This is a genomic window from Nostoc sp. DedQUE07, from assembly GCF_034530975.2.
Classification (GTDB): domain Bacteria; phylum Cyanobacteriota; class Cyanobacteriia; order Cyanobacteriales; family Nostocaceae; genus Nostoc.
In genome coordinates this window covers 57672-266889 of the sequence record NZ_JAVRCC020000005.1, presented here as the reverse complement: position 1 = coordinate 266889, position 209218 = coordinate 57672, and the positions used below count along the sequence as shown (strand labels likewise).

Annotated in this window: 161 protein-coding genes, 1 tRNA gene and 3 pseudogenes (1 of these 165 running past the window's edge); 92 read left to right on the top strand and 73 right to left on the bottom strand. The window is 41.8% G+C overall.

All coding sequences use genetic code 11. From position 1 onward, the window contains the following. Positions 1–74 precede the first annotated feature (74 nt). Both RMZ95_RS06520 and RMZ95_RS06515 read right to left on the bottom strand, forming a co-directional pair. Positions 75–992 carry an alpha/beta hydrolase gene (locus RMZ95_RS06520; RefSeq protein ID WP_322684895.1) on the bottom strand — a complete coding sequence of 306 codons (918 nt, stop codon included), beginning with the start codon at positions 990–992 and terminating at the stop codon, positions 75–77. Between the two features lie 114 nt (positions 993–1106). Continuing rightward, positions 1107–1826: a hypothetical protein gene (locus tag RMZ95_RS06515; RefSeq protein ID WP_012410214.1), complete on the bottom strand. Its 720-nt coding sequence runs from the start codon at positions 1824–1826 to the stop codon at positions 1107–1109. 473 nt (positions 1827–2299) lie between these two features. Here RMZ95_RS06515 and RMZ95_RS06510 point away from each other — a divergent pair, with 473 nt between their 5' ends. From RMZ95_RS06510 to RMZ95_RS06485, 6 genes are all read left to right on the top strand, one after another. Then, a complete protein-coding gene (locus RMZ95_RS06510; protein WP_322671979.1) occupies positions 2300–2851 on the top strand; it encodes a GNAT family N-acetyltransferase in 552 nt (183 codons plus the stop codon). 310 nt (positions 2852–3161) lie between these two features. Next, positions 3162–3235: transfer RNA gene (locus tag RMZ95_RS06505), tRNA-Pro, on the top strand. A 725-nt stretch (positions 3236–3960) separates the two neighbouring features. Further along, positions 3961–4779: a Tic22 family protein gene (locus tag RMZ95_RS06500; protein WP_322684896.1), complete on the top strand. Its 819-nt coding sequence runs from the start codon at positions 3961–3963 to the stop codon at positions 4777–4779. A 25-nt stretch (positions 4780–4804) separates the two neighbouring features. Further along, the gene (gene prmC, locus RMZ95_RS06495; RefSeq protein ID WP_322684897.1) at positions 4805–5695 is read left to right on the top strand and encodes a peptide chain release factor N(5)-glutamine methyltransferase; all 891 of its coding nucleotides are present in this window, start codon (positions 4805–4807) and stop codon (positions 5693–5695) included. 88 nt (positions 5696–5783) lie between these two features. Beyond that, positions 5784–6389 (top strand): L-threonylcarbamoyladenylate synthase, encoded by a 606-nt coding sequence (locus tag RMZ95_RS06490; RefSeq protein ID WP_322685001.1) that lies wholly within the window; start codon positions 5784–5786, stop codon positions 6387–6389. A 97-nt stretch (positions 6390–6486) separates the two neighbouring features. Next, on the top strand, positions 6487–7401 hold the full coding sequence (locus RMZ95_RS06485) for a HAMP domain-containing sensor histidine kinase (RefSeq protein ID WP_322684898.1): 915 nt from the start codon (positions 6487–6489) through the stop codon (positions 7399–7401). A gap of 81 nt (positions 7402–7482) precedes the next feature. Here RMZ95_RS06485 and RMZ95_RS06480 read toward each other — a convergent pair whose 3' ends face one another. From RMZ95_RS06480 to RMZ95_RS06460, 5 genes are all read right to left on the bottom strand, one after another. Next, positions 7483–7950: a GNAT family N-acetyltransferase gene (locus RMZ95_RS06480; RefSeq protein WP_322671983.1), complete on the bottom strand. Its 468-nt coding sequence runs from the start codon at positions 7948–7950 to the stop codon at positions 7483–7485. Between the two features lie 361 nt (positions 7951–8311). Next, complete coding sequence (locus tag RMZ95_RS06475) at positions 8312–8725, bottom strand: hypothetical protein (protein WP_322671984.1); 414 nt, start codon at positions 8723–8725, stop codon at positions 8312–8314. A gap of 73 nt (positions 8726–8798) precedes the next feature. Then, positions 8799–9788: a protein translocase subunit SecF gene (gene secF, locus RMZ95_RS06470; RefSeq protein WP_322671985.1), complete on the bottom strand. Its 990-nt coding sequence runs from the start codon at positions 9786–9788 to the stop codon at positions 8799–8801. Further along, a complete protein-coding gene (secD, locus tag RMZ95_RS06465) occupies positions 9785–11197 on the bottom strand; it encodes a protein translocase subunit SecD (protein WP_322685002.1) in 1413 nt (470 codons plus the stop codon). The genes secF and secD overlap by 4 nt, the downstream gene beginning before the upstream one ends. Before the next feature lie 161 nt (positions 11198–11358). Then, entirely contained in the window at positions 11359–12342 is a 984-nt protein-coding gene (locus RMZ95_RS06460; RefSeq protein ID WP_292776035.1) for an alpha-ketoacid dehydrogenase subunit beta, read from the bottom strand. 565 nt (positions 12343–12907) lie between these two features. Here RMZ95_RS06460 and RMZ95_RS06455 point away from each other — a divergent pair. Both RMZ95_RS06455 and RMZ95_RS06450 read left to right on the top strand, forming a co-directional pair. Next, entirely contained in the window at positions 12908–13057 is a 150-nt protein-coding gene (locus RMZ95_RS06455; protein WP_322684899.1) for a hypothetical protein, read from the top strand. 149 nt (positions 13058–13206) lie between these two features. Next, positions 13207–13398 (top strand): annotated as a pseudogene (locus RMZ95_RS06450) (putative toxin-antitoxin system toxin component, PIN family); the annotation flags it as partial. A 206-nt stretch (positions 13399–13604) separates the two neighbouring features. On the opposite strand, the gene hemB reads toward RMZ95_RS06450, so the two are convergent. Both hemB and RMZ95_RS06440 read right to left on the bottom strand, forming a co-directional pair. Beyond that, complete coding sequence (gene hemB, locus RMZ95_RS06445; protein ID WP_322684900.1) at positions 13605–14585, bottom strand: porphobilinogen synthase; 981 nt, start codon at positions 14583–14585, stop codon at positions 13605–13607. Positions 14586–14985: 400 nt separating this feature from the next. Next, positions 14986–15345 carry a DUF4870 domain-containing protein gene (locus RMZ95_RS06440; protein ID WP_322640530.1) on the bottom strand — a complete coding sequence of 120 codons (360 nt, stop codon included), beginning with the start codon at positions 15343–15345 and terminating at the stop codon, positions 14986–14988. Between the two features lie 124 nt (positions 15346–15469). Here RMZ95_RS06440 and prfC point away from each other — a divergent pair, with 124 nt between their 5' ends. The 5 genes from prfC (at position 15470) to RMZ95_RS06415 (ending at position 22715) form a co-directional block, all read left to right on the top strand. After that, on the top strand, positions 15470–17098 hold the full coding sequence (gene prfC / locus RMZ95_RS06435) for a peptide chain release factor 3 (protein ID WP_322684901.1): 1629 nt from the start codon (positions 15470–15472) through the stop codon (positions 17096–17098). Positions 17099–17366: 268 nt separating this feature from the next. Further along, positions 17367–19640: a M48 family metalloprotease gene (locus RMZ95_RS06430; protein WP_322684902.1), complete on the top strand. Its 2274-nt coding sequence runs from the start codon at positions 17367–17369 to the stop codon at positions 19638–19640. A gap of 681 nt (positions 19641–20321) precedes the next feature. Then, positions 20322–20828, top strand: a complete 507-nt coding sequence (locus RMZ95_RS06425; RefSeq protein WP_322671990.1) for an RNA-binding protein — start codon at positions 20322–20324, stop codon at positions 20826–20828. A gap of 457 nt (positions 20829–21285) precedes the next feature. Further along, positions 21286–21726: a SufE family protein gene (locus RMZ95_RS06420; RefSeq protein WP_322671991.1), complete on the top strand. Its 441-nt coding sequence runs from the start codon at positions 21286–21288 to the stop codon at positions 21724–21726. Between the two features lie 89 nt (positions 21727–21815). Beyond that, a complete protein-coding gene (locus RMZ95_RS06415) occupies positions 21816–22715 on the top strand; it encodes an alpha/beta hydrolase (protein WP_322684903.1) in 900 nt (299 codons plus the stop codon). A gap of 83 nt (positions 22716–22798) precedes the next feature. Here the strand turns inward: RMZ95_RS06415 and RMZ95_RS06410 are convergent, their stop codons facing one another. Further along, a complete protein-coding gene (locus RMZ95_RS06410) occupies positions 22799–24148 on the bottom strand; it encodes a HEAT repeat domain-containing protein (RefSeq protein ID WP_322684904.1) in 1350 nt (449 codons plus the stop codon). Positions 24149–24454: 306 nt separating this feature from the next. On the opposite strand from RMZ95_RS06410, the gene RMZ95_RS06405 reads away from it, so the two are divergent. From RMZ95_RS06405 to RMZ95_RS06390, 4 genes are all read left to right on the top strand, one after another. Beyond that, the gene (locus RMZ95_RS06405) at positions 24455–25426 is read left to right on the top strand and encodes a GTP-binding protein (RefSeq protein WP_322671994.1); all 972 of its coding nucleotides are present in this window, start codon (positions 24455–24457) and stop codon (positions 25424–25426) included. 86 nt (positions 25427–25512) lie between these two features. Beyond that, a complete protein-coding gene (locus RMZ95_RS06400; protein ID WP_322684905.1) occupies positions 25513–26574 on the top strand; it encodes a WD40 repeat domain-containing protein in 1062 nt (353 codons plus the stop codon). Positions 26575–26652: 78 nt separating this feature from the next. Continuing rightward, entirely contained in the window at positions 26653–26925 is a 273-nt protein-coding gene (locus RMZ95_RS06395; protein WP_322684906.1) for a hypothetical protein, read from the top strand. A 328-nt stretch (positions 26926–27253) separates the two neighbouring features. Continuing rightward, positions 27254–28858 carry an NAD(P)H-quinone oxidoreductase subunit N gene (locus RMZ95_RS06390; RefSeq protein WP_322684907.1) on the top strand — a complete coding sequence of 535 codons (1605 nt, stop codon included), beginning with the start codon at positions 27254–27256 and terminating at the stop codon, positions 28856–28858. A gap of 85 nt (positions 28859–28943) precedes the next feature. On the opposite strand, the gene RMZ95_RS06385 is transcribed toward RMZ95_RS06390, so the two are convergent. The 4 genes from RMZ95_RS06385 to RMZ95_RS06370 form a co-directional block, all read right to left on the bottom strand. Then, positions 28944–30335, bottom strand: a complete 1392-nt coding sequence (locus tag RMZ95_RS06385) for an ATP-binding protein (protein ID WP_322684908.1) — start codon at positions 30333–30335, stop codon at positions 28944–28946. An 86-nt stretch (positions 30336–30421) separates the two neighbouring features. Continuing rightward, positions 30422–30964: a methanogen output domain 1-containing protein gene (locus RMZ95_RS06380; protein ID WP_322684909.1), complete on the bottom strand. Its 543-nt coding sequence runs from the start codon at positions 30962–30964 to the stop codon at positions 30422–30424. Between the two features lie 250 nt (positions 30965–31214). Continuing rightward, positions 31215–31343 carry a hypothetical protein gene (locus tag RMZ95_RS06375; RefSeq protein ID WP_322684910.1) on the bottom strand — a complete coding sequence of 43 codons (129 nt, stop codon included), beginning with the start codon at positions 31341–31343 and terminating at the stop codon, positions 31215–31217. Positions 31344–31385: 42 nt separating this feature from the next. After that, positions 31386–32705, bottom strand: coding sequence for a response regulator (locus tag RMZ95_RS06370; protein ID WP_322684911.1), 1320 nt, complete (start codon positions 32703–32705; stop codon positions 31386–31388). Between the two features lie 626 nt (positions 32706–33331). On the opposite strand from RMZ95_RS06370, the gene RMZ95_RS06365 reads away from it, so the two are divergent. Both RMZ95_RS06365 and RMZ95_RS06360 read left to right on the top strand, forming a co-directional pair. Then, the gene (locus tag RMZ95_RS06365; RefSeq protein ID WP_322684912.1) at positions 33332–34366 is read left to right on the top strand and encodes a terpene synthase family protein; all 1035 of its coding nucleotides are present in this window, start codon (positions 33332–33334) and stop codon (positions 34364–34366) included. 157 nt (positions 34367–34523) lie between these two features. After that, positions 34524–35921: a cytochrome P450 gene (locus tag RMZ95_RS06360; RefSeq protein WP_322684913.1), complete on the top strand. Its 1398-nt coding sequence runs from the start codon at positions 34524–34526 to the stop codon at positions 35919–35921. Between the two features lie 98 nt (positions 35922–36019). Here RMZ95_RS06360 and RMZ95_RS06355 read toward each other — a convergent pair whose 3' ends face one another. Both RMZ95_RS06355 and RMZ95_RS06350 read right to left on the bottom strand, forming a co-directional pair. Beyond that, the gene (locus RMZ95_RS06355) at positions 36020–41698 is read right to left on the bottom strand and encodes an AAA family ATPase (protein ID WP_322684914.1); all 5679 of its coding nucleotides are present in this window, start codon (positions 41696–41698) and stop codon (positions 36020–36022) included. 386 nt (positions 41699–42084) lie between these two features. Next, the gene (locus RMZ95_RS06350; RefSeq protein ID WP_322684915.1) at positions 42085–42735 is read right to left on the bottom strand and encodes a response regulator; all 651 of its coding nucleotides are present in this window, start codon (positions 42733–42735) and stop codon (positions 42085–42087) included. A gap of 234 nt (positions 42736–42969) precedes the next feature. Between RMZ95_RS06350 and lipA the strand changes: the two genes are divergently transcribed. Together lipA and RMZ95_RS06340 are read left to right on the top strand one after the other, a co-directional pair. Next, complete coding sequence (gene lipA, locus RMZ95_RS06345; protein ID WP_322684916.1) at positions 42970–43890, top strand: lipoyl synthase; 921 nt, start codon at positions 42970–42972, stop codon at positions 43888–43890. 225 nt (positions 43891–44115) lie between these two features. Further along, entirely contained in the window at positions 44116–44265 is a 150-nt protein-coding gene (locus RMZ95_RS06340) for a photosystem I protein PsaX (protein WP_322669294.1), read from the top strand. 21 nt (positions 44266–44286) lie between these two features. On the opposite strand, the gene RMZ95_RS06335 is transcribed toward RMZ95_RS06340, so the two are convergent. After that, positions 44287–45153: a branched-chain amino acid ABC transporter permease gene (locus tag RMZ95_RS06335; protein ID WP_322672007.1), complete on the bottom strand. Its 867-nt coding sequence runs from the start codon at positions 45151–45153 to the stop codon at positions 44287–44289. 206 nt (positions 45154–45359) lie between these two features. Between RMZ95_RS06335 and hrmK the strand changes: the two genes are divergently transcribed. Both hrmK and larE read left to right on the top strand, forming a co-directional pair. Further along, a complete protein-coding gene (gene hrmK / locus RMZ95_RS06330) occupies positions 45360–47228 on the top strand; it encodes a hybrid histidine kinase/response regulator HrmK (RefSeq protein WP_322684917.1) in 1869 nt (622 codons plus the stop codon). A 125-nt stretch (positions 47229–47353) separates the two neighbouring features. Further along, positions 47354–48181 (top strand): ATP-dependent sacrificial sulfur transferase LarE, encoded by an 828-nt coding sequence (larE, locus tag RMZ95_RS06325; RefSeq protein WP_322672063.1) that lies wholly within the window; start codon positions 47354–47356, stop codon positions 48179–48181. A gap of 25 nt (positions 48182–48206) precedes the next feature. Here larE and RMZ95_RS06320 read toward each other — a convergent pair whose 3' ends face one another. Both RMZ95_RS06320 and RMZ95_RS06315 read right to left on the bottom strand, forming a co-directional pair. After that, positions 48207–48563, bottom strand: a complete 357-nt coding sequence (locus tag RMZ95_RS06320) for a DUF4864 domain-containing protein (RefSeq protein WP_322672064.1) — start codon at positions 48561–48563, stop codon at positions 48207–48209. 66 nt (positions 48564–48629) lie between these two features. Further along, a complete protein-coding gene (locus RMZ95_RS06315; RefSeq protein WP_322672009.1) occupies positions 48630–49685 on the bottom strand; it encodes an SGNH/GDSL hydrolase family protein in 1056 nt (351 codons plus the stop codon). An 875-nt stretch (positions 49686–50560) separates the two neighbouring features. On the opposite strand from RMZ95_RS06315, the gene RMZ95_RS06310 reads away from it, so the two are divergent. Further along, the gene (locus RMZ95_RS06310) at positions 50561–50755 is read left to right on the top strand and encodes a hypothetical protein (RefSeq protein ID WP_094342069.1); all 195 of its coding nucleotides are present in this window, start codon (positions 50561–50563) and stop codon (positions 50753–50755) included. Between the two features lie 97 nt (positions 50756–50852). On the opposite strand, the gene RMZ95_RS06305 is transcribed toward RMZ95_RS06310, so the two are convergent. Next, on the bottom strand, positions 50853–51740 hold the full coding sequence (locus RMZ95_RS06305; RefSeq protein WP_322684918.1) for a site-specific DNA-methyltransferase: 888 nt from the start codon (positions 51738–51740) through the stop codon (positions 50853–50855). A 285-nt stretch (positions 51741–52025) separates the two neighbouring features. Between RMZ95_RS06305 and RMZ95_RS06300 the strand changes: the two genes are divergently transcribed. Next, entirely contained in the window at positions 52026–52631 is a 606-nt protein-coding gene (locus tag RMZ95_RS06300) for a tetratricopeptide repeat protein (protein WP_322672065.1), read from the top strand. A 207-nt stretch (positions 52632–52838) separates the two neighbouring features. Here the strand turns inward: RMZ95_RS06300 and RMZ95_RS06295 are convergent, their stop codons facing one another. The 3 genes from RMZ95_RS06295 to psaA form a co-directional block, all read right to left on the bottom strand. Beyond that, on the bottom strand, positions 52839–53264 hold the full coding sequence (locus RMZ95_RS06295; protein WP_322684919.1) for an REP-associated tyrosine transposase: 426 nt from the start codon (positions 53262–53264) through the stop codon (positions 52839–52841). A 171-nt stretch (positions 53265–53435) separates the two neighbouring features. Beyond that, complete coding sequence (gene psaB / locus RMZ95_RS06290; protein WP_322672012.1) at positions 53436–55667, bottom strand: photosystem I core protein PsaB; 2232 nt, start codon at positions 55665–55667, stop codon at positions 53436–53438. A 120-nt stretch (positions 55668–55787) separates the two neighbouring features. After that, entirely contained in the window at positions 55788–58046 is a 2259-nt protein-coding gene (gene psaA, locus RMZ95_RS06285; RefSeq protein ID WP_322684920.1) for a photosystem I core protein PsaA, read from the bottom strand. Between the two features lie 533 nt (positions 58047–58579). On the opposite strand from psaA, the gene RMZ95_RS06280 reads away from it, so the two are divergent. Next, entirely contained in the window at positions 58580–60190 is a 1611-nt protein-coding gene (locus RMZ95_RS06280; protein WP_322685003.1) for a hypothetical protein, read from the top strand. Between the two features lie 423 nt (positions 60191–60613). Here RMZ95_RS06280 and glsA read toward each other — a convergent pair whose 3' ends face one another. After that, positions 60614–61528 (bottom strand): glutaminase A, encoded by a 915-nt coding sequence (gene glsA, locus RMZ95_RS06275; RefSeq protein ID WP_322684921.1) that lies wholly within the window; start codon positions 61526–61528, stop codon positions 60614–60616. A 206-nt stretch (positions 61529–61734) separates the two neighbouring features. Between glsA and RMZ95_RS06270 the strand changes: the two genes are divergently transcribed. The 5 genes and pseudogenes from RMZ95_RS06270 (at position 61735) to RMZ95_RS06250 (ending at position 66216) form a co-directional block, all read left to right on the top strand. After that, positions 61735–62352, top strand: coding sequence for a Uma2 family endonuclease (locus RMZ95_RS06270; RefSeq protein ID WP_322684922.1), 618 nt, complete (start codon positions 61735–61737; stop codon positions 62350–62352). 38 nt (positions 62353–62390) lie between these two features. Continuing rightward, a complete protein-coding gene (locus RMZ95_RS06265) occupies positions 62391–63905 on the top strand; it encodes a thioredoxin-like domain-containing protein (RefSeq protein WP_322684923.1) in 1515 nt (504 codons plus the stop codon). 94 nt (positions 63906–63999) lie between these two features. Then, positions 64000–64569, top strand: a pseudogene (locus tag RMZ95_RS06260) (HAD family hydrolase); the annotation flags it as partial. Positions 64570–64689: 120 nt separating this feature from the next. Next, positions 64690–65040 (top strand): DUF952 domain-containing protein, encoded by a 351-nt coding sequence (locus RMZ95_RS06255; protein WP_322685004.1) that lies wholly within the window; start codon positions 64690–64692, stop codon positions 65038–65040. 258 nt (positions 65041–65298) lie between these two features. Beyond that, entirely contained in the window at positions 65299–66216 is a 918-nt protein-coding gene (locus RMZ95_RS06250; protein ID WP_322685005.1) for an RluA family pseudouridine synthase, read from the top strand. 189 nt (positions 66217–66405) lie between these two features. Here RMZ95_RS06250 and RMZ95_RS06245 read toward each other — a convergent pair whose 3' ends face one another. The 3 genes from RMZ95_RS06245 to RMZ95_RS06235 all read right to left on the bottom strand — a co-directional run bounded on the left by RMZ95_RS06245 (position 66406) and on the right by RMZ95_RS06235 (position 68804). Further along, the gene (locus RMZ95_RS06245; RefSeq protein ID WP_322672019.1) at positions 66406–67173 is read right to left on the bottom strand and encodes a phycobilisome rod-core linker polypeptide; all 768 of its coding nucleotides are present in this window, start codon (positions 67171–67173) and stop codon (positions 66406–66408) included. A gap of 482 nt (positions 67174–67655) precedes the next feature. Next, positions 67656–68198 carry a hypothetical protein gene (locus tag RMZ95_RS06240; RefSeq protein ID WP_322684924.1) on the bottom strand — a complete coding sequence of 181 codons (543 nt, stop codon included), beginning with the start codon at positions 68196–68198 and terminating at the stop codon, positions 67656–67658. Further along, complete coding sequence (locus tag RMZ95_RS06235) at positions 68199–68804, bottom strand: phycobiliprotein lyase (RefSeq protein ID WP_409882169.1); 606 nt, start codon at positions 68802–68804, stop codon at positions 68199–68201. It abuts the gene before it with no gap. Between the two features lie 302 nt (positions 68805–69106). On the opposite strand from RMZ95_RS06235, the gene RMZ95_RS06230 reads away from it, so the two are divergent. The 4 genes from RMZ95_RS06230 (at position 69107) to RMZ95_RS06215 (ending at position 71483) form a co-directional block, all read left to right on the top strand. Then, positions 69107–69277, top strand: a complete 171-nt coding sequence (locus tag RMZ95_RS06230) for an NblA/ycf18 family protein (protein ID WP_242060871.1) — start codon at positions 69107–69109, stop codon at positions 69275–69277. A 278-nt stretch (positions 69278–69555) separates the two neighbouring features. Then, on the top strand, positions 69556–70113 hold the full coding sequence (locus RMZ95_RS06225; protein WP_322672021.1) for a bleomycin hydrolase: 558 nt from the start codon (positions 69556–69558) through the stop codon (positions 70111–70113). A gap of 78 nt (positions 70114–70191) precedes the next feature. Then, positions 70192–70686 (top strand): bleomycin hydrolase, encoded by a 495-nt coding sequence (locus tag RMZ95_RS06220; RefSeq protein ID WP_322672022.1) that lies wholly within the window; start codon positions 70192–70194, stop codon positions 70684–70686. Between the two features lie 194 nt (positions 70687–70880). After that, a complete protein-coding gene (locus RMZ95_RS06215) occupies positions 70881–71483 on the top strand; it encodes a HEAT repeat domain-containing protein (RefSeq protein ID WP_322672023.1) in 603 nt (200 codons plus the stop codon). A gap of 47 nt (positions 71484–71530) precedes the next feature. On the opposite strand, the gene RMZ95_RS06210 is transcribed toward RMZ95_RS06215, so the two are convergent. Together RMZ95_RS06210 and RMZ95_RS06205 are read right to left on the bottom strand one after the other, a co-directional pair. Then, entirely contained in the window at positions 71531–72439 is a 909-nt protein-coding gene (locus RMZ95_RS06210; protein ID WP_322684925.1) for a HEAT repeat domain-containing protein, read from the bottom strand. A gap of 32 nt (positions 72440–72471) precedes the next feature. After that, complete coding sequence (locus RMZ95_RS06205; RefSeq protein WP_322684926.1) at positions 72472–72711, bottom strand: hypothetical protein; 240 nt, start codon at positions 72709–72711, stop codon at positions 72472–72474. Positions 72712–72998: 287 nt separating this feature from the next. On the opposite strand from RMZ95_RS06205, the gene RMZ95_RS06200 reads away from it, so the two are divergent. After that, positions 72999–74270 (top strand): HEAT repeat domain-containing protein, encoded by a 1272-nt coding sequence (locus tag RMZ95_RS06200; RefSeq protein ID WP_322684927.1) that lies wholly within the window; start codon positions 72999–73001, stop codon positions 74268–74270. 32 nt (positions 74271–74302) lie between these two features. On the opposite strand, the gene RMZ95_RS06195 is transcribed toward RMZ95_RS06200, so the two are convergent. From RMZ95_RS06195 to RMZ95_RS06180, 4 genes are all read right to left on the bottom strand, one after another. After that, positions 74303–74863: a sugar O-acetyltransferase gene (locus RMZ95_RS06195; RefSeq protein WP_322684928.1), complete on the bottom strand. Its 561-nt coding sequence runs from the start codon at positions 74861–74863 to the stop codon at positions 74303–74305. 257 nt (positions 74864–75120) lie between these two features. After that, the gene (gene glgA / locus RMZ95_RS06190; protein ID WP_322684929.1) at positions 75121–76563 is read right to left on the bottom strand and encodes a glycogen synthase GlgA; all 1443 of its coding nucleotides are present in this window, start codon (positions 76561–76563) and stop codon (positions 75121–75123) included. A 134-nt stretch (positions 76564–76697) separates the two neighbouring features. After that, positions 76698–77669, bottom strand: coding sequence for a hydroxymethylbilane synthase (hemC, locus tag RMZ95_RS06185; RefSeq protein WP_322672029.1), 972 nt, complete (start codon positions 77667–77669; stop codon positions 76698–76700). Between the two features lie 375 nt (positions 77670–78044). Next, a complete protein-coding gene (locus tag RMZ95_RS06180) occupies positions 78045–78782 on the bottom strand; it encodes a phycobilisome rod-core linker polypeptide (protein ID WP_322684930.1) in 738 nt (245 codons plus the stop codon). Positions 78783–79586: 804 nt separating this feature from the next. Here RMZ95_RS06180 and RMZ95_RS06175 point away from each other — a divergent pair. Together RMZ95_RS06175 and RMZ95_RS06170 are read left to right on the top strand one after the other, a co-directional pair. Beyond that, positions 79587–80558, top strand: coding sequence for a YegS/Rv2252/BmrU family lipid kinase (locus tag RMZ95_RS06175; RefSeq protein ID WP_322684931.1), 972 nt, complete (start codon positions 79587–79589; stop codon positions 80556–80558). Positions 80559–80665: 107 nt separating this feature from the next. Continuing rightward, the gene (locus RMZ95_RS06170; RefSeq protein ID WP_322672031.1) at positions 80666–82231 is read left to right on the top strand and encodes a metallophosphoesterase; all 1566 of its coding nucleotides are present in this window, start codon (positions 80666–80668) and stop codon (positions 82229–82231) included. Between the two features lie 88 nt (positions 82232–82319). Here RMZ95_RS06170 and RMZ95_RS06165 read toward each other — a convergent pair whose 3' ends face one another. From RMZ95_RS06165 to RMZ95_RS06150, 4 genes are all read right to left on the bottom strand, one after another. Then, positions 82320–82727 carry a hypothetical protein gene (locus tag RMZ95_RS06165; RefSeq protein ID WP_322672032.1) on the bottom strand — a complete coding sequence of 136 codons (408 nt, stop codon included), beginning with the start codon at positions 82725–82727 and terminating at the stop codon, positions 82320–82322. A 344-nt stretch (positions 82728–83071) separates the two neighbouring features. Continuing rightward, positions 83072–83506 carry a CAAD domain-containing protein gene (locus RMZ95_RS06160; RefSeq protein WP_322672033.1) on the bottom strand — a complete coding sequence of 145 codons (435 nt, stop codon included), beginning with the start codon at positions 83504–83506 and terminating at the stop codon, positions 83072–83074. A 184-nt stretch (positions 83507–83690) separates the two neighbouring features. Further along, positions 83691–84152 (bottom strand): BON domain-containing protein, encoded by a 462-nt coding sequence (locus tag RMZ95_RS06155; RefSeq protein WP_292741746.1) that lies wholly within the window; start codon positions 84150–84152, stop codon positions 83691–83693. A gap of 142 nt (positions 84153–84294) precedes the next feature. Beyond that, positions 84295–85575: a general stress protein gene (locus tag RMZ95_RS06150; protein WP_322684932.1), complete on the bottom strand. Its 1281-nt coding sequence runs from the start codon at positions 85573–85575 to the stop codon at positions 84295–84297. 528 nt (positions 85576–86103) lie between these two features. Between RMZ95_RS06150 and RMZ95_RS06145 the strand changes: the two genes are divergently transcribed. The 7 genes from RMZ95_RS06145 (at position 86104) to RMZ95_RS06115 (ending at position 100235) form a co-directional block, all read left to right on the top strand. Then, a complete protein-coding gene (locus RMZ95_RS06145; RefSeq protein WP_409882172.1) occupies positions 86104–89226 on the top strand; it encodes an MFS transporter in 3123 nt (1040 codons plus the stop codon). A 475-nt stretch (positions 89227–89701) separates the two neighbouring features. After that, positions 89702–91183: a calcium-binding protein gene (locus RMZ95_RS06140; RefSeq protein ID WP_409882168.1), complete on the top strand. Its 1482-nt coding sequence runs from the start codon at positions 89702–89704 to the stop codon at positions 91181–91183. Positions 91184–92040: 857 nt separating this feature from the next. After that, positions 92041–92739 (top strand): calcium-binding protein, encoded by a 699-nt coding sequence (locus tag RMZ95_RS06135; RefSeq protein WP_322684934.1) that lies wholly within the window; start codon positions 92041–92043, stop codon positions 92737–92739. A 1285-nt stretch (positions 92740–94024) separates the two neighbouring features. Further along, on the top strand, positions 94025–94663 hold the full coding sequence (locus RMZ95_RS06130) for a calcium-binding protein (RefSeq protein ID WP_322684935.1): 639 nt from the start codon (positions 94025–94027) through the stop codon (positions 94661–94663). 462 nt (positions 94664–95125) lie between these two features. Further along, positions 95126–96811, top strand: a complete 1686-nt coding sequence (gene ilvD, locus RMZ95_RS06125) for a dihydroxy-acid dehydratase (RefSeq protein ID WP_322684936.1) — start codon at positions 95126–95128, stop codon at positions 96809–96811. Between the two features lie 405 nt (positions 96812–97216). Then, a complete protein-coding gene (locus tag RMZ95_RS06120) occupies positions 97217–97594 on the top strand; it encodes a hypothetical protein (RefSeq protein ID WP_322684937.1) in 378 nt (125 codons plus the stop codon). 34 nt (positions 97595–97628) lie between these two features. After that, the gene (locus tag RMZ95_RS06115) at positions 97629–100235 is read left to right on the top strand and encodes a caspase, EACC1-associated type (RefSeq protein WP_322684938.1); all 2607 of its coding nucleotides are present in this window, start codon (positions 97629–97631) and stop codon (positions 100233–100235) included. 264 nt (positions 100236–100499) lie between these two features. On the opposite strand, the gene RMZ95_RS06110 is transcribed toward RMZ95_RS06115, so the two are convergent. The 4 genes from RMZ95_RS06110 to RMZ95_RS06095 form a co-directional block, all read right to left on the bottom strand. Beyond that, positions 100500–101306: a Uma2 family endonuclease gene (locus tag RMZ95_RS06110; protein ID WP_322684939.1), complete on the bottom strand. Its 807-nt coding sequence runs from the start codon at positions 101304–101306 to the stop codon at positions 100500–100502. A gap of 36 nt (positions 101307–101342) precedes the next feature. Then, a complete protein-coding gene (locus RMZ95_RS06105) occupies positions 101343–101981 on the bottom strand; it encodes a Uma2 family endonuclease (RefSeq protein ID WP_322684940.1) in 639 nt (212 codons plus the stop codon). 157 nt (positions 101982–102138) lie between these two features. After that, complete coding sequence (locus RMZ95_RS06100) at positions 102139–104058, bottom strand: ATP-binding protein (protein WP_322684941.1); 1920 nt, start codon at positions 104056–104058, stop codon at positions 102139–102141. Positions 104059–104174: 116 nt separating this feature from the next. After that, complete coding sequence (locus tag RMZ95_RS06095; protein ID WP_322684942.1) at positions 104175–110105, bottom strand: AAA family ATPase; 5931 nt, start codon at positions 110103–110105, stop codon at positions 104175–104177. Positions 110106–110296: 191 nt separating this feature from the next. Between RMZ95_RS06095 and RMZ95_RS06090 the strand changes: the two genes are divergently transcribed. The 4 genes from RMZ95_RS06090 (at position 110297) to RMZ95_RS06075 (ending at position 113294) form a co-directional block, all read left to right on the top strand. Continuing rightward, a complete protein-coding gene (locus RMZ95_RS06090; protein WP_322672047.1) occupies positions 110297–111022 on the top strand; it encodes a pyridoxine 5'-phosphate synthase in 726 nt (241 codons plus the stop codon). Positions 111023–111247: 225 nt separating this feature from the next. Beyond that, positions 111248–111967 (top strand): SnoaL-like polyketide cyclase, encoded by a 720-nt coding sequence (locus tag RMZ95_RS06085; protein WP_322672048.1) that lies wholly within the window; start codon positions 111248–111250, stop codon positions 111965–111967. Between the two features lie 66 nt (positions 111968–112033). Continuing rightward, the gene (locus RMZ95_RS06080; RefSeq protein WP_322672049.1) at positions 112034–112363 is read left to right on the top strand and encodes an MgPME-cyclase complex family protein; all 330 of its coding nucleotides are present in this window, start codon (positions 112034–112036) and stop codon (positions 112361–112363) included. 277 nt (positions 112364–112640) lie between these two features. Then, on the top strand, positions 112641–113294 hold the full coding sequence (locus RMZ95_RS06075; RefSeq protein ID WP_322684943.1) for a hypothetical protein: 654 nt from the start codon (positions 112641–112643) through the stop codon (positions 113292–113294). Between the two features lie 277 nt (positions 113295–113571). On the opposite strand, the gene RMZ95_RS06070 is transcribed toward RMZ95_RS06075, so the two are convergent. From RMZ95_RS06070 to folD, 3 genes are all read right to left on the bottom strand, one after another. Continuing rightward, entirely contained in the window at positions 113572–114027 is a 456-nt protein-coding gene (locus tag RMZ95_RS06070; RefSeq protein ID WP_094350479.1) for a divergent PAP2 family protein, read from the bottom strand. 300 nt (positions 114028–114327) lie between these two features. Beyond that, positions 114328–115260 (bottom strand): geranylgeranyl diphosphate synthase CrtE, encoded by a 933-nt coding sequence (gene crtE / locus RMZ95_RS06065; protein ID WP_322684944.1) that lies wholly within the window; start codon positions 115258–115260, stop codon positions 114328–114330. A gap of 175 nt (positions 115261–115435) precedes the next feature. Beyond that, on the bottom strand, positions 115436–116323 hold the full coding sequence (gene folD, locus RMZ95_RS06060) for a bifunctional methylenetetrahydrofolate dehydrogenase/methenyltetrahydrofolate cyclohydrolase FolD (protein WP_322684945.1): 888 nt from the start codon (positions 116321–116323) through the stop codon (positions 115436–115438). A gap of 202 nt (positions 116324–116525) precedes the next feature. Here folD and RMZ95_RS06055 point away from each other — a divergent pair, with 202 nt between their 5' ends. The 3 genes from RMZ95_RS06055 to RMZ95_RS06045 all read left to right on the top strand — a co-directional run bounded on the left by RMZ95_RS06055 (position 116526) and on the right by RMZ95_RS06045 (position 118680). Beyond that, a complete protein-coding gene (locus tag RMZ95_RS06055) occupies positions 116526–116996 on the top strand; it encodes a hypothetical protein (RefSeq protein ID WP_322684946.1) in 471 nt (156 codons plus the stop codon). Between the two features lie 21 nt (positions 116997–117017). Beyond that, on the top strand, positions 117018–117452 hold the full coding sequence (locus RMZ95_RS06050) for an NUDIX hydrolase (RefSeq protein ID WP_322684947.1): 435 nt from the start codon (positions 117018–117020) through the stop codon (positions 117450–117452). Positions 117453–117576: 124 nt separating this feature from the next. Then, complete coding sequence (locus tag RMZ95_RS06045; RefSeq protein ID WP_322684948.1) at positions 117577–118680, top strand: AI-2E family transporter; 1104 nt, start codon at positions 117577–117579, stop codon at positions 118678–118680. Between the two features lie 216 nt (positions 118681–118896). Here the strand turns inward: RMZ95_RS06045 and RMZ95_RS06040 are convergent, their stop codons facing one another. From RMZ95_RS06040 to RMZ95_RS06015, 6 genes are all read right to left on the bottom strand, one after another. Continuing rightward, positions 118897–120027 carry a sensor domain-containing diguanylate cyclase gene (locus tag RMZ95_RS06040; protein WP_322684949.1) on the bottom strand — a complete coding sequence of 377 codons (1131 nt, stop codon included), beginning with the start codon at positions 120025–120027 and terminating at the stop codon, positions 118897–118899. A 478-nt stretch (positions 120028–120505) separates the two neighbouring features. Further along, positions 120506–121240, bottom strand: coding sequence for an HAD family hydrolase (locus RMZ95_RS06035; protein WP_322672057.1), 735 nt, complete (start codon positions 121238–121240; stop codon positions 120506–120508). Between the two features lie 131 nt (positions 121241–121371). Next, on the bottom strand, positions 121372–122466 hold the full coding sequence (locus tag RMZ95_RS06030) for a 30S ribosomal protein S1 (RefSeq protein ID WP_322684950.1): 1095 nt from the start codon (positions 122464–122466) through the stop codon (positions 121372–121374). 294 nt (positions 122467–122760) lie between these two features. Continuing rightward, on the bottom strand, positions 122761–122868 hold the full coding sequence (locus RMZ95_RS06025; protein ID WP_084227385.1) for a photosystem II reaction center protein T: 108 nt from the start codon (positions 122866–122868) through the stop codon (positions 122761–122763). Positions 122869–123003: 135 nt separating this feature from the next. Continuing rightward, complete coding sequence (psbB, locus tag RMZ95_RS06020; protein ID WP_322684951.1) at positions 123004–124533, bottom strand: photosystem II chlorophyll-binding protein CP47; 1530 nt, start codon at positions 124531–124533, stop codon at positions 123004–123006. Between the two features lie 506 nt (positions 124534–125039). Further along, positions 125040–125366, bottom strand: a complete 327-nt coding sequence (locus RMZ95_RS06015; protein WP_289795423.1) for a hypothetical protein — start codon at positions 125364–125366, stop codon at positions 125040–125042. A 533-nt stretch (positions 125367–125899) separates the two neighbouring features. On the opposite strand from RMZ95_RS06015, the gene RMZ95_RS06010 reads away from it, so the two are divergent. Together RMZ95_RS06010 and RMZ95_RS06005 are read left to right on the top strand one after the other, a co-directional pair. Then, the gene (locus RMZ95_RS06010) at positions 125900–127552 is read left to right on the top strand and encodes an ABC transporter substrate-binding protein (protein WP_322684952.1); all 1653 of its coding nucleotides are present in this window, start codon (positions 125900–125902) and stop codon (positions 127550–127552) included. Positions 127553–127740: 188 nt separating this feature from the next. Beyond that, complete coding sequence (locus RMZ95_RS06005; RefSeq protein ID WP_322672922.1) at positions 127741–128766, top strand: ABC transporter permease; 1026 nt, start codon at positions 127741–127743, stop codon at positions 128764–128766. Positions 128767–128849: 83 nt separating this feature from the next. Here the strand turns inward: RMZ95_RS06005 and RMZ95_RS06000 are convergent, their stop codons facing one another. Then, on the bottom strand, positions 128850–129395 hold the full coding sequence (locus RMZ95_RS06000) for a hypothetical protein (RefSeq protein WP_322684953.1): 546 nt from the start codon (positions 129393–129395) through the stop codon (positions 128850–128852). A 316-nt stretch (positions 129396–129711) separates the two neighbouring features. Between RMZ95_RS06000 and RMZ95_RS05995 the strand changes: the two genes are divergently transcribed. The 3 genes from RMZ95_RS05995 (at position 129712) to RMZ95_RS05985 (ending at position 133691) form a co-directional block, all read left to right on the top strand. Beyond that, positions 129712–130731: a LuxR C-terminal-related transcriptional regulator gene (locus tag RMZ95_RS05995; protein ID WP_322684954.1), complete on the top strand. Its 1020-nt coding sequence runs from the start codon at positions 129712–129714 to the stop codon at positions 130729–130731. Positions 130732–130819: 88 nt separating this feature from the next. Beyond that, positions 130820–133456: an ATP-binding protein gene (locus RMZ95_RS05990; RefSeq protein ID WP_322684955.1), complete on the top strand. Its 2637-nt coding sequence runs from the start codon at positions 130820–130822 to the stop codon at positions 133454–133456. A 10-nt stretch (positions 133457–133466) separates the two neighbouring features. Next, positions 133467–133691, top strand: coding sequence for a hypothetical protein (locus RMZ95_RS05985; RefSeq protein ID WP_409882165.1), 225 nt, complete (start codon positions 133467–133469; stop codon positions 133689–133691). Here RMZ95_RS05985 and RMZ95_RS05980 read toward each other — a convergent pair. Then, a complete protein-coding gene (locus RMZ95_RS05980) occupies positions 133680–134795 on the bottom strand; it encodes an ABC transporter permease (protein WP_322684956.1) in 1116 nt (371 codons plus the stop codon). The two genes, RMZ95_RS05985 and RMZ95_RS05980, sit on opposite strands and share 12 nt — an antisense overlap. Positions 134796–134926: 131 nt before the next feature. Then, positions 134927–135808 carry an Npun_R2479 family HD domain-containing metalloprotein gene (locus RMZ95_RS05975; RefSeq protein WP_322637286.1) on the bottom strand — a complete coding sequence of 294 codons (882 nt, stop codon included), beginning with the start codon at positions 135806–135808 and terminating at the stop codon, positions 134927–134929. A gap of 569 nt (positions 135809–136377) precedes the next feature. Here RMZ95_RS05975 and RMZ95_RS05970 point away from each other — a divergent pair. The 3 genes from RMZ95_RS05970 to RMZ95_RS05960 all read left to right on the top strand — a co-directional run bounded on the left by RMZ95_RS05970 (position 136378) and on the right by RMZ95_RS05960 (position 142926). Further along, positions 136378–137835: an efflux RND transporter periplasmic adaptor subunit gene (locus RMZ95_RS05970; RefSeq protein WP_322684957.1), complete on the top strand. Its 1458-nt coding sequence runs from the start codon at positions 136378–136380 to the stop codon at positions 137833–137835. Between the two features lie 105 nt (positions 137836–137940). After that, on the top strand, positions 137941–141084 hold the full coding sequence (locus RMZ95_RS05965; RefSeq protein ID WP_322684958.1) for an efflux RND transporter permease subunit: 3144 nt from the start codon (positions 137941–137943) through the stop codon (positions 141082–141084). A 468-nt stretch (positions 141085–141552) separates the two neighbouring features. Further along, positions 141553–142926, top strand: coding sequence for an alpha-amylase family glycosyl hydrolase (locus RMZ95_RS05960; protein WP_322684959.1), 1374 nt, complete (start codon positions 141553–141555; stop codon positions 142924–142926). Between the two features lie 68 nt (positions 142927–142994). On the opposite strand, the gene hisD is transcribed toward RMZ95_RS05960, so the two are convergent. Continuing rightward, positions 142995–144275: a histidinol dehydrogenase gene (gene hisD, locus RMZ95_RS05955; RefSeq protein ID WP_322684960.1), complete on the bottom strand. Its 1281-nt coding sequence runs from the start codon at positions 144273–144275 to the stop codon at positions 142995–142997. A 140-nt stretch (positions 144276–144415) separates the two neighbouring features. On the opposite strand from hisD, the gene RMZ95_RS05950 reads away from it, so the two are divergent. Then, on the top strand, positions 144416–145204 hold the full coding sequence (locus RMZ95_RS05950) for a tryptophan-rich sensory protein (RefSeq protein ID WP_322684961.1): 789 nt from the start codon (positions 144416–144418) through the stop codon (positions 145202–145204). 163 nt (positions 145205–145367) lie between these two features. After that, entirely contained in the window at positions 145368–146114 is a 747-nt protein-coding gene (locus RMZ95_RS05945; protein ID WP_322684962.1) for a pentapeptide repeat-containing protein, read from the top strand. Here RMZ95_RS05945 and RMZ95_RS05940 read toward each other — a convergent pair. After that, positions 146086–146604 carry a hypothetical protein gene (locus RMZ95_RS05940; protein ID WP_322684963.1) on the bottom strand — a complete coding sequence of 173 codons (519 nt, stop codon included), beginning with the start codon at positions 146602–146604 and terminating at the stop codon, positions 146086–146088. The two genes, RMZ95_RS05945 and RMZ95_RS05940, sit on opposite strands and share 29 nt — an antisense overlap. 494 nt (positions 146605–147098) lie before the next feature. Here RMZ95_RS05940 and RMZ95_RS05935 point away from each other — a divergent pair, with 494 nt between their 5' ends. Both RMZ95_RS05935 and RMZ95_RS05930 read left to right on the top strand, forming a co-directional pair. Continuing rightward, positions 147099–148742, top strand: coding sequence for a calcium-binding protein (locus RMZ95_RS05935; RefSeq protein WP_322684964.1), 1644 nt, complete (start codon positions 147099–147101; stop codon positions 148740–148742). 894 nt (positions 148743–149636) lie between these two features. Then, positions 149637–151304 (top strand): MBL fold metallo-hydrolase, encoded by a 1668-nt coding sequence (locus tag RMZ95_RS05930; RefSeq protein ID WP_322684965.1) that lies wholly within the window; start codon positions 149637–149639, stop codon positions 151302–151304. 92 nt (positions 151305–151396) lie between these two features. Here the strand turns inward: RMZ95_RS05930 and RMZ95_RS05925 are convergent, their stop codons facing one another. The 5 genes from RMZ95_RS05925 to RMZ95_RS05905 all read right to left on the bottom strand — a co-directional run bounded on the left by RMZ95_RS05925 (position 151397) and on the right by RMZ95_RS05905 (position 155068). Beyond that, positions 151397–151708 carry a DUF6679 family protein gene (locus RMZ95_RS05925; protein ID WP_012408115.1) on the bottom strand — a complete coding sequence of 104 codons (312 nt, stop codon included), beginning with the start codon at positions 151706–151708 and terminating at the stop codon, positions 151397–151399. A gap of 575 nt (positions 151709–152283) precedes the next feature. Beyond that, the gene (locus tag RMZ95_RS05920; protein WP_322672909.1) at positions 152284–152502 is read right to left on the bottom strand and encodes a hypothetical protein; all 219 of its coding nucleotides are present in this window, start codon (positions 152500–152502) and stop codon (positions 152284–152286) included. 271 nt (positions 152503–152773) lie between these two features. Next, complete coding sequence (locus RMZ95_RS05915; protein ID WP_322684966.1) at positions 152774–153562, bottom strand: Nif3-like dinuclear metal center hexameric protein; 789 nt, start codon at positions 153560–153562, stop codon at positions 152774–152776. A 32-nt stretch (positions 153563–153594) separates the two neighbouring features. Beyond that, complete coding sequence (locus RMZ95_RS05910; RefSeq protein ID WP_322684967.1) at positions 153595–154344, bottom strand: hypothetical protein; 750 nt, start codon at positions 154342–154344, stop codon at positions 153595–153597. A gap of 310 nt (positions 154345–154654) precedes the next feature. Then, positions 154655–155068, bottom strand: a complete 414-nt coding sequence (locus RMZ95_RS05905) for a secondary thiamine-phosphate synthase enzyme YjbQ (protein WP_322684968.1) — start codon at positions 155066–155068, stop codon at positions 154655–154657. A gap of 199 nt (positions 155069–155267) precedes the next feature. Here RMZ95_RS05905 and RMZ95_RS05900 point away from each other — a divergent pair, with 199 nt between their 5' ends. Then, positions 155268–156014, top strand: a complete 747-nt coding sequence (locus RMZ95_RS05900; protein WP_322684969.1) for a class I SAM-dependent methyltransferase — start codon at positions 155268–155270, stop codon at positions 156012–156014. Positions 156015–156382: 368 nt separating this feature from the next. On the opposite strand, the gene RMZ95_RS05895 is transcribed toward RMZ95_RS05900, so the two are convergent. After that, positions 156383–157468, bottom strand: coding sequence for a glycosyl transferase (locus tag RMZ95_RS05895; RefSeq protein WP_322684970.1), 1086 nt, complete (start codon positions 157466–157468; stop codon positions 156383–156385). 83 nt (positions 157469–157551) lie between these two features. Continuing rightward, on the bottom strand, positions 157552–158745 hold the full coding sequence (locus tag RMZ95_RS05890) for an aminotransferase class V-fold PLP-dependent enzyme (protein WP_322684971.1): 1194 nt from the start codon (positions 158743–158745) through the stop codon (positions 157552–157554). 23 nt (positions 158746–158768) lie between these two features. Here RMZ95_RS05890 and RMZ95_RS05885 point away from each other — a divergent pair, with 23 nt between their 5' ends. The 3 genes from RMZ95_RS05885 to RMZ95_RS05875 all read left to right on the top strand — a co-directional run bounded on the left by RMZ95_RS05885 (position 158769) and on the right by RMZ95_RS05875 (position 162177). Continuing rightward, positions 158769–158957 carry a hypothetical protein gene (locus RMZ95_RS05885; RefSeq protein ID WP_322672903.1) on the top strand — a complete coding sequence of 63 codons (189 nt, stop codon included), beginning with the start codon at positions 158769–158771 and terminating at the stop codon, positions 158955–158957. Positions 158958–159231: 274 nt separating this feature from the next. Further along, on the top strand, positions 159232–160596 hold the full coding sequence (locus tag RMZ95_RS05880; RefSeq protein WP_322684972.1) for a histidine phosphatase family protein: 1365 nt from the start codon (positions 159232–159234) through the stop codon (positions 160594–160596). Between the two features lie 279 nt (positions 160597–160875). Next, complete coding sequence (locus RMZ95_RS05875) at positions 160876–162177, top strand: dihydroorotase (protein ID WP_409882162.1); 1302 nt, start codon at positions 160876–160878, stop codon at positions 162175–162177. A 177-nt stretch (positions 162178–162354) separates the two neighbouring features. Here the strand turns inward: RMZ95_RS05875 and RMZ95_RS05870 are convergent, their stop codons facing one another. Then, positions 162355–163077, bottom strand: coding sequence for a HAMP domain-containing sensor histidine kinase (locus RMZ95_RS05870; protein WP_322684974.1), 723 nt, complete (start codon positions 163075–163077; stop codon positions 162355–162357). A 50-nt stretch (positions 163078–163127) separates the two neighbouring features. On the opposite strand from RMZ95_RS05870, the gene RMZ95_RS05865 reads away from it, so the two are divergent. The 3 genes from RMZ95_RS05865 to RMZ95_RS05855 are packed head-to-tail and all read left to right on the top strand — an operon-like array spanning position 163128 to position 169905. After that, positions 163128–167771 carry a PAS domain S-box protein gene (locus RMZ95_RS05865; RefSeq protein ID WP_322684975.1) on the top strand — a complete coding sequence of 1548 codons (4644 nt, stop codon included), beginning with the start codon at positions 163128–163130 and terminating at the stop codon, positions 167769–167771. Then, a complete protein-coding gene (locus RMZ95_RS05860) occupies positions 167728–168813 on the top strand; it encodes a response regulator (RefSeq protein WP_322684976.1) in 1086 nt (361 codons plus the stop codon). The genes RMZ95_RS05865 and RMZ95_RS05860 overlap by 44 nt, the downstream gene beginning before the upstream one ends. A gap of 12 nt (positions 168814–168825) precedes the next feature. Next, positions 168826–169905: a response regulator gene (locus tag RMZ95_RS05855; RefSeq protein WP_322684977.1), complete on the top strand. Its 1080-nt coding sequence runs from the start codon at positions 168826–168828 to the stop codon at positions 169903–169905. Between the two features lie 7 nt (positions 169906–169912). Here the strand turns inward: RMZ95_RS05855 and RMZ95_RS05850 are convergent, their stop codons facing one another. From RMZ95_RS05850 to RMZ95_RS05840, 3 genes and pseudogenes are all read right to left on the bottom strand, one after another. Continuing rightward, positions 169913–170071 carry a hypothetical protein gene (locus RMZ95_RS05850; RefSeq protein ID WP_322684978.1) on the bottom strand — a complete coding sequence of 53 codons (159 nt, stop codon included), beginning with the start codon at positions 170069–170071 and terminating at the stop codon, positions 169913–169915. 63 nt (positions 170072–170134) lie between these two features. Further along, a pseudogene (locus RMZ95_RS05845) lies at positions 170135–171184 on the bottom strand (DUF6745 domain-containing protein). Further along, positions 171171–171464 carry a hypothetical protein gene (locus RMZ95_RS05840; protein WP_322672895.1) on the bottom strand — a complete coding sequence of 98 codons (294 nt, stop codon included), beginning with the start codon at positions 171462–171464 and terminating at the stop codon, positions 171171–171173. Before RMZ95_RS05840 ends, RMZ95_RS05845 begins: the two are co-directional and overlap by 14 nt. Before the next feature lie 517 nt (positions 171465–171981). Here RMZ95_RS05840 and topA point away from each other — a divergent pair. From topA to RMZ95_RS05800, 8 genes are all read left to right on the top strand, one after another. After that, on the top strand, positions 171982–174633 hold the full coding sequence (gene topA / locus RMZ95_RS05835) for a type I DNA topoisomerase (RefSeq protein WP_322684980.1): 2652 nt from the start codon (positions 171982–171984) through the stop codon (positions 174631–174633). 413 nt (positions 174634–175046) lie between these two features. Beyond that, on the top strand, positions 175047–175187 hold the full coding sequence (locus RMZ95_RS05830) for a hypothetical protein (protein ID WP_012410890.1): 141 nt from the start codon (positions 175047–175049) through the stop codon (positions 175185–175187). A 22-nt stretch (positions 175188–175209) separates the two neighbouring features. Beyond that, positions 175210–175659, top strand: a complete 450-nt coding sequence (gene aroQ, locus RMZ95_RS05825) for a type II 3-dehydroquinate dehydratase (RefSeq protein ID WP_322685008.1) — start codon at positions 175210–175212, stop codon at positions 175657–175659. Positions 175660–175738: 79 nt separating this feature from the next. Then, entirely contained in the window at positions 175739–176680 is a 942-nt protein-coding gene (locus RMZ95_RS05820; protein ID WP_322684981.1) for an ADP-ribosylglycohydrolase family protein, read from the top strand. A gap of 226 nt (positions 176681–176906) precedes the next feature. After that, the gene (locus RMZ95_RS05815) at positions 176907–179600 is read left to right on the top strand and encodes an HD family phosphohydrolase (RefSeq protein WP_322684982.1); all 2694 of its coding nucleotides are present in this window, start codon (positions 176907–176909) and stop codon (positions 179598–179600) included. A 226-nt stretch (positions 179601–179826) separates the two neighbouring features. Further along, positions 179827–180294: a hypothetical protein gene (locus RMZ95_RS05810; protein WP_322684983.1), complete on the top strand. Its 468-nt coding sequence runs from the start codon at positions 179827–179829 to the stop codon at positions 180292–180294. Positions 180295–180364: 70 nt separating this feature from the next. Then, entirely contained in the window at positions 180365–181444 is a 1080-nt protein-coding gene (locus RMZ95_RS05805) for a cytochrome P450 (protein WP_322684984.1), read from the top strand. 168 nt (positions 181445–181612) lie between these two features. Further along, complete coding sequence (locus RMZ95_RS05800; protein WP_322684985.1) at positions 181613–182188, top strand: Uma2 family endonuclease; 576 nt, start codon at positions 181613–181615, stop codon at positions 182186–182188. Positions 182189–182262: 74 nt separating this feature from the next. Here the strand turns inward: RMZ95_RS05800 and RMZ95_RS05795 are convergent, their stop codons facing one another. The 3 genes from RMZ95_RS05795 to RMZ95_RS05785 form a co-directional block, all read right to left on the bottom strand. After that, positions 182263–183498 carry a DUF445 domain-containing protein gene (locus tag RMZ95_RS05795; protein WP_322672888.1) on the bottom strand — a complete coding sequence of 412 codons (1236 nt, stop codon included), beginning with the start codon at positions 183496–183498 and terminating at the stop codon, positions 182263–182265. 145 nt (positions 183499–183643) lie between these two features. Further along, on the bottom strand, positions 183644–184348 hold the full coding sequence (gene ubiE, locus RMZ95_RS05790; RefSeq protein ID WP_322672887.1) for a bifunctional demethylmenaquinone methyltransferase/2-methoxy-6-polyprenyl-1,4-benzoquinol methylase UbiE: 705 nt from the start codon (positions 184346–184348) through the stop codon (positions 183644–183646). A gap of 82 nt (positions 184349–184430) precedes the next feature. After that, positions 184431–185375 carry a response regulator gene (locus tag RMZ95_RS05785; protein WP_322672886.1) on the bottom strand — a complete coding sequence of 315 codons (945 nt, stop codon included), beginning with the start codon at positions 185373–185375 and terminating at the stop codon, positions 184431–184433. Between the two features lie 305 nt (positions 185376–185680). Here RMZ95_RS05785 and RMZ95_RS05780 point away from each other — a divergent pair, with 305 nt between their 5' ends. The 4 genes from RMZ95_RS05780 to RMZ95_RS05765 all read left to right on the top strand — a co-directional run bounded on the left by RMZ95_RS05780 (position 185681) and on the right by RMZ95_RS05765 (position 192176). Next, positions 185681–186769 (top strand): RuBisCO accumulation factor 1, encoded by a 1089-nt coding sequence (locus RMZ95_RS05780; protein ID WP_322684986.1) that lies wholly within the window; start codon positions 185681–185683, stop codon positions 186767–186769. Between the two features lie 1062 nt (positions 186770–187831). Continuing rightward, on the top strand, positions 187832–188584 hold the full coding sequence (gene aqpZ, locus RMZ95_RS05775; protein WP_322684987.1) for an aquaporin Z: 753 nt from the start codon (positions 187832–187834) through the stop codon (positions 188582–188584). A gap of 255 nt (positions 188585–188839) precedes the next feature. Next, positions 188840–191260 (top strand): ATP-dependent helicase, encoded by a 2421-nt coding sequence (locus RMZ95_RS05770; protein WP_322684988.1) that lies wholly within the window; start codon positions 188840–188842, stop codon positions 191258–191260. 193 nt (positions 191261–191453) lie between these two features. Beyond that, positions 191454–192176, top strand: coding sequence for a hypothetical protein (locus RMZ95_RS05765; protein WP_322684989.1), 723 nt, complete (start codon positions 191454–191456; stop codon positions 192174–192176). A gap of 4 nt (positions 192177–192180) precedes the next feature. On the opposite strand, the gene RMZ95_RS05760 is transcribed toward RMZ95_RS05765, so the two are convergent. Further along, positions 192181–192720 carry a GrpB family protein gene (locus RMZ95_RS05760; RefSeq protein ID WP_322684990.1) on the bottom strand — a complete coding sequence of 180 codons (540 nt, stop codon included), beginning with the start codon at positions 192718–192720 and terminating at the stop codon, positions 192181–192183. Positions 192721–192835: 115 nt separating this feature from the next. On the opposite strand from RMZ95_RS05760, the gene rpmI reads away from it, so the two are divergent. The 6 genes from rpmI (at position 192836) to RMZ95_RS05730 (ending at position 198173) form a co-directional block, all read left to right on the top strand. Continuing rightward, complete coding sequence (gene rpmI, locus RMZ95_RS05755) at positions 192836–193033, top strand: 50S ribosomal protein L35 (protein WP_109007939.1); 198 nt, start codon at positions 192836–192838, stop codon at positions 193031–193033. A gap of 19 nt (positions 193034–193052) precedes the next feature. Beyond that, positions 193053–193409, top strand: a complete 357-nt coding sequence (rplT, locus tag RMZ95_RS05750; RefSeq protein ID WP_322672880.1) for a 50S ribosomal protein L20 — start codon at positions 193053–193055, stop codon at positions 193407–193409. Positions 193410–193421: 12 nt separating this feature from the next. Continuing rightward, positions 193422–194237: a transporter substrate-binding domain-containing protein gene (locus RMZ95_RS05745; RefSeq protein WP_322684991.1), complete on the top strand. Its 816-nt coding sequence runs from the start codon at positions 193422–193424 to the stop codon at positions 194235–194237. Between the two features lie 111 nt (positions 194238–194348). After that, complete coding sequence (locus RMZ95_RS05740) at positions 194349–194873, top strand: tetratricopeptide repeat protein (RefSeq protein ID WP_322684992.1); 525 nt, start codon at positions 194349–194351, stop codon at positions 194871–194873. A 405-nt stretch (positions 194874–195278) separates the two neighbouring features. Continuing rightward, complete coding sequence (locus RMZ95_RS05735; protein WP_322684993.1) at positions 195279–197261, top strand: primary-amine oxidase; 1983 nt, start codon at positions 195279–195281, stop codon at positions 197259–197261. A 342-nt stretch (positions 197262–197603) separates the two neighbouring features. Next, entirely contained in the window at positions 197604–198173 is a 570-nt protein-coding gene (locus RMZ95_RS05730) for a peptidylprolyl isomerase (RefSeq protein ID WP_322672876.1), read from the top strand. Between the two features lie 72 nt (positions 198174–198245). Here the strand turns inward: RMZ95_RS05730 and mutS are convergent, their stop codons facing one another. Further along, entirely contained in the window at positions 198246–200909 is a 2664-nt protein-coding gene (mutS, locus tag RMZ95_RS05725; RefSeq protein ID WP_322685009.1) for a DNA mismatch repair protein MutS, read from the bottom strand. 251 nt (positions 200910–201160) lie between these two features. After that, positions 201161–201619, bottom strand: coding sequence for a tellurite resistance TerB family protein (locus RMZ95_RS05720; RefSeq protein WP_322684994.1), 459 nt, complete (start codon positions 201617–201619; stop codon positions 201161–201163). 697 nt (positions 201620–202316) lie between these two features. On the opposite strand from RMZ95_RS05720, the gene RMZ95_RS05715 reads away from it, so the two are divergent. Together RMZ95_RS05715 and RMZ95_RS05710 are read left to right on the top strand one after the other, a co-directional pair. Beyond that, on the top strand, positions 202317–203609 hold the full coding sequence (locus RMZ95_RS05715) for a hypothetical protein (RefSeq protein ID WP_322684995.1): 1293 nt from the start codon (positions 202317–202319) through the stop codon (positions 203607–203609). A gap of 1549 nt (positions 203610–205158) precedes the next feature. Continuing rightward, a complete protein-coding gene (locus RMZ95_RS05710; protein ID WP_322684996.1) occupies positions 205159–206328 on the top strand; it encodes a PAS domain S-box protein in 1170 nt (389 codons plus the stop codon). Positions 206329–206339: 11 nt separating this feature from the next. Here the strand turns inward: RMZ95_RS05710 and RMZ95_RS05705 are convergent, their stop codons facing one another. Beyond that, positions 206340–207029 carry a CPBP family intramembrane glutamic endopeptidase gene (locus RMZ95_RS05705; RefSeq protein WP_322684997.1) on the bottom strand — a complete coding sequence of 230 codons (690 nt, stop codon included), beginning with the start codon at positions 207027–207029 and terminating at the stop codon, positions 206340–206342. Positions 207030–207807: 778 nt separating this feature from the next. On the opposite strand from RMZ95_RS05705, the gene glpK reads away from it, so the two are divergent. Then, positions 207808–209218, top strand: partial view of a glycerol kinase GlpK gene (glpK, locus tag RMZ95_RS05700; RefSeq protein ID WP_322685010.1) — the 5' portion only. The gene runs 104 nt beyond the window's last position; 1411 of the gene's 1515 nt are visible here — the first part of the coding sequence; the start codon lies at positions 207808–207810; its stop codon lies off the right edge, out of view.

The following is a 209218-nucleotide window of genomic DNA, read 5'->3' as shown; positions in this document are numbered from 1 at the left end:
TTTGTCATTTGTCATTTGTCATTTGTCATTTGTCATTTGTCATTTGTAACTACCAATGCCCAATGCCCAATACCCTATACCCTATAACTATTGACTATCGCCCGAATGTGATCGGCCACTGCATCCGGCTGTTCTAACATAGCCAGGTGTCCGCAATTAGGAATTTCCAAAACATTGTCACCACAATATTGAAAAAGCCTGTGAAAGCTGGCTAAATGGCGTACATACTTGGGTTCCATAACCTTGTCTTCCGCACCAGCCAAAAAATAAACTGGCTGCTTCAGTTGGGATACTAGCTCAGGTAAACGATTGATTTCTTCTTCAGTTGTGGAGTCTAACAAAGTTCCCAGAGCCGCTTCTGGGTCAGCCACAACGAAATCTATTACTCGTTGACGTGCCCAATAGCGCTCTAAAGGACGAGCTACACTAGCTCTGGTAAACAGCAAATCAATCAAAGGTACTTGGGACAGCCAGCGCGGACGGACTTGCAAAAATTTCTGACCCGCCGAGCGAAACTGCTCAAAGGCTTCTTTGAGGTAAATACCACCGCCAGCGTTGATACAGATAACTCCCTTAACACGCTCAGGCATTTGATCTGCTCCCCAAAGAGCGATCGTCCCGCCTAATGAGTGACCAATTAGCCAAGCACTTCTAATATTCAACTGTTTCAGGAGAACTGCTAAATCTTGAGTATACGCAGCAGGAGTATAAAGAGAATCGAAAGATGAGTCAGCCATACTACTGGAGATGGGCGTCATACTCAAAGACGTTTGTGCTTGACTAAAATCGGTTTTTATCTGAGATTGGGATTCACCAAAACCCCGCAAATCATAGGACAAGCACTGCAAATCATCTGATAGGCGGGAAATCACAGGTTGCCAATATCCACGGCTATTGAGCCAACCGTGGATAAATACCAAAGCATGGGGGCAGGAAGTGGGAGCCGTTAGCTCGTATGCGTGTGGAACGCCCAAGATTTCGATAGTTGCCATACTTGTATCGTACCCTTAAGGATGGGTGCGACTAAATACTAAAGTAGAAAGAGTTAGAAGTTAGGAGTGAGGAATTTTTAACTCATAACTCATAACTCATAACTTCTCACTTTTTTATTTACCCAGCAACCTCTGTCGCACTCCTTCAGCAATTTTGTGACCCAGATATTCAGGAATGAGACTTTCATTCGGCCCTAACAAGTAGAGAATTAGCCGTGTACGTCCGCGCCAAACCAGTAAATTGGCATTAACTACCAAAAGGTCTTCCTGCCAGATAGCATACATCACTTTGTAGAATAATCCTGGTTGATTATCAGCTTCAATTACTAGAGCAGGGAGATGAAATACCGGATCGACATAAAACTCAGTTTGTACCTGCTCTAAGCCAGTGTCAAGATTAAATTCTACCGCCAGCATCTCTTCTACCTCAAACCGACCTCCTAAAGCCTCGCGAATGGCGCGACAGACATTTTCTGCGGTTTTCTCGGTCAAGGCTTTACTACCACGAGATACCAAAAGTTTGATAAAAACTAACATTGGCGGACGGATTTGACCATATAGACTTAAACCGTGGATAGTCAACCCATAAGCTGCTAGTACACCAAAAATATCGCTGAGGAGAAAAGACTGGTTGCGGTAAGCAAAATGCAGGGCACTTTTGCTTCCTTCCGGTTTTAGTTCAATAACAGCGCGTCTAGTTTTATAGAGACGGTAGGCTAACCGCAAATTTTGCAGTTGAATTTCACTACTGACGAATTGCTCATAAAACTGGGGAAACGCTCGGTTAAAGCGCTTTAGGAGTTCCAGTGTCGAAGATTTTAAACCAGAAGCCATTGTTAAGGGTAAAACTCGCTTGCTTTCGTCATCTGGGGGCTGGGTGTTGAGGGTTGGGTGTTAAGGACTAAGGACTGAGGATTGGGGACTGGGAGGACAAGGGGACAACAGAAGAGTGTTCTCGATACCCAATGCCCAATCCCGTGTATACAATTCACTCCTAAGCTAACGTGCATTTAAGCTCTATAGGAGCAATTGCCAGGATTAGGTTTTTCCATTATGAATTTTGAATTTTGAATTGTTTATATCCTTACGCTTTTGGTGAATTTCTCCTAGCCTTTACAACAAAATGCTAAAGTTGAAAATGATTGGTGTGAAACACGCTCTAACTAGCTGTTACCATTGCAAATCCCGAAAACAACCGAAAAAATTTGAGTGTAATAGGGTAATAAATGGGGGTAGCGATGTTAAAAGTGAATCAACACTCCTGAGAGTGGAAACCAATTCAGTTATACTACCCGAACCGCGTTGGCATGGGTTTTTGGAAAACTTGGTTTAGTACTCCTGAATCTGTAGGGACAACTAGGACAAATCTCTTTGAAGAGCATACAGCAGAAACTGCGGGCAACTCCAGCCCCAGTAGTATTAGCGAAGCTGCTTCAAAGGAGGCTCGGATCGTCTTCAGTACGGAACGAGATATTGACCTATATGAGCTAGAAGAACTCTGTGATGCAGTTGGTTGGTCGCGTCGTCCTCTAAGAAAAGTAAAAAAAGCTATTGAGCATAGTTTTCTCGTTGCTTCAATGTGGCAAGTGAGAGGAAACCAAAAGCGGCTCATTGGTTTTGCCCGTGCTACCTCAGATCACGCCTTTAATGCCACTATCTGGGATGTAGTGGTTCACCCAGACTTTCAAAGTCAAGGACTGGGGAAGGCGCTAATGAAATACGTTCTCAAAAAACTTAGGAGTGAAGAAATTAGTAATGTCACTCTCTTCGCTGACCCCCATGTTGTAGATTTCTACCGAACTATGGGGTTTATGGCCGATCCAGAAGGCATCAAAGGCATGTTCTGGTATCCTCACTAATGCTCAATCCAAATAAAACCCGATTCGCACAATAAAATCAGGTATAGTAGTACAAATCTATTATTGAAATTTGGTTTGACAAGGTTTAGCCGACGAACGCACAAGTAATATCTCTTGTAAAACTAAGTCGGCAGACAAACCTTTAACCTTTATCAGTCCAAATATCTAAATCTAGCTAATATTTGCAGAAGATATAAATATATTAGGCATCAGCAGTGTTATGTGATATGATTGCCTTAACGCTTTTGTGAAAGCGCGATCGCTTTGATGGGGAGATAAAAACTAAACCCAAAAAAGCGGATGAGTATAACGGGATGTAGCGCAGCTTGGTAGCGCGCCTGCTTTGGGAGCAGGATGCCGCAGGTTCAAATCCTGTCATCCCGATTTAATTAATATAGTTAACACTTAGGGTAATTAGCCAGGTTTTCTTTGCTAAATATGCAATTGAATTACATATTTTTACGGAGAAGACCAATTAGGCTGTTTTGTAGTTGAAGCCTAACAGACAAATTTCGTCATTAAATAGTAAGATATTCTGAACACTAAGCTTTGTATAGATTTGAGAAGATACAGCAGTTTGCAACTAAGTGAGGTACAAAACCAAAGGCTTACAAATTAAATTATTCTTCTGCCTTCTGCCTTCTGCCTTCTGCCTCCTGCCTCAAAACCAATGACTTTGTACTTCATACAAATGAAAACTGCTGTATTAAAGCAATCGCAGATGGAACGATTGATTAACTAATAGCGTCAACTAATTTTAGAAAAAGCCGATAAAATGGCATTTATCATCTCCAAGGTTGGAGAGATGGATAGGCTTTTTGCTGTTTGAGAAGACATATAATTAGCATCTACGGCATTTCGCGGTCAATAGCGAAGCAAACCTAGAAAAACACAACGTTAGCACAGCCAACTTGTGAAAACGATACTATAGCAACTCTAAATAGTTAGGGAACATTGGATTTTGACCGTTGACGCTTAACACTCAACCTCAACGCGCATAATGAATTTTTCAAAACTAAAATGAATTGCTATATAACTAAAGCTAGTTGGTGCTGTGCAAATCCAACCATTTGTTTAATTTAATTGGACTATTGATGCGAGGAGCAGTCATGAAATCATTTATTCGCTTAGGCGCAACATTGGGTATAGCTGGCAGTGTATTTTTAACAGGGCTTTCAGGAATAGGCAATATACCAGGAATGGGCAATCTAGAGGCGATCGCTCTGCCACAAGATCAGGTTGTGAAAAAGCTCCAAGAAGTACCAGTATTCACGCTCACCAATCCTAAAGGCGAATTCGTAGTTCTTTCGAGAAACAACGCATCCAAGCCAGTGTCACAAGTGGGATTTTTTATTAGCAAGCAAGATGCTCAAAAATTCCTTGACAATCGGCTCAAAAAAGAAAATCCCCAGTTAGCAGGCACTCTACAGGTTAGACCTTTGTCCTTGGCAGACTACTATAAAATAGTTCAAGAAAGCAAAAAGAAATCAGATTCTGTGATTTATACTTTAGTTCCGACGCAACAACAAGTAGCTTCGGCAACAAGTATGATCAATCAAAATGGTAAAAAGGTAGAGCAATTCAATGGTATTCCTCTATTTGTACCCAAATTTAAGAAAGATAATAGCTATCTGACTATTCCCCTTGCTAAAGGTAATGAGCGATACATCCCTTTCTTTTTTGAGAAAGAACAAGCAGTGGCTCTGTTAGAGGAATTCAAAAAAGCCGTGCCAAAGGAAGGAGCCAATACTGAAATTCAGGTGGTAGATTTGTACGGTGTTATGGAAGCTCTCAATAGCAGCAGCGATCCTAGTATCAATAAAATTGTTCTGTATCCATCACGGGAGTCGATCAATTTTATTCGCTCCCTGGCGCCAAATCAATCACCAGCTGCCAAGCCAGCTGCCGCCCCCGCTCCGAAAAAATAACGGATATGCGCTCCAAGGTTGAGGTATGGGGGAGAAACATCCGATAGTCTCTGGTTTACAACTTTGGCAGTGGCGGAATGCGGCTCTTGAAGCAGCGATCGCCACTGATGTCCCACCAATGGAAGTAGATTGGTTGCTCCTCGAAGTTGCTGGATTAGACCGCTTGGCACTGCGTTTAGAGTCTTTTAAAAACTGGCCGCAAATTCAACTGCAATTGCCGCTAGAAGAGTTAGACCAACTGTGGCAGAGGCGATTAAATGACCGCTTACCAGTGCAGTACATTGCCGGTGTGACACCTTGGCGTAACTTTCAAATTGCGGTGTCAAGCGCAGTTTTGATTCCCAGACCAGAAACAGAGTATTTAATTGATTTAGCTTTAGCAGCTGCTAACGGTGTCTCAGGACATTGGGCAGATTTGGGTACTGGGAGTGGTGCGATCGCCATCGGATTAGCAGATGTCTTGCCAAAAGCAACAATTCATGCAGTTGATTACAGTTTAGAGGCTTTGGCGATCGCTCGAACCAACGCTGATAATTTGGATTTTGCTGACCGGATTCAATTTTATCAAGGTTCCTGGTGGGAGCCACTGACATTCTTAAAAGGTCAGTTCAGTGGTATGGTGTCGAACCCCCCTTACATCCCCACCAGCACCTTACTGACTTTGCAACCAGAAGTCGTTAACCACGAACCACATCTAGCTTTGGATGGTGGCCTTGATGGCTTAGATTGTATTCGTCATTTGATCGAAGTCTCCCCCAGTTATTTGCAATCGGGTGGCGTGTGGCTGATTGAGATGATGGCTGGACAAGCGGATGCAGTGCGAGAACTTTTACAAAATCAAGGTAGCTATTGTAAGATTCAAATTCACGCTGATTTAGCTGGAATTGAACGTTTTGCCCTGGCCTATAAAAGTTAGGAGTGATGAGTTATGAGTTATGAGTTATGAAATTCCTTACTCCTGCACAGACGCGATTAATCGCGTCTCTACTCCTAACTTTGTAAATATGACCCAAGTTTCTTTAGAAAATCTAATAGTTGGCGCACGCGCTGGTCTTTTAGTGAGCTTTCCGACTGATACTGTTCCGGCACTTGCAGCGATACCAGAGAAAGCAGCATTAATTTTTGCGGCGAAACAACGCAGTCAAGACAAACCTTTGATTTTGATGGCGGCTAGTGCTGAAGATTTGTGGCCGTATGTCAAAGGTAGTGAGAATGAATATAAAGTTTGGCAAGAATTAGCAGATAAATATTGGCCAGGAGGGCTGACATTAGTTTTGCCAGCGAGTGAACGCTTACCAAAAGTTATGAATCCTATCGATCCAACAACAATTGGGATTCGAGTACCAAACAGTGCGATCGCTCAAACTATTTTGGCGCAAACAGGCCCTCTTGCCACCACTAGCGCCAATTTTTCTGGTCAGCCGCCTTTGCAAACAATCGCAGAAATTGAGACTCAGTTTCCCCAGGTTCTGATAGTAACGACAGAATACCAGGGTGAAATACCAGGGATGGGTATACCTTCCACCGTTGCTAAATGGACAGGGATAAATTGGCAGATTTTGCGACAAGGTGCGATCGAGTTAGATTTATCGAGTGATAACCAAGTATAGGTAGCTATAATGTTGTTTTCGTGGTGTTAACAACAGAGAAATCTGAAACTTTAGTTGGCGCTGTTGTACTTAATTAGCAAGTTAATAATTGCCAGATATGAATTGGAGCAACTGGATATATCTAGGAGTAGGAATAGCACTAGGTATGGTTTTCCGTCAGTTATTTGGACGAGCGCCTAATGTTTTATCTAGCTCATCCCCAGTAGCGCCATCAGCTCAACAGGATATGTCACTAATATCGCAACAGCTACAGCAAACCCAGCTGGCATATCTGATGGCAAAGGAAATGAGCCAGTTTAAAGCTGGTTTTTTGGCGCGGACTACCCATGAATTGCGATCGCCTTTTAATGGTTTGATTGGCTTACATCAATTAATTTTGTCAGATTTGTGTGAAAATCCAGCTGAAGAGCGAGAATTTATTGCCCAAGCTCACGAGCGAACGCTGAAGTTGCTGAAGCTAATGGATGAAATTCTCAATGTTGCAAGAGCTGAACACGGCACTAATAAATTAGATATTCAGCCCAGAGCCTTAGCCGAAATTTTAGAGGAGGTTCATGACTTAACTTATATGCTGGCGGCAAATCGCAATTTTCCCTTACAATTATTACCCGCAGACTCAGAAATTTATGTTTTGACAGATTACCTCTGGCTCCGCCAAGTATTGATAAGTTTAATAGACACTGCCATTACTCAAATGGAGGAAGGCAGCATTTGTATTTCCAGTAGCACCCTACCTACAAACAATTTTGTAAACATTTGGCTAGATTTACCAACCCATGCTGTACCTTGGAGCGAGCCGATTGATTTGCTCAAATTTGAAGATCCGTTGACCCCGATTGACCAAAAAAACGCTACTCTTTCCCCAGGAATGAGACTATTAATCAATCAAACTTTGGTGGAAGTTATGGGAGGAAAGTTAGAAATCTTGCCCTCGACCATTGTCAAGGAACCACATCAGCAGCTTACCAGACTACAAATCTCTATTCCTCTAGTGAGTAGTGCTGAGTCCTGAGTAGTAGAGAGGAAATCTTGCTTTTTAACTACCCTACTACTACAGTTAGTATACTTAATACTCAGCGCTCATTGCTCGGAACTATTTCGATGATTCTTGAAGCTGCACTTCTGTAGCAGCAAGGAAAGTACGGTTAGCTTGATTGTGTAGCACCATCGTAGTGGTAGTGTTGCTTTGAAAACCAATCTTTTCGTAGAAACCCTGTTGGTAAGTAGTCATCAGGTAAACTCGCTCAACCGACTTCATACGAGGATGTCTTAAAACGGTTTCTACTAAATTGCTTCCCAACCCACTATGTTGATACTCTGGATGAATCACAACATCCCAAATTGTGGCGCGATAGATGCCATCAGATGTTGCTCTTGCAAAGCCAATGAGCAGATCGCGATTCCAAACGGAAATCACTGGCTCACTATTGGCAATAGCTATACCTAAGTCTTCAATACTGCGTCCCTTTGCCCAGAAAGCGGAAACGTTTAACAGTTCTTGGAGTTGATAAAGGTCAATTTCAGACTTGCGATCGCTAAATTTAATCTGAAGATCGTTCATGTATGGCATCCACTTTTAGCAGTATCTTTGAACAGACATTTGATGAAATTAAATATGCATTATTCAGAAATCTTGTAGAGACTTAGCACTACTAAGTCTCTACATTCTTTTTGGGCAGATGTCTATTCAGGAGGCAGGAGGAACCCACCCTTAATAAAGGTGGATTGAAACAAGGACGTTTTATACCTCGCTGCAAGCAGTCTCGGTATAATTATTAGTTTAAACTGGGCTTTAAACCCTGCAAATGCAAGTTTTCATTGATACTCATTCCCTCCTGCCTCCTGCCTCCTAACTCCTGCCTTTCTTTGTAAGGTTAAGTCATATTTTGCTATAAATTGCTGTACGTGTAGAGAAAGAAAATTTAATGACAAACCCACTTCCATAGAGGATGAGTTGCTCCCTGTTGACGTATCCGATAAACTTGTTTTTCTAAACGTTGTTTTTCCTGCGGTGGCAGTCCGAGTAGAATATTCCGACTTTGCCAAACTAAAACAGCAGCAGTCATCCCCAGACAAAAGGCGAGACCGAAGGTAGACAGTGGATGGTAGAACAATCCAAATCTCACTGCCACCCAGGTAAAATATTGTTGCCACAGAGCAATTTCTGCACGTAGACCCCACAACGAGGCAGGCGCAATGGTCAGCCATAAACAGCCGACAAACAGCCACCTGCCATATACTGTTAGCTGATGTAGTCTTTGTACTTGTTGAGCAAATGATGGGTCAGATTTCTCAAAGTCTGGGACAGTATTTAATCGTTCTTGCGGTTGATCCATAGGGAAATAAGATTGCAAGGCGTGGGTGAGCAATTCAAAATACTTTCACCCAATTGGGAAATATACACTCTTTTTAACTATCCTGGGAACTGGGAGATGTATCAATCGAATCAGCGTTGTCTAACATTTGGGATTCTCCTTTTCGCTCTCGCCACCAAGTTAGAAGAGTACTGGCGATAAAAATACTCGAATAAGCCCCCATTGTGAAGCCAATAATCAAAGCCAGCGAAAAGTTTTTCAGTGTTTCTCCGCCAAATAAAAAGATTGCAGATAATGTCAGTAATACGGTTAAGGTAGTGTTGATCGATCTTGTCAATGTTTGGTTAACCGCATCATCTACAATTTGGGCAATCGGCTGTTCGGGATGGATTTTAAGGGTTTCCCGAATGCGATCGTAAATTACCACTGTGTCATTGACTGAGAAACCTGTGATCGTAAGTAAGGCGACGATAAAAAGGCTATCTACTTCGATGCCTGCCACCAAACCCAAAAATGAAAAAGCCCCAACTGTAATCAAGATATCGTGGAGTAGGGCAACGATCGCAAACACAGCATAATCTAACTGGAAGCGGAAACTCATGTAGATAGTAATACCGATGAAGGAAACTATCAGAGCTAACATCCCGGATGTAAACAGTTCTCTGCCTAATGTGGGACCAACGGAGTCAATCTGGTTCTTTTGTGGGTCAAAAACGCCGATTTCTTCGCTCAAAGCGTTTTGTAATTTGGTACGCTGATCGACACTCAAATCTTTTGACCGAATTAGTACACCATTTTCTACACCATTTTCTGAGACAAGTTGGATACTGCTATCACCTAGTCCCTGTGCTTTTGCTACTTCCCGGACAGCGTTGATATTAATTGGTTTATCGCAGTTACCGGGTTTGGTGCAATCTCGGACAAACTGCAACCGCGTACCACCGATAAAATCTAAACCGGGGCGTAAGGGGGAACGAATACTAGGTTGTTGCCAAGAAATCACCATTGAGATGATACCAGCGATGATGATAGCGGCAGAAATACTCCACCAAAGCGATCGCGATTTATTAATGCTTAGTTTCATTGAGTCACCTCTGCCTTATTCGATGCTGGCAGGTTTGGACAGAAAAGTTCTGTCTTCCGCAAGGAGTGAATTGAAATTGCCAAAAATAGCAATGTTCGACTACAGGTAATTGCAGTAAACATACTTACAGCTACCCCCAAAGCTAAGGTTAGAGCAAAACCTTTAACTAAACCAGACCCCAACCAAAACAGGGCAGCGCAAGCAATCCATGTAGTGACGTTGCTATCTAAAATACTAGAAAATGCCCGATAAAAACCAGATTCTACAGAACGATACAGAGATTTACCCGCCCGCAATTCTTCCCGCGTCCTTTCAAAAATTAGCACATTGGCATCAACTGCCATCCCAATACTGAGAATAAAACCAGCAATTCCAGGCAAAGTTAGGGTAACGCCCAACAAAGCAAAGGTTGACCAAGTTAAGAGAGAGTAGATCACTAGTGATATATCCGCAATCAATCCTGGTAGTCGATAGTAAACCACCATGAATATTAATACTAAAGTCAAACCACCGACTCCAGCATAAATACTACTTTGAATACTATCTTTACCCAAGGTTGCTCCGACTGTCCGCCTTTCTGCAACTTCTACTGGTACGGGTAATGCACCACCACGTAACTGCACGCCTAAGTCATTGGCTTGTTGGGCGGTAAAACGTCCTGTAATCACCGCAGAACCACCTGTAATCCCAGTAGCGGCAAATTCTATACCTACAGTAGGAGCGCTGATTAGTTCATTGTCTAGAAAAACACCAATGCTACGCCCAGTACCGGCGAGGTTTTTCGTCAAATTGGCAAACAGTTCACCACCCTTTTGGTCGAAGCGAATGGCAACATTCCAGTTGTTACCTTGAGTGGGTTCACCATAGGCATCCTTGAGGTATTTGCCAATTAGTGGTGGATTAGTGCTTTCAAACAATTCTGCGATCGCTTGATTATTTTTTTGTAAGTCTTCTTGATTCTTGACAATTGCCGCTTTGTCGGTACTCTTTCTTAATTCTTCTTGCTTGAATTTCAATTCAGCTCTTGATGCTTGAAAAGCCAGCAGTTGAGTTTCTGTATTCGCCTTTTGGGTACGAAATTCTAACTGTGCTGTACCGCCTAGCACCCGTTCAGCTTGTTCTGGATCGTTAACTCCTGGTAGTTGCACCAGTATTTTATCTGCGCCGACTGTTTGGATTACTGGCTCAGAAACACCTAAACCATTAATCCGGCCTTCGACAACTTTCTTCACACCTTCCAATTCGCGTTCGGTGATTTTGGGGATATCCGCTGATGGTTTCACCTGAATTGTGAGCTGTGAACCTCCGCGCAAGTCCAGCCCCAGAGGTATCGGAATTGTGGCAATCACCGTAATAGCGGCGATTATCAGGACTAAAATCAAAATTAATAGCGATCGCTGTCTTTGCATACCATAACTCGCATCTGACAAAGGCTATAATAGCGCTCTTTTGAGGAGTTATGAGTTGGGAGTTATGAGTTAGGAGTTGATAGTTAGAAGTTGGGAGTTAGGAGTTGTAAATTCAATATTAAATTTTTAACTCCTCACTCCTAACTTTTAACTCCTAACTTTTAGACTCGCAACGCCACCATTTTTTCCACAGCTTCTACTATTTGCTCTGGTTGGATGATTGTTAGTCGTTCCAGATTGCCGTTGTAAGGTGTGGGAATATCTTGGGAAGAAAGTCGTAGTACTGGCGCATCCAATTCATCGAATAAGCGATCGTTGATTGAGGCGATGACTTCTGCTCCAATACCGGCAGTGCGCATCGATTCTTCCACAACAATGACTTTATGGGTTTTACGGATTGATGCACCAATGGTATCAAAATCTAATGGTTTAAGGGATATTAAATCGATAACTTCTGGATCGTATCCTTGTTTTTCAAGAGTTTTGACGGCTTGCACTACATGATGGCGCATCCGCGAATAAGTAATAATTGTCACATCTTTCCCTGGACGCACAATTTCTGCTTTATCTAGGGGGAGGAGGTATTCTTCTTCTGGTAAATCTTCTTTCAAGTTGTAAAGTAAAACGTGTTCAAAGAACAACACTGGATTATCATCGCGGATAGCGGATTTCAGGAGTCCTTTGGCGTTTCTTGGTGTAGAACAGGCAACAATCTTTAATCCTGGCACAGCTTGGAAGTAGGTTTCTAGTCGCTGGGAATGTTCTGCGCCTAGCTGCCTTCCCACACCTCCAGGGCCGCGAATTACCATCGGAATTTTAAAGTTACCGCCAGAAGTATAGCGGAGCATCCCAGCGTTGTTGGATATTTGATTGAAGGCGAGCAGTAAAAAGCCCATGTTCATACCTTCAATGATCGGACGCAACCCAGTCATTGCGGCTCCCACAGCCATCCCAGTAAAGCTATTTTCAGCAATGGGGGTATCTAGAATACGGAGTTCGCCATATTTTTGGTACAGGTCTTTGGTAACTTTATAGGAACCGCCGTAATGTCCAACATCTTCACCGAGAACGAATACGCTGGAGTCACGCGCCATTTCTTCATCAATGGCTTCCCGTAAGGCGTTGAAGAATAGTGTTTCTGCCATTTAGACCTTTTAGTACGATTATGGTTTTAGAATTTTATCGTGCTGCTGTCACAAATACAGTGAGCGATCGCACTAGTTAGAGTTTAGGTTTTTTAAATAAACTGCCCCTAGCATAGAACGAGTGATTGCCATAACTATATCAAAGCTATTTAACTTCGATTTTAGATGTTTTATGAGCGATCGCTCCCCTTCTGGCAAATCTGCTGAACTGTTTTACGTAATAAAATCTAGAATTAATGTATAAAATATATTAAAGACTTCACGATTGAAAGATACATCGATTCACCTCTGAAGACGCTGTAATCTTCCCTGCGCCGCAGTCAATAGATGATTTAGAAAACTTCCCAGAGTTGCATCAACAGAACCTAGAAAGACTACGAAAGTAAGCTTAAGCGATCGCACGAAGGAGAAAAGGATAAAATCTATAAAAGTAGAAATTTAAACTATGAATACAAATATTGTTGCTAAAGTGACGGCTGAGGGAAAACTGGAAATCCCATCAGAGGTATTGGTTAAACTCCAACCTTTGACAGAATATGAAGTTTCGGTTACAGAAAATTAAATTGTGTTGAAAAAAATTACTAAGCCGAATGTAGATTTAGATGAATTTCTGCAAGGCTTAGAAGACTTAGAACCCGATCCTAATCAACTAACGCTGGAAGAAATTAGTGAAGTTGTCAAGGATGTCAGACATGAGTTATGGTCTAATCCATGAGAGTTATCCTTGATGTCAATGTTTGGATTTCAGCATTGTTGTGGGGAGGTGTTCCTGGTAGAACCTTGCTTTTAGCAAGAAATCAACAAATTAATATATTTGCTTCTGAATTTTTATTATTAGAATTATAAACAACTTTAAAACATGAAAAATTTCAACTACGACTACAACAAAGAGGTTATACGGTTGAGAATTTGATGTCTGTAGTTAAGAGTTTATCAAATGATTGTCCAACTATCTCCGTAGATGCTCCTCAATTGCGTGACCCAAAAGATAATTTGGTTTTGGCTGAGGCTATTGCAGAAAATTCTGAAGCAATTGTTACTGGTGATTTAGATTGATTGGTGTTGATAGAATTTAACGGAATTCCAATTTTGACACCACAAGATTTTCTAGGTCGCTGCGATCGGATTAATTAAATTTTGAATTTCGCACTAGTTCAAGCCAAAATACAATAATCTCACGCCCAGACACCAAAACGCAAAAAAAACTTTGCGCCTTTGCGTCTCTGCGTGAGATTTATTAATAAATTATTTAACTGTCTAGCCTACTTTAACCATCGCGCCGCATCTTTGGCATGATAAGTCAAAATCAAATCTGCACCAGCCCGTTTAAACCCAGTTAAAGTTTCCATAACCACCCGCTCTTCATCAATCCAACCATTGAGAGCCGCAGCTTTCACCATCGCATACTCACCAGAAACGTTGTAAGCCGCAACTGGTAAGTTACTCGCTTCCTTCACGCGCCAGATAATATCCATGTATGCCAAGGCTGGCTTAACCATGAGCATATCAGCACCTTCAGCGATATCTAATTCAATTTCTTTAATCGCTTCCCGACCATTACCTGGGTCCATTTGATAAGTTCTTCTGTCCCCAAATTGTGGTGTCGAGTCTGCTGCATCCCGAAATGGGCCATAGTAACCCGAAGCATACTTAGCAGCATAAGACAAAATCGGTGTATCTTGAAATCCGGCTTCATCCAAACCCTGACGAATTGCTTGCACAAACCCATCCATCATCCCCGAAGGCGCAATGATATCAGCACCGGCTTTTGCTTGAGAAACTGCTGTTTTCTTCAACAATTCCAGAGTTGGGTCATTTAAAACTCGCCCTGTTAAATCACCAGTTTGTAAATAACCACAATGACCGTGGCTGGTATATTCACATAAACAAGTATCAGCAATTACAATCAAATCTGGCACTGCTGCTTTTACCGCCGTTGCTGCTTTTTGGACGATACCGCAATCATGCCAAGCGCCAGTGGCATCCACATCTTTATCAGCCGGAATACCAAATAAAATAATCGAAGGAATTCCTAAGTCGTAAACTTCTTTTGCTTCTTCAATAATTTTATCTACCGAAAGTTGGTAGACTCCGGGCATGGATTTCACTTCATTAGCGATTCCCTCACCTGGTACAGCAAATAGTGGGTAAATTAAATCGCTTGTTGTTAAAACAGTTTCACGAACCATCCGGCGCAGTTGAGGATGAGTACGCAGACGACGGGGGCGATGTGTAGGAAACATAAAATTTTATCAAGAAAAACAACGCGAATAGACACAAAACAAAGCGTCACAAAAGCAGGCTAAAAATTTCCTGCCGTCAGACAGACTACAAACAGTGCTTAACTGTCCTTTGCCCTACTCTTAATCAAGTTGTAGGGCAATTTTGTATTCTACAGCTTGGTTGCACCTATCCGACGGACTGGAAAAAAAACAACATTATGAAGAAATTAAAAATTTAAAATGGTAAGACTGTCTGTTGGCAAAAATCCTGGCGAATTGAGGGTTGAGATTTAAACGCAAAGGGACGCGGAGGTAAACGCAGAGGCACGCAGAGAATTCGCTACGAATCAATTAAATTTTGTGTTTGGTAGTAAATAACTGACAATTACCAATGCTCTATGCCTAATCCCATAAATTTCTGTTAAAAAACTCGGAAAATATAGGGATAACGGAAGGGTATATCAGGATTGCTGAAAACTCCGATGAGTGCCCAAATTGTTAATCCCCAGTGTAATAGATATCCCAGACCGGCTAGTGGCCCCAACAATAATAGAGGTAACACTAACCAGCCGAATAGAAAAAACAATGCTCCCAGAATTGCACCGTAAAACCAGACATTAAAGTGGAAATTGATAGATTCTTTGGCGTTTTCTTTAACAACAGGATCGTCAGATACAAGCAGTATGGCGATAGGTATGCCTACAGATACCAATGTTGTGCTGAAAAAAATCGCTCCATGAGACAAGGCAGATAGAAGCTTTCGCTTGTCTGTGTCGTACATTGCTTTCTCCTATTTAGTCAGATTGTTGGTTATACTACGACCCTATCATGAGCATCGTTGTCTTAAGATTAAAAGACTTGCCAGAGTCAAAAAAAATTAAGCTAGCTAACAAACAAATACATTTATGTCTACTGAACTTCAGTCTGAACTTATTCAAGCAGTCGAACTTCGCCGCAACTTTGCGATTATATCTCACCCTGATGCTGGTAAAACTACACTAACTGAAAAGCTACTCCTGTACGGGGGTGCAATTCACGAAGCTGGGGCAGTCAAAGCGCGACGGGCACAGCGTAAGGCTACCTCTGACTGGATGGCGATGGAGCAACAACGGGGTATTTCCATTACCTCCACAGTGTTGCAATTTGAATACCAGAATTGTCAAATCAATTTATTGGACACTCCCGGACACCAAGATTTCAGTGAAGATACTTATCGCACCCTCGCTGCTGCCGATAATGCAGTGATGTTAATTGATGCGGCAAAGGGTTTAGAACCGCAAACCCGCAAATTGTTTGAAGTGTGTAAGTTGCGGGGTATCCCAATTTTTACATTTATCAACAAGCTCGATCGCCCCGGAAGGGAACCTCTGGAATTGTTGGATGAAATTGAGCAAGAATTGGGATTGCAAACCTATGCAGTCAACTGGCCGATTGGGATGGGCGATCGCTTTAAAGGTGTTTTTGACCGACACAAGCAACAAATACACCTGTTTGAACGCAGCGCCCACGGCAGCCGAGAAGCCCGCGATACAATAGTGGAGTTAGGCGATCCGAGAATAGAAGAACAGCTAGAACAAAATCTGTACTATCAACTGAAAAACGATCTGGAACTGTTAGAAGGAGTTGGCCCAGAGCTAGATTTGCAGTTGATACACGAAGGGAAAATGACGCCTGTGTTTTTTGGTAGCGCCATGACTAACTTCGGGGTAGAGTTATTCCTCAAGTATTTCCTCGACTATGCCCTCAAACCCGGTTCTCATATCAGCAGTGTTGGTGAAGTTCCCCCTACATACCCAGAATTTTCGGGGTTTGTCTTTAAACTGCAAGCGAATATGGACCCGAAACACCGCGATCGCGTTGCATTTATCCGGGTTTGCACTGGTAAGTTTGAAAAAGATATGATGGTGAATCACGCCCGCATTGGTAAACTCATCCGTCTATCTCGCCCGCAAAAACTTTTTGCTCAAGAGCGAGAATCGATTGATGTGGCTTATCCTGGCGATGTGATCGGTTTGAACAATCCTGGTGTTTTTGCGATCGGGGATACAATTTACACGGGACAAAAGCTCGAATATGAGGGGATTCCGTATTTCTCGCCGGAACTGTTTGCATCTTTGAGGAATCCCAACCCCTCGAAATCTAAACAATTCCAAAAAGGCGTTGCGGAATTGCGAGAAGAAGGTGCTGTGCAAATTATGTATTCAACTGATGAAGCCAAGCGCGATCCAATTTTGGCGGCGGTGGGTCAGTTGCAATTCGAGGTAGTACAGTTTCGTTTACAAAATGAGTATGGTGTAGAAACCATATTAGATTTATTGCCCTACAGTGTCGCCCGTTGGGTTGAGGGTGGTTGGGAAGCATTAGAAAAAGTGGGACGAATATTCAATACCACTACAGTTAAAGACAGTATGGGACGACCAGTGTTGCTATTCCGCAATGAATGGAATTGTCAACAGTTATTGGGCGACCATCCAGAGTTAAAATTAAGCGCGATCGCTCCAGTATTTTCTAGTCAACAACCAGTGGAGGAATAATTCACTACGAATTTTAGATTTTAGATTTTAAATTTTAGATTTTTTTGTTCATGCCTTGCCCCTAGTGGGTAGAACAAATCTAAAATCTTTAATTTAAAATCCTTGAGCCAAGTAACCTTGTGGTCAGGCTCAATCCAAAATCCAAAATCCAAAATCCAAAATTAGTTGACAAGCAAAACTTGAGCGCGGTTGATTTCCACGGCATCCGAGGTTCGCGCTTTTGCACAAACGTGGATCATTTAGAAGAGATTGGAGTGCCAGAATTTGTATGCCTTCACATGCCAAACCGTCTTTGGAGGCTGGTTTAGTTGCCCTCAAGCAGGGAAATTACCAAACAGCGATCGCTCAACTAGAACCTATTGCTAGCAGCCATAATGGGACTGCTAGCTTACAAGCTCAGGTTGGTTTAGTGATGGCTTATGCTCGCACTGGCGAAGTTTCCAAAGCGATCGCTATTTCCCAGAATCTCATTGAGAGTAACAATCCGCAAGTTCAAGAGTGGGCAACACGCGCTCTCGAACACCTGACAAAACGTAAAAAATCCGATCGAGAATCAAAAAAAGTCGAAACTGGATTTGTTCCCTTTGAGAATTCAACGCCAGCAGATTCAACCCCCATTACTCCCCCGGAAACTCCTACATCAGAGGAAAAACCGAACGATCGAGTCATAGAAACCAAAAGCGACGACATCCCGCCAATGGTGCCACTAGCTAGACTCAAAGCTACATTAGCGACACCGCCACCACCGCCGCCACCAGCTACACCCCTAAGCGGCTTCATGGGTTCTGTTACCCGCACCCAAGCCAAATTATTCGGCGTTATTTATTGGCGGCAAGCACAACGCGCCAAAGCATGGCAACCATTACGTAAACCAAAATTAATTCCCTTGCGGCTACTATCGGCAGGGACATTTATCGCCCTGTTTTGGGTAATACGAGAAATCCTCAAGTTGGCATTGGGATTCATCAACCAAACTTTAGTCAAACTACCTTATCTGGAGCCAATACAGTTTTTATACCAAGATCCTACTCAACTGTTGCTGATCGCATTGGTGATTTTAATCGGGGTATCACCTTGGTTGCTGGATCTGCTACTGGCGAACTTGTATGGTCAGCGAGAATTTCCGAAAGATGTATTGAATACTCATAGCCGCGAAGCTGTTCGGGTGCTACAACGTTGTTCCCAACAGCGGCACTGGCCGTTACCCAAACTGCGGATTTTACCAACGGCTGCACCAATTATTCTGACTTATGGTAGTTTACCACGTAATGCCAGGATTGTTGTGAGTCAAGGGCTATTAGAGCAGCTGGCAGATGATGAAATCGCCATTATTTACGCCACGCAGCTAGGGCATATTGCTCACTGGGATTTTGCTGTAATGTCTTTGTTGCTGTTGGTTACACTACCAACTCACAAGCTATATCAGCAAGTGTCGGAGTTGGGAGACAAAATATCAGCAAAAATTTGGCGCTGGCCAGTGACAATTCTGGCAAGTCTAATTTATGGAATTTGGTGTTTGCTAACTGGAACTGGATTGTGGTTGTCGCGGTTGCGGCTTTATTATAGCGATCGCGTCGCTGCTGAAATTACTGGTAATCCCAATGCTCTGATTCGCGCTTTACTGAAAATTGCCATTGGCATCGCCGCTGATATCCAAAAACAAGAACACACCAGTTGGCAACTGGAAAGCTTAAATCTTTTAACACCAGTCAGCTACCAACAGAGTTTATCTTTGGGCACTATTGCCAGTAATCTATCTTTTGAATCCTTTTTAAAGTGGGATACGGCCAATCCCTATCGCCGATGGTTTACGATTAATAATAGCCATCCTTTAATGGGCGATCGCATCGAACGCCTCTGTCAAATAGCCCGTCACTGGCATCTAGACACCGAACTACATTTTGATAGCGTTCCATCAAAGGTTAAGCGTCAGTCTTTTCTATTACAAGTCGCTCCCTGGTTGGGAATTCCTCTAGGGGTTCTGTTTGCAGCTTTCGTCTGGCTAACCTGGCAACTAGCATTCACACTCAAGTTTTTAAATCTAAAGTGGATATATGAAGATTGGTCTTTCATTACAGGCTGCCTTCTGATTGGCTTTAGCATCGGTACTGTGATGCGGATTAATTCTTTCTTCCCCGATATTAAACCTGCCACCGTACAAACTGACGACAGCTTACCCAACCTGTTAGCTGACCCTTCTGCCTTACCTATTGATAGCGTCAGCGTGCGTCTTGTGGGTAAATTATTAGGTCGTCAAGGCACTAGTAACACCCTAGCGCAAGATTTAATCTTGCAATCCAGCGCAGGTTTGGTGAAATTGCACCACATTTCTTGGCTAGGACAGTCAGTCAATCACCAGGATCTAATCGGGCGGCAAATTATCGTCACAGGTTGGTTCCGGCGAGGAGCAACACCTTGGATCGATATCCAAACCCTAGAAACTCAAAGTGGTAAAACCATTCATAGCCCTCATCCTATTTGGTCTACTTTTTTAGCTGTTGCAGCACAGGCTTGGGGCGCATACGTCTTTCTAACTGGTTAGTCATTGGTCATTAGTCATTAGTCATTGGTCATTAGTCATTGGTTATCAACAAAGGACAAAGGACAAAGGACAAAAGACAAACGACAAATCGAAATGTAAAAAAAAGTTGCAGATTTCCTTAACAAATGTTACATTTATTTACACAAACAAGAGCAACCGACATAACTCAGCATCACCGCTTAGTTGTAGATATAGGTGCTTTTTCCCCGCTCTATACCTTTTTATCCTCCCAACACAGCAGCAAATTAACCAGCCACTGGCTGGTTTTTGTTTCAAAATATGCTCACTTGCATAAAAAAATGTGTTTTATGTTACGATCTAGTAATAGTAATGCTGAAAATGTAGGCGCTAAACTAGCTACGTAGAAAATACCGTGGTAATGTAAGGAATGGTATTTGATTCTGCGAAAAAGGGCATAGAAGAAAGCGTGTACTTTAGCAGGCAATAGGCTATTAAATTTACAATTCTTAGAATTAAGGTGTTATTAGCTCACCATTAGTGTGAGCCTTTGGATTAAACAAGCTTGATCCCGACGAAAAACTGTATTGTTGTATAAGTTGACAGTTTCGAGCAAAAAAATTGGTTTATGGCAGTCTTGGTCAATAGCATCTATTTAAAAGCCAAAGCTAAGTGATTGTTTTCTTGCCTTGCCATGTTCATTCAACTCTGGAGGTATAGTTCATGTCCGTTCGCCTATATATAGGTAATTTGCCTAAAGATGAAATAGATCGTCAAGATCTGCAAGCCGTTTTTGCAGCAGAAGGTGATGCTGTAACTACTAAATTAATTAAAGACCGCAAAACTGGCAAATGCCGTGGTTTTGGTTTTCTTACAGTCAACAATGACGAACAAGCTGACGAAATTATTGAAAAGTATAATGGTCAGATGTTCAAAGACACTCCCATTAAGCTAGAGAAGGCATTACCTCGCACAAAGGGTGAAGAGGGCGACGAGCAAGCTCCTAAACCAGTTACTCTTGCTAATAATAGTACGCCAACTCCTGCCCCCAACAGAGAAGGTAGCCGTCGTGAGAAAAGCTCTAAGAAGCCTCGTCGTGGCGGCGGTGGCGGTGGTTCTCGCGAAACCAGCACCACAACCACCGATTCAGACGCTATTCGTCCAGATCCGCGTTGGGCTTCGGAATTAGAAAAGCTGAAGCAGATGTTAGCTGCACAAACTACGAATTAATCGTTAAGGGAGAGAAGTTAAAAATTAAAAATCAGAATTTTTTTTTGATTTTTAATTTTTAATTATTGTTGATAATTATCTAGCTGCTTGGTTAAATATACTTGCAGCTAATTTTGTAAGTGCGTAAGCATCGCATTGTCAAATCGTGGAGAATTGAGGGTTGAAATTTCAACGCAGAGGGACGCAAAGGTAAGCGCAGAGGTACGCAGAGAATATGCTACGAAGTTATATAGTTTTCTATTTAGAATAAAATTAAGTTTTTGTAATTAGAGGCATTGAAAAACCTGGACGATGGGGATGCAATGCCTAGGTTGGGCTGCGCCTACGCAGTAATTAGCTGGATTTGATAAATTAGAGTCAGTAATGGCAAGCTTGATAATGCCAAGAGAACCAGAGGCGCGATCGCTTTCAAGATAATCTACACTCAAGGTGATACCGATCGTTTGCAGCTTCTGTTATGTCCTCAATTCTAGATTCTTTGCCACCTGCGCTCGCTAAAATTGTCCAGCGCTTTCAACGCGCTTCCGAACCGAAACGACGCTACGAACAGCTAATCTGGTATGCTCAGAAGCTCAATGAGTTCCCAGAAGCTGACAAATTACCCGAAAATAAAGTTCCTGGTTGCGTGTCTCAAGTTTATATCACAGCAGCTTTGGATGACGGTAAAGTTGTATTTCAGGGCGATTCCGACTCCCAATTAACCAAAGGATTAGTCGGGCTTCTGGTTGAAGGATTACATGGATTAACGCCAAGTGAGATTGTCCAGCTTACTCCAGATTTTATTCAAGAAACAGGTTTAAATGTTAGCCTGACACCTTCCCGTGCTAATGGATTTTACAATATTTTTAAAACCATGCAAAAAAAAGCATTGGAATGTAAGTTAGATTTGCCTAGCTAAACTTGGTTATTTTAGTCATTTGTCATTAGTCATTGGTCATTAGCAAAAGACAAATGACAAATAAGGTACAACTACCAAAATTTAGTCTTATGTCAACAAATTTATTATCTACCCCTGCTACTGGCTTTGGTGGAGTAGTTCAAGAATATCTCTGGAATTGGGAAAATCAGCAATTGCGCGTTGTTTATGAAACCCTTGGTAAAGGTTCACCGTTATTGCTACTACCATCTTTCAGCAGTGTTTCGACGCGTTTGGAAGTTGGCGAACTTGCCAAGTTACTAGCTCCCAATTTTCAAGTTGTAGCCATAGACTGGCCTGGATTTGGTGAATCTTCTCGCCCTAGTTTGAATTATCGACCGGAAATATATCAGCACTTTCTGGAAGATTTTGTCAAAGCTATTTTTAATACTCCCATTACCGTGGTGGCGGCTGGTCATGCTGCTACATACGTTTTACAATTAGCTGTCAAACAGGCTGCTTTCTCAAAAATTGTATTGTTGGCTCCTACTTGGCGTGGCCCTTTACCAACAATGGGGGCAAGTCAACAGATAGCTGGCATTGTGAGAGAATTGGTGCGATCGCCTATACTTGGTCAAGTTCTCTACAAACTCAACACTACCCCATCCTTTTTAAGTTTCATGTACCGCCGTCATGTTTTTACTGACGCGGCTAAAATTACACCCAGTTTCATTGAGCAGAAATGGGAAACAACTCAACAACCAGGAGCGCGATTTGCATCTGCTGCCTTTGTAACTGGTAATCTTGATGCTGTACGCGCACAATCGGATTTTCTAAGACTTGTGCAGTCTTTAACTGTACCCCTCATGGTAGTAATTGGAGAATCCAGCCCCCCCAAATCACGAGAAGAAATGAACGCTTTGGTAACCTTACCAGGAGTGAAAAGCATTGTTATTCCCGGTTCTCTGGGACTGCATGAAGAATACCCAGCAGTTGTTTTAGAAGCAGTTCAAGATTTTTTGTTCTCCTAATAAAATTCAATCCTCATACCAAGACGCAAAGAATCATTTTGCGCCTTGGTGCGAGATTAAAATTAGTTCAAGCTACTGCTTCCCTACCTTGGGCGGCTTTTAGAAAACAAGCGGGAATCTTTTTCTTTTTTGAGGAAATTAAGAGAGCGACGCAAACGTTTTTCTCCTTCTGCAAACCCAGGTAAATTTGCATACTCAGACTTGGGATTTTCTACAATATTTAAAGCCGTTTCTAAGTAGGATATGGCGAGATCCACTTCTTGATTAGATAGTTTAGTTGCGTTATCTTGCCAGCTTTCAGCGATGCGTCCCAAAGCTTCTTCTGCATTATATCTAAGCTCCTGTTTCTTCAAAGCTTCAATAATCACCGGGACGGCTATTGCTGCTTTTTCCCCCATGCTTTCTAAGGCAGAGGCAGCACTTGAACGAACCTGAAAGTCCAAATCATTTTTCAAAGCTTCAATAAGTGCGGGGACTACGATTGCTGCTTTTTCACCGATGTTTTTCAAAGCATAGGCAACATTTGAGCGAACTTGTGCATTTTTATCCTGTTTCAAAGCTGTGATGAGTGCAGGCACGGCTTTTACTACTTCTTCACTCTTGCGTTTCCAAATACCAACCCTTCCCAAGACAGAGGTAGCACCTATACGAACCAAATCATTTTTGTCTTTCAATGCTTGGATAATTACAGGAACTAGCGATGTTGTATCTTGCCCCATATTGCTCAAAGCACTAATAGCATTCGATCGCACTTGCTCGTTGTCATCTTTAAGTGTTTCCATAAGTACAGGAATTGCCGCTTTCAGTTCGTTTGTGAGTTTGACGTTAAAGTTGTCATCGCTAGAATAAGTAAAACTCATAGATTGAAAGGCCATGAGCGCAGCTAAACGTACTTCCGTATCACTGTCTTTCACTGCTGCAATCACAACGGGGATGACTGCTTTCACTTCAGGGGTAGATTTATTTAAGTCTTTGCCAGCAATGCTAATCAAAGCTGAGACAGCACAAACGCGAACTTCCGCATCTAGATCGTTTTTTGAGGTGGTAATTAAGTTTGAAATTACCTGACTAGCTACTTTTTTATCAATGCTTCCCAACAGGTGAGCAGCATCGGCACGCAGTTTTGTATCCCGGTTTCGTAACGCTTTAACTAAATCAGAAACAGCTTGTGAACCAATTCTTTGCCTAGCTCTAGCTGTTCTTTCAGAGCCACAATAATTCCTGTTTGGTTCTTGGTAACTTGAAACACTCAGTGTGCGCTCCTTCTCTTGTCCCCAGACGTTGCCTATCGGCAACATAGATAACCAAAGGCATAAAAATGAAATTTCTAACGCTACTTGAAATTTAACTAAAAAGTTGACTGGAATAAATGCAGATGCTTGACCTGTTTGAGTTACTTGCTTTTTCGAGCAGCTAGTGTTTTTTGAAACCACCACGCTTCTCCATCAAAGTATAGTTTTTTATGTGATGATTATCATAGATTTCCTCATATTGTCAAGCTACTAACCTGCAACTTACGGTAGAGTGGACTAGCTTAGATGCAATATTCCTACCAAGCTATGCCAACTTATAAATATTTATTACTTATTACAGATGCACAAAAATAAAGTGCTTCTTGATTAAATTATGTGATTATTTTGCTGAAACCCAAAATAACAGCAAGTTCGCACAAAAATATAAAAAGATTTATCATGGGCGATAATGATTATCCACAAGGTGAGACAAGAGGAATTTAGAGTATGGTGGCTGACGTAATCAACAATTCAGTTCCCGTTACTGTTCTTACAGGCTATTTGGGAGCAGGTAAAACGACTCTACTCAATCACATCCTCACCTACGAACATGGCAAAAAAGTTGCTGTGATTGTTAATGAATTTGGGGAAGTGGGTATTGATAATCAATTGATTATCGATGCAGATGAAGAAATATTTGAAATGAACAATGGCTGTATCTGTTGTACAGTACGCGGCGATTTAATTCGCATCATTGGCAATTTGATGAAGCGGCGCGATAAATTCGATCATTTAGTAATTGAAACAACTGGATTAGCCGATCCTGCACCAGTGATCCAGACATTTTTTGTTGATGAAGATTTGCAAAGTCAACTGTCCCTCGATGCAGTGGTGACAGTCGTAGATGCCAAGCACATTTGGCAGCACTGGGATGCAGACGAAGCCCAAGAACAGATTGCTTTTGCCGATGTAATTTTACTTAATAAAACAGATTTAGTAGCGCCAGAAGAGTTGAATGAATTAGAAAAACGGATTCGGGCGATGAATGCGATCGCAAAAATCTACCGTACCCAAAATTCTGAACTAGGAATGGATGCTTTATTAGGTGTAAAAGCCTTTGATTTAGAACGTGCATTAGAAATCGATCCAGATTTCTTAGGCGAAGATGCCCACGTACACGATGAAACTGTCTATTCTGTAGCTTTAGTAGAAGCAGGTGCAGTTGATGGAGAAAAATTAAACGCTTGGCTTTCGGAGCTACTGCGTACTCAAGGCCCCGATATTTTTCGGATGAAAGGCATTTTAAATATTGCTGGAGAAGATAATCGATTTGTATTCCAAGGAGTACACATGATATTTGATGGCAAACCCGATCGCCCCTGGAAACCCAGCGAAACTCCTAAAAACGAACTAGTTTTTATTGGTCGGAACCTTGATGCAGCCCAACTCAAACAAGATTTTCTCGCTTGTCTAGCGTAAATAAAAAGTTAGGAGTTAGGAGTTATGAGTGATGAGTTAAAAATTCCTAACTTCTAACTTCTAACTCCTCACTCTTGTAGAAAATTATGAACTCCACAACCAGCAAATCTAAGGAATTTGAACAACATTATTCCGGGACACTTTCAGATTATGTAACTGCGATCGCTTGGTCGCCACAAGGTAAAACTTTAGCAGCAACTTCCGCCGCCGGTGAAGTAGTTCTGTGGAATGATGGCGAACTCACAACCTTACAAACTGGTAACGGTAAATCAGTAGACTGTCTCGCCTTTTCCCCAGATGGAAAATTCTTAGCCGTTGGCGGACAAGATGGACAGGTGAAAATTTGGCGTGACACTGAATTAATCGCCACCTTGGAAAATGCCCCTGCATGGGTTGACAAGCTAGCTTGGAATTACACCAGTAACCAACTGGCTTTTAGTTTGGGGCGTTACGTCCAAGTTTGGGATGCAGATACTCGTGAAATTGTCGTGACGCTGAATTTCGACAACTCTTCAGTATTGGGTATAGATTGGCGCATTGACGGACAATACTTAGCTATTAGTGGTTATAAAGGAGTGAAGATTTGGCATAGTCAAAACTGGGATGAGGAACCATACAGCTTAGATATGACTACTGTCAGTTTAGCTATGGCTTGGTCGCCCGATGGTAAATTCCTCGCTTCTGGCAACATGGATCGTAGTGTCACCGTTTTAGAATGGAACAACCCCGATCCTTGGGTGATGCGTGGCTTCCCTGGTAAAATTCGCCAATTGGCATGGTCAGAAGCTACCACAAAACTGGGTGCGCCAATACTGGCATCTTCTAGCGTTGAAGGTATTGTAGTCTGGGAAAAGTTAGAGGATGATTCTTTAGGTTGGGAAGCGCGAGTATTAACAAATCATGTGGGTGTGATCAATGCGATCGCCTTTGCACCCAAAAGCTTCCTGCTTGCTTCTGCTGCTGCTGACGGCTGGTTATGTTTGTGGAACCAAGCCAAGGAAGTATCCCAAATTATCACAGGTGTCTCAGCAGGATTTTCCACCCTAGCTTGGCATTCTCAAGGCAAGTTACTGGCGGCTGGCGGTGAACAGGGCGAATTACTTGTTTGGTCAAAGGTTTTGCGGGGTCAAGGATTCGGGCGTAGTTAAACAATACTTGGTAATTAAAATTGAAGCTGGGCAATTTATTAGCTATGCTGTATCAGCAAAGCTATCTTTGTGTGAATTATGAAAATTGTCAAACTGATTTTACTTGCCTGTCCCGCATTTATGGTATCCATGCTGCTGGTAGTCAATCCAGCAAACGCATCTAGCCTAAAATCTACATACGCTACCCAAATTATGACGGTAGTATCTACACAACAAATTCCCGATCTGGCAACACCAAATTTGATTCAAACATCTAATCCGATAATTGATCCAGTTGGTTGCAATTGTGCCAACTGTGTTCAGTCTAAATTTCAGTCGTTACAAGGCAAGCTGCCATCGGTCGGTTTTTAATAAACTTAGGAGTTATAAATATTATCGGGCACAGCAATGCTGTGCCCTTATTTATTTTATAAGCTTTTTGTACGTAACTATTGCACTGGTTGCAGCATAATTATTGATGATATTTGCTAAAAGTCACGCCTGAAAAACGGAGTAGGAAAGTTGTTAAGTGAATCCCTGGATACTGAGAAAGCTGCTGGTAAAGTAGTAAGGTTGGTGCAATCGCCATCTGCATCCAAGCTGTTAAGCTCTTGTTAAAAGAGCTAGTCCGGGGATTAGAAAACTTGCTAGAGTGAACAGAGTTAGCCTTAATGTCTAATCGCCAAAACCTATACATCTCATGGATTTTGCTAATATTGCATCCCAACTAAACGCTGGAACGATTTTACCAGAGGGGATTGTTATTCTCACCCTCTTGGGGGTTTTGATTGTTGATTTGATTTTGGGGCGTACATCCGCGCGCTGGATTGGATATCTAGCGATCGCAGGTTTATTTGCTTCGATTGTCGCCCTATATTTTCAATGGGACTCTCCCAATCCTATCGGTTTTACCGATGGCTTTAATGGTGATGACTTGAGTATCGTCTTTCGCGGTATTATTGCCTTGTCTGCGATTGTGACTATACTGATGTCAATTCGCTACGTTGAGCAGAGTGGCACCTCTTTAGCAGAATTTCTCGCTATTTTGCTGAGTGCTACTTTGGGAGGGATGTTTTTATCCGGGGCTAGTGAGTTGGTGATGATTTTCATCTCCCTAGAAACCCTGAGTATCTCCTCTTACTTGTTGACAGGTTATACCAAGCGTGACCCCCGCTCCAACGAAGCGGCGCTGAAATACTTGTTAATTGGAGCTTCCAGTACAGCAATATTTTTGTACGGTGTATCCCTGCTGTATGGACTATCTGGAGGACAAACCGAACTTAGTGCGATCGCTAATGGCATTGCCACAGCAAAAGTGGGACAATCTTTAGGTTTAGTGATTGCCCTGGTATTTGCGATCGCGGGTATTGGCTTCAAAATCTCCGCTGCACCCTTCCACCAGTGGACACCAGACGTTTACGAAGGCGCTCCCACCCCAGTCATCGCCTTTTTATCTGTCGGTTCCAAAGCAGCTGGTTTTGCCCTAGCCATCCGCTTGCTGACAACAGCCTTCCCCCTTGTTGCTGACGAGTGGAGGTTTGTCTTCACAGCTCTTGCTGTTCTCAGCATGATTTTGGGTAACGTAGTCGCGCTAGCCCAAACCAGCATGAAACGGATGCTAGCTTATTCATCCATTGCCCAAGCTGGATTTGTGATGATTGGCTTGATTGCTGGTACTCAGGCAGGATACGCCAGTATGATATTCTACTTACTGGTTTACCTGTTCATGAACCTGTGCGGCTTTACCTGCATCATCTTGTTCTCACTGCGGACAGGAACCGACCAGATTGCCGAATACTCTGGCTTATATCAAAAAGACCCACTCTTGACACTAGCGTTGAGTATCTCCCTGCTTTCCTTGGGTGGTATTCCACCATTAGCTGGGTTTTTCGGCAAGATTTACTTATTTTGGGCTGGTTGGCAAGCAGGACTTTATTGGTTAGTCTTGCTGGGCTTAGTTACCACCGTCGTCTCCATCTACTACTACATTCGCGTAGTTAAGATGATGGTAGTAAAAGAACCCCATGAAATGTCCGACGCGGTGAAGAATTATCCCCAAGTGCGTTGGGATTTACCTGGGCTAAGACCTTTGCAGGTCGGGTTGGTGGTAACATTTATTGCCACTTCTATAGCAGGGATTTTGTCAAATCCACTGTTTACATTGGCTAACAACTCCATTTCCCATACCCCATTTTTGCAAGCAACAATCAACACTAATGTAAAAGCAGAAAATCCACTGCTTTTACCAAAGTTAGATTCGGTTAGTCAGTCTGAATCCTCTGTTGATTCTACTGCCAAAATATAACTGAGTCTCAACCATATTTTGTAATCAAAAACACGCCTGTTTGCTAATGAGCAGACAGGCGTTGTTATATCTTTTAACTGAAATTTTATAAGGCTGATTGAATAGGTATTTTAATTACAAATTCTGCACCTTTTCCTGGAACAGAAAAACAGTTAAGTTGCCCGTTATGTTTTTCAACTATAATTTGATAGCTTATATATAGCCCTAGTCCAGTACCTTTACCCACAGTTTTAGTGGTAAAAAACGGATCGAATAGCTTTGAGCGAACTTGTTCATTTATCCCCAAACCATTATCAGCAATACTAACTTCTATCCATTTTTCATCGATTAGCTCAGTTTTAATTTGAATTTGGGGATTATAATTTATCAGTTTTGGACTTTCAGTTTTTTGTGTATTTATTTCTGAATACTGACTGTTGAGCGCTGATGCTTCCAGTGCATCGATTGCATTAGCAAGAATATTCATGAACACTTGATTGAGTTGACCAGGATAGCAAGTTACATTTGGTAGCTGACTATATTTTTTGATGACTTTGATTTCTGGGTACTCATGCCTAGCTTGCAGGCGATGCTCCAAAATCATCAAAGTACTATCAATTCCTTCATGAATATTGACTTGCTTAAGTTCTGCTTCATCCAGCCTGGAAAAATTACGTAGTGATTTAACAATTTCCTGAATGCGTTCTGCTCCCACTTTCATGGATTGGAAGAGTTTGGTTATATCTTGAATCAAAAAATCTAAGTCTATTTCTTCTACTTGCTGTTGGATTTCTGGAAGAGTATTTGGAAAAGCTTGTTGATAAGCTTCGATTAATTTCAGTAAATCCTGAGTGTATTTATGAGCGTGATGAAGGTTCCCATAAATAAAACTCACGGGGTTATTAATTTCATGAGCAATACCAGCGACCATCTGGCCTAAACTAGACATTTTCTCAGCTTGGATAAGCTGAGTTTGGGTAAGCTTTAGCTCATTTAGTGTGTCTTGTAAAGCAGTTGTACGTTCCTCAACCCGAATTTCTAGCTCTTGATTCGCTTTCTTGAGCGCTTCTTCTGCTTGTTTTCGTCTCTGAATTTCTTTGGCTAATTCATCAATTTTTTCGTTCAACAGAACGAAATTACTACTGGTCAGAGTTCTATTTTCCAAGCGTAAGAGAATTAAAGCTGAAGATTCAGGAGACCAAGGTTGAATAACGGCTCCTTGGCTACGACATATTAACGTTTGTCCATCATTCTTTCGTAAAGTCAAAGAGCCAATCACCATTGCCCTGCTACTTGAACAAGCTTGCAGATACTTTACAATATCGTTAGCAGGCTCAGTTACAATTTCAAAAAGTATTTTTCCCTGCAATTCTTGACGGCGTAACCCCAACATATCTGCTAATGGTTGATTGGTAGCTAACAGCTGACCCTCTCCACTTACCAGAAGTAAAGGTTCTGGTAAAACTCTGGCAAATTCAAGAAATTGTTCAGGAGTCATGGGGCTTCTACTTTCACGGTTTGACTCTACTTTACATATCTGCACTAAGCTTAATCCTGGAGTTATTTTGTTCGATAGTGAAGGATTTACACAGATTCTAGTCCCCTAAAGTATTCTCGACCTTCTGCATCTTCTGCCTCTTCTGTAAGTTTTAAGTAAACAATAACTTTACATCCAGAATTACCTTCTGCTATTGTCTCTTGCAATTCTACTTTTGCATATCCTAGATTATTAGCTGCGATCGTTCCAAAAACGTTTGAAGTCATCATGCACATGGCAGGGCGATTAATTACTTTATCGCCAAATGGGCAAACGCGGTTGCCAAAGACAATTTTTTCATCATTCTGCTCAATGACATAAAAATCGCCCTGGATTCGTTTTTTTAAATCAATCAAGACATCAGCTACCTGCCTACGAGAAAGGTTAGATATCTCCAGGGCAGATTTATAATCTTGGTTAATCTGCCTTCCCATCCTTTCACCAACAACGCTAATAAATCCCGAAGCTTCTTTTAAACCCACTACATCCTGCAAAGTACCAGATAATTCTCTGATTAGTGTACGTAAAAATATGTCGCGTTCTAAAGAAAGATTAAGCGTAGCTATTGAGTCCTTGGGTACATCGATCATAAATTTTGAGAATACAATCTTGGAAGTACACTTATAGAGTTCCCCAAAATTTCTCTAAAGTAACTACTTAATCTTTTTATTTTGAGAATTTAATGTTTGCTTTTGGTTCTAATGAAAAAATGTCGATAAGAAATTATGAGCCTTATCGTTGTGACAGTTTACGGTTTTGCATAGTCTCTTCTAGGTTAAGTCCCCATTATTTTTTCTAACCCTCCTTCAAGAGTGGGGAATTAGATCGAGTCTTAAAAGGTTAGCCAGCAAAAATAATCCCAGCTTTTGGTATATCTTTTGCAATAGAACTGGCACATTGCTGAAGAATTTCTTCAACTGCTGCAAGAGAATCTGGATCGTTACTGTGGTCTACTACTGCCTCGAACATAAATTTATTTATTATGTTAATAAATGTAGCTTACTATAATTATTAAATAGGAAGTTTAATGATAAATTCTGAACCTTGCCCTATTGATGAATTTACCTCTAGAGTTCCTCCATGTTTTTCGACAACAATCTGACGAGCAATTGATAAGCCTAATCCTGTGCCTTGACCCACAGGCTTGGTGGTGAATAAATAGTCAAAGATTTTTTGTTGGACATAAGCCGACATTCCCACGCCATTATCTTTAATCCTAATCGAGATATAATTTTTATCTTCAGTGAGAGTGGTTTGAATCAAAATTTGATTAGGATTTGCATCAATTTCCATATAGGTAAGTCCTATATTAGACTCCTCTAAAGCATCAATAGCATTAGCTAATAAATTCATAAATACTTGATTGAGTTGTCCGATAAAACATTCTAATTCTGGCAATATATCGTAATCTCTAATTACTTGAATATCGGGTCGATCTTCGGATGCTTTTAAACGGTGTTTGAGAATCATAATTGTACTGTCTATACCATCATGAATGTTGCAATACACTTTGCGATCGCTATCTGCTCGAGAAAAGGTTCTCAAGCTGGTACTAATGTTGCGAATGCGCTGAATTCCCTCTTTCATTGAGGAAATTAAATTAGGTAGATCGGCAAGTATATACTTCAAATCTATAGCTGCAATTTCCTCTTGAATTTCTGGAACTGGATTAGGATAGTGCTCCTGATAAAGATCAATAATATTAATCATGTTTTGGAAATATACTGAAGCGTGTCCAAGATTGCCATGAATAAAACCAACTGGATTATTAATTTCATGAGCAACTCCTGCTACTAATTGACCAAGAGCAGACATTTTTTCCGTCTGTACAAGCTGAAGTTGAGACTCTTGTAGGTCTTTTAATGCCCTAGATAATGCTGATGTCCTTTCTAAAACTCGTTTTTCTAAAGTTTTTGTGAGATTTCGTAATTGAAGATGGGTTTTTATTCTAGCTAATAATTCTTCTTCATGAAAGGGTTTTGTGATATAATCAACTGCCCCTATATTTAGACCCTTTACTTTACTATGAGTATCAGAATTAGCTGTCATAAAAATTACGGGTATATCACAAGTAGCTGAATTTTCTTTTAGTCTTTTGCAAGTTTCAAATCCATCTATTCCTGGCATCATCACATCTAATAAAATTAAATCAGGAAGTTGGAACTCAACCTGCTTCAGCGCTTTTTCTCCATCATTTTCTGTGAGAACTTTAAAGCCTGCATTACTTAATATGTTAAAGACAATTTCTAAATTAGTGGTAGTATCATCTACCACTAAAATTAAACTATCTTCTGGGGTGTAAAGCATTTTCATATCTGGTTTTTCATTCATATATTTAAATTAATTTTATTTCTTCTTATTTGCTCTGCGATCGCAGCTAATTCCCCTCTATTTTCTTGGTAGACAGGCTGCCAATTTATCGTCTGACAACCCTATAGTTCCCAAAAACTCTGATAACAGCAACATTTTCACGCTAAATTGCCTATAGCTTTGCGTTGGGGCGATCGCTAATGGACATCGATACGCCAAAGTTTAAAATCCTTTTTTATAAAGGCGATCGCTCTGAAATTAGTTATTTATACCCTTGTCTTTTTATAAGAGTAGCGCTATCAAGAAAAATATTGTTGATGCCATAAGTTAATTTTTTCATTTAGTCAACAGTGTTTATCATGAGTATTCCTAGATGTAATTTTTTTTATAAAAAAATATTATTTTAGACAATTACGGTATATTTACGGTTATTTTTTTTTTAAACATAGAACAATATTGTTTAACTTTAAAAATACTCATGTAGATTTACACACTACTAACAGTACGGTGACGTAAATACGATCTACACACTGTATATATATGGTGTTACAGTGAGTTATTTTCAAAAGTTTTTATAGGCTCTCTATGAGTCTATTGATTTTATTATCCTGTACTTTATGTTAGTTACTTCTAACTAATATATTTCTATGAAGGAATTACTTTCCTCCGATTTATACTGTCCATTTTCATCCCATATCAATAAGCATATTGATGTTTTAGAAGAGTATGCTCTTGAATGGGTAACTCGCTTTAACCTACTGGCAAATGAATCAGTTTATCGACGTTTCACCAAGTCAAATTTTTTCAAGCTCGTAGCAGGTGCTTATCCTTACTGCAATCTAGAAAAAATAAAGATTGCCAGTGACTTGTTCAGTTGGCTGTTTATTTGGGATGACCAATGTGATATGTCAGATTTAGGCCAACAACCTGAAGCACTTAAGCTTTTTCACCAAAGATTTATTGAAGTACTAAATGGAGCAGAACTTACAAGCAAGGATATACACCTTAGCTATGCTTTAAGTGACCTACGACAACGGATGCTCCAAATAGGGAGCATAAAATGGTTCGATCACTTTGTTTTTAGCTTTGAGGAATACTTCGCTGGATGTGTACAGGAAGCAAGTAACCGCGCACAGGAAATAATACCGGATATTGATACTTATATCAGAATACGAAACTTAAGTTCGGCGGGGGATCTTACCGTAGTATTGATTGAATTTTGCGATCAATTGCTGATTCCTGATATTTTACGACAGCACAAGATTTTCAAAAAACTCAAGGAGAAGACAATTAATATTCTTGCCTGGTGTAATGATATCTTCTCGTATTCTAGAGAAATGGCAAGTGGTGATGTTCACAATTTAGTATTAGTATTGTACTATCAACAGCAACTACCTCTAGAAATAGCGATTAAGCGTGCAGTCGATATCCACGACCGAGAAGTACGAGAACTGATCGAACTAGAAGCATGTCTGCCATCTTTTGGAGAAGAAGTAGATGCTGAACTTACAAAGTATATTTCAGGAATGTATGCCTGGATACGGGGCAATCTAGATTGGTATTTTAATTCCGATCGCTATCAAACTATAGAAAGACTGGAGTTAGTAGAAACTTTAGAGCTAGATAAATCTCAAAGCAATATGCAAGTACTTTCAAACATGAAAGTTTTACTACCATCATAAGTAAAAATATACTATCTCAGAGAATATTTTTCACGATGCTCCCAACGATTTTTTTAAAGGTGTTGGGAGCATCTAGAATTTTACTGCTTCAAAGTTAATCAATATTACCCCATAACTAACAATACAAAAATAACGCAATTTCAGTATGAAAAATCAAATGCAACTACCTAATCCACTAAAAACTCCCCCTTTGCTCCAGAAAATCCAGTGGGTTGCAGACCCCGTTAGTTTTATGGAAAATGCAGCTCAGCAATATCCTGACATTTTTACTGCTGAGGTAATTGGTTTTGGGGAGACTGTGGTTTTTGTGAACCATCCTCAAGCAATTAAGGAAATTTTCACAAACGATCGGAAGAAGTTTTTATTCGTTGGCAGAGGGAACAAAATATTTGAACCCTTAGCCGGGGAATATTCACTCCTCATGCTGAACGGTGAACACCATAAACGGCGGCGAAAACTCACAATGCCTTCCTTTCATGGCGACAGAATGCGAGCCTACGGCTCTTTGATTTCTAATCTCACCGAACAAGTCTTTAGCCAGTTACCACTAAATCAGCCCTTCTTAGCTCGTACTGCAATGCAGGAAATTTCTCTGCAAATTATTTTACAAGCTATTTTTGGCTTGCATAAGGGAGGACGTTACGACAAAATCAAGCGCTTAATGGCGTTGCTTTTGGATCTCTTTAGCTCACCCTTTACTTCTAGCTTCCTTTTTTTCCCCTTCCTGCAACAAGATTTAGGAGCTTGGAGTCCTTGGGGATGGTTTCTGCGTCAACGGCAACAAATTTATGAATTGCTTTACGCTGAAATTGCCCAACGCCGGGAAGAACCTAATCCAGATCGCATCGATATTTTATCCTTGCTGATGTTAGCGCGGGATGAAGCGGGTAATCCGATGACAGATCAAGAGTTGCGTGATGATTTGATGACACTGATGGTAGCAGGACATGAAACAGTGGCAACAGCAATGGCTTGGGGATTGTATTGGATTCATCATTTACCGAAAGTCCGAGATAAATTGCTTCAAGAACTTAATTCCCTCGGTGATTCCCCAGATCCCATGAGCATTTTCCAACTACCTTATCTCACAGCTGTTTGTAATGAAACATTGCGAATTCACCCGATCGCAATGTTCGCGTTCCCCAGGATAGTCCAAGAACCCTGTGAACTACTAGGACATCCTTTAGCTTCTGGAACATTACTGGTTCCCAGTATTTACCTGACTCATCAGCGTGAGGATTTATATCCGCAGCATCAGCAATTTAAACCAGAACGCTTTTTAGAACACGAATTTTCTACTTATGAATTTTTGCCCTTTGGTGGTGGAGTTCGTCGCTGTATAGGTGAAGCTTTGGCTATGTTTGAAATGAAGCTAGTATTAGCAAAAGTACTGTCAGGCTATCAACTTGCTCTAGCTGGTAAGCGGCCAGAGCATCCTCAACGTCGAGGTTTTGCACTTGCGCCTGCTAATGGGGTGAAGATGGTAGTTACAGGACGACATATGCGTGAAGAGCCTCGAGTGAATATGACAACTACATCCACATCGGTCTTTTAATAATCTGTCAGAGCGATTTTAATAAATATTATAAACGCAGCTTTTCACAAAAACTGCGTTTTTAGTACTCTTAGATTTGGACTCGATCAATTACTCATCTAACCCTCTAACTGTTGCATTGGTATCTCAATAGTAAACTCAGTCCCTTTTCCCGGTGTAGAATTACAGGTTAAACTACCTTTGTGTTTGTCCACGACAATCTGGTAGCTAATTGACAACCCTAAACCCGTACCACTTCCTACTGACTTGGTGGTAAAAAATGGGTCAAATATTTTCTGCTGCACGGCTTTTGTCATGCCAGAACCGTTATCAGTAATCCGAATTATTGCCGTATTAGAATTTGTTAGTTCAGTAAAAATGTGAATTTGTCGTACACGATGAGAAGTCGGTGACGTATCTATATCATTTGTTAATTCTTCTCGCTCGTTTATTAATGATGGATGAGCTATGATAAATAACTCTTCTAAAGCATCAATTGCATTACTCAGAATATTCATAAATACCTGATTTAGTTGGCCAGGGTAACAAATAACTTCCGGTAATTGTCCATATTTTTTGATGACTTCAATTTCTAGTAAATTGCTATTTGGTTTCAGTCGGTGCTGCAAAATCATTAAGGTGTTGTCTATTCCCTCATGAACATCTACAGGTTTCATTTCAGCTTCATCTAAGCGAGAAAAGTTACGTAAGCCCAAAACAATATTTCGGATACGCGAACTCCCTACTTTCATGGAATCTAGAATCTTGAGAAGGTCTTCTGATAAAAAATCTATGTCAATATCCTCAGATTTCTCTTCAATTAGAGGGGATGGATGGGGATATTCTTGCTGATAAATAACTATCAAATCCAGCAACTCTTGGACATACTCGCTAGCATGATTGATATTGCCATGAATAAAGTTAATCGGGTTATTTATTTCATGAGCAATTCCCGCCACCATTTGTCCCAAAGAAGACATTTTTTCACTTTGAATTAATTGGATTTGGGTACTTTGCAATTCTTGTAAAGTTTGTTGTAAACATTGATTTTTGTCATTGAGTTCTTGGGTTCTTTCCTGAACCTTTCCCTCTAGGGTATGGTTGTATTCCTCCAAGCTTTCTTTAGCTTGTGCCAAGTTTTTATAAAGAATAGCATTCTCTAAGGATATTGCTGCTTGAGTGGTGAGAAGTTTGAGAACTTCTATGCGATCGCGTGTAAATGCTCCTGTTGTCAGACGATTTTCTAGGTAAAGAATCCCAATTAATTTACCTTGATTTAGAAGAGGTATAGACAATAAGCTCTTAGGTTCTTCACTAGTGATATAACTATCACTTGCTAGAAAAGAAACAGCTATTGGATCATCAATAACCAAGATTTCTCTAGAGCGTTTAACATAGTTAATCAAAGTAATGGGAACATCGTAGCTTGATTCAAGGCAAGTTGATGGAAACTCAGTATAGGTATGCTCAAAATTTGAACTTGAACAAACTGCTGTGACAGTTAATGCTAAGTTATCACCTTCACTCAAAATTAAAGCGCATTTAGAAGCTCCTGCATTCTCCATAACAACTTCCATTAAAGTAGAAAGTAGTCGCTCAAGCTCGATTTCTCCAGAGAGTGCGTGAGATGCTTTAATGAATGCGGCTAAATCCAGAGAATCAGAAATACTTGTCTTCGAGCCAATAACAGTTTGTTGATTACTTAGAGTAGATAAAGATGATATAGATATGCTATTGAAAGAAGCGCTTTCCTCGCTAGCAGGGATACTCAGTTTTTGTTGCTGGGATATAGGAGTGAGTAATTGGGGATAGCGTTTTACTAAATCGTCAACTTTGGCTTTTGCTCCCCAATTAACGTATCCATAATAGGCATCAATTAAGTAGGTTTGGGCAATTTTCTGCTTGCCCCATTTTAGATAAAATTTAGCTGCAAGTTCCTGAGCTAAAGCTACTTCATTCTTGTAGTCATGCTCTTCAGCTAGGGAGATAGCACGGTCGTATTCTTCCATTGCTTCAAAATATTTCCCTTCAACTCGATACCTTTCTGCTTCTACCAAATAAAATTTATGGCAATTATTCATTGGGGCATGATATGCCCAATATTGCATCTTTTCCTGATTAGCTTGCACCCGATCGAGAATACGCTTTTGCTCTGAATCAGGTGCATCGGCGTACACCGCCAGTTTGGCCAGAGAATCGTAAAAATAGAAAACAGGAACAACTAGTTGTCCTGTACCACTATCTAAGTACTTTTCAGCTAGGGTGGCATTTTCAGCTGCTTGAGGGAACTGCTGAAACAAGTAGCATAAATGTAGTTTATGGAAATATAGATATAAAAGTCCGATTCCATCCTTGGCTTCCAAATGCAGTGGCAGCATTTTCTCCTCATCATAGGCTGCACCAATTAAACGACAAGGATTTTCTACAAACCCCAGTAAATTTAAGACACTTTGTTGATAGATACAATTCCAGTTAAACGCTCTTTCTTGCTTGATTTGCTTCAAAGCATTGCTGTAGTTTGCTATCTCGCGTTCCAGCCCTGTAAGTTCTCTACCAATAGAATAACAACAGAAGCAATAAAACTGAAGAAATAAAGCTGCAAATTCTAAATCTCCTGTTTCTATCGCTAGAGAGTAAGCTTCTAGTACAGTATTTAATGTTTCCTTAGGATGCTCCTTCCAATGACGGATACCTGCATGAAATACCTCCATAACTTTTGCTTCAACTTCTTTAGCATTGTACTTAGCCACCAAACTTAAAGCCAGTTTGCCAAAATCATAGCCAGACTGAATATCTCCCTTTTCACTACAGAGGATCGTTCCGTAAAGAACGTATGCAAAGGCAGACAAGGGGGCATTGCCATATTTGAGCGATAAGTTGATTTGTTTAAGAACAATCAGGAAAAAAAGTTCAGGAGTAACTGCATAGGCAAAAAAAAGCGCATTCGATAGAATCCGCATAACTACCAATGTTTGTTCTGCCGTCATTTCTGGCAGATCAATTAAATCCTCAATCCGCTTTTCATTTAAATTTAATGTTAGTTCAGCGATCGCTAGCTGAATATCTGACTGACTAGGATTTTCAGGCAACTCAACTTCCAACAATTTTAGAACACTTAGTGCAGTCCTGACAGATTCTAGTGCTTGGTTTTGCGCTCCATAAGCTTTAATTTTGACTTCATAAACTTTTACTTTTTCTAGCAGTGTTTTTGCTCGTGCCAACACTACTTCTACTAATTGCTCCATTTGCCTAAAGTCGCCAGCTAGATACGCAGCCTCTGCTCCTGTCTCATACAAAGCTAGGATTAGTTGATATTTAGTCTCCCAACTATCACTTGCGAGCAATTGGATGCCGATAGTTAAATACTTAACAGCGGCGGGATAAGCTGTTGATGCTAAAGCCTTACGTCCAGCAATTAGATTCATCTGGGCCAGTTCATCTCGTTTAGCTTGAGGGGAGATGAATTCTACTGCGATATTAAACTGATTGACAAGCTCAAAAATCTTTTCTTCCTGTTTTGCAACAGGAATATTGTTCAATAACAGTAGCCCAATTTTTAAGTGAATTGGCTTTTTTTGTTCTTCAGGAATTAAAGAATAAGCGGCTTGCTGCACTCTATCATGGACAAATTTATACTTGGGTAGCTGTAAATTAGAATTTGAACATTGTGTAGATTCTATTCCATGAACAATGAATTCTTGATTAGTATTATCTTTTGAAAAAATGCTGTAATTTTCAGATTGTGGTAAAATTAGCCCATCAAGTAACGCTTGCCACAAGTCTGATGCTGTATCTACTACAGATTTTTCATTAACGATCGCCAGAGTTTTTAAGTCAAATTGATTTCCAATACAGGCAGCTAGTTTCAAAACTTTTTGGGTATATATTGGCAATTTTTCTATTTGCAGGGCGATAAATTCTACTACATCATCTGTAAGAGCTAAATCTTTGATTTTTGAAATATCATACTGCCAATGACCAGCATCAAAATTTAATACAATTAGCCCATCATCATGTAAAGTTTTGAGAAATTGAACAGAAAAGAAGGGGTTGCCTTTAGTTTTAGCAAACACCATCTGGGTGAGAGGAACAGCAACCAATTCTGGACAATGAAGTGTCTCAGCAATTAGATGATTTAAATCGCCTTGATTTAAAGGTGCTAAAGTAATTGTATTAATGATTACTCCTGCTTTTTGAATCTCCTGTAATGTCAAAGAAAGCGGATGTGCCTTGGAAATTTCATTATCTCGATAGGAACCAACTAATAAGAAACCCCCTTTTGTTTCACGCATCTGTTCTGTCTCTTCTGAAATAGAAGACAACATACTTTCACACATTAATAACTGAATTAATTTCAAAGAAGCTGTATCTGCCCATTGCAAGTCATCGAGAAAGATAACTAGGGGATGTTCTTTAGTTGTAAAGATTTGGATGAATTTTTGAAACAATAAATTGAAACGATTTTTGGCAGCGCTGCCAGAGAGTTCTGTAACCTGAGGTTGTTTACCAATAATCTGTTCGAGTTCAGGAATGACATCAATAATCACCTGTGTTTGTGTACCTAATTCCCGCAGAATTTTGGATTTCCATTGTTGAATTTGAGCATCAGTTTCTGAGAGCAGTTGTCCAATTAAGTCCCGAAAGGCTTGCACTAATCCTGACAAAGGAATGTCACGTTGAAACTGGTCAAATTTTCCTTTGATGAAGTAACTACGCTGCCGCACAATAGGTTTGTGGACTTCATTAACCACGGCAGTTTTGCCAATGCCAGAGAAACCTGCAACTAATATCATTTCTGTTGCCCCGTCTGTCACACGCTTAAAAGCAGCAAGTAGAGTTTCAACTTCACTTTGGCGACCGTAGAGTTTTTCGGGAATTACGAAACGGTCAGAGATGTCTCTGACACCGAGTTTAAAGGGTGCAATATTTCCTGTTTCTTGCCACTGGCTTTGGCACACCTCCAAGTCATGCTTTAACCCCAAAGCACTCTGATAGCGGTCTTCGGCATTTTTTGCCATCAGCTTGCTGATGATGTCAGACAAAATTAGCGGAATATCGGAGTTAATCCGACTGGCTCTTGGCGGTTGTTTGGCAATGTGAGAGTAAACTAACTCCGTCGGATCTTTGCTGGTGAAAGGTAACTGTCCGGTGAGGAGCTGAAAGAAGGTGACACCGAGGGAATAAAAATCAGTGCGGTAGTCAATACCTCGGTTCATCCTTCCAGTTTGTTCTGGGGAAATGTAAGCCAGAGTACCTTCTAAGATGTTGGGATTCGTGAGAAATTGAATTTCTCTTGGCAGAAGGGTGGCAATACTAAAGTCGATGAGTTTGATTTCATTTGTGCTAGGGTTGATGAGGATGTTGGCAGGCTTGATATCTTTGTGAATGATGCGATCGCGATGCAGTCTTTCCAGGGTAGAAGCAATTTTAATCGCAATGTGGAAAAACTCGTTCAGGGAAAGCCAGTTTTCCTTTTTTACTTTGTCATCTATTTGCCAGTTTTGGAGGGAAATGCCACCAAAGTCTTCCATCACCAAAACATAGCTGTTACGGTAATTTTCTAAGCTATAGGTTTTGACTATGCCAGGAAAATCGAGGTTTTTGGTGATGATATATTGATTTCGGAACTGAGCTATTTCCGCAAAGGTAGGATATTCATTCCGCATCAATTTGAGAACGACTGATTTTTGGTCTTCTTCTCTAATACCTCGATAAACTAGGGTTTTACTACCTGAGTAGATTTGTTCAGTAATGCGATAACCAGGAAACGAATATAATGTATCTAATACTACTAACATTGCGGACTATGCTCATAATTATTGTTTCTATGGCTTATTATTCCCGCGCAAAGACTATCCTCATCATGAAAGAGGATTTTTTTGTTTAATTTGTATTAGAAAATGTGACTTGTAATATATTTTTATTACTAAATATCTGAATCTTAAACTGTATGTTTTCTCATCAAGTGAAGTACATATCGAAATCTCAACACAACCCTTCTTTGAACTTACGAAGAGAGAAGATAAAGTACAGCTTTACCGAGCTTAGGTCAAGCTGTACCTCATTAAATAATGATGATTTATCAACATAAGTGTTTTTGAACTAACTATTTTTATCCGCTTTTAATCGGACACCAGTATAGATGGTGTATTTTTGGCTGCGATAATAATAACGAGCACAAATACTACTTAATTTTTTGTTTAATAAAAGTCACAACCTGAGTAAGCTGTTTCTTCAAACCATCAATTTCTGCTTGCATTTTGACAATTTTCTCATTCAATGCATTAATTTCTGCCTCGGAGACTCCTCCAGTACTGGGGGTTGTGATGCTGGGGGCTGTGACGCTAGAGTTTGCAACGCTAGGAGCTACTACCGTACCATTGGCGACACCAGAGGTTGCTACTGTGCCATTTTTGACAGCAACCGCTGCTCCTACTGCGACTAGTTCTGGGCGTGGCTGTTTTGCCTTGGCCATAGCTAGCTTAATTGCACCAATTAGTTGTTTCTGATCGAAAGGTTTGCCCAGAAATTCAAAATATTCAAATGGTTCTGTGATTTTCTCAGTCACCTCTTCCTTGCGACCAGACATGATCACTAAAGGAATTTTCCTTAACTCTGGATCGGCTTGAACTTTCTGGAAAACTTCCCAGCCACTCATTTTAGGTAACAGAAAATCCAGCATAATCAGGCTGAGTTTTTCCTGAAGGATGAAATTTAGTCCTTCCACACCGTCTTTTGCTTCTAGTACCTCAAAATTGCCCGGAGGCAACATTTCTCGTACTTTTACCCTGACAACTGTAGTGTCATCGATAACTAAAATCTTGTTGCTTGCCACGACTGTTTGCTCTAACAGAAACTATAAGTGTAAATAGCGGCTTTGCCGATTGTCCTTGAGAATCCTCCCACTATATACATAATTTCTAGCAATTGGGGGATAGTATATTTCGGTATAAATGACATTGTTAGAAGTGTTTTGCAAAACTTTTGCTTGCGCTCTTTTAAATTTGTGTCATTGTGATATTTAATCAACAGACCACTACATCTATATCCGCATCTTGCTTGGATGTCTATGATTTCGTCACAACAAGCCGACCTAAAGTCTGAAATTAGGGCAATGCCTAGCTGGTTACGTCGCCCGATTGGTAAAGCCAGTGAAATCTCTACCGTACAACGCATTATTAAGCAGCGCCAAATTCACACGATTTGCGAAGAGGGGCGCTGTCCCAATCGGGGAGAGTGCTATGCCCAAAAAACTGCAACTTTTTTGCTAATGGGGCCTACATGCACGCGCTCTTGTGCTTTCTGTCAAGTAGATAAAGGTCATGCACCAATGCCTCTTGATTTAGAGGAACCTGAAAAGGTTGCCCAGGCGGTGCAGCTTTTGGGATTGCGTTATGTGGTGCTGACTTCTGTAGCCCGTGATGACTTGTCTGACCAGGGTGCAGGGCATTTTGTAGAGACGATCGCGACTATCCGCCAATTGAATCCAGAGACTCAAATAGAAGTGCTGACCCCAGATTTTTGGGGTGGTGCTGGTGTTGGAGAAGAAGGTCAACGCCAGCGGATAGCGATGATTGTCAAAGCCAAACCAGCTTGTTTCAATCACAATATTGAGACAGTGCGGCGGTTAACTGGGCCAGTGCGCCGGGGAGCCAAGTACGATCGCTCCCTCTTGGTGCTGGCTACGGTTAAAGAAATCGATTCGACAATTCCCACCAAATCAGGTTTGATGCTGGGACACGGAGAAACAGTTGATGAAGTTATTGAAGCAATGGCTGATTTAAGGGCTGTGGGATGCGATCGCTTGACTATCGGGCAGTATATGCGTCCTTCTTTAGAACATTTGCCAGTCCAAAAATATTGGACTCCAGAGGAATTCGATCGGCTTGGCAGATTAGCATGGGAAATGGGATTCAACCATGTTCGTTCTGGGCCTCTGGTTCGCAGTTCTTACCATGCTGGAGAGGAGGGAGTAGGGATTGGGGAGTAGGGAGTGGGGGGAGCAGGGGGGCAGAGGGGCAGGGGGACAAGTTTCTCCTTTGTCTCCCCCCTCTTCCTTGTCTCTTCTCCATGCCCAATGCCCAATGCCCAATGCCCAATTCCCAATTCCCAATGCCCAATTCCCAACTTCACACAAATATTCTTAAAGAATTTGAGTATTTGGTACACCAGTTTGGTATTTCTTTAAAAGTCATGACATTAGGAGAATCGGATTATGACCTCTAAAACAACGAAGAATCCTACAGATTTACCAGTTGCCGACAGTGGAGCTAAACCTCCCTACGCCTATCGCACAGGCTGGGCAATATTCTTGTTAGCTATCAATTTCCTGGTAGCAGCCTGGTATTTCCACATTATTGAATAATTAGAAGTGGAGTGGTGCTGCTCAAATCGTTCCTTTGAATAAACCTTTGGGGCGAATGAGCAGCACCAAAATCATGATTAACAGTGCTACACCTTGTTTGTATTGTGAACCCAGCCAAGGAGTGCTGATTTCCTGGACGATACCAATGATAAAAGCTGCTGCGATCGCACCGTAGGGATTGCCAATTCCACCAAGTATTACTGAGGCAAATAATGGTAATATTAAGAACCAACCCATGTTCGGACGCACAGCTGTAATTAACCCATACATACTGCCGCCCAATGACGTAATCGTGCCAGCAATTACCCAAGTCCAAAAAATAACTCGGTCAACATTGATACCTGAAACTCTAGCTAAGTCCAGATCGTCGGCAACTGCTCGCATCGCCTTACCAATTTTGGTATTTTGCAGCAGATAATGCAGCGCCAAAATTGCTAGCACCGCCAACCCTAATACCAATAATTGATTTTGCGGTATCTTTAAACCCAAAATATCTAAAGCCGGAGTAACAGGTAAATTATAATTTTGGTTCCTGCCACCCCAGATAAAAATAATCCCATTGCGAATGAATAAGGCAAGTCCGATAGAAATAATAATCAGCGTAGTAGAAGTAGCACGGATAGAGCGCATCTTTGACCACAGTAACTTTTCCGATAACAGCATTGCTGCTACCGTTCCCGCCGCCGCTAGGATCATCGACAGCCAAATATTGACTCCAATGGTGTTTATCAGCCAAGTTAGATAGGCTCCTAAAGTGAGAAAGTCACCATGAGCAAAGTTTGATAGCCGTAAAATTCCATAAGTAAGAGTCAGTCCGACTGCGGCTAGAGCAATAATGCTCCCCACCGCAATCCCATTCACGATTAGTTGGGCGAATTGTGCATCCATAAGTTTTCAGTTGCGTTGAAAAAATTTTAGGTTAGGTTCATACAATAATTTTTTTTTGGACTAGCTGCTAAACTCGACATCATAAGTTATGGTTTATAACAACATAAGTTATCGTTTATAAATAAAAAAGAATTGTCCGTTAATATACATAAAATCCTGTTGGGATTTTTATGCGTAGCTAAACTTGTTCAGCGGTCTAGTTGACCATGCAGCAGTATTCAAGCTTACCAGACCAGAAATCACTGATAGATGCAACGCCAAAACTTTTGACAACAATTGAGCAACTTCGCGCGCAGCTGTGGCTGGAGAGCAGCTTAAACCAGTTGCAAAGTCGCCTTAATGATTGCTTGCTTTCTGCTTGTAACACTGTCCCACAGCCAGAAGCAGCACAAGCGGAAATTTTCCAAACCGTGGTTAACGAGATTAACAGTGCTATTCACAGCAGTAATCTGGCACTTACAGAATGTGCCGTAGGCATCGCTATGTGTCAACCACAAGAAACTGTTGCCACAGTTTGCTATGTTTCTGGTTCTCCATCCCCAAATTCACCACCTTTATTTCTAGAAGTGCTGACAGCAGAAAAAAAGCTGCTGTTGAGATTGCAAGAAGTCATAAAAATTGAAGATTTACAACAGCTTGAGAATCAGCAACTACCGAGTGCTTGGCGGTTGGCGGATGATTCTGGCAGCGTTATCGGCTGGCTAATTCTTGCCACAGCGCCCCTAAGTTCTCATCATGAGTCGTTCATAGAATCGCAAGCTCAACTCAGATCGCAATTGATAACAAGGTCTGCCAAATGCTGTACTACAACCTTGGTACAACTTAGACACATCCTGTCTTGGCCGCAACGGTGTCAACAGTTAAGTAATTCTAATCAAGAATTGGAGCGCACCAATCAACTGAAAAATCAGTTTCTGGCAAACACCAGCCACGAAATTCGTACACCGCTTAGTTCCATTATTGGGTTTACCCATCTGCTTTTAGCTCCAGGGTACGAACCAACTAAAGAACGGCAGCAAGAGTATTTAAATATCATTCAGTCTAGCGGTAAACACTTACTAGCTCTGATTAACGATATTTTGGATCTCTCTAAAATTGAAGCAAATCAGCTAGAAGTACAGTGGGAAACAGTAGATGTCCCACTGTTGTGTAACAATGTTTTGGCATTGGTGAAAGAGAAAGCTGCTAATAAAAGTTTGAAACTGTGCCTAGAACTTGAACCTGATATTACAACCTTAGTAGCTGACCCCTTACGACTCAAGCAAATGTTGTTGAATTTACTCTTCAACGCCCTAAAGTTTACAAGTATTGGAAGTGTTGGCTTACAGATTGCTTCCAAAGGTGTATTTGTGCATTTTACAGTTTGGGATACTGGCACTGGCATTTCCCAGGAAGACCAAGTTCAACTGTTTCAGCCATATTTCCAAATTGCCAAGGCCGTAGCAGATGGTATTGAAGGTACTGGTTTGGGTTTAGCAGTGACTCAGAAACTCGCCCAAATTCACGGTGGTTGGGTGAAAGTTGAATCTGAAATAGATCGTGGCTCCCGTTTTACTCTTGTACTTCCTCTTAAGCAAGAGATGGCAGTGAGGGTAGATGAGGAAGCAGGAGAAACAAATTTTCCCTCATTTCCTCTGCCTTTGACACCTAGTTCCTCTGTAGAAATTTTGCTGGTAGAAAATGATTTACCCAATGCTGATTTGATGCAAATTTATCTACAAAAATTGGGATATCAAGTAACTTGGGTTAAGAATGCTGACGAGATGTGGGAAGCCCTAACACAGTTAGATCCAGCGGTAATTTTAATGGATGTTTGTTTGGCAGATGGAAATGGTCTTAACTTGGTACAACAACTGCGAGAACATCAGCAATATCGGACGATTCCGGTAATTGTTCAAACAGCAATGGCGATGAAAGGCGATCGCGAAACCTGTCTAGCGGCTGGAGTAAATGACTATATTTCTAAACCAATTGATTTACCACTTTTAGCCAGTCTGGTGGCTAAGTACAGTCAAGCACCAACCTTGGTTGATGGGGAGTGGGGAGTAGGGGAGCAGGGGGGGGTGAGGGAGTGAAGGAGTTAGAAACAAGAATTAATAACCAATGCCCAATGCCCAATGCCCAATGCCCAATGCTCCATAACTAATGACTACAATATAAATGATTGGGTGCTGTAAGGTTTTGGCAGGATTGGGAAATGATGCTGACAGAAAAATTTGAGCAATTAAGAGCCTTATTTACAGAAATGGAGCAGGCGTTGATTGCCTACTCTGGGGGCGTTGATAGCACTTTGGTTGCCAAAATTGCTTATGATGTGTTGGGCGATCGCGCTTTGGCTGTCACGGCTGTTTCTCCTTCACTGTTACCAGAAGAATTGGAAGACGCGAAAATTCAAGCTGCAACAATTGGGATTCCTCATAAAATCGTCCAGACTCACGAGATGGAAAATCCCAATTACACTTCTAACCCAGTTAACCGCTGTTATTTTTGCAAAAGTGAGTTGCACGACACTCTCAAACCTTTAGCTTTAGAGTTGGGTTATCCTTACGTGGTGGATGGGGTGAATGCTGATGATTTGCATGATTATCGCCCAGGAATTCAGGCGGCTAAAGAAAGAGGGGCGCGATCGCCTTTAGCAGAAGTGGGTGTCACCAAAGTTGAAGTTCGCCAACTTTCGCAACAACTCGGTTTACCTTGGTGGGATAAACCTGCTCAACCTTGCCTCAGTTCCCGGTTTCCTTACGGTGAAGAAATTACTGTCGCTAAGTTGCAACGAGTTGGTAGAGGAGAAATTTATCTGCGAAAGCTAGGCTGGCAGAATTTGCGCGTGCGATCCCAAGGGGATACAGCACGTATTGAATTACCACCAGAACAAATCAAAGAGTTTGTATTAACTAACGATTTACAAACACTAGTTTCGGCATTTCAAGATTTTGGATTTATCTACGTAACCTTAGATTTAGAAGGTTATCGTAGCGGTAAGTTAAATCAGGTTTTAAATAGGGAAGCCTTGGGCGTTAAAGTATAGGATTTTAGTTCTATAAATATAGAGTTTATTTACCTTCTAGAGAAACTAGAAAGCAACCGTTAATTCTCCAGATATTATTAGGCTGTTTTTCCATAAAATATAAAGCCCTCAAGGGGACTCCATCAGGAGCAAGTAGCAGCACTGGTTGAGTTATGTTTCCCTGGATGGTTGTTATGTTCTCAAAAAATACAGAACGAGGACGGTATACTGCTGGATAGCTTGTCTTTACCATCTGCATAAAATTTTCTGGTGTTCCGAATTGCGCCTGAATCGCCGGACTAGCAAAGGCAAAAGCGCCTTGGGCATCATCTTTTTTAAAGGCTGCTAATTGGTATTCAATTACAGAACGTATGTTGATGGCATCAGTATCGCTAACTTCCATAAATTTAAAAATTGCGTAGGCGCAGCCCATCGTAGACATCGCTTTAAGTGTCAGCAAAGCGATCGCTCAATTCTCACGCTGAGTGAGTGTGTATTCTATCTGCTGTAGTGCCGTTCGCCACACATCATATCCCTCTTGAGACAGGTGCAAGCCATCTGTGGTCAACTCTGGGCGCAAATTGCCTTCCATATCCGTAAACCAGCTATAAATATTGAGATAATTAGCACCTTCTTGTTTAGCGATCGCGGTTAGTTGGATGTTGAGGTGACGAATACGGCTATTGGAAATTTTTGGTAAACGAGTAGGCAAAATTGATTGGACAATGATTTGAGCTTTGGGGTGAGTCTGGCGTAAACGCCGAACAATCCGGCGATAATTATGCAAAATTGTTTCATCACTAGCGCCTTTTCGTAGGTCGTTAATCCCAGCCATAATGTAAATAACATCTGGTCGCGTTGCTGAAAATGCCCCCAATCTTTTTAAAACGCCACTAGAGGTATCTCCAGATATGCCTTGATTGAGCCACAATTTACCAGCAGGCAGTTTTTCTCTGGGAAACCACATGCTCAAAGAATCACCAACCAAAATACTTAGATGATTGGCACCTTGACCTTGAGCGATCGCTCTAGCTTCTAAAGCTAATAAACTTTTCCAGTCGTCATAAGTTAGTTGACGTTTCTTGATCGACTCCCACAATGATTGCAAATTATCACTATCTACGCGTGTATAAATCTGACCTGTTTTCAGAGCTGCCAATCTTTGGTAGTAAAGTTGATTTCCAGATGTCAATAAGAGGCTAGTTGCTTGGGTGCTGGGGTTAAGTGATGACTCTGTTGATACTGGTAATCCCTGAGTGCTGAATTCTGGTACGCTAGGGACGTTTTTTTCACTTACTATTGGCTGCGAACTTTTTAGGGGTTGGAACGCTTGAGAGCTGAGTTCGGGTAAGGAAAGGTCGACGCTCTTGATAATTTTTGTACTGACTATTGTCTGCGAACCTTGTTTTAAATCCCACAGGAATCTAGAACTTTCTGGCAGGACAATTGACAGATGTGGAAGAGCCGATGCTGGTATTGCTAATCCTGTTAACAAGCCTGCTGCCAACAGATAAGGGTCCCTCATCGCTTTCTCTCTCCTCTACTCACTGCTTTTCCTTATGACGGCATTAATTGGCTGTATTCAGGAAAATTTTACTTCGGTTAAGTTATTATTCTTATTTACGCTGTATAGTTCTGTAAAGCGTGTTCATGAGATTATATTTGACAATTTACGATCTCTTTAAAGTAGGGTTTTCCCGGTGGTATACAAGTCTTATTTGTGCGAATACTTCTACTGAAAGCACTGTTTTCATCAGCCACTCGCTTTTTCTAACTCAGTTATCACAAATATAACTAGGTTTGCAAACTGGCGATTAGTGAGTTATTTTAGAGGATCTAAGAACAGAGGTTTTTGCTTTTGATGTTGCTAATATGTGAAATAAACAGCAGATTTTAGGTTTCTAGATTTCAGCTAATTGTCGCGATCGCGTGAGAGTTGGCTAGACCGAGAAAGCTACCGTAATACGTATACATTTTCGTTTTGTCAAGCACAAGTGAAAGTGTGGTCACTAAAAGAAGCTTCTGACCATTGTGAGGTAATTTGCAACAGAGTTACAAGTTATGCGCTTCGTCAGAAAACGACAACAGTTGACTTCCCTGATATATCAAAATTAGCTCGTATCTTTAATATGACGATTGAGAACTTAGTAGAAATTTTGGAAAAAATAGCCAAAATTTTAACTTTTGAGAATATTGATATCATACGATAACGTGTCCTCAATGAGCAAGTATCAGGTTTGCCATACTGAGAATTTGATAACTCACTATACGTAATTTAAAATTTCTGTTTACTCATTGAAGTATGAGTTGAAACACACTTAAATTAAGTTTAGCTCTAGAGAATAACCTCATTGAAAGTGCTAAGATTTAGGCTGAATCATTAGTGTTTCCTTTTCTTCTGTGGCTAGAGCTAGTACAGCGATTGGTGTCAGTCCCATTATTAAAGAGATTGTGCAAAAACAGGCACATTCCACACGTTTGACCCTGAAAGAAGTTATTCTGATGGGGATGTTAGCTATTGATAAACTAGATGATCGAGGTCGTCAAGAGCTAGCCGATCGAGTTCATCAAATGCAAGTGAATGGAGAAATTTAATTGAGTAGCTATGAGTTAAGAGTTATAAGCGATGCCCTGAGCCTGCCGAAGGGTTATCAATTTTAACTTCTCACTCCTGACTCTTTACTTAATTTGGTTATTGGCTAAATCGATAACGACTTCCCATTACATAATTTTCATTAATTTCAAAAGATATCCATCGGCGTTGCAGAGTTTCAGCAACAAAGCCGGTTGTATTAGAACCTGCAAATGGATCTAATACCATATCACCTTGATCAGTTAAAAATTTGATGAAGAACTCGGCGAACCCTTGAGGAAAGCGTGCTGGATGGGGTTTAATTTCTGCTGTTTTGCAGCGTCGTAAATAAGCGCTATTCGATTCAGTATTAGCAATTTCTAGCAAATTCGGCGGAATTGCACCTTGATTATCTTTTTGAAATTTATCAGAAATATCATGTCCACTAGGACGTATTTTTGCTTTATAGCCATTTTTGAGTAACTGTTTCATACTTTGGCTATAAGGCTTTAATACTTTTGTGTTATCTGCTTTAGGATTCGGTGTTTTAGACAACCACCAAACTGTATTTACAGAATCTTTTACACGAATCCGCCTGATTGTCACCCACTCAGCAGGGGTTGGCAGTCGAGCCGGATTATAGTGGTAAAATTCTTGAGCAAGAAAGAAACCTACTTCTTTGCATAATCTGACTAAAAGTTCGTATTGGTAGATACTCCGGACGGGATTACCAGGTAAGTAAGCGCCGCCTAAATCTAGTACGAATGAGCCATTATCTGCGAGAACTCTTTTAAATTCGGATGCAAAAGGTAGAAACCACTCAATATATTTTTCAGCAGTTTCGTTACCGTATTCTTTTTTTCGTGTCAGAGCAAATGGAGGTGATGTGAGGATAAGATTAATACTGTTGTTTTCAATAGATTTTATTAGTTCTAGGCTATCACCTAGATATATTGCGCCGTGATTTTGGGTGTAATATGATTTTAAATTTATTTGTTGTGAGTTCAAGAGTTATAACATTATCCCGGCTTTGGGGACTTCCAAATCAAAAATAGTATCCAATAATCTCTTGTGGGGTGGGCATCTTGCCCGCCCTTGGTTATTGGCAAGATGCCTACCCCACAAAAGCATTAAGATTATCCAGCATATAATGTCAAGTCAGCAGTAGCCAGTATTTATATCAGCATAATATCAAAAATTTGGTACATCACATTAGTATAATACCGACAATGCTACAAAAAATTTTTACTCTCAGAAAAAATTCTATTCAATCAAGAAATCGGTGTGATTTATATGACAAGCAACTTAAACAATCACAAGTCTAAATACTTCTTAATACCTTATATAGGTGCAGCAATTATAGGAGTGAGTATAATCCCGTTTGCCTATACTACTGTGAAATCTTCTATTTCTCTATCAAACTATATTGAGTCAAGTAATGCTCACAGGGCTTCTGGAAATTATAAAGCAGCTTTCGACAAGCTAAACACAGCTATTAAGCTAGATTCTAAAAATCCATATTTATACATTGAGCGGGCTGAAGTTCGTGATAAATTAGGCCATGAGTCAGGAGTTATAGAAGATTGCAATAAAGCAATTGAGCTTGACCCTAAAAGCCCTTTGGCTTATGACTATCGCGCTATATTCCGGCGCAAATTAGGAGATAAACAAGGAGCATTACAAGACTTAAACATAGCAGTGAAGCTTGCACCTATATCTAGTACTTCCCATAGCAATCGAGGTGTTGCTCGCTCCGATTTAGGTGATACAGAGGGAGCTTTACAAGACTATAATAAAGCGATTCAGTTAAACGCAAAAAATGCTGCTGCCTACGATAATCGGGCTTTGGTTCGCTATGAATTAGGAGATAATCAAGGTGCAATTAAAGATTGGCAGTAAGTTGCTAACCTTTATTTACAACAAGAGAATACAAAACAATATGCAGAGGCAATAGAGAAAATTAAATTGATTCAATAGTCAATTCTAGACTGGCATTTAAGGCTACAAAGGGGCGGGCAAGATGCCCACCCCACAAGAGAAAAGAGAATGTGATAAGTGAGATTATTCAGGGAGTTGCCAAAAGAAGGGGTAATTTTCTGAGCTTGATCACAACCCTGCTTTTACAGGATTTTGCCTGATATATTCCCAATATTGTTGAAACTCTTCATCGTTCCTAACAATACGCTCATATCTTTCATCTTGCCAAACTGTTCCTATATGTTTCATCACTTTGGGAATTTGTTTAGCACTATAACCTTTAATACTTTTCATAATGCTACTCAATGACCAAAACTCATTTTCTGATTTGAGTAATGGCTGAATGAGCAGATGCACATGATTTGTCATGACCACAAGGACAAATATTCGATATCTGTTTTTATCAAAAAATAAGCACGAATTAAAAACTATTTCTCTAGCTTCTAGGCTAAGTTCTAACTTTTCCCAAGTATTAAAGGTAATGAAATAAACCGCCCCATCTAACTCCCAATGAGGTAATCTTCTTTGAAAAATTTTCAACTTTGGCTCTTGCATTCAGAATACAAAACTATTTGTAATTTTTCTGTAACTTTTCTTTATTGTGGGGTGGGCATCTTGCCCGCCCCTTCTCTATTGTTCCCATCCTCTTCACCTAAAACCCAAAAAAAATCCCCCACCTTGCGGCAGGGGATTTTTATTACTTATCTACAAAACAAGCAGCCGAAATTAACCGAACTTACCAGCAGTAGAAGCAATCAAGAATGCTGCGTAAGTCACGATGTAGCCAACAGTGAAGTGAGCTAAACCAACCACACGACCTTGAACGATGGACAGAGCCACGGGCTTGTCTTTCCAGCGAACTAGGTTAGCTAGAGGAGTGCGTTCGTGTGCCCAAACAAGGGTTTCAATCAACTCTTGCCAGTAACCTCTCCAGGAGATTAAGAACATGAAGCCAGTAGCCCAAACTAGGTGTCCAAACAGGAACATCCAAGCCCAGACAGACAGGTTATTCACGCCGTAAGGGTTGTAACCGTTAATCAACTGAGCAGAGTTAGCCCAGAGGTAATCGCGGAACCAGCCCATGAGATATGTAGAGTTCTCATTGAACTGAGCTACGTTGCCTTGCCAAATGCCTAGATGCTTCCAATGCCAGTAGAACGTAACCCAACCAAGGGTATTGAGCATCCAGAACGCAGCGAGGTAGAAGGAATCCCAACCGGAGATGTCGCAAGTACCGCCACGACCGGGGCCGTCACAAGGGAAGGCATAGCCGAAGTCCTTTTTATCGGGCATCAGCTTAGAACCACGGGCATCCAAAGCACCTTTGACCAAGATCAAGGTGGTGGTGTGCAGACCTAAAGCGATCGCATGGTGAACCAAGAAGTCGCCAGGGCCAATTGTTAAGAACAGGGAGTTAGTACCAGCATTGATGGCATCTAACCAGCCTGGAAGCCAAACGTTAGCGTAGTTGGGCCATGCTGTGTAAGCAATACTATCGGGGTTAGATAGCAAAGCATCTAAACCGTACAGTACTTTACCGTTTGCAGCTTGAACGAATTGAGCAAACACTGGCTCAATCAAGATTTGCTTTTCAGGAGTACCGAAAGCAACCACTACATCATTGTGGACGTACAAGCTGAGGGTATGGAAGCCTAAGAAAAGGGATACCCAGCTAAGGTGGGAGATAATCGCTTCTTTATGCTTCAATACGCGCTCAAGAACGTTGCCCTTGTTTTGTTCTGGGTCGTAATCACGTACCCAGAATATTGCTCCGTGAGCAAAAGCACCAAGTATCAAGAAACCAGCAATATATTGATGGTGCGTATACAGCGCTGCCTGAGTTGTATAGTCCTTAGCAATAAATGCATAAGGAGGCATGGCGTACATATGCTGTGCCACCAAAGAGGTGATGGTTCCCAGAGCAGCTAGGTGAATACCTAACTGGAAGTGCAGTGAATTGTTATAGGTGTCATACAACCCTTGGTGAGGCAGGTTGAACTGACCTTCACTGTTGGTACCTGGTACTAACCCAGCTTTGGAGTTCAGCATTTCTTTGATGCTGTGACCAATTCCGAAGTTAGTCCGATACTGATGACCGGCAACAATGAAGATAACTGCGATCGCCAAGTGGTGATGAGCCATGTCAGTCAGCCACAAAGCTTCTGTTTGAGGATGGAAGCCACCCAAGAAACTTAGAATTGCAGTTCCTGCACCTTGAGATGTCCCAAAGATATGTCCAGGAGTGTCAGGGTTTTGAGAGTAAACACCCCAGTTGCCTGTAAAGAATGGTGTCAAACCTGCTGGGTGGGGTGGGGTATTCAGGAAGTTATCCCAACCTACGTGCTGACCGCGAGATTCGGGGACAGCAACGTGAATTAAGTGACCAGCCCAAGCCAGAGAACTAACACCAAACAGACCTGCTAGGTGGTGGTTTAGGCGATGTTCAGCGCTCTTAAACCATGCCAAGCTAGGACGATACTTGGGTTGCAAGTGCAGCCAACCAGCAAACAACAGTACGGCTGCCAGTATTAACAGGAATACTGAACCGTTGTATAGTTCGCCGTTCGTCCGCATTCCGATGGTATACCACCAATGGTAAAGACCAGAGTAGGTAATGTTTACCGGATTGCTAGCGCCAGCTTGGGTAAAAGCTTCGATCGCTGGTTTACCAAAGTGGGGGTCCCAAATCGCGTGGGCGATGGGACGGATATGAAGGGGATCTTTAATCCACTGTTCAAAGTTACCTTGCCAGGCTACATGGAACAGGAGGCTGGATGCCCACAGGAAGATGATTGCCAAGTGACCGAAGTGAGTTGCGAAAATCTTTTGGTAAAGATTTTCCTCTGTGATGCCATCATGGGTTTCAAAATCGTTGCCTGTAGCGATCGCATACCATATCCGACGAGTCGTCGGGTCCTGTGCGAGATCCTGGCTAAATTTCGGAAATTTTGTCGCCATAGGTTTAATAAATCCTCTGACCTTTAGCCATCAAATACCAGCGTCTAGAGTCCTGAGTTCTGAGTACCAAGTTTTGAGTATTTTCTCAGCACTTAGCACTCAGCACTCCACAACTGATTGCTACCCTACTGAAAGGATGTGTGCATGGAAGAATGCCCAGGTTGTGGCAATTCCTCCCAAGAGGTAGTGAGCTACCCCTACAGCCCGACCCTGAATAATGCTCAGAGCGCGAGGCTGAATTGCTGGTGCTACCTTCAGTTTGTTATGCGCCCAAACAATGGACTCAATCAGTTCTTGCCAGTAGCCGCGACCACTGAACAGGAACATCAAGCTGAATGCCCAGACAAAGTGAGCGCCTAAGAAGAGTAGACCATAGGCAGATAGCGCGCTGCCATAGGAATTGATGACTTGTGTAGCTTGTGCCCACAAGAAGTCTCGTAACCAACCGTTGATGGTAATCGCACTTTGGGCAAAGTTACCACCAGTGATGTGAGTTACAGTCCCATCTGCATCTACGGTTCCCCAAACATCTGATTGCATCTTCCAGCTGAAGTGGAAAATTACAATAGACAGGGAGTTGTACATCCAGAAAAGTCCGAGGAATACGTGATCCCAACCAGAGACTTGACAGGTACCGCCACGACCGGGGCCGTCGCAAGGGAAGCGGAAGCCCAAGTTTGCTTTGTCTGGAATCAGACGAGAGCTACGGGCGTACAGCACACCTTTGAGCAGAATTAGGACGGTGACGTGAATGGTGAAAGCGTGAATGTGGTGAATTAGGAAGTCCGCTGTGCCCAAAGCAATGGGTGCAGCTGCCACTTTTCCGCCAACAGCCAAAATACCGCCGCCAAAGACATAGCTAACTGGTTCTAGGGCATTGGGTGCAGTTGTACCAGGAGCCAAGGCGTGGATATTTTGTATCCACTGGGCAAATACTGGCTGCAATTGAATCCCTGTATCAGAGAACAAGTCTTGAGGACGACCCAATGCACGCATTGTGTCGTTGTGGATGTAAAGCCCAAAGCTATGGAAGCCGAGGAAAATACACACCCAGTTCAGGTGAGAAATAATCGCGTCACGATGACGAAGCACCCGATCCAGCAAGTTGTTTTGGTTCACAACTGGATCGTAATCTCGCACCATGAAGATTGCAGCGTGAGCTGCTCCACCAACAATCAAGAAGCCACCGATCCAAATATGGTGAGTGAATATGCACAACTGTGTAGCGTAGTCAGTTGCCAAATATGGATAGGGGGGCATCGCGTACATGTGATGCGCGATGATGATGGTCAGCGAACCCAAGAAGGCCAGGTTAGTAGCCAACTGAGCGTGCCAGGATGAGGTCAGGTTTTCATAGAGACCTTTGTGACCTTCACCGGTGAAAGGACCTTTGTGGTTTTCCAGGATCTCTTTAATGCTGTGACCAATACCCCAGTTGGTACGGTACTGATGACCAGCAACGATAAAGAGAACTGCGATCGCTAAGTGGTGATGAGAAATATCAGTCAACCACAAGCCGCCTGTTACCGGGTTCAGACCGCCCTTGAAGGTTAGAAAGTCAGCATACTGACCCCAATTCAAGGTGAAGAAAGGTGCTAAACCAGCAGCAAACCCAGGATAGAGTTCCGTCAACAAGTCTTTGTTCAAGATGAACTCGTGGGGCAGAGGTATGTCTTTGAGAGCAACGCCTGCATCCAAAAGCTTGTTGGTCGGTGCGGACACGTGGATTAAGTGACCTGCCCATCCCAAGGAACCACAACCTAGCAGTACTTGCAAGTGGTGATTCAGCATCGATTCCACATTCTGGAACCATTCCAGTTTGGGAGCGCGTTTGTGGTAGTGGAACCAGCCGGCAAATAAGAATAAGCCTGCTAATACCAAGCCACCGATCGCAGTTACGTAAAGTTGGAAGGAATTTGTGATCCCCCAGCCACGCCATACTTGGAACAAACCGGAGGTGATTTGAATACCGTGGAAACCACCGCCAACATCACCATTTAGAATGTCTTGTCCGACAATGGGCCAAACGACTTGAGCGCTAGGCTTAACGTTTAACGGGTCACTTAGCCAAGCTTCGTAGTTAGAAAACTTCGCGCCGTGAAAAATCATCCCGCTCAACCAGATTGTCACTACAGCCAAGTGGCCGAAGTGGGCTGAGAATATCTTGCGGGAGATGTCTTCTAAATCGCTTGTATGTGTATCAAAATCATGGGCGAGTGCGTGCAGGTTCCAAATCCATGTGGTGGTTTTGGGACCTCTGGCTAAGGATCTGTCAAAGTGCCCTGGTTGTGACCATCTCTCGAAAGACGTTGGAACCGGGTCGTTATCGACGATTACTCTTGCCTTCTTTTCCTCTCGCTCCGGAGGACTTATTGTCATTCGACCTCCTCTCTTGATAAGGAATGAGGAATCATGAATACCACAAAGTTAACCATTACCGCAAATTCCATTTTGCTGAAGCCGCGATGAAGACCTATGTGGATTGTTGTTTCTCGTTGAATTATAAAGTCTTCACTTGTACATTGTTGGAGATATTTTAACAATAATTCAAACTTGCTCAAATATTGCTGAAATTCATGCCTTAACTGGCTTTTAACTTCAAACTTTTTGTCCAAAAGTCAATAGTTTAGCTATTTAATTTACAAACAATAACAATTCGTAAAATTTATGATTTGACTGTATGTAACCGATGTCCCAACTTTTACTGCGATTGCTCATGAACATTTATGTCATATTTCAATTTTTGCAAGTAAAACGTTGTAGAGAATATGACTTATTTTAAAATTTTATGAGATACAAAGGAAAACTTATGGGATGTGAGGCAGATTTCACCTTTTGGGCTATAGTTCCAGATGGACAGTTTGAGCCAAAATAATCTGTCAATTGTTGAAGACTATCACTGGGTGCAACGCATGAACTCGTGGCAGAAAAGGGTGTTAGAGAAGCTCCTCCCTCAGAGGTTTCCGATTCTCAGGTGGGTAATGATATTAGTGCTGGTATTAAGCTTGACCAGTTGCGGCGAGAAAGCCGACAGCCAGGAAGTATCTACTGGTTATAAAGAAAACTCCCCCAAGATTTCTCAAATTTCAAAGCAATTTTCGGAAGTTTCCCCTCCATCTGTTATTCAAGAACTGCGTCCAACTTTGGAAGTTTATCAGCCACAAGTAACAATTGTTACTCCAAAATTTGATGAAGTTCTTCAAGACAATAAAGTTACAGCCAGTTTTCAGGTTAAGGATCTACCGATATTTAAAGACCCACAATTACAATTGGGGCCACATTTACACGTAATTCTGGATAATCAACCTTATATACCTGTTTACGACCTGAATCAGCCCTTAGTTTTGCCAGACTTGTCTCCAGGTAGTCATACCTTGCGTGTCTTTGCCTCTCGTCCCTGGCATGAAAGCTTTAAGAATGAAGGCGCTTATGCCCAAACAACATTTCACGTCTTCACTAAAACCGACGACAACACCCCAGATCCTAAATTACCCCTGCTAACTTATAGTCGTCCTCAAAGTAGCTACGGGGCAGAACCAATCTTACTGGACTTTTACCTAACTAACGCTCCTCTGCACCTTGTTGGTAAGGAAAACCCCAACGACGAGTTCAGTGATTGGCGCATCCGCTCCACGATTAATGGTGAAAGCTTTATTTTCGATCGCTGGCAGGCAGTTTATCTTAAAGGCTTCCGTCCAGGGAAAAACTGGATAAAGCTAGAATTTCTCGATAATCAGGGAAATGCTGTCAAAAATGCTTTCAATACCACAGTTAGATTGATTGACTACCAGCCAAAGGGTAAAGACACTTTGTCAAGAATTGTCAGAGGAGAACTCACAGCAGATGAGGTGCGCCCTATTGTAGACCCGAATTATAAACTTGCACCTAAACCCACACCCACACCTTCTGTAGAAAAAACACCCCCAACACAGCCTAAGGTAGAAAAACAGCCGCTTCCAGAAACTGAAATTCCAGAACAATCCAAAATACAGCCAGAACAACCAAAATTAGAAGTTCCCACAGCTACACCAACTCCCAGCTTGTCCCCAACACCATCAGAAATTATTGAGTCTCCTATACCAGAACCACAGCCAGAGGTAATACCAACTCCCGAATCAACGCCGTTACCCGAAAAAGTTACGCCTCAGCCAACAAAACCTAGATTTGGTGGATTTTTTAACCGTGGGGCTGGTAAAGTTCCTACCCCAGAAGCACCAGTTGCCCCATCTCCTAGTTTGCCACCCACACTGCCAGAGATTATTGAGTCTCCGACACCAGAAATTATTACGCCAACACCAGAATCACAGCCGGAGGTAATACCAACTCCTGAATCAACGCTGTTACCCGAAAAAGTTACGCCTCAGCCAACAAAATCTAGATTTGGTGGATTTTTTAACCGTCGAACGACCAAGACACCTACTCCCCAAGTAACAGTTGCCCCATCTCCTAGTTTGCCACCAACGCTCCCAGAGATTATTGAGTCTCCAGCACCCGAAATTATTACGCCAACACTAGAACCATAGGCAGAGGTAACGCCAACACCTTCTGCTGAATTACCCGAAAAACAAGTGCAACAGCCATAAAAAACAAGATTTAGTTATACCTTGAAGGCTGGTAGAGGCAGCAGAGAAGTGAAATAAATCACTTTTCTTCTGCGTCATCGGACTCAGCAATATGTGTTAGAAAATTTCCAAATTTTTGCTTTTACTGAATAACTGGGAATTCTAAGTAAGTATTGACTCTTATTTTACTTAGGATTAATCTGGCTTTCCAGATTCCAGATGCAAATTTTCCATCAGTTTCCGGTGATATCGCCGTCGTACAATTGAGCCGAAAAGGGTGGTTCTCAAAAATATACCTAGCTTTTTTGACGAGTCGAACCATTACCCATCCTGTCGAAGTGCTGACAAGAATTTATCATTTCTCTGCCTATTCAAAAACAGGATTTAGCCAAAAATACTCAGCTGCAACTCTTGTGCTAAAGCCTCAACAAAAGCAAGACCCGCTACCGGATTTCCTACACCATCCAAAGCTGGACTGTAACAAGCGATCGCTCCCTCACCTGGTACTATTGCTACAAGCCCACCACCAATTCCTGATTTCATTGGTAAACCAATTCTGACTGCAAACTCGGCAGAAGCTTCATAAAGTCCACAAGTTAACATCACAGCATTGACAATCCGGCGGTTTTGTGCTGATAAATAGCTATTTTCACAAGCTAGCAGTTTTCCTAACAAGGCTAAATCTTCAACTTGCCCAGAAATACAGCATATTTGCTCGTATGTGTCAAGTGCTGTTTCAATATTTTCGAGATGACCAGCTTCGGCGAGATAATTAGCGATCGCTTCATTGGCTGTTGAACGGGTTAATCGCACTGAGGCCAGCATTTCTTCATCTAAACTTAGTTGGCAACCTGCTAATTGGTTAAGCCATTGACAAAATAAGAGAGTGCGTTGATTAGCGTCCTTTCCTGGTAACTTCTCAGACAGGGTAATTGCCCCACTATTAATCATCGGGTTGCGGGGATGGGCGCGATCGCTAATTAATTGTTCTAAAGAATTGAAGGATGCATCTGATGGTTCCACCCCAACCCAACTAAAAATCGTTTCTGCTCCTAAATGTTCTAGCAGATAAAGTAGAGAAAATGTTTTAATCACGCTCATTAGCGGAAAGACACAAGCGGTATCCCCAAAGCTGAGGTTTTTCCCTGATTCACAGCAGATATGAACAGCAAACCAACCAGGATCGGCTAAAGCTAATTGCGGAATGCGATCGATAACTTTTCCGTGTTCAGCCTGAATTTTAGCTAGTTGAACCCAGGCGCATAAGTCCGTAATAGTTAGTTTGTCAAGTCCTTTCAAAGTATAAATTTTCTAAAAGTTCATTTATTAAATAGCAAGTAACAGTGATTTCTTATAATTGTACGTACGTTTGTCTAAGCCTCTAGTAGCAGCACGCGGTAATATATGATTATTTTTTATCGGCTTATTTCATCAAATTGGAAGGAAGAAACCAAGGAAGGTACAGCACTCTAGAATAAAAACACAACCTACAGTAATCAATTATTATGACCAAAACCTTACCTAAAATAGTTCCCTTTGACGAATTTATCACCTGGTATCCCGAAAACTCTGGGGTAAGCTACGAACTACATAATGGGGAAATTGTCGAAATGGCACAGCCAACTGGGAAACATGAAAGGATAAAAGGATTTTCATCTGCTGAATTGACTTTAGAGTTTAGACGATTAAATCTCGCCTACTTTATCCCCAATCAAGCAATTGTAAAACCACCGGAGAGAGAATCAGGTTATTTCCCTGATGTATTAATATTAAATGATGTGGCTTTGGTTGATGAACCTCTTTGGGAAAAATCTTCTATTGTGACTAAGGGTACATCAATTCCTTTAGTAATTGAGGTTGTCAGTACTAATTGGCGTGATGATTATTATCTGAAACTTGCCGATTATGAAGAGATGGGTATTCCTGAATATTGGATTGTTGATTATGCCGCTTTAGGAGCTAGGAAATTTATTGGTAATCCTAAACAACCCACTATTTCAGTTTATCAACTAATTGATGGAGAATACCAAGTCAGTCAGTTTCGGGGTAGCGATCAAATAATATCTCCTACTTTCTCTGAGTTAGAGTTGACGGCAGAACAAGTTTTTAATGCTGGTCAATAAATATTGATTTTACTAAATTATCAGAGTAGGCAATAAAGATGATTCCTCGTGTCAGAGCGCCAGAATTACCCCAAAATTACTCTTGGCTCAACACCGATAAACCCTTATCTCTTAAACAACTTAAAGGTAGAGTCATAATTTTAGACTTTTGGACATACTGCTGTATCAATTGTCTGCATATTTTGCCAAACCTGAAATATTTAGAACAAAAATATAAAGATAGTCTTACCGTTATTGGCGTACATTCTGCCAAATTTGACAACGAAAAGGAAACAGAAAATATTCGCCAAGCTATCCTGCGCTACGACATCGAACATCCAGTTGTAGTTGACAGAGGTTTTCGGATTTGGGAAGAGTATGCTGTGCGTGCTTGGCCTACGTTAATAATTATCGATCCAGAAGGTTACGCGATCGCCCAGATTTCTGGTGAAGGAAATCGTGACACTTTAGATGAGTTGATTCAAAAGTTAATTCAGCAACACCAAGACAAAGGCACAATTAATTTCCAAGAAATCAGCTTAACTTTAGAAAAACAGCGCCAACCATTAATCACACCTTTAGCTTTTCCTGGGAAAGTTCTAGCTACTCAAATGGGTTTATTCATTGCTGATTCTGGACATCATCGCCTAGTTATGAGTAGTTTCGACGGAGAAATTCTACATTTAATTGGTACTGGAAAATCTGGCTTAACCGATGGTTCGTTTAGCGAAGCGCAATTTTTTGCACCGCAAGGAATGGCTTATGATGCCGAAAATCAGATTCTTTATGTTGCTGATACAGAAAATCATGCGCTGCGGCGAGTTGATTTCAAGCACCAAATCGTTGAAACTATTGCGGGAACTGGCGAACAAAGCCGTAATATCCATCCTCATGGCGGTGCTGGTTTAGAAACCGCGCTAAATTCTCCTTGGGATTTAGTGAAAGTAGGAAATACTCTATTTATTGCAATGGCTGGGCCGCATCAAATTTGGCAAATGGACTTAGAAACTGGCATCATCAAAACTTATGCTGGTACTGGTGCAGAAGCTTGTATTGATGGTTCACTTACCGAATCTGCTTTTGCTCAACCTAGTGGTATTACTAATAATGAGCAAGAATTATATATTGCTGACAGTGAAGTTAGTTCAATTCGTGGTGTGGAAATTGTCGAACCGTATCAAGTAAGAACTGTTTGCGGTAGTGGCGGTTTATTTGGTTTTGGCGATATAGATGGACAAGGTGAAGATGTCCGTTTACAACACTGTTTAGGAGTGGAATATGCTCAGAATTTTTTGTGGGTGGCAGATACTTATAACCATAAAATTAAATTAGTTAGCCCTAAAGGGAATTGTCAAACAATTTTGGGAGATGGTTCTGCTGGTTTACAAGATGGTCAAGGTAAGAACACTCGCTTTTTTGAACCTTCGGGATTGAGTGCTATAAATTCATATCTATATATTGCTGATACCAATAATCATGCTATTCGTTGTGTAGATTTGAATACTTTTGAGGTGACAACGCTGCGATTTTCTGGGTTGTGTGCGCCAGATGTTTGTATACCGCCTAATTTATAGAATAATCTCTTCCTTCAAGGCAGAAATCAAAATTTTGTATTTAGTCGTCTGGGTATGAAATTTTAAAGAATAATATTATTTAGCGATCGCTAGTATGAAATTAGTCGTTTTTGATATTGATGGTACACTAACCAATACCAACAAAATTGATGAAAATTGTTTTGTACGTGCTTTTGCTTTGGAATTTGGCATTTCTGGTATAAATACGAATTGGGCTGAATACGCATACACAACGGATTCTGGAATTACCCAACAAATTTTCAAAGAAAAATTAGAACGTCTTCCTTCAGATGAAGAGATAGTTAGACTCAAAACACGTTTTGTTAGCCTACTCCAGGAAGCGTTTATTAACAAGCAAGATTTATTCAGCGAAATTCCTGGTGCTGCAAATGTATTAGCTAAATTACAGCTAGACCCTGATTGGTGTGTTGCGATCGCAACTGGTGGTTGGTGTGAATCTGCCAAATTAAAACTTCAAAAAGCTAATTTACAAATAGAAAGTATTCCATTGGCTTCAGCTAATGATGCACTTTCACGAGAAGATATTATTAAGACAGCTATTATCAAAGCGAAGAATGTTTATCAAATTGAAAAATTTCATAAAGTTGTTTTTGTAGGTGATGGTGTTTGGGATGTCAAAGCAGCCTATCGATTGAATATTGCTTTTATTAGAGTAGCTGATACTAAATTAAAAAATATAGGTGCTAGCAAAGTAATTAAAGACTTTACAAATTTAGAAGATTTCCTGAAAATATTACAATATGCAGTAATTCCTAAATTTTCTATGAAAACTATTCTCCACATTACCAAACGCCAACAATGGGAACAAGCAAAAAATGTCGGTAGATATTGCGCTGATTCTTTAGACAGTGAAGGTTTTATACATTGTTCAAAGTCCACGCAAATACTCAAGGTTGCAAAAAGATTTTTTTATAATCAAAAAGAATTGGTACTACTTTTTATTGATTCTGATAAAGTCCAAGCTGAAATTCGTTATGAAGAAGCTGAAATTGGCGAATTGTTTCCTCATATTTATGGTGAATTAAATATTGATGCTGTGTATCAGGTGATTGATTTTGAAGCTGGGGAAGATGGTTTATTTGAGTTGCCGCAAGAAGTTATAAATTTAGAATAATGAACCGCAAAGGAGCAAAGGACACGAAGAAGAAAGACCAAATTAAGATTTTGTTTGTGTAGACGAGGTTTCTAACCAACCAACCAAAGGAATTCCGCGCTTTACTTAAAGAAGGGGAATTAATAATCTAGAGCAATTGTGACCGAATTTAATTTACAAATCCAAGAAAATAGCGATCGCTTTGCCAACGCCAAGGGCGATCGCTTGTCAACTCCACATGAGGATGCTACACCTAGCTTGCTTCCCCTTAAGAGTACGATACACTGCGTCAACACCAAAGGCGATCGCCTCGACCGTTACCTTTCCCAAGAATTACCAGACTTATCCCGTTCCCGCATCCAACAGTTAATCGAACAGGGTAATGTCCAACTTAACGATCGAGTTTGCACATCCAAGAAGATCAATGTCAAGGTAGGCGATCGCATCACTCTGGAAATACCAGAAGCGCAACCTTTAGAACTACAAGCCGAAGATATCCCCTTAGATATCCTTTACGAAGACGACCAATTACTTATTCTCAATAAACCCGTAGGTTTAGTTGTCCATCCTGCACCCGGCCATCCAGATGGTACTTTAGTAAATGCCCTATTGGCTCACTGTCCCAATTTACCAGGAATTGGCGGAGTCCAACGTCCAGGAATTGTCCATCGATTGGATAAGGATACTACGGGTGCGATCGCGATCGCTAAAACAGATATTGCCCATCATCATCTACAAGCACAACTGAAAGCAAAAACTGCACGACGAGAATACTTGGGCATAGTTTACGGTGCGCCAAAAACTGAAAGTGGCACTATCGACTTGCCCATTGGTCGCCATCCCCAAGACCGCAAAAAAATGGCTGTTATGCCTGTCGAACAAGGCGGACGAGTCGCCGTCACTCACTGGAAAATATTAGAACGCCTTGGTAACTTCACCTTAATTCACTTTCAATTAGAAACTGGACGCACCCATCAAATTCGCGTCCACAGCAGCAAAATCGGTCATCCCATTGTCGGCGATCCAGTTTATAGTTCTGGCCATTCAGTGGGTGTAAATTTACCTGGTCAAGCACTACACGCTTGGCGACTCAAATTGCAGCATCCCTTATCTGAGGAGTTGATTGAGGTGACAGCGACTCCTCCCGCCCACTTCACAAAACTTTTAGAGATACTAAAAAGACGAACTACACTTTAACGCCCAATGCCCAATGCCCAATGCCCAATGCCCAATGCCCAATCCCCATTAACAACTAGCGTGCATTAGACATGGGATAGAGTTTGTTTCACTTAGTTATATCTAAATAAAACTCCTACATAACCCAAGACTTATGCACGCTATAAAACGATCGAGTGAATGTACTAGCCAGCCACCGACTAAAAATCGTTATTTAATTCCTGACAGTTGCCGATAAGGTACAGACTTTTCGATATCGATGTTGTATGGCGAGATCCGTTGTGGAGCATTGCCAGTTGCATTGATACTTTGTGCTAAACCCAAGAACAAAGCTGGATCGCCAGCCTTGGGCTTTTGCTCTTGTGGGAGGAATCTGCGTACTTCGACCTGCCAAATGATTTGGGGGAAACCCAGTTTGGCACGGTGATAATCTTCGTATCGCGGAGATTTGATGTTGAATGGCAACTCACCCTCAGATTGGGATGGGAGTATCCGACGGCGCTGATAAGGCACTGTGGAGTATCCAAAATTGCTCAGGTACTCTTCAGTGTTGAGCACTTCATCAATAAAGCCTACAATCCCCTTGGTAGCGACTACAATTGACCAGGCGATTTTTTCCCGCTCGTTGTATGGATCGCGTCCTAGAACCCGCTGAATTACTTGCTCAACAAAACGATAGTTATTGTTGAGGTCGTAGAAGCTTTTCTTAAAGGTATTGGAAAGCACCAATCCACGAATAAAGTCCCGTACTGTAATTTGTCCATTACGGAGTTGAGACTCTAAATATGTTTCGCGATCGGCAGCAAAGGCATAGAAGAAAATTTGACGATATGCTGCTTCTATCAGATCACCTAAATCTGACGGAGAAAGTATATTGTCAGTAGTGAAAATCCTGGGTTGTTCATCACCAGGTACTTCATACGCAGCTACACGCTGGTTTTGACTTGAAGGGCTATATTCTAACAGAGGAAGTGGCACTCTAAAGCCTCCATGTTCTTAATTAAAGTTAACAACTTTTAATCACATATTAAGGGAGTAGTTGTATCAGAACTTCAGATTCTGATAAAATTTCACGAAACTTAACTAAGGGAAATTTAAGTATTCGTAGTATAAATGATTAGTTTGCTGGATTCAACCCATAGCTAATCAAGAAAAATAGGTAATCAGACTTCCAGCTTAATGACTACGTAAATGACTAAAAAATTTTATTCACATATTTTAGATTAGGAGATTCAGTTTCACCTTTTTGAACTGAAGCAATAATTTTTAACATTTAGCAAAAGAAATTAATAGGATATAGGAGATTGGGCATTGGGCATGGGGCATTGGGAATGGGGCATTGGGCGTTAGGAGTGCTGAGTTAGGAGTTAAGAGTTAAGAGTTTTGTTTATCTCCTTGTCCCCTTGTCCCCTTGTCCCCTTGTCCCCTCATCTCCCCTGCCCCCTGCCTCCCTCGGCGACTCAACGACCTATCCAAAATTCCAGGGGATCTATGGTTGATTTACAGTAAGGCCAGCTACGCAAAGTTGCTTCCATTCCTGCCTCCCAGTAGGGTGGTTCCAATCCCAGTCCTAAGCATAAATGAGATAGGATGCTAGCAAACTGCTCGTTGTGACCAAACTCTCCTAGATGGGCATGGGCGTATTCATGGACGACTACACCAAACCAGTCTTTAGGTGCAACTCGACCAACATCTACCAGAATAGTGATTGGGTTTGTGAGAATGTTGCACAGCCCATCTATGCCAAAAGATTGAGCTATGGGGACTGCAAAAATTTGGATGTGGCGACGCTCTTGGGGATGAAAACACTGATGACAAACTTCTAGATAGTTGTTGATCTGAGCGTTCACAGCGTTAATATTCTCACCGATCCAAGTGCAAATGGGAATGCGATCGCGCAGGTTATCAAACACATTCACCATACCCGGTTCTAGGGCAAGCCCCTGTACCAGACGCAGATAATCTTGCCCACGAGTAAAAGCATCGCTCTGCTTAAGAATCATTCACCAGCCCAAAACTGAATAAAATTGTCTTTTTTCCAAAATATCCGCTCCTTGTCTTTGTGTGACTTCTTCTGAGCTAGAAGCCTCAACAGAATCAATGCGGCTTTCGGAACAAAACGATGCGGTGCTAAAGCCGCCAAACCTTTTGACTGTACTGGTTCTTAGTCGCATATTTGGGCTGGCGAACCAGAATCGCTCAATGGAACTCATTGTTTCATATTCGGTTGTCAATACTAGTCCATCTTCATCATCCATGTGAAAAAGACCAACTACAGGCACTATTTCCGCATAACCTCTTTCACGGAGTAATTTGCCTTGCCTTGGATTATCGCCATCAGGCACGATCGCAAATATGGTTTTCCCCTGATGATTCTCCTCATCCTCTCGATCCCAGGCCATTGTCCCTAGCCAACGCACACGCGAACCACCGACACAAAGGCTGGGGTCAATCTCATGATAGCGGCACAATTCAATGATTTCGGGATGATTAGCATCGAGAGTTTCTACCTGTATATCCGATTCTCCTATCTCTGAGCGTTTGAACGCCAGATGATGAGTTGCACGTTGCGATCGCCACTTACCAGCACTTAGCTGAAAAAATTCCATTGCGTCTATCAATCTTCTGACTCCTACTTATTACTCCTGCGGATGATGTTTTACGAGGTCTTTGTTTTTAGAGTAGTTGGTATATAAACATTCTAAACATTACAGCGATTAGTGGTCAGCTTCAATAAACACCCTAGAAAGGGAGGGACAAATATGTTGTCATGTAATTGTAAACTTTTATGAGTCTGATTTCTTATAGCTTGACAATATAGACATTTTAATATCCAAGTGCTAGACTAGTAGAAAGCGATCGTCTTCCACTAACAACAAATACTTTTCGATTCAATCAATCACAGGAGTGAATGATGGACTTTCCAGTCGAATTAACTTTAGAGCAACAGTTTCGCTTACAAAATTTGAAAGATCAGGTAAAAAATTTGAGTCAACAAGAGGCTCAAGAATTTTTACTAGAAGTTTTACGGCAGATGATGGTGAAAGATAATTTGGTCAAACATTTGTTAAAACAAGCTTGATCGACTAAAAAACAAAATTTTTTCCTTAAGACTTACGCAATGGGAGAGTTCCATCAAAATGCGTAAGTCTTAATTTTTTTGCTCAATTTCGGCTAAAACTTGATTTCTCGATCGGGAAAGCAAATTCCAGGTAAATATTACAGATTATTACTTTCTCTCTCATAGTAAAGACTAGGGTACTATCGATCCCCTATGTTTTTGTTTGGCTACTCGCAGTTAACCTGCTTGAAAACACGCCAAAAATAATATCCGCCATTTGTGAATATTAAGGAGAACTCATGGTTCTTGATGCTTTTTCCAGAGCTGTAATTTCAGCTGATGCTAAAACCGCTCCTATCGGTGGTGCTGACTTAGCAGCCCTTAAGTCTTTCATCGCTGAAGGCAACAAGCGCCTTGATGCAGTGAATGCGATCGCCAGCAACGCTAGCTGTGCGGTTTCTGATGCCATTGCTGGGATTGCTTGTGAAAACACAGGTTTGATTCAATCTGGTGGTAACTTGTACCCCACTCGTCGGATGGCTGCTTGCTTGCGCGATGCTGAAATCGTTCTGCGCTATGTAACTTATGCATTGTTGGCTGGTGATTCTTCCGTATTGGACGATCGCGCTTTGAACGGTCTGAAAGAAACTTACACAGCTTTGGGCGTACCCACTGGATCTTCTGTACGGGCTTTCCAAATCCTGAAAGCGATCAGCGTTGCTCACATCACCAACACCAACACTGAAGCTAACGCTGGCAAAAGATTCCGCAAACAAGAAGTTGTTCAAGGCGACTGCTCTGCTCTAGCTGCTGAAGCTGCTAGCTATTTCGATCGCGTTATTTCTGCTCTGAGCTAATCGCTCATGGTTAAAGGCTATTAGCCAAGCAAACTGAAATTAAAACTCGATCAAATCTAATCTGGAGTATAAAAAGCAATGAAATCAGTTATCACTACAGTTATTGGATCTGCTGATGCAGCAGGTCGTTTTCCAACCACCTCCGATCTAGAATCCGTTCAAGGTAGTATTCAACGTGCTAATGCTCGTTTAGAAGCTGCTGAAAAGCTAGCTTCTGGTATCGATGCTGTAGCTAAGGAAGGTTATGATGCTGCATTCAAGAAATATCCTTTCCTGAGCCAAGAAGGTGAAGCTGGCGACACTCAAGTTAAGAAAGACAAGTGCCTGCGCGACATCAAGCACTACCTACGCTTGATCAACTACAGCTTAGTTGTGGGCGGTACTGGCCCTCTGGATGAGTGGGGTATTGCAGGTGCTCGCGAAGTTTATCGCTCTTTGAATCTGCCCACCGCTCCCTACGTTACTGCATTGACTTATACTCGCGATCGCGCTTGCGCTCCTCGCGACTTGTCTCCTCAAGCGTTGGTTGAGTTCCGCAATCTCCTCGACTACGTAATCAACTCTCTTTCATAGTCATAGGGATTGACTAGACGTAGACGAGCGATCGTCATACTCTAAAACTTAGGGACTCTCAGTCTGTTGCTTTGCCTATATCAGGTTGGGTGATTGACCAAGAGTCCCTCTGTTGTTAATAATTCGTAATTTGTAATTCGTAATTCGTAATTAATGATTGAACTTGGGGGATTTAAACAGGGAAATTTTCTTTTATGACAATAGATTCTCTATTTGCACAATTAAAACATCCCAATCCCAATTTGCGGGAACGAGCTATGTGGGAACTGGCTGATGTCCGTGATGAAAATACCATTCCTCGGCTGATGGGTATTTTAGATGAAGAAGATGTCACCTATCGTCGAGCTGCGGTAAAAGCACTGGGTGCTATTGGGACAGATGCTGTACCGCTACTGGTAGAGTCATTAGTAAATAGTGATAATGCAACCATTCGGGGTAGTTGTGCTAAAGCTCTAGCACAGGTTGCTGCTAATCATCCCGATGTTCCCTTCCCGAATGAGGGCTTACAGGGATTGCAAACAGCGCTTAATGACCCAAATCCAGTTGTTTATATTGCATCCGTAATGGCACTGGGTGAGATTGGATCTCCCGCCTTTGAAATTTTGACTGAAGCTTTGAAAACAATAGATAATGTGGCGGTGGCTGTGGCGATCGTCAATGCACTCGGTTCGATGGGCGATATCCGTGGGGTGGAAGTGCTGACGGCATTGACAAATGATGAATCTGTCGATCCGTATGTTCGAGAGTCAGCAGTGAGCGCTTTACCCCGATTAGATCAAGTGATTAAATATAACTGAGAGTAGCGATCGCTAATTATGCGCTCAAATGGAAAATGTTCATCGCCTTATTCCCAAGCTTCCTCTTCTAACTGCCTCTCAATTTGAGAAATTGCCAACTTCATCACCGCCTGAACCCCCGCTTCTTCTTCCTCAGTTAATGCGGCTTGCAGGGGTTCTAAAGCAGCACCATCACCAATTTTCATCAATGCCAGAGCTGCTGCTTTTCGGGTTTCCCAATCGGGATGATGTAGTAATTCAACAAGGCTAGGAATTGCGGAACGATAGGTCAGGCTACCCAAAGCTGCTGCGGCTTCACACCTGACAATTTCAGATGGATCGTTGAGAGCATTAATTAAAATATTAAATGCTCCTTCTTGAGTGCCTTCTTGAGCAATTTTAGCGATCGCACCCACCACCGCAGCCCGAACTTCAGCGGAGTCGGAGTTAATCTCTCGATATAAATGCTCCTTTGCCTCTGCACCAATAAATCCTAACGCCCATACGGCATGACCTTTGGCACTTTCTGGATACTCGGTTGACGCTAAGATTTTCAGCAATGCTGGTACAGCTGCCTCACCTATTTTGGCAAGCCCCCCAACAGACGAGGTTTTGACCACCATATCCTCATCATTTAACAGGGCATTGACCAAAGTCGGAACTGCGATCGGGTCAGCAATCAGTGTCAAGGTTTTAGCGCTGGCTCTCCGCACAACTGGGTTGGGATGATTTGCCACAGCTTCCATCAATAAAGGGGTCGCTGGTTTGCCGATTTTACCCAAAGCCTCTGCAAAACTCAACCTAACCATGCCTCGTGAGTCTCCCATACTCTCAACCATCCGCTTTACTAGCTCTTGGTCATCCGAGTTGAAGGTGTTTAAGCTTAATTGCTCACTCACCGCTTTAAATAAAGCGTCAGTTTCTGCATGGGACAGATTTAACGAATCTGTCCCGAATTGAGTTTCGGAGTTGAGCATATAATCTCTAGCTAAATTATCAAGACAAATGACTAGTTGCTGCCACTCAGCGCAGCTTGCCGATCGCGGAGTTCCTGGAGGGCAGAATCAATCTTGGCAAGCTCAGGCTCCAGGTTTGCCATAACGCTTACTTTCTTCAACTTAGCCCGTTTTGCAGTTTCCGTAGTTTCTTGAACTAGACGTTCCCGATATTGCTCAAGTTCTGCAATCACTTCTGCTACATCTTGAGCGGTTACGTTATCGGTTGTTGTGAGTTCTGAAGTTTCATCCATAAGTTTTGTTTCCTAAATATGTGTTTATATGAATGATGTGCGAGCGGTGTTCCCAAAAATGTTTGTATTTGGTTATTCGTTAAAGAGAGACAACTAACTAATAGCTGACAAATGTATATGTTTCGATCTTCTCAGATCGCGTTACCACTGGTAAAGCTTTTTGATGTAAATCTTCAAAAGTCTAACTCAACTACATTATTTTCTAATGCCCAATAACTAGTACCCAGTCCCTAGTACGATAGTAAAAGTGACTTCAAAGCAATTATCCAAGAGCAATTTACAGATCAATGGATAAACGTTTTTTTAAAATGTTTGGCTTAACAGAAGAAGAAGCGATCGCAATTATCGATACACCATTAGAACAACTCGAAGACGCTTCTGATAAGTATATTGCTGTTTCCCATTTAATTAACTTCCCGACTGAGCAATCGATCGCGGCTTTGGTGCGGGCGATTGAAAACAGTAACCCTGATGAGTTAGACCACCGCATTGTCCGACGCAAAGCTGTGGAAAGTCTGGGGCGATTGCAGGCACAATCAGCTTTACCTGTAATTCGGCAATGTCTTAAAGATGATGATATTTATACTGTTGAAAATACCGTGTGGACGATTGGAGAAATCGGGACTAAAGATCCAGAAATTCTCGAAGAGGTGGCGCAACTCCTTGATAAACCAGGTCAAATCTATCGAGTCATTATTCACACTTTAGCTAACGCTGACTATCAACCGTCCCTTGAACGTGTACGAAAATTTACTTTATCTGAGGATGAACCTACTCGTAGTGCGGCGATCGCTACAGTTTGTCGATTCACGGGTGACTACTCCCAAATTACTGAAGTAATGGCGCTACTGCAAAGTTCAAGCGTCAATGCACGACGCGGTTGCATTCAAGATTTGATTGATTCTGGCTACTACAAAGCCATCCCAGAAATCGCTCGTTGTCCAGTATCTCTGGTATTCCGGTTACGAGCATTGCGGATGCTTTTGGATGCAGGCGTTCCCAGTGGTGAAATTACCTTTACAGAAATTCAACCTTACTTAGAGCAAGTACTCTACGATCGCCCCAACGATCTCGATCTAGTACATGAGTATGATGCTACCCCTGTTCTGGATTTTGTGATTAACGAACTCTACGAAACCGATTTTGGACGTTGCTATTTAGCGACAAAAACTTTACTAGATATCTATGCACAAGAAGCACCCCAAGCACTTCTAGTAACTTATGGCGACAAAGCATATAACGACTATGGCGCTCATTATCATGTGATGAAACTTTTTGGCTGGCTAAAATATGCTCCCGCCTACGATTTATTAGTAGAAAACCTGCACAACCGCGAACCTCAGTTTCAGAAATCTCGTGCGGCGTGTGCGATCGCTCTTGGTGAATTGGGTGATTCACGAGCAATTCCTGAAATCAAAATTTGCCTGAATACACCGATTTGGGATTTGAAATACGCTTGTTTATTAGCGCTAGACCGCTTAGGAGATTCGTCTGGGCGGGAAATTTGTACTGGCGATCGTGATTGGTTAATTAGGGCGAAAGCAACAAGTACTCAATAGTTAGAAGTTAGAATTCAAAAGTTATATTGAACCTAGATATCCGTTATTTCCCGGATAACACGGCAGGGGTTGCCAGCAGCTAACACCCCGGCAGGAATGTCGTGGGTGACTACGCTACCCGCGCCGATGACGCACCCCGAACCGATTGTCACGCCCGGACAAATGACAGCCCCGCCGCCAACCCACACGTCAGAGCCGATCTCGACCGACTTGCCGAACTCCTGCTGGCGGCGCAACTTTGCGTTAAGCGGGTGGGTGGCAGTATAAATCTGCACCCCTGGGCCAAACAATGTGTAATCTCCGATTTTGACCTGGCAGACATCGAGTACGACGCAGTTGAAGTTGAAAAAGCACTTCTTCCCGATCAGTATGTTGAACCCGTAGTCGCAGAAGAATGGCGACTGTATCCACACGTCCTCGCCTCCTGCGCCCAACAGTTCTTGGAGGATGCGCTGACGCTCCTCGTGTTGGGAAAAGCGCATGGCATTGAGGTCTTGACACAAGTCCCGCGCCCGGTCGCGAGCGCGGACTAGTTCAGGGTCAAGCTTGTTATACAGCTCTCCTGCCAACATCTTCTCGCGTTCACTAAGCACAATGACGCCTCTTTACAGCAGATTGCAGGTTCATGAAGTACAATACTAAACCAGATTTCAATTTCAGTAAACCGAAAAGTTTTGCGTTAGCGTACCCCTTTGGGGCAGCGTCTCTTACAGAAGCTCACCGTACCCCTTTGGGGATCTTGCTATGCGTAGCGTCTCGTAGAGAAGGTATCGCCCGAATCCATAACTAGCAAATTGAGTTATTTAAAGTTAGGAGTAGAAACGCACATCTGTACGCCTCTACTGGCGGTTTAGGACTTACTACTGGTGACTGCTTCGTTTAAAATTAACTTTGGTTCTGGTGTCTCCTCTTCTTCTTCTGGCAAACCGAAAATTGACCTGTACAACTTCACGTACTGCTTGGCAGATTGATACCAGCTAAAATCTTGACTCATGCCGCGTTGCTGTAGTTCTTGCCATTGCGGTTTGAAACGGAAGCCTTCCCAAGCTCGGATCATAGAGGTGAAAAGGTCTAACGGTTCATAGCGATCGAAGCAATAACCAGTACCAGCAGCATTTTCAGGGTCGTGATGAGTTACAGTGTCAACTAATCCACCTGTGCGGCGGACAATGGGCACAGAACCGTAGCGCAAAGCCATCATTTGGCTAATACCGCATGGTTCAAAACGGCTAGGCATCAAGAAGGCATCAGTACCAGCGTAGATCCGGCGAGACAAGGCATCGTTATACAGTAAGTAAGTTGCCATGCGTCCGGGGAAACGGGATGCTAATTGCCACATCTGAGTTTCATAGTAGCGATCGCCTGTCCCCAACAGCACAAACTGGGCATCTGTATAAGATAGAAAGCGATCGAGGATTTGCAATATCAAATCAATCCCTTTTTGTTCTACTAATCGGGTAACAATCCCAATAAAAAAGGCTTTGGAATTGACTTCTAATCCTACTTCTTGTTGCAAAGCAATTTTATTGGCTTTGCGTTTTTCTAAAGTATCAGCAGTAAAGGTTTGCTCAATGTATTTGTCATTTTCTGGGTTATAAACTTCGGTATCAATACCGTTGATAATCCCAGATAATTTACCGCTAATAAAAGACAGCAAACCTTCTAATGTTTCACCGTAAGTAGCTGTCTTGATTTGATCGGCATAGGTAGGCGAAACTGTATTTACCTTATTGGCAAATTGTACCGCCGCCGCCATGACGTTGTGTCCTTGCATATACCAGGGACACCAAGTAATTTTCTCTAAATACCAACGCCACGGCCCTTGATAAGCCAGGTTATGGATGGTAAACACTGTGGTGATATCAGGATCTTGGTGCATCCATACGGGAATCATTCCTGTATGCCAATCGTGACAATGGATAATATCTGGCTTCCAGTAATTCCAGGCGAACTCGGCTGCACCATTAGCAAACAATGTGAACCGCCAATCTTCATCATCTCCAGAATAGATGCGGCGCGGCATGAAGGCCGGATGTCCAAATAAGTACAAGGGAACATCAGTACCAGGCAGAACACTTTCATACACTGCAAAGTGCTGGAACATCGCATCTCCCCACCAAATGGGTTCATAGGGAATTTCCATTTTGTCTGGCAGGAAGCCGTAGTAAGGCAAGAATATCCGCACATCATGCCCCATTTCTCTCAGGACTTTGGGTAATGCCCCGACAACATCACCCATTCCTCCTACTTTCGCAACTGGTGCTGCCTCTGCTGCAACAAATAGAATCCGCATGGTAATTTTTGCTTCCCTGAGTCAATATTGTCAAATTAACTTTTTGAAATCCCGACCAACGCGACAAGTCGCGTCTGGCACATCAGTGCAACGGCGATCAATTATTATCTAATCACATCGGCTTGCCCAATTGCTTAGGAACCGCGCTGAATCACCGCAAAAATTTCTGATAAAATTTCTTGCGCGCCCTGTTTTCGCAACAGTTCTGCTAGTTCTGTGCCTAGTGCTTCGGCGTTATTGGCAAGTCCGGTGACGGTATCTTTGACAAACTTTTGACCATCTACACTGGCGACTATCCCGGTTAAAGTTAAATTATCACCAGATATTTCTGTATTTACACCGATAGGTACTTGACATCCACCCTCTAGAGAACGGAGAAAAGATCGTTCGGCAAGACAGCGATCGCGTGTTTCAGTATGTTCAATTGCTTTGAGTAGAGATAGCACTTCACTATCATCAGCACGGCATTCTATCCCCAAAGCTCCTTGTCCAACTGCGTGGAGGGAGATTTCTTTGGGTAAGATTTGATGAACGCGATCGCCCATTCCCAATCTCTCTAATCCTGCTGCTGCCAAAATCAAAGCATCGTATTCACCTGCATCCAGTTTTGCCAACCGTGTAATTAAGTTTCCTCGCACATCCTTAAAGGTAAAGTGAGGAAAATGGTGGCGTAACTGTGCTAACCGCCGTAGAGAAGATGTACCAATTACCGCACCTTCTGGCAATGTATCGATTTGTTTATCTTTGTGCTTTTCATGCACCACTAATGCATCTGCTGGGTTTTCTCGTTCAGTAATTGCTGCTAACGTTAACCCTTCTGGTAAGTGAGTCGGCAAATCCTTAAGGGAATGAACTGCAAAGTCAATCTCTTGATCGATCATTCCGAGTTCAAGTTCTTTAGTAAAAAGTCCTTTATCGCCAATCTTAGCTAATGCTACGTCCAAGATTTTATCGCCTTGGGTAGACATGGTGTGGACTTCAAAAGTGATATCAGGAAAGCTTTTCTGTAGTTGCTCTTGTACCCAGTAGGTCTGAACCAGAGCAAGTTGGCTTTTACGTGAGCCGATCCGAATAGTGCGTGGGGGACTAGAAACAACTGAAGTCATAAAACAATATATCAAAGGAGGCGATAAATTCACTCTCATCTAGACTACCGTAGTCAGGGACTCATGCGAATTTTGGGTTTTAGATTTTGGATTTTGGATTACAATTCTTTACCAAAAGCTTGTTTGTGGAATCTCAAATATATAGAAGGGGATGGGGAATGGGGATGGTGGGGCCCCCTCTGGGGATAAGGGGTAATGGGGAATGGGGAAAAGGAATTTTCATTGCTCCTTGTAAGCGGACTTTAGCTAACTATTGAGTCCGTTGTTGAAGGCAGTGTTCTAGTTCAGCGTTGAGTGTTTGTAGCTGTTTGTAAAGTTCTGACTGTTGGATGTAGCGATCGCCATTGTGAGCGATCGCTACATCTCAAGTTTCAGCTAGTACCCACCAAATTTTGGGAAATAACCAAATGTGGTCAGCAAACTAAACAAGACAATCAGTGCCAGTGTTGAAGCTAATAGCAATAACACCACATCTCTGTTAGAACTGCGTAAGAAGGTTTGTAAATTAAAAGGCTCAACCTGCTTTCTCCTCATGGGAAGCAGCAATTTATTGCGATAATCTTCGCCATAACGAGCTATTCTGGCAAATGGTAATTCTCCTAAAGAGCGTCCTTGTAAAATCCGTCGCCGTTGATAGGGGACTGTATTGTAACCAAAGTTACTCATATACTCCTCACTATCCACCAAATCGTCGATAAACCTGTGCAGTCCTTTACTAGCTAGCACAATCGACCAGGCTAGTTTTTCGCTTTCATTGTAAACCTCACGACCCAATAAGCGCTGTATGCATATCTGCACAAAGCGGTAATTGTTGTTGCTTTCGTAATTGAGTCGCCGAAATGGATCGGATATTGCTAACCCTCGAATGAAATCCCTAGTTGTAATTTGACCAGTTCTCAGTTGGGATTCTAGACAGATTTGGCGGTTACTATCTAGCATCTGTTGTTCGTGGAAAATCTGGCGATAGGCTGCTTTAATCAAGGCATCCATTTCTAGTGATGATTGCAGATATTCGGTTGTATGAATTCTAGGTTGCTCGTCGCCAAGAATCTCATATCCAGATACACGATGATTTCGAGATGAGGGGGAATAGCTTAACAAAGGAATAGACATATTAGAGCTATAAATTTGCAGGGATTGGGAATTATGTATGAGCCAAAACAGTTCTGCTAGCGAGGCGTTGAGTCAGTACCGAGTTCTGAAGATTCCCAACTCAGCACTCCTGAAAGGCATTTAATTTTGCTCTTGTCTCCCTTATCCCCAGTTATTAGCCCTTTGAGTTGTAATTCCGGCAAAACTGATTAGTAGTATGCCAAGTTGAAGTTTGTAGTAAGGACTTCAGTCCTTATTTTCTAAGCACTAAAGTGCTTACTACAAACCCTCAAGATTAACTTAGACATTGTACTAGTAGGCTGTAGTGGAATTTTGTCTACCTTTAATAAGTTGCTCAAACAACTTGTCTGATTAATGGAGATAGTAGCTAGATTTACGTATTGATGAGAGCGCAACTGAAGAGATGCCTAAAGTTTAATTCAATTGCCCTTCGCTACTAAACAGATAAACTTGCGATCGCTGATTTAACTTTGCTGAAACAACGACTCAAGAACAGTAATTTGCTCACTTCCCATAATATAGGAATTTCCTAAAGCCTGTCTATATACAATTCTGATGATGGCTTTAAATTTTTCTACCGATTAACCAAACATCCTTCTGGTTGAGTGAGTAATGTGAAACAGACGGTTAAAAATAGAGTTCTTTGGGAAGGTCTTAAGAACGATTAAAGGTTCTTGCCTTTTCTTGGTGCTATGATGCGATCGTCTAAAAAACTCAGCCCGAAAAGAGAAGTTGAAAATTTCTAGGAATGCTAAGAATAATTTGTTATCTTCATTAGTTATCCAAGCTTAGTTATTATACCTTATGAATCGTTCCGCCTGTCTGATTTTCAATCCTGTTGCGGGTCAGGGCGACCCAGATACAGAGCTAGCAGAAATTCGGGCAATATTAGAGCCAGAGATCGATCTAGATATTTATTTTACAACTGAAGAAATCGATGCCGACCAACTGGCATATCAAGCTATAGAGCGAGGAGTAGATGCAATCATTGCTTCCGGGGGGGATGGTACTCTCTCAATAGCGGCGGCGGCGGTAGTGGGAACTGATATCCCATTTGGGATCGTTTCCAGAGGAACAGCGAACGCTTTTGCCACAGCTTTAGGAATTCCTGACACGATCGCAGGTGCGTGTCAGACAATTTTGCAGGGAGCAACCACCCATGTAGACGTAGCCTATTGCAACGATCGCCCAATGGTACTTTTGGCAGGTATTGGCTTTGAAGCTGAAACTGTAGAATTGGCAGATCGAGACGCCAAAAATCGCTTTGGGATGATGGCCTACGTTTTGGCAGGAATCCAGCAATTAAGAAATTTAAAAAACTTTGATGTTGAAATTGAAACTGAAGATAGGATAATTAAAACTAGTGCCAGTGCAGTAACGGTAGCAAATGCCGCGCCTCCCACTTCAGTTTTGGCTCAAGGCCCAGCAGGTCTGGTTTATGATGATGGGTTACTAGATTTAACAATTGTAGCTCCAACTAACAAAGCAGGAGCGATCGCTGCCACGTTTCATCTATTTCAAACGGCTTCCACAGGTAACGCCGTTGAACGAGATGATATAGGTTTCCTGCGAGCCAAACAATTTAAAATTACTACAGAGCCACCACAAAAAGTTGTTCTAGATGGTGAAATAGTAGGCACAACACCTGTAGAAATTAAGTGTGTACCAGCAGGCTTAAGAATTTTCGTGCCATTAGTAGAAGAAGTTGAGCCGACCGAAAAACTAGAGGGACTCCCTAATCTGATTATTGAGATGAAAGATACAGCAGAAGAATGAGGGTATGGGGCATGGGGATTGAATCTTCAATTTTGAATTTTGAATTTTGAATTTTGAATTGATTTCTCCCTGCTCCCCTTCAATTGAAAACTCAGGAGTAGGTTGCATTGAAACTTGTATCCGATCCAACGATCGCTAATAAAATTCGGAAAATGAATCAGCGGGTACGATGGCAAGATCCGTTAATTGTGGAACGGGATATTGACCAAACTCGGCTGGTTTTGGAAGATGGTCAAACAGACAATTCTGAGTTCTCATTTTTAGTTGTCGGTGATAGTGGTTCCGGCAGGCATCGGGGACACAATCCCCAACGACAAGTAGCTGAACTTATGCTGCCCCATCACAACGAATCCCGTTTTATGCTGCATACGGGAGATGTGATTTATTTAGTGGGATCGAGTGAATACTACCAGCAAAACTTCATCCAGCCTTACCGAGAGTTTATCTCCGGCATAGAGCATCGCAAACGGATTGCTTACGACCAGATGGTTTTTAAGCTGCCCATTTTACCAGTGCCGGGAAATCACGATTACTATAACTTGCCGATTTTATTGAGCTTGGCATCCCTAACAACATTACCCATTCGCCAGCTGTTGCGATCGCGGTTAGACCTAGATGTGGGTTTACATGGCTCAAGATGCGGTGACGCTTACGCAAAGGCATTTCTTGACTATCTAAAGGCGTTTCAGCTTCCAGGAGAGTTAGCCAGCCACTTAGATCGGTATTACACAGCCAAGACAGATACAGGTCGTTGTCTTTCCTATCAACCTGGGGAATTTACCCGCCTTCCTAATCGCTATTACACATTTCGTTACGGCGGTATTGATTTCTTTGCTTTGGATTCTAATACCTTTAACGATCCACCACCGCTACCGAAAACAAAAAAAGGTAACGCCGATCGCAAACTCCTAGAAAAACGTCGCGAAGATTTAGAGCAAGAAAAACTGCAAATTATTGAAACCTCAGCCAAACTTCGACCGGAAGACCCCAGTGAAGCCGATCAATTAGACGACTTCCATGCCAAGATGTCACAAATTGAAGAAATTATTGTTGATATCGATAAGCAACTAGCCACTAATAAAACAACGCTGACTGACACTGAACAACTGGATTGGCTCAAGCAAAGATTAATTGAATCTTGGAATAATTCTGAAGTTCGAGGAAGGATAATTTATTTCCATCATCCTCCTTATGTAACTGAGGCGACGAAGTGGCAACAAGCACAAACTCTAATTGTTCGCGATCGCCTGCGTGGGGTACTGGATGCGGTAGCTAAAGAAATCGGTTCTTTAAATCAGGGTCGTCCTTTGGTAGATTTAGTAATAAATGGTCACGCACACTGCCTAGAACACCTAGAAACAATGGATACGGGACACGCTGATTCTCATATCCACTGGATTGTTTGTGGCGGTAGCGGGTTTAGTTTGCGACGCCAGCGAATTGAGGGAGCAGATTTGATGGAGGAGAATAGATTAGTGGCGCGATCGCATCTCTTCATCGGTCGCAACGGTCAAGGTTCTCAGAAGCGACGACCTTATTCAGGTTTACGTATTGATGTTAAAGGCGATAAACAGCCCAAGTTTATTGTCCGTCCTTTGGTTGCCGAATGGTATCAGCAGCAATGGCATAATCGCGAACTTGAGCCGTTGATTATCGAACCACACACAATCTAAAAAAAATTAGAGACGCAATTATTGCGTCTCTAGAAAACACCTATTTAGCCTTCTTACGTGTAATTGCACCCAGCAAAAGAGTTGTTAATTAAATTATTCCTGGGCCTCTACCGCGGCTGTCACCCTTATCTGTCAACTTGCCTTCCTCATCCTGATTAACTTCTCCAAGTTCTTCGATCCGCTGTTGCTTCTCTTCTGCGGCTTGCTGGCGTGCATCACCCGGTTCTTCGTAATACATTTCCGGTTCAATTGCATAGTTATTAGACAAACCTTCATTATCTATGGTATAGCCGTCAGTGGTACGTATACTTTCGGAATCGGTTTGATCGTCAGTAGGTGCTTCTGCTTCCCGTTCTTCCGTGGGAGTTTTTTTGAACTTATCTCCTTCTCTTTCCATTCTAGCGGCGGTTTCAGCAGGGATAATGCCGCGATCGTAATTATTGACTTCCGCTCTATCAGATGAATCTGTATCTCTCTTAACTGCTTCATTAGCCATAATTTATGTCCTCGTTAAAGAATCTATTAAATAACTTCATAAACTAGATTAGGCTGTTTCTCATCTCCAAGCTACTATCTGGAGAAGTGACTTAAATTTAAAAATAATGTTATATTCTCTATCTTTTGATGTATCTAAAACACTAAGCTTGAGTCCGGTTAAATACTGTGAATTAATATTTCTTGGTAGAACAAGAGTTTTAGTTGAAGCCAACTTAACATAAAAAGGGCAATTAGAAAATGCAACTATACAAGGCTTTACCCAAGTCGGCAGAACCGGACGAGAGTTTGCGTAGCTGCAAATTCTATTTGCCCGTGTAAACTCTTGTTTAATAGACAAAAAATTTACTCGCCCACGAATTGGTTTTTCAGTGATTGAATTTCATCGGCTAATTCTTGGCGAGTTGAAGCCTTCAGTAGATAACGGAAAACAAACCAACTGGTGTAACTAATTCCAACTAACTCAAAAAGTGGTGATAGTAGGGGAATATCATTGATTGCAGCTAGTACCGTCAGTACTACTCTAGCTGTAATAATCGCTGCCAAAATTAAAGCAACGCTTATTAGAGGCTGCTTATAGTCTCGAAAAAAGTCACTTAAGTATTGGGGCAGTTGCTCTAAAAATTGAGAAATTTGTCTGCTAATTTGCTGCCATTGAGATTCAGGTTCGGATGCTGGGGGTAACTTTGGCAAGTTTGCAGTATCAGTACCTTCAAGTGCTAGCGTACCTTGTGATAAGGAAGCATTGATCGATTCACGTTGCTGTTGTTCGGTTTCCATAGTTTTTATGTTTGGTAACTACAAGACTTTGTATAACTGTGAGCATCAAGAAATATAGTTATTAAGGTTGTCAGTTATCAATTATTAGTGGTCAGTTAAGCTTATTACTGACCACTCAGGTTTAGCAGGAGCAGTTAAATCGGTTTATCCTTACCTGCTCGCTTGGGTTTATTAGTTAGTTGCCTTAGTTAGTTACTTTGGCAACAGTTGCTTTCACAACTACACTATTCACACCTTTAATTTCCTTAGCTAATTTTTCAATTTTAGCCAATTCTTGCTGATTAGTGACAGTTCCAGCCACAGTCACAACACCACCATCTGCGGCATTAACTGTTAGTTGACTCTTGGGGATATTAGCCTCTAATTTGGAGCGAACTTCACTTTCTAAGTCAGCTTTAGCTCTTTTTGTATCGCCACCAGTAGTATTATTGCGCTGTTCGCGAGCGCGAATATCCTCATTGAGTTGTCTTCTACGAACTTCACTTTGTGCATCTTTTTGAGAAGCTTCTGTTGTTTTCGCAGTTGGTGTTTGGGGAGCCTCATTAGGATTGTTGGGTGCAGATTCACTTGTTTTAGAAGCGTTATCACAAGCAGCAACACCAAACACTAAAAGGCAACTAATTACGAAAGGGGTTAGCTTTTTCATTGGTTTAATTCTGAATCCGAAAATGAAATCTATTGATCTTTACGGCAAAGATGAGGAGCAAGTTTTTTTAGTCAGGAGCAAAGTTTTCAAATTATTGCTCCTGCAATTTTGTCTAATTAGTGTGAGTGAAAACTACTTTAGGTTAAAGTACTTCATCACGACGATCGACAATAACTACAGCAGGATCGTTTCTATGAGGCTCTGTTGAGTAATTGGGGCGAATCGGATCGACTACTGCTGCGTCATTATGCGTTACTCGGTCGGAACCTGGGCGATATTCACTAATCTCAGTAGCATCATAGATTGCAAATTCTTCAATACCTCGATGTTTGAGAATCGCTTCAGCTTGGTGGATTTCAGCTTCTGTACCATCGAGAATTACTAAATAGTCGCCTCTTTGAAAGCGATCGCCATAAACTCGCGCCCTGTCTTCAGGAATTCCCAAGCCAACAAGTGCGCCTACAATACTACCGGCTGCTGCACCGATCGCACCACCAGCTAATGTTGTCGCCAAAGCTGTTGCAACTGCGCCACCAGCAATTACAGGCCCGATTCCAGGAATTGCTAAAGTTCCAAGTCCAACTAATAAGCCGGTTAAGCCACCCAGAACACCGCCTGTAGCTGCTCCAGTTTTTGCGCCATCGTCTGCTTTATTACCAGTACCAACGTTTCTGTCTACATCTACACCATCGATCCCATGACCGTCTGTATTTTTGGCAATGATGGAGACTTGATTCAAGGAAAAACCTGCATCTCGTAATTCTGTAATTGCTGCTTCTGCATCTCGACGATGAGAAAATACCCCGATCGCACGTTTGGAAACACCACTATAACCCGCAGTCGCAGCTGGAGTCACATAACCAGTGGCTGGATTTGCCGCATCTGGGTGGTCGTAAATGCCAAACTCTTCCACACCCTGATGATTTAAAATTGATTCTGCTCTAAGTATTTCTGAATCTGTACCATCAATAATGACTAAATAGTGTCCTCGTCTAACACGTTCGTCATAAACTCTAGCTCGTTCTTCAGGAATTCCTAGACCAATTAATGCACCAAGTAAACTACCAGCTACTGCACCAATACCAACGCCAGCGAGAGTTGTAGCTAGGGTAGTTGCTGCGGCTCCAGCCAACATGATTGGCCCGATTCCAGGGATTGCTAAAGTGCCAAGACCAACTAATAAGCCAGTCAATCCTCCCAAAGCACCGCCTGTAGCTGCTCCGACTTTAGCACCTTCGTCAGATTGATCGCCAACGCGATCGCTCACATCCGCACCAGCTATATCGTCTCTGTCACCATCTTGGGTAATGACAGAAACTCTGTTCATGTCAAAGCCAACTTTTTTTAATTCATGTAAGGCGTGTTCAACATCTCGACGATGAGAAAATACACCTACAGCACGTTTATGTACACCGACTACCATTATTCTTTCTCCTCAGCAAACAAAAATCAATTATTTACTAATTCATAGCTCGTAGTAACCATTATTTATACATGTTTCTATTTAGTTTTCATCAATCGCTTGGAAGAATTTTTATCTCTATCATTAGATATAGGTAGTTTTATCTAAAGTTAGTAACTAAATCTCTACTAAAAAATATATTTTATTTTCTAAAGTTTTTATAACAATTATTCTCGGTTTTCAATATTTCAATAAAATTGATACTAAAATACATTATTTTCTCAGATTTGCTAGTGTAACCCACCCGCTCATAACGTTCTATATCAGTAGATACAGTTTTATGAGATTTATTTTTGCCTAATATTGACTCATAAATTTAACTAAATTATAAGTTTTTTTGAAACAAAAAATAAATATTTATTTCTTTTAAATACGACTTTTGGCTAACCAACTTATTACTAAAGAAAGTGCCAGCTTACATAAATGATAATTAAGCTGATAAATAAGCCTATGAATAGGTATTTAATTGAGTAAAAGTGAGAGAATATGATGTTTCAAGGTGTTCTAACTTTTTTTAAATGGAATTGGCTATCTTTTGGATCGGCGCCGATAACTTTAGCTCAGGAAGTACTAACTCCAGAAGAAGCATCAGTTGTTTTTTCTGGGCCTAAATTGTTGGTAGCACTGCTAGCTGGGGTTTTGATGGCATTTGCCTTTCAATTATTATTGACAAACTTTTCAGTCGCTGTCGGAATTTCATCTTGGGAAATAGGCTCAGATTCTGATGATGAGTCTGAAAGTTTGGGTAAGACAATTCGTAAAGGTCAAGCTAAAGTTGGTACTTGGGCATTAATAACCGTTAGCATTGCATTATTTATTGCTTGTTTTTTAGCAGTAAAACTTAGCCTAATCGAAAGCGCATTTTTAGGAGCAATTATTGGTGTAGTCATTTGGTCTACCTATTTTTCACTAGTAATTTGGTTGGGTTCATCAGCAGTAGGTTCTTTAATTGGTTCTATATCTAATACTGTTACTTCTGGTTTTCAAACTCTGATGGGCACGGCAACTGCTGGCATCGGTGCTAATACTGCAAAAAAACAGTTAGTTTCTACTGCTGAAGATATTACAGCCGTAGTCCGGCGGGAATTAACTTCAGGTTTTGATTCTGAAGGTATTAAAAATACTCTCCAAAGTTCTTTAAGTTCTCTGCAATTGCCAAAGCTGGATATCAAAGAAATTCGGAGTCAATTTGATCAACTTCTTAAAGATACAGATTTGCAATCTGTTGCTAATAGCGACCTATTGCAAAACGTTAATCGCCAAACATTTGTTGATTTAATCAGTAGCCGTAGCGATTTATCTCAAGAAGATATCAATAGCATTGCCGATCAATTTGAAGGTGCATGGCAACAAGCTTTAAATCGCAAAAATCCCACCGAACAAGTAATTAATTTACTGAAGTCTGCTACACCTGAAGAACTTAATTCCGATCGATTAGGTGAACGGCTGCAAGAATTGGTTACAATCGGAGGCGGTAATGGCAATGGTATAATCAAGCAAGCTATTACGTATGGCTTAAGTGCAGCTGCGCCAGCAGTTCTGGAACGGGTAAACCTTTCTAATATCGATGTGAACAAAATTACAACTCAGTTGCAAAAACTGAAAGAAAAAGTTCAAGATGTCGATGTCGAGCAAGTCACAGAACAATTTCAAAAGTTTAGAGAGGAAGCAACTGAGCAAGTATCTGCAAAATTACCCATATCACTGGAAAATGCAATTAAGGCAGATGTAGAAGACTACATATTGCATTCGTTTCCTTGGCACTTCAATCGAATTACCCTAATAGATGAATTTAAAGAAGTCATCTATGACGTAAATGCAGATCCAACAACTGTGAGACGAGAGTTGGAAGAAATCAATCAAGAATATTTCACCAACTTACTAAAGCAGCGCGGTGATATTAGCGAAGCTAGGGTAAAAGAAATTTCCGAACAAATGGAAAGCGATCGCCTGGAAGTTTTAGAAACTGTCAAACAGGTTCAAACAAGAGAAAAAGGGCAAGATTTCCGCAGCCGCATCGAAGATTATCTGCGTTCTACGGGTAAAGACGAACTCAATCCCGAAGGTATTGAACGAGACTTTGGCAACTTGCTAGACGATCCACAAGCTGGCTTTGAAGATTTAAATAGCCGCTTCGGACAATTTGACCGCGATACTTTTGTACAATTGCTCCAACAGCGTCAAGATATCAACGAAGAGGAAGCTAATAATATTGTTAGTCAACTCGAACGCAACCGCGATAATCTCTTGAATCGTGCTAGAGAATTGCAAGAACAAGCAAAAGCGAAAGCCGATGAACTGCGTCAAAGAGTTGAAGACTATCTGCAAAATACTAATAAAGACGAACTCAATCCCGAAGCGATCAAACGTGAGTTTAGAGTTTTACTAGACGATCCCCAAGCCGGAATTAGCCTCTTACGATCGCGTCTATCGCAATTTGACCGCGATACTTTAGTACAATTGCTCAGTCAGCGTCAAGATTTGAGCGAAGAACAGATAAACCAAACTCTCGATCAGCTAGAAGCAGTCCGAGATAGTATTTTGCAAGTACCGCAACAAGCGAAAGAACAGTACGAAAAAACTACAAAAGCGATCGCCGAATATCTTCGCAATACCAACTTGGAAGAACTTAACCCAGAAGGTATCAAAGCCGATTTGGAAAAATTACTCGACGATCCTCAAGCTGGAGCCTTAGCACTGCGCGATCGCTTGTCTAATGTCGATCGAGAAACCTTGGTAAAACTCGTGAGTCAACGCGGCGACTTGAGCCAAGAGCAAGTTAATCAAATTATCGATCGCGCTCAAGATGCCATTGGTGATATTCTGAGAGCGCCACGACGTTTAGCCAAGCGCACCACTCAACAAGCTTTAGATTTTGAAGCCAATCTCGAAGAATATCTGCGTAATACTAACAAAGATGAACTCAACCCCGAAGGAATCAAACGCGATTTACAATTGCTGCTGTCTTCTCCCCGCGCTGGACTTGGGAGTTTAAGCGATCGCGCCGCGAAATTTGACCGTTCGACAATTGTGGCGCTATTATCCCAACGTGAGGATATCTCAGAAGAGGAAGCTAACCGAATTGTCGATCAAATTGATTCTGTTCGCAGCTCGATTGTCGAACAATTCCAACAGATTCAGCAGAGAGTGCAATCAGTGCTAGACGGAGTTTTTGCCAAAGTTCGCAACTATCTCAACTCCCTGAATCTTCCTGAACTCAACTATGAAGGCATTAAGCAAGACTTTGCAAAAGTCTTCGACGATCCCCAAGCCGGATTTGAAGCATTGCGCGATCGCCTCAGTGAATTCGATCGTGACACCTTAGTTGCTGTATTGAGTTCTCGTGAAGATATTTCCGAAGCGGATGCTAACCGCATTATTAACCAAATAGAAGCGGCGCGGGATGGCGTATTACAACGAGCCGAACGCATTCAGAAAGAAACTCAAAAACGCCTGAAAGCGATTCAAGAGCAAGCCAAAAAGCAAGCTGAAGAAACCAAGAAAACCGTTGCCAATGCTGCATGGTGGATATTTGGGACAGCGATTACTTCTCTTTGCGCCAGTGCGATCGCAGGTGCGATCGCTGTAACTGGCATAACTCTACCTGGATAAATAAAATATCTGCATAATCAGGAATTTTGAGAAATACAAAGTGGCATTCAGTCTTTATAAATGAATGCCACTTTTTTATTTATAAAAAAAGTATCGCGATCTCAAGTCCCGTTAATTATTATTTCTTAAATCTAGAAAAAAGTAAGCTTGAGGTAGTATCATACTTTTATTATTCTGAATACAGAAAAAATGTCCTAAAACCTATGCAATTCCGTAGAAGATAATCTGCTTATTTGCTAGCAGATTGCTGCTAGAAACTGTGAATTCATTAGGTACAAGGACATAACATGACTCTTGGCACAATCTATTTTGATGCCAATATCATCAATAGATCCAGTGTTTCTCAAATCTTTAGACTTAACAGCAAAGACCTGATTAAAACAGGTCTAATTTGTTATATCTTCCTACTCGTTATTTCTCCACTGGGGAAGTGGCAAATTAATTTTTTACCCTCTAAATTCAGGATAAATTCACTATGCCAACCATTAACGGTACTAATCAGCCTGACAATCTTGGTAATTCTTTTTCTGTTCTACCTAATATCATCAACGGATTTGACGGTAACGATACAATTAGGGGCGGAAGAGGCAACGATACGATTAATGGTGGTTCTGGCGACGATAGAATTAACGGCGGAAACGGTAATGATAGCCTTCTGGGCGGATCTGGCAGCGATACGATTGACGGGGGAAGAGGCAACGATATAATTGACGGCGGATCTGGCAACAATACGATTGACGGCGGATTTGACGGTGACGATAAGATTCAAGGTGGTAATGGCAACGATAGGATTCAAAGCGGATCTGGCAACGATACAATTAACGGCGTATCTGGCAACGATCGGATTGACGGCGGATCTGGCGACGATACAATTAACGCTGGTTCTGGCAACGATACGATTAACGCTGGTTCTGGCAACGATACGATTAACGCCGCAGTGGGGAACAATATAATTAACGGTGTTTCTGGCAACGATACGATTAACACCGGATCTGGCGACGATACAATTAACGCTGGTTCTGGCAACGATACGATTAACGCTGGTGATGGCAATAATACGATTGATGGTGGATATGACAACGATATAATTAACACCGGATCTGGCAACGATAGGATTCAAGGCGGATCTGGCAACGACACGATTAACGGCGGATCTGGGAACAATAGGATTGACGGCGGATCTGGCGACGATAAGATTGACGGTGGATTTGGCAACGATACGATTAACGCCGGTTCTGGCAACGATACGATTAACGCCGGAGCGGGGAACAATATAATTAGCGGTGTATCTGGCAACGATCGCATTAACACCGGATCTGGTGACGATACAATTATTGGCGGATTTGGCAATGATACGATTAACGCCGGTGATGGTAAAAATACGATTGACGGCGGATCTGACGACGATATCATTAATACTGGATCTGGCAACGATAAGATTGACGGCGGATCTGGCAACGATAAGATTGACGGCGGATCTGGCAACGATAAGATTAACGGCGATTCTGGCGACGATAACCTGGTTGGCGGATTGGGCAACGATAGCCTAGTTGGCGGATCTGGCAATGATACGATTAGCGGTGATTTTGGTAACGGTGGTATCCTCACGGGTGTCAGTGGAACTGATGTTCTCACTGGAGGATTGGGTAACGATGTTTTCGATTTCAACTTCGTTTCAGAGAGTCAACCTGGTTTTTTACAGGATGCGATCGCTGATTTTGTAGGAAACGGCATCCTTGCAGGGGATCAAATCGATCTATCTACTATCGACGCCAACTCCACTAAAGAGGGCAACCAAGCCTTCACTTTTATCGGGAGTCGTGCATTCTCTGCAATCGGTCAAATCCGTTATTCAGGAGGTATTCTCCAAGGTAGTACTGATGGCGATCTGTTGGCTGAGTTTGAAATTCGGCTTACAAGAGCGCCACAGCTAGTGGAAAGCGACATTATCCTTTAATTTAATATTATCTGCCTTAAAAATAAGGCAGAATGCAGAATTTTGATAATTGAATAGTCACAAAGAGAGATAAGTTTAGCTTGCCTTTCTAATAGTTTATAATTATTAAATTGCGCCACCTCTACATCAGAAAATTAGGTAATATAATCGCAACTGTTGCAATGATGCTACTGAATGAAGAAATGTCAGAGAATTTGAGAAGGCACATTGTAACGCAAGGGATGTAGCGATCGCACTGGTTAACAAGGCTTTTAAGTTATTGGCAATTACTTCCTTATATATAACTAGATAAATAACCGAATAAATCTCAAAAAGTAAAACCAACCCTATCTGAATAAAGGTTTCAGATTTTGTTTTAGCGAGAGGAATAAAAAAGGGATAATTACTCTTTCTTATAGATAGAAAAAAGTAGGCTTGAAAGTAATAGTATAGTGTTGTGATTGTGGATAAAATCAAAACGTTCTAAAAGTTATGCGCTTTTGTAGGAGGAAATCAGCTTGTTTCATACCATCCTACTACTGCAACCAGTAAAGATATAAGAACATGACATTACTCTTGGCATAATTTTGATGCCAATATCATCAATACATCTAGTGCTTGTCAAATCTTCAAACTTAACACCAAAGACCTGTTCCAATCAAGTGTGGTTCAGTTATCTCTACCCACTCGTTATTTTTTTGCCTTGTCTTCTCGGCGTTGCTGAATGAAAGTGTGAAATTTAAAAATTAAATATTTGAAACTGTTTCCTTTACACCTTTGAGGGAAACCAAATTCATCCTCTTAATCAGCAACACCGTTTTCTGATGGGAAAGTGACGAGGTTATTTTTTACCCTCTAAGTTCAGGAGAAACTTACTAATGGCAATTATCGAAGGTAGCATTTTTAATGACAACAATACCATCAACGGTTCCCCACTAATCTTTCGTCCTGCCCTCAATGGGGGTGCTGGCAGCGATATCCTGAATGGCAACGCCGGCAACGATATCTTAAATGGGGGTGCTGGCAGCGATATCCTTAATGGCAATGCCGGCGACGATAGTCTAAATGGCGATGCTGGCAGCGATATCCTTAACGGTAATGCTGGCAGCGATACCCTTAACGGTAATGCTGGCAGCGATATCCTTAACGGTAATGCTGGCAGCGATCTTCTCACTGGCGGTGCTGGCAACGATACCCTAAATGGGGGTGCTGGCAGCGATATCCTTACTGGCGGTGCTGGGACTGATTCTCTTACTGGCGGTGCTGGCAACGATATTTTCGATTTCAATTCAGTTTCAGATAGTCCTACTGGTTTGTCACGAGATATTATCGCTGACTTCGTTGGAAACGGTATCTTTGCAGGCGATCAAATCGATCTATCTACCATTGACGCTAACTCCAGTGTAGCGGGCAACCAAGCCTTTAGTTTCATTGGTGCTGCCGCATTCTCAGCAGCCCGTCAGGTTCGTTATTCAGGAGGTACTCTTGAAGCTAACATTGATGGGGATCTCTCACCTGAGTTTGAGATTGGACTGACAGGAGCACCATCACTAGTGGCAAGCGACATCATCCTATAGTCTAATATACCTCTTGCAAAAGCGCTGAACACCCTACTTCTAAGAGCAAGCATTTAGGAGTAGGGTTCTTATTTATGATTTATGCAAACAGTCTAATATTGAAGAATAATTTAGGTGCAAAGCCAAACATACTCCAACTGTGAGAAAATGCAGTAGGCTTTAACCTGTCAACAATGATATCGCTATAATCAAGCACAGTTAAATACTAACAAAGTTGCTCATATCAACTGCACCTAACAGAAGCACATCTAAAAAATAGAAAATTACCAATGCTGCGTATGTATGAGAAAATCTGTTAATACAATCAATCGCAAAACTTGTGATGATGCCAGAATAGCTAAATTGTAACGTTAGGGAATGCAGCGATGTCTACGACGGGCTATTCGCGTCGCACTGGTCTAACAAGGGAATGGCACTAAGTTAAAATACAACCCTAATTACGATCCTGGGAGGCTCTGCCTCCAATGGCTTTAGCAGAGGCAGCAGCCCTCTCGAAATACATTTCCAGTCTTAAGACTGGGAACGAATTCAAGTTACACAAATCTTTAGGCTTTTCTTCGGGTCATGTGTCTAACAAAGCTTTTAACTTATTGGTAATTATTTGTTATCAAGTTACACAAATCTTAAGGCTTTTCTTTGTGTCATATGTCTAACAAAGCTTTTAACTTATTGGTAATTATTTGTTATATATAACTACAGAAACCACTAAAAAAATATCAATATGCAAAACCAACTCTATCTGGACAAAGGTTTTGTATTTTATTCTGGACAGAGAATAAAAAAGTGAATTATTATTTTTTTTGAGAAAAAAATCTGCTGAGGGTAATACTATAGTATTGTTATTATGAATACAGTATTAATGTTATTAACTCTATATAATCACGTAGAAAAAATCTACTGTTCCTGAGTAGTTTCCAACTGAAACAACTGAAAATAGAAGGTACAAGGGCATCAGATGATTTTTGGTACAAATATGAAATAAATATCATTAAATACATCTATTACTTCTTAAATATTCTCAAATACTCTCGAATATTCAAACTTAATAGTAAAGGACTATTCCAATCAGGTTTGTTCAACAATATACTCCAATTATTGATATTTTGACCTGGTTTTGTCGGCATTGCTGAATGAAAGTATGGAATTCCCAAATTCCATGTTTTAAATTGTTTGCTTTATGCATTTGAAGGAAATCAAATTCATACTCTTAATCAGCAATGCCGTTTTATAATGGAAAAGTAAAGAGGTAATTTTTTTTTCCTCTAAGTTTAGGAGAAACTCATCAATGGCAACTTCAATATCAATCTCCTCCGGTAGCGGCAGTGTTAGCGCCAGCTCTAGTAGTTATAGCAGTAGCGGTGGCAGTAGCAATAGCAGTAGCAGTAGTAGCAATAATGGTCAGAGCGATGTCATTAATACTAGTGGTGGCAACAGCACCCTTGTAGGTGGTAGTGGCAAGAGTATCCTTAACGCTGGTGGTGGCAATGATAGCCTCTTTGGTAACGCTGGCAACGATATTCTTAACGGTGGTGCTGGCAACGATACGCTCAATGGCGGTACTGGGGATGATGTCCTGGCTGGCGGTAGTGGAAAAGATATTCTCACTGGAGGATCGGGTAATGATGTTTTCAAGTACAACTCAATTTCTGATACTCCACTTTCGGGACGCGATATAATCACTGACTTTCGTGGAAATGGAACCTTGTCAGGCGATCGCATCGATCTATTTAATATTGATGCCAACTCCACTATTGGAGGCAACCAAGCTTTCACTTTCATTGGGAGTTCCCAATTCTCCGCACCCGGCCAAATCCGTTATTCAGGAGGTATTCTCGAAGGTAGCACTGATGGGGATCGCTCGGCTGAGTTTCAAGTTCGGCTTATAGGAGCACCACAAGTAGTGTCAAGTGACTTCATTCTTTAATTTAATATTCCTGCCTTGAAAATAAGGCAGGAGGCAGAAGGTAGAAGGCATTAGAGAATGAAAATATCTCTTTCCCAGTCTTCAATCCCTAGTCACTATTTTCAAGGCAGATATAATTTTGAAGAAGAACTCTAGTGCAAAGTTAGAGTGTCTCCATCTGTGCACCGGAATCAATATCAATATACTAAGCTTATAAATGTGGAAAGTCAGTGCCTCACCTTGGGGCAATGACTTTTTTTCATATTTAAATTCGTGTATTTCCGGCACTCTAGATGCTATACACATAAGAATCATCCCTATTTAACACAAACGCTTAGATGAAGATTTATTCTAATTAGGGCTGACCAAAAGACACGGTGAAACATAGAGAATTACTCATATTCGATCGCACCGCCCAGGCATGAGAAAATCATCAGGTAATACAATCGCAACAGTTGCGATGATGGCACGGAAGGAAAAAAGATGTCGGAGAATTTGAAAAGCCAAGTTGTAACGCAAGGAGTGCAGCGATCGCCTAATCGAGCTATGCTGCGTGCAGTTGGTTTTAAAGATGAAGATTTCAATAAAGCTATTGTGGGCATTGCCAACGGCTACAGTACGATCACTCCCTGTAATATGGGGATAAATCAACTGGCACAAAGGGCAGAAGTTGGGATTAAAACCGCCGGAGCGATGCCGCAAGTGTTCGGCACGATTACCATTAGCGATGGGATTTCGATGGGAACTGAAGGGATGAAATATTCCTTAGTATCGCGGGAAGTGATTGCCGATTCCATTGAAACCGCCTGTACTGGACAAAGTATGGATGGTGTGCTGGCTATTGGCGGTTGTGATAAAAATATGCCAGGGGCAATGCTGGCGATCGCTCGGATGAATATCCCTGCAATATTCGTTTACGGTGGTACAATTAAACCCGGTCACTATAATGGACGCGATTTAACTGTTGTCAGTTCTTTTGAAGCTGTTGGTCAATACAGTGCTGGAAAAATTGACGAAAAGGAATTATTAGAGGTTGAAGGTCGAGCTTGTCCTGGTGCTGGTTCCTGTGGAGGAATGTTCACAGCTAACACCATGTCTTCAGCATTTGAAGCGCTGGGGATGAGTTTACCCTATTCTTCAACAATGGCGGCAGAAGATGCCGAAAAAGCCGACAGCACGGAAAAATCAGCATTTGTGTTAGTCGAAGCGATTCGCAAACAAATATTACCCCGGCAAATTATCACTCGCAAATCTATAGAGAATGCTATCTCTGTGATTATGGCAGTCGGTGGTTCGACCAATGCAGTGCTGCATTTTTTAGCGATCGCCCGCGCCGCTAATGTAGAGTTAACTATAGACGACTTTGAAACTATCCGCGCTCGCGTTCCCGTTTTGTGCGATCTAAAACCAAGCGGTAAATATGTCGCTACAGATTTGCACAAAGCTGGTGGTATTCCGCAAGTCATGAAGATGTTACTTGTGCATGATTTATTACACGGTGATAGCCTCACGATCAGCGGTCAAACCATTGCAGAGATATTAGCAGACATCCCAGAAGAACCATCTGTCAATCAAGATGTGATTCGGACTTGGGATAACCCGATGTATCCTCAAGGACATTTAGCCATCCTCAGAGGTAATTTGGCAACGGAAGGAGCTGTCGCCAAAATTACTGGGGTGAAAAAACCAGTAATTACCGGGCCTGCACGGGTGTTTGAGTCGGAAGAAGCCTCTTTAGATGCAATTTTGGCGGGTAAAATTCAAGCTGGTGATATTCTAGTCATCCGCTACGAAGGGCCTAAAGGCGGCCCTGGAATGCGTGAAATGTTGGCTCCCACCTCAGCAATTATCGGGGCTGGTTTGGGTGATGCTGTAGGATTAATTACCGACGGACGCTTTTCTGGCGGTACTTACGGCATGGTGGTTGGTCATGTTGCACCAGAAGCAGCAGTTGGTGGGGCGATCGCGCTTGTAGAAGAAGGCGATAGTATTACTATTGATGCACCCGCTCGTTTGTTGCAGTTGAACGTATCTGAAGAAGAACTGGCCCGTCGTCGTGCCAATTGGCAACCTCCGGCTCCGCGTTACACTAAAGGCGTGTTGGCAAAATATGCCAAATTGGTATCTTCTAGCAGTATTGGTGCTGTGACAGATTTGGACTTGTTTTAGTTAACCTGACAACTGTGGCGCAAGTTTGCCTACCTTTAACAAGGGGCTGAAGCCCCTTGTCTGGTTATTTGAGATGGTCGCTGAATTTTCGCTGTTCTGTAATAGTTTGATCTAGCGATCGCTTCTAAAGAAGTTGCAAAGACAAACTCACTAACTTACTTTGCGATCGCAAGCGTGGTAAAACAAATTGCTGTATCGAAAGAAATACTGTTGATTGCCTCTAAGTTTTGAAGCTATTGAAAAGGGATGTTCTGTATTTATACCAGATTTGTACCTGAATTTTATGAGTTTTTGGAAAAATCTTGAAAAAGTTTCAGGAAATTTACATAGAAGAAGTGATGTCAATCGATATACTACAGAAATACCATTGACCATCAACTGCTGAAAAACCTAAAAGGGCACAAAATGAGTTCTGAATCTAACGTCAAACTGACGATCGCTCTTTCTAATCCAGATTTAGATGCAGAGGAGCAAGAACGGGAAGCACGGAATCTGCTGCGAGAAATCAAAGACTTAGATGTTGAAAGTGCTGAACTAGTAGCAGCTACAGAAATACCTGAAGGAGCCAAATCTGTTGGTGGTTTTCTGGTGGGGGTGTTGCAGGCAGAGGTGAGCCTTGCCAATTTTAAGAAATTGTTGGGATTTTTGGGCGATCGCTTGGGTAACAAAACCATTGAATTGGAAGTTGAAGCTAACGGCAAAAAACTGAAGGTGAAAGCTAGCAGTCAGGAAGAGTTAAACGCCGCCATTGAACAAGCGCAAAAGTTCATCGCAGGTAGCTAGCCGATAAATTCCATAAATAAAGGAGAATAGCAACATGGCGAAGGTAGCGCTGCTAATTGGTGTAAGCGAGTATGGAGCAGATATTACCTCATTGCTTGCGGCTACAAAAGATGTGGAGGCAATGCAGCGAGTTTTACTAAACCCAGAAATGGGAGGATTTGCCGAGACGGATGTTACAGCATTAAAAAATCCTGATCGGCAAGAAGTGGAAGATGCGATATACAGACTTTTTGCCAATCGCCAAAAAGAAGACCTGTTGCTGTTTTACTTCTCTGGTCATGGAATAAAAGATGAAAACGGCAAGCTTTACTTATCAAACTGTAATACTCGTAAAGAGAATGGAAGGCTAGTTAAGCACCTAGCACTAGCAGCTAGTGTTCTGAACGAAAATATGAATGAAAGCAAATCTGAGAGACAGGTGGTGATTTTGGATTGCTGCTTTAGTGGTGCAATTGCTCGGGATATGACTCCAAGAGACGACAGCACGGTAAATTTGCAAGAGGAGCTAGGCGGAAAAGGGCGAGCAATTCTGACTTCTTCCACATCCACTCAGTATGCATTTGAGCAGGAAGGTTTAGAACTTTCAGTTTACACACGCTATCTAGTGGAGGGAATTGAAAAAGGAGCAGCCGATAAAGACGGAGATGGACGGATTTCTGTTGATGAACTGCATGAATATGCCAGTATTAAAGTCAAGCAAGAAGCCCCAGCAATGACACCGAAAATATACCCAGTGGAAGAAGGTTACAAAATTTACCTGTCTAAAGCACCAAAAGGTGATCCAAAGCTTATTTATCGCAAACTAGTTCAAGAATTGGCAAAGGAAGGCAGTGGTGAAATTCATGAACTCGATCGCATTATATTACAAGTGAAACAGGAGAATCTGGAACTAACGCTTGAGGACACAAAATCAATTGAAGCAGAGGTTTTAAAACCTTACCAAGAGTATAAAAGAAAATTGGAAAAGTATGAAGAGGCTTTCTACAAGGCGATAGAATCAGATTCTAATCTCAGTGAGAGAACTCGTACTAGGTTGAAACGTCTTCAGGAACTTTTAGTACTTAGGGATGAAGATATAAAACCAATTGAAGACCGAATTCGTGAGAGAGAAGATTCAACAACTCTCGGCGGCAAAAATAAAGATACAGCAAAAAGAGAAGATATCATAATTCGCAAACAGTCAAATGCCCGGACTCGGATAAATACTCGGCCTACCCAAAATAACAATTTTCTACAATACATAGTAGCCAGCGTCATCGGAGTAATTGGAGTAGGTATTGGCGTTGGCAGTACTGTATTCTACTTTTTGATAACCAAACATACATCTCAACCTGTAGTTCCGCCTATAGTAAATTCCTGTGGTAAAGAGACCTATAGTTTGAATGACAGAATTAGCCTGGGTGAAGAAATTTTATTAAAACAAGATACAAATCCAGATAAAGAAGCTGGAGTTCAAGCATTTTTAAATGGTGATTGTCAGACTGCTATTAATAAGTTTAATTCATACCGTCAAGCGAATCTTACTAATAGAACAGACCCAGAAACATTGATTTACTTGAATAATGCTAAAGCTCGTCAGAAAGGAGATCGGCTCAAAATTGCTGTGAGCGTACCTATTGGGACAAATCCAAATGTAGCAAAAGAGATACTGCGCGGTGTGTCCCAAGCTCAAGATGAGGTGAATAGCAGTGGCGGTATCAATGGCAAAGTTTTGGAGGTAGCGATCGCTAATGATGATAACGATCCAAGTGAATCTGCACAGCTTGCCACTCGGTTTGGCAAAGATGCCAACATCTTAGCTGTCGTGGGACATAATTCTAGTAATGCTTCTCTCTCAGCAGCCCCAGTCTATCAAAAAGACGGGTTAGTGATGATCTCTCCCACCAGTTATGCCCAAAACCTTGATAGGGTTGGCAATTATATCTTCCGTACTGCTCCTAGTGTTAAATCCATAGCTGATAGCGTCTCTAATTACGCCATTAAAATAGCGGGTAAAACCAATTTTCTTATCTGTGTTGATTACCAAGGGATAGATAATCAGTCGTTTAACAATGAGTTTGTTAAAGCGATAAAAGCTGCTGGCGGTCAGATTAATTCTACAGAATGCGATATTTCTGCTCGTGACTTTAACCCTAGTGCTGTCATTTCTCAAGCTGTACGTAGCGATGCTAATGCCTTGGTGTTAGGTCTTTATGTAGACAAAATAAAGCAAGGTCTAGCGGTGGTACAATCTAATCAAGGGCAGTTGACTGTATTTGGTAGTCCTACACTTTTCACTGACGAAACCTTAAGGAATGGCAGCGGTATCAACGGACTGATAATCTCTGCACCTTGGTATCCCACAGCTTTTCCTAATAACATCTTTCCGCAAAAAGCCCAAAAAGTTTGGGGTGCAACTGTCAATTGGCGAACAGCTACGGCTTATGATGCAACCTTGGCGATCATCGCAGGTTTACAACGAACTAACAGACGCGATGAATTACAAAAAGAGTTGCATAGTCCGAGTTTTTCAGTCGATGGTGCAACGGGAAAGATTCAGTTTTTACCATCAGGCGATCGCTTAAACAATGAAATATTCTTAGTTAAAGTTCAACAAATATCTGGCAGTGATAAATATCAATTTGTGCCGATTAAACCTTAGTCTTGTAGCAATTAATAGCGATTGCATCCCGTATTTAACATAGCGATCGCACTTACTAATTCTGACATTTAAAAATAGCGATGCCTACAGCGGTAAACTACGCACTTATTTGTTGTGAGATTTGGAAAGAGCGATCGCATTTGTTTGTTGTGATTTTTCAAAATAGCGATCGCACTTGTTTGTTGTAATATTTCAAAGTGGCAATCGCACCTGTTTATTGTGAGTTTACAAAATAGCGATCGCATTTAGTCTTTTGCTTACATTTCACAAAATATCTGGATTTTCACCCAATTCTCTCAATCTAGCTGCTAATCGAGCCGCTTTTGCAGTAGCCGCTTCTTCTCGTAGAGCAGTAACTTCTGCTTGTGCAACTGCGGCTTGTGCTTGTGCAACAGCAATTTCCGCCTGCGTGACTGCGGCTTGTGTTTGTGCAGCAGCAGCTTCGTCTGGTAACAAAACTAAATTGCCAGCTACATCGTAAAACCGTAACCATACCGCCGTTTCTCTGTCTATTGTTCCTTCATACGTTCCCAACCATAAACCTAACTTTTGACACCACAACCAACCACGCTCATTTGGTGTCAAAGATTGATATTGCTGATTATGATCTAAATGCCACCCTTGCAAAGAAGTCGGGTCAAAGGGGTCATAGACAAAATAATCTGAAGTATGAAAAGTTTGTTCGTAAAGGTCTTTCTTAACAGTTTTATCTATTTTGGCTGTGGATGGTGACATTAATTCTACAATCACATCAGGATAACGACCGTTTTCTTCCCACACTACCCAACCTTGACGAGAATTAGTCCCGTCCACATTCAAGACAGCAAAGAAATCGGGGCCGCGGAAATCTTGGTTACGTACTTGGGCGCTGCTGTAATAAATAAACATATTGCCCCCAGTGAAGAAATCATTCCGGTCAGCCCAAGCTTGTTGCAATGACCGAATCAACACATTCATAGCAATACGGTGGCGATTTGATTCCAAGGGTTCTCCGTCATCAAAAATTAAATCTGTGGGCGGTGTGGGGTGTTCCCAGTCTAGAATGGCTCTTGGGTTGTTTTCGGTAGTCATGAGCGATCGCCTTTCTCAGAAAGCCTTAGATTTTTATCATAAATTATTCTTTACCCAATCTCTAAAATTACGCATAGCTTGACTTCTGCCAATTGTTAAACACTGCTGAACATATTCATTGACTAATTCAACAATTGGGATATCAGGAAAATTAGGGCTAGATTCAGATTTTATATATTTCCCTTCTTTTAGCAATAAAATTTCTAAACCTTGTTGTGTATGTCGCCAAAGTTCAGGAACTCCCAAAATTTCATAATTTTGAAATCGAGTGCGAGAAGTAATATCAATTTCGATTGCTAAATCTGGTGGTGGATCTATATTTAAATCTATGCGGTTTTTGCCAATTACAGCAGCTTGATTTTGAATATAAAAACTGGTATCTGGTTCTACTGCTTGGCGCATTCGCTCATTTTTTAGTGTTGTGGAACCAAAAGGTTCAAAATCAATTTGTAGTATTTCTAACAAGATTTTGACTAAATCACCAATAAGTTCTTTATCTTTTTCGTGTTCTGGTAAGGGAACCATAATTTCTAACCAACCATGACTATAAGAAATACGTGCAGCACGTCTTTCTCCCATTTCTGCTAAAATATCTTCTAACTGCTGCCAACTAATATCTTGGAGTAACATTTGTTGACCAGGTTTAACAATAATTTGTTGCAGTTTTAAAAGCATATTACCTCAGAGAGTTGATGTAGTAATAATTGTATGTAGCAGATGGAATTTACAAATCAACTTTTTTAAAGTATATCGCCTCTGACTATGAGTGTAGAAATTAGCCAAAAAAACTTATTGATATAATCTTCGACTGTTTCAATTTTGTCAGCAATTTTTAATTTTTACTTGTTAAAGGAATACGGATGGTAAACTCTGTTCCATATCCTGGGGTTGAATCAACTTCAATAGTTCCTCGATGTTTATCTACAACAATTTGATAAGCGATCGCCATTCCTAATCCGATTCCTTTACCCACAGGTTTAGTCGTAAACATATGGTCAAATACCCGTTGCTTGACATTCTCTGACATCCCAATACCGTTATCGTAAATCTGAACGATCGCGCAATGACTTGATTTGTCAATTTGGGTTTGGAGCTTAATTTGATTGGGGTTAGTTTTAAGCTCCTCAAAACTTCGTTTTTGGCTGGCTTCTTCTAGTGCATCGATCGCATTCACGAGAACATTCATAAACACTTGATTGAGTTGCCCTGCGTAGCATTCTACTAGCGGTAGATCGCTGTATTGCTTAACGATCTGAATTTCTGGTAGATTGGGCGTAGCTGTAAGGCGACGATTCAAAATCATCAGAGTGTTATCTAATCCTTCGTGAATATCTACAAATTTCATATCTGCTTCATCGAGGCGCGAGAAATTACGCAGCGACAGCACAATTTCACGAATGCGTTTGGTTCCCACTTGCATTGATGCCATTAATTTAGGTAAATCTTCTGCAAGAAACTCAATATCAAGGTCTTGAACGCGATCGCTAATTTCGGGGGTAGGATTTGGGTAGGTTTGTTGATAAAGCTTGAGTAAATCGAGGATATCTTGGCTGTAAACGCTGGCATGGTTGAGATTGGCATGGATAAAATTGGCGGGATTATTAATTTCATGTGCCACTCCAGCCACTAATTGTCCCAGACTAGACATTTTTTCGGTGTGGATGAGTTGAGCTTGAGTATTTTGCAATTCTTTCAGGGTTTTGCTGAGTTGTTGCGTCTGCTGGCTAGAAATCAAGGCGCGATCGCGAATCTGTTCATATAGTTGCACCTGTCGCCACGCACTAATCAACCCAACCGCCAGCAATCCTCCCAAAACGGTAGCCAACAAATTCAACGCCTGTAATGGCGATTCAATATTTTCTTTTAGCACAATTAACGCTACTGACCAATTTGCCTCTCTGAGGGGAGTGTAAGCAACATAGCTCCATTTACCATCCAGTTGAGCTAATTCAATACTTGTGCGTTTAGCTACCATTTTTTGAGTAATTTCCGCTAACCTGGGATTGGGCGAATTAAGGAAACTCTGAGCGGCTTTTTCGGCTGTACCAATTAGTTCCGTGTTGGGATGGGCGATGGGAACTCCTTGAGAATTCAGCGCAAAGGCATAGCTGCCTTTACCTTGATGTAAATTGCCGATCGCCTCAACGACTCGGTTAATTGGAATTCCTCCCATTAAAACACCTGCTGGCTTTATGCCTGTTTCGGCAGGAATCGGCGAACTAATCTGAATCTGTAACTGTTTAGTTGTGCGTCCAATAATTGGATCGGTTGCTACTGTTTCACCCGCTATACTCCGCTGAAAAAATTCTCGGTCTTTAACATTGAGATGATCTCCGTGAGTATTGATTAATAGAGCATCCGGTGTGACCAACCCCATGAGCAAAAACGTTTGTAGCCGCTTCAATTCAGATTGCAAGTAAGGTTCCATTACAGACCAATCGAGCGATCGCACCACACCAGAATTTGCCAAAGTATTAATTTCTGTTTTACGAATGGCTAACCAATTATCAATATCATCCTGACCTTTGCGTGTTTTTAATAGTACTTGTTCTTTCAGACTATCGAGCAGCAATCCCTTAACAATCTTGTAACTAGTGATAGCTGTGGCGCTAATACTAATAGACAAAAATACCACAATTGATAATAATATAAAATTACGCGATCGCCATTTAAATGAGTAGTATTTTTTGTTGATTTGGGCATTCCATTGGGGATTAATTTTCAACCATACTTTCCGCAATTGAAGCATCATTGTAGCTTGACTCCAAACTAAAAATTTAAAAAGCAAAAATGAAAAGTGCTGAGTAAAGTGGAAATTACTCAGCACGGGCTAAACACTCCGCTATCGCTAACAGTACTCAACACTCATTATTGTTGTTGAGTAGAGATTTGAATGACAAACTCTGTACCTTTTCCAAGTTCGGAAGTACAAGAGATCGAACCGCCATGTGCTTCTACCACAATTTGACGAGCGATCGCTAATCCTAACCCAGTGCCTTTTCCTACAGCCTTGGTAGTGAACAAATGGTCAAACACTTTTTGTTTAACCTCTGGTGGCATCCCCACCCCGTTATCAGCAATCTTAATCAAAACATTTTGACCTGAATCTACTACACGAGTTTGAATAGTGATGCAATTGGGGTTGGCAAGAATCGCTTCCAAACTGCGTTCTGTATTGTATTGTTCAAGCGCATCAATGGCATTTGCTAACAAGTTCATAAATACCTGATTAAGTTGTCCCGCAAAGCATTCCACTAGGGGTAGCTTGCCATAATTCTTCACTACCTCAATTGCTGGACGGTTTTCATTAGCTTTTAAACGGTGTCTGAGAATCAGAATAGTGCTATCAATCCCTTCGTGAATATCAAAAGGAACTTTATAATCCTTATCTGCTCTGGAGAAGGTTCGCAAACTGGTACTGATACTACGAATACGGTTAACACCCAATTTCATCGAGTCTAGTAATTTAGGCAAATCTTGGCGTAAATAATTCAAGTCAATGGCATCAATTTCATCTTGAATATCTAAACTGGGATTGGGAAACTTTTGTTGATAAAGATTAATTAGTCCAAACAAATCTTTAACATAATCTTTGGCAGGTTCAATATTACCAGCAATGAAGCCTACAGGATTGTTGATTTCATGGGCAACACCTGCTACCAGATTGCCAAGAGCAGACATTTTTTCATTTTGCACCACTTGCAATTGCATCGTTTTGAGTTCTTCCAACGCTTGTTCCAACTGTTGTTTTTGCTGCTGTAACAATTGTTGTGCTTGTTGGCGTTCAGTGATGTCTTCAGATGTGCTTAGAATGCCAAAAACGTTTCCTTCTCTATCTTTTAGAGGAATTTTATTTGTATTAGACCACTTTTGTGTTCCATCTACTTGCTGCACGGTTTCGATAATGTTGAGTTCCGCTTCCCCAGACTCAATAATGCGGCGATCGCGCGCTACAAAAAAATCTGATTGCTCCTTAGTCCAGCGAAGCTCATAATCTGTTTTCCCAATAACATTTTCTGGCATTCCTAGATCCCAAGTTTGCGTAAATTTATGATTACAGCCTAAATAAACACTATTGCAGTCTTTCCAGAAAACAGATTGTGGAATATTGTCAATAATTAACCGCAAAAATTGTTCCGTCTGTCCCAAGTTTTCTAGAGCATTTTGTGCTTGCTGATAAAGCCTAGCGTTTTCTAGGGAAATTGCAGCTTGAGTGCATAATAGATTAAGAATTTCGACGCGATCGCTACTAAACGCCCCAGTCATCAGATTGTTTTCTAAATATAAAATCCCTAACAATTTTCCTTGATAGAGAATCGGCGTACACAGCAAGCTTTTGGGTTGCTGACGAATAATATAGGGATCGGTTATTAGCGCCGGATGCAATGTTGTATCAAAGATAACGGTAGATTGCAAGTTACGTTTAACGGCGTAAATTAGACTATGGGGAACGTCTGCACTATCTTCCATAAAAATGGACTGTAACACTGTTGATTGTTGCCCAACTTGAGCCATCGCCTCAACTAGCAATCTATCTTCTTTAAGCAGTAGTAACGCACACTTATCTGCTCCAGCATTTTCAATCACTACTTGTAGCAGCTTCGTAAGTAATTTATCTAATTCAATTTCGCTGGAGAGAGTCTGAGAGGCTTTTAAAACTGTTGCCAAATCTAGCATTACTGATGTATTGCTGCTAGATGTTACTGATTTATGAATGCTTGGGTGGAAGGTAGTAATGCTGTCAATATTTGCGATTGTGTCATTGGGTGTGAGTGGCGATCGCCTCTGTTGTAAAATTGGGGCTAACAGTTGTGGATAACGCTGTTCTAGGTCATCGACTTTAGCTTTAGCATCCCAACGGGTGTAGCAATAGTAAGCATTAATTAAATACTCTTGAGCAATGCGTTCTTTGCCCCATTCTAAATAAAACTTGGCTGCAAGTTCGTTGGCGAGAGCTTCTTCGTTGACATATTCGTTTTCTTTAGCTTTAGCAATGGCGCGATCGTATGACTCGATTGCATCCATATATTTGCCAGAAATTCTTGCTATTTCCGCAGATAACAAGAGATATCGATGTAGAAAGTTGTCTGGGCAACTATTCGCCCAATTTTTCTGAATTTGTTGATGCTCTCGAATAATGTCCCAATACTGCTTTTTCTTCTCTAATGTCACATTGGGATAAAGAGCTATCAAGCTGAGTGGATAATAGAAATGATACTGAATAATTGGGAAAAAACCAGAGTTACAACCAAGAGTTTTCTCAGCTTCTTCTGCTGCTTGCACAGCATCGGTGTAACGACCATAAAGGTACGACAATTGGATTTTAAGAAAGCAGTACCAATTAATTCCATGATCGAAGTTATTCTTCTGTCTCCATACTTCTATATAGGGAATATTTTCGTCGTTGCGATCGCCTAATAAATCGGTATTTTTAGATATATCTTGCAGATTTAATAAAAACTGCTGCTGTAAAGTAAATGCATACAGCATATTGGCATCATTAACCTGTTGGACATAACTCAGATATTTTTCAGTTTCCGCGTAAACATCTGAGAGGCGATCGCCTTTAATTAACATTGCCCAAATCAAAAACGAAACCGCCCAAACACCAAACACTAAATTTCCAGTTTCTTGACAGACTTGGAATGATTCCTGAGAAAGTGGCAAATTCGTTTTCAAATGCTGATTATAGGGATTAATCGTGTGTGCAAAGATATTATTGGTCTTAAAAATAAATTGAGTACTATTAAAGTGACGATCGAGTTTTAGTGCTAATGTACCGAACTCATAAGCAGTTTGATAATTTCCTTGATTTGCCAGACTCATCCCATATATACAGTAAGCAAAACCAGAACTTTCTGCATTGCCATATTTAAACGATAAATTGATCGCTAATAGAGGAACCAAGCAAGTAAAATATTGATCTCCTCCCATATAAGCTGCTGCCCAAAGGTCAGCTAAAATACCCATACAAACCTTCTTTTCTGGATCTGTCATCTCAGGCAGATCGAATAAATCTGATATGCGAATCGTTTGCAGTTTAGCTTTTAATTCTTGAAGTTCAGTTTCGATAACAGCTTGCTGTTCTTCAGGAGTGACTAGCAGATGCATCCCCATAATGCTCAAACCTTTTACTCCAGCTTCAATACTAGCTGCTATATTTTCACCTTGAGTCATTCTCAGATACATCTGAATTCGATAAATCTCTACTTGCTCAAACCTATCTTGGCTTTGAGCTAACGCTATCTGAAATAATGTTTCCGCCTGGTGAAAATTACCATTTAAATATTCACATTCTGCGGATTCTCGATGTAATTCAAATGTAATTTTATAATTCAATAGCCAACTTTCTGCTATCAGCAAGCTTCTACCCAATGTAAAATATTTCAGGGCTGCTTTATAAGCAGTAGAAGCTTTTGCTTTCTTACCAGCGATTAGATTCAGTTTAGCTAGTTCATATCTTTGAGATTGTCCATCAATTATGTCAATTCCCTCATTTAGCTGATTAACAATGTCAAAAATGCTAGCTTCAAGCGCTTCAGGTGATGTATTGTTTAACAGTAATTGCCCAATCTTGAAATGAGTAGCTTTTCGTTGAGATTCAGGGATAAGAGAATAGGCTGCTTGCTGAACGCGGTCATGAAGAAATCTGTAAGAGCAAGAATCAGGAAAATTGTGTTGCTGAAATTCGGAGTTTTGAATTCTCAATTCAGACTCGTCATGATAGAACTTGTAAACTTCATTGGTAGGAATAATCAACCCATCTTGCAAAGCTTTCCAAAAGTCTGCGGCTGTTTCGACTTGGGATTTTTCATGGACGATCGCTAACGTCGCTAAATCAAATTGATTTCCTACACAAGCCGCTAACTTCAAAACTTCTTGAGTTTTAGCTGACAATTTCTGAAGCTGAATTGCCATAAACTCTACTACATCATCGGTAAGAGCGAGCGATCGCACCTGAGCAATATCACATTCCCAATAACCACCATTAAAATTAAATGTAATTAGTTTATCTTGATGTAGCGCTTTGAGAAACTGGGTGCTGAAGAAAGGATTTCCTTTAGTTTTGCTCAATACTAATTCTGTTAGAGGTGTGGCTAAAGCTAAAGAGCAACTCAATGTATCTGCAACCAAATGATTGATAGAAACTCGATCGAGAGGTAATAAAGTAATCGTATTGACTGTAGCATCTAACTTTTGAATCTCTTCTAAAGTCAGCATCAGGGGATGTACTGGGTTGACTTCGTTATCTCGATAAGCACCAATTAACAATAAATAGCCGATGTCAGCTTCGCTCATTAACAAGTGCATTAAGTTTAAAGAAGCAGCATCTGCCCATTGCAGATCGTCAATAAAGATCGCTAATGGATGCTCTGATGCAGTGAAGACTTGAGTGAATTTCAAAAACAGCGAATTGAAGCGATTTTGGGCTGCACCACCAGAGAGTTCTGGCGCAGGAGGCTGTTTACCAATCATACTTTCCAGTTCTGGAATCACCTCAATCATCACTTGTCCGTGTTCACCCAAAGCAGAAATAATTTTGCGCTTCCATTGCTGGAATTGGGCGTCAGTTTCACTTAGCAGTTGCCTGATTAAGTCTCGAAAGGCTTGCACAAAGGCAGAGAAAGGGATGTTGCGCTGGAACTGGTCAAATTTACCTTTAATGAAATAACCCCGTTGTCGCACAATTGGCTTATGGACTTCGTTCACCACAGCAGTTTTGCCAATGCCAGAAAAGCCCGCTACCAACATAATTTCAGTGCTTCCCTGGCTGACTCTCTCAAAGGCATCCAGTAAATTTTGAACTTCGGCTTGGCGACCGTAGAGCTTTTCTGGGATGATGAAGCGATCGCAAATATCCCGCTCACCCAATTGAAAGGATTTAACCCTGCCAATTTCCTGCAATTGAGACAAACATTTTTCTAAATCAAATTTCAGCCCTAATGCACTCTGATAGCGGTCTTCAGCATTTTTCGCCATCAATTTCATCACAATTCCACAAAGAACTTCGGGAATTTCTTCTTCCCCCCTGCTCCCTGCCCCCTGCCCCCTGCCCCCTGCCCCCTGCCCTCTGCACCCTAATTGCTCTGGAAGCTTTGCAATATGACAGTGAACCAACTCCATCGGATCGTTAGACTCAAAGGGCAGATGTCCAGCCAGCAATTCATAGAAGGTAACGCCGAGGGAATAGTAATCACTGCGATAGTCAATTCCACGATTCATCCGCCCGGTTTGTTCTGGGGAAAGGTAAGCGAGAGTACCTTCTAAGACATTGGGACTGTGAATTTCGCGGGTTTCTTTAGGTAAAAGAGAGGCAATACTAAAGTCAATTAACTTGACTTGCTTAGTTTCCGGGTTGATGAGGATGTTGGCAGGCTTAATATCTTTGTGGATAACCTGATGGCGGTATAGTCCGTCAAGAATATTACTTAGAGCGATCGCAATATCCAAGAAATCGGTCAAAGTATATTGGTTGCTTCCTATTTTTTGGTTGAGCCAATCTTTGAGGGAAATGCCGCCAAAATCCTCCATCACCAAAGCATAGCTGTTGCGGTAAGGTTCCAGACTGTAGGGACGAACAATACCGGATAGGTCAAGATTTTTAGCAATAGTGTACTGATTACGGAACAGCAGTAGTTCATTGAAAGTAGGATACTCTTGCTGGAGCAGTTTGATCGCAACCGGAAGTCGATCCGCCTCTCGAATAGCACGGTAAACTACGGTTCTAGAGCCTGCATAAAGTTGTTCGCTAATTTGATAGTTCAAAAGCTTGTCCATCGGCTCAACTGCTGTATTCATACTTCATCAACTCTTGTGAAATCAGCTACTTATTTAAAGTAGTTTGCCCAAGAATAAGCTTTTGCTAACTCAGTTTTCTTTTAAACAATCGCATTGTACGCGTGTAATCTATCTGTAGCTCCTTCAGCAAAACTACCGCTATTTCCAGTAAAATCAAGTTCTAAGGACTGTGGATTTGGGAGAAACTTGGGGTGCCTACACTTGGCGTTAACATTGACCACATCGCCACTATCCGGCAAGCGCGGCGGACGGTGGAACCAGACCCAGTAGCGGCGGCGGTACTGGCAGAATTAGCGGGTGCAGATGGAATTACGGTGCATCTGCGTGAAGATCGGCGACATATCCAAGATCGGGATGTGCGGATATTGCGGCAAACAGTGCGATCGCATCTTAATTTAGAAATGGCCGCTACAGATGAAATGCTGGCGATCGCTCTTGATATCAAACCAGATTACGTGACTTTAGTCCCCGAAAAGCGCGAAGAAGTCACAACAGAAGGCGGACTAGATATTGCCCTCCAAATTGCTAGAATAGGTGAGATAGTCGATAAATTGCAAAGCGCTAGCATTCCAGTTAGTTTATTTATCGATGCCCAACCAGCACAAATTGAAGCATCTGTCAAGACACAGGCGCAGTTTATTGAATTGCACACCGGACAATATGCTGAGGCTAAAGATGAAACAAATCGCCAGCGAGAATTAGCCATATTAGCAAAAGGGTGTGAACAAGCGATTCAAGCCGGATTGCGAGTTAACGCTGGTCACGGACTCACCTACTGGAACGTCTATCCGGTGGCTGCGCTTCCAGGCATGGAAGAACTGAACATTGGTCATACCATCATCAGTCGGGCAGCATTAGTAGGTATGGAAAGGGCAGTCCGCGAGATGAAACAAGCTATAAGGGGGGATGGGGAATAGGGCATGGGGCATTGGGCATTGGGCATTGGGCATTGGGCATTGGGCTTTAGGAGTGCTGAGTGCTGAGTTAGGAGTTAGGAGTTTTGTTTATCTCCTTGTCTCCTTGTCCCCTAACTCCCTCATCTCCCTGCTCCCCTGCTCCCCTGCCCCCTGCTCCCTATATAAAAAGAGGGGTTGTCACTGCGAAATCTAGAAATTGGGATCGAATCTTCAGCAAAAACTTCTATGAGCGCAACACAATCTAACAACCTGCCACTTTGGGTACAGGATCGGGATAAGGTGATAGCAGAAAGTACTGATGTCAAGTGGCGCTATCAGACACCGCCTGATTATTCCCGTTCAAAAGAGAATCTTGCTAAAGAAAGTATCTATAATCATCTTGAAGGAACACTGGAAGCGATCGTGCAAAACTTGGTGAGAACCTTCGAGATGGAGGTATCCTTCAAAGCTAACCCGCAAGAGTGGTTATCTATTGTGAATGACAACTTTCGCGTCAGTACCAATGGCGGAGTAGAGTATACCGCAGCAGATTTATCAGCCCAAGGTACTTACAATCTATTTATGCCTGATTCAGAGCATTACAAAGCTTCAGAAGAAAGCTTTGAATCATCCGCAAAAGTCTTCCACACAACATTTCCTCAAGGATTTCCTTGGGAAGTGCTGGAAGTTTTCTCAGGGCCACCGAATGTAACATTTAAATGGCGGCATTGGGGACATTTTAACGGAGAATATAAAGACCATGCACCTACTGGAGAAACAATAGAAATTATCGGTATGAGCATTGCAAAAGTTACCGATGACTTGAAGGTTATTTCCTTAGAACATTACTTCGACAATAATCTGTTCTTGGAAAAGCTAACATCTGGTGGCAAACAGACAAAATCTGAAAACCAGAAAAGTGCTTGTCCGTTCAGTTCTTGGTTCAAGAAATCCCAGAAAAGTTAGTTAGTTTTGTCAGGGTACAGAGTCACTGTGCCCTGAAATTATTCACATAGCAAGCAAAGGATGAAAATGCAAACATACCATTACGTTTTGGCAAGTCACCGCTTTCTTCTCGAAGAAGAACCGATACACGAAGTTCTCAAAGAACGCACCCGTAACTACCACGAACAAGAAAAAGAAATAGATTTTTGGTTAGTTGAGCAACCAGCTTTCTTGGAAACACCGCAGTTTAAAGAGCTAAAAGCAAAATGTCCCCAACCAGCAGTAGCAATTATTTCTACAAATCCTCAATTTATTACTTGGTTAAAACTGCGTTTAGAGTACGTTATTACTGGCGAATTCCAGGCTCCTTCTGAGGCAATACCAGATGCTTTGGCATCGCTTACTACCGTATCTTAGGCATAGCGCATTGGACATTGGGCATGGAGAAAAGATAAGGAAGATGGGGAAACAAGGGAGATTGTTCAATAATTCTCCCTTGTCCCCTTGTCTGCTCTGCTCCCCTGCCCCTCTGCCCCTCTGCCCCTCTGCCTCTTCCCCCACTCCCTGATTTTATTTTTGAGTAACAAAATATATTTTTTGACACATATTTCATCACCATACTGAAGTAGCTAGGTTTTCAGCTTTTTTCTTATAAAATCTTCTAGGACACCTTAATTTACATAATCTAACTTTTGTGCATAGATTTCAGAATTTACCAAGTGTTTTAGGATTAGCGATTGTAGGGTTGATTGGTGGCATGAGTTCTGTACTTGCTCAAAAAACCATTCCCTCTTGTCAACCACCAAATGCGGGTGAGTATCTTTTATTAGTAGTCAGTCCCACAGCAAATAATCAAAAGCAGTTACGTAGCGCCTTACCACCCGAACTTAAAACTATCACCTGCAAATATCTCAACGAAACCGTGACGCGAGTCGGGGGTTTTAATAAAATTGACGACGCCAATCGTTGGGCAAGATATGTCAGCAATATTGTTGGCTTGTCTGCCATAATTACCACTCGACCAACGACAACGGCAAGTGTGCAGCCACAGTCACAGCCCAAACCACCTCAGCAGACAGTCAGCTATAATCCTCAAGCATTAGGAGAAGGTTATGCAGTACTGGTAGATTATTATAACCGTCCAGAACTAGTAAATAGTGTGCAGCAAGTGGTCGGAGGTAACGTCGGTTTTGTTTCTTATGGACAACGCCCTTACTTGCTAGCAGTTTATACCACTAACCAAACTGAAGCGTATAATACATTGCAAAAGCTAAACAATGGCGGTTTCGTTGCCAGCCTAGTAGATAGTCGTAAAGTGATTCTGCTGCGCTCGACTGTGCGGTTTTAGCGATCTTAAGTTCAGTGGTATCTTGATGCGGTCTACCAGAGTGGTAATTTGTCAATTGAATTAATTTGTGATTTTAAATTCCAAATTTCAAAGGGTTTTCAGCGAATATATTTATACTCGCTTTGCGTGAAATAAGTTCTTTGGAACAAATCCTTTCATTCTTAATTCCCTAAATTTATTCACGGGGTAAATTTAAAATCCAAAATCCAAAATTGATTGACAAATTACCAGTTATTAATTATCAATAGCCCCTCAAACAAAGATTTATTACTCTAGTTTAATAAGCAGACCTAGCTAACCAATAGATGGTTATACCCAAAGCCGATCCGGCGATTACCTGAACTGGTGTATGTCCGAGTAATTCTTTCAGACGGTCTTGGCTAAAGTCTGGTTTTTCATGGAATAATTCATCAATCATTTGATTGAGAATACGAGCTTGCTTGCCAGCTGCTTGGCGAACTCCGGCTGCATCATACATGACAATGATGGCAAAAACGATCGCAACGGCAAAATCAGGAGATGCCCAACCCAGTGTTTGCCCTACACCAGCGGCTAAAGCCGTAACCAGAGCCGAATGGGCACTGGGCATACCTCCGGTTGTCACCAAAACACGCACATTCAGTTTGCGATGTTTGACGATCTCAACTACGAGCTTTAATGCTTGAGCAATTAAACAAGCTACCAGAGCAACCAGCAGCACCCGGTTGTCTAAAATGTTGCCTATGTCCTGCATGTTATTTTGGTTAGGTTAGTAAATATTAGCAGCAGTTGTTGGTTGAGGAAACATTTAGATTCAACCCAAAATCCCAAATTAATCTATCACGTTAGAAAAAGACCAGCGATTCAAAATAACCTAAAAGCTTATCAAGTAAGCTTTTGTAATTTTGAATCAGTGAATTTTTAATTTCGTTGGGCAGTAGTAGTACAGTATGGTGTAAACAAACCACCCATTCCCAATCAATGAAACGCTTGCGGTATAGGAATTACGAATTACGAATTACGAATTACGAATTACGAATTACCCAAAGCGTTACTAGTTATTACGGCTGATAATAAAATGAGCGATCGCTTGGAGTGGTTTAGCTCTGTCTCCAAATGGTTCTAATTCCACACAAGCTTCTTTAACTAGCTCTTGGGCAATTGATCGCGATTCCTCAAGTCCCCACAGGCTGGGATAGGTAACTTTCTGAGCTTTTTGGTCTTTGCCAGCTGTTTTACCTAATTGCTCTTGGGTAGAAGTGATATCCAAAATATCATCGATGATTTGGAATGCTAGCCCAATATTTTGAGCATAACGGGTTAGTCGCTGCACATCTTCAGGTGATGCATTAGCAATCAGCCCGCCACAAACTACGCAAGCTTCCAACAGGGCGGCTGTTTTGTGTTTATGAATGAAATTTAGGGTTTCTAAGGAAATATCTGATTTACCTTCCGACTCTAAATCGACAACTTGACCGCCGACCAAACCACTTGCCCCTAAGGCTCGGCCAAGACGGGCAATAACCTGCAAGACCACCTCTCTCTTAACACTTTGGGGGGTTTGAATGGCAACAGACTCAAAAGCAAGAGCCAACAAGCCATCCCCAGCCAAAATCGCTACATCTTCCCCATAGACTTTATGATTCGTCAGCTTTCCACGACGGTAATCGTCATTATCCATCGCTGGTAGGTCGTCATGTATCAACGACATTGTGTGGAGCATCTCCACAGCACAAGCTGTTGGCATGGCCATGTCAATGGTTCCACCTATCATTTCACAGGTGGCAAGGCAAAGAATGGGACGTACACGCTTACCTCCAGCTAATAACGAGTAGCGCATCGCCTCATAAATCTTTTCTGGATAAATGACTGAGATAGACCGATCCAAAGCATTATCACAAAGCTTTTGTCGCTCTTTTAAATAAGCTGCTAAGTTAAATGTGGCTTCTTCTGGTGGTGTCTTTTGGACGTTATCAGTTGCTACCATTCTTTAATTCCTGACATTTTGCGATTTTTGCCTTATACGTCACAATTTTAAGGTGCTGGGGGACTGAAAAAAATGAAGAGTTAAGAGTTAGGAGTTAGGAATTAGGAGTTAGGAGTTAACAACTCTTAACTTTTAACTGATCGCTTTCAACTTTTAACTCATCACTCCTCACTCCTCACTCTCTTTCTTCTTTTGCCGCTCTAAAATAGCTAGCAAATGTATTTTCCAACAATATGGCAACAGTCATCGGGCCGACACCACCAGGAACTGGGGTGATAAATCCTGCGACATCAGCGGTGGATTCAAAATGGACATCGCCAATGAGACGACTTTTGCCATTAGCATCGGTGACGCGATTCATCCCCACATCTACCACAACAGCGCCCGGTTTCACCATATCAGCAGAGATCAATCCGGGACGACCTACTGCTGCAATTAGAATATCAGCATTTTGGGTGATGGTTTTGAGGTCATGCGATCGCGAGTGAGCGATCGTGACTGTGGCATCAGCTTCTAATAGCATCAGCGCCATCGGTTTACCCACCAAAATACTGCGCCCTACCACTACTGCCTGTTTTCCCTGCAAAGGAATCTCATATTCTTGTAAAAGCCGCATCACACCAGCCGGGGTGCAGCTACGTAAACCGCTTTCTCCCCGTACTAGTCGCCCCAAGTTAACTGGATGCAGTCCATCAGCATCTTTATCGGGATCGATTTGATGTAGTAGAGTTACAGCATCCAAGTGGTTAGGTAAGGGCAACTGCACAAGAATGCCATCCACTCTTTCATCGTGGTTGAGTGCAGCAATTACCTCTTCTAACTCTTGGAGAGTAGTTTCGGCAGGAAAATGCTTACCAAAAGAAGCGATCCCAACTTTAGCGCAGGCTTTTTCTTTATTGCGTACATAAGCGGCTGACGCTGGATTATCACCAACCATCAACACTGCTAAACCAGGTGGTCGTCCAATTTTTGGTTGTAATTGTGTAATTGCAACAGAAAGTTCTTGCTGAATTTTTGCAGCTAATGCTTTCCCATCAAGGATTTTGGCAGTTTTGGTTTCCATGAAAATTCCCAGCTATGTTCGCTTTTTGTCCAAAGTCCAAAATGAAAATATTGATTTTTAACTCTTGACTTTCGACTATTATTGTGTTGCTGTTTGATGTCGTAGCGTTTCTCTCACAATAAATTCATAATGTTTATTTTCTCAGATCAACGGCATCATCTGAAGAATAAAGAATTAGGAAGTGGGGAAGAGCAGGAGAAGAATGCCCAATGCCCAATGCCCAATGCCCGATACCCAAAATAAATTGATGGCTTTTATGCGACAAATAAAAAATTTATCTCTTTCGTTCTTGTACGGGCACAGTATTGTTCCTTACCGTTTGGGGTTAATTTTTTTCCTGATCGCAGGACTTTGTAGTTGTGGTAACTTGACATCGCCTGGTTTGCGTGGTGCTGGCTTAAAAATTGGTACAAATGTCACTCCAATTGGAGAGATTAAACTAAAACAAGACAATCAGGCTATAGTTTACATCCAAGGTCAGGTAGAAAAGCAAGCTCCCCTGATCGAACAGTGGGCTTATAAAATTAAGGACTCAACGGGCAAAATTTGGGTTGTCACCAATCAAAAAAATCTGGGTGAAGGTTCAGAAGTTGTAATTAAGGGTAAAGTTCGCTACCGAAGTATTCCCTTAGCTGGCAAAGAATTGGGGGAAGTTTATTTAGAAGAAGAATAATTAAAAATTAAAAATAAAGATATGAACAATCAACAGGTGCACGTAGCGATCGCAATTCTCTACCATAAAAACAAGTTTCTCATGCAGTTGCGTGACAACATCCCCGGTATTCTCTACCCTGGTTACTGGGCGCTGTTTGGCGGTCACATCGAACCTGGTGAAACGCCAGATGTAGCGGTAAAACGAGAAATTTTAGAAGAAATAGGCTATAGTCTACCACCCTTTGTTGAATTTGGCTGTTATCCCAACGAAAGAGTTGTCCGTCATGTCTTTCATGCACCACTCTTGGTGGAATTAAATCAACTGGTTCTGAATGAGGGCTGGGATATGGCGTTATTTACGCCAGAAGATATTCGCCAAGGTAACTATTATTCACAAAATGCTGGCGAAGTGCGACCTTTAGGGGCAATGCATCAGAAAATTATGTTGGATTTTATTGAGAAAAATCCAACATAATTTGGGGATTAGTCATTTGTCATTTGTCATTTGTCATTGGGCACGAGAGGCAGAGGTACTGCTCCCCACTTCCCACATCCCTAGAAGCCAAAATCAAGTTAGAACTCTTATGAGGTGATCGCTAATGCAATCAGCAAACAAACTGCCGCGATGGTTAACTATAGGAATGGCATTTCCCATTGCCATTCTCAACGGCTGGCTATTGCTCCAACTTATACAGTATTTTCAACCCTTAGTTAGCATTATTGCCGCCGCCATCCTACTAGCTTTTGTCTTGAACTATCCAATCCAGTTTCTCCAGGAACAAGGAGTGAAACCCAACTTAGCGATCGGGGGAGTGTTACTTTTGACTCTGGTGGTTTTAGTAGCTTTAGGCATCACCTTAGTTCCCCTGATTATTCAACAACTCGTTGAACTGGCTAATATTTTGCCCAGTTGGATTGATTCTGGTACTCAGCAGCTGCAAGCTTTTCAAGATTGGGCGTTAAGTCAACAGCAACTTCCGATTAATTTAAGTGGTTTATTCACCCAAGTTCTGGAACGATTATCTAACCAACTTCAGTCCTTCACTGGTAGAATTCTTGGTTTTGCTGTCGATACCATTGGTATTGTACTCAATGTGCTGCTGGCGGTAGTGCTGACTATCTACCTAATATTGAATGGTGAACGTCTTTGGGACGGAATTTTTCAGTGGTTTCCCCCTAATATTGGGCCAAGAGTACGGGAATTACTGCGAGAGGATTTCCACAATTACTTCATCGGTCAAGCAACATTGGGAGCTGTGTTAGGGGTGACAATTACTCTAGTGTTTTTGGCGCTGCAAGTTCCCCTAGCTTTACTTTTTGGTATTGGTATTGGCTTATTTTCACTTTTCCCCTTTGGTACGGGGGTAGGTATCGCCATAGTAAGTTTGTTGGTAGCGCTGCAAAATTTTTGGTTAGGGGTGGAAGTCTTAGGTGTAGCTGTTGCGATCGATCAAATTAATTCTAATATTATTGCACCTCGAATTCTCAGCAATTTGACTGGCTTAAATCCTGTGTGGGTGGTGATTTCTTTATTGCTGGGCGCAAAGTTAGGAGGAGTACTGGGTTTGTTAATTGCGATCCCTATTGCCAGCTTTATCAAAGATACAACAGATAGCTGGCAAGCTGGAGAGTTTAATAAGATAGAGGATATAGAGTCAGAACCTGTGACGGTAAAAAGTGAGAGAGCAGGAACTTATACTTAAAACTCTTGACTAAAAAATTGATGATATTGTCCAGCAATCAACTGCAAAATCCTAATTTAGGATGCCAACATCATCGCAAGAAATTAACGTAATTTAAACGAATACAAAGCTAAAAAGTGTAAATTGAGAATTAGGTCAAGATAGCGGAAGAACTGTCAAGAATGAAAAAAGAGATAAAAAAGCTGAGTATTAACATTAGATATGCTTTGTAAAGGATTAAAAGCTGCTGTTGTTATTGCTAGAACTTCGCTTGGCACGTTTTTGCTGGTACATCAACTCATCTGCCTGGAATATGAGTTTTTCCAATGAAACATCTTCATTGATAACGCACTCTTGAACTCCAATACTCATTGATAGATGATAACTTCTACTTGAATTTTGATTAAATAAATCAATGTTAGTTTGTAGGCGAACACTAATTGTATTCGTACGATCTGAACATTTCGGAATGAATACAACAAACTCATCACCCCCCCATCGGGCAACGATATCAGAATCTCTATAGGTTTGACTTAGTAATTCTGCGGCGTCTACTATTACCCGATCTCCAACTTCATGTCCAAAGGTATCATTGATTTGCTTCAATCCATCTATATCTATAAATAAGAGACAACAGGGCTTTTGTAGCCGATGGGCTAGTTTTAATTGCTGATCTGCAAATAGAAAAAAGCCTCGTCGATTATACACTCCAGTTAATTCATCTGTTAGAGATAAGCGCCTAACTTCTGCCTCAATTTTTTGATGCCCCTCTATTTCTTTTTCTAATGCAGCAGTTCGATTGTGGACTCTTTGTTCTAATTCATTATAAATCTGCACGTTTTCCATTGCGACAGCTGTTGTGTCTGCCAATGCCTGTAATAGCTTTACTTTTTCTTCTGTTGGCTGATGTAACGTTGCCCAATATGTTCCAATTGCACCAATGGGGTTACACGTTCGGATCGGCACCATTGCCAAGCTTTTGACAAAAGTTGGTTGGTAAGCTGCAAATGGAATCCGTTCATCTCCATAAATATCGCTAATCACAACGGGCTGACAGTTTCGCATTGTATGCCCACCAATGCAAATACTCATCGGGAAACGTTGTCCTTTCCATAAAGGAGCGATCGCATCTTCATCTGCGTAATAACATTGATCTCCATCTCGTAGTACAAAACTAGCCCCATCTGCCCCAGTCAACTCACGCGCAGACTTTCGTACAATCTCCATGATTTGTTCTAGCGTCCGTGCTAGTGACAATGCTTGAACAACCTCAATTAAATGCTCTATCCCCTGAACATAAGACATTTCAGCTTTGACATCATTAGAATCAGAAATGATGACCGGTGAAGCAGAGCTTTGAAAATTCATGCGCTTCCACCAATAAAAAACGATCGAAAATTAGTTGAGACTGCGATCGAAATTGCAATGTCCTTATTCTCAAAAACAGGACAAACGCATCTTATTTGTATAATGCTTACTCAGCCAAGGTTTAAAACATTATTTATTTTTGGAAATAAAATTTGAAATCCTTGTTGGCTATGGATTACAGAATTTAAATGCGTTTACCCTGATTTTAAAAAATTTATTATTTTATTCTATGAGAGATATTACGGATCTCTTTAACTATCTATCTAAAGAAAGATTGCAAAATTATATTGATATGTTAATTTGAGATGATTTTTGCGAATAAAATAGAAAGCTTCTCAGGTACAGACAGACACTACGGTATATTGACTTGACTTGACACAGATATTCTGTGACATAGATGATTTCTGTGTCATCTGAAAACTAATGTGTCAGAAAACGCCCCAAATGCCGTTTTTGAGTTCATCGAACTCGCATTAAATTAATCCTCTAAAATCTTGATTTCATCAAGTTGATTAATCACCACATCCGCACCTCGGACATTATCTGACTTACCTATCCAAGTGATACCAATACAACCTGCGGCTTTAGCATTACGCGCCATTTGCATATCACCAACTGCATCACCCACCATCAAGGTAGCATTCGGTTCAACTCCCAAAGCTTGGCAAGCTTGCAAAAATAGCACTGGATCTGGTTTACTGGGCCCTTCATCTACGCCCATTTGCAACTGGATATAATTACTTAATTGGTGATTGGCTACAAAATTGCGTACTTCTTCAGTTGTCGCAGCCGAGAGAATGCCAAGTTTTAGACCACCCTCCCGCAGGTATTTCAAAATTTCTAGGCTACCTACAAACAGTGGTGAAGGAGTTTCTCCAATGTATTTTTCCGCTTCATCCAAAGCTTGACGGGCTATTTTTAAGCACTCAAACCATCCTCTTCCTGTTTCGGCAATATATGCCGCAGCCGCAACTTCTGTTTCGCGGCGGCTTGCTACTGATATTAAACCTGCGGGATCTAGAAAATTGCCATTGATGCCAAATGCCATTAATAGGGGTTCCCCAGTTCCAGGAATTTGAGCATCTATTAATCTTGCTGCCTTTTGTGCTAGCGATCGCAAATACGTTTCTGAATCTTCTAGAGTACCGTTTTTATCAAACAAAATTGCCTGGATATTACTAAAAGTGATATTTTTACATTTAATGGTTGCCATAATATTTAACTTCTACTACTTCCAATTCTTAACTTTCACCGATTCTCCACATAAAAAAAGAGGGTTTTTCCCTCTTTATAAAAATGATTTAATACTCTTACTTCAAAACAAGTAAAACTATAAAAAATCTATTACTCTTCAATAGCTGCTGGAATTTCTTCTTCGATTTCCGTTGCTGCTGGAATCTCTGTTTCAATTCCCGCAACAACTGGAATATCTTCGTCAAGTTCTGTTGCTGGTGGAATATCTTCGTCAAGCTCTGTTGCTGGTGGAATATCTTCGTCTGCAAGAACTTCCGCAGGTGCAGCCGCAGCAGTAGCACCTTGCTGCTTGGCTAATAGCTGTTCGCGATACTTAGCAGCCATTTCTTCCGCCTTATCGTAGACCAAATCCCGGTTTTTAATCATGTCGCCGGGTTCTGGTTCTAGCTGCTTGGTAGATAGGGAAATGCGACCCCTTTCTGCATCCAAATCAATGATCATAACTTTCACTTCATCATTGACATTGAACACGCTATGAGGGGTATCAATATGTTCGTGAGAAATCTCAGAAATATGCAGTAGACCACTGACGCCGCCAATGTCGATGAAAGCACCGTAGGGTTTGATACCACGAACAGTACCAATTACTACTTCGCCGACTTCTAGGCGGTTCATCTTGCGCTCAACCAGCGCCCGACGGTGAGATAGAACGAGGCGATTGCGTTCTTCGTCCACTTCTAGGAATTTCAACGGCAGATCCTCGCCGACCAATTCTTCTTTAGGTTTGCGGGTACTGATGTGGGAACCTGGGATAAAGCCACGTAATCCCTCAATCCGTACTAATGCTCCACCGCGATTGGTTGCAAATACGCCAGAACGGACAGTAGCATCTTCTGCTTGTAACTGCCGCACGCGTTCCCAGGCCCGCATATATTCAATACGGCGAATGGAAAGGGTTAGTTGACCATCTTCGTTTTCATCGGTAAGGATAAAAAATTCGCGCGTTTCGTTTGACTGTAATACTTCTTCCGGGCTATCCACCCGGTTAATAGACATTTCTTGTATAGGTATATATGCTGCGGTTTTAGCACCAATGTCAATCAGAGCGCCGCGCGGCTCTATACTGAAAACTGTTCCTGGGACAACATCGCCAGGGCTAAAATGATAATCGTATTTGTCAAGTAGAGCAGCGAAATCTTCGTGAGTGAATCCAATTTCTGTAGCGGTTAAATTCTGATTGACCATGCTGATTTGTTCCTGGTTCTAGTCTCCGTAAAGGTGGTGTGACAAGCGCGATGCTTTATGTAGGCAGTACTATGGCAGCTTACACAAAACATCCTTTTTTATCCTAGCGCAGAAAAGCTAGCATTAACACATATCTACTCCCAAGATTGGAAATTATATCACAATCTAAAATTGATTTGTCATTTACTTAGTAGTGAAAACCAACAAAGGACGAACACAATAATATCCGTTGCCACCATACTTAGTAGCAACGGATATTAAGATTAAATCCGCTTAAAAGCCTGTGGATAGGATCTACTTATCTTTTGGTTTCTCAAAACGAGGGGGTTCGCGAAATGCGATCGCAAAGAAGAGAGTACCTATACACAGAGTAAAAATCAAGATGTACGCAACGCTTTCCATATTACGATTTCCTCTTTATCCAGCCAGTAATTAAAGTTCTGAGTGCTGAGTGCTGTTAGCGGAAGCGGGGCGTTTAGCCCGTGCTGAGTCAGAGCCTTAACTCGGAACTCAGCACTTCTTTACTCAACACTGAAATTAAAGGGCTTCTTTCCGGCGGGTTGACTTATCACCCACTTTCTGGAATAGACCCCACTCAACTTGCTCTTCAAGATCCGCGTCAACACCAGCAAATACGTCTCGGTAGATTGTCCGAGCGCCATGCCAGAGATGACCAAAGAAGAACAAGAGAGCAAATACGGCGTGTCCAAAGGTAAACCAACCTCTAGGACTGGTGCGGAATACACCATCAGAGTTCAAGGTTTCCCGGTCAAATTCAAAGATTTCACCGCCTTGAGCCTTACGGGCGTACTTCTTCACATCAGCTGGCTCTGTAAAGGTTTGACCATTCAGATCGCCACCGTAGAAACTAACGGTAACACCAGATTGCTCGAAGCTATACTTAGATTCTGCCCGACGGAAGGGAATGTCAGCGCGGACAATTCCATCTGCATCAGTCAAAATCACTGGGAAGGTTTCAAAGAAGTTGGGGAGACGACGCACGGTCAATTCCCGTCCTTCAGAATCTTTGAATACGGCATGACCTTGCCAAGACTGAGCAATGCCATCACCCTTCACCATTGGCCCTGTACGGAATAGACCGCCTTTAGCGGGGCTATTACCGACGTAATCGTAGAAAGCCAATTTTTCAGGAATCTGCGACCAAGCTTGCTCAAGGGTTGCACCTTCAGCAACGCTAGTTTGGACGCGGCGCTGAATTTCTTGACCGAAGTAGCGTTGATCCCATTGATAGCGGGTAGGACCAAACAATTCGATGGGCGTGGCGGCATTACCGTACCACATAGTACCAGCAACAACGAAAGCAGCAAAGAAAACTGCTGCAATACTACTAGAAAGTACTGTTTCGATGTTCCCCATCCGTAGGGCTTTGTAGAGCCGTTCGGGGGGTCTAACTGTCAGGTGGAATAAGCCTGCAATAATACCAACAACACCAGCAGCAATGTGGTGAGCCGCAATACCACCAGGGTTATAGGGGTTAAAACCATCTGGGCCCCATTCTGGTGCTACTGCCTGGGCAGCGCCAGTTATACCGTAAGCGTCAGAAACCCATATCCCCGGCCCAAATAGTCCGGTGACATGAAAAGCGCCAAATCCAAAACAAAGTAGACCAGATAAGAACAGGTGAATACCAAACATTTTTGGCAAATCTAAAGCGGGTTCACCAGTGCGGGGATCTCTAAAGAGTTCCAAATCCCAGTAAACCCAGTGCCATACGGCAGCTAGGAACAGCAGACCGGAAAGAACAATGTGAGCGGCAGCAACGCCTTCAAATGACCAGAAGCCAGGATCGGTTGATGGCCCACCAGTAACGTTCCAACCACCCCAAGATTGAGTGACGCCCAAACGTGACATAAAGGGTAGGACGAACATCCCTTGACGCCACATCGGGTTGAGAACTGGGTCACTAGGATCAAAAACAGCTAGTTCGTAGAGTGCCATCGAACCAGCCCAGCCTGCTACTAAGGCTGTGTGCATTAGGTGTACAGAAATCAGCCGCCCTGGATCATTCAGAACGACTGTATGTACTCGGTACCAGGGTAGTCCCATCGACTACGCTCCTCCTCGATGAGTTAGTTTACAAAGCAATTTTCTTACTGAGGTTATGAGAGACGAAAACCGCCACTCATAAAACTCTCTACTTGTTTTTTGTTATTGCCAGAGCCAGAGTATCACCACAGCGTAGTCTTAAGAAGTCAGACAGCGTGGGTGCTTTGGCAATGCTTACTCGCTTCGGGAGGTTTACCTATGATAGGGTAGCCATCGCCAAGCAAAAATGAGAATGTTTTAAAAAGTGTAACTATTGATGGAATTGTTTGCAAGCGTGTAAATTGATGCGATCGCGTAGCATCTCTAAGTTTTTTCGCTACCAATACCCGTCTAGGATGAAATTTGCTTATCTTTTCTTTACGTAGGGATTGAGGACTGGGGACTGGGGACTGGGAAAATATTCCAAAATTTGCTGTAGGTAATAACCCGGAACATCATTTTTGAGCTAGCTGATTACCCAATCCCCAATCCCTAATCCCCAATCCCCAATCCCCAGTCCCCCATATTTACTGAACCACTAAGTGGATATTTTGCAGTTGACACTTTGCCTCAGCTGTACCCAGACGTTCGATTACCTGTTCGGCGCTCATCAGACGCTTGAGTACTACTTGGCCGATGGTCTGACTACCAATTACTGGTGTTGTTGGCTTCACTTCTACGGTTAAAACGGCTTCTTCAACTCGATAAAGCCAGAGCAATTCATTTTCTTCGACTAAACAAATATTCATTCGCTGAATATCTGGTTGGCGTCGCCATGCAGTTATTTGCCAGAGTCCATCAGATGCCCAAACTCTTGCAACTGCCCATCCCTCAGATAGAAAGAAATACTTCACGGTCTTAGTCTCACTATTAGACTTTCAATCTGCTGTTAACAATATCGCGATCGCTTTAGTCGCTGATGTTCAAACACACTTCTTTTTGAGAATACAGCCGATCTTGACGAAAAAACCCTTTATCGGTGTCTATTCCCAAGCAGCAACAGGTGAAATCTCAACTTACACTACTTGGGCTAAGTGTCAAAGCTTAACAAGACCTATTTTTCTAGTAACTATGAATTTACGACAAATTTAACCAATGTTAAAAATTTTAATTACATAAAAACTTTTCAATACTTAATAAATCTTAAATTTAAAATTATGTATTTCATCAATGATTTTTTGTAACCAAATAGTGCATAGGCGTAACCCGTTGTAGGCATCACAGCAATAAACTTGATTATGAACTTGAGTATCCGCCACAAATTTTTGATTTAGATAGCTCCAGAGCGTTCCATTGCAACAAGAACCACTATAAATTGTGAAGATTCAGCATAATAGTCACAAATGTAGTAAAATTGCTGACCGCTGATATCAAATATATTAACGCCATGACCTGGTTTTCCTTGTCCGTGAAACGGTGGGGTCGGATTACACAATTCCTATCTTTGTTCTGTCTATGTTTATTTTTAGTTGTTAGTTGCGCTCCTCGTCCGCAATCAACTACGCCGCCATCTGGTTCTGTAAATACCCCTACAGGTGATGGTCGTATTACTATCGGTACAACAGCCAAGCCAAGAACCCTCGATCCTGCTGATGCTTATGAGTTAGCAGCTTTAGGTTTGGTGTTTAATATGAGCGATCGCCTCTACACCTACGAACCAGGAAGCATCGAAATTAAACCCCAATTAGCTACAGCATTACCCAAAGTCAGTCAAGACGGCTTAATTTATACCATCCCCTTACGTCAGGGAGTAGTTTTTCACGATGGGACTCCCTTTAACGCTCAAGCAATGGCCTTTACCATTCAGCGCTTTATTGAAAATAAAGGAAAACCCTCATTTTTACTAGCTGATATAGTAGATTCGATCAAACCGACAAGCGAGTATGAGTTGACAATCAAGCTGAAAAAGTCCTTTGCAGCTTTTCCTTCACTGTTGGCGTTTCCTGGAGTGTGTGCAGTTTCGCCAAAAGCTTACGAAGTCGGCGCTGGTAAATTCAAGCCGAATATTTTTGTGGGGACTGGCCCTTACAAATTAGGACAGTATGGTACTGATTCCATCCGATTTGATGTGTTTGATAAATATTGGGGAGAAAAACCAGGTAACAAGGGTGTTAACCTTCAAATTCAAACTAGTCCGGTTAATTTGTTTAATGCTTTCCGTACAGGTGCAATCGATGTAGCTTATCTGTCGCTGCAACCAGATCAAAATCGCAGCTTGGAAGAAGGTAGTAAAAAAGGGGATTGGCAAGCGATCGCAGCTGAAGGTAGTGTAGTAAGTTATCTGGTATTAAACCGGAATCAAAAGCCTTTAGATAAATTAGAGGTAAGACAAGCGATCGCCTCCATAATTGACCGTCCACTTTTAAACGAGCGAGTATTATTTGGTCAAGCAGATCCGCTGTATAGCATGATTCCCACAACATTTAAAGTTTCTGTGCCATTATTCAAAGATAAATATGGCGATGCTAACTTCGAGCGAGCTAAAAAATTATTAACTACTGCTGGCTTCTCCAAAGAAAATCCTGCAAGAGTGCAAGTTTGGTATCCTTCTAGTTCACCTACTCGGAGTTTGGCAGCACAGACACTCAAATCTCTTGTGGATGTCAAAATGGATGGAATACTGCAATTTGAAGTTACCCAAGCGGAAGGGCCTGCCTTCTTTAAAGACATTGCCAAGGGTTTGTATCCGGCAGCTTTACTTGATTGGTATCCAGACTTTTTAGATCCAGATAATTACGTCCAGCCATTTTTATCTTGTGACAAAGGTTCAACTACTAAAGGATGCGAAGATGGAGGCAGTCAAACTCAGGGATCGTTCTACTATAACGAAGCTATAAATAAACTGATTGACGGGCAACGCAAAGAACAAAACCCCGAAGCGCGTCAGAAAATTTTTAACGAAATTCAAACGCAAGTAACTACTGATGTACCTTACGTTCCCTTATGGCAAAACAAAGACTATGTATTTGCCCGAAATGGTGTTAATGGCGTAAAACTTAACCCTACCCAAATTTTGGTTTACCAGACACTTAAAAAATAATTCGTAGTTGATAATTCGTAATTCGTAATTTAATTTTTTGAGGTTTAAATTCCAACAGCTAAAAGCCACAGATTTGACAATTTAATGTGATAAAAAGCCCAAATATTACGAATTACGAATTACGAATCACAAATTACGAATTACGAATTACGAATTACGAATTACGAATTACGAATTAAAAATTACTTATGTCTCGTTCTAAAGCTTTACAATATTACATTGTTTCTCGGTTGCTTCTTGCGCCACTCCAGCTATTAACGATCATCACGATTGTATTTCTCTTATTAAGAGCAACACCAGGAGATCCAGCAGATGCAATTCTCGGTGGACGTGCGCCAGAAGCAGCTAAAGAAGAATTGCGAAAACAACTCGGTTTAAATCTTCCCCTATGGTTACAGTACCTCAATTATTTGGGAAATTTGTTGCGCTTTGATTTGGGAAGTTCTTTGTTAAGTCGGGGAGAGAATGTTTGGGACATCATTGGCCAATATTTCCCAGCGACGGTGGAGTTAGCAGTATGTAGTATGGCGGTTGCACTCATCGTCGGAATTGCGGTTGGAACTCTTTCGGCTTCTCGTCCTGGGACATATTTTGATGTCGGCGGGCGCTTATTTGGGATTATCACCTACGCACTCCCCATGTTTTGGGCGGGAATGCTTTTGCAGTTGATTTTCTCAGTCCAACTCGGTTGGTTTCCCAATTCAAACCGCTTTCCGCCCAATCTTCCCGCTCCCATTACTGTGACTGGATTGTATACAGTTGATAGCTTACTCGGTGGAAATTTTACCCAGTTTTTCGCATCTTTGCACCATCTGGCTCTACCAAGTCTCACTTTGGGAATTTTGCTCAGTGGGATTTTTGAGCGAATTGTGCGAGTGAATTTAAAGCAAACTTTGCAAGCCGATTATGTAGAAGCTGCTAGAGCCAGAGGTATTGGTGAAAATAAGATTTTAGCCTCCCACGCTTTAAAGAATGCCCTAATTCCAGTAATTACAGTCTTGGGATTAACTTTTGCATCTCTATTGGGTGGAGCGATTTTGACAGAGGTAACATTTTCTTGGCCTGGGTTAGCTAATCGACTTTATCAAGCGATCGCCGATCGCGATTATCCCACAGTCCAGGGAGTACTCGTGTTTTTTGGTGCGATCGTTGTCAGTGCCAGCATTTTGATTGATATTTTAAATGCTTATGTAGATCCGCGAATTCGGTATTAGAGATTCTCTTGTTTTGCTTTAGCTAAACTCGCTGTAAACCATAAAACTATTACTCGCTTTCCCTTTCAAACAGAAGACTGAAATTACTGTCCAACATCCAAGTTAAAGTAGAAACTCTCGTCAATAATTCTATTGCTGCCAACGTCTTTTATAATGTGTATGCTAACTCGGTGTTGTCCTGGTTGAAGCTTCCAAGTTTTTTGGAAGTTACCAATATTATGACAAGCAGCATAAATCGGGAAGTTACTAAGAGTGAAAAGTCCATTTTTATAACTTTCAACTCCATTTTTAAATAAATATCCTCTGACTTCTACTTTATTGAGTAGAGTTTGAGATGGTATGCAATAATAGACGTTTGATAATCTTAGAGTATCTCCAGATTTGAGAAAGAGGCGATCGCGATTTTTCACATACTGAAGTTCGTTGCTATTAACTTGGATAGTAAGATTATTAACGCATACTTTAGCAGCGAGAACTTTATCACACGTTGTAGAAGTGGCGATGACTGAGGGCTTTAGTTGTGGGGAAGATTTTTTATCACGTTCAATTATGGCAGGTACCCCGGCAGCTGCTATGGTAGCGATAGCAGCAATGAGAGCAAGTACGATTTTTTTTGTAAAAGCGTTCATGTGACTAGCTCCTAAAGTTTTTATGAGTCACTACTTAATCACTGTGTCCACATTTATATATGGCTTTTTGTGACTATTGCGTATCTTATGAATCAGTATAAGGTCACGATTGTGAAACGTCAACTTTTTAAAGTCACAAAAACGGTGTAAATAGTAAAATTTTGTTTTAAAAACGTTAAAATCCAGTTGTGGTAAAGGTTAGCATGGTAATAATCTAGAAAAAAAAACTATACTTTTATACTTTTGTGTACGAATATGAAAATTTTACAATATCCATAGTCACAAAAATGTAAAAAATAATATAATATGAGGAATTATGGATCAACAGCAATTCTCTGAAGCAGTCAAAAAGCTGACACCTCAACAAGAGAAGGTGTTGAGAAGCGTCTTAGCTGGTGAGTCAGATTCAGATATTGCTGACCAATTGGAAATTCAAGAAGCTACGGTTAGAAAGCATGTAGAAAGGATTTACCGAGCATTTGATACGACTGGCAAATCAAGCGATCGCCCCTCAAGTCGCAGTGAACTTTTTGCTTTATTTTTTAAGTACCAACCTGAACTGTTAGTGAGTACAGGAAAGGCGATAAAAGATTGGAGCGAGCTTATTAGAGAAGTAACTCCCACAGTCAACCCCTTCATCCCCTTTACAGGCAGAATAGAAGACCCACAACAGTTTTTTGGCAGGGAACACGAAATATCACGGGTATTTGAGGTACTTAACAGTAATAGTAGTGTCACGCTTATAGGAGAAGAAGGAATCGGCAAGTCATCTTTGTTATGGGTGATTTGCCAACAGGCAGAAAATTATTTGCAGTTACCACGCAAGCCAGTTTTTTTAGATTTAAATAATGGAGTTCATGATGAAGATGAATTCTACTTTGCTTTGTGCGATAAAATTGGTATTCCTGAAAGCAAAGGCTATAGACTAACTCGCAATTTACAAAAGAAAAAAGTGCTATTAGCTATAGATAATTTAGGAAAGTTAATCGAAAACGGCTTTACTCGCCAAGTTAGGGATCAATTGCGCGGTTTAGCTGAAGGGCGTGATGCTTCTTTGCGGTTGATTTTAGCTGCTAACGAACCTCTGGACAAGCTATTTAACGATAGTCAGGATAATGGCAAAACATCTCCACTATCAGGTATTTGCCAAGAGGAACACATTCATCCTTGGGATGAAGCTACTATGCGTGCTTTTATTACCAGCCGTTTAGCCAAAACTTCTGTGAGTTTTACAGAAGAGGAAATCATCCAACTCATCCAAGAAAGTGGCGGACATCCTCGCAAACTGATGCAATTGTGTTATCGAACTTATTCACAATATTATGGTGTGCAATGAATGATACCGCTTTGATCTCTCCTCCAACCCCTTCGCTCATTGGGACTGGGGGGTTAGGTTCTTCATGGGTGATGATGGAGGTTGAATAATGATCCCTCTACCCCGCCTAGACTTAGCACCCAAGTTGAGGCGTTCTCTCTCGCTGTGGAATCCTTTGGATTATCTACGCCTGCTGTATTGGGTGTTTTTCTTTCCCCAGGCTTTGCGGTGGTATTTGGATGCATTCGGTGGTGGGTACATTCCTGAAGAGGAAATGAATTGGCGGAAAGGATGGGAGTTATTGCGTCAAAATGCTATCCAACGTCAGTTGCTTTTTCAAGGATTAGTTTTAACAGTAATTACACCTGTAGCTATAGGTCTAATTTTTCAGGCTGTAAATGTTCCCGTTAACTGGTTCGGCGTGGCGTTCGGCGTGGCGTTCGGCGTGGCAGTAGGCGTGGCAGTAGGCGTGGCGTTCGGCGTGGCGTTTGGTGTGGCGGTAGGCGTGGCGTTTGGTGTGGCAGCAGGCGTGGCAGGAAGCATGACAGGAGGCGTGGCAGGAAGCGTGACAGGAGGCGTAGCGTTCGGCGTGGCGTTCGGCGTGGCATTTGGCGTGGCAGCAGGCGTGGCGTTTGGCGTGGCATTTGGCGTGGCAGCAGGCGTGGCGTTTGGCGTGGCATTTGGCGTGGCAGGAGGCGTGGCGTTCGGTGTGGCGTTCGGTGTGGCGTTCGGCGTGGCGGTACTGCGTCCAGAAACCTGGCTTATTGGCTCACCTTTAAACTTGCGAATCATCCGAAATGGTAGTTGGCTACTCCCCCACATCACTCCACTTCCCCTTCCTAATCTTGTTTGGCGCTTGCAAAATTGGTTGCAAAATGATTGGGAAACAGGTTTACATAATACTAATGAACTGCTGGCATATACGCTACAATTCATTCCTGTTGTCCAAGCAGTCAATAGAGTACTTGCCAAAATCCCCTCAGAGCAACTTATTTGGAATGTCTCTCGACTAGCAGCAAATCCTTTTGATTGGAATCTAGTACGTTTTGCTTCAGCTTCTCTAGATGAAACCCTAAAGTCAACGTTTATCAAAGAGTTTTTCTCTTTCCCCTGGTTTTTTTTCTTCCCTCCTTCTTGGGGAAAAGGTTTACAGGCTCGTTTTAACACAGACACTCGCTTAGATACTCCTGCCCATGCTGCTGCTGCTGGTTTCTGGCATCTGCATGAAAAAGAACCAGCAAAAGCAGTAAAGGCTTTTACAGTAGTGCGTTCTCTACTTTACGGTGAGGAAATGTACACCCTTGCCCAAACTCTAGCGGTGTTTGATGAAGCTCAAAAACCAGCCACTATTGCTGCTATCCAAGTTCCTCCTTTTCCCCAAGAACCGCTTTTACGTCTAGTTACCTGGAAAGTGCTTGCTAATTTGCGTCGAGTTGTTGAGGATGTCCAGTTTGTTAATCGCAGCGTCTCACGTTCAGCCAGGTCTTTAGCTCTCAATCGAGCATTAGGCGAACTGACAAAAATCCTAAATCAAGCTGACAACTTGCCGCAAGCAGAGCAAGGGTTAATCATAGATATCACTGAAACTTGGAAAGAAAGCCTTTTACAAATCGCTGGTGAAGTGGGAGAAATTTCCATTACCAAGCCTGTGATTAATCCTTATGTTGTAGGCGACCCCGTTCAAGGTCATCTCTTCGTTGGGCGAGAAGATGTCATCAGACACTTAGAAGAACTCTGGGTGATGGGTAATCAACTCCAGTCTATAGTTCTCTACGGTCACAGGCGCATGGGCAAAACTTCTATTCTGGTTAACGCTGCTCAATGTCTAGGCTCACAAATACAGCTAGCTTATGTCAACTTGCTACGTTTGGGAGATAGCCCCCAAGGTGTGGGTGAGGTGCTAATGGCAATTTGTGATGAAATTTCTCAAACTGTAAAACTTCCACCCCCAACTGACGCTGATTTAATAAATCTTCCCTACCGGACTTTTGAACGCTATTTAAAACAGGTTGAAGTAAACCTAGATGGTGGGTTAATCATTGCCTTAGACGAGTTTGAGAAAATTGAAGATTTAATTGAAGCGAAAAAAATCCCTATCGACTTTATGGGTTTTTTGCGGGGGTTGGTGCAAATGAGTTCTAAAATCGGCTTTGCTTTTGCTGGTTTGCACACATTAGAAGAGATGACAGCAGATTATTTTCAACCCTTCTTTGCCAGCGTCATTCCTATTCATGTAGGTTTTCAAGAACGTGCAGCTACCCGCCAAATTCTTGCTAACCCAGGTAATGAAGACTTCCCCCTCGACTACATCCCGGAAGCTTTAGATGAAATTTATGCTTTGACACACGGTCAACCATATTTAGTACAACTGCTGGGTTTTCAGCTAGTACGCCGCTACAACGACTTTGTTTTTGAGCAAGGGCGATCGCGTAACCCAGTTTTCACAGTAGAAGACGTGGAAGTAGTTGTCAATAACCCTGAGTTTTTCAAACGGGGACGCTACTACTTTGATGGGGTTTGGGGTCAGGCGGCGCGGGGTGCTGAGGGTCAACAGGTAATTCTACAAGTGCTTGCACCTCACTTACAAGGGCTAAGTCTGGATGCCTTAGCTCAGTCTACAGGTATGAACGACGCCGATTTACAGGAAGCGCTGAATACTCTGAAGCGTCATGATGTTGTTGAGGAAATTCAGGGAAGCTGGCGGATTATGGTAGAACTTTTTCGCCGTTGGGTTTTACAGCAATAGAGTACAAGCGATGCCTACGGCTGGCTACGCCTACGCAAAAGCTATTTCAGGGTTCGCATTTGTTATTTCGGAGTTCGCAAAAGCTATTTCGGGGTTCGCATTTGTTATTTCGGAGTACGCAAAAGCTATTTCGGAGTACGCAAAAGCTATTTCGGAGTACGCATTTGTTACTTTGGGGTTCGCATTTGTTATTTCGACGACCCCATTTGCTATTATTGATGGCTTATCTTCTTAAACTGCGCGGGTCGAGTGCATCTCTCAGCCCATCACCGAGTAAGTTGAATGCCAGCACTGTGAGTATAATCAGCACAGCCGGCGGCCAGATTAACCAAGGTTGCAACACCAAAATTGAAGCATTGCTAGCTAGAGAAAGCATATTTCCCCAAGAGGGGTCTGGTTGTTGAATACCCAAGCCGATGAGACTCAATATCGCCTCTGCACCAATAAAGCTAGGAATTGCAAGAGTCGCAGAGATAATTACATAACTAGCCGTTTGCGGTAAAACATGACGGATAATGATATAAATTGGGTTCGCGCCCATTGCCCGTGCGGCTTGGACAAATTCTCGCTCTTTAATTGATAGTACCTGTCCCCGAATCACCCGTGCTAAACCAGCCCAGCTAATCACCGAAGTAATCACCACAATCAGCAAAAAGCGCTGGGTACTACTTAAACCAGCTGGTAAGACTGCGCCCAATGTCACCAAAAGATAAATACTAGGGAAAGTCATTAGCACTTCTGCCAAGCGCATAATGATGCTATCAGTCACACCGCCGAAATAGCCAGAAATTCCCCCGATGAGCAAACCAAGGGGATAGGTAATGATAATGCCAAAAATCCCAATAAACATGCTGATGCGACCGCCATGTAGCAAGCGACTAAATTGGTCGCGGCCTTGGTCATCAGTACCGAAGATGTTTAACTTTGCGCCAGTTGTTGTGCCAAATAAATGCCAATTTAAGGGGATACCGCCAAAGATTGTGACTTCATCCCACTTCGGCGGTAGTGGCAAACTCATCTGCAACAATCGGTATTCTGGCCCGGAGACAAATAGACGCAGAGGCGAAGGCTTTTTCGAGTCTACAATGAGTTGGCGATCGCCTGTATCTAAATTCGTATCTCCCTGAGTTGTCGGATAAACATAAGGCCAGGTAAACTGCCCTGACTGAGAAACCCAGTGTATCTTCGTTGGTGGCAGTAGTGAACCATTAGGCTGTGAAGCATAGGGGTCATAAGGAGCTACGAAATCAGCTGCAATTACTGCTATATAGAAAATTAACAGTAAAATTGCCCCAAATCGTGCTAAAGGGTTTTTCTTAAGTCGTCGCCACCAATCCATAGTAGTTAGGAGTTATAAGTTAGGAGTTATGAGTTATTAAATTTTTATCTTAATTCATAACTCATGATTAATAATTTTCAACTCCCAACTTTTGTACAGACAAGGGTTACTCGCGTCTCTACTCCTAACTCCTAACTCTTAACTGCTAACTTCTCTAAATACCGCTGCTGTTCTTCTTGTTGTTTTTCATGTTCCACAACAAACACGTTTGAGTAAAGATTTGCAAGAATTTGTTTTCCCTGTTGTGTTAATGATAGGTAATGCAGTCCTTCTTGAATATAGGGATATACGCCATTCCAGTAAAACTTAGCGTAGTTGTTACGCAAATCGGCAGGGGTTTTATAGCCCAAAACTTTATTTACACCAGTTTCTTCAAACTCGTAAAATAAAGAAGTAATTTTCTTCAGGTAACGCGGGTCACTTAGTTGACCAATTAAATCAGCAGCCCGGACTAATCCTGCAAAACACCTTGTATCTTGATGATCTTCTGCCGCAGGTACGGGAAATCGAGTCAATTCAATATTGCTCTTAATTGCCTCAGCATCGATTAATTTGTGACCTCCAAAACGCTCATCGATGAAAAGCTTGGCTCTATCAACATGATAAGGTGTCAGACTGGCATCAGAAGCACCAGCAGCTACAGAAATCATTCTGCCATTTTTACCTGTGGCATATAAGTTTGCTGTTTCTCGGTCTTGCCGACAAACCCCTTTAACGTAGCCAATATCGTGACACACTAAAGAAATAATACAATGCAACCAGTCTTCACTGGAAACACCGCCTTCCCTGATATGTTTGCCACGTAAAATTTCTTGCCCCACTAAGGCGACTAGGACTGTGTGTTCAACATTATGGTAAAGGGCATCGCTATTAGCAATGTTTTCCAAAGCCATGTTACCCGCCCAAGCGATAATATCCTGATAATCATTTTTAAAGCAGCCATAAGTGCGGCGATAGCCGTCTCGAATTTCATTTACAAAGGCATCAATTAAAATTTCAGTGGCATTGAACATATCTGCTTACTCTGGTAAATACCAATTTTTTATTGATTTGATTGATTTCAAAATTCCATAATCAAGGCCACCCTTGCTGGAATTTCAGGCAATGGAGTTTGCTCCTTTGTAACTCACGTGTAGCTGTAGACGCTAGCTTTATCTGTGCCTGAATACACGGCTTCCTGGCAACACAAAGGCTTTAGAGAAATAATTGATTACGTATAAAAAATAATTTCCTGGTCTACCAAGGTACATAAATACTTTCGACTCTAATTAGATAAATCTAGATCGGCTATATTAGTTTTTCATATTTAGGCATGGGTTGACAGTGATCTCAATACAGATGGTGTGTGACATAGAGTAGCTTTATGAGATGAGAGAATTTTTTGTATCATAATCTACATAAAATTTATTACCATGTTTTAGTAGTAATTTTGCTTACTTAAAAAGTTATATTATATACTGTTGCAGATAAAAGACATTCACTATGAAATGCGTCATAGTTGATATCGAAGTAAATAAACTTCAAGTTTTCTTAAGAAAATACCAAGGTTTGGTATGTATAAACAGCAAGTAGAGGTGAAACTGTGAGCGATGAAAGTCTTTCAGAAGTTGAGGTGGAAGAAGCTATAACCTCTGAAGATAGGAATTTTTTAAGCAAATCAGATCAAAAGCAGACCAGGGCATGGTTGAAGCCATTATTCTTGGGTACTGGTTTAGGAATTGCGATCGCCTTACTTGCAATGAGTGTATTAAATCGTTTTCCATCCCGTCAACAAAGCGCAGTAGCGGATCAAAAAGTTAACCCAGCGATGACAGTTACTATCGCCACAGTAGAAACCGCCCGTGTTGTCCGTACACTCAAAACTACTGGGACTGTAGCCGCGAGTGATTTAATTCCCGTACTACCGCAAACAAACGGTTTACAAATTAAAAGCATCCCCGCAAATGTCAAAGAAGGAGCTTTTGTCAAACAAGGGCAAGTGTTGGCAGTGTTAGATGGTTCCATACTGCAAAGCCAAATTAGCCAAGCAAAAGCAGATGTGGAATCGAAACAAGCAGATGTAGCATCCAAACAAGCAGATGTAGCATCCAAGCAGGCAGATTTGCTATCAAATAAAGCAATAGTCCAGCAAAAACAAGCCGATTTAGCTCAAGCTAAGGCGAGGTTGGAGGAAGCAGCCAAAAATTATCAGCGCTATCAACAACTCGCTGACTCTGGGACGATTAGCAAACAAGAACTTGATACTCGTTCTTACGCTGTGAAAACTGCCATAGAAGTTGTGAACCTGTCCCAAGAAAATATACGTAGTGCCCAGGCTAATATCGGCAGTGCCCAAGCTAATATTAATAACGCCCAAGCGATCGTCAACAAAGCCAAAGCCGATGTCAAAAGCAGTGCTGCTAAAGTGCAACAACTGCAAACTCAATTGGGACAAACTGTAGTACGTGCGCCGGTTTCAGGAGTAATTGCCGAGAAACTAGCTAGAGTCGGTGATGTCACTGGCGTACCGCCGCAAACCCAGGTGGGGACGGTGATTGGTGGCACACAAAAGCTATTTTCGATTATCCGAGATGAAAAGTTAGAACTTCAGGCGAAGGTGCCCGAAACTCAACTAACTCAGGTGAAAATTGGCGCATCGGTGCAAATTACTTCTGATGTCGATCGCCGGGTGCGATCGCAAGGACGAGTCAGAGATATACAACCACAACTGAACGATCAAAGGCGGGAGGCGACAGTGAAAATTGACTTGCCCCCAACGACTTTACTAAAACCAGGAATGTTTGCTAGTGCTGCAATTACTACTGACTCAGGGATGAAAATGGTAGTGCCACAAAAAGCAGTGCAGTCCCAAGCTGACGCAAGTGTAATTGTATTCATCTTATCGAGTGAAAATACAGTCAGCAGCCAGAAAGTCGAATTAGGAGATCCTGGTAATAACGACACCGTAGAAATCAAGAGTGGGTTACAGTTAGGCGATCGCGTTGTCGTTGATGGTGCAGGCTATCTCAAAGATGGCGATCGGGTTCGAGTTGTAGATTGAAAGGAATGGGAATGAGAAATCGGGAATAGGAAAAATAACTGATGACAAATGACCAATGACAAATGACAAATGACAAATGACTAATCCAAAATCTAAAATTTCCCAATGTCTTTTAATATCTCAGCCTGGTCGATAAAAAAACCTGTTCCCACGATCGTTTTATTTTTAATTTTGACGGTTGTCGGTTGGTTCTCATTCATATCCTTGGGGATTGATACTAACCCAAATATTGATGTACCAACAGTTTCGATCAAAGTCACCCAACCAGGTGCAGGCCCAGCAGAACTAGAATCTCAAGTGACGAAAAAAATTGAAGATGCTGTGGCAGGGTTGGGTAATATCGATTACATGATTTCCACCGTTAGCGATGGGAATTCTCAGACGACAATTAACTTTGTTTTGGGTACAGATAGCGATCGCGCCACCAATGATGTTCGGAATGCGATCGCTCAAATTCGCCAAGATTTACCCCAAGACATTAACGATCCAATTGTGGAACGCCTAGAATTTTCCGGCGGCCCGGTGATTACCTACGCAGTTAAATCAGATCGGCGTTCTGTAGAAGAGTTAAGCAATCTCGTAGACCAAACTATTAGCCGTGCCTTATTGGGAGTTCGGGGTGTAGCACAAATTCAGCGTGTGGGTGGCGTTGACCGAGAAATTCGGATTAATCTTAATCCAGATCGCTTACAATCTCTAGCGATCACCGCCACTCAGGTAAACGACCAAATCCGCGCTTTGAACATTAACTTACCTGGCGGACGTGCCGAAGTTGGTGGTAGCGAACAAAGTATCCGTACTTTAGGAAGTGCCACCAGTGTGGATATTTTGAAAACTTACGAAATCGTTTTACCACAAGGTGGTTCTGTACCTTTATCTAGCCTGGGAACTGTAGAAGATAAATTTGGTGATGTACGTCAAGCCGCCCGATTGAATAATCAACCTGTGGTAGCTTTTCAAGTCTTGCGTAGTACTGGCAGCGTTCTGGTAACTGTAGAAGAAGGAGTGAAAGCAGCAGTCAAACAACTAGAAAAAACCCTTCCCCCAGATGTCAAACTGGATTTAATTTTTACTAGAGCCGATATTGTCCGTCAATCTTACCAAAGCACCATTGATGAATTGATACAAGCTTCGGTGCTGGCGGTCATCGTTATTTTAGTGTTTTTGCGGAACTGGCGAGCAACATTAATTACGGCTGTTGCCTTACCCTTGTCAATAATTCCCACCTTCGCAGTGCAGCAAGCCCTTGGTTACACCCTCAACAACATGACTTTGTTGGCATTAGCCCTGGCGGTGGGCAACTTGGTAGATGATGCCGTTGTGGAAATTGAAAACATGGAACGCCACATGGCTATGGGCAAGTCAGCTTGGGAAGCTGCTTTTGACTCTTCCGACGAAGTAGGATTAGCGGTAATCGCCAGTTCAGCCACGATTATTGCAGTGTTTCTGCCCGTTGCCTTTATGGGTGGGATTCCGGGGCAATTTTTTCAACCATTTGGCGTTACCGTTGCCGTTTCCACAATTTTCTCAACTCTTGTCGCGCGGATGGTTACGCCGATGATGGGGGCGTATCTTTTAAAAGAGGCAGAGGGGCAAGGGGGCAGGGGGGCAGAGGGGCAGGGGGGAATAATAAAAATTTTTAATTTTAAATTTACACTTCCAGGTGGTGGGAACGGAAGTAGAAAACTTGGAGATGAAAAGCGTCAAGGTTTTCAACCTTATAGATCGCTTTTACAGTGGGCGTTACGCCATAGATTGACAACAATAGCGATCGCTTTAGCTTTTTTTATTGCCAGTCTGACGCTGGTTCCTTTAATTCCCAAGGGTTTTGTTGATGATGGCGATTTCGGAATTTCTAATGTATCTATAGAATTACCTCCTGGTTCCACATTAGAAGACGTTAACAAGGTAGTCACACAAGCAACTGATATTATCCGCCAAAATCCAGTAGTTGAACGCGTACTAGCAACAGAAGAGATCAATTCTGCTAGTCTTGCGATTAATCTTAAACCCAGAGAGAAACGAAATATTTCCCAAAAACAGTTTGAGGAACAAGTGCGTCCTAACTTTGAGCAAATACCAGGAGCTAGAATTAGTTTTCAAAGTCAGTCACCAGGTGACAGTCGCAAAGGTTTATCAATTGTCCTCAGAAGTGAAAATCCCGCAGCTTTGAATCAAGCTGCTGATGCCTTAGAAAAGCAGATGCGATCGCTAGCTGGATTGGTAGAAGTGGCTTCTACTGCCAGTTTAGTCAAACCAGAGATTTTGGTAATTCCCAACCCGCAACGGGCAGCAGATTTGGGGGTGACAGTGCAAGCGATCGCTCGGACTGCTTCCCTTGCCACCATCGGCGATAATGAGGCGAACTTGGCGAAATTTAATTTAAGCGATCGTCAAATCCCCATTCGCGTCCAAATCGATCCCGAAGCGCGGGCTGATATCAACACAATCACAAATCTACAAGTCCCCAGTCAAAATGGCAGATTAGTTCCCCTGATAGCAGTGGCAGACATCCGCTTTGGTAGCGGCCCCGCTACCATCAACCGTTACGATCGCGCCCGTCAAGTAGCTGTAGAAGCGAATTTGCAAGGGATTTCTTTAGGAGAGGCAGTCCAGACAATCAATAAACTACCTGCAATGCAAAACTTACCACCAGGAGTAGTACAGCAACCATCAGGTAGTGCCAAAATTATGCAAGACATTTTTGGTCGCTTTGGCGGTGCATTGGGGTTGGCATTAATGTGTATCTATGCAATTCTGGTGCTGCTGTATAACAACTTTCTCCATCCATTATCGATTATGGCAGCCTTACCCTTTTGTTTAGGCGGGGCATTGGTAGCGTTGATGGTTGCTCAAAAACCCTTGGGAATATATGCCCTGATTGGTATCGTGTTGCTGTTGGGGATTGTCACTAAAAACTCGATTCTGTTAGTTGACTATACCATCATCAACATGCAAGAAGGCAAAACCCAACGTCAGGCGCTCGTTGAATCAGGCGTATCACGTCTGCGTCCAATTTTAATGACTTCTTTCGCAACGATCGCCGGGATTCTGCCCTTAGCATTGGGAATCGGCGTGGGTTCTGAAGTTCGCCAACCAATGGGAATTGCCATTATGGGCGGTTTTACAACTTCCACTCTGTTGACACTGGTAGTAGTACCAGTGATATTTAGCTACATTGACAACTTCCAAACTTGGATTATGGATACAATGCGCTATGGCTTTGGTAAAAAACCATCGCGTCAATAATGCCCAATCAATTTTGGATTTGTAATTTTAGATTTTATAGTGTTTCTCGGCTGAGTCCAATACAGACCTAACAAGAACAGCCCCAACCCATTTAGGTTTAAGCGTAAGTTTTACCCCTGTCTAACCCTCCCCGTATGTATTGGGGAGGGAACTAAATTTTATGTTTCCCCCTTTTTAAGGCTACGGTGTATACACAAGTCTGAAATAGCTGAAAAACCCAAGGTTTTACCCCACCCTAACCCTCCCCTTAGAAAGGGGAGGGAACTAGATTTTCCAGTTTCCCCCCAATACATCGGGGGGATTAAGGGGGGTAATACGACTTGTGTGTACACCGTAGTTCCTTGCCAGGGGGAGGGGTTCTTGAGGTTTAATAAGTAACTAAGCGGACATGATATTACTCAATAAAAAGTCAATTTTCTTTGGCAAACTAATAGTAAAACGCAATCCGGTTTAGGAGTAATATCTTTGATGAAAAATATCTTCATCTGTGCAGTTGTCATCTGCGCAACTTGTATTTACCCAATTCAGGCATTAGCAGGAGAAAGACCTTCTGCGATTTTTCATGCATTTGACCAGCAGTATACTGATATTGAAAAGTTTGTCTGTGAAATAGGGAAGCAAGGATACTCTCACATTCAAATTTCTCCAGCCCAAAAATCTAATCCTGCTCCAGAATGGTGGGCCCGCTATCAACCTGTAGATTACAGCGTTATCGAAGGTAGAGGTTCACTCTTAAATTTAAAAAAGCTTATTAATCAAGCCCACAATTGTCAGGTCAAAGTGATTGCTGATGTTGTTTTCAATCACATGGCTAATTTAGATGGCAATGATGATTTTGAAGATTTAACTAAATTTTCAGGTCTTTCTATAAATGACTTTAATTGGGATTTAAATCGTCCAGGGAAAAAATCTTGTAGCATTAATTATAGTGATGGCAATAGAGATTCAGAAATTAATTGTTGGTTAGGTGGACTTCCTGAATTGAGATTTACCAATAATGTTAAAAAAATTCAAAAAGCTCATTTAAAAAAACTGCTAGATTTAGGAATTGATGGATTTCGGTTTGATGCTGCCAAGCATATGCCAGCAGATGTTCTTAAAGAGTACATCAGCTATGTGGATCGACAAAGTCAAGGCAAAGCATGGAATTATCTTGAGGTAATCACAGATAGTGACACCAGTGCAGAAAATTATAACTGGATTGCTGCTGTCACAGATTTTGTTCTCTACAATTCAATGAAAAATGCCTTCAGCTTTGGTGGAGATTTGCGTTCTCTGCGAGTTCCGACAGCCATAAACGATCCGCGTAGCGTCACTTTTGGCAGAAACCACGATACGATCCGCGATATTAATTCTAATGCCATTAACCCCTATAGCGATCCTTCTGATTCTTTCCTCGCAACAGCATATATCTTGGCGAGAGAACGTGGCACTCCTTTAATACTCAACTGGGATAATAGAGATGCTGCTTTTATCAAACATGGTGTCAAATTCCGCCAAATTATGCATCAACGAGGAACTCAGGGAAAAAATACCAAAGAAAATATTTTAACAGCAATTGATAGTACGACTGTATTACTAATGGAGCGGGGCAGTGAAGGATTTTTTGTTGTCAATAAAGGGGAGAATAAATTTAATATCTCAGCACTGGATTTGACCTTAACGAATTTAGATGGATGTTATCGGGAACTCCGTAATAATTTTACTGTTGCGATTGAACGTCGCCAAGGTGAGAAAAAATTTATAACTCGTTGGGGAAGCTGGAATAGAGGCGGTATGGAAGTTCAAAAACGCGATGCACTCTATTTTATTCGAGAACCTTTTAATCAATGTCAAATGTAGATGCTCTCTCCTGCCTTCTGCCTCCTGCCTTCTGCCTCCTGCCTTCTGCCTCCTGCCTCCTGCCTACTTCAATCTAAGCGTACAGATACACTACCTGCATGGGCTGGCAAACCTTCTGCCTCTGCTAAGGTGATAGCTGCTTTGCCTATTGTCTGTAATGATTGTTTGTCACATTCTAAAAAAGTAATTCGTTTGAGAAAGTCGTAGACACTCAAACCAGAGGCAAAGCGGGCAGAACGGGCAGTTGGCAGTACATGGTTGGGGCCTCCTAAATAATCGCCAATCGCTTCTGGAGTATAGCGTCCTAAAAACACGCTGCCGGCACACTTAATTTGATTGGCAAGGAGTTGCGGATTATCCACACACAATTCCACATGTTCTGGAGCTAGTTGATTGAGCAGTGGTATACTCTCGGCTAAATCGCTAACTAGAATCACGGCTGCATAATTTTGCCAACTTGCACTAGCAACTTCTCTGGTAGGTAAATCGGCGAGAATTTTCTCAACAGCCTTTATTACTTGTTGCGCGAAGATTTCGGAATCAGTAATTAAGATTGACTGGGCACTAGGATCGTGTTCTGCTTGCGATAGTAAATCCCAAGCAATCCAATCTGGGTTGTTCTGGCTGTCGGCTACTACTAAAATTTCTGAAGGGCCAGCGATGCTATCAATGCCAACAGTGCCAAAGACTTGACGCTTGGCTTCAGCAACATAAGCATTACCAGGGCCAACAATTTTATCTACTGGGGCAATGCTTTCTGTACCATAAGCTAATGCTGCGATCGCTTGCGCCCCACCAATGCCATATATTTCTGTAACACCAGCAACTTGAGCAGCAGCCAATACGACAGGATTAATCTCACCACCAGGCATCGGTACTGTCATGACAATTCTTTCAACACCAGCAATTTTGGCTGGTAAGGCATTCATCAACAAAGAACTTGGATAGCTAGCCCGTCCCCCTGGTACATAAATTCCCACTTGCGACAACGCTACCCAATTCAATCCCAGTTTTACCCCGACTGCATCGCTGTAGACAATATCTTGTGGTAATTGTTTTTCATGGAAAGCCACAATCCTCTCAGCAGCAAATTCCAGCGCCGCCAAGACATCAGCAGGACATTGTGCTGCGTGTTCGGCAATAAAAGTTTCGCTTAAATGCAAAGACTGGAGATGGTTGCGATCGAAGCGGCTAGTATAATCCTTAACTGCGGCATCACCACGCACTTTGACATCAGCTAGAATCTCGCGTACTGTCCCACTAACATCAACTGTAACTTCCCGGCGATCGCTTACAAGAGTTTTGAATTTGACAAAAAAATCTTTGTCGGTAGTTTGAAGTAGCTGCATGGACAGTAGCTTAAAAGCAGTGAGGTCAATAATTAGTTTAACTCCTGATTAACTTGCTCGATATGGCTGTGGCTTATATGCATCACTCTTTTCAGATGTAAGCTGAAAGAAAGCCACAAAAGATTATGAGTTAACATCCTATGCAGCAGTCCACAAGAGGCAATTACCGGGATCTTTGGCGGCAGCTTGTTACTTTGGCTGCAATCTTTGGTGCTTTTGTTATCAACGTAGTATCGAACGTTTTTCCGCTCAATGGACTTAGCATCGGGGAAATTTCCAATACTTTGTTTAAAAATGTCTTGATTATCCCTGCTAATTACGCCTTTGCGATCTGGGGGCTGATTTACCTGGGGTTGTTTGCTTTTGGCGTATACCAAGCTCTACCTAATCAACGATATGAGTCTGATTTACGTAAGACAGGTTATCTGTTAGCGATCGCCTGTGTTGCTCAAAGTATTTGGGTATATCTGTTTCTGTCTCGGCTTTTTGCTTTTTCTGTCATTGCAATGCTCTTGATTCTGTTGCCCCTGATTGCTGTCTATGTGCAGTTAGAAATTGGCAAATCGCGTGTACCTCGGCTGAAAAAATGGTGTATTCACTTTCCGATTAGTATTTATCTAGGCTGGATTAGCGTCGCGACTATTGTCAATGTAGCGTGTGCCTTGGATTTTCACGGGTGGAACGGTTGGGGGATTTCTCCTGTAATCTGGACTCTCATCATGGTATTGATAGCAACAGCAGTTGCAGCAGTTATGGTTATCCAGCGTCGAGACATCGCTTATGCAGGAGTAATAGTCTGGGCATTAGTGGCGATCGCACTCAAGCATTTTGATAACTCAATGCTCAGAAATACCGTATTGATTTTGGCCATTTTCCTAGTTTTAATCGCTACGATTAACAGCTTACGCACCCAACAAGAACATATTTAAGTGTAATAACATACCCGCCCAGCGTTTCTTAAGAAAGAACTTTTAGAAGCGTTCGTTAAGCACGCACAATAAGGGTCGGTTGTTACACACACCAGTCTGATTGTCATTAGCCAAAATAGATAGTTAAAGCCGGAATCGTCTAAAAAATTCAAAATTTATAGAAATGAAAAATATTATCTCGATTGGTTGGAATAACTGGTTAAAAAGGCATAAAGAATCTGTTTTACTATTTGACTCAATTACTGCCGCTAATGAGATTGCTCTAATGCTTAACGGTCAATGGGATGGCTGCAATGGTGTAATTGTAACTTCTAGTGATGAAATAGCTGTTAACACTGCTGCCAAACTATTACAAGCTACATGGTGTTATCAAGGCATATCAAAAGCCGTTTTGAACAGAGTAACAACTGATGAAATTTTACGCCGTTATGCAATCGGAGAAAGAAATTTTGTTAATGCTAATTTGAGGTGTGCAGTACTTGCGACCATGAAGCTAAGTGAAATTAACCTAAGTTATGCCTCATTGAGTTGGGCAAACTTAAGTCAAGCTAATCTCAGTAAAGCTGATTTAACAGCAGCAGACCTCAGTCAAGCGAATTTAAGTGGAGCCGATTTAAGTAAAGCATACCTGATGAGGGCTAACCTAAGCGAGGCAAACTTGCAAAAAGCTTCACTTCAGGGGGCTAACCTCAGTGGTGCTAACTTAAGTGAAGTCAACCTCACTGGTGCAGATTTAACAGGAGCTAATCTGTCACTAGCAGACCTAAGAGGGGCAAATTTTCACTTGTGCAATTTGAGTGGGGCTAACCTAACAAATGCCAAGTTAATTGAAAGTGACTTGGCTTTTGCTCAACAATCATCGCCTGACTCCAGTATTACCTCTAGTCAGTTCCACCCCAAGTCCAGGTAGGATTGCCATTCTTGAAACTATTTTTTAGCACTACTAGGGGATAATCATTAGGATCGGAGCCACCAGCCAAATCCAAGATGAAATAAACTTTACCTTTAACAAAGTGCATCCGTAAATAATTAATCTTTCCAGAGTAGTCTTGCCCATCAACCTTAGTCATTCCAGCAGAAGCAATGCATCTAGCATATTTTGGTTTGAGTGTCCCAACCCATGTAACGCTAAAGTTATTACTGGCTTGAACAGAAATATTAGTAGCATAGGCACTCAGGTTAATAGAGCCATCTGTTGCAAAACTACCTTCTTGATAAGGACGGGGTTTTTCAGTGACAATCACTTTGCTTGGACAGCTTTGTTTTTGCTCGTTTTCACTATAAACTTTTAGCTCAATGTTTTGTGATTGATTTTGTGCTTGGACGCACCAGTTGGACAACAAAGGCAGTAAACCAATACTTGTGCCTATAATCAAAATCAATGGTCTAAATGAAATCATACTCATATCCAAACCAATACTAAATTGAATAAACTGATTGGCTAAGTAAAAGGCTGTTGATAGAACAATACGCTTGGGTTAGCGCCAAAAACCATATACTACGTAGGTTGGGTTGAGGAACGAAGCCCAACATTTTCATAGCTTTGTTGGGTTGCGCTTTGCTTCACCCAACCTACAATTCTTCCACAATGCACCAGGATAAAAACTGACTTCTACCTTGGACTGTACAGCACTAAGATAGACAGAATTAGGGTTAATTGACACCCGCATTATTAAGTATAAATTAATTTATTTATCACAAATATATTGAATGACTTTATGTAAATTCTTGGAGGTTGCCCGAATTCAATCAACCACTGCCCGAATTCAATTAACGACTGCCCGAATTCAATTAACCACTGCCCAAATTCAATTAACGATTGCTCGAAAACAGCGCTAAATTCAAGATTGAGAACTGAAATTACTAAAAAAATGGAATCAGGTAGGTAAAAATTATGGCAAATATCATTGGAACCAGCGGCTACGACTTACTACAGGGTGGTACTGCGAATGATACTCTCATTGGTGGTGTGGGAGGTGATTTTCTCACAGGTGGCGGTGGCAACGATAAATTTGTTTACGACTTGGGCGACGGCACTGATACAATCACTGATTTTGGTGGCATCGGTAAAGGAACTAACCCGACAGCAGCAGTTATTGCTGAAGTGGACACGATCAAATTTCAGGGTGCAGGATTAACTGCTCAAAATTTACTGCTGCTTCAGAATGGCAACGATCTAGAAATCACTTTTGAGGGGAATACTGATACCGTAGTTATTCTACAAAATTTCAAACTAGAAAATTTAGAGAATCTGAAAGCTTCTGGAGGCAAACCAGCAATTGGTAATATCCTGTTTGACGGGCAAAATAGCATCACCGACAGCTTTAATGTCCTCGATTCCAACTCTACTGATACTAGCCTGGGCATCAAGAACACAGTAACTTTCCTCAATGACCTCAACAATAACATTACGGGGTTAGACGATTCCAATGATGTCGTTAATGGTCAAGGCGGTAATGACAAAATCGATGGTTTGAGTGGAAACGATTTGCTCAGAGGTGGTGCGGGTGATGATACCCTCATTGGTGGTGCGGGAAATGATACCCTCATTGGTGGTACGGGGACTGACTCCTTTGTTGGCAATAATCTGCTTTCTGGGGGCTATGGCAATGATTATCTCTCCATTTCTGGCTACGAAAGCTTTAGCTACCCAGACTACGACTACAACTCTCGCTCGTCTGGTAAAAACACCCTCAACGGTGGCGTAGGTGACGATAACTTGAGTGCTAGCGGTTCAACAGGCAATAATTTGCTCTTTGGGGACGATGGCAATGATAATCTCTCCATCTCTGGCTACTACGACGGAGGTAACTACGCAGACTACGACTCTCGCTCGTCTGGTAAAAACACCCTCAACGGCGGTGCAGGTAAGGATACCTTAAGTGCTGGCGGTTCCACAGGCGATAATTTGCTCTCTGGGGGTGATGGCAATGATTCTCTCTCTATTTCTGGCAACTACAGCTATATTCCCAGCGACCCCTACTCACCCCGCGACGTCTCCATCACATACGACTCTCGCTCGTCTGGAAAAAACACTCTTAATGGTGGCACTGGGGACGACAACTTGAATGCTACTAATTCAAAGGGTGATAACTTACTTGATGGTGGCGCTGGCAATGATTATATCTCTGCCTCTAGCGCCTCTGGTAAAAACACAATCTATGGTGGTAGTGGGAATGATACCCTTATAGGTGGCTTTGGTAATGATACCCTCTATGGAGGAACTGGTACTGATACCTTTGTTTTCAATAATTACAATAAAGGTATTGACAGTATTTATGACTTAAACGCTACTAATGAACTGATTCAGGTATCGGCTGCTGGCTTTGGTGGCGGGTTATCACCAGGTTCACTTAAGACAAGTCAGTTTACCCTCGGAACATCTGCAACGACAAGCAATCAACGATTTATCTATAACAGTGCTACAGGTGGACTGTTCTTTGACCTTGATGGCAGTGCGTCTGGGTTTACTCAGGTAAAATTTGCACAATTATCTACTGGATTGTCACTCAGCGAAAACAATTTTGTGGTTGTTTAATCAAAATTAGGGACTTCCAAATAAAAAATATCCCAAAACTGACGCAAAGATTCTCTCTGTGTTCTCTGCGCCTGGAGTGGTAGTTTGCGGCCTACGTTCGCGCAGCGTGTCGCAGACAGACGCTTTGCGTAGCTTGCTTCCCCGTAGGGGTATGCGTCTACGTTTATTGGGATAATTTATTTCTTGGAAATCCTTTAGCACTCTTTAATTGCCAAGCGGTACGGTTCGGGAGATGCTATTTTTAGATGAAGATTTTTACGGGCTGTAGAAAATTGCTCCTGCTGTCATATTGCTTTACATCTAGATGGATAGACAGCTTGACCGAAAGGTTCTACAATTTGACTGATTGTGGTAAATTTACCTATTGCCCAATCCATATAAGCATAGTAAAGATTTTCTAGTGATTCCGTTTGATTGCGGAAGCACTAAATTAATATAGGAAAGTCTTTGAGTAAAGGGCAGCAGACAAATGGATGTAAAGCTGATTCTAGCTGGATTAACAGTTATATTTACACTTTCGTGCTTATTTTTTGGCACGAAGAATGGATTCTATGATTCAGATAATTATCATGGCAATGGCTCCGCACATTGAGATAAATCTGTAGACGCTCGATCGACTTCCCGGAGGGTGAGTTGGCTAAGAGCGTTCAAAACTTGTAAAGGGAAAAGAAACCAGAGGCAAACTGCTGTAGCTCCTAGTTTGATAGCTTCTGGTTAGCCCACCTTTTTGAACCAGTGCGGGTTCGGTGCAGGCGTCCTCCCCAATCAAAAATCTGTATTCTCAGGGTGTAGGGGCGCATAATAAAACTTACCCCTAAGTCACAAAACCAAAATTTGTGTAACTTTTGGCTTTTGGGATATGTCCATGACGATGAGGTTTGAGGGGAGGAGAGCATGAGGGATAATCTATCGGCATCCTCTCGCGTAGATGCTGCGGAAACGGGTAGTGAATTAGAATGTTTGCCCTATAGCGTCCAGCATGACAATGAGGGCGTGTGTTTGTTGGTGAAAATGGGCCCGCACCGCATCCTATTAGACTGTGGTTTTGAGGATATTTCATCGTTGGTTAAGGGGCTTACTAAATCGGGACGTGGAACTAGTTCGCCCCTACCAGCAGATTTAGTTTTGATTAGTCACGCTCACCCAGATCACGCCAAAGGCTTACTGGCGCTGCATACAGCTTTTCCCAAGTTACCGATTTATGGTAGTGAAGTAACTAGCAAGTTACTACCGCTGAATTGGGTAGATGAAGACCCTGAGAAAATTTCCCAATTTTGTCATGCCTTGCCATTGCGATCGCCTGTGGAATTCCAAGATGGTTTGGTGGCAGAATTATTTCCCGCCGGACATTTACCAGGAGCAGTAGCAATTCTCCTGACTTATACCACCCAGCAGCGTACTTACAAGCTACTGTATACAGGGGACTTTTTCTTATCGAACTCCCGACTAGTAGAAGGTTTGCGTTTAGAGGAACTGCGGGGTTTAGATTTGGATGTGCTAATTATTGAAGGTAGTTATGGCACATCCCGTCATCCTCACCGCCGCAACCAAGAAAATCAATTAGCCGAGCGAATTAATCGAGCGATCGCTGACCATTGTTCTGTAATCCTTCCTACCCCGGCTTTAGGATTAGGTCAAGAATTATTAATGCTCTTGCGATCGCATCACCACTTCACCGGACGAGATTTAGATATCTGGGTAGATGGTGCTGTCGCCACTGGATGCGATGCATATCTTGAACTGCTGCCCCATCTCCCCCCATCGGTACAGAACTTCGCCCGCCATCAACCCTTGTTTTGGGATGAACGGGTACGTCCCCGCGTGCGTCGTCTACAACCAGAACATCGTCCCAGTGTAGGTAAGTCACCTTGTATTGTCCTCACCGACTCGACATCTGATTTAGGCGAACACTGCCAACTAGACACCGGGCCTTGGCTGATTCTCCTACCAGAAAAAATTGATATAAAAGTTAACAAAGAATATTTAGCGCCCACCACTCTTGAAACTTATCTCTTAGCTCAACATAGCGATGGCCCTGGTACTACGCAGCTAATTCATAATTTGCGACCCCAGCACGTGATTTTTGTCCACGGTTCCCCTGCCTACTTGGCAGACCTGACTAGCTTAGAGGAGTTGCAAAACCGCTACCACGTACATTCTCCGGCGGCTGATACCTTAGTAGAACTACCCATCGGCGACACATTTTTACAACCAGCAGCACCTGAGACTAACTACGAAGGCGAACTGACAGAGTTAGGAACAGTAATCACAATCACCCTACCCAATGTGATTACTGCAGATCAGCGTTGGCGGCAATTTGCCGATACTGGTTTAATCGAAGCTCGTTGGCAAGGGGAAGAATTAGTATTAAGGGGATTGTCTCAACGAGAACTGCTCAACCAAAACAGCGATCGCTATACCTGGACAGATGTAGACTGTTGTGGTACTTGCCGACATCAAAGGGGGCAGCGGTGTTGGAATCCAGCTTCCCCGTTGTATAACTTTAAAGTAACTCTCGAAGGTTACTGTCCTGCTTTTGAAGGCTTGAATGATAGCCAATAGTCATTAGCTGTTTTGTCCTTTGTCCTTTGTCCTTTGTCATTTTTGACCAATGACCAATGACTAATGACTAATGACTAATGACTAATGACTATTTATTCTGGATTCGAGTCAGTGTAACGGTTGTGGATGCGCTCTGCTTCGGGACAATCTTCAGTCATCAGAGGTTCTACATTACCGCGCGGTACTGAAGCCAATTTTTGCGTTACAGCACCAATGCTCTCGAGGCGAACCATTTCTTCCCAAGAACAAACTTCGTCCTCTTCTTCTGTTTCATAGCGTAGGGTCACTAAATCTCCCTCTATGTCTATGATGCGGGCGCGTTCAATCCAGCGTTGCTGGTCCCGCAAGAAAACACATACCTCGCGCCCATCGCAACACAGTTGATAAATCTTGCGGTGTAGCATGTACTGTTTCTGCCTTTTTAAACAACGTAGTTAAACCTGTCAAAATCTGGGTTCTACCCCATTACATTACACCTTTAAGAGGTTTATTTCACCGTTTAGAACAAGTGCGCTTCATAACCCAATCCCAAGATTTGCTTCTATTTGTCAAAATATCAGGATAATGTTGGGTCATAAATCAATGGTTGCTCTAACAATGAACTCAATCTCCCTCCAGCTTATTCTAGGGAATGTCTGCTTCTATAAAAGTCAAACAATTCGGTACCTGTCCTAACCAGGTTCATATTTGCTGCTGAGTCATTCTTACCATTATGTAATAAAGAATACTCCAAAACAATTGTTGATTGCGGTTGTTTAATTTGCCTACTTTTAATCATTGGCATTACTGGGAAGTCCGGGGACTTGGCTTTACTTTTACCCACTTGTATCTGATCTTAACTCATTCTCTTGCTGACCTTGATGCTTTTCGACAACAACACCCAAATAGTTTTGAGTTTTTCAGGCAAAAACCTGAAAAAAGGCAACAGCGTCAGGGAAGAGTAAAGGAAAAGACCATGAGAAAATTCTACTCTAGAAGTTTAGGAGGATTTATGTGGTAAAGGAAATTCTATAAGCACGTTTGACGAGGATGCTTCTCGTTTAATTTTTCCGACGCGAACTGCATCGTATAGGGTTGCGAGTTCTGGCAAATCCTCTGGCTGATAGCATTTAGTGGCTAGCACCTGCTGGAGTAAACCCTCAGATTCAACACTCAGATATCCAGTTTGGAAAGCAGATGCGATAATTGTGCGAATCATCTTGATTAGGGCAGAATGAGCAAATTATTAGGTCTAGTGTGGAACATTTTCCTCTTTTACTAATTGATATGAAACATTAATACTGTGTGATTAGTATTACGCTCAATCAGTGATTAATATCACAATATGAGTTTTGGATACTTTAATATTACACAGATAAAAGGGCACAGGAATTTTCAGCATCAATGTTGAAAAGCCGAATATTTTAACAGAATAAAAATACAACAACTTTTTCAAAAAGCATTGACAAAATATAATGAGACATCAGCAATCAAGCAAAAAACTGGCGGAAATCTTCATCTTTTTGACTTAATTGCACCCAGTCTAAGTTTAAAGATTGGAATTTTTGCACTAAGCGATCGCAAGCGGGACGTTCGGTAGCGTAATGTCCGGCATCGATTAAAATGATATTGCGGTCGCGGCTTTCTTGAAACTGATGGAATTTACAGTCAGAAGTTAGATAAGCTTGGGCACCTGTTTTGGCGACGGCTGAAATGTAACTAGCCCCCGAACCACCCAAAACAGCAACTCGTGAAATTGTTTGCTGTAAATTAGCACTTGGGGAAAAAATCAAATTAGGGGGAGAAAGTCGGGTTTGAATGGTTGCGAGTAATTCCTGTAATGTTAGAAATGGTTCTAGCAAACCAACACGACCATATCCTAATCCTGCTTGTGTAAGTTCTATGGGAGTAACTTCTTTGAGTTCTAAAATCTGAGCTAAAACGTCAGCAGTCCCATCTTGCACTTGGTCAAAATTCGTGTGAGCAGTATAAATACCAATATTATGGGTAAATGCTAACCGTACCATTTCAGCGATCGCTTCACCAGTACGTAAAGATTTGAGAGGATTAAAAATCAAAGGGTGATGGGCAAATATCAGATTAGCATTTTTTGCGATCGCTTCTTGCATTACCGCCAAAGTCGGTGTCAAGCATACCAAAACCCGTGTTTCTTCCTGCAAAACTCCTGGTTCAATTTGCCAGCCACAATTATCCCAACTTTCACACCAAGCAGGATTCGCCCATGCTTCAAACCAAGTAATTAAATCAGCAATTTTCATAATTATTTTCTTCAGCAATTTTTAATTACTAATCAGCGTCTCTGTGGTTGAATATTTAATTTTAATGCTAATTGTTGCCGCATTTCCTGAAAAGGTTTATTCCATACAGGGCTAGCATTCCAGTTCCATACTGCTACTGGAATAAGTTGTTCTTCAGCAAGATAAGTTAGCAGACGGTATTCATCTTCTGGTTCGCGAGAAAAGGTGAAAGGGTTGCGGTAGCCCGTCTCACACAGTTTATAAGATACGACCTGACCATGCTTAATACGTTGTAAAAGTTCCTTACCTTTGATGAGTAAATAATCTAAAAATAACAGACTAAAAGGCTCTATATGTGCGCGTTTTTGTGGCTCTTTTTGTACCCATCTTGCCCACTCAAACCCATACATAAAATCATGAACATAACGAAAGCGAATTTCCGTTTTATTGCCGAACATCTCTGTTAGACAAACCATTTTTTCACCAAAAGTTTTTAAGAATGCAATAGCGCCTTCCTCTGCATTTAAAGCTTGCCTAAGCATACTGCTTACCAGAAAATCGAAATCCCAAAAGATGTTTTCTGGGAAGTTTTGCAATTGAGTACGGACTATGCTTTCGAGAGTTTTTTGAATACTTGTGATAATTTGAATGTCACTATTTTGTTCCACAATCAAATTTTCTAATTCTGTGAAGCTGGTAATTAATATTTTTTTAGGACTCAGTGACAATAATTTAACAGGCTGCTGGGCAAGGATTTCATCAATAATCTGAAAAGTATTAGTTGGTGTTAGTTTTTGCTTCATAGTAATAGTAATAGCCCAAGCAGGTTACATAACTATTATTTTATATGAGAATAAATAAGTTATTAAAATTATATAAATAAACTTAACTTTTAAGTTTACAAACTGACATGAAATATTCAGTGTATGTCTAGTTAATTATCAATAAAGGAATTTTCCCATCCCAAAAGTGTAAAAATACTTAGTATAGTCTCCCAAAAGTTAAGGTTTTGGAATTATTGATTATTGACTTTGGACAAGCTGCACAAAAAAATAGGACACTTGCGTAAGTCCTAATAGAATTTAACTACGATTTCTAAATTTAAGAAATTTGCTATGCAGAAATGTGCACAACTAGTTCTCTAGAATGACTGCGTTGACGATGTTCCCAAATATAAATTCCCTGCCAAGTTCCTAGTACTAAGTGGCCGCGATTAATAGGTATATGTTCAGAAGTATGGGTAAGTGCAGTACGAATATGTGCCGGCATATCATCGGAACCTTCGGCATCATGAATGTATTTACCTGATTCTGGCACAAGTTTTGCCATAAAATTAGCTAAATCTACAAGTACATCAGGATCGGCATTTTCTTGGATTACTAAACTAGCTGAAGTGTGGCGCAAAAATAAAGTACAAAGGCCGGTTTCTACTCCCGATTCTGCAACTATAGCTTCAATTTTTGCGGTGATGTTTTGAAAAGATTTGCCAGTAGTAGAAATTCTGAGTAACTTTTGATAGTGAGTCATGTGGAATACTGAAATTAAGGTATTATAAGCATATTAAACAACTTGTTCTTGCGATCGCCACACGACTCAACTATTATTAAAATTGGCATCTAATCAAAATATCGTGTCCACGCTCAAAATTAATAGTCTAAAGTCCAGTATAATTAATATCTACCTATAAGATTTTTTTGCTTCAAGAGCCGACTTTGACGAGGGTTTTATGAATATATTTGCCGACAATCCAGCAAACTATTATGATTTATTATTTCAATATATTTACACTGAGTACCACGATGAGGTTGTTAGAGCTCTGTTTCCTATAATTAGATACTCTAATAATATCCTAGAGATAGGAGTAGGTACAGGTCTAGTAGCAGAAAGAGTCTTAAAACTAAAACCGAATTGTAACTTAACAGGAATTGATATTTCTAAACAAATGTTAGATGTAGCAAAAAAACGACTGGGAAATAAAATTAAATTAGTCAAATCTGATGTTCTTAATATGCAACTAGAAGAGAGTTTTGATCTAGCTTATTCAAATAGTGGCGTTTGGTTTTTTTTAGATACAAATACCGACAATGAATACTTACTATGTAGTAGTATTAATAGTATTGAAAATAATGTAATAGCATTAAGGCGTGTCGCTGAACATCTCAAAATGAATGGTCTATTGGTTCTGAGCGCTCAAGGTATGCATATAGATAGGGTAGAGAAATTACCAGGAGATATAATCCATCAGGTCAAAGTTTCAAAAACAGATACAGGCGTTAAGAAGCAGTATCTCTGGATCAGAGAAAACAATGGTGAAATAATCAGCGATACAACTGCTGATTTGTTAATTCTTGATAGCAATAAAACAAAAGAATTGATGGAGCAGTCTGGATTTGAAGAGATTGGCATAGAAGGGAATAAAAAACTTATGAAAAACTTTTTACTGTCAAAGTTTCATATTTACCAGAAACGTTAACAAATAATTGTTTTGCCCAAAACTTACAAACACAGCAATTTGTGAAATTTGTTCAGCGCTCAGAGCAAACTCACTTAAACAATGACGAATGGCTACGCATTAGTCATATTTTTTTTAATAAAAGAGTGAAAATGTATAAAGTAGATATAGCAGTAGTTTTAGTAATTGAAGTCAAGAATTGAGAAGTAGGTAATTTGGGTAAAAGCCAGGGCCGAATGCATTTAAATATAGATTATAGCAACTTTTAGGATTATTTATATTCTTTTGAAATCTTTTTTAGTTTTTATTAGTAAAGAAGATGCGTTTGCCCTGGGGATAAGTTTTGTTAGTAATTAGCCAATCTTATCTATTCTGAGGAATATTATCTACTATCTTTTAATCTGGCAATAATTGATAACAGCTTGAGCTATAGTTTCATTACCATCCTTAGCAATTGGTTGAGATTGCCTTGGAGGTTGAGGTAACTCATGGAGAAAATTCCAAGTTCCTTGAAAAAACTCAGATGGGGTGATGATTTGATGCTGATTATAATTAGCTATGCCTTCTACAATAAAAGTTGCTTCGGCAAAGTCTTCACGCGGTATGGTGACAATTGGTGCTCCTAGTATTGTGGCTTCCGAAAAAGTACTATAACCAGGTTTAGAGACGACTCGACCACAAATAGGCATAAAATCTACAGGGCGGTATTTGCGGTCATTAATTTTCAATAAATTAGGTAAATCAGGGGCAGATCGATCGAATACGATAAATTGCCAATCTGGAAATCGCTGTAAGTTATCATAAGGGATTTGCTGTAAACCCAACCCGCCAAAGGTTAACAAAATGGTTTTTTCGACTGGTGCAGTTATTCCCCAAAGAGAACGTAAATCATCAGGAGAGTGACGGGGGGAACCGCCTGTTAAGCCGACATCTGTGATATTATTAAAGGCTGGCATTGGTTCGTGGAAAGGAAGACGAAACAGGCGATCGCACTTTGAATACCAATCACTAATCCAATCTGCAACTGCGGTAAATTCGCCTCCCCAATCTCGGTAGATAAAGTCCCAACCAAAGTTACTCATCATCCAGCAGGGAATATTTGCAGCTTTGGCAAACCCAGGAGCGAGGAAGGGAATATCTGCCAAAATAAGATCGACGCGATTTTGGCGGATAAAATTCACTTCTGAGGCAATCAGCGAATTTTGATGCTTCTGAATATCGAGCAACTTTTCTAAAGTCGCTACTTTATCCATTGTCAAACTATCTGTTTGCACCACACCCAAATCAAATGCACGAGGACGATAAATAAAATCGCCTTCTATATAGCACTCTAACAGCCAGCGTGGGGCAGTACTCACCACAATTAGCAGAACTTCTGGGCATAACTTTTGAATTGTTGCAGCTACAGAAGCCGTGCGGGTAGCATGACCAAAGCCGTGGTTAGTTATGGCTAAGTATAAGATTGGGCGTTCCATTTTCTTTTATAGTTAGGAGTTAAGAGTTATGAGTTAGGAGTTGAAATCATAATTTATACACGCTAACTTACAACTCATAACTTTTAATTAATTTTGCAAAAATTTTGAATCGCCTCAATCAATTGGTCGATTTCCGATTCTAAAGTAAAGTAATGGACGCTAGCACGTATACAGCTAGGATCGGCAATTGTCCGAGTTAATATTTTTTGTGAGTCCAAAAATTTTACTAACTTCAAATTAGCTTGAGGTTGATTATTTTCAAGTTGAAAGGAGACTATACCACTTTCAGGTGGGGAAGTTCGCAAACATTTAATATCAGGTAACGCCGTCAATTGTCGCCAGAGATACTCACTGTTATGACAAATTTGCTCATAACGTTCCTGTGACGTTCCCCATTGCTGATGAATTGCGATCGCTTCCTTCAAACCAAGATACAACGGATAAGCTAATGTAGATACTTCGTATCGTCGCCCATCTGGAAGCCAATCTACAGGTTGAGATTGACTATCTACAACAACACCATTCAAGCCAATAAACGTAGGTTTTAGGCTTTCTCGTGCTTCTGGCCGGACATACAAGCCACCAGCACCCGCAGGGCCACATAACCATTTATGACCAGTGAAAGCATAAAAATCTACTCCCAATTCAGTCAAGTTTAAAGGCAATAAACCAGCAGACTGAGCAGCATCTATTAATAGTGCAGAATGATTATTTCTGCATACTTCGGCAATTTTGTCTAGAGGTAAAACTTGACCGGTATTCCAGAAAACATGACTCAATATTACTAGGCGGGTATTGGGGCGCAAGTGCTGGGCAATGATGGTTACAGGGTCGCCCTCATTTAAAGTCGCTTTTAGGGGACAAGTGGTAACTTCTACAGAGAATCTCCGCGAGATTTCTCGTGCTGTAGCAATTACGCCTGGATGTTCGCAGTCTGAGAGTAGCAGATGATCGCCAGCCCGCCATTCAATGCCCCACATGGCGATATTACAGCCAACAGTGACATTTTGAGTGAGAGTAATTGTTTCAGATGGTGCATTTAACTCCGAAGCGATCGCAACTCTAGCGGCTTGAGTTTGAGGTGCTATCCAGCTAAACGCCTCATTGCCAAAGGGGCCTATTTGCTGAACGTAAGCTTGAGTTTGGGCGATCGCATCCATTGCCCTTTGGGGCATGGGCCCTTGTCCTCCATAGTTAAAATAAGCCTTATTCCCTAAAGCGGGAAATTGCTCTCGATGACGATGCAGCTTGATTGGTGATGCAGAAATACTAGTCATAATTCACAAGGGATATCTGCTGTTTGCAGGCTATTGATATTCAAAAGTATTTTGACCGTTTCTCATGCCGACGTTACGGTATCCGCCCGACTGGCAATGCTGGATACAAGACTTCATGGATTACATCTTCGATCGTATTTCCGGCGATCGCACCCAATCTATTATCAATAGTGAGTGATAATGACTCTCACGATATCCCTATTCATGTCTAGAATTGCCTCCAGTCTACCATCTACAGTCAAAGGATGGAACTATTAACAGATAAGAATGAATGCCCTGATGACAAAGATGGCTAGAATGCTTGTACTGTAAGGAGTCATTTTAACTCAGAGTATTACTTGGAGTAATTAGGAAGTAAGATAAATCTGAGCATATATTGAGCATTAAAAATGAGTATAAATCTATACTTTTAATGTGCAACTATGCACTTAATTAATTAATTTGAGCATTAATTGAGTATTTTTTGTAAAAATAAGGCTGAAGCTTTTGAAAAATAAAACTTTAAAGGTCATCATTGTGCGCCACGGTCAAAGCGGTTATAACACTGAGCGGCGCATCCAAGGACGCACTGATGCGTCAACATTAACCGAAAAAGGTCGTAAGGATGCAAGTCTAGTAGGCAAAGCCCTCAGCAATATCTTATTTAATACGATTTACAGCAGTCCTTTACAACGAGCGAAACACACAGCAGATATTATCCATAATGAGTTAGCTACTCATGCTCAAAAATCTGCTGTAGTTCAAGTTTCTGATTTGCTACTAGAAATCGATCTACCTTTATGGGAAGGATTGCTGACTGCCCAAGTCAAGCAAAAATTTGCTGAAGACTACCGCACTTGGCATCAACACCCCGACGAACTGCGAATGTTGCTTAATGATGCAGAAGGAACAAGAGAACATTTTCCCGTTCTTGCTTTATACGAACAAGCACGGCAGTTTTGGCAAGAAATTTTGTCTCAACATCAAGGCGAAACCATTCTCATAGTGGGACATAACGGAATCAATCGCGCTTTGATTAGCACAGCGTTAGGAATCCCTCCCAGTCGCTACCACTCAATACAGCAATCTAACTGTGGTATCACCGTATTAAATTTTGCTGGAGGATTAGGCGAACCAGTCCAGCTAGAATCTTTAAATCAGACGCAACACACCGGAGAAACTCTACCTTCATTGCGACCGGATCATCAAGGAGTACGATTGTTACTAGTGCGTCACGGTGAAACCGACTGGAATCGCCAAACCAGGTTTCAAGGACAAATTGATGTCCCCCTCAACGACAACGGTAGACAACAGTCACAAAAAGCCAGCGAATTTCTTCAAGATGTAGCAATTGATAATGCTTACAGTAGCACAATGCTGCGCCCTAAAGAAACAGCAGAGATTATCTTAAAACAACATCCGGATGTAAAATTAGAATTGCAAGATGGTTTAAGAGAAATCAGTCATGGTCTCTGGGAAGGAAAATTAGAAACAGAGATAGAGCAAGAGTTCCCAGGAGAATTGCAGCGATGGCGGTTGATACCAACGCAAGTGCAAATGCCTGAAGGGGAAAATTTACAACAGGTGTGGGAGCGCAGCGTTGCAGCTTGGCAATCAATTCTGCAAGCAGCATCAAATAATCAATTCAAAACTGTATTAGTAGTAGCTCATGACGCTACTAACAAAACCTTGCTTTGTCACATTCTGGGTTTATCGCTGGAAAACTTCTGGAGTTTTCGTCAGGGTAATGGTGCAGTCAGTGTTATCGACTACCCTGCTGGAATCGATGGTTTACCAGTACTGCAAGCAATGAATATCACTTATCACTTTGGTGGAGGTGTACTAGATAAAACAGCAGCGGGAGCGTTGTGAGTGCTGTTAGCGTCAGCGGGGCGTTTAGCCCGTGCTGAGTTCTGAGTAAGAAGGAGTTAGAAAAAGTGAGGAGTGAAGAGTGAGGAATAAAGTTAGAAGCAATGACTGAAAAACAAATAACTTATCAGTAGCTAGACGTAAATAAATTAAAGTTTGTAGTAAGGACTTTAGTCCTATAATCCTTTCTTTGAGCGATGAATCGCTCACTACGAACTAGGATTTTACTTTATGTTTAATTATGCCTACCTACTTAACTCCTAACTCATAACTAAAACTTTTATGATTGAACTGCTGCAAAAAGTACGAGTAATTGACCCTGTTTCTGAAATTGACGAACTCTTTGATGTACTGATTGCTGATGGTTATATCCGAGAAGTGGCTTCGCACATTTCTGACATCAGTTCCGATACTCAAATCAGAGATTGTCAGGGATTAGTTCTCGGCCCTGGGTTAGTCGATTTGTACAGCCACTCTGGTGAACCTGGTTTTGAAGAACGGGAAACCCTCTTGTCTTTCTTACAAGCTGCTGCTGCTGGCGGCTTTACTAGAGTTAGTATTTTACCCGATACATCCCCAGTTATTGATAACCCTGCGCTTGTGGCATTGCAGCACAAGAGAGCAGAGGGGCAGAGGGGCAGAGGGGCAGAGGGGCAGAGGGGCAGAGGGGCAGAGAAGAGTTTGTCTCCCCTGCTTCATATCTGGGGTGCTATCACCGTAGATGTTGCTGGGAAGCAGATGACGGAATTGGCAGATTTAGCGTCTGCTGGAGTTGTTGGTTTTACTGATGGTAAGCCCTTAGAAAATTTGGCGCTGGTGCAGCGAGTGTTAGAGTATCTCCAGCCTTTGGGCAAACCAGTAGCATTTTGGCCTAGCGATCGCCAGTTAACAGCCAATGGTGTAATGAGAGAAGGGACAAATGCTCTCCGTTTTGGTTTACCCCCAATACCCACCAGCGCGGAAACAACTGCGATCGCAGCTATGCTTGAATTGGTTGCAACCATCGGCACACCAGTTCATATCATGCGTGTTTCCACAGCTCGCAGCGTGGAATTAATTGCTTCAGCTAAAGCGGCTGGTTTACCCATCACCGCCAGCACCACCTGGATGCACCTTTTACTTGATACAAAAGCAGTTAAGAGTTATCACAGCAGCTTGCATTTAGATCCGCCTTTAGGTAATCCCAGTGATATGGCGGCGTTACGTACAGGGGTACGTGCGGGTGTAATCGATGCGATCGCTATCGATCACACACCCTACAGCTACGAAGAAAAAGTCCAAGCCTTTGCCGAAGCGCCTCCAGGAGCAATTGGTTTAGAATTAGCACTACCTCTTTTATGGCAATATCTCGTTGAAACTGAGGAATTTACAGCTTTAGAATTATGGCGGGCATTGAGTACCAATCCAGCAGAGTGTTTGGGGGAAAAAGTAAGTGCGATCGTACCTCATCAACTAGCGGAACTTACTTTATTTGATCCCCAGCAAACTTGGAAAGTCGAACGGAAAAGTCTTTATACACTTTCACAAAATACACCTTGGTTAGGACAACAGTTGAAAGGTCATGTTGTGCAAATCTGGTGTTAAAAAAACGCACTTCAAACCACTGAATAATAACTTGGCTATTTTATTGTGATTATATTGGCAAGTACACCCTAGTACTGCAAGGCGGAATTCAAAATTCAAAATTCACGCATTCAAAATTAATACAGCGTAAGCATTTACATTGGTTTTGAATGGGTGGTTTATTTACGCCGTACTGTACTAGCAAGGCAAACTAACACTTACAATAGTTCCTTTCTCAGGAATGCTATCGATTGTAAATTCACCACCATATAATTTAACTATATGCTGAACAATAGCCAGTCCTAAGCCAGAGCCTTGTTGCTCCCATAACTTTCGATTAAATTGTACAAAAGCTCCAATTTTACTAATCTCTTCAATTTTCATTCCTTTGCCATTGTCAATTACATATAAATTAAATTTGCTACCTTCTATCTTACTTAGAATTTGAATTTTGCTGCTTGGTAAAGAAAATTTGAAAGAGTTATCCAGTAATTTTTCAATCAGAATACTCAAATTTTCTTCTGACAATTGTACTGTAGATTCTTGGATCTCTAATTTTAAATCTTTTGATCTACAGTTTTCTTTAGCTTTTTTAAAAGCTATTTCAATAATAATCTTTTCAGCCAAACATCTATCTTTTTTTTCTTTGAATTGACGAGTTTTTTCGAGACTTTTAGTGATTAATTCCAGATTACTATATAATAAAAACCTTTGAACTAGTGCATTCAAGCGATTGGCAGATTTGTAAATTAATTCGGCAATTTCGACTTCTTCAGAGTCAGGCATGAACTCACAATTTTGTATTAACAACTGTGACATACCGAGAATACCATTTAAAGGCGTATTCAGTTCGTGAGGTAATGAGTGAGCAATATTCATTCTCAGGTCGTCTAGCTTTGCTTGAGTTTGGCGCTCAACCAAAGCGTGTTTATCAAGACGAGAAGCGAACGCATTGAGTATATCGTCGATTTTTGGAGCAAGACAGCCTGTATACCTACCGCTTTTTGGAATTTGAGACGAGAACGCCAGCACTGAAATGGTGTCAACAGGAGATACCAGATATCATTTTGCTAGATTTTGCGTTGCCCGATCGGGATGGACTGAAGTTTATTCAGCAGTTTCGGGAATGCCATAGCAATACTCAAACTGCTGTAATTATGCTGACAGGACAAGGGGATGAAATTACTGCTGTCCGTGCGATGAAAAGTGGTGTGCAAGATTATCTGGTTAAAAAGAAACTCACATCTGAAGTTCTTCAAGGTGCAATTCATCATGCCATTGAGCGGATGGATTTGACTCGACAGTTAGAACAAAGTCGGGAACAACAACAACTGATTGCTGCGATCGCCTTACGGATTCGTCAGTCTCTAAAGTTAGAAGAGATTCTGCGTACCACAGCCACAGAAGTGCGGCAGTTTCTCAAAGTAGATAGAGTAGTTATCTATCAATTTCAGCCGGATATGAGCGGCACAATTATGGCAGAGTCAGTGCTTCCTGGTTGGACAGTGGCTGTGGGAAAGCAGATTCTAGACACCTGCTTTCACAAGGGAGCCAGAAGTGACTATCGTCAAGGGAAAAAACGAGCAATCGACGATATTTATCAGGCTGGCTTAACCAATTGTCATTTGCAGCTTCTAGAACAATTTGAAGTTAAAGCCAATCTAGTAGTACCTATTTTGGTCAAAGAGCAATTATGGGGATTATTAATTGCTCACCAATGTAGTGCGTCTCGTCATTGGCAATCAGTAGAACTAGATTTGTTAGATCGACTAGCGGTGCAAATAGCGATCGCCATTCAACAGGGAAGTGCGTATCAGCAACTACAGGCAGAACTAGCAGAACGCCAACGGACAGAAGCAGCGCTAAAAGCCAGTGAAGAAAAACTCAAGCTGACCCTGAGTTTTGCTGGTATTGGCTATTGGGAATGGAACCCAATCACTAATCAAATATTTGCTAGCGAGAATGCAATTCGCTGTTTTGGTGCCGATCTGAGTGATGTGAACTGGACTTATGAAAAGTGGCGGGGTCAAGTACATCCAGAGGATCGAGAATGTATTGAGCAGCAACTGAGGCAGGCGATCGCCACACAAACCGATTATGCTGTGGAATACCGAGTTGTCTGGCAAGATGGCAGTATTCATTGGGTATCGGCAAAAGGACGGGGAGTTTACAACGCAACCGGACAATTACTGCGAATGCTGGGCGTGCTGATAGATATCACAGAACGCAAGCTCTCAGAGGAGGAACGGCGGCGGGCCCAAATGCTGCGAATTGAATTACATCTTCTGGAGCAAATTCTTGAAGTCGGCCTAGCAGGTTACTGGGACTGGGATATTCCCGGCAATCAGGAGTACTTGAGCTTAACCTTCAAGCAGATGTTCGGCTATGAAGATCGTGAGTTGCCAAATACACCAGAGAGCTGGCAACGCCTGATTTTTCCAGAGGATTTACCAGGTGTTCTGGAACTTTTTGAGCAACACGTCCAAAGTCGCGGACAAATCCCCTTTTACAATGAGGTGAGATATAGACATAAAAATGGTTCTACCGTTTGGGTCATTTGTTCCGGTCGCGTCATTGCGTGGGATCGAGACGGCAATCCCCTGCGGATGATTGGTTGTCATATTGATATTACACAGCGCAAACAGGCAGAAGCTCAATTGTTAGCGATCGTTAATTTGCAACAAGCTATTTTAGATGGCACTGACTATGCCATTATTTCTAATAACTCAAATGGCATTCAAACCTTCAACGCAGCTGCTCAGAAAATGTTGGGCTACACAGCAGATGAAGTTGTTCGGCAAATAAATCCAACTACATTTCACGACCCAGATGAACTCAAACAACGAGCAGCAGAACTCTCGTTGAAATTGGGTAGGGAAATTGCACCTGGTAGGGAATTTTTTACTATCGTCACTCAAGACGGAAATACCTATGAAAACGAATGGACTTACATTCGTAAAGATGGCTCTCGGTTCCCTGTATTTCTGTCAGTAAAAATTCTCCAGGATCTAGAAGGAAACAATATCGGCTTTCTGGGTATTGCCAAAGATATTACCCAGCAAAAACAAATAGAAACAGCCCTGCGAGACAGCGAACTCCGTTATGCAAATTTGGCAGAAGCGGCTCCTGTAGCTATTTTCCGACTGGATGCCTTTGGTAACTGCATCTATGCTAACGATCGCTGGAGTGAGATGACTGGTAGACCAACACAGGCAGCATTGGGGATAGGTTGGCTACAGGCTTTGCACCCAGAAGACGCCGAGCGTTTGGGGAGGGAATGGTCTCTAAAATTTGAGCAAGAACCTGTTAACCCAAGGGAATTTTATCAGAGTGAGGGCAGACATCTACGCCCAGATGGCAGCATCAACTGGTTCTATGTCCAAGTGCTACCCGAAATCAACACCAACGACACCATTATTGGCTACATTGGCACACTGACCGATATTAGCGAACAGCAAGCCGCGCTGCGCGAACGCAAGCAAGCAGAAGAACAGTTGCATCACCTCTCCGAACGGCTAACCATAGCTATTAGCTCTGGAGGATTTGGTATTTGGGAATATGATTTGGTCCAAGCAAAGCAGATTTGGGACGATCGGATGTACGAACTGTATGGAGTGAGCAACACTGATTTTGACGGTTCTTTTGATGCTTGGTTAAACTGCCTGCACCCAGACGATCGCCCTTATATGTTGGAAACTATAGAGCAAGTTTTGCTAGGAAAGCAAGAATATAATGTCGAGTTCCGCATCGTTCAACCAAGTGGAGAAATTCGTTATCTTAAAGGCTACGGCATTCTCAAGCGTGCCCAACAGGGTGAACCTGTACAGATGATTGGGGTTAACTATGATATCAGCGAACGCAAACAAGCCGAAGAGGAACTCATCCACAATCGGGATTTGCGAGAAGCAATTTTTAACGAATCTGCCGATGCCATTTTTCTAGTCGATCCGCAAACCCTGCTCACCCTAGATTGCAATCGGCGGGCAGTAGAAATGTTTGAGGCGGTTGACAACGCTGAATTGATCGATATCAATGGGCAGACACTCCAGTTGCGGCCATTCACTACCAACGAAACGGATGCGATCGTCAGAGATATGCAGTCAAAAGGTTTCTGGAGCCTAGAGATTGAATATATTACTCTTCAGGGTAAGATTTTCTGGGGAAACATTGCAGCCAAGCCGATTACTGTAGCCGGACGCACCATGAATCTAGTTCGGATCGCTGATATCAGCGAACGAAAAGAGGCACAAGAGGCATTGGCGAAATATGCCCATGAGGTCGAAGATTTATATAATAATGCTCCCTGTGGCTATCATTCCCTCGATAGCGAAGGCCGATTGCTCAAGGTCAACGAGACTGAACTGCAATGGTTGGGTTATACGCATGAGGAAATGATTGGTCAACCCCTGCTGAATTTTTTCACCCCAGCCAGTCGCTTGTCCTTCGCACAAAACTATCCTCACTTCAAAAAGCAGGGTTCGTTGAAGGATGTGGAATTTGACATGATTTGTAAAGATGGCACAGTTTTCCCAGTGCTGGTAAGCGCTACTGTTGTCAAGGATGCAGAGGGTAACTATCTATACAGCCGCACCACCCTGTTTGATATCCGCGAACGCAAACAGACCGCGCAAGAACTGGAAGAATCACGTAAAATGCTGCAAACTGTACTAGATACATTTCCGCAACGTGTTTTCTGGAAAGACCGCCAATCACGCTTTCTCGGCTGTAATCCAGCATTTATCGACCATTCTCAACTGACAGCCGATGAAATTATCGGCAAGACCGATTTTGAATTACCTTGGGCAAAGTTGGCACACCTTTACTGTGCAGACGATGAGATGGTGATGAATACTCGAACACCTAAGCTAGGCTATGAAGAGCCATTTGAAGGGGCTAATGGCGAACAACTCTGGCTACGAACTAATAAAATTCCCCTGACCAATAGCGCCAAAGAGGTGATTGGCGTAGTGGTATCTCACGAAGATATCACAGAACGCAAACAAGCCGAAGCACAATTGCGGCAAACGAATGAGCAGCTTGCTAACGCCAATATGGAACTTGCCCGCGCCACTCGCCTCAAAGACGAATTTCTCGCAAACATGAGCCATGAATTGCGAACACCTCTTAATGCGATTTTGGGTATGTCAGAGGGCTTACAAGAAAGTGTATTCGGCTCCATTAATGAAAGACAAGCAAAAGCGATCGCCACTATTGAGCGCAGTGGCAGACACTTACTAGAACTAATCAACGACATTCTAGACTTGTCTAAAATTGAATCTGGCAAACTGGAACTGCAACTAAGTGATGTTTCTGTTAGGAGCCTGTGTGATACCAGCCTTGCCTTTGTCAAACAGATGGCTTTGAAAAAAAATATTCGTCTTAGTAATCATATTAGTAATCATATTTCTGACAATATTGACAGCATCCAAGTAGACGATCGCCGCCTGCGTCAAGTACTGATCAACCTGTTAAGTAACGCTGTCAAGTTTACGCCAGAATGGGGATCTGTAACGCTAAAAGTCAGGCTGGAGGGGGCAGAGGGGCAGGGGAGCAGGGGAAGTAAATTCTTCCTTGTTTTCCTCATCTTTCCCAAATCTCTGCTTCTATATCACTGACACCGGCATCGGTATCGCCCCTGAAGAAATTGGCAAGCTGTTTCAGCCTTTTATCCAGCTTGACAGCAGCCTTAACCGCCAGTACAGTGGCACTGGTCTAGGTTTGGCACTGGTACAAAAGATTATTACCCTACATGGAGGAAGAGTCTTAGTTAGCAGTGAAGTTGGAAAGGGAAGTTGTTTTACCGTTCGCATTCCCTATCGTACCAGCGATAATCTTCTCAGGACGCAGGTAACTACTTCATTACCTAGCTATCCCTTAATTGCTGAAAATGCTCAAGTTGTGATTATTGAAGATTCTGTGGCGGCGGCCGATCAGATTACTCGTTATTTCAACGAAATGGGAATGCAATCTATCATCTATCCCCAAGGTGAAGGAGCCGTAGAAGAGGTGGTGCGAGTTCAACCTGCTCTAATCATTCTCGATCTACAACTACCGAATCTATCGGGTTGGGAGGTGCTAAATCAACTCAAGACCAACCCAAAAACCAAAGATATTCCAACGATCATCATTTCAGTTGTGGATGAACATAGCAAAGGACTAGCTCAGGGAGCGTTTGAATATCTGGTCAAACCCATTACCCGCGCTCAACTTCAGGTAACTATAGAGAAATTACAACATCCTGCCCGTTCTAACTCGCCAAATTTAATTGTATTGCCAGAAGTCTTTTTGGAAACTCCTTTGATTTTGTTGGCAGAAGATAATCAAGCAAATATTGATACGATGTCTGGCTATCTTGAAAGTCGAGGGTATCATCTCATTTTGGCAAACAATGGACAACAAGCTATCGATTTTGTCAGAGTTCAACGCCCTGACTTAATTGTGATGGACATTCAAATGCCGGGAATGGATGGGTTGGAAGCCATCCGCCACATTCGTAAAGAATCACAATTTATGCATATTCCCATAATTGCACTAACGGCGTTAGCTATGCCCGGCGATCGCGAAACAAGTTTTGCAGCTGGAGCTAACGAATATTTGACCAAACCCGTAAAACTTAAACAGCTTGTAACCACAATTCAACAACTTTTAGGAAGGTAACGGAAATTCTCGATGGATAATCAACTCTCTATTTTAGTAATCGATGATGAACCCGATAACTTTGATGTAATTGAAACCTTGCTGGATGGTGAAAACTACCAGCTATACTACGCTCCTAGTGGTCAACAAGCTCTAAACCGCCTCGACAGTTTTCAGCCCGATCTGATTTTATTAGATGTGATGATGCCCGATCTTGATGGGATGGAAGTCTGCCGACGCATCAAAGCCAATCCACAATGGCAAGCAGTGCCGATTATTATGGTGACAGCATTAACCGATAAAGAAGATTTGGCTCGATGTCTGGCGACGGGTGCAGATGACTTTATTAGTAAACCCGTCAATGGTGTGGAATTACGAGCTAGAGTTCATTCCATGTTGCGGATTAAACAGCAATACGACAACATGCAAGTATTGCTAAAACTGCGAGAAGACATGGTAAATATGATTGTACACGATCTGCGAAATCCACTTACCAGTATTGTTTTAGGCGCAGAGATTCTACGGTTGTCAGGTTTGTCATTTGAACAGCATCAAGGAAAAGTCAATCAAATTTTAGTTGCTGGACAACAACTACAATCGTTGATCGACAGCTTGCTGATCATGGCAAAGCTGGAATCTGGGAAAATGGTTCTCAACTACACAGAAGTAGACCTTTGTACGCTGTGTATGTCAGCATTGGCAGATATTGAGGCGATCGCTAATCAAAAGAACCTGACTCTGATACGCGAACTACCCGAACCTGGTGGTATTGTTGCAGTAGATGCAGTTATCTTTCGTCGAGTGTTGGATAACTTGCTCTCCAATGCCATTAAATTCTCCCCGTCCAAGTCTCAAGTCACCCTACGGGGAGAGTATTTAGCAGCAGGTGGTGTAAAAGTGCAAGTCGCTGATTCTGGTTCGGGAGTAAGTCTGGAGTTACGACAAATCATTTTCGATAAGTATGAAATTGGAACTTCGATACCAGAAGTTTCGCAAATTGGTTTAGGATTGGCTTTCTGCAAAATGGCGCTCGAAGCCCATTCCGGTTCAATTACTATTGAAGATAATTATCCAAATGGTAGTATCTTCACTGTACTACTCAAAAATAAATAATTAACTCTCAAGTTACTGCATTTAAGAATTTATAGTATGTCCTTTCTGCTAATGTGACATCTAGTATGAATGGATTGTCATTACCTTGAAATTTAGCGATCGCTCTCCACTTCTCCCGATAAATTGGAATCAAAGCCTCTTGCTCAGGTGTTAGCGTGTAAATCATTTTTACTAATCAAAAACTTTCATCTACTTGAACAATTTCTAAATGGGGAAGTCCTTTAAGTAATTATGTTTGCACGCCAAATGTCTCTGGATCTACACCCCAATTTATCCAGCTAATTGCTTCACGCGCTGAGTTCATATTTGGTGGAACTCGCAAGGCGTGAATAAACCCTGTACTAGGGCAAGTCATTTTTAATAAATAAATCGGCTCGATATCCACATTGTTATCAATTCCTAATAGTGTATATTCATGCCAATTATCTAATTCAATAGCTTGCAATTCTTCGCAAATTCTAGCGTAACCGATACCCTGAATTAGTACTCGCCGTAGCTCTGCGTTTTCCTCTGATAAAAGCCATTGAGATTGCCATTGTTCAGGGTGGATATTACCATATTTTTCAGGTAAGGTTACATCGTGATAGAAGTAAAGGCTAAATCCATCGGCATACTCTATTGCGGGTTCGCCTTCCGCGTGGAGGCGATTTTGATTGTCAAAGCGCAGGTGAAGGGGGCGATCGCATACTATACAAATTTTTTCAAATGTAAAAATCCAACCACAATCCTTAATTATCGCCTGAAATAAATTTCATTTTCTTGAGTTATGAGTACAATTTAACACTGAAATACAAAAATCCTTATCAATTCCATTAAGAAGGATTTTTGTAGGGGAAATACAGCAATCTACTAATGATGCTACATCTTGCTCTGTATCATCTAATTCATTTATTAAAGGTATACCTAAATACAATGAATCTTGCCTTAATAAAATATAAGCATCGCTAGAAAATTCTGCACTTAATTTATTAATAATTTCTATATGTAGCTGTTGATATATCTCACGCAAACCAAAAATTAACTTCCATAATCCCTGATATAACTTATATTCCAATTTGCTCTTCAAGCCACCATTAATAGCAGCCCAAGCAGCATAGGGACTATCAAAAAATAAAATCTCAGGCTTAGATAATCCCACAAATACATAAGCAGCTTTTACTACCTTGGCCGCTTTTTCACGATCAATCCGCTCAGTTGAAAGCGCGATCGCTCTCCACTTCTCCCGATAAACTGGAATCAAAGCCTCTTGCTCAGGCGTTAACTTTTCAATCAGCGACATATCGCCAACCTTCAGGCTCATATTCTCGCTGAATTTTCACTATCCAATCACCTTGGGGAATAGAAATAGCTTTATGCTCCTCATGGGCAAGCAATGCCGACTCTGAAAACACACGTAAATAAAGTGTGCTATCTTTCTCGTATAATTCGGCGTTTCCCTCAGTAATGCGATGCTTATGCCCCGTAACTTCGCCTTCTGCCAAAGTTAAGTGAGGTATTTTTTGTCCTTCAACCTGCTGCACAGGTAGTAAGATAACATCACCCTGACGAATTGGTTGCATAGTTTTGCTTTCCTGATATAGGTATAAATGCTACTTCGGTTTTCCTCTCAAGTTTGGTTTAATTTTGGCACAAGCTTTATTAAAGTGGGGCATTGGGCATGGGGCATGGGTCATTGGGCATTGTGAAGAGGAAGGATAAGGAGAAAGACTTGTTATAAGTACTCACTCAAGTCACCTTGTCTCCCTGTCTCCCTGTTCCTTGCTTTCTCATCTTCCATGCCCAATGCCCCATGCCCCATGCCCAATTTCCCAATTAAAGAATATTTTGAAAACTGTAGTCGCCAATTATGCGTTAGATAAGTTAAAGATTGAAATAGCTGGAAATTCACACCCAGCGTATCCTCATTTATCCTCTGGGACAGACTGGGCATTAAGTTCAGCGGATTTTCTCCCAAGCAGGCAGTTTATGTGAGGATTAAATCACCGCCCTAAGCGTGACCATTTATCTTGACAATTTGTAAAAGTTACCTCAATTTGACTGTTTAGCTTAGTAGCTCTTCTTTTTATTGAAATTTCCATGTCAACTCTCGTCATCGTCGAATCTCCAACCAAAGCTCGTACCATTCGCAACTACCTGCCAGCAGGCTATCGGGTGGAGGCGTCTATGGGTCATGTGCGTGACCTACCCCAGTCGGCTAGTGAAATTCCCGCTGCCGTTAAAGGGGAATCATGGGCACAGCTAGGGGTAAATGTGGACGCCGACTTTGAACCGGTATATGTTGTCCCGAAAGACAAAAAGAAAATTGTTACCCAGCTCAAAGATGCCCTCAAGGATGTAGATGAACTGATTCTGGCAACGGACGAAGACCGGGAAGGTGAAAGCATTAGTTGGCATTTATACCAACTACTGAAGCCGAAAGTTCCGACTAAGCGGATGGTGTTTCACGAAATTACCCAAGAGGCGATCAAAAAAGCTCTGAAAGACTGCCGCAATATTGATGAGCAGTTGGTTCGCGCCCAAGAAACGCGGCGAATTTTAGATCGACTGGTGGGCTATACCCTGTCTCCCCTGCTATGGAAAAAAATCGCCTGGGGATTATCTGCTGGGCGGGTACAATCTGTAGCTGTGAGGCTTTTAGTTACTAGGGAACGCCAACGCCGCGCTTTCCATGAGGGTACATACTGGGATTTGAAAGCTAGTTTGTCAAAGGAAAAAACCCCCTTTGCTGCCCAGTTGGTAACACTGGGAGGAACCAAAATTGCTAACGGCAGCGATTTTGATGCCGCAACCGGACAAATTACCGCAGGTCGTAATGTCTTGTTGCTAAACGTTGAACAAGCGGTAGCCCTCAAGGAACGCCTAACTGGGAAAACCTGGAATGTTAACGACATCGAAGAACGCCCAGTCACGCGCAAACCGTCGCCACCGTTCACCACTTCGACGTTGCAACAAGAATCTAACCGGAAACTGCGTCTCTCAGCCCGTGACACAATGCGGGTTGCCCAGAATTTGTACGAGCAAGGGTATATTACCTATATGCGGACAGATTCGGTGCATTTGTCAGACCAAGCGATCGCAGCTGCTCGCAGTTGTGTAGAAAAGCTCTACGGTCAACAATACCTCAGTCCCCAACCCCGGCAATACACCACCAAATCCAAAGGCGCACAAGAGGCGCACGAAGCAATTCGTCCAGCGGGTAGCACCTTCCGCACCCCCCAAGAAACTGGTTTGGGCGGTCGAGAACTTGCCGTTTACGATTTGATTTGGAAGCGGACTGTTGCTTGTCAAATGGCTGATTCCCGGCAAACTCAAATTACCGTGCAATTGCAAGTCGAGGATGCTGGATTCCGTTCTTCTGGCAAACGGATTGAATTTCCCGGATACTTACGTGCCTACGTTGAAGGTTCAGACGACCCAGAAGCAGCACTGGAAGACCAGGAAGTTATTTTACCAAATCTGAAAGTGGGCGATCGCCCCGATTGTACAGAACTGGAAGCAGTTGGACACGAAACCCAACCGCCAGCTAGATACACCGAAGCAACTTTAGTGAAAACCTTAGAAAGCGAAGGTATCGGTCGTCCCAGTACTTACGCCAGCATCATTGGCACCATCATCGACAAAGGTTATGCCCATTTAGTAAGTAACGCTCTTATTCCTACCTTCACCGCTTTTGCAGTCACCGACTTGCTGGAAAAACATTTCCCGGATGTTGTCGATCCCAGTTTTACCTCGAAGATGGAGCAAACTCTCGATGATATTGCCACAGGTGAAGCGAAATGGCTACCCTACTTGCAGCAATTCTATCTGGGAGACAAAGGACTGGAAACGCTGGTAAAAGAGCAGGAAAGTCAGATTGATGCCACCAAAGCTAGGACTGTAGAACTTGAAAATTTAGATGCCAAAGTCCGCATTGGGAAATATGGCCCTTACATTGAAGTCGAAAACGGTGAGGGGGTGATCACTGCCTCAATTCCCAAAGACTTGACACCAGCCGACCTCGACCCCAAACAGGTAGAAGTATTGCTGCGGCAAAAAATCACAGGCCCTGACCAGGTAGGCCGTCATCCCGAAACTGGCGAACCGATTTATGTGAAAATTGGTGCTTACGGGCCTTATGTGCAATTGGGTGACAAAACCGACGAAAACCCCAAACCGAAACAAGCCTCCCTACCTAAAGGTGTTACCCCAGAAACCGTTACCCTGGAAATGGCTGTTGGTCTATTGGCACTACCCCGGACATTAGGAGTTCATCCAGTTACTGGCGGCAAAATTCAAGCAAGTTTGGGACGCTTTGGCCCTTATGTGGTTCATGACCAGGGTAAGGAGGGGAAAGACTACCGCTCCCTGAAAGCTACTGATAATGTCTTGACAATTAACCTAGAACGTGCATTAGAACTGTTATCCGAACCAAAAAAGGGGCGCAGTTCCACCAACAGCAAGTCAAAGGCAGCTTTACGCGAATTGGGTACGCATCCAGAAGATGGAGAAACAATTAACATCTACGATGGTCCCTATGGCCCTTACATCAAGCATGGCAAAACTAATGTCAGTATTCCAGAAGGTCAAACGGTAGAAGATGTAACCCTGGCGGCGGCGCTGAACTTGTTGGCAGCTAAGACATCGACCGGAAAATCGACTCGCAAAACGAGTAAATCAACGACTTCCAAATCTAAGTCAACTGCGAAATCATCAACAACCGCTGCAAAGAAAAAAAGTACAGAAGGCTAGTGCTAAGTCAAACAATTTTGGATTTTAGATTTACGCTACCGTAGCGTTAGCGACAAAGGCGTGTCTTTTAGATTTATTTCGCCCATAACGGGCAAGGCATGAATCTCAAAATTCTCTTAATCCAAAATCTAAAATCTAAAATTCTTACTCAATAGTCTATCTAAAGTCCGATTTTTAACTCTTGACCCTTGATATCCATCCTTGATAGGATACAGTTCATTAGGTTCAGGTGTGATACTCTAAAAAGTAAGGGAAAACACAACACTAAATTTTAGAAGTGGCTTATGTCCCAAATGCGGGCCTAAATGCGGGATTGTGTATCAGCCCGATTGGAAGTCAGAGGTGCGAAAGTATGTTTTTTCTGCGTACCTGTTAATCAAAAATTGAGGTAGTATCTCAGGAGCGGTCAGTTCATGGACTATATAGAAAAGGTGCTGGAAAAGCTTAAGGAATTAGCTCGTAGGTTAATTGAAAGCCTATTAGGGCCAGAGGCTGAACCGGAACCGGAACTGATTCCGATTCCTGTGAACGATCGCTCTCGACGCCGCCACTAACCCCACAGTGGTAAACTCGACGTTGCAATCCTTAAGTATTCTGGCACTGCACGGGCCAAACTTAAATTTGTTAGGACAGCGAGAACCAGGAATTTATGGTTCGCTGACACTAGCTGAAATTAACCGCCTGTTAGAAGAAGAAGCATTCAAATTACAGGCGAAAGTTTTTCCTTTGCAGTCAAATCACGAAGGAATTTTGGTAGATACTATTCATGGCGCGTTAGGGCAACATCAGGGAATTCTGATTAATGCAGGAGCGTACACCCATACAAGTGTGGCCTTGCGAGATGCGATCGCTGCTGTTAACTTGCCCACAGTGGAAGTACATCTGAGTAATATTTACCGCCGGGAAGAATTTCGCCATCATTCTTATATCGCCCCAGTTGCGATCGGGCAAATAAGTGGTTTTGGCGTTCAAAGTTACTTATTGGGCTTACAAGCTTTGATAGAACATTTAAGAGTTAGGAGTTAGGAGTTAGGAGTTAGGAGTTGGTAGTAAAGTTAGGAATTAGTAATATTTCATTAACTCCTCACTTTTAACTACATAATTTATGCGTTACTCTCCTATAAGTCGGTTTAAAGGAACTTTACTTGGGGCATTCCTGGGAGGAAGTTTAGCTCCTAGTGGTAAAGTACAGTTTGAGAGTTACCCAGATTTAGGCAGAGTAGCAATTCTGGGTATCCAGAGTTTGATTGCCTTGGGTAGATTAGATTTAGATGATTGGATAGAGCGTCAGCAAGAAGAATCTCCTCATTTAGTCCCAACTGATGACATCTCGATAAAAATAATTATTGCCACATTACCAGTAGCACTTTTTTTTCACGAAAATCCGATTAAGCTCCGACAAAACTTGCTGCGTGTGCTGAAAATCTGGGAGGATGACCCAGTAATCAGGGATGGAACACTAGCAGTAGGATATGCGATCGCTCTTGCCCTAACTGAAAAACTTGACCCTCTAACTCTTATCCCACAAACAATTTCTTTTATCGCAGAAACACCGACATCAATACCAAAAAAATTATTAAGAGTCCAGACTTTATTAGAGCAAGGGGCTGGATTATCAACAGCCCAAGCCGAGTTTGCTAAGGAAGAAAAACTCAGTAACAGTATTGCTATGGCATTTTACTGCTTTTTGAGTACCTTAGAAGACTTTCGCCTGACAGTTTTACAGGCTACTCACAATCACAATTATCAACTGCAAGGTGCTACGCTTCTAAATTCACAGGCTACAGGTGCAATTACTGGTGCTTTGTCGGGAGCATATAACGGGATAGGTGGAATTCCCGTAAATTGGCAATTGCTCTTGCAGAGGAATTCTCCAGTATGGGGATTAACTAGCTTTTCCCAAGTGTTAGAATTGACCGATGCATTTGTGGGGGTGTGGTCAGGAGTGTATAATCTTACCTTAAACCCAAAAGAGTTAACAGAGGAGGGATGTGAGGTGGCTTTGCTTTCAGTTTACGCAGCTCCTCGCGTTATTCGGTCGCGTTAATCTTAAATTAACCAGATAAGGGGTTAAAAGTAGGTAAACTTCCGCCACCGTGTATTAATCTCATATACTAGAATTTTTCAGTAAACCCTCGGACTGATTTTGTAGCTAGCTATTGTGGTAAATCAGCAATAAAAAAGCCCCCGCTACCAAGTTGCAGCCGCAGATCGAACTTTCCTGATGATTGTCTTTTTTGAGCTATCAAAGTCGGCAATTGCAGGTAGAGATAATGAAAATGCATCAATTTTTGCAGTTCTTGAACCAGCAATTGACTCACTGGCGGCGACAGTACAAAACACTACGCCGTAAAGGAAAGTTAATAAGAAGTCCCAAAGGTAAAACCCATAGAAGGGAACTTCTAAGGACTATGCTCAAGAATGTATTCCTGTTTTTATCAAAAACCAATGAGAAAAGCGAACGCCGAAAACAAGAAAGAGCGCTAAGGTCAAAGGCAAAATCTGTCAAGATTAAGAGTAGTATTTGTACAGTCGGTTTAGATTGGGCATATAAACAGCGTTACTCGGTGATTTTGGCGATCGCTGTAGTGTCCCTTACAGGTATTATTGGTCATAAATTATACAATCAGACTCAACTCCAAGTAGGACATCCCGCGCCCCAAACGATTACAGCGCCTTACACAGCTAGCATCGAAGATCGGAAAAAAACTGAAGCCGAGCGCAAAGCCGTCAGCACAAGCTCCTTACAGGTGTTGATGCTTGATGCGCGAATCAACGAAAAAATTAACGAAAATTTGCAACAACTTCTAGATGATGGCAACGAAATTCGCGCTGTTGCTGGAGCTTTTCCTTTTTTCGATCCTGTAGTTTTATCCATTTCTAGCCAACGTTACCTCCGCTCTTGTCCTGACTTGGAATGGCAAGCACTGCTATCGGCTGTAGAAAATAGTAACAATCAGCAGAAGAAGGGAATCGGACAAACTACCGCTTCATCCAATCAGAAACGCCAGCCGCGCATCACATCCAAATCTGATTCCCAGAGTTCAAAGAAGACAGAGCCAGTAGATTTTTCTCAAAACACTGATTTTACTCAAGGAGTAGCAGAACTAGAATCTTACCGTCTCACAACTTCTGAGAAAAACTTGTCTTTACTAATTGGCAAAATTTCTCAAACACGCCAAAGATATACCCAAGCCACTGCCAAACTTCTACAGTTAGAGACTGTTGGTGCAGAAGCAGTATACGAGGAATCTCTACTTTTAGATTTGTCAGATGTGGAATGGGAAAAAACACAATGGGGAATCCATCAGAGTACAGAACGGATTCTCACCCAAGGGATTCCACAGGGACTACCAAAAAATATCTTACAGGATGCGGTGAGTTTACAATTACAGACCTTTGTACCAGAATCTGCTGAAACTTTGGCAAAGAATCTGTTGTTAGCTGTACTCAAGCCGAATCTGCAAAAAGATGAAGAACAAACTAGACAAAACGCTCAAAAGGCTGCGGCTGTTGTGCCACCTGTGATGGTGAAGGTACGGCATGGTGAGGTGATTGTCAAAAGAGGAGCGCAGATTACTGCATGGGACTTTGAGGTGCTGGAGCATTATCGCCTGATTCGCCGGGAGGTAAAGTGGCAGGAGTTGGTGAAGTTAGGAGGCATTATTGCGATCGCTATTGGTATTTTTGTCTGGGTAGAACGCCATATTGATTACGAATTGCGACAACGCGATCGCCTATTAGTATTATTGCTAACTCTAAGTGTGCCAGGAGTAATCGTCATCGGATTGCCCTATACCACCTGGAGCGCCCTTGGTTTATTGTTAGGAAGCTTTTACGGCCCCACCTTGGGGTTGACAGTTGTCGGCCTGCTGTGGCCGATATTAGGCATTAGTTTGGATATGAGCAAGGCTGCGCTTTTAGCTGGTGTCGGAGGAGGAATATTAGGTAGTTATATTGCCCACCGATTGCGATCGCGTGAAGAATTGGCATTATTAGGCGTTGCGATCGCCTTAACTCAAGGTGGCATTTACCTGTTTGTTAAAATCTTAATTGGTCAAATATTTGGTTCAACTTGGTATATTGTCTTCCAAGAAGCGGGATTATTTGCTTTATCCGGCTTAGGCTGGAGTGTTATCGCCTTGGGTTTGAGTCCTTATCTAGAAAAAGTTTTTGATTTAGTTACCCCAATTCGCCTAGCAGAACTGGCGAACCCTAACCGCCCTTTATTAAAACGACTTGCTACTGAAACTCCGGGAACTTTTCAACATACGCTGCTTGTAGCTACCCTTGCTGAAGCTGCTGCAAAAGAATTAGGATGCAATGTTGAACTAGTCAGGGCTGGTACATTATATCACGATATTGGCAAAATGCACGACCCTCTTGGCTTTATTGAAAATCAAATGGGGGGGCCGAATAAACACGATACAGAGATTAAAGATCCTTGGAAGAGTGCAGAAATTATCAAAAAGCACGTAAGTGAAGGGTTGGTAATGGCGCGTAAACACCTTTTACCTACGGCGATTCAAGCTTTTATTCCAGAGCATCAGGGAACGATGCTGATTGCTTATTTCCATCACCAAGCCCAGCAAATGGCTCAGTCAGATCCAAGTTTAACTGTAGACGACGCAGACTTTCGTTACGATGGCCCAATTCCCCAATCACGGGAAACCGGAATTGTCATGTTAGCAGATTCTTGCGAAGCAGCGCTGCGATCGCTGCAAGCATCGGCTAAATCTGGGGGAGAAAAGCGATCGGTTAAAGATGTCTCCACAGAACAAGCTTTAGCAATGCTCAATAATATCCTGCGTGCCAAGTGGCAAGACAATCAACTCGTAGATTCAGGACTAAAACGGGAAGAGATGTCACAAATTGCCCAGATATTTGTGGATGTTTGGCAGCAATTTCATCACAAACGCATTGCTTATCCTAAGTTGAAGACTAGTAGCGCTGCGCGGAATTCATAATTCGGATATAGCAAAGGTTTCGTTGATTTAGCTTGTATTTTTGATGTTCTGTTCTTGAAGTTTTGTGTTTTGAGCTAGTAGTTTGGTGTGCTGAACTCAGAATTTGGTGTTCCGAACTCGAAGTTTGGTGTTCTCAACTCGGAGTTTGGTGTGCTGAACTCGAAATTTGGTGTTCTCAAGTTAACTGTATAACTTGTCTATGGAGTAGCCGAAGTTAGCCGATCAAATGCTCGATAGTATTAGTTCGTCCATTTGTAATGTAAGTAATTTTGAAGACAAAGGATACTATTCCACAGTCAAACAAGAACTGACAAGAGCCAACAACACGCTAGGAGAAATTATCAAAAATCCTATTTTGGGAATCTTCCCGAAAACGCTTGCTAACACACTCGAATACGCTTTTCCTTCAACTACAGCTTTGTTGGCTAAAACCCCTATTGGTGATATTGCTCAAATTCATATTCTCTACCCGAAAACAGAAAAAATTACCAAGACGTTTATTTTGATGTATGCCAAAATCGTCAATCCTGTGATGAAATTTCTGTTTAAACATTCAGTTTTACAAGCAGCAGCCACAGTTATTGAACAGGATACAGGTGCAGTTGAAAGTTTGTATCCTCGACAAAAACCAAAAATCAGATTGCCAAATGAAGAGATTATGTTCTACGCAGAAAAACTCTACCAAAATTGGTAATTTGGATTTGCAAAGCCTAACTGCGCTTTACAATTAAACTGTAGCTAATTACTGCTGGAGGTACTCAAATATGCGGCAGCTAAAATCAGCCGAGGAAATGCCTGGTAGTTATGGCTTGCCCATCTTGGGGGAGACTTTAGAAATATTTCGGAATTTAGAACTGTATCTATGGCGAAAATTCCAGCAGCATGGTTCAGTTTTTAAAACGAGCCTCATGGGGCGTAAACGTGCTTATTTAATTGGCCCTGATGCTAATCGGCTGGTGCTGGTGGAACAGGCGGAAAATATGTCGTCGCGGATTGGGTGGTATTTCTTAGAATCAACATTTGGCAATAATATCTTATTACAAGATGGGGAAGAACATCGCCTAACTCGTCGTTTAATGTATCCAGCATTTCACGGCAAAGCGATCGCTACATATTTCGACACCATCCAAAACATCGTGCAAGACTTCCTCAAAGATTGGGGACGGGGAACGATTTCCTTAAATTCTAGTTTCCGTCAGCTTACCCTAATGGTTGCGACTCGCCTGTTTTTGGGAAGTCAGAACAAGAGCGAAGTTGAGCAAACTAGTCAGTGGTTTACACAACTGCTAGAGAGCAGTATGGCGATATTCAAATTGAATGTCCCTTTTACTTTATATGGTCGCGGTCAAAATGCTAGGGGTAAGTTAGTAGCTTTCTTGCGTCAAGAAATCGCACAGCGTATCGAGCAAGGTAACTTAGAAGAATCAAAAGATGTTTTAGGATTGCTGCTAGTAGCTGTTGATGAAGACGGCAATAAGTTGAGCGAAGCACAGATAATCAACGAGGCACTATTATTACTATTTGCTGGACATGAGACGACAGCCTCTTTGCTGAGTTGGGTAATTTTTGAATTAGGTAATCATCCAGAATGGCGAGAGCAACTGCGTAAAGAACAATTAGCAGTTGTGGGAAATAATCCCCTTAACCTGTCCCATCTCAAACAACTTCCAGATTTAACCAACGTCCTCAAAGAAGCAGAAAGGCTGTATCCGCCAGTGTATGCCTATAATCGTGGCGTCCTTAAAGATATTGAGTATGCAGGTTATTGCATCCCTGCTGGTTGGTTTGTGACCATCTCACCGATGCTGACTCACCGTTTACCAGAACTGTACACCGAACCATGAAGAAGATGAACTATCTGCACACCTTGCGGTGATTGATAAAAATTGATTTTACTCTTTTATAAAATTTATTCCAATTTATATACTGAGCTAAAACCTCATCTCGATAAATAGATAACCTAGTATGTCAACCAAGTGCTACGCTACAGTTAGCAAGATTAAGAGGCAATTATGACTGCCCTGATTCTGAACCTTAGCCCCACCATTGAACTAACAGATGAGCAGTTCTTCCAACTGTGTCAGAATAATCGAGATTTGCGACTTGAGCGCACAGCAGAGGGAGAATTAATTATCATGCCACCAACTGGATGGGAAAGTGGAAATCGAAATAGTAGATTGACACAGCGCTTAGGTAATTGGGCTGACGCTGATGGCACAGGTTTAACTTTTGACTCTTCAACGGGTTTTAAACTCCCCAATGGTGCAAATCGCTCTCCAGATGCATCTTGGGTCAGCCGAGAGCGATTAGAAGCCCTGAATCCAGACCCCGACAAATTCCTACCACTCGCTCCAGATTTGGCGGTAGAATTACGCTCTGCTTCAGACAGCTTAAAGACAGTGCAAGAAAAAATGCAGGAATACATTGACAACGGTGTGCGTTTAGGATGGCTGATCGATTCGCAAAACCAACAGGTAGAAATTTACCGTCCAGGACAGGATATTGAGGTTTTGCAATCGCCTACTAGCTTATCAGGAGAGGATGTATTGCCTGGATTTGTGCTGGATTTGACGCAGATTTTGAGTTAAGCGATCGCTCAATTTCACTCATTTCAAAATCGGCAGAACTTGCAACTCTAATGTAATACAAATTTACAGACAAATTAATATTGACTTAAAACTAAAAACGCTGTTTGGAATAACCCAACAACAAAACCTAAAACACCACCTAAAGTTACAATCGCCTGCAATTCATTTTTGACAATTCCCTCAATTGCAGCTTCTAAATCAGCAGGTGAAGTTGATTTGACACGATCGACTATCACTTGATCTATTGACAAAATCGGAATTGCTTGCGACACAATTGCTTCTAAATCTTTTTCCAAATACTTCTCTAAAATTAGAGCTAATTCTTGACTCATGACTTCTAAAGAAGTACTGACAACTGGTGAAGTACTAACACGATTCAGCAAGACTACAGCAATATTTTCCCAATCAACAGAATCAGTTAATCCTTGTAAAAAATCGCTGCCACTATTTTGCAGGTAATGGCGGACACTTTCGCGGGTGGTTTTTCGGAGTTGACGAACCGTACCCATTGGCAAATTTTGTAATGATAAATTTTGCAGTAATTTCCGAATGCGATCGCGCATTTGCAAATCTTGAGTCAATTCCTGCAAGCGAGTATTAGCAACCTCTTTTTCATCCAAACAAAAAGTTCGTAACCGTGTAAGAGTATTACGTAAGCCAAACAAATTTGCTACTACCCAATAAGTTCCACTGGTTTTTTCGCGGAAGCCTTCATCGATAATTTGAATCGTGCGATCTGTCAAAAAATCAACTATCGTTTGGCGTAAAAGATCCGGCGGTAAAACTACTTGCAACAACCAATCAGCAAGCCGTGTAGCTTGTTCTTCACTCAGTTGAAATTCTAGCAATATCTGGTCAAAAATTTGATTGATCTGCGCTTCTAAAAAATCTTCACGCCGCGCTAAAACCTTAAGTAATCGTGGCAAAGATTCCCCTAGTAAATCCCGCAAAATTCCCGCTACAATTTTGGCACTTTTCTCGTTTTTATCTGTTTTGATTTGTTCAATTGCTAACCGCAACAACCAAAGAATTGCTGATTGCACGCGTTCTGTTTGCAACAAACGCCGCGCCAAATTTTGCAATTCTTGCGGTGTCAAAAGTGACCCCATGATTGTCTTAGAAATATTCAAAGCCAGACGTTCCTGGTTGCGGGGAATCAATCCAGGGGTGAAGGGTACTCTTCGTCCACCGATATAAATTGCTCGGTAAGGACGGAACAACATTTTGATGGCTATATCATTTGTGAAATAGCCAATAATTCCACCCAGTACCGGGGGAGACACATAAAGCCAAAGATGAGACCAGTCCAAGGGAAGAATTAAAAAAGTTAGGAATTTAAAGTTAGGAGTTAGGAGTTAACAGTAGAGACGCGATTAATCGCGTCTGTACAAGAGTTAAGAGTTAGGAATGATAAATTTTCAATGAGAATTTATCACTACTCATAATTCATAACTTTTAACTAATAACTCCTAACTTACTAAGCACTAGCACTCCCATCATACCGTTCGCAATGGGGTAGTGTGTGGCAACTGCAAAACCAACTTGATGAGCTAACTCTATTTGCTCTTTACCGATGGGAAAGCGATCTAAGCTGGGACTGATGTAAGCATATTCTTCTTTTAAGCCTAAATAATTGGCAACTGGTACCACAAAACCGTCTAGATACCACTGTTGAAAGGCGCGTAGCTGAGGATTACTCGGTCGATGAAAGTCTAAAATTGCGGCTTTAGCTCCCGGCTTCAAAACCCGGTATAACTCTTGGAGACTGCGGGGAATATCTTTAACATTTCTTAAACCATAGCCCATTGTTGCGGCATCAAATTGGTTGTCGTCAAAGGGTAAATTGAGGACATCAGCTTCTACCCAGCTGATAGCAGGTTGCGGGTACTGCGAATGTGAGCGTTCTTTAGCCTTTTCTAGCAGGTTTGGGGAAAAATCCACTCCATACACCTGTCCTGTTGCTCCGATACGCCGTGCCAAACGTAAAGCTAAATCACCACTACCGCAACACAAATCTAATGCAGTATCTCCTGGTTTAGCTGCACTCCATTTTACTGCCATTTCCTTCCAGATTCGATGCTGTCCCAGACTCAACCAATCGTTCAACTGGTCATAAACTGGAGCAATACGGTTAAAAATGGACTGAATTTCGTTAGTCATTGGTCAATAAGTCATTGGTCACTAGTCATTCGTCACTTGCCAAGGATAAAGGACAAATGACTAATGACAACTACACAATACCTTAATGAGAGTGACTACTAGTCAGAGCGATCGCCACCAGTTGCGCTGATAAATTAATTAGCACTAATTCATCTTCTCGCAAAGTGCAAGGTTGTTTCCACTGTAGCGACAATACACCTAAAAGTTGATTGCGGTAGCTAATTGGGATGACTAAGTGTGCTTGCACGCCGGTATTTTGGTAGTGAATCGCATCAACTAATTTAGTGTCTTTAAGTACATTTAAGGAAACTTGCATTTGTCCCGTGGCGATCGCTTCCCTGGTTAGTGGGTCAAGGGATAGCCAATTTTCTATTGTACCTGTATAGCTGTAAGTTCCTTGAGTTGCAATTAGAGTATTTCCATCTGTAAGTTGTAAAATACAGCCGTCTGCCCCAAAAGTTTCACTCACAGCCCTAGCAATGGGAGCGAGAGTTTCTTCTAAGCTAGAAGCGGCTTGAGTTACCTGTACCAAAACACTCAGCAACGCCATTTGAGCATGAGCGCGGCGTAATTCTTCTGTACGTTGCTTGAGCAAGTCGTAGGTTTCGGCTGCTCTTTGCACCACTGCCTTCAGTTCCCCTGGGTCCCAAGGCTTGGTGATATATTTGTAAACTTGTCCGGCATTAATTGCTTCTACCAAGTCTTCTATATCAGTAAATCCAGTGAGAATTATTCTTACTGTATCGGGAAACTGAGGTACAGTTTTGCTGAGAAATTCAGTCCCTTTCATTTCTGGCATCCGTTGATCGGAGATAATCACTGCTACCTCCCCTTCTGCTGCCAAAACTTGTAGAGCGTTCACCCCACTATCAGCTTTCAGAACATTAAAGTCACGTCGAAATGTGCGATAAAGTAAATCGAGATTATCTGGCTCATCGTCAACTACCAGTATTTTCAGCTTTTTTGGTCGTTCGAGAGTCATAACTTGAGATTGGACTTTATCAATTTCGAGATTGGGTTTATCCATAAGATTTTCCTTTAAATATTCACTCTCTTGTTATATTCCATACCAAGTTTAGTTGAGAATAGCCGAAAATCGCCAAGGGTTTATACGGAGTTATTTTGCATATTTGAGAACGCTAATAGTGAACGCTACAGAGGAAATTTATCTGCCCAAATATCTGAAAAAATGTTCCACTAGAAAAACTAACTAAATCAGCAAAACTATGGCAGTTTCGATCGTGGATGAGGTGTAGGTCTGGGTATAGATTAGAATAATACTTGCTCATGAGGTGTTAATTAACCTCTCAAGTTGAAGCTTGCACTCCGATTATGACTGATTTACCACCCAACACTCAGAATCCCGAAGATAATGCTACAAACGATGTAGCACAAGAGTTACTCCGAAAGCTGAGGCAAAAACAAGGCAACTGGGTGGAATGGGGAGCCGCGATCGCCTCGTTGCTAAAAATCGGTTACAACCCCCAAGAAATTTTTGAGGCGACTGGATTTGAGCCGATTCAACAAAACCAGGTGGTTGTTGGTTCTCAAGTTTACAATTCTTTGGAAAAGTTTGGAGTATCGCAAGAAACGCGATCGCACTATACTACACGTGGCAGCGATGTTTTATACGAGTTACGTTTACTTACTCAAGAAGAACGCGCCGCTGCTGCCGAACTGATTTTTGTCCATAATGTTGATGCTGATGAGGCACGGGATATAGCAAAAGCAATTAAAGAGTTCTCCTATTTCCGCACTTTGCCAGAAGGGTTTTCTGCTCATCCGGGAGATGCGGTTGCTCACCAAGTTTGGAAACTGGCACGCCAAAATGCAGATTTACAACAGCGATCGCGCCTAATTGCCAAAGGTTTGCGTTTTGCTCACACGCCAGGTGCAAGGCAAAAAATCGAACAACTACTGACTGATTTTACTACCGTTCCCCAGCGTCCAGCGCCAATTTTACCGTTTTACCGCCTGGAATTTGAAGAACAGTTACCCCGAATCTTGCCTGTAGTAGGAGAGTTGCCATTATCACGCCAAGATTTGCAAGCTGTGCCCATACTGACAGAAATTGAACCTTTTCGGATGGTAAAGTTTTCTGGAGAGCAAGCTTGGGTTCCCTTACCAGGTTGGCAAGTACTATTGGCGGCAGAAGATCCAGTGGTGATTTTAGCGAATAGCGATCGCTTCCCCATCCAAACCCAAAGCCAAACAGGGCCAGTCTTAGTTGTGATAGATCGTGCCCAACGAGAATGGGATGCCTCTAGCTATTTTGTCGTTGAAAATGGTGGTGAATTAGATTTTCAATGGTTTGAAACTGAGCCAGAAATTCCTCTACTAGGACAAATTATTATCATTGTGCGTCCTAAGAGAATTCTGGATGAAGAATTAACTAAGGATTCATGGCAGATTGACGAATAAATTCAATTTTAGACGAGCTAACTGCGTGCTGTGAACTTGTTTTGACTGTCCAAACAGCGGATAGCAAATGGCGGCATTGGTTCAATTTTTTGTTTAGTCAATGCCCCATCTGCTTTAACTCTCTTAACATGAACTTGGCACTGGCTTGGCAATGCTTTGCCTAAACCCTTGATTTTTCGCTGACTTGTGTAATTCTATATCTTGAGTGATGATGACATCCCCTGAACAGTCACAAAGTAACGACTGTAACAGGAAAAACCCAAATTTTTTAAGCTGAAAGTGTATAAAGCACAAAAATTATTTGAATTTCGTAATAACTTTTAATAGAACGCACTGGATCAAGAATCTCAACAGATATATACCAATACGATTTGATTTTTGAAAAAATTTAAGTAATGTAGGGTAGCCATTTCTGTGGGCGGGTTTCCTACGCCAGTCCGCACAACGGGGGAAACCCCCGCAAGCGGCTGGCTCGACTTGAGCGGACTGGCATTGTGTTATCGCATAACGTAACGCAACGCTTACGAGCGTCGGGAACCTCCCTTCTGGTAACGCTACGCACAGTCGCTACCGCTACGCTAACACTAGTCGCCTACGGCGGGAACTGACTTTTCACGGTATCTGGAAAACCTCTCTCTAAATCTCTCTCCTAAAAGGAGAGAGACTTTGAATTTTCCCCCTTCCCGTGTCGGGAAGGGGGTTAGGGGGTTAGGTTTTTCGTGGCTTTTCCACATAACGTGAAAAGTAAGACGGCGGGAAACCCGCCTACAGCGCTGGATTCACCGCAACGCACTGGCTCCCCTACGGATATTTAAAAAATCAAATATGAGTTTTATATTATGAGAGCAAAATGCTTAATTTATTAAGCATTATTTTGGGATTTTAGCTTTTCCAGTATCTTCATATTTTATGACCACAATTATTGAGGAAAAAAAATTACTATTTTTTCGATTTAGTTTCATAACCAAACAAACGGAATGGATTTCCTGTTGACAGGAATGACTCAAGCATTATTCAACATAGCTATTACTCGTTTGTAGCTGAACAAGGAGTTTTCTGAAAATGTCTCTTACGAAACGTTGTTTGGCCGAATTTATCGGCACATTCTGGCTTGTTTTAGGTGGCTGTGGTAGTGCTGTTCTAGCCGCCGCCTACACAGAAGATGCTGCAAAAATCAGCGAGAATACTTCTTTTCCATTGGGTATTGGATTAGTAGGTGTATCCCTGGCATTTGGGCTTACTGTCCTCACAGGGGCTTATGCTTTTGGTCATATTTCTGGTGGTCATTTCAACCCAGCTGTTTCGTTTGGACTATGGGCAGGTAAGCGCTTTCCGGGGTCTGACTTACTACCTTACATCCTCTCTCAAGTGATCGGCGCAATTGTTGCTGGGGGGATTATTTACCTGATTGCTAGCGGCAAAACTGGATTTACGCTGACTGGCTTCAACCCACTGGCTACCAACGGCTATGGTACTCATTCTCCAGGTGGTTACACGCTGTTTGCTTGCCTGATTACTGAAGTTGTGATGACTTTCATGTTTCTGCTAATTATTCTGGGTGTGACTGATAGCCGTGCTCCTAAAGGATTTGCACCACTGGCAATTGGTTTTGGACTCACTTTAATTCACCTGATTAGTATTCCTGTAACCAATACTTCGGTTAATCCTGCCCGTAGTACTGGAGTTGCTCTATTTGCAGGTGTAGAACTCTTTTCGCAAATCTGGCTGTTCTGGATAGCTCCTATCTTGGGAGCTATTTTAGCAGGATGGTTGTACGTAGCTATCTTTAGTGAATCAACTGTGGAAGAACGGTAAACTCAAAGAACTAGTTTAACTTTCTTAACAATCCCCTAACTAAACAAATTAACTAAGTGTTATATGTTTAGTCAGGGGGTTGACATAATATTTAAGTATATATACACGCATTTGATCCAGATCGTTTACTAGAACAGTTAAAACAAGAACGGTGGAGTATTTTGTTAGTAATTTGAGATTAAGAATCACCGAAGATTATTCATATCTGCGGTTTGGGAATTAAATTCAATATCTATTTAAAATATATAATTTAAGATGTCCGACTCTAAATTTACTGCTCCTATTATTCAAGAATTACTCGACTCAGAATTGTCTGAGCGATCGCCTATTGCTTCTTTGCAGGAGAAGATTCTCAGAATCCGCAACAGTCTCCGCCCTGGACAGCAGCAAATGGCTGACTGGCAATCTGGGCCTTTGGCGATTTCAGCCGTTCCTGGTGCAGGCAAATCTACTGGAATGGCGGCGGCGGCGGCAATCGCGATCGCCCGTCAATATGAGCGTTCATCTTCCCGCCGTCAGTTGGTAGTCGTTACTTTTACTCGCTCTGCTGCTGCCAATATTAAAGCGAAGATTCGTAAATTTTTAAGAGATGATTTATCTATACCTCAAACAGGATTTTTTGTCTATACCCTACACGGTCTAGCGTTGAACATTGCCAACCGCCATTCTGATTTGTCGGGTTTGCAGTTAGAAAATGTCATATTAATTACACCAACCCAAAGTCACCGCTTTATCAGAACTGCTGTAGAACAATGGATTGTAAATAATCCAGATGCATATTTGCGGTTATTGGAAGGTCATCAATTTGATGGAGAAGAGACAGAAAGGTTGCGTCGTCAATCGGTGCTGCGAACAGAAGTATTACCAGAATTGGCTAATACGGTAATTCATGAAGCAAAAAGTTCTGGAATATCGCCAGAATTGTTGCGGGAGTGGAGTAAACAAACCACAGATGAATATGCAATTTTGAGTGTAGCGGCGGGATTGTACGAGCAATATCAAAACTTGATGCGATCGCGTGATTTTATCGATTACGACGATATGATTTTAGCCGCACTGCGCGTTTTAGAAAACGACAGTGCCCGTCACATCGAGCAAAACCAAATATTCGCCGTCTTTGAAGACGAAGCCCAAGATTCTAGCCCTCTACAGACGCAGTTGTTAGAAATTTTGGCGAGTAATCGAGAATATGAGGGGATGAATACAGACGCGATGAATCGCGTCTCTACGTACTCCCCACTCAATTTAGTCAGAGTTGGCGACCCTAACCAGGCGATTAACTCTACCTTTACTCCAGCCGATCCGATTTATTTCCGGCAATTTTGCGAAGAGTGCGATCGCATCCAACGATTGGCAACGATGGATCGAGCTGGTCGCAGTACTAGAATTATCATTGAAGCCGCTAACTTTGCCCTCAAATGGATCAATAATCAGTGGTTAGCAACAACCAAAACCAACAACAAACAACAGATTCCTGACAACCGACAAGTACCATTTCGCTTACAGACAATTCGCCCTGTGGAAGCTGGCGATCCGCAAGCTAACGCTAACCCCGCACCCGTAGGACAAGGATTAGAACTTTATACACCGCGCGATATTCATCACACCGTTGAATTGTTATCTCAAAGAGTAATTGAGTTATTTGGTGAAGATCCAACAAAAAATAGTGCTGCGATTTTAGTCCGAGAAAATCGTCAAGGACGATGGCTAGCAGAAGCTTTGACACCTCTGTGCAAAGAGCATAAAATTACACTTTACGATGTCGGAGAACGCGATCGCCGTTCCCATGTTCCTCAAGAGATTTTGGCATTATTGCAATTTTGCGATCGCCCCCACTCCCCCGATTACCTCAAAGCTGCCCTAGAAGCATTAGTACAGCGCCAATTAATTCCTACCCAAGACCTCAACGCCCTTGCTAGTCTGCCAGAAGAGTTTTTGTATCCTGGCCCCCTAGCACCACCCCAGCCAGAAACAGTACAAAAAGCTGCTCGCATGTGTCGCAGCTTACTCCGCGCTCGTTTAGAATTGCCTCTTTACCAGCTAATTTCCTTTCTCGCCCTGACTTTAAATTATGACCAAGCAGAATTGGCAACTGCTGATAAACTTGCAGAACGGGTAAACCAGCAGATAGCTGGCAATAGTTCGATGGGAGGAATGCTGTCAGCTTTAAGTGAAATTGTTAGTTCCGAACGGTTTGAACCAGTGGAAACCGAGGATTCGGAAGAACGTTATACCCGTCGCGGTCAACTGACAATTATCACTATGCACAAAGCTAAAGGGCTAGATTGGGACTATGTATTTCTTCCCTTTCTCCACGAAAACTTGATTCCTGGCAGATTTTGGGTTCCTCCCCAAAGCCAATTTTTAGGCGATTTTACCTTATCAGAAGTAGCTCGCGCCCAAATTCGCGCTACTCTCCACGAAGAATCTATCATACCGGATGTTAGTCAAGCATGGGAGGTGGCAAAGAATTTGAAAACATCTGAAGAGTATCGTTTACTCTATGTTGCCATGACACGAGCAAAGCTTCTGCTATGGATGTCTGCGGCGCAGAAAGCCCCCTTTACTTGGAGTAAACCAGACAATTTACAAGAACAAGCGCCTTGTCCGGTGTTTCCAGCATTAAAACGCCAATTTCCTGAATGTATGGTGAATTTAGCGGTAATGAGTAAATAAGTATAAAGGATGGGGCATGGGGCATTGGGCATTGGGCATTGGTTATTAATTATTCTCCCCTGCTCCTCTGCTCCTCTGCTTCCCTGCTCCCCCACTCCTTATAAAGAAACTGAATTAAGAGTGCAACGTCAAACAAATTATGATTGCAATTGCAATATTATCTGTTCAATTTTTAACAATCAATACATAATATATGAAATCCATCATCCAAGCATCTGCCGTAATTAAAAGTACCTTCCAGTCACCCAGAGGAATTTTCTTGACGCTGGTGTTGACAAGCTTGCTATCTTGTGGATTTGGACTGATTGAAAACACTTCTGCTGGTGCTATTCCTTACCTAGACGGCATTCAAGTATCCCAATCCCAAGCAAACGAGTTACCGAAAGCGATCGCTAATAAAATTTTAAAAGATGCATCCTTCCGTTCCGGTGTACGTAAACGCGAATTAGAGATTACCCAAGTCACATCGAAAACCTTTGGTAATCCCTGTGAGTTCAAATTTGGAGAAGTTTGTACTAGGGAATACAACCCCATTGAAGGCTGGGAAGTAGTTGTCAAAGTCCGCCAAGATTCGTGGACTTACCATGTAGATAAATCTGGAAAGCAAAGAATTTTAGATCCGAAAGTGAGTACTTCACAAACATTGCCGAAGGCGATCGCAGATGCAATTTTGAGCGATGCCTCAAGCCGTTCTGAAGTGGTAATTACTGATTTAAAAATTACTCAAACTACATCAAAAACCTTTGGAAATCTCTGTCAATTCAACTTTGGCGAAGTCTGCACCCAGCAGTACGACCCGGTGGAAGGCTGGGAAGTGATTGTCAACGTTAAAGAGCAATCTTGGATTTACCATGTGAATAAATCCACTTCGCAAATAATTTTAGATCCCAAAGCCAACGCCACTGAAAAAAGTTAAATAATCAATGGTTTTGGTTTTTTCCCATATCCTCATTCCATGCTTTGACCATCACAGCACGGATATAGTCATTTTTACCATTCGTATAAGCTTCGCGATCGCTTGGAAAAGTTGCCGCCAAGTCGCGTTTTAGAACTTCGTAGCGTTTCGCCTCTTCAGGATGCTTTCTCAAATAGTCGCAAAATAGCTTGCGCTCCCAAAATTCGCTGTCAATCTCGACTATGTGAACATGATGAGTACGTTGCTTTCCGTATGGTGGCATTCCTTTAACAAAAAACATCTGTCCAGGACGCGGGTTTTCACGCCAATAAACGTATCCCAAGGATTCTAAAGCCAAAATAGCAGATTTTGCATTTACCAAGGAACGCACTCCCACCATAATGTCAATAACTGGTTTGGCTGCCATTGCTGGTACTGCGGTACTACCAATATGTTCAATTTCTACAACTAAGTCATTGCCTAGTGCCTGCCAAATCCGCTCGGCTTCTTCTGTAAACAAAGTCGCCCAACGTGGGTCATATTCAACTATATTGACCTCATCCATAAGTGAAGCTAAGTTTGTCTACAGCGATCGCTGTTGGCTAAATCCTTTATTTAATTGCAGTTATAGCAATTTTAATAGTATATAATAATGGATCGTGTCGAATCAAAGCTAGACCATGCCTAAACTAAAGACTCGTAAAGCTGCGGCAAAGCGATTCCGTGCCACCGGTACCGGCAAAATCGTCCGTCGTAAAGCGTTCAAAAGCCACCTTTTAGAACACAAATCTTCTGATAAAAAGCGTAGTATGCGTCAGAGTGCGCTTGTACACGAACGCGATGAACTTAACGTGCGCTTGATGCTCCCATATTTGTAAGTATTTTAGGAAATAAATTATGACTCGGGTAAAACGCGGTAATGTAGCTCGCAAACGCCGCAATAAAATTCTCAAACTAGCTAAAGGTTTTCGCGGTTCCCATTCAACTCTGTTTAGAACTGCCAACCAACAAGTGATGAAGGCGCTACGGAGTGCCTACCGCGATCGCAAAAAGAAAAAGCGCGATTTTCGTCGCCTTTGGATCACCCGCATCAATGCTGCTTCCAGGCAACACGGCTTGAGTTACAGCCAGTTTATTGGTAACTTGAAAAAAGCTGATATCCAACTAAATCGCAAGATGTTGGCGCAATTGGCAGTCCTCGATCCAGCTAGTTTCGGCAAAGTTGCTGAATTGGCACTTCAAGCTAAAGGATAAAGGTGGTGAGGGATGTATAACAGATGTAACAGACGGCAAACAATTACTCGGTTACATCTGGTATTATCCGCCACTATATTTTGGATTTTTTGCTTTTCTTTAGTAGGGACGGGATTAACTGCATCTGCTGCCCAAATGTCAGAAATTCAGCAACGGGGCTATTTAAATGTTGCCGTGAAAGATAACTTGCGTCCCTTGGGATTTAAAGATGACAACGGGAATTTGCAAGGTTTAGAAATTGACTTGGCCAAGCGTTTGGCAGTTGACTTGGTTGGTAAAGCCGAAGCTGTAAAATTTCAACCTGTAGCGAATCGCGATCGCCTTTCTGTAGTCTTAGACAAGAAAGTTGATTTTGCGATCGCTAGAGTCACAGCAACCGAGTCACGCGCCCGCATAGTTAGTTTCAGTGTTCCCTACTATTTGGATGGCACTCTATTAATTACAAAAGATGCATTTGTGCAGCAGTTGAGCGATTTAGCAAAACAAAAAATTGCCGTACTCAATAACTCCAGTACCATTGCTAAAGTGCGGTACTATCTACCAAACGCCGAGTTAGTAGGAGTGGATTCCTATAAAGAAGCGCGAGAGCAAATAGAAAATAATGCCGCAATAGCCTTTGCCGCAGATGCTAGTGTTCTAAGCGGTTGGGTGCAACAATATCCTCAATATCGGTTACTGCCAACTAAGTTATCAACTGAACCCTTATCTATAGTCATGCCCAAGGGATTGCAGTACGATGAGTTTAGACGAAATGTGAATCAAGCGATCGCTCGTTATTTAGAAAAAGGTTGGCTCCAGCAACGGTCTCAATATTGGGGTTTACCGTAAATTGGTCATTTGTCATTGGTCATTGGTCATTAGTCATAAACGAATAACAAATGACAAAGGACAAATGACAAATGACAAATAACAAACTTTATAATATTTGTATTTGCAGTAATGGATAACAGTCTAGCCGTTGTTTATCTCTCAATTTTGGTGGTGATACTCACAATTGCAGCCGTGAGTGTTTTTCGCCAGATTTTCAAAACTCGCAAGGTTGAAGGCTCTTTTGCCAGGTTGCGAAAGAAGTTAGAGAAAGAAAAGGGTACGACTCAAGAATATTATGAGTTAGCCAGTATTTATTCAGAAAAAAAAATGTATTCTCCAGCGATCGCGCTATTTCAAAAAGCTCTCAAAGCTGCTGAAGATGAGGGAGAAGAAGATATCGCCCCCATTTACAACGGACTCGGCTATATTTATTTTACCCAAGAGCAATATGACTTAGCAATTCGTCAGTACAAAGAAGCTCTCAAATCTAAACCAGACTACGTGACAGGATTCAATAATCTCGGTCACGCTTATGAGAAGAAAAAATTAACTACTCAGGCGTTACAAGCTTACGAAGAAGCACTCAAATTAGCTCCAAATAACTCTATTGCTAAACGTCGTGCTGAATCTTTACGCCGTTTAGTTTCGGCGTAAGATAATGTCCAGGTAATTAAGCATAATACCCAAAACCCCACCCTGCCAAAGCTGTGCTTTAGCTCCCCTCCCCACAAGCCTACGGTGTACACATAAGTCTGAAATAGCTGAAAAAGCCAAGGTTTTACCCCACCCTAACCCTCCCCTTATAAAGGGGAGCCACTGCGTTGGGCGGGCAATGCCCGACTTGAAGCACGTGGCGTGAGGGAACTAGATTTCTTTCTTGTTTCCCCCTTTATAAGGGGGGATTAAGGGGGGTAATTCGATTTGTGTGTACACTGTAGCGCCACTTGCGGAGTGGGGTTATTTTCTTATCATTAATTTCGCTTTAGCCTCTTAATTTATCGGTTTTCAATCTTAGGTTTGGAAATAGATAAATATAAGTCTTTTGTAAAAATGTAAAAGATGATTAAGCGGCTAAAGCGTTTTTTATGGCTAACTATTGCCATCATTGTTGTCATTTCTTTCTCAATCGGATTAATGGAAACATTAACGGCTCAACAGCCTTCGATTTCCCATCCTCTCACTTCACTAACTGAGGTAGAAATTAGCACAGCTGTTTCTGTCATCCAAAGAGAAAAAAAATTGAGCGAAATGGCAGCTTTTCCTCTTATTGCTTTACAAGAACCAGATAAAGAAGAAGTTCTAAATTTTACACCTGGTAAAGTCTTTGGGCGAAAAGCTTTTTTGGTAATCTATGAACGTTCAGAAAACAAAACCTTTGAAGGGATTGTCGATCTGAGAAGCAAAACCTTAAGTTCTTGGAAAGAAATACCGTCCGTTCAACCTGCGATCGCTAATTCAGAATATGAACTAGCAACTCAAATAGTTAAAGCCGATCCCCGATGGCAAAAAGCAATGCAAAAGCGGGGAATTACTGATTTCGAGCGAGTTAAAATCAGTTGGTGGGCACCAGGAATTCTCAGCCAACAGGAAGAAGCAACAGGTAATCGTCTTTGTCGCGGCTTATCTTACTACAAAGGTAAAGGCTGGAACTATTACGGTAGTCCCATTGAAGGAGTTTTAGCAACAGTCAATTTGAACACGGGTAAAGTTGCTAGTTTTATTGATAGAGGAAACGTCCCTTTCTCTAAAGAAAACTGGAATTATGATACTAAATCTTTGGGTAAATTACTTTCACCACTGAAAGCATTGAAGATTCTCCAACCGAATGGTATAAGTTTCCAGATCGAAGACAATGAAATTAGCTGGCAAGGTTGGAAGTTTCGCTATTCAATGCATCCTCGCAATGGATTAATGCTCTACCAAGTGACACACAAAGACGGGGAAAATATTCGACCAGTTTTATACCGCGCTAGTCTCTCAGAAATGGTAGTACCTTATGGCAATCCTCAGCCTACTTGGTCGTTTAGAAATGCCTTTGATGTTGGAGAATACAACTTAGGTTTACTAGCAAATACGATGGAATTAGGTAAAGAAATTCCCGAAAATGGCTTGTTGTTAAATGCTGTATTTGCTAATGAGCAGGGAGAACCTTATCAAATGCCAAAGGTTATCGGTATCTACGAGCGCGACAACGGAATGCTGTGGAAACACTATGAATATAATACTCAGCGTAATGATGTCCGTCGCAGTCGAGAATTAGTGATGAAGATGACGGTAGCCATTGACAACTATGATTACAGCATCAATTGGATCTTTCACCAAGATGGGACTTTGGAAGTCCAAAATGAATTAACGGGTATCGTATTGGCGCAGGGAACGGCTGCCCAAAAGCAATCTGATGATGATTCCTATGGTCGGTTAATTGCTCAGAATATCTTTGGAGTAAATCATCAGCACTTTTTCAATTATCGCCTAGATTTCGATGTTGATGGTCAGGCTAACTCTGTGATGGAAATGAATGTGAAAGCTTTGCCGATGGATGAGAAAAATCCTTTAGGAAATGCGATCGCACTTGCAGAAATCCCACTAGTCAAAGAAACGGCTGCTGTGCGCGATTTGGATATGAAAAGCAGTCGAGAATGGATGATTGTTAGTGCACACAAAAAGAATGCTCTCGGTGCTGCACCTGGATATATGCTGATGCCTGGTGGAAACTCGATATTTTTCCCTGTAGAAGGCTCAAAAATCCGGGAAAGGGCAGAATTTGCGACTCATCACCTCTGGGTAACAAAATATAAACCTACTGAACTTTATGCTGGCGGCGATTATCCCAACCAAACTCAACCCGAACAGGGTTTACCAAAATATATTGCAGACGATGAAGCCTTGATGGGTGAAGATATCGTACTGTGGTACACAATGGGCGTAACTCATATTCCGCGATCGGAAGATTGGCCGGTGATGCCTGTTCACGAAGTTGGCTTTAAGCTAGTCCCTAGAGGATTCTTTAGCCGGAATCCAGCGATAAATTTACCTGAGTAAAATATTTGTTGGCTCAAGTTTCCTTACTAAAAGGCAGGAGTTAGGAGGCAGGGGGCAGGAGGTTAGGAGTATCAATTAAAACTTTAGTTCTGGGTTTAGAGCCACGTTTAAAGAAAGAATTATACTGAGACGTGCAGCGCGTTCGCGCAGCGTCTAGCAGAAAAGTATAAAGCGTCCTTGCTTCAATCCCACTATAAGGGTGGGTTCCTCCTGCCTCCTGCCTCCTGCCTTCGACCTCCTGCTTCTTGAATTCAGGTTTTTTTTCATGTCTAAAGGCGGTAACTTGAATGCTGATAAACTTGTATAGTTCAAATACTGGCACTGGTTAAAATAGGATATCTAATGAACTTTCCAGAAATTAATATTCCCGGTGATGGAACACTGCACGCTCGTTTAATTACTTCCTTGGGTGAAATTGTAGTTCGTTTGGAAGAAGAGCGAACCCCCAACACTGTCAAAAATTTTGTCGGTCTAGCAACAGGAACAATCGACTGGAAAGACCCTAAAACTAATGCATCTGGTAAGGGAACTCCAGCTTACGATGGAGTTCGCTTTCACCGGGTCATCCCTGATTTTATGATTCAGTGTGGCGATCCTCTGAGTCGTTATCTAGATACAGCTAGCCGATGGGGTACTGGTGGCCCAGGATATCAATTTGAAGATGAGTTTCATCCTGAATTGAGACACACTCGTGCAGGTATCTTGTCGATGGCTAATGCCGGACGCGGTACTAATGGTTCGCAATGGTTCATTACAGAAGCACCAACGCCTCACCTTGACAACAATCACAGTGTTTTTGGTGAAGTTGTCCAAGGTCTAGATATAGTCAGCAAGATTGCTAATGTGCCTACAACTAGAGATCGTCCCAATCAAGAAGTGGTGTTACAAAAAGTAGAAATTTTTCGGCAGTAATTAACACTTCGATTTGTAGTAAGCACTTTAGTGTTTAGAAAATAAGGACTAAAGTCCTTACTACAAACTTGCTTACCCATCAAGATTTTGCAGCCCCATTGCAATCTTACTGTGTTTTTCAATTTGCCCCATGACTTGTTTTGCCCGTTGAATAACTACGGCTGGTAAACCTGCCAATCTCCCCGCTTCAATTCCATAAGATTTATCAGCACCTCCTGGTTGAACTTGGTGCAAAAAGATAATTTGGTCGGGTAATTCTTTCACTGTCACTTGATAGTTAGCCACATTCGGGATAATGCTAGCCAGTTCATTTAACTCGTGGTAATGGGTGGCAAAAATTGTGCGCGATCGAATATCCACTGCTATATATTCTGCCACCGCCCAAGCTATGGAAAGACCATCAAATGTTGCTGTCCCGCGACCAATTTCATCTAACAGTACCAGCGATCTAGATGTGGCATGATTGAGAATATTTGCCGTTTCATTCATTTCTACCATGAAGGTAGATTGACCAGTTGCTAAATCATCTACTGCACCGACACGGGTAAAAATGCGATCGCATATTCCCAATCTGGTAAATCTTGCTGGTACAAAACTACCAATTTGTGCCATTAACTGAATCAATCCCACCTGACGCAAATAACAACTTTTGCCACTGGCGTTTGGCCCGGTAAGAATAATTAAATCGGGACTGTCATTTGTCTTTTGTCCTACCCTGCGCGAAGCCGCTAGCGCGTCTATGTCATTTGTCATTTGTTCTTGCTCATCTGCTAATGACAAATGACTAATGACTAATGACTCTTGACCCAATTGCGTTGAATTTGGCACAAAGAACCCCGCAGGTAAAGACTGTTCCACTACCGGATGACGACCATCAACAATATTTATCTCCCTCCCTGGCAATATTTCGGGACGACAGTAACCTTGATGTACCGCCAATTCAGCCAAACCACACAACACATCCGCCGCCGCTACTGCACGAGACAGATTGCGAATTACTTCCGCCTCTTGTGCTACCTCTTCTCGCAATGCTGTAAAAATCTCATATTCCAACTGATTTAAATCATCCCGCGCCGTCAAAATTCGGGCTTCTCGTTCCTTCAAATCTGGGGTGATATAACGTTCCTCATTAGTCAGAGTTTGCTTGCGGATATAGTTAGCGGGTACTTGGTCAGCTTTGGTGCGAGAAATACTGATGTAATAACCAAAGGTTTTGTTAAATCCTACCTTCAGTGTGGAAATTCCTGTTTTAGCTCTTTCATCAACTTCCAAATTGGCAATCCACTGCTGGTCTGCTTCTACAGTCGCTTTTCTTTCATCCAACAAGGGATTTACACTGGGGCGAATTAATCCACCTTCCTTGATTAGTATGGGTGGTGACTCTACAAGATGTGCGTGTAACTTTTGTGCCAATTCTTCCAACACACTTGGGACTTTCTGCAAAGCTTTGAGAAATGGAGAACGCGTCTCAACTACTAAGTTGGATAATTCCGGTAAACGTGAGAGAGAATCTGCCAAAGCTACTAAATCTCTAGCATTAGCTGTACCAGAACCCGCCCTTCCTGTAAGTCGTTCTAGATCGTAAATTTGCCTTAATAAATGCCGCAAATCTTGACGCAGGGGCGTATTTTCCATCAATTCTTGGATGGTATCTTGTCGTGCCCGAATGCCTTTAATATCAAGTAGCGGTTGCAACAACCACCGCCGCAAAGCACGCCCACCCATTGCTGTACTAGTTTTATCTAACGCCCAAAGTAGGGAACCGTGAAAAGTGCCATCTCGAACGGTTTGGGTAATTTCTAGGTTACGGCGGGTTTGATTGTCAACAATTAGGTAGTCGGTGACAGTGTAGCTGCGGAGTCTCTGAAGGGTGACAGGGTTTTCTTTTTGAGTATCTTCCAGGTATTCCAGAAGACCACCAGCCGCACGGACGGCGAGAGGAAGATGATCGCAACCGAGTCCTTCGAGCGATCGCACCTTAAATTTCTGCAATAATCTCGGTCTAGCTTCACCTTGGGAAAAGGGAAGTTGCGATCGCAAACTATAACAAAATGATGGTGGCAAACACTCAGGAAGATGTGGCGAAGTTTCTCCCGGACGCAGCAAACTACCTAAATCGGGCGCATTTGTCGGAACTAACACCTCTGAAGGTTGCAAGCGCATTAATTCTTGGGTCAAATGTTCTAAATCGCTACCTTGAGTCGTGAGAAATTCACCTGTAGAGATGTCTGCATAAGCTAAACCCCAATGATTTGCGGCAATTACTACTGCTGCTAAGTAATTATTGCGACTGGATTTGAGCATTCCTTCTTCTAGCAAAGTACCGGGGGTAAGAATGCGCGTTACTTCCCGCCGCACCAATCTCCCAGCAGCTTCAGAAGCATCTTCAACTTGGTCGCAAATTACTACTGCGTAGCCTTTTTCTACCAGCATTGTCGCGTAGCGTTCCCAAGCGTGATGCGGAACACCAGACATCGCCACCCGTCCCTGTTCCCCAGCTTGCTTACTAGTGAGAACTAATTCTAATTCTTGCGCTATTTTTACTGCATCTTGGAAATAGCATTCAAAGAAATCTCCTACCCGATACAGCAATACCGCGTGAGGATATTTATCCTTCGTCTCGACATAATGCAAGTACATTTGACTTAGCTTACTGCGATCCACCTGTAGATGGTCAGAAATAAAAGTACTTGCATCGGGTTTGGTAGATGGAGTTTCGGAGTGAGAGGCGGTCATAGATGCTATCGAGTTATGCACGGAAATTCCCCAAGATCCGATGATAACGTGATGTGAAAGTTGAATGGCGATCGCTCAAGGATATTTTACTTTTATCTGACAAATGTTTTTTTTGATACAATGCAAAATTCCCAACTTCTTCATGAAGCCGGGAATCTGAACAACTTAACCCAAACAAAATTATTTCATATTCTAAATTAGCAACCTCAAATTAAAGATAGTAGATGACTGAGGTTGCAAGTCAATAAATATTACTCCTCTTCCTCTTCTTCCTCTCCAAACACTGCGTCTATGAGTTCTTGTGCGCGTTCGTCTGAAATATTTAAGGCTTCTTGAAGTTCAGAAATATAATCTTGTTCGTTTTCGGGTACTTCTTCATCAATCCCTACTACTAAGATAGCTGTGATGTATGCAGCTTCGCGATAATTTCTATTGGGTAAGGATTCGATAGACTGGGCGATTAAATCTTCTGGTTCTTCTTCTTCAATCAAGCTGACGACTTTTTCAGTCAATTCTTCAAAGTCTTCTTCAGAGTAATCTTCAAATAAGTCAACCCGACCGAGAAATTCACTCAAAGCATATTCTTCTGTGGAAGAAATACCTTCACCATCAGCCGCAGCAGAAAACAACCCAAGAATTGCGATCGCAACTTCTGGTTCTATAGCAACTGAACTAACACTACGGCCTTTGGGCAACTTGCGTTTAGACATAATTATCCTCTAAAAGTTACGTGATATTTCAGGAAGTCATATTTTGCGGTTTATCATGCTTCCTCGATTTATGATTCCCAAAATAATGCGGAAATATACATTGGGATGAATCTTTTTTTCATAAAAAATACGCAGATAATATATTCATCTGCGTATAAAAACGGTTAATTTTCTTTAAGCGATAAGATTTTTAGTACTTGTGTACCCTGCGTAGTCTAAAAGGATACTGTGTACACACAAGTCTGAAATAGCTGAAAAACCCAAGGTTTTACCCCACCCTAACCCTCCCCTTATAAAGGGGAGCCACTGCGTTGGGCGGGCAATGCCCGACTTGAAGCACGTGGCGTGAGGGAACTAGATAGATTTCTTTTCCCCCCAATACATCGGGGGGATTAAGGGGGGTAATTCGACTTGTGTGTACACATAATGTTATTTTGGCGATCGCATTTATTGATTTCACTTATTCTCAAATAACAAATAGATATGAAAAATGAGTAAAAATACAGACAAACTCGTAATTATTTCGTTGAAGTTTTAATGAAATAAATCTACAAAACTGCTGTAAACGCTAGGATTAAAATTTCTGGCTTACAGTGGAATGTTAAGAGTGTCAACCAAATTGTTTCTATTTGTTGTTGCCAAAACCGGATGCTCCTCATTCACACCCCCTATTTTTCTTGAAAATATCTGAAAATATATGAAATTTAGAGCCTGCAAATATCCTTTCGCACTCATCCTAGTCAGCTTCGGTTTTGTGCAGATAGCTGATGCTCAAACTCCTGTAGCTGAAACCTCCAAGCTATCTCAAGAAGTTTCTGTACTTCGGAAACAGGGCCCAAAAGGGTTAGAAGTATTTCTTAAATCCCATGCTAATACGTTAAATACCGCTTCTTCAGGAGCAGTTCTACCTTCCCCTGCGCTTCGGCTAGCTTTAGATGAACTTTGTCAACAACGGGACTGTTACGCCTCTCGTTTATATTGGTACACTGATATAGAACAAGCCAAAGCTGCTGCTAGAACCAGTGGTAAACCTATTCTATCTCTGCGGTTATTGGGTAGGCTGGATCAAGATTTGAGTTGTGCTAATAGTAGGTTCTTCAGGGTAGCACTGTATCCGAATGTGGAAATTTCTAAACTGCTTCAAGACCGTTTCATTTTGCATTGGCAATCAGTGCGTCCTGTACCCAAAGTAACTATTGATTTTGGTGACGGACGCAAGTTGGAGCGAACGATTACAGGCAATAGCATTCATTATGTATTGGATGCATCAGGTCGTCCAATCGATGCTATTCCAGGGTTGTATAGTCCCAAAGCATTTTTGCGTCAGCTAGAGCAGGCTGAATTAGCAGTAAAAAATTATAGTAAACTTACACCAAGCGATCGCGAGTCTTATTTAAGAAAATACCACAGCGATCGCTTAAATTCTATCCAAGGCCAATGGGTTGCAGATTTATCCCGCCTGGGTATCCAATCTCCTCCTAAGTTGGTAGAAATTCCGAGCAATCGCAGTCAACCACCGACAGCAGAAATAGCAAGCTCTCTAGCAGTTTCTAAAATGAGAGTTGAAACGCCAATGTTAACTGCTCTCCAGTCTGATGCTGAACGGAATCAAAACGCCTTAGCTGAAATTACTGACCAGAAAGTTTGGGACAAAATTGCTCAACTTTATGCCGCCGATGTCAAGCTAGATCGAAACAGCATCTCTCTAATTAGAGCTAAAAAATCTCAATCTGCCAACACTCAAGAAGATAATTTGCCGATAATAGTGAAAAATTTTGAAGCCACAATGGCTTTAGATACAGTTAGAAATGAATATATGCTGCATAGCCAAATTCATCGATGGTTTATGCAGGGTAAGCAAACAAGGAGTGTGGAAGCGCTCAATGAACAAGTATACGGACAACTATTTTTAACTCCTAGTTCTGACCCTTGGTTGGGGCTTTTCCCTAGCGACAGTTACAGCGCCATTGATAATGATGGTATTCGTTAGTAGCTCATAAACCAATACAGTTCAGTTAAGAAAAATTGTAGTGGCGTGGCAAGCAAAAAAATTGTGCATTAAAGGTAGGTTGGGTGGAGCAAAGCGCAACCCAATATATATCAGAATGTTGGCTTTGGCAAAGCCTCCACCCAACCTACTAGCGCTACTACATAGTTTAAGGTTTTTGGGGCTAACCCAAGCCTATTGGCTCATAAACTGATGTAAGTAAAAAGGAGTGATGAGATTTTATTGCATTGACACCTTACTCATCACTCCTTGTAACTTGCGCGTTGATTAGCTGTTACGCATTGTTAAATTACACCAGCTTACTACTTCATTTATCCTCTAACTAAAGAGACGGATAATTATTAAGTTCAGATGTGATTGGCTATACAAACCTTTTTAACTTATTAATATTTATCTTTGCAATTCTAGATATAGAAGTTCGACCATTGCTTGTTCTCAATAGTTTTACTCTTACCCGTGTCAGATAGTTTTATAATGAATTTGAAGATGGAAAGGCTTGGATTCCCAACTTTTTAAAGAAATTGGAAGGTCTTCGCTAAAGGAGAAGTACCTAGCGTAGACATGAAATCTAACCCCTACAAAGGAGTAAGGTTTAGATTTCTAAGCTTTTGGTGTTAGCAATAATACTTTTAAAACATCCTCTTAAAGAAGTTGGGAATCTTGTTATGAATTTTATTAATAGGCAAAGTATTCAGAATCACCCACAAACTTAACTTAGATTCTATATCTTTGGTAGTAGTTGCTTAATTCTTGTGATGGAAGTTGGGGAAAGTCTTATCAGTTATTCTTAGAGGATGTTTGAAAAGTGTCGTATAGCATATTAAATTTTGACATTACCCCCCAACCCCCCTTATAAAAGGAGGCTTTAAGAGACTATTTCCCCCCCCCAATACATCGGGGGGTTAGGGGTGATATTAGATACTTTGGATAACAAACATAGCTTTCCAAACATCCTCTTAGTAATAAATGGAAACAATTATTATTACCACTAAATCATTTATTGGGGGAATGACAAAGCGGATTCAACAATAATAGTCAAAAATTAAAGTTGAAATGTAGGGTTTTCCGAGTGTAGTATCTGCTCTTTGCTAGTCATTATTTTGACTTACTTATCAGTTTAGTCAAAAATTAGCATAATCTTAGATGGCAGATTTGGTACTCGTATTTAGCTAAGTTAACAGAATTTTACCACCAATGGTAGAAGTAATACTTAACAAAAGCCAGTAAAATTTTGGCTAAATAAATATATAAGTGGATGCTTTGTAATTTGCTAGATTCAATTTACTTTAAGCATTTAGGTTGAATGGTATATGTGTCATTTAAAAACTGGCTCATTTGTAGCGACTATAATGATAAAAATTGTTAAAAACCCAAAATAAATCTAACTTTATTACTTCAATTACGTGAAAATTGCAATTTACAACCTATCAAATTTATAACTAAATAAAATTAAGTATACTGCAATTTTCTCAAAGATTTACTTACTAGGTTTTTTTGCTTAACTTTTGCAAGCAAATAGCGGGAATTTAAAGTGAACATAGAAAAATTTGTCCAACGTACAGAAATATTGCACAAGCGTTTAGCAGATTTATACCAAACTGCTAGTTTATTACCTTGGATTTCCCCTGATTTGTTGCCGGAAGCTTTTAAGGAACTCCATAATACCTCAAAGGTAGCACAGTTAGCGGCAGATGAACTTTATCAGCAAAACGAGGAACTAATAAAAACACGGAATTGGTTAGAAGCAGAGCGCCATTACTACCAAGATTTATTCGAGTTAGCGCCAGACGGCTATTTAGTGACTAATACAGAAGGAATCATCCAAGAAGCTAACCTCACCGCAGCTAAGTTGTTGAATGTTTCCAAGCATTTTTTACTGGGAAAACCAATAGTTAACTTTGTCCTTCTAGAAGAACGTCAGCAAGTTCGCAACGAACTGATACAGCTATCGCAATCAGACAAAGTTCAAGAGTTATTGGTACGTTTGCAACAACGTTATGGCGAGTTATTTTATGCAGCTTTGACAGTAACAGTTGTCCGCAATCAGCAGGGTAAGGCAATTTCTCTGCGCTGGATGGTGCGTAATATAACCCAGCGTCAGCAATTAGAATCAGTAAAAGTTAAAGACAAGAATGACATTTTCAACAATCGCCCCCTACATAAATATGATAAAGGAGAAACTATTCCCCTCAACCCATTAGCAATTTGGTATGTTTCTCAGGGTTTGGTTAAACTCAGTACCTACTGTGAAACGGGTGAAGAAGTGCTGATTGGATTGGCAACACCAGGAATGGTTTTTGGTTCTAGTTTGACATCTTTAGACATTTACCAAGCAACAGCGCTTGCTGATGTTGAGTTAGTGTCAATTTATGTAGCAGAAGTATCAGCTTCTGCAACACTAAGCCATACACTTCTACCAAAAATTAAGCAGCGATTACAGCAAACAGAATCTTTTTTAGCTATTTCTGGTAGACGGCGAGTACAAGATCGCTTACAGCATCTATTACAACTTTTGAAACGAGAAGTGGGTGAAACTATACCAGAGGGAACTCGCCTAAATGTTCGCTTTACTCACGAAGATATTGCTAGCGCCTGCTGTACCACTAGAGTAACAATTACACGATTGATGGGGAAATTACAAGAAGAAGGTAGAATCAGTTTCGACTTAAAAAAACATATTATCTTGAGAAATGTTGATTGATTACATTTTTCTTAAGCAAAAATCAGTTGCCAGCCAATCAGGAAAATTGCTATATCTGCAAAAATATGGCTGATGTATCCAGGCCAAATCGAGCAATAATTTAAGTAGCACCATGACCAAACCGCCCCTGCTATAAACACTCCCAATGAGCATAATGTTGTCGCACGCCAGTCAAAGTAAGCTGCTAAACCAACAACATGATGAATCGTAAAAAATAGTGCAGACAGTACTACAGCTAAAGGACTTGATACCAAAATTTCACATTTACGATAAACAAACCAACGCCAGACAAATTCCTCAAGTAAAGAGTTAACAAATATCCAATACACTGCACCTACTAAGTAAATTACAAAACTGTTCAATCCAACTTGTGTTGCGCGATCGCGAACATATTCAACATCTATCCATTTTGCGCCCAGCAGCCAATAAACAATCAAAATGATGCCTAGCATTAATAGCCCTAATCCAACTCCAGCGAATAAATCGCGTCTTTTAGGATATTCAAATTTTAAATTCTCTTTATCAACAAATAACAACCAAATAATGGGTATTAGCAATAACCAGATTTTAGCTAATAAAGCTACTAAATGTCCTTGGAAGCCAGGGAGTATATATAGCTGAGTTGCAATACCAATGCTTGGAACTGGCACAAGTAACAACAGAGCTAGTAGTGCATTTTGATTGTGGTTAGCTTTTAACATGGGGAGACTTTGTTATATTTTGATGGTTTTAACTTTTAAATCCATAGTTTTTAGATCGAGTTAGGATAATTAATTGTAATAAAATCTATATTCACCAGGTTTACTATCAATACTATTAGTTAAGGCAAGAGAAGCAATGAATCGCCGTCTCTACAATAGACCTCTTGCATAAGTCGAATAGACCTCCCTTAATCCCCCGATATATTAGGGGGAAACTTAAAATCTTGCCCCCTCTCCTTCATAAGAGGAGAGGTGATTAAAGGATTTTTGTAAGAGGTCTAATAATTAATCTTTTGTGAAGATGGCGATTTGTGTTTTTATGATGATTTTTCACATCTTGGTGAACCGTATTGGTTTACTAGTAATTTTTATATGCAAAATATAAAACATGAGTATCATAATCAAACTTGAATAAGGTGACACTTTGTATATTGCCACATAAATTTAATTCTAAAACTTCTATGAATTTGTGTCTAATATTCCTTTGAAAGCAGCATTTTGATAATTATTTACTGTGCCAATATACTTACTTAGACATAATTCAAATGCACAGCGTCTTGTAATGTTGTGAAGGTCTGGGATTTGAGACGGACATCAATACCCATTGTGCTAAGTACAAATTTGCATAAACCTGTAGTTTTTTAAACTTACAGAGACGTAACGCTATCCAAACAGGAAATTCAAAATGTACCCAAAATAATGTATATGTGATTGAAGGCGTATTGCTAAAATCGCAATGTCTAGGTTGGGCTACGCCTACGCAACATTAAAAGCGGTTATGCACACACTTGGCAAAAAAACTCTATCATCGGGCTATATCTTAGCACTGGATTTAGGTACGACAGGCAACCGCGCCTTTGTATTTGACGCAGACGGCAAGCTTGTTGGGCAGGCATATAAAGAATTAACTCAGTATTATCCTCAGCCAGGATGGTTAGAACATGACCCTCAACAAATCTGGGAAGATACCTGTTGGGTAATGCAAACCGCAATTGCAAATGCCCAGATTGTACCATCAGCGATCGCAGCCTTGGGACTAACTGTACAGCGCGAAACCTGTTTGATTTGGGACAAAACTACTGGGAAACCACTCCATAAAGCGATCGTCTGGCAAGATCGCCGCACTGCTCCCCTTTGCCACCAGTTACAAGAACAAGGCTACGCTGATGAAATTTACGATCGCACCGGATTAATCATTGATGCCTACTTTTCTGCTACCAAGCTTAGATGGCTATTAGATAATTGTACTGATATCGATATAAACAATGTCTTAGCAGGTACTATTGATAGCTGGGTGTTGTGGAATCTCACAGGTGGAAAAGTCCACGCCACTGACCACAGCAACGCCAGCCGGACAATGTTGATGAATCTCAAAACCTGTGAGTGGGATGAAATTTTACTGGATCTGTTTCAAATTCCAGCGCATATTTTGCCCCAGATTCAGCCGAGTTTGGGAGTATTTGGAGTTACTGATGCGACTTTGTTGGGTGCGGAAATTCCGATCGCGGCCATTTTGGGAGATCAGCAAGCGGCTCTATTTGGTCATGGCTGCGATCGCCCCGGTTTGGTAAAATGTACTTACGGTACTGGTAGCTTTTTAGTAGCTCACACAGACGCTCAAATTGTGCGATCGCACCATCAACTTATTTCGACAGTGGCTTGGACACAAGCAAATACCAGCGATACATTAAATGTCGGCTATGCCCTAGAAGGTAGTATGTTTACCAGTGGTGCTTGTATTCAATGGTTGCGCGATCGCCTAAAGTTGATTAAAACTGCTGCTGAAACTGAAGCAATGGCCAATCAGGTAAAAGATAATGGCGGAGTCTATTTTGTGCCAGCATTTAGTGGACTAGGCGCACCTTATTGGGATATGAGCGCCAGGGGAGCTTTTTTCGGCATTACCGCCAGTGTACAACCAGAGCATCTAGTTCGCGCCGTGCTGGAAGCGATCGCTTATCAAGTTCTGGAAGTGGTGCAAGCGATTAACGCATCTAGTAGTACTCCAGTTGGGCGATTAACCGTAGATGGTGGTGCTTGCGAGAATAATTTTTTGATGCAGTTCCAAGCTGATGTGTTAAGTATTCCAGTTGAACGCCCAATAATGCGCGATACGACCGTTCAGGGTGCAGCATTTGCGGCAGGTTTAGCTGTAGGATTTTGGCAGAGCTATGAAACACTAGTGGAAC

Coding starts and splice junctions, on each gene's coding strand:
- RMZ95_RS06520 (WP_322684895.1), bottom strand. CDS start 992: ATGGCAACTATCGAAATCTTGGGCGTTCCACACGCATACGAGCTAACG.
- RMZ95_RS06515 (WP_012410214.1), bottom strand. CDS start 1,826: ATGGCTTCTGGTTTAAAATCTTCGACACTGGAACTCCTAAAGCGCTTT.
- RMZ95_RS06510 (WP_322671979.1), top strand. CDS start 2,300: ATGGGTTTTTGGAAAACTTGGTTTAGTACTCCTGAATCTGTAGGGACA.
- RMZ95_RS06500 (WP_322684896.1), top strand. CDS start 3,961: ATGAAATCATTTATTCGCTTAGGCGCAACATTGGGTATAGCTGGCAGT.
- prmC (WP_322684897.1), top strand. CDS start 4,805: ATGGGGGAGAAACATCCGATAGTCTCTGGTTTACAACTTTGGCAGTGG.
- RMZ95_RS06490 (WP_322685001.1), top strand. CDS start 5,784: ATGACCCAAGTTTCTTTAGAAAATCTAATAGTTGGCGCACGCGCTGGT.
- RMZ95_RS06485 (WP_322684898.1), top strand. CDS start 6,487: ATGAATTGGAGCAACTGGATATATCTAGGAGTAGGAATAGCACTAGGT.
- RMZ95_RS06480 (WP_322671983.1), bottom strand. CDS start 7,950: ATGAACGATCTTCAGATTAAATTTAGCGATCGCAAGTCTGAAATTGAC.
- RMZ95_RS06475 (WP_322671984.1), bottom strand. CDS start 8,725: ATGGATCAACCGCAAGAACGATTAAATACTGTCCCAGACTTTGAGAAA.
- secF (WP_322671985.1), bottom strand. CDS start 9,788: ATGAAACTAAGCATTAATAAATCGCGATCGCTTTGGTGGAGTATTTCT.
- secD (WP_322685002.1), bottom strand. CDS start 11,197: ATGCAAAGACAGCGATCGCTATTAATTTTGATTTTAGTCCTGATAATC.
- RMZ95_RS06460 (WP_292776035.1), bottom strand. CDS start 12,342: ATGGCAGAAACACTATTCTTCAACGCCTTACGGGAAGCCATTGATGAA.
- hemB (WP_322684900.1), bottom strand. CDS start 14,585: ATGTTTCCTACACATCGCCCCCGTCGTCTGCGTACTCATCCTCAACTG.
- RMZ95_RS06440 (WP_322640530.1), bottom strand. CDS start 15,345: ATGTACGACACAGACAAGCGAAAGCTTCTATCTGCCTTGTCTCATGGA.
- prfC (WP_322684901.1), top strand. CDS start 15,470: ATGTCTACTGAACTTCAGTCTGAACTTATTCAAGCAGTCGAACTTCGC.
- RMZ95_RS06430 (WP_322684902.1), top strand. CDS start 17,367: ATGCCTTCACATGCCAAACCGTCTTTGGAGGCTGGTTTAGTTGCCCTC.
- RMZ95_RS06425 (WP_322671990.1), top strand. CDS start 20,322: ATGTCCGTTCGCCTATATATAGGTAATTTGCCTAAAGATGAAATAGAT.
- RMZ95_RS06420 (WP_322671991.1), top strand. CDS start 21,286: ATGTCCTCAATTCTAGATTCTTTGCCACCTGCGCTCGCTAAAATTGTC.
- RMZ95_RS06415 (WP_322684903.1), top strand. CDS start 21,816: ATGTCAACAAATTTATTATCTACCCCTGCTACTGGCTTTGGTGGAGTA.
- RMZ95_RS06405 (WP_322671994.1), top strand. CDS start 24,455: ATGGTGGCTGACGTAATCAACAATTCAGTTCCCGTTACTGTTCTTACA.
- RMZ95_RS06400 (WP_322684905.1), top strand. CDS start 25,513: ATGAACTCCACAACCAGCAAATCTAAGGAATTTGAACAACATTATTCC.
- RMZ95_RS06395 (WP_322684906.1), top strand. CDS start 26,653: ATGAAAATTGTCAAACTGATTTTACTTGCCTGTCCCGCATTTATGGTA.
- RMZ95_RS06390 (WP_322684907.1), top strand. CDS start 27,254: ATGGATTTTGCTAATATTGCATCCCAACTAAACGCTGGAACGATTTTA.
- RMZ95_RS06385 (WP_322684908.1), bottom strand. CDS start 30,335: ATGACTCCTGAACAATTTCTTGAATTTGCCAGAGTTTTACCAGAACCT.
- RMZ95_RS06380 (WP_322684909.1), bottom strand. CDS start 30,964: ATGATCGATGTACCCAAGGACTCAATAGCTACGCTTAATCTTTCTTTA.
- RMZ95_RS06375 (WP_322684910.1), bottom strand. CDS start 31,343: ATGTTCGAGGCAGTAGTAGACCACAGTAACGATCCAGATTCTCTTGCA.
- RMZ95_RS06370 (WP_322684911.1), bottom strand. CDS start 32,705: ATGAATGAAAAACCAGATATGAAAATGCTTTACACCCCAGAAGATAGT.
- RMZ95_RS06365 (WP_322684912.1), top strand. CDS start 33,332: ATGAAGGAATTACTTTCCTCCGATTTATACTGTCCATTTTCATCCCAT.
- RMZ95_RS06360 (WP_322684913.1), top strand. CDS start 34,524: ATGCAACTACCTAATCCACTAAAAACTCCCCCTTTGCTCCAGAAAATC.
- RMZ95_RS06355 (WP_322684914.1), bottom strand. CDS start 41,698: ATGTTAGTAGTATTAGATACATTATATTCGTTTCCTGGTTATCGCATT.
- lipA (WP_322684916.1), top strand. CDS start 42,970: ATGATTTCGTCACAACAAGCCGACCTAAAGTCTGAAATTAGGGCAATG.
- RMZ95_RS06340 (WP_322669294.1), top strand. CDS start 44,116: ATGACCTCTAAAACAACGAAGAATCCTACAGATTTACCAGTTGCCGAC.
- RMZ95_RS06335 (WP_322672007.1), bottom strand. CDS start 45,153: ATGGATGCACAATTCGCCCAACTAATCGTGAATGGGATTGCGGTGGGG.
- hrmK (WP_322684917.1), top strand. CDS start 45,360: ATGCAGCAGTATTCAAGCTTACCAGACCAGAAATCACTGATAGATGCA.
- larE (WP_322672063.1), top strand. CDS start 47,354: ATGCTGACAGAAAAATTTGAGCAATTAAGAGCCTTATTTACAGAAATG.
- RMZ95_RS06320 (WP_322672064.1), bottom strand. CDS start 48,563: ATGGAAGTTAGCGATACTGATGCCATCAACATACGTTCTGTAATTGAA.
- RMZ95_RS06315 (WP_322672009.1), bottom strand. CDS start 49,685: ATGAGGGACCCTTATCTGTTGGCAGCAGGCTTGTTAACAGGATTAGCA.
- RMZ95_RS06300 (WP_322672065.1), top strand. CDS start 52,026: ATGACAAGCAACTTAAACAATCACAAGTCTAAATACTTCTTAATACCT.
- RMZ95_RS06295 (WP_322684919.1), bottom strand. CDS start 53,264: ATGCAAGAGCCAAAGTTGAAAATTTTTCAAAGAAGATTACCTCATTGG.
- psaB (WP_322672012.1), bottom strand. CDS start 55,667: ATGGCGACAAAATTTCCGAAATTTAGCCAGGATCTCGCACAGGACCCG.
- psaA (WP_322684920.1), bottom strand. CDS start 58,046: ATGACAATAAGTCCTCCGGAGCGAGAGGAAAAGAAGGCAAGAGTAATC.
- RMZ95_RS06280 (WP_322685003.1), top strand. CDS start 58,580: ATGAACTCGTGGCAGAAAAGGGTGTTAGAGAAGCTCCTCCCTCAGAGG.
- RMZ95_RS06270 (WP_322684922.1), top strand. CDS start 61,735: ATGACCAAAACCTTACCTAAAATAGTTCCCTTTGACGAATTTATCACC.
- RMZ95_RS06265 (WP_322684923.1), top strand. CDS start 62,391: ATGATTCCTCGTGTCAGAGCGCCAGAATTACCCCAAAATTACTCTTGG.
- RMZ95_RS06255 (WP_322685004.1), top strand. CDS start 64,690: ATGAAAACTATTCTCCACATTACCAAACGCCAACAATGGGAACAAGCA.
- RMZ95_RS06240 (WP_322684924.1), bottom strand. CDS start 68,198: ATGATTCTTAAGCAGAGCGATGCTTTTACTCGTGGGCAAGATTATCTG.
- RMZ95_RS06235 (WP_409882169.1), bottom strand. CDS start 68,804: ATGGAATTTTTTCAGCTAAGTGCTGGTAAGTGGCGATCGCAACGTGCA.
- RMZ95_RS06230 (WP_242060871.1), top strand. CDS start 69,107: ATGATGGACTTTCCAGTCGAATTAACTTTAGAGCAACAGTTTCGCTTA.
- RMZ95_RS06225 (WP_322672021.1), top strand. CDS start 69,556: ATGGTTCTTGATGCTTTTTCCAGAGCTGTAATTTCAGCTGATGCTAAA.
- RMZ95_RS06220 (WP_322672022.1), top strand. CDS start 70,192: ATGAAATCAGTTATCACTACAGTTATTGGATCTGCTGATGCAGCAGGT.
- RMZ95_RS06215 (WP_322672023.1), top strand. CDS start 70,881: ATGACAATAGATTCTCTATTTGCACAATTAAAACATCCCAATCCCAAT.
- RMZ95_RS06210 (WP_322684925.1), bottom strand. CDS start 72,439: ATGCTCAACTCCGAAACTCAATTCGGGACAGATTCGTTAAATCTGTCC.
- RMZ95_RS06205 (WP_322684926.1), bottom strand. CDS start 72,711: ATGGATGAAACTTCAGAACTCACAACAACCGATAACGTAACCGCTCAA.
- RMZ95_RS06200 (WP_322684927.1), top strand. CDS start 72,999: ATGGATAAACGTTTTTTTAAAATGTTTGGCTTAACAGAAGAAGAAGCG.
- glgA (WP_322684929.1), bottom strand. CDS start 76,563: ATGCGGATTCTATTTGTTGCAGCAGAGGCAGCACCAGTTGCGAAAGTA.
- hemC (WP_322672029.1), bottom strand. CDS start 77,669: ATGACTTCAGTTGTTTCTAGTCCCCCACGCACTATTCGGATCGGCTCA.
- RMZ95_RS06180 (WP_322684930.1), bottom strand. CDS start 78,782: ATGTCTATTCCTTTGTTAAGCTATTCCCCCTCATCTCGAAATCATCGT.
- RMZ95_RS06175 (WP_322684931.1), top strand. CDS start 79,587: ATGAATCGTTCCGCCTGTCTGATTTTCAATCCTGTTGCGGGTCAGGGC.
- RMZ95_RS06165 (WP_322672032.1), bottom strand. CDS start 82,727: ATGGCTAATGAAGCAGTTAAGAGAGATACAGATTCATCTGATAGAGCG.
- RMZ95_RS06160 (WP_322672033.1), bottom strand. CDS start 83,506: ATGGAAACCGAACAACAGCAACGTGAATCGATCAATGCTTCCTTATCA.
- RMZ95_RS06155 (WP_292741746.1), bottom strand. CDS start 84,152: ATGAAAAAGCTAACCCCTTTCGTAATTAGTTGCCTTTTAGTGTTTGGT.
- RMZ95_RS06150 (WP_322684932.1), bottom strand. CDS start 85,575: ATGGTAGTCGGTGTACATAAACGTGCTGTAGGTGTATTTTCTCATCGT.
- RMZ95_RS06145 (WP_409882172.1), top strand. CDS start 86,104: ATGTTTCAAGGTGTTCTAACTTTTTTTAAATGGAATTGGCTATCTTTT.
- RMZ95_RS06140 (WP_409882168.1), top strand. CDS start 89,702: ATGCCAACCATTAACGGTACTAATCAGCCTGACAATCTTGGTAATTCT.
- RMZ95_RS06135 (WP_322684934.1), top strand. CDS start 92,041: ATGGCAATTATCGAAGGTAGCATTTTTAATGACAACAATACCATCAAC.
- RMZ95_RS06130 (WP_322684935.1), top strand. CDS start 94,025: ATGGCAACTTCAATATCAATCTCCTCCGGTAGCGGCAGTGTTAGCGCC.
- ilvD (WP_322684936.1), top strand. CDS start 95,126: ATGTCGGAGAATTTGAAAAGCCAAGTTGTAACGCAAGGAGTGCAGCGA.
- RMZ95_RS06120 (WP_322684937.1), top strand. CDS start 97,217: ATGAGTTCTGAATCTAACGTCAAACTGACGATCGCTCTTTCTAATCCA.
- RMZ95_RS06115 (WP_322684938.1), top strand. CDS start 97,629: ATGGCGAAGGTAGCGCTGCTAATTGGTGTAAGCGAGTATGGAGCAGAT.
- RMZ95_RS06110 (WP_322684939.1), bottom strand. CDS start 101,306: ATGACTACCGAAAACAACCCAAGAGCCATTCTAGACTGGGAACACCCC.
- RMZ95_RS06105 (WP_322684940.1), bottom strand. CDS start 101,981: ATGCTTTTAAAACTGCAACAAATTATTGTTAAACCTGGTCAACAAATG.
- RMZ95_RS06100 (WP_322684941.1), bottom strand. CDS start 104,058: ATGATGCTTCAATTGCGGAAAGTATGGTTGAAAATTAATCCCCAATGG.
- RMZ95_RS06095 (WP_322684942.1), bottom strand. CDS start 110,105: ATGAATACAGCAGTTGAGCCGATGGACAAGCTTTTGAACTATCAAATT.
- RMZ95_RS06085 (WP_322672048.1), top strand. CDS start 111,248: ATGAGCGCAACACAATCTAACAACCTGCCACTTTGGGTACAGGATCGG.
- RMZ95_RS06080 (WP_322672049.1), top strand. CDS start 112,034: ATGCAAACATACCATTACGTTTTGGCAAGTCACCGCTTTCTTCTCGAA.
- RMZ95_RS06070 (WP_094350479.1), bottom strand. CDS start 114,027: ATGCAGGACATAGGCAACATTTTAGACAACCGGGTGCTGCTGGTTGCT.
- crtE (WP_322684944.1), bottom strand. CDS start 115,260: ATGGTAGCAACTGATAACGTCCAAAAGACACCACCAGAAGAAGCCACA.
- folD (WP_322684945.1), bottom strand. CDS start 116,323: ATGGAAACCAAAACTGCCAAAATCCTTGATGGGAAAGCATTAGCTGCA.
- RMZ95_RS06055 (WP_322684946.1), top strand. CDS start 116,526: ATGCCCAATGCCCAATGCCCAATGCCCGATACCCAAAATAAATTGATG.
- RMZ95_RS06050 (WP_322684947.1), top strand. CDS start 117,018: ATGAACAATCAACAGGTGCACGTAGCGATCGCAATTCTCTACCATAAA.
- RMZ95_RS06045 (WP_322684948.1), top strand. CDS start 117,577: ATGCAATCAGCAAACAAACTGCCGCGATGGTTAACTATAGGAATGGCA.
- RMZ95_RS06040 (WP_322684949.1), bottom strand. CDS start 120,027: ATGAATTTTCAAAGCTCTGCTTCACCGGTCATCATTTCTGATTCTAAT.
- RMZ95_RS06035 (WP_322672057.1), bottom strand. CDS start 121,240: ATGGCAACCATTAAATGTAAAAATATCACTTTTAGTAATATCCAGGCA.
- RMZ95_RS06030 (WP_322684950.1), bottom strand. CDS start 122,466: ATGGTCAATCAGAATTTAACCGCTACAGAAATTGGATTCACTCACGAA.
- RMZ95_RS06025 (WP_084227385.1), bottom strand. CDS start 122,868: ATGGAAAGCGTTGCGTACATCTTGATTTTTACTCTGTGTATAGGTACT.
- psbB (WP_322684951.1), bottom strand. CDS start 124,533: ATGGGACTACCCTGGTACCGAGTACATACAGTCGTTCTGAATGATCCA.
- RMZ95_RS06010 (WP_322684952.1), top strand. CDS start 125,900: ATGACCTGGTTTTCCTTGTCCGTGAAACGGTGGGGTCGGATTACACAA.
- RMZ95_RS06005 (WP_322672922.1), top strand. CDS start 127,741: ATGTCTCGTTCTAAAGCTTTACAATATTACATTGTTTCTCGGTTGCTT.
- RMZ95_RS06000 (WP_322684953.1), bottom strand. CDS start 129,395: ATGAACGCTTTTACAAAAAAAATCGTACTTGCTCTCATTGCTGCTATC.
- RMZ95_RS05995 (WP_322684954.1), top strand. CDS start 129,712: ATGGATCAACAGCAATTCTCTGAAGCAGTCAAAAAGCTGACACCTCAA.
- RMZ95_RS05990 (WP_322684955.1), top strand. CDS start 130,820: ATGATCCCTCTACCCCGCCTAGACTTAGCACCCAAGTTGAGGCGTTCT.
- RMZ95_RS05985 (WP_409882165.1), top strand. CDS start 133,467: ATGCCTACGGCTGGCTACGCCTACGCAAAAGCTATTTCAGGGTTCGCA.
- RMZ95_RS05980 (WP_322684956.1), bottom strand. CDS start 134,795: ATGGATTGGTGGCGACGACTTAAGAAAAACCCTTTAGCACGATTTGGG.
- RMZ95_RS05975 (WP_322637286.1), bottom strand. CDS start 135,808: ATGTTCAATGCCACTGAAATTTTAATTGATGCCTTTGTAAATGAAATT.
- RMZ95_RS05965 (WP_322684958.1), top strand. CDS start 137,941: ATGTCTTTTAATATCTCAGCCTGGTCGATAAAAAAACCTGTTCCCACG.
- RMZ95_RS05960 (WP_322684959.1), top strand. CDS start 141,553: ATGAAAAATATCTTCATCTGTGCAGTTGTCATCTGCGCAACTTGTATT.
- hisD (WP_322684960.1), bottom strand. CDS start 144,275: ATGCAGCTACTTCAAACTACCGACAAAGATTTTTTTGTCAAATTCAAA.
- RMZ95_RS05950 (WP_322684961.1), top strand. CDS start 144,416: ATGCAGCAGTCCACAAGAGGCAATTACCGGGATCTTTGGCGGCAGCTT.
- RMZ95_RS05945 (WP_322684962.1), top strand. CDS start 145,368: ATGAAAAATATTATCTCGATTGGTTGGAATAACTGGTTAAAAAGGCAT.
- RMZ95_RS05940 (WP_322684963.1), bottom strand. CDS start 146,604: ATGATTTCATTTAGACCATTGATTTTGATTATAGGCACAAGTATTGGT.
- RMZ95_RS05935 (WP_322684964.1), top strand. CDS start 147,099: ATGGCAAATATCATTGGAACCAGCGGCTACGACTTACTACAGGGTGGT.
- RMZ95_RS05930 (WP_322684965.1), top strand. CDS start 149,637: ATGAGGGATAATCTATCGGCATCCTCTCGCGTAGATGCTGCGGAAACG.
- RMZ95_RS05925 (WP_012408115.1), bottom strand. CDS start 151,708: ATGCTACACCGCAAGATTTATCAACTGTGTTGCGATGGGCGCGAGGTA.
- RMZ95_RS05920 (WP_322672909.1), bottom strand. CDS start 152,502: ATGATTCGCACAATTATCGCATCTGCTTTCCAAACTGGATATCTGAGT.
- RMZ95_RS05915 (WP_322684966.1), bottom strand. CDS start 153,562: ATGAAAATTGCTGATTTAATTACTTGGTTTGAAGCATGGGCGAATCCT.
- RMZ95_RS05910 (WP_322684967.1), bottom strand. CDS start 154,344: ATGAAGCAAAAACTAACACCAACTAATACTTTTCAGATTATTGATGAA.
- RMZ95_RS05905 (WP_322684968.1), bottom strand. CDS start 155,068: ATGACTCACTATCAAAAGTTACTCAGAATTTCTACTACTGGCAAATCT.
- RMZ95_RS05900 (WP_322684969.1), top strand. CDS start 155,268: ATGAATATATTTGCCGACAATCCAGCAAACTATTATGATTTATTATTT.
- RMZ95_RS05895 (WP_322684970.1), bottom strand. CDS start 157,468: ATGGAACGCCCAATCTTATACTTAGCCATAACTAACCACGGCTTTGGT.
- RMZ95_RS05890 (WP_322684971.1), bottom strand. CDS start 158,745: ATGACTAGTATTTCTGCATCACCAATCAAGCTGCATCGTCATCGAGAG.
- RMZ95_RS05875 (WP_409882162.1), top strand. CDS start 160,876: ATGATTGAACTGCTGCAAAAAGTACGAGTAATTGACCCTGTTTCTGAA.
- RMZ95_RS05855 (WP_322684977.1), top strand. CDS start 168,826: ATGGATAATCAACTCTCTATTTTAGTAATCGATGATGAACCCGATAAC.
- RMZ95_RS05850 (WP_322684978.1), bottom strand. CDS start 170,071: ATGATTTACACGCTAACACCTGAGCAAGAGGCTTTGATTCCAATTTAT.
- RMZ95_RS05840 (WP_322672895.1), bottom strand. CDS start 171,464: ATGCAACCAATTCGTCAGGGTGATGTTATCTTACTACCTGTGCAGCAG.
- topA (WP_322684980.1), top strand. CDS start 171,982: ATGTCAACTCTCGTCATCGTCGAATCTCCAACCAAAGCTCGTACCATT.
- RMZ95_RS05830 (WP_012410890.1), top strand. CDS start 175,047: ATGGACTATATAGAAAAGGTGCTGGAAAAGCTTAAGGAATTAGCTCGT.
- RMZ95_RS05820 (WP_322684981.1), top strand. CDS start 175,739: ATGCGTTACTCTCCTATAAGTCGGTTTAAAGGAACTTTACTTGGGGCA.
- RMZ95_RS05815 (WP_322684982.1), top strand. CDS start 176,907: ATGAAAATGCATCAATTTTTGCAGTTCTTGAACCAGCAATTGACTCAC.
- RMZ95_RS05810 (WP_322684983.1), top strand. CDS start 179,827: ATGCTCGATAGTATTAGTTCGTCCATTTGTAATGTAAGTAATTTTGAA.
- RMZ95_RS05805 (WP_322684984.1), top strand. CDS start 180,365: ATGCGGCAGCTAAAATCAGCCGAGGAAATGCCTGGTAGTTATGGCTTG.
- RMZ95_RS05800 (WP_322684985.1), top strand. CDS start 181,613: ATGACTGCCCTGATTCTGAACCTTAGCCCCACCATTGAACTAACAGAT.
- ubiE (WP_322672887.1), bottom strand. CDS start 184,348: ATGACTAACGAAATTCAGTCCATTTTTAACCGTATTGCTCCAGTTTAT.
- RMZ95_RS05785 (WP_322672886.1), bottom strand. CDS start 185,375: ATGGATAAACCCAATCTCGAAATTGATAAAGTCCAATCTCAAGTTATG.
- RMZ95_RS05780 (WP_322684986.1), top strand. CDS start 185,681: ATGACTGATTTACCACCCAACACTCAGAATCCCGAAGATAATGCTACA.
- aqpZ (WP_322684987.1), top strand. CDS start 187,832: ATGTCTCTTACGAAACGTTGTTTGGCCGAATTTATCGGCACATTCTGG.
- RMZ95_RS05770 (WP_322684988.1), top strand. CDS start 188,840: ATGTCCGACTCTAAATTTACTGCTCCTATTATTCAAGAATTACTCGAC.
- RMZ95_RS05765 (WP_322684989.1), top strand. CDS start 191,454: ATGAAATCCATCATCCAAGCATCTGCCGTAATTAAAAGTACCTTCCAG.
- RMZ95_RS05760 (WP_322684990.1), bottom strand. CDS start 192,720: ATGGATGAGGTCAATATAGTTGAATATGACCCACGTTGGGCGACTTTG.
- rpmI (WP_109007939.1), top strand. CDS start 192,836: ATGCCTAAACTAAAGACTCGTAAAGCTGCGGCAAAGCGATTCCGTGCC.
- rplT (WP_322672880.1), top strand. CDS start 193,053: ATGACTCGGGTAAAACGCGGTAATGTAGCTCGCAAACGCCGCAATAAA.
- RMZ95_RS05745 (WP_322684991.1), top strand. CDS start 193,422: ATGTATAACAGATGTAACAGACGGCAAACAATTACTCGGTTACATCTG.
- RMZ95_RS05740 (WP_322684992.1), top strand. CDS start 194,349: ATGGATAACAGTCTAGCCGTTGTTTATCTCTCAATTTTGGTGGTGATA.
- RMZ95_RS05735 (WP_322684993.1), top strand. CDS start 195,279: ATGATTAAGCGGCTAAAGCGTTTTTTATGGCTAACTATTGCCATCATT.
- RMZ95_RS05730 (WP_322672876.1), top strand. CDS start 197,604: ATGAACTTTCCAGAAATTAATATTCCCGGTGATGGAACACTGCACGCT.
- mutS (WP_322685009.1), bottom strand. CDS start 200,909: ATGACCGCCTCTCACTCCGAAACTCCATCTACCAAACCCGATGCAAGT.
- RMZ95_RS05720 (WP_322684994.1), bottom strand. CDS start 201,619: ATGTCTAAACGCAAGTTGCCCAAAGGCCGTAGTGTTAGTTCAGTTGCT.
- RMZ95_RS05715 (WP_322684995.1), top strand. CDS start 202,317: ATGAAATTTAGAGCCTGCAAATATCCTTTCGCACTCATCCTAGTCAGC.
- RMZ95_RS05705 (WP_322684997.1), bottom strand. CDS start 207,029: ATGTTAAAAGCTAACCACAATCAAAATGCACTACTAGCTCTGTTGTTA.